We start from the raw sequence: 230,686 nt of genomic DNA, 5'->3' as shown, positions 1-230,686 counted from the left end.
TACTGGTGCGCATTCAGCGCAGCCTAATTCATATCTGATACGACGTGAAGACTGCGCCTTTACCGCACGCAGCAGCGGCAAGCCGGTACTGCGCCAAAATGCTATAAAAAATCGGTGTAGAGACGCAAGGATGCGTCTCTACATCTTTCTGCTAGTAGCAGCTACCGCCTACCCCAACCATCTATACAGTCCGGCGGCCAGCACCGCCCCAATCAGCGGCCCTACCACCGGAATCCAGGCATAGGACCACTCGCTGGCGCCTTTGCCCGTGATGGGCAGCAGGGCGTGCGCCAGGCGCGGCCCCAGGTCGCGGGCGGGGTTGATGGCGTAGCCGGTGGTGCCACCCAGCCCCAACCCAATGACCCACACCAGCAGCGCCACCGGTAGCGCCCCTACCGACCCTAGCCCAATGGGCGTGCGGGTAGGCGTGATTTCGCCGCCCACAATGTAGAACACCGTCAGAACCAGCACCAGGGTGCCCAGAACTTCGCTGAACAGGTTACTAACGTGGTTGCGGATGGCCGGGCCGGTGGCAAATACCGCTAGTTTAGCCAGCGGGTCGGGCGTGCGGTCGAAGTGGTCTTTGTACATCACCCACACCAGCGCGCTGCCCACGAAGGCCCCCAGCAGTTGCGCCCCAAGGTAGGGCAGCACCAGCGCCCAGGCAAACTTACCCGCCACGGCCAGCCCCAGCGTCACGGCTGGGTTGAGGTGGGCGCCACTCACTGGCCCGGCAATGACTACCCCCACAAACACGGCCAGCGCCCAGGCCGTGCTGATTACCATCCAGCCGCTGTTATGGCCCTTGGTGTCGTTCAGCACCACGTTGGCCACCACCCCGTTGCCGAGCAGAATCAGCACGGCAGTACCTACGAACTCTGCTGCGAAAGGGCTCATGGGGCGGCGGTTGCTGGTGTAGCTTCTGATTTCGCCGTCGGCCTACCCTCCGACCACGTTTGCAGCGCCTGCACGGCCCGGTTCCAGTGGGCTATGCCGTCTTCGATGCTAGCGCGGTCGGGACGGGGCGTGTACGCGGTATCGGCTTGGTTGAGGGCTTTGATGTCGTCTACGCTCGGCCAGTAGCCCACGGCCAGGCCGGCCAAGTAGGCGGCGCCCAGGGCCGTGGTTTCGGCCATGTGGGGGCGCACCACTTTCGTGTTCAGCACATCGGCCAGAAACTGCGTCAGCAGCTTGTTGGCGGTGGCGCCGCCATCCACGCGCAGCTCAGTTATAGGAAGTTCCGCATCGGCCTGCATAGCATGCAACACATCCATAGTTTGGTAGGCAATGGACTCTACGGCGGCCCGCGCCACGTGGGCCGCTTTTGTGGCCCGGCTCATCCCGAAGATAACGCCCCGCGCATACGGGTCCCAGTAGGGTGCGCCCAGCCCGGCAAAGGCCGGCACGAAGTACACGCCCTCGGTGCTGCTCACTTGCCGGGCCAGCTGCTCTACCTCGGCCGAGGTTTTGATGATGCCCAGGTTGTCGCGCAGCCACTGCACCACGGCGCCGGCAATAAAAATGCTACCCTCCAGCGCATACTGCACCTGTCCGTTCAGCTGCCAGGCCACGGTAGTCAGCAGGTTGTGCTGCGAGGCTTTGGGTTCGGTGCCGATGTTCATCAGCATGAAACAGCCGGTGCCGTAGGTGCTTTTCACCATGCCCGGCTCGCAGCACAGCTGCCCAAACAGGGCGGCTTGCTGGTCGCCAGCAATACCGGCAATCGGAATTTTGGAGGCAAAAATGGTGGTCTTGGTTTCGCCGTACACCTCGCTCGACTGCCGCACTTCGGGCAGCATGCTGCGAGGAATGTCGAACAAGGTCAGCAGCTCGTCGTCCCACTCCAAGGAGTGAATGTTGAACAGCATGGTGCGCGAGGCGTTGGTCACGTCGGTGATGTGCAGCTCGCCCTGCGTGAAATTCCAAATCAGCCAGCTATCCACAGTACCGAAGGCCAGCTCGCCGGCCTCGGCCTGCTGGCGGGCGCCTTCCACGTTCTCCAGAATCCAGCGCACTTTGCTGGCCGAGAAGTAGGCGTCGAGGAGCAGGCCGGTTTTTGATCTAATCAGGTCTTCCCTACCCTGGGCGTGCAGCTCATCGCAGTATTCGGCTGTGCGGCGGTCCTGCCACACAATGGCGTTGTACACGGGCCTGCCGGTGTGGCGGTTCCAGACCACCACCGTCTCGCGCTGGTTGGTGATGCCGATGGCGGCAATGCTCTTGCCGTTTTGCCCGGCCTTCACCGTCGCCTCAGCCGCTACCCCCGCCTGCGTCGACCAGATTTCCAGCGGGTCGTGCTCTACCCAGCCCGGCTGCGGAAAAATCTGCGTGAATTCTTTTTGGGCTTGCGAGACGATCTGGCCCTGTTGGTCGAAGAGAATAGCGCGGGAGCTGGTCGTTCCTTGGTCGAGCGACAAGATATACTGCTGCATGAAGGATAACAAAAGGAGAGCGTATCGAGAAGGACGAAAGGTTGGTTTGGTTCGCTAAGTAGCACTTTTAGCCCGAAATCGTTTGCAGTTCGGAAGAAAGAAAAAGCCCTTAAGCTTTTCCCATTGCTAGTTGGGGCTGGTCCTGGAGCACGTAGTGTTGCGCCACCTTGCAGAACGACGCTACCTGCTGCTGCTCCCACTGCGCATCGTGCCCCAACTCGCGGGCTAGCAGGGCGGCTACCGTCGGCGCCATCCGGATAGCGGCCTGCGCATCCAGAAACAGCACCCGCACGCGGCGGGCCAACACGTCTTCCACGGTGCGGGCCAGCTCGTAGCGGGCGGCCCACACCACCTCAGCCTGCACAAACTCCAGGGTAGGGTCCAGCTTTTCGCCTAACTCCGGTTCGGTCGCAATCAACTGTTGCAGGGCGGGCTGGTCAGAGCCATACACGTAGAGGTGGTTGCTACGGTCGGGGGTAGGCAGGGCGCCGTGAATGGACAGGTGCGCCGTTTGGCTTTCGGCCTTAGGGAGCTTGCCCAGGTCAATGGCCTTGTCCACCGTATCCTGACCCATACGGCGGTAGGTGGTCCACTTGCCGCCCGTGATGGTAATCAGCCCCGCCTTGGACACCAGAATCTTGTGGCTGCGCGAAATTTCCTTGGTTTTCTCTGAGCCATCTTGCGGCGCGGCTAAGGGCCGCAACCCCGCAAAAATGCTCAGGGCATCGCTCCGTTTGGGTGCCCGCGTGAGGTAGCGGGCAGCGGTGCGCAGGATAAAGTCGATTTCTTGTTCCAGGGCCTGGGGCTCCTGGCTGTACTCGTTCAGGGGCGTGTCGGTGGTGCCCAGCACCACGCGGCCGTGCCACGGCACCGCAAACAGCACGCGGCCGTCGTCGGTCTTCGGAATCATCAGGGCATCGTCGCCGGGTAGAAAGGACTTATCGAGCACAATATGCACGCCCTGACTGGGGCGCACTAGCTTTTTGGCGCCGGGCTGGTCCATTTGCAGAATCTCATCCACAAAGATGCCCGTGGCATTCACTACGGCCTTGGCCCGCAGGTGGTAGGTTTTGCTAGTTTCCAGGTCGGTTGCTACCACGCCGGCCACTTCTTCGTGCTCGTTTTTCAGTAGGTTACGCACTTCGAAATAATTGAGCAGCGTGCCACCCTTTTCGATGGCTGTCTGGGCCAGATTCACGGCCAGGCGGGCATCGTCAAACTGCCCGTCGTGGTAGAGCACGCCGCCCCGTAGGCCGTCGGCTTTGATATTGCCCAGGCGCCGGATAGTTTCTTTCTTGTTGAGGTGTTTGGAGGCGCCCAAGCTGAGTTTGCCGGCCAGCAGATCGTACATCGTCAGGCCGATGGTGTAAAACGGCCCGTCCCACCATTCATAGTTTGGAATGATAAAATCCTGATTTTTCACTAGGTGAGGCGCGTTTTTCAATAGCAGACCCCGCTCATACAGTGCCTCGCGCACCAGTCCAATATCGCCCTGGGCCAGGTAGCGCACGCCTCCGTGCACCAGCTTGGTGCTGCGGCTGCTGGTGCCTTTGGCGTAGTCTACCTGTTCTAGCAGTAGCGTTTTGTAGCCGCGGCTAATGCCATCGAGGGCTACACCTAAGCCTGTGGCGCCCCCCCCAATCACAATCAGGTCCCAGGTAGGCTGGCTCGTTAGCTGCTGTAAGAGGGCTGCCCGCTGGAAGGTAGACCCGATGGCTTGCTCACCCATATTTCGTTTAGTTTCTTTTATCATTTGATTATCACACAAAGAAACTAAACGAAATACAAAAGCGAAAGTTTTCTACTTTGTATTTTCTATTGAGTAAGAATAGCTTACTCAATTGTTTGGCTTCCTTTTCTCACCGCACTCTGTCTCGTAGTCCATTTCACACCGTTTAGCTGTTGAGTTCCTACCCTATTAGAAAAAGCAAAACGAAATACTTAGAAAGCTATTGGTCCGTGTCCGCTCTGTTGAAATTGGGTACATTTACCCTTGATGAACCCTAGCATGAAAAGGCACCAGCTCATCTTGCAACAGTTGCAAGAGCATAAGCACGTAGAGGTACCCGCGCTGTGCGAGGTGCTGAACGTGTCGGCCGTGACAATCCGTAAGGATTTGAAACTACTTGAAGAGAAAGGCCTATTATTTCGCACCCATGGTGGCGCGGCGTTGGAGAGTCCCTACATCAAGGACCGGCCCGTAAACGAGAAGGAGTTGCTGAACGTGACCGAAAAAACGGCCATTGTAGCGGCGGCAGCCCGGCTGATTGAGGCGCAGGAGTCCATTATTATTGCCTCGGGCACGACGATGCTGGCCCTGGCCCGCGCCCTACCCGCCCAGCTGCCGCTCACCGTCATCACCTCGGCCCTGAACGTGGGTCTGGAGCTGCTGCGCCACCCCGAAATAGAGGTATTGCAGCTGGGCGGCTACCTGCGCCACAGTTCGTCGTCCGTTACGGGGCCCTACGCTGAGCAGGTGCTGGCCGACACCTCGTGCAGCAAGCTGTTTCTGGGTATCGACGGCATCGACCTGGATTTTGGCCTGACCACCACCAACATGGGCGAAGCCCACTTGAACCAACAGATGATTCGGGCGGCGCAGGAAACCATCGTGCTGGCCGACTCCTCCAAATTCGGCCGGCGCGGCTTCGGCCGTATCTGCGGCCTCGACCAGGTACATCGCATCATCACCGACGCCGGCATTTCCCACCACGACGCCAAGCGGCTGGAAGAGCAAGGTATCCTGCTAACCGTGGTGTAGACAATCTAAAGCAACCAAAAAGAAGTATCCCCATCAGAGCTTCAGGCCCTGATGGGGATACTCGTTTATCGGTGCTGCTCGTATTGCTTGCTTTTTAGCACCAGCTCCAGCGTTTGCCGTGCTTGGCTGGGTAGGCTGGCAAACGCTTCTATGCGTAGCGCCTCTGCCAACTGCTCCGCCGTTCGGATGCCCACAACAGCCGAGGCTACTCCCGGCGTATCCAATACAAACCGCGCAGCTACTTGCGCCGGTGCTGCGTGCAGTTCGTCGGCTGTGGTGCGCACGGCAGCGGCCATACCGCTTACTTCTTCCGCCGAATACCCCAGGTACTCTTTCGCGGGCTTCCCCAATAGCAGCCCCTGCGCGTAGCTGCCGCGCACCAGCACACTAATAGAATGCTCGTGTAGCAGCTTCAGGGTTTCCTCTTCCGGCCGACGGTCGAGGAGGCTGTATTGGGTCATCACGCTCACCATAGTAGACCGCTGCATGTACTCACGGATGACGTTGGGGCGAATAGACGAAATGCCGTAGTAACGGATTTTTCCTTCTTGTTGCAGCTGCTCGAAGGCTGCAATGGTATCGTCGATGGGGTCGTCGAGGGTACCGCCGTGGAGTTGGTAAAGGTCTATGTAGTCGGTTTGCAGGCGGCGCAGGCTTTGCTCTACGGCCTGTAGGATGTAGGCTTTGCTGGCATTCCAGGCGGTGCTACCGTCGGGCAGCAGCTGGTTGCCGACTTTCGTGGCTAGCAGCACGTTGGAGCGCCGCCCTTTAAAAGCTTTACCGACCGAGATTTCATTTTCACCCTTTTGGTAGAGGTCGGCGGTATCAAAGTAGTTGATGCCCTGGTCGAAGGCCTGGTGCAGCAGGCGGGCGTTGGCGGCGTGGTCGTCTTGCAAAGACATGCAGCCGTAGCTGATTTCGCTGGCTTGCAAGTCGGATTTTCCGAGTTGGTTGTATTTCATGCGCGGTGTTTCGTAGTAGAGACGCAGGTTGGCACCCTGGCGTTACGCCTAATTTAATCGGCGCGACACCAGTAACAGAGCATCAGATGGTGCTCCTTACTACTGCTTCTCTTTCTGGTTTAGTTTTCCTTTGCTTTCTGCCTGAACAACACAACGTCTGTGTTTGTAGTATAGCAGACAATTGGCCGCTAATCTTTCCTGCTTACCGGTAATTCTTTAGCTTCGCCCCGGAACCCACCTCTAACCACTACTTATGGCAGAGTCTGCTGAGATTATTCTCGAAGGAAAATCATTTTCTTTCCCCACTATTGAAGGCACTGAGCACGAAAAAGCAATTGATATTGCCAAGCTCCGCGACCAAACCGGCTACGTCACGATTGATCCGGGTTATAAGAACACCGGCGCCACCAAGAGCGCCATCACATTCCTCGACGGCGAGGAAGGCATTCTGCGCTACCGGGGCTACCCTATCGAGCAATTGGCTGAGCAGTCTAGCTTTCTGGAAGTTGCCTACCTGCTGATTTATGGCTCCCTACCCACCCAGAGCGAGCTAGATGCATTCAGCAACCGCGTTACCAAGCACACGCTGGTGCACGAAGATATCCGCAAGATCTTCTCCGGTTTCCCTAGCAGCACGCACCCCATGGCCATCCTCAGCAGCATCACGTGCGCGCTGACTGGCTTCTACCCCGAGAGCATCAATCCCAACCAGACAGCCGAGCAGGTAGACCTGACCATTGTGCGCCTGCTGGCCAAGATGCCAACCATTGCGGCCTGGACGTATAAAAACTCCATTGGGCACCCGCTCAGCTACCCCCGCAACGACCTCGACTACTGCGCCAACTTCCTGTATATGATGTTTGGCTACCCCACCGAGAAGTACGAGGTGAACCCCGTAGTGGCGCGTGCCCTCAACAAGCTGCTCATCCTGCACGCCGACCACGAGCAGAACTGCTCTACCTCTACCGTGCGCCTGGTAGGCTCGTCCAACGCCTCGCTCTACGGTTCGGTTTCGGCCGGCATCAACGCTCTGTGGGGTCCGCTGCACGGCGGCGCCAACCAGGAGGTGATTGAGATGCTGGAAGCTATTGAGCGCGATGGTGGCGACACCAGCAAGTTCATTGCCAAGGCCAAAGACAAGGAAGACCCCTTCCGCCTGATGGGCTTCGGCCACCGCGTGTACAAGAACTTCGACCCGCGCGCCAAGATCATCAAGAAAGCCGCCGACGAGGTATTGCAGGAACTGGGTGTGACCAATAGCCCCCTGCTCAAAATCGCTAAGGAGCTGGAAGAAGCCGCCCTCACGGATCAGTATTTCGTTGACCGTAAGCTCTATCCGAACGTGGACTTCTACTCGGGCATTATCTACAAAGCCCTGGGGATTCCGTCGGAAATGTTCACGGTGCTGTTTGCTCTGGGCCGCCTACCCGGCTGGATTGCTCAGTGGAAAGAGATGCGCGAGAACAAAGAGCCCATTGGCCGTCCGCGCCAGATCTACGTGGGCGAGCGGGAGCGCGACTACGTAGCCATCGAGCAACGTTAGGCTGCCCTACCCCATTGATACAAAAAGCCCGCTTTACAGCGGGCTTTTTTCGTGTGTTCTACGAAGTAACGGTTATAGCTATAAGCAGGCGCTTAACGTAAATTCACGGCAGTCATCGACGCTTTGGCTTCCTTATAGGCAACCATCTGGCGGGGCCAGAGGATGGCGGCCAAATCCCACTCGTAATGGTCCTGGATTTCGGCCATCTGCTTGTCAGCCGCTTCTGCGTCTAGGCTGCGCTGCTTTTTCAGGCTCTCTACAGCCGTCAGCATTTGTAGGTTCAGCTGCTTCACTTTTAGATACTGGCCTTCGTTGAGGTGCGTTTTAGCCGCAATCTGCTGGGTCATGGTCTTGGCGCGAGCAGCCAGCGGCGAATCGCCAGGACCACCGGCTACTACGGAAGTTGTGCTGAACAGAGCGAATACGGCGAGCAGAAGGTAGGATTTCGTTTTCATGGTTGATAGTGAGGTAGAAGGTGGAAAGATGAACTGCGTTACAGTAGTAAGACAATGGAAAAAGTCAACTAGCGGTAGCATTGGCGATACCCAAGCCGGCTAGTGAGGCAAAACATAATTATAATCGAATATAATACTATTTATTAATAAAGTGCAACATAACCTTATTATATTTTTCTACTAAGTAGTACTTAACTAATCATAAGCTGCATTCCTATTTGTTTTTGCATTACTCAGTTTTGAGTCGTGAGGAACAGAAGGAAAGAATAATTGCATTGCACCGGCAAAAAGGCGAAGGCAGATTTATTGTCTTTCAGCTTCGAAAAGCTACTCAGCGCGAAAAGCCATGCGGGTATTTTCGAGGTGGCGGTAGATCTGTTGTTGTGCGGGATATAGAAGAGCCAACATCTCGCTCTCATACTGCGCTTGCATAGCTGAAGCGTTTTCATCTAGCGCCGACACAGTGGCGCTACCCTCCTGCTTAAGCGCTTCCATCTCCGTAAGCCACCGAACGTTCAGTTGCTTGAGCTTTAAATACTGCCCCTCATCAAGGCGCATTTTGGTGGCCATAGCTCGCGTAAGTACCACTGCCCGCTGCTGGATGGTGGCTTTTTCATCTGGCTCTTGATAGTTGCCTTTAGCTAGACTACTCGAATACATTCCTACTAATAAGAAGGCGGTCAGGTATGCTTTTTTCATGCTCGTGATAAATAGAAGAGTGGAAAGTTAATGACTGCAACTAGTGTGTTCCGTTGTGTCGTGGCTGACTAAATCCTATTTACAGGGAGGTAAAAGCCTTGCGGAACGATACAAACGTATCAACAGAACTTTAACTTAAAAAAGATTTTGTAGTATTTAAATAACTGATAACTTGCACTAAACTTATATAACAGACTTATTCCCAGGCAGCTGTTTAGTGCCGAAAAAAGGAATACTACAATCATAAAAAAAGCCAATAGCGAATGCTATTGGCTTTGATGTTGGATGATGTACGACAGGCTATAAAAGCCGGAACTCAATACGTCGGTTTTGCTGACGGTGCGCCTCCGAATCATTGGCGACCAGCGGACGGGTTTCACCGTAGCCTTTGAAGCGCAGTCGGCTGGCCTTTACGCCGTGTTCACTCAGGTAATTATATACGGCCTTCGCGCGGTTTTGCGAGAGCACCATGTTGTCGGCATCGGCGCCTACGTCATCGGTATGCCCGGAAATCTCCACCTGAACCTCTTGGTACTGCTGCATAAACTGAATCAGCCGGTTTAACTCGGTGCGCGACTTAGGCTTTAGCTCGTACTTATTGGTATCAAAAAACAAGTTATTGAGCACAATAGTGCGCCCGGCCCGCACGGGCTCCAGGTAGATATCGAGCGTGAGCGGGTCGAAGCTGTGCTTATCAGTGTAGTCGAAGCTCAGACTCTTCATCAAGTATTTGTCGGCCACGGCGTACATGGCGTACTGCCTACCCTCGTTCAGCACCACCGTGTAGTCTCCCTGTTCGGGGTCGGAGGTGACGTACTGCGTGAGCTGGTCGGTGTTGATGTCGTAGAGCTGCACGTCGGCCTTCAGTGGCTTTTTCGTGACGGCATCAAACACCCTACCCTGCGTGTAGGTGCTGGTTTCCTGTGCCTGCACGGCCTGCGGTACTTCGAAGCTGTAGAGCTCTACCGGGCGGTTGCGCACTTTGGTGACGCCCGGCTCGGAGGTGCGCGAGCGGGAGCAAAAGCCCCGACGGTTATCGGAAGAGATAAACAGCGACGCTTCGTTTTCGAAGGTATTGAGTGGGTAGCCCAAGTTCTGCGGTACGCCCCATTTGCCATCAGGCTGCACAGCGCTCCGGAATACATCCAAGCCGCCCATGCCAACCAGGCCATCGGTCACGTAGTAGAGCGTGGTACCCGAGGCGTGAATAAACGGCGCCATATCCTGCCCTGGCGTGTTTACAGGGGCGCCCAGGTTGCGGGCGGGGCTCCAGGTGCCGTCTTCCTGCTGCGTGGTTACATAAATGTCTTCCTTGCCTAGGCCGCCGCGTCGGTCGGAGGTGAAGTAGAGGGTGCGTCCATCGGCCGAAAGCGAGGCCTGGGAGTCCCAGTAAGGCGAGTTGACGCTGCGGCCCATGTTCTGAGGCTTACTCCAGGTGTTGCCTGTGCGTCGTGATATATATAAGTCGCAGGAACCCACGGAGCCGGGCCGGTCGCAGGAGGTGAATACCAGCGTTTTGCCATCCCCGGAAATCGTAGCTGCCCCCTCATTATAAGGCGTATTGATAGCCGATGATATTGATACCGGCTCACTTAGCGCCCCATCCTTGCTCTGCTTTGAAATCAGGATATCCTCAAAACTATCATCTGATGCGCTAGCCCGGGCCGTGAACACCAAAAAGCGGTTGTCGGCCGTTAATACTGGGAAATACTGAAAGTAAAAGGTATTCAGCGGCTCGCCAAGGCGCTCGGGCTGCTTGCCAGTGGGGTTGGCCATAGCCTTCAGCGCAAATTCGCAGTTAAGCAACTGCTGCTGCGCACGTGTTGTATTGCGTTGGCCCTTCGGCCCTACCTTCAGATACTTGGTATAGCCATCAGCTGCGGTTTTATAATCGCCTAGGCTCAGGGCCAGTTCGCCCAGCATGAAGTAATTGTTGGCTTGTCCTGCAGCCACTGGCAGCTTGCTCAACCCGTCGCGGTAAGCTTCGTAAGCGCCCTGGTTTTCGCCCATGGCCTTCAACAGAGAGCCGCGCAGCACATACGGCTCGCCCAAGGAAGGGAACTTGTCGTTGAGCACTTGCAGCGTTTCCAGCGCCTTATCGAAATCGCGGGCTTTGGCTTGCTGCTGCGCCTTATCCCACAGGCCGCGCGCTTTGGTATTGGTAGTGGCCAAGGTTACCTGCGCAGAACTTGACAGAGGCAGCGCCAGCACAAACGCCAACAATGAAGCAGGAAAGGAGAAGCGCATGGGTGGAGAAAGGGTAGGCCAGAAGGAAGATCGGCTAAGGAATATCGAGGTACTTATGCGTTTGCAACGACACCTGCCAGCGCGGATTGGCCTTCACGTAGTCAATAATAAGAGGCGTCATGGCGGCGGCTTTGCTCCACTCGGGTTGCAGGTACAAGCGGCAATTGTCTCCTACCTGCGCGGCGTGCTCTTCAGCCCACTTAAAATCCGACTTATTGAAAACTACCACTTTAAGCTCGTGGGCCTCAGCCAGTACTTGAAGTAGCGGCGCTTTAAATTTCTTGGGCGATACGCAGATCCAGTCCCACTGACCAGAGAGTGGGTAGGCGCCAGAAGTTTCAATCCAAGTCTGGCAGCCAGCTTCTTTCAGCGCGCTGGTGAGCTGGGTGAGGTCGTGCATAAGAGGCTCGCCGCCAGTAATCACAGCGTTGCGGCCGGGGTAGGACGTGACGGCGGCTACCATATCGGCAATGGCCACGCGGGGGTGCGCCTCGGCATCCCAAGACTCCTTCACGTCGCACCACACGCAGCCCACGTCGCAGCCGCCCAGGCGGAGGAAGTAGGCAGCGCGGCCGGTGTTGTAGCCTTCGCCCTGAATGGTGTAGAAATGCTCCATTAGGGGCAGCGTGGCCGCCCCTACGCTATCGGCCACCGGGCCGGTTGCAACGGGTAGTTGGTGTAACAAGACAGTCAGCAAAAAAGGTAATCGGGCCTTAGGAAAGGCGCTGGGTACCACGGCACCCAAAAACCCTGCCTAAAGCCCGACTTTAAAGATACTATTCAAGCTCCAAACCGCGAAAACGGCGGTTTGGTTCTGACATTCTAGCGCGGATACACTTCGCCCTTAGCAGCGCGCAGCGTGTTGAGCAGCAACATAGCGATGGTCATGGGGCCTACTCCGCCCGGTACTGGCGTGATGTAGCTGGCCTGTGGGGCTACCTCCGCAAAATTCACGTCGCCCTTCAGCACGAAGCCCGACTTGCGGCTGGCATCCTCTACTCGCGTGGTGCCCACGTCAATGACTACCGCGCCGGGTTTCACCATGTCACCCGTCACGAACTCCGGCCGACCCAGCGCCGCTACTATGATATCAGCCTGGCGGGTAATTTCCACAAGGTTAGCCGTGCGCGAGTGGCATAAAGTAACGGTGCAGTTGCCAGGCTCTAAATTCTTAGCCAGCAATATACTAACCGGCGTACCTACAATGTTGGAACGTCCAATTACCACACAATGCTTACCACTGGTTTTGATGCCGTATCGCTTCAGCAGCTCCACAATGCCCGAGGGGGTAGCGGGTAGCAGGGCGGGCAGCCCGGCCACCATGCGACCCAGGTTCATGGGGTGGAAACCGTCCACGTCCTTTTCGGGCCGCACGGCCTCAATCACCTTTTCGGCGTTGATGTGCTTGGGCAGGGGAAGCTGCACAATAAAGCCGTCGATTTCGGGGTCCTGGTTCAGCTCCTCCACCTTCGCCAGCAGCTCCGCTTCGGTGATGGTGTCCTCGTAGCGCAGCAGCGTGCTGCCGTAGCCTACCCGCTCGCAGGCCAGCACTTTGTTGCGCACGTAGGTTTCGGAACCACCGTCGTGGCCGACGAGAATGGCTGCCAAGTGCGGCACTTTCTGGCTGGCAGCTTTTAGCTGCTCTACTTCGGCGGCAATTTCAACTTTGATGTCCTCAGCGGTTTTCTTGCCGTCGATGAGGTGGTAGGTAGCAGCTTCGGGGGCTGGGGTCATATTGATGCGGGTTTACTCTTGGTCGGTTTTGGCTTTGTTTTCGTGGGCCGCAATGGCAGCGTTGCCGGCTTCCGTCAGAGATTTTTCCATAGCGGGCCAATCGTCGCGCCACCGGAACTTACGCTCCTGGCCTTTGATAATTTTTTCCAGTTGCTCCTGACTTTTGCAGTTCTTGGTGATGTTCTCAGACATGGGATGAATGTGTAATCATACAACGCCGTGTCAAGAAGTGTATGAGGTGAAAAAACAAAGGGCCAGCAAAAAGCGCGGCCCGTTTCCGGAGCCGCGCTTTTATGCATTAGTCAATCTTCAGTACTGCCAGGAATGCTTCCTGCGGGATTTCCACGGAGCCCACTTGGCGCATCCGTTTCTTACCTTCTTTCTGCTTTTCCAGCAGCTTACGCTTACGCGAGATGTCGCCGCCATAGCACTTGGCAATTACGTTTTTGCGCAGGGCTTTCACCGTTTCGCGGGCCACGATTTTTTGGCCGATAGAAGCCTGAATGGCAATTTCAAACTGCTGGCGGGGCAATAGCTCGCGCAGCTTTTCGCAGAGGCGCTTGCCCCACTCGTAGCTCTTGCTGCGGTGCACGATGGCCGACAGCGCGTCTACCTTTTCTCCGTTCAGCATGATATCCAGCTTCACCATGTCCGACTCACGGAAGCCAATCAGCTCGTAGTCCAGCGAAGCGTAGCCGCGTGAGATGGTTTTGAGCTTGTCGAAGAAGTCGAACACGATTTCCGACAGCGGCAGCTCGAAGGTCATTTCTACCCGCTCAGAAGTTAGGTAGCTTTGGCCTTTGATGATGCCGCGCTTCTCCATGCAGAGCGTGATGATGGAGCCAACGTAATCGGCGGCCGTGATGATCTGGGCCTTGATGAACGGCTCCTCGATGAACTTCACCGTGTTAGGCTCCGGCATCTCGGAGGGCGCGTTGATGATGTACTCCTGGTCCTTAGTCCCGGTGGCGTGGAACTGCACCGAGGGCACGGTGGTAATCACCGTCATGTCGAACTCGCGCTCCAGGCGCTCCTGCACGATTTCCATGTGCAGCATGCCCAGGAAGCCGCAGCGGAAGCCGAAACCCAGGGCCGCCGACGTTTCGGGCTCCCACACCAGGGCGGCGTCGTTGAGCTGGAGCTTTTCCATGCACGAGCGCAACTCCTCGTACTCGGTGGTATCCACGGGGTAGATACCGGCAAATACCATCGGCTTCACGTCCTCGAAGCCGTGGATGGCTTCTTTGGTGGGGTTCAGCACGTTGGTAATCGTGTCGCCTACCTTCACCTCGCGGGCTTCCTTGATTCCCGAAATCAGGTAGCCCACGTTGCCGGCGCGCATTTCGGGGCGGGGCTCTTGTTTGAGGCCCAGGATGCCGATTTCGTCGGCGCCGTACTCTTTGCCGGTGGCCATGAAGCGGAGCTTGTCGCCCTTGCGCATGGTGCCGTTCTTGATGCGAAACAGCACCTCAATGCCCCGATAGGAGTTGAATACCGAGTCAAAAATCAGGGCTTGCAGGGGGGCTTCCGGGTCGCCTTTGGGCGCGGGGATTCGCTCGCAGATGGCATTCAGGATTTCCTCGATGCCGATGCCGGCCTTGCCCGAGGCGTGGATGATTTCGCCCCGGTCGCAGCCGATGAGGTCCACAATCTCGTCCGACACCTCCTCCGGCATGGAGTGGGGCAGGTCGATTTTGTTGAGCACCGGAATGATGGTGAGGTCGGAGCCGATGGCCAGGTAGAGGTTGCTAATGGTCTGCGCCTCAATACCCTGCGACGAGTCCACGATCAACAGCGCGCCTTCGCAGGCAGCAATGGAGCGGGATACTTCGTAGCTGAAATCGACGTGGCCGGGCGTATCAATCAGGTTGAGCGTGTATTGCTCGCCCTGGTACTGATACTGCATCTGGATGGCGTGGCTCTTGATGGTGATACCTCGCTCCCGCTCCAGGTCCATGTTGTCGAGCAGCTGGGCTTGCATGTCGCGCTGGGCCACAGTCTGGGTGAATTCCAGCAGGCGGTCGGCCAGGGTGCTCTTGCCGTGGTCGATGTGAGCAATGATGCAGAAATTACGAATGTTCTTCACTAGAGGCGGTTTTTGCAACCGCGAAGTTACGCAAACCGGCCCGCAAAAGCTAGCTGCCGGCGCAAGTGCCGTGCGGCGTTTAAGCTCGTCCAAAACGCGCCAGGTAACCCATTCGTTTAAAGAAAGCCCTACCCTACCGTCAGTCACCAGCCCCGGCAGGGGTAGGCTTCGTTTCATTTTACTACCCCCTCCACCGCCATGAGCATCAAAGTAAACCAGAAGGCCGTGACCTTCGCCAAGCAGCTGATCAAAGACGGCAAGATCAAGAACGACTCCGGCCACTGGAGTCAGCACAACCCCGATACGGCCGCCGAAAACAAGTTTATCGACCAGCACGAAATGGAAGAGTATGCCAAGTGGCACCTCGGTGTAGACACCAGCATGGGCGAGGACACCAAAGGCCGCTACAAATTCCCGTACGGCGACTTCAAAACCGTGCACCGCGACGGCCTACTAGCGGCCAAGGAGCACGCCGCCCAGCAAGGCTACCACGACATTGAAAAGGCCGCCGACGAGCTGGAACAAGCCCTGGAAAAAGCGGCTAACTCCAAGTAAACGAGGCGCACACCGTTCCGCGGCTTGAGGATGAGTCCTGCAAGCTGCGGAACGATTTATGGAAGTTTTTGCTCCTCCTTTCAACCTACAAAATTCGCGTCTCCCTCGGCTGTCGGTAGTCCTTTTGCGTTGATAGGGTACTACACACTCGTGTACCTACCTCCTTTATGACGCAAGCTACTCCCTTAGAAGATTATGGCCTGGTTGGTAACCTGCACACAGTTGCATTGGTATCCAACAAAGGCTCAATAGATTACCTGCCTTTCACCCGCTTCGACTCCCCTACCATCTTTGCGGCGTTGCTAGATGCCGAGAAAGGTGGCTATTGGTCCCTGGCGCCCGCCGATGAGGGGGTGCAATCCAAACAGCTTTATCTACCCAATACCGGCATCCTACTGACGCGCTTTTACTCCAAGGGCGGCATTGCCGAACTGACGGATTTCATGCCTGTGAAGCACCACCGCCAGAACTGCGCTGTGGTGCGGATGGTGCGCGTTATCAAGGGCAGCTTGACGTTTACCATGCACTGCTGCCCCCGTTTCGACTATGCTCGCGCGTCGCACGAGTTGGTGCAGCAGGAGAATGATTTGCTTTTCCGCAGCACCGGCGAGAAGGACTTTCAGTTTCGTCTGCTCGGCGACCGGCCATTACAGCCCACTAAAGCCGGCGATGCAACCGGCACCTGGACGCTGACGGCGGGTGACACAGCCAATTTTGTGATTGAAGCCACGCCCGCTGACGACCCTTCTTTTATTGCCCGCGACCTGGCGCACTACACCGAAGGCGCTTTCCAGGATACACTCACATACTGGCGCGAGTGGATTGAAAGCAGCACTTATATTGGCCGTTGGCGCGAAACGGTGTTGCGCTCCGCCATCACGCTCAAGCTGCTGACCTCGCTGCAATTTGGCTCCACGGTGGCCGCCGCCACTTTCGGCCTGCCCGAATGCGTAGGTGGTGCCCGCAACTGGGACTACCGCTTCACCTGGATTCGCGACGCGGCCTTCACTATGTATGCGTTTCTGCGACTGGGCTTTACCACCGAGTCAAAGGCTTTTTTACACTGGATTATGGACCGCTGCAACCAGCTGCAAGACGCCGCCGATTTGCAGCTGATGTATGCCGTAGATGGCTCCACTGACTTGCCAGAAAAGGAGCTGTCACACTTGGCTGGCTACCGCGACTCCCGCCCGGTACGCATTGGCAACGGCGCGGCGCAGCAGTTTCAGCTCGATATCTACGGCGAGCTGCTGGATACCATTTATCTCTACAACAAATACGGCGGCGCCATCACCTACGACTTCTGGAAGCACGTAGCGCGGCTGGTGGATTTTGTGGCGGAAAACTGGCAGGAAGATGACCACGGCATGTGGGAGGTGCGCGACGAGGAGCGGCAGTTTATCTCGGCCAAGATGATGTGCTGGGTGGCGCTGGACCGTGGCATTCAGATTGCCAACGACCGCTCGTTTCCGGCCCCGTTGGAAAAGTGGTACAAGGTGCGCGACGAGATTTACAAAGAGGTGTTTGACAACTACTGGAGCGAGGAAAAACAAGCTTTCGTGCAGTACAAAGGCGGTGATGTACTGGATGCTACCGTGCTGCTGCTACCGCTGGTGCGCATGTTCAGCCCCGCCGAGCCGCGCTGGCAGTCTACCATGCGTGCCCTCGAAAAAGAGCTGGTCATCGACTCCTTGATGTACCGCTACCACGTGGGCGGGGGCGCCTCCGATGGCTTGGAGGGCGAAGAAGGCACCTTCACGATGTGCTCGTTCTGGTACATTGAGAACCTGTCGCGGGCGGGTGATTTGGATAAGGCTACCTTGCTGTTTGAGAAGCTGCTCGGCTTTGCGAGTCCGCTGGGCTTATACTCCGAGCAGATTGGGTCGGCCGGTGAGCAGATTGGCAACTACCCGCAGGCCTTCACCCACCTGGCCCTTATCAGCGCCGCGTTCCAGCTCAACCGCGACCTGGATGAGCGCCACAGCGGCAAGCAGCAGCAAGGGCACAACTTTGTGGGGTAGAGCAGCTTGCGTTGAACGGGTCTGATATAGTACAACCACCGTCGATACGTGCTATCAGCGGTGGTTGCGCGCTTTAGAGGTAGGGCTTGCAACGTTTGGCCGCCGCCGCTCACTCTATTGGCTACATCATTCCCCTATACATGCTAGCCTCCTTTCTTTTCCTGCCGTTCTCATCGCTCTTTTTGCAGGCGCCTACCCCATCCATCACCAACGCCACTACCCATGCCGCCGTACCCTACGCATCCGTTGGGGTACAGGGGAAGCCTATTGGTACAGTAGCCGATGCCCAGGGGCATTTCGACCCGCAGCACCTCGCGGCGGCCGCCCCAACCGATACCATTGTGATTTCCTGCGTGGGCTATCGGCCCTACAAAGTGGTAGCGGCCGAGCTGCTGCGCCATGCAAGCATCGAGCTGACGCCCCAGGCCCAAACCTTGGCCGAAGTACAGGTGCGGGCCAACAGCTGGAAGCGCCACCGCGTGGGCCGCGACGGCACGTGGGGCTTCACGTACTACAATTTTCACCTGGCCACCGACAAGAGCCCGGCCAGCATTCCTGGCCGTGAGGTAGGCACCATTTTGCACGTGAAACCGGGTAGCTACCTGGAAGACGCGCACGTGTACTTGGGACGCCGCAACTACAAGAATTTGCGCTTCCGCCTCAACGTGCGTGCCCTCGACGCCAACGACCACCCAGCCGCCAGCCTCCTCACCCAAGACGTGCAGTTTGCCGTGCCCGACGATGCGCCCGGCGGCTGGCAGCACATCGACCTGAAACCTTACCAGGTTTGTGTAGGTGACAACCAGCGCGTGGCCGTGACGATTGAATGGCTAGCCGGCTCCGAAATAAAAGAGGATGCGACTGAATGGGGCCGGCTGTTAATTCCAGCCGCCCTCTCGGCCACGCACCGCATGGTATTTCGTGAGAAGTCGGAGGACCAGTGGCAGGTGCAACCCATCAACCTGAGCCTGTACGTGACGGTGGCAAGCCCACGGGGGTAGGCTACTGCTACCCCTTTTGCGTATGTTTACTCTATGCCTACTGTCTTCGATAACGGACCGATTATTTTGGGTGGCCCCTACCTGGAGCGCATGACGGACGACGAATTCTTCACGTTCTGTCAGCAGCACCCTGAGCTACGCGTCGAGCGCACCGCCCATCACGAAATTGTACTTATGTCGCCTACCGGCAGCCGCTCCGGCAAACGCAACGCCCGCCTGAATCTACAACTCGGCAAATGGTGGGAGCAACAATCCCATCTAGGTGAAATTTTTGATTCCAACACCGGCTTCACGCTGCCTGACGGCTCTGTCCTGTCGCCGGATGCGTCCTGGGTCTCGGCGGCGAAGTGGAACGCGTTGACCCAGGAGCAGCAGGACAAGTTTGCCCCGGTGTGCCCGGAGTTTGTGGTGGAACTGCAATCGGCTTCCGATTCAACCAAAGTTCTTCAGGCTAAGATGCTTGATTGGCTCCGCAACGGTGCCCAGCTGGCGTGGCTGCTGGTCCCCGAATCGGAAACCGCCTACCTCTACCGCCCCGGCCAGCCGGAGCCAGAGGTAGTGCAAGGCTTTGAGAATGAGTTGTCGGGTGAGGACGTGCTGCCGGGGTTCCGGCTGCGGCTGACGGAGTTGGGGTAGCTATGTATTTAATTGATCCTCAATGGCATTTTCGATTTCGGGTAGAAAATTTGAAATATGGCACGCCAGCGACGTGTCAACACGCGACGGACTCGGGTGGGAATTATGGGAAATCACCTCTTCTGGACGTGTTTTGCTGATTGAGATTTTTCGACATGATGATCTAAAAAAGATTGACTTCGCAACTTTCGCAAGCGTAGATGTTCCCTTTGAAGTCATTGAAATATTACTACAAGATTTCAGTAAGGGCGGAAAAGATTTTATTGACTATTCACAATGGGAGTAACCTTTCTGTAACTCCTAAAACTTCAAGTTGATTTACCTCGCCTCGGCCCCGCCGGGGCTTTTTTGTGTGCTTTGCAACGCCACGCCGCCCGGCTGCACTCTCCTAGCTGTATCAACGCTACAGCTTTATGCGCCTTATCCTAGTACTCGGAATTTTCTTACTTCTCTATCGTCCTATCCTGCTAGTTGGCCAAACCCTGCAAGGGCAAGTACACCATGATTCAACCGCCGTGCCCGTGCCGTTTGCGTCGGTTGGGGTGAAAGGTAGGGCCTTGGGAACTGTGGCAGATACTCAAGGGCACTTCAGTTTTCCAGACTCGCCGGACCTTGCGGCGACGGATACCGTGGTGGTCACGTGCGTAGGCTACCAGCCGGCCCGACTGGTAGTGCGTCAGTTACGGCAACAGCCTGTAACTATCCAGCTACGGAAGCAGCCGCAGACGCTGCAGGAAGTCGTGATACGGCACCAGCAATTACGCCGGAAAACGCTGGGACACACAGGGAAAGTGGGGCTAGCAGACTGGGGGACAGGCAGCATGCCGAATGACAGCACCTATCGGCGTGATATGCGAGGTAAAGAATTCGGCACGTTCCTTACACCGGCTCGCAACTGCTATGTAGACGATTTCAACCTATACATTCGCGGCAATACCTTCCGAGAAGTGCGGTTGCGGCTACTGTTTTATACCGTCCGCGACGGGCGGCCCGCGGAACTGTTGGTTCCGGCTGATATACAGTTTACGATACCCAACCAGTATGTAGGCTGGTTTACAGTTGACTTGCGGCCCTACACTATACAGCTGGCCAAACAGCAGAAAATAGCCGTTGCCATGCAATGGCTGAGCAGCGAAGGCGATACGACTACCCGGCAGTGGTTTGGCATTCCGGCGGTATTTCCGGCGGCGTTGCACCGCGTGTTCGGCCGGGATAAAAGTCAGGCTCAGTGGAAGTCCTTCCCCATGCAGCCTAGTCTATACCTCACGGTGCAGAGCTGGCGGTAGGGGCGCGTGGCACGCGCCCGTCGTTGCTGACGTTGTTTGGGCGTATAGCCTACGTAACTGGCGGGGGCCTGCAAAGCAGCCCTACCGCCTATTTCGTACCTTAGCCTACCCAAACTACCCACCCCACCCGATTATGCAAACCACCCCCGTAGCTCCCTATAAACCCAAAAACCACGTTCGCATCGTCACGGCTGCTGCCTTGTTCGATGGGCACGACGCAGCCATCAACATCATGCGCCGCATCATTCAGAGCAGCGGCGCCGAAGTCATTCACCTGGGCCACAACCGCTCGGTGCAGGAGATTGTGGACTGCGCCGTGCAGGAAGATGCGCAGGCCATTGCCATTACCAGCTACCAGGGCGGGCACAACGAGTACTTTAAGTACATGCACGACCTGCTGCAGGAGCGCGGCGCGGGCCACATCCGCATCTTCGGCGGCGGCGGCGGCGTGATTCTGCCCTCCGAGATTGAGGAGCTGATGCAGTACGGCATCACCCGCATCTACTCGCCCGACGACGGCCGCGCCCTGGGCCTACAAGGCATGATCAACGACCTGCTGGAAAAGGCTGACTTCCCGACCGGCCAGCACCTCAACGGCGAGGTGAAGCACCTGAAAGAGAAAGACGCCCGCAGCATCGGCCGCCTGATTTCGGCTGCCGAAAACTTCCCGCAGGAGTTCGAGCGGGTGCGGCAAGAGGTGTCGTCCCCCGGTCCGACGGCGCAGCCGTCCGACCGGTCGTCGTTGCTGACGCCCGCGCCGAGCGAACCGGCCGCACCGGTAGCAAGTGAAGCTGCTCCTGAATCAGCAACGACTACAACGACAACCGGTCGGACGCCTACGGCGTCGGACCGGCAGACGGCTCCTATTTTAGGCATCACCGGCACCGGTGGGGCAGGCAAGTCCAGCCTCGTGGACGAGCTGGTGCGGCGCTTTCTGCTCGACTTTCCTGATAAGACCATTGCCATCATTTCCGTCGACCCCAGCAAGCGCAAGACCGGCGGGGCGCTTCTAGGCGACCGGATTCGGATGAACGCCATCAACTCGCCGCGGGTGTATATGCGCAGCCTCGCTACCCGCCAGAGCAACCTGGCGCTCAGCAAGTACGTGCAGGACGCCGTGGACGTGGTGCGCGCCGCCGACTTCGACCTGATTATCCTCGAAACCTCCGGCATTGGGCAGTCCGACACGGAAATAACCGAGCACTCCGACGCCAGCCTCTACGTGATGACACCCGAGTACGGCGCCGCTACCCAGCTGGAAAAGATTGACATGCTGGACTTTGCCGACGTCATCGCCCTCAACAAGTTCGACAAGCGCGGCGCCCTCGACGCCCTGCGCGACGTGCGCAAGCAGTATCAGCGCAACCACCAGCAGTGGGACGCGCCGCTGGACCAGATGCCGGTGTTCGGCACCATTGCCTCCCAGTTCAACGACCCCGGCATGAACCGCCTCTACCGGGCCGTGCTGCACGTGCTGGAGGAAAAAACGGGCGCTACCTTTGCCTCGCACCTAGAAACGCCGGTGGGCGAATCGGAGAAGATTTATATCATTCCGCCCCACCGCACGCGTTATCTTTCTGAAATAGCCGAAACCAACCGCCAATATGACCAGTGGGTCCAGCAACAATCCGCAACTGCCCAGCAGCTTTTCGGACTTCAGCAAAGTGTCGAAACCGTCCGCAGCCTCGGGGCCGGAAGCCCTAGCGGAGCCAGCGGGAGCAGCCCAGGACTCGACGCCGGCACACTCGTGGCCGGCCTGGAGGCCGCATTCGAGGAAGTCAAGCTGCGGCTGGACGGGCAAAACTGGAAACTCCTGGAAACCTGGCCGCACAAGGTAGCCGCCTATAAAGCGCCGGAGTTTGTGTTTAAGGTGCGCGACAAAGAAATCCGCATCCAGACGCACACCCAGAGCCTCTCGGGCCAGCAGATTCCCAAGGTGTCCCTACCCCGCTACACGGCCTGGGGCGACTTGCTGCGCTGGCAGCTCCAGGAAAACGTGCCCGGCGAGTTTCCTTACACAGCCGGCGTGTTTCCGTTTAAGCGCGAGGGCGAAGACCCTACCCGCATGTTTGCCGGCGAAGGCGGTCCCGAGCGCACCAACCGGCGCTTCCACTACGTGAGCATGGGCCTACCCGCCAAGCGCCTGAGCACGGCCTTCGACTCGGTGACGCTCTACGGCGAGGACCCCGACCACCGGCCCGACATCTATGGCAAAATCGGCAACGCGGGCGTGAGCATTTGCTGCCTCGACGACGCCAAGAAGCTCTACTCCGGCTTCAACCTGGCCAACCCCAGCACGTCGGTGAGCATGACCATCAACGGCCCCGCCGCCACGCTGGCCGCTTTCTTCATGAATGCCGCCATCGACCAGCAGTGCGAGCTATATATTAAGGAGAACGGGCTGGAAGACGAAGTCAACCAGAAAATCGACTCCTTATATAAAGAATACGGCCAGCCCCGCCCCCGCTACCAAGGCGCCCTACCCGAAGGCAACGACGGGCTGGGCCTGCTGCTCCTCGGCGTCACCGGCGACCAGGTCCTACCCGCCGACGTGTACGCCCCCATCAAGGCGCGCACCCTCTCGCAGGTGCGCGGCACCGTGCAGGCCGATATCCTGAAGGAAGACCAGGCTCAGAACACCTGCATCTTCAGCACCGAGTTTGCCCTGCGCCTGATGGGCGACGTGCAGGAGTACTTCATCCAGGAGAAGGTGCGCAACTTCTACTCCGTCTCGATTTCGGGCTACCACATTGCCGAGGCGGGCGCCAACCCCATCACCCAACTGGCCCTTACCCTCAGCAACGGCTTCACCTTTGTGGAGTACTACGTGAGCCGGGGCATGGACGTGAACGACTTCGCGCCCAACCTGTCGTTCTTCTTCTCCAACGGCATCGACCCCGAGTACGCCGTGATTGGCCGCGTGGCGCGCCGCATCTGGGCCAAGGCCATGAAGCTGAAGTACGGCGCCAACGCCCGCTCGCAGATGTTGAAGTACCACATCCAGACCTCAGGCCGCAGCCTGCACGCCCAGGAAATCGACTTCAACGATATCCGTACCACGTTGCAGGCGCTCTACGCCATCTACGACAACTGCAACTCCCTGCACACCAACGCCTACGATGAGGCCATCACCACGCCCACGGAGGAGTCGGTGCGCCGGGCTATGGCTATCCAGCTCATCATAAACCGCGAGCTGGGCCTGGCAAAAAACGAAAACCCGATCCAGGGCTCCTTCATCATCGAGGAGCTGACCGACCTGGTAGAGGAAGCCGTATTGGCCGAGTTTGACCGTATCACGGAGCGCGGCGGCGTGCTGGGCGCCATGGAAACCATGTACCAGCGCGGCAAGATTCAGGAGGAAAGCATGCACTACGAGATGCTGAAGCACACGGGCGAGTATCCCATCATCGGCGTGAATACCTTCCTCTCCTCCAAAGGCTCGCCCACGGTCATCCCGGCCGAGGTTATCCGGGCCACGGAGGAGGAAAAGCAGTACCAAATCACGATGCTGGAAGCCCTGCACGCCCGCAACCACGGCACCGCCGAGCAGCGCCTGAAACAGCTGCAACAAGTCGCCATTGCCAACGGAAATCTGTTCGAGGAGCTGATGGAAACCGTGAAGTTCTGCTCGCTCGGGCAGGTGACGAATGCGCTGTTTGAGGTAGGCGGGCAGTACCGGCGAAATATGTAAGCGGCAGTTACTTTGGCTGAATGAGAACGGGTGCTACCTTGTGGAGGTAGCACCCGTTTTTGTAATCGTTTTTCTCTTTTGTCGTAATATGAAGTCACCACTATTCATTAGCTCGATTGAGCTATTAGCTCATGCAACAGAGCTATTTGGAAGCAAGAATCCAAAAAAATATAAATTTATAATATTACACTTGACTAATTCAATTGAACTAATGCTAAAAGACCGACTACTATCATGTGGCCACTCCATTTACAGCCCTAAAAATCAAAATCTAACCCTGACTATTTGGGATACTTTCACATCTCTTGACGGCAAAGGAATATCCATTCCAGAAAAACCCATCATTGAACTCCTAGTAGACGACAGAAACACTATCCAACACAGATTTGGTTTTCCCAACGAGGAATCTGTCTTTTATTATCTGTCAGCTACTAAAGATTTTTTACAAAGATTTTTAAAAGACGAGTATAATGTTGATTTAGCAGAAGAACTAAAGCCACACCTTAAAAATGACTATCTAGAATTAATTGGGTTATCAGACAGTGAAACCACAAACTTAAATAAACTAAAGGAAGTATCTCCTGAAATGGCAATATTACAAATTAGTAGTGATATTGAAAGAGAAACGCGTGAAATTTTGGAGCCATACAAAGAATCAAAAGAAGCTTCAGACCAAGAATTTAGAAATAAATACTTTTACAAATTTTGGAATAAAGCAGAACCGATAATTTCCGCATTAATGATTTCTAAGCATGTATCACATGGGCGATACGAAGAACTAGCAGATAAATACAAAATATTTTCCCAATTACGGGTTGAAATATCCCACGGAAGCCTAAATAATAAAGAGATTACAAAGGAAAGGATACAAGAAATATTTAACGATGGATTGGAAATTTTCAATATAATAAAGGAAGCAAAGGAAAAAAGCGTATTCAGTACTGAGATTTTAGACAAAGCATTCGCTTTGTAGGGGAATGATTACTGTCAATAATCTACTACTCAAAAAGTCTCAGCCTCCGCAGTCGTCCTAGCGGCCAGCCGGTACCGCGCCGCTCGGAGTCGCCCAGGCGGCGCGGAGCGTTTCCTATCGTATCACGAACGAATCAAATCGTATCAAATCGTATCAACCCGTAGCTTTGCCGCATGGACGAACACGTACACACCATGCGCGTGACGCTGGATTGGGCGTTGCTGGGCACCATCAGCAAGCTGGACCGGTTTGATGCCAGTTGGTCGGCTATTGAACGGCGGGAAGGCCAGACGCTTAAGCAGCTCAAAGCTATTGCCACGGTACGTAGCGTAGGCGCCTCTACCCGCATCGAGGGTTCGCGCCTGAGCGACGAGGAAGTGGACGTGCTGCTGCGCAACACGGATATCAGCAAGCTCGAAGACCGCGACGCACAGGAGGTAGTCGGCTACTTTCAGGTGCTGGATCTGATTTCCGAATCCTACCCCGATATCGACATCAGCGAGAACAGTCTCAAAGGCCTGCACAACCACCTGCTGCGTTTTAGCCGCAAAGACGAGTGGCACCGCGGCAACTACAAGCAGCACAGCAACGCCGTGGAAGCGTCCCTACCCGACGGTACCCGGCAAGTTATCTTCCAGACCACCGCGCCCGGCTTCGCCACCGAAGATGCCATGCGCGAGTTGGTAGCCTGGTTTCACCACGACGAGGCCACACACCCGCTGGTGAAGTGCGCCCTGTTTGCCTACGATTTCGTCAGTATCCACCCCTTTCAGGACGGCAACGGTCGCCTGAGCCGCCTGCTGGCTACCTTGCTTCTGCTGCGGCACGGCTACATCTGGATTCAGTACGTGAGCCTGGAGCACGAAATCGAAAACCGCAAGACGGAGTATTACCGGGTGTTGCAGCAGTGCCAGTCGCAGCGGCCGGGGGAGAATGTTTCGGCCTGGCTGGCCTTCTTTTTCGATGCCCTATTGAATGTGCAGCAACAACTGCTGCAAAAGCTGACCGTGCAGGAAGCGGCCACGCAACTGTCACCCCGCGAAAAAGCGGTCCTAGGCTTTATCGGGAATCACCCCGGCTGCAAGTCGGGTCAAATAGCCGAAAAGCTTGACATTCCTGGACCATCCGTGAAGCGTACGTTGGCGGAGCTGATGGCCCAAGGGCGAATTGAAAAGCAGGGCCAAGGCCCCGCTACAGTTTACTACCTGCTATAGCGAAAAAGCCCCAGCCTCCCCAGCCGCCGCAGCGGCCAGCCAGTACCGCGCCGCTCGGAGTCGTCTGGGCGGCGTTTTCGTAGGCGGTTCCGGCGGATGTGGAGACGCATATTTGCGTCTCAAGCGTTGCTGATGTTGTTTATCTTGGGTTTTATCCAAGCGGTGTAGTTCAACGACGAGACGCGAATACGCGTCTCTACATCGTTGGGCGGTGTCGTTTACCTGCTTCTATGATTCGTTATGGATACCGAATTATTTAAGGACCAATACCGCGTGGCCACGGCCCGGCTGCGGGGCTATGATTATGGGCAGAACGGCGCGTACTTCGTGACCATCTGCACGCGAAATCGGGTGCGCTACTTCGGAGAGATGGAGGTATCAGCCCAGGATTGGACCAGAGCCTACCTACGTCCTACCCCGTTAGCCGCTATTGCCGCGGCCTGCTAGCAGCAGATTCCGGTGCGGTTTCCTTTTGTAGTGCTGGATGCTTTCGTTGTGATGCCCGACCATATACACAGTCTGCTACTCGTCGATAAGCCAATCGAAACTACCCCTTCGCTCTATTATGAAAATCGCTTTGCCCCACAGCACGACAATTTGGCGGCTATTCTGCGCGGCTATAAAGCCGGCGTCACGTCGCAGGCCCGGCAGGCGGGCTTGGCTTTTCAATGGCAAGCGCGCTTCCACGACCGGGTAGTGCGCAATGGTCAGGAACTAGAAAAGATTCGACACTACATTCTCAACAATCCCAGCCGCTGGCAACACGAGCAGTTCGGCGAAGAAGGATTGTACCGGTAGCCGCGTTGAACGTGTAGAGACGCATATTTGCGTCTCTTCGTCCGCGCCGCCAAGAAATCGTTCGGGCGTCAGTCGTTCAACGATGAGACGCAAGTATGCGTCTCTACAGCCCGTGCTGTCACAACCGCACCAGCGACACAGAGTCTACCCTCCTCTCTCAGAACTTTCGCCCCCGCCCCGGGTTAAGACCCTGTTCCCATTCGCGCACCAGCAATAAAAACTCAATGAAATCCCTCCTTATCCTCGCGGCTGCCCTGGCTACAGTTGCCACGTCGGTGCAGGCGCAAACCGCCCCCTCTACCCCCGCGCCGCGCGCGGCCGCCGACCAGATTGCCACCAAGAAGGGCCCACTCACGGTTCAGCCTATTACCCACGGCAGCGTGGTGTTTTCGTGGAACGGTAAGACCATTTACGTGGACCCCTACGGCGGGGCAGCTGCCTATGCCGGCCTGGCCGCCCCCGATATTATCCTGATTACCGACATTCATGGCGACCACCTGGACCCGAAGACGCTGGCGGGTCTTTCTGTGGGCAAGGCTCTGATGGTAGTGCCCCAGGCAGTAGCCGATAAGCTGCCCGCCGAGTACAAAGCCCAGGTCCGCATCCTGGGCAACGGGCAGCAGCTTGATACGCTGGGCCTGCAGGTTTCGGCCATTCCGATGTACAACCTGCCCGAAGCGCCCGACGCGCCGCACACCAAAGGCCGGGGCAATGGCTACGTGCTGAACCTGGGCGGCAAGAACGTGTACCTGTCCGGCGACACCGAAGACATTGCCGAGATGCGCGCCCTCAAGGGTATCGATGTAGCATTTGTGTGCATGAACCTGCCCTATACCATGGATGTGCAACAGGCCGCGCAGGGCGTATTAGCCTTCAAGCCTGGCATTGTGTATCCGTATCACTACCGGGGCCAGAACGGCCTGAGCGACGTGGACGGCTTCAAGAAAACCGTGAACACAGCCAACAAGAAAATTGACGTTCGGCTGCGCAACTGGTATCCGGCGGCCCAGTAAGCCAACCCCATAACGCAGAACGTCCTGCCAGGCACCGGACTCAGCAGAACGTTCTGCCCCCCGAATTGGTGCGAGTTTAGATGCCGCCGTAGCTCGTGACCAGCTATACTGTGGCGGCTGTACCTCCCCGGCCGCCACGCGGCGAGCCGGAACCGCGCCGCTTGTAGAGGTGCGGGCGGCGCGGTTTGTTTACAAAGTTACTCTTCCGCCAGTAGCGGCATTACTTCTTGCTTTAACTGCGGCAGGTGGCGCACGACGGTACTTCAAACCATTTCATCTAGCCACAATAAGTCAAACCAAAACCGCGCCGCCTGGAGCTATCCAGGCGGCGCGGCTTTCTAATGGTAAGAAGAGAAGAATACTTCCCTTACCCTTGGCCTTGCTCAGCGAGGATGCGCTGGGCGATGTCGGTGTGTTTGTCGTCGGCTTGTTTGGCTTCTTGCACGGAGGCTTTCAGCTCTTGCTCGGTTTGGGTGAGGCCGGCGGAGGCAGCGTATGAGGCCACCGTGCCGAAGGAAGCAATCCAGTAGTGCAGGGCCATTTGGCCGCTGGCAATGATGCCCAGGTCGCGCACGGTGTCGGTGTCGGCTTGCGCCCGAATCTCTTTGCTCACTTTATAGTGCGCTTCCAGGATTTCGTTGTCTTGGCTGCTTACGCCACCTACCTCTTCAATGGCGCGGTCGATACGCTTGGCCCACTCTTTGGAGGTTTCGTTGCCTTCCTTGAGAGCCGCTTTCAGCTCGGGGTGCGTGGCATCGTTGAGGATTTCGTCGGTTGCTTTGGCGGCTACTTCGCTGCCGGCTCGCTGAGCCGATAGGCCGTCTTTGATGAGTTGTTTCAGGTCGTCGGATTTCATAATCACAGAAGGATAAAAAGGAAGGGTGAGAATCATTTATTCTACCCTTTCAACGACCCTTTTGCTGATTGGTTAGCTCCTCCTAACAGTGCCAAAGCTCGCGGGCTATCATGCCATTACTACTTATTTATCAATATTTTACACTTTCTATGCAACTCCTGAATCCTTATTGACACGAAAGACATTTGACGTCTATTAGTCTGTAAATCCTATTGCAGTTGTTGCGTCAGAGTTGAGGTTATGCTTCAGCTTTCTGCCACGAAGCAACCCATAGTAGTCAAGGGTATAGCGTTGCAGCCACTGCGCCCTAATGCCGCCCCAATGCACGAAGCTTCCATGGAGTCAATCGTTCTTTCGTGATACTACCCGTTGCCCGAAAAGAAGGTAACTGGGAAGGGTACTGTGGCAGTTACATCCGCGGCGGAAGCAGAGGAACCCCTAGCGCCGAGTCAGTAAAATGACAATATCCTGTAGAAAAAGCACCCCTAGATTAAGAAGCGGGAGGTAGTCGAACGCCGATATGATCCTAGCTGACGCGGAGGTAGCACGGCCTACCTCGCGGTTGGCACGGCTGGAAACGGGCTGTAACGCCCGTGACCCCGCGGGCAAACCGCTCCGACAGGACACGCTGCCCACGCTAGCTAGCCCCAATTTTAATTTCCTTATGCATGTCGCAACGGGCCTTCCCCCTTCTGTGCCTTTAGGGGTAGTATGCCCTCTTTCTGACTAAAAAGCGAAGGCAACACTTCTACTCGATCAGGAAGCGCTGCCCAAAGCTCCGCAAATGCCTAGCTTTACTCTCATGCGCACGGTTTTCACTACTCAAGGCCTACTCTTCTTCCTGCTGCTTGTGGGCATGGCTGCTTGTTCCTCGTCGGACCAGCAAACCAGCGACCCAGCCCAGGCCGCAGACCCTACCTATACCCGGCAGCGCATCGTGGTATCCGACTCGTTGCACCGGGGCCGCATCCTCGACCGGCACGACTCGGTGCTGGTAGATACGCGCCCGCAGTACCTGCTGAAACTCCCGCGCCGCCTGCTCGATACGCTGGCGCTGGGCCAGCTGCTGGGCTGGGATTCTACCACCGTGCGGCAGCGTCTTGCCGATGCCTTACCCTACGGCCGGGCTTCGGCCGGCTACCCCATCCAGCTCCGCCTCACGGCCCGGGAAGCCGAGCGGGTACGCCGCGACAGCAGCGCCACCGCGCTGCAAAAGCTGGTACTCACCCAGCAGCGCCAGCGCGTGTACACTACCAATGCGGGTGCGCCCGTGCTGGGCTACCTGGGTGCCGAGGCGCAAAGCTTCTACCGTCAGGCCCGGCGCACCCAGCGCGGCCGCTTCTACCGCCTGCGCAATGGTGGGGTCGAAACCTATTATAATGGGTTGCTGACCGGCCACCACGGCTACTTGCACCCATTGGTAGATGCACAGGGCAACCAGCACGGCACCTGGGCGCAGGATACCATTTTTCAGCAAGGCCAGGATATCCACCTCACCATCGATGCGAAGCTACAGGCCTACGCCGAAAAGCTATTGGGCGGCCGCAAGGGCTACCTGGTAGCCCTGGACCCCAGCACCGGCGAAATCCTCGCCTACGTGTCGGCGCCGGTGTACCCGGCCAGCACCATCACCGCCCCCGACCAGGCGGGCGTGCGCACCCAGCTGCTGCAAGATGCCGACATGCCGCTGCTGAACCGGCCGGCCATGCTGGCCAACCCGCCGGGCTCGGTGTTTAAGCTGGTGAATGCCGCCGCCGCGTTGCAGCTGGGTGCCATTAGTCCTACCACCGGGTTTCGCTGCGACCAATCGTTGGTGCGTTGCGTGCATCATCACCCCCAGGCCAACAGCCTGACGGCGGGCCTGCAGTACAGCTGCAATCCTTATTTCTATCAGGTGATGCAGCAGCTTATCAACCGCGTGCCCGACTCGCTGGCCCAAGACTCGGCGGCCGCTCGCCATGCCAATCTGGCGTTGTGGCGGCGCTACGTGCGGTCCTTTGGGCTAGACTCGGTGCTGGGGACTGATGTAGCCCGCGAGGCGCCCGGCTTTCTCCCTACCCCCGCCTACTACGACAAGACTCGCGGCACCAAGCAGTGGACCTACCGCTCTATCTATTCGCTCAGCATTGGGCAGGGCGAAATTAACCTGACGGGCTTGCAAATGGCCAATATGGCGGCCATTGTGGCCAACCGCGGCTGGTACTACCTGCCCCACCTGGTGCGTAGCGTGGGCAACAACGGTCCCCTACCCCGCTTCCGCGAAAAGCACCATACCCTGATTGATAGCGCCAACTTTGCGGCGCTGCTGCCCGGCATGGTAGCCGTGATGCAGCGCGGCGGCACCGCCGAAGCCTCCAGCCTCTCGGATGTGGGCATCACGGTGGCCGGCAAAACCGGCACTGTGCAAAACGACGAGGGCGACGACCACGCCGCTTTCGTCGGTTTTGCCCCGGCTGATAATCCGAAGATAGCCGTGGCGGTATACCTCGAAAATGCGGGTTTTGGGGCTACGGCCGCCGCGCCCTGTGCCGTGCTGGTGATGGAGAAATACCTACGCGGCAGCATTGCGCCCAAGCGCAAGCGCTGGGAGCGGCGGATACAAAGCAGGGCCGAGCGCGCACCACTAATCAAAGCACCGCCCAAAAAACCAGTAGTAGCTGACAGCGTATCCCACTAACCTTCCTCTATAACTATGCAAGCTTCACCTGCCAATTACCAGCCCATGGACCGTCCGGAAATAGTTGTTCGATTTGCCGACCTACGCCGATTGGCCTGTGAAGTACCGCCCTTTTTGGCGGATTTTGTTGGCGTAAAAAACGAGCCGTGGACGTTGCGGACCGCTGTGGAAGACGATTGGGGGGTAGCTGGATTAGATACAGAAGAACTGCTGCTCGCATTCGGCGAAAAGTACCGGGTTGATTTAACCAAATTCGACTTTACAGACTTTATCAGCCCCGAAGGCATTTCATCGTGGCCAGGATTTCTAGTAACGATTCTTTTGCCAATCCTGCTGTCTTTGTGGCTGATCAAAACGGCAGTAGCTAGCCTGTGTTGGCTATTCAATAGGTCGTGGGCGTCTGCTGTCTGGCGCTTTAGCCTGACCGGAATCTTTGCTAAGCCCCGTCCGCTCACTGAAGTCCTGACAACGGGTGACTTTGTAGCCTCAGCCGTTGCGGGGCGGTTTGTAAAGCGCGAGCGGGTACGGCTCGTACTGGCTGGCCGGTAGTTGGCTGTGTCGCGAAAACGGTTTTCAGTTGCCGCAACGCAAAAACAATCAACTCATACAGCTACATAGAACCTGCACGGACCGAGCCAGTTTACTTAACACCCTCCCACTCATCTAAACTGCCTCTCCTTTATGCCTTCCACCATCATCATTGCCCTCAACTCCGCCCAACCACTCACCGTCAACCGGTTGGGCTACGGCACCATGCGCCTACCTGGCCCAGAGGTATGGGGCGAGCCGGCCAACCGGCCCGAGGCCCTGCAAATCCTCCACACGGCCATAGAAAACGGCGTCAACTTTCTCGACACGGCCGATTATTACGGCGAGGACGTCACCAACCGTCTCATCCGCGAGGCACTGCATCCCTACCCATCAGACCTGGTCATCTGCACCAAGGTAGGCGCCACCCGCCGGTCCGATAAAAGCTGGGTACCCTTTAACCGGCCCGAGCAACTGCGCCAGAGCATCGAAAACAACCTGCGCACCCTGGGTCAGGAGCAGATCCAGTTGGTGCACCTACGCCTGATGGGCCCCGGCGCGGTGCCCCTAGACGAGCAGTTGGGCGCCATGTTTGAGATGCAGCGCGAGGGCAAAATCCTGCACGTGGGCCTCAGCAACGTGACCCGCGAGGAGCTGGAAACCGGCTTGCAGTTGGGCGACATTGCCACCGTGGAAAACATGTACGGCTACGCCCAGCGCACCACGCTAGCGCACGCGCACGGCCACAACCCCGGCGGCGAGGAAGTGCTGGACCTCTGCGAAGCCCGCGAAATTCCGCTGATTCCGTTCTTTTCGCTCCTGCACGCCCTACCCAAGCAACTCGATAAAATCGGAGAGGTAGCCCGCCGCCACCACGCTACACCCGCCCAGATTAACATTGCCTGGCAGCTGCATAAGTCGCCCTGGATTCTGCCGATTCCGGGCACCTCGTCGCTGGCGCACTTGCGCGAGAACCTGGCGGCAGCCGCTATTCAGCTGAGCGCGGAGGACATGGCGTATTTGGGGTAGGAAGCCTTGAAGCATAGTCAATAGGGCGGCCTACCGACAAAGTTTGTTTCTTGTAGGCCCGCACCTTTCAACTTTCTTATGTCGAGAAGCTTCCTCAGCGCCGTTCTAGTCTGTGGTTCCACTTGCTTTGCAGCCAGCAACACCCCCGACTATCTATTCGATTTCCACTCGCTGGTCGGGCCTGGCATCAGCGCGCCGGCAGCTCCGCCCACCCCCTATGGCGCCCTACCCTCTGCCCGGCAGCAGGCCTGGCATACCACGGAGGTATATGGCATCGTGCACTTCACACCCACTACCTTTGAGAACAAAGAGTGGGGTTATGGCGATGCAGACCCGAGCGTTTTCAACCCCACCGATTTCAACGCGGAGCAGATTATCAAGGCCGCGAAGGCTGGGGGCTTGCGCGGTATTGTGCTGGTAGCCAAGCACCACGACGGTTTTGCGCTGTGGCCCACCAAAACCACGACCTACAATATCTCGAAAAGTCCTTTCCGGGGCGGCAAAGGAGACTACGTGAAGGAGATGGAGCAGGCCGCCCGCAAGCATGGCCTGAAGTTCGGGGTGTACTGCTCGCCCTGGGACCGGAACAACGCCGCCTACGGTACCTCTGCCTACCTACCCATCTATCAGGCTCAACTGAAGGAGCTGTATACCAATTACGGGGAGCTGTTTATGAGCTGGCACGACGGCGCCAACGGCGGCGACGGCTACTACGGTGGCGCCCGTGAAAAACGCTCCATCGACAACACCACTTACTACGATTGGAATAACACCTGGGGCATCACCCGCAACATGCAGCCCATGGCCAATATCTTCAGCGACATTGGCTGGGATGTGCGCTGGGTAGGCAACGAGGAAGGCCATGCCGCCGAGACCAGCTGGGCCACCTTCACGCCCCGCCCGCCCGAGGGTAAAAACGTGGCTGTGCCGGGCCAGGCCAACTATCCGCAGAGCCCTATGGGTATCCGCAACGGCGAGTTCTGGATGCCCGCCGAGTGCGACGTACCGCTGCGCAAGGGTTGGTTCTACCACCCCACCGAGGCCCCCAAAACGCCCGACGTGCTGTTCGACCTGTACCTGAAAAGCGTGGGCCGCGGCGCCGCCCTCGACCTAGGCCTGGCCCCCGACACTCGCGGCCAGCTACACGCCGATGACGTAGCCGCCCTCAAAACCTTCGGCGATATGGTGCAGCACACCTTCGCAAACAACCTAGCCAAGGGTGCCCGCCTCACGGCCAGCAACACCCGCCACAGCACCTACGCCCCCGCCAAGCTGCTCGATGGCAACCGCCAAACCTACTGGGCCACCACCGATAACGTGCACACGCCCACCCTGGAAATGGCCTTCACCGGCCCCAAAACGTTCGATATCGTCAGCTTGCAGGAACACATTCCGCTAGGCCAGCGCGTGGAGGGCTTCACGCTGGAAGCCTGGCAGGATGGCGCCTGGAAACCGCTCTACACGGGCACCAGCATTGGCGCCAAAAAGCTGGTGAAGCTGGATGCCCCCGTAACGGCCACCAAACTACGCGTGTCGATTACCAATTCGCCGGTGTGTGTGGCCCTGAGCGAGGTAGGTGTGTATAAGCAGACTAGGTAGCAGCCTCCAACCAGTAATCAGTGGTTTGCGCTAGGCCGCTGGTTGCTGGTGTGTAACCCGACGTGTGCTGATAAAAGTGAGGTTTCTGATGGCCATACGAGTCATGTTCCCGTATGTAAAACCTTTTACTTCACTTAAATCAGATTTTATTGACTTTTTCGACGCCAACCACAGCATGCAGGTTTTTCTCTAAAGTAGTTGGCAGCGGCTTGCTTCTGAGTAGTTTGACTGTATACAGTGGTATAGCCCAACCCGTTGCTGTGCCCCGCGACACGCTGACAGCCCAGCAGAAACGTACCCGGCAGCTTGTGTTGGGGACTGGCTTTGTGGTGGGCTACGCGGTTTCGCTCAAATTGCTCAGCGACGCGTGGTACAAAGAATATCCTCACTCTCACTTTCACTTCTACGACGACAGCCACCACTGGAAACAGATGGACAAGGCGGGTCATTTCTGGACGGCCTTTCATGAAAGTCGCATAGGCGTGGATGCACTGCGTTGGGCGGGTACCTCCGAGAAAAAGGCCATCTGGCTTGGCAGTTTGGTTGGCCTGGCGCTGCAAACGCCTATCGAAATATTGGATGGCATGAGCGAGGGCTACGGCTTTTCGAACAGCGACATGGTAGCCAACGCCGCCGGCGCGGCGGGGGTGCTGGGGCAGCAACTGGCCTGGGGCGAAATCAGGGTGATGCCAAAGTTCTCGTTTCATAGCACCTCCTACCCCACCACCCGCCTCGAAAGCCTGGGCAACAGCTACGCCGGGCAGGTGCTGAAAGATTACAACGGCCAAACCTACTGGCTCTCAACGGATATATCCCGCTTCCTACCCTCTGGTACGCGCTATCCTAAATGGCTGAACGTGGCCGTAGGCTACGGCGCTGCCGGGATGGTAGCAGGCGACCCGGCCCAAAACCGGGCACTGGGCTACCGGCCGTATCGCAAGTTCTACCTCTCCCCCGATCTGAACTTAATGAATATTCCTACCCGCAGTGGTCTGCTGCGCACAGCCTTTTACGTGCTCAGCATAGTGCGCGTACCCGCGCCGGCCCTGGAATACAATACTAAGCGCGGACTCGTGTTTCGCCCGCTCTATTATTAACCCGCCCATCCGCGCAGAGCTGCTATCTGCTGGCCGGCGTTAGCTCTCATCCCGGCCCCCGGTAGCATCAAGCTGCCCGGCTACCCGGTTCCAGCCCGACGCTGCGGGCACCGGCTGGGGTGGGCGACGTAGCAGAAGTCAGTTTCCGCTATTCGTCACTGGTAGCGGCTTTCTGTTGGGCCGGCACTTCCCCTTTTGTTTTCGGACCAAATTGGTAGTGCAAGCTGATGCGTCCGAGTAGTGCGGCGAGAGGAACCTGCTCCTGCCCTACTGTTAGCAACGGGGTGGTATCTGTGCGCTGGGTGGTATGCAAGCGGGCTTGTGGAACAAACACTGGCGCGGCTATTCCCCCTTGGGCCGTTAACTTGAACCGCTTCCAGTGATACCCGTAGCTGACTGCCGGTTCCAGCGTGACGCCCTGCAACTGCTCGTACCGATATTGGTAGGCCCTACTGTTGGGATGGTCATCGTAGTACGAAAAATCCAGGTAGCGAGAGTAAGCCAGGCGAAGACCAAAAACCAACTCTCCTTTCGCCCACGTCTTCCCTATGTTGAGCTGACTAAAGGCGGTCCAGTATCGGGCCCTTGTATACTCCTCGCTTTCAGACAGTGATACAAAGTACCAGGAGCTGTTAATATCCTGTATTCCTACCCCAGTATACACTTCTATCCGATTGAGGCGCCGATAGTTCAGCCGACCAAAGTATCCTGCTCCGCCTTGTAGGACATAGTTATTATTGTTCTGCTTATAACGACTAAAAAGCGTAGTGCGAGTGTGGGTAAACGGATCGAGTGCTACCGTGCTGAACACGGCCAGGTGGTTGGTTGCTGCGTAGGACACCTGCAAATTGGCGCCGCCACCCCAGCCAGCCGCTATCTGTAACTGCCCCTTCTGGTCGTGTAGGGGAGTCAACAGAGCTTTCGGGATGTAATAGTCACGCTGTGCAAAAGCCATTTTGGGTAAAAGCACTATGAGTAGCATGCAATAGCGAAGTAGGAGGCCAGACATATACCAGAATTTTGTGCAGCCCAAACGTAAAGCGCTTACCACCGCTACTCAACCCAAAACACTGCTCTATCTGACTTCTAATAACAACAGGATTCATATGCATAACTTTGTATATCAAACACATACAGGCGGTTAAACGGACTTCACACTAGCCTTTTTGTGAGAAAATACTATATACTGCATATACAGATAGTATGCACGCCTACCATTTTCAATAAATACCTTGTATCTTTGCGCTGCAACCAACTGACCATCATCATGCTACCATCCATCACTATGAAAAAGAGCACTGTGGCCGTTTCGTCGTTTCTGCTGCTGAGCAGCTTGGGGTCGTTGAGCTTCCTGGCTTCCCAGGTACGGGACCTGAACCTGTTTTTTGACCTGCACGACGGCGAGGAGCTGCATTTCTAACGCTGCCTCCCCACACGGCTGATTAATATAACAAAACCCCGCCTCTGGTGGGGTTTTCTGCGTTTGGAAAAGTAGCAAAAGGAGCATTAGCCCGTAAGCCCCTATCTTCACCCCAAATTAGATAGCCACCCTTTCCTCTCAAGCAGGGCCTGACACATGCAGATCGAAGAGTTTTTCACGCTATTTTTAGAAGAACTAAAAAGCAACGCCAAGCTTACTACCTACTATAAATTCCTGGAAAACCCCGCCAGCTTCGAGTTTCGCAAGGCGTATGTGGTGCAGCGGCTCCAGTATATTCTGGACCACCTGCCTACTACCGATGCTGCCATCTGGGATTGTGGCTGCGGCTATGGCACCACGGCCATCTTTCTAGCGCTCAACGGCTATAAGGTACACGGCACTACGCTTGAGTTTTACTTTGCGCATATTCCGGAGCGCCTACAGTACTGGGCACAGTTCGGCGACGTATCGGGCTTCACGTATAGCTACGAAAACCTGTTCGACGCGCCCCCGCCGCCCGCGTCCTACGACCACATCATCATTCAGGACACGCTGCACCACCTGGAGCCGTTGCAGGATGCGCTACGCATTTTCAATCAGGCGCTTCGGCCCGCCGGCAACCTCATTATTGTGGAGGAAAACGGCGGCAACGTGGTGCAGAATCTGAAGCTGTATCTGCGGCGCGGCAACAAGCGCATCATCGAAATCTATGATGAGCAGTTGAAGAAGAAGATTTTGCTGGGCAATGAGAACATTCGTCCGCTGGCTACCTGGCGGCGCGAGTTGCAGAAGCAACAGCTCACCATCTACCCCGCCGATGTGCAGTATATCCGGCTGTTTCCGCCATTTATGTTCAAGCAAAACAATACGCTGGAGCTGGTACAGCGAGAGGACCAAATATGGCGCCGCAACGCGTTGCTTAAAGAAAAGCTGTATTTCGGCCTGAACTTCGTGGCAGGAAAAACGACGGAGCCCCGCAATGCGTAGCCATGCGGCTCTCTTTACTGACTGTGTAGCAGCCTAGTACTTTGCCCTTTGCACGGATCTGGTTGCCCTACCCTGCTTGTCCGACAAAACCGTTTTAGTAGATCTTCTTCCTACCGGCACGCTTTGTTCTACGGGCTCCGCGAGATGGAGCCTACTTTTTTTCTGCACTTTCGTGCCTACAGCCGTATAAGAGCTGCATACAACACCTAATCGTTTCTAACCCCTACCCCATGGAATTGACTTCGCTCAAGGAGCAGATCAGCTACATTATTGGCCGCGACATGGCCCGCAATTTCTCGCAGCAAGGTCTCGACCTGAACGTAGACGTGCTGGCGCAAAGCATGAAGGACGCCCTGAGCGGCAAGCCCAGCGCCCTTTCCAACGAGCAGATTCAGGCCGCTATGCAACAACTGCAAGAGCAGCTGGGCGGCGCCGAAGAAGATGACACCCAAGACCCCAACGCCGTGAACAACAACAAAGCCGAAGGCGAAGCCTTCCTCCAGGAAAACAAAAGCAAGCCGGGCGTGACTACCCTGCCCAGCGGCCTGCAATACGAAGTTCTGACCGAGGGCAACGGCCCCAAGCCTACCCCCAGCTCGTCGGTGACCACGCATTACCACGGCACGCTCATCAACGGCAACGTGTTCGACAGCAGCTACCAGCGCGGCCAACCCGCTACGTTTGGCGTGAACCAGGTAATTGCCGGCTGGACGGAAGCCCTGCAACTGATGCCCGAGGGCTCGAAGTGGCGCCTGTACATCCCCTCGGACCTAGCCTATGGCAAGCGTGGCGCCGGCCGCGACATCGGCCCCGACTCCACGCTCGTTTTCGACGTGGAGCTGCTGAAAGTAAATAACTAACCAGCTGTTTCCCCGGCACTCGTTGCGTCTTCTGACCCGGCGGCTGTCGGGGAAACCTTTTTTCTGCCTTTTCCTACGGACTTTTCTACTCCTCTCCCTGAAGCTACGCAGCCCGACCTGCCTACCCTGCGCAGCGAGGACAATCGCCTGGAGCTGACGGCTACTACCCTGCGCGTGCACGACCAGCGCTACAGCCTGCTGGAGCTGGAGGCCGCCGAGCTTACCCCCGTGCGCTGGCTGCTCTGGTATATGCTGGGCGCCTTGGTGCTGGCGGGGGTGCTGCTGGCTTTCCTGCAAAACTGGCTGCGCACCCTACCCACCGCGCTGGGCCTGACGATAGGTGCTCTGCTACTGGCCTATGGCCACCGCGGCACCAACCGGCTGCGCCTGTACCGGGCCGGCCGCGAAGCCACATACTTTGCCCTCCCCGGCGACCCGGCCGCTTGGCAACCCCTGATTCGGGAGCTGAACCGCCGTATCCGGGCCCAGCATGATGCCGCCGCGGCCCACGCCGCACAGCTGCTGGCTGCCCTCGCCCCGCCCGACGTTACTCTAGAAGACCCACCTACCGACTCGTTTTAACCCGTCATTGCCTCAACCACGCGTCCAATGGTTTTGCTTTACCTTTGACGCGCTTGTTTCACAGGTTAGTACCATCGTTTTCCCTCCTATTTTCTATGGACTCCAAACACCAGCACACCGCCATTTCTACGGCAGGCTTGCTTATTGCCCTGGGTATTATTTACGGTGATATTGGTACCTCCCCGCTCTACGTAATGAAGGCCATTGTGCCGGGCACCATCGACCCGATTCTGGTGTACGGCGGCATTTCCTGCGTGCTCTGGACGCTCACGCTCCAAACCACCATCAAGTACGTGCTCCTGACGCTAAATGCCGATAACAACGGCGAAGGCGGCATTTTCTCGCTCTACGCACTGGTGCGGCGGCGGGCGGCCTGGCTCACCATTCCGGCCATTGTGGGCGGCGCGGCTTTGCTGGCCGATGGCGTGATTACGCCGCCCATTTCGGTGTCGTCGGCGGTGGAAGGCCTGGAGGCCATCTATCCCAACATCCCTACCGTACCCATCGTCATTGGTATTCTGCTGCTGCTGTTTTTATTGCAGAGCTTCGGAACGCAGATTGTGGGCAAGGCTTTCGGGCCTATTATGTTCTTATGGTTCAGCATGTTGGCTGTACTGGGCATACTGGGCATTGTGCAGCATCCCGAGATTCTAAAGGCGGCTAACCCCTACTATGCTTACGACTTGCTAGTGAACTATCCCGGTGGTTTCTGGCTGCTGGGCGCCGTGTTTCTGTGCACCACGGGGGCCGAGGCGTTGTACTCCGACCTGGGCCACTGCGGCAAGGGCAACATTCGCATCAGCTGGACTTTTGTGAAGCTGTGCCTGCTGCTCAACTACTTCGGGCAGGGCGCCTGGCTGATGAGCCACGCGGGCGAACAACTGGATGGTCGCAACCCGTTCTATGCTCTCATGCCCGAATGGTTCTTGATCATCGGTATCGGCATTGCGACGATTGCAGCCGTTATTGCCTCGCAGGCGCTTATCACGGGGTCGTTTACGCTGGTAGCGGAAGCCATTCGCCTGAATATGTGGCCCAAAGTAAAGCTTAACTACCCTACCGACGTGAAAGGCCAGTTGTTTGTGCCCAGCATGAACCGTCTGTTGCTGTTTGGTTGCATTGGGGTGGTACTATATTTTCAGCGTTCCGAGCATATGGAAGCGGCCTACGGCCTAGCCATCACCCTCACCATGCTGATGACGACGCTGCTGCTCACCATGTGGCTGCGCAGCAAGCGGGTGCCCATGGCCGCTATTGCGCTGTTTGTGCTGCTCTATGGCAGCATTGAAGGGTCGTTTCTGGTAGCCAACCTTATCAAGTTTCCGCACGGCGGCTGGGTGTCGCTGGCCATTGGGGCGGCGCTGGTGAGCGTGATGTACGTGTGGCTGCGGGCCTTCTACATCAAGAAGCGCCTCACAGAATTTGTTAAGATTGACCCGTATATGGAGTCGCTCAAGAACCTGAGCCACGACGATTCCATCCCCAAGTATTCCACCCACCTGGTGTTCATGACCTCCGCCGAGCGGGCTTCCGAAATCGAGTCGAAGATCATCTATTCCATCTTCCAGAAGCGTCCCAAGCGCGCCGACATCTACTGGTTTGTGCACGTAGACACCACCGACGAGCCGTATACCATGGAGTACAAAGTGGTAGAGCTGGCTCCCAACGACGCCTTCCGCATCACGTTCCGCCTGGGCTTCCGCGTCGAGCAGCGTATCAACCTGTACTTCCGCAAGGTGATTGAGGACTTGGTGCGCAACAAGGAAGTGGACATTACCTCGCGCTACGAGTCGCTGAGCAAGCAGCACGTGACGGGTGATTTCCGCTTTGTGGTGCTGGAGAAGTATCTGTCCGTCGAAAACGACTTCCCTACCGTGGAGAAGCTCGTGATGCAGGCGTACTTCTACATCAAGCAGTTCATTGCCTCGGAAGACAAATATTTTGGTCTCGATACCAGTTCCGTGAAGGTAGAGAAGGTGCCGCTGGTCATTGCCCCCGTGCGCGACGTGGCCCTCAAGCGCATCAGCTAAGCCCTACCCATCGGTAACAAAAAAGGCGACCCATACAGGTCGCCTTTTTTGTTGCCGAAGGGTAGGGCTTGGGAATTGTTTAGGCTAGCCAGAACAAAGTAGAGATGCACTCCTTTGCATCTCGTTGTTTGCACTTCCCCCCTTGTTGCCTACTTCCGGAGGTGCTCTTAATTTAAATGTAACACTTTACAAGTGTGTATTTTAAATCCAATAATATAATAATATTAATATACAAATATACCTAAAATCGGGTATTGTACGCCGCAGCCCTTTCTGTGATTTTTGCAATCTAAAACTGTAAAAATCATATTAATGAAACACGTTTACGTATCTTCCTTTCGGGCGGCAAGTATACTGGTGGTGCTATTTTCGCTGGTCTCAGCGTATCCGGGATGGGCGCAGAACTGGAGCGGTTTAGCGCATAGCAACTACGGGGGCACGCAGAACGTCTATCTGAATCCGGCTTCGTTGGCCGACTCCCGGCACGCTGCCTACCTAAACCTGGGCAGTGGCAATGCCACCTTTTATAACACCTACCTGCAGCTGCAGCTGCCAAGCCCGTCGCTGAAGTTCCTACGGAGCGGCCAGGAGTTGCGCGAGCGGCATTTGCAGGAGCAAGGCGGTGGTGGACCCTACTTCGCCACGTTTACAGGCGAAGCGCGACTTCCTTCTTTGATGTTGGCCATAGGTAAGCAGCAGGGCATTGCGTTTAGCAACCGGGTGCGTGCGTTTGTGCAGACCACTAACGTAAGCGAAAACCTGGCCCGGGTGGCCCGTTATGGTCTGGATGATGCCGATAGCCTGGGGCTGTCCAACGACAATAACTTTACCCTAGCGGCCGGCGCCTACCACGAATTTGCCTTTTCCTACGCTCGTACGTTTACGGCCAATCAAACGCATTTCTGGAAGGGCGGCATCACGGCGAAATACCTGGTGGGGCTGGCCGGCGGCTACCTGCAAAGCGAGGGCACCGGCTACCAGGTATACAACGAAGACAGCGTGCAGCTGCGCAGTGCCAACCTGAGCTACGGCTTCACAAACCCTGAGCTCTACGATGAACGGGACTTTAGCGTGGGTTCCCTCTACGGTAAGCAGCGCCTGGGGCGGGGCGTTGGGTTTGATGTGGGGGTAGTGTACGAATGGCGGCCCGACCACGACCAGTACGACTACCAGATGGATGGCCGCACTTGGGAAAATGCTACCCGCAACAAATACCGGCTCCGCCTGGGCCTGGCCCTCACCGATATAGGCGCCATCCGCTATAATAATGCGCAGTATGTGCGCCAGGCGCGGGTAGCCAATAGCCAAACGCTGCAACTCGGGCAGCTCGACACCATCCAGATTCGCAACGCCGATGACATTGCGCCTACCCTGGACCGCCTGATTGGGCTTTCCGAACAGAGCCAGCGCTTCACCACTTACCTACCCACTACCCTGCGCCTCAGCGCCGACTACCGCCTGCTCAACCACCTATATACTGGCCTGCAGTGGACCCAAAGCCTGCTACCAGACCGGACCATTGGGCATCGCTCTATCAGCAGCCTGGTGCTCACGCCGCGCCTGGAGTTTAGCCGCGTTGAGGTAGCAGTACCGGTTCTGCTCACCAACCGCTACCGTTCGCTGCAGTTGGGGGCCATGGTGCGCCTGGGCCCGCTGCTGATTGGCTCCGATAATCTGGGCGGCCTACTGGGCCAAACCGCCGTCACCGGCGCAGACCTGTACGTGGGCCTGGGTTTTGCCCTGCACAAAAAGCGGCTGAAAGATCGGGACAAAGACGGGGTCAGCAACAAACTGGACAAGTGTCCTAAGGTGAAGGGCACCTGGGCGCTACAGGGCTGCCCTGACCAGGACGGAGACGGCATAGCCGACGCCGCGGACGCCTGCCCTACGGAGGCGGGCCCCAACGAAAACAAAGGCTGCCCCCTACCCCCGGCCCCCGAGCAACCGGCTCCAGCGTCGCCGGCGCCTACCCCTGAACCCGCCGCACCGTCGCAGCCAGAGCAAAGCGTTGCCCCTACCCCGCCGACGACGCCTACCCCCTAGCAGCCATTGCCGGCCCCCGCAACGGCTCCTACTCCCCCCACTGACCTGCTATAGGCCACCGTGCTACCACTAAAACCAGGTAGGCGCCAGCAGCTTCGTGCTGGCGCCACCACCTCTAGTTTTTCTTCCTTCACCAACCTACAAAAGCAGATGCAGCACTTATTTACCTCACTCCGCACGGTACTTGCCTCTTTGGGCATGTGTACGGCACTAGGACTTCTCGGGGGAAGTGCCCATGCGCAAAGTACGCCTACCTGGGCCAGCGCGCAGCGCGTCACCTCTACGGGCGCCAACAGCGGCAGCTACGGACAGAGCGTTGCCGTTAGCGCCGATGGTAGCCAGTACGTGACCGGTGCCTTTGCCGGCACTATCACGCTGGGCACCACTACGCTGACGGCGGGCGCGGGCACTACCCATTTGTTTTTGGCGAAGTATAGCGCGGCCGGCGCGGTGCTATGGGCCATCAAGCTCGACGCCAGCGCTTACGCTTCCAGCACAGTAGCCGTAGATGCCGCCGGCAACGCATACATGGCAGGAGAATTTGATTCGACCATCACGCTGGGTACCACCACACTTACTACCTCCGCTTACGATGCGTACGTAGTGAAGTACGATGCGCAGGGCATGCAGCAGTGGGTCCGGCAGGGGGGCACTGCCGGCACTACCTCCCGCGGCATCGCCACCGATGCGAGTGGCAACGTGCTGCTCACGGGGCACTTCAACACCTCCGTCGCTTTTGGTGGCACGCCCCTCACCGGGGGTGGCATCTATTTCTACCGGTTCTCCCCCGCAGGAAATGTGCTCCAGGCTACCCGGGTTGCCAGCCAGGGCTTTGCCTATGGCCTCACCGCCGACAACACGGGTAATACATACATAACGGGCGAATTCACCGATGCCGTCGTCTTCGGAACTACTACCCTCACCAGCGCGGGCCGCTCGGACCTGTACGTGTGCAAGCTCGACGCGACGGGCACTGTGCTCTGGGCCCGGCGGGAAGGTGGTCCGAACGAAGACGTGGGCCTGAGCGTGGCCGTTGATGCCAACGGCAACCCGGTAGTGGGTGGCTACAGCGACGGCGTGCAGGTGGGCGGTCAGCAAACCAGCAAACTCTTGTTGGCCCGCTACTCCAACCAAGGCACGGCGCTCTGGAACCGGCAAATCACGCCGGGCGAGGTAGGAAACTATAAAGTTACTGCCGTAGCGTACGACGGCCGCGGGGGCTACTATGTCACGGGTAGCAGCCGCGGCAGCACGGTCTTTGGCGCCACCACCGTCACCAGCGCGAGCGAAAGTGCCTTTGTGGCCCGCTACGACAGCCAGGGGGCGGCGCAGTGGGCAGGTCAGGTTGGGGCCGCCACCGCGGCAGATCAGTCCAGCGGCTTTGCCATTGCCACCGATGCTAGCGGCAATACTTTCGTCACGGGAGCGGCCGTGGGCACGCTGACCTTCGGGACGCTGCCGGCGGTGACGTTTACCAGCCCCAGCGCATTTTTGCTCAAACTCACGGCCGGCGGTGTTATTGCCGCCAGCGCCCAACGGACTGTTGCCGCCCCCTTGGCGGTGTACCCGAATCCGGCGTCTGGCCGCGCCACCATTGTAGTACCCGCTACGGAAGGAGGCACGCTAGAGCTGCTCGATGTGCAGGGGCGCTTGCTGCGGCACCAGGCATTGCCTGCAGGAGCCGATGCGCATGCCGTTTCGCTGGCTGGGGTAGCGCCGGGCGTCTACCAGCTGCGTACCACGTCGTTGCGCAAGGGCCAGGTCAGACAGGCTCGATTAATTATATACTAATACCCTGATTGAGAGCAACTCACCTAGAAAGACGAGTGACTAAGCCATGCTGCTGCGCTGGCCTGCCGTGCCAAGTAGCGCAGCAGCACGGTACTTTCCACTGCTGAATTGGCTCCTACCTTACGCACCCTCCTAGCTACTCAGCATCAAGCACCTAGCTGGCACACTTCCCTACCCAGCCTGTACGTGTAGCCCGTTGCTAGAGCAAATCAAAGGCGCGGGCGTACTGGCCAAGTTCGTAGGCGGAGGTGGTGCCTAGCTTTTGGCGCAGGTTGCGGCGGTGCGTATCAACGGTTTGGACGGAGATGAACAAGTTCTCGGCAATATCGCCCGAGCTTTGCCCGCGGCAGATGCAGGCCAACACTTGCCGCTCCCGGTTGGTGAGGCTGGCAAACCGGGCCGATTGGGCCCGCAGAAAGGCATTCTCGTCCAATAGCCGCTGTGCTTTGGTGTTGATATGGCAATCAGGATCCAGGATGCAGGACAAGCAGATGGTCAGCAGTGGTTGCCCCTGGTTGCCTTGCGCCAAGATGCGCACTGTGCTCAGATGAAGCTCGTAGCTACGCTGCGGCCCTGTGCGCACCTGCTGAAAGAGCGTCAGCGAGTAGTTCAGATCATTTCGCTCCAGCAGGTCGGCCACTTGCGGAACGTATTCGTGGGCCTCGTCGGCGTTGAAATAGCGGCTGTAGTATTCTTCGCGCATGGCCGTCAGCTCCGGCAGTGTCGTGTTCAGCTTGGTGAGCCCCATAGCCGACATATAGAGCACTTGGCGGCAGTCACCACTCAGGATAATTATCACGCCGGGTAGGTCGTCGGCCACGGCGGCAACCTCTGTTATTTTTCGCTTAATAAGCTCTTCATCGGTCATGTAAGTAGGATTACGATAGTTGAATGTCAAACTCAGTATCTAGACGAAACAGTCCCTTCTCCACTTGCTTTGAAGCCATGCCTTGTATCGTATCTATGGAAGTTGTCCCAACTAAAGCAAATGATTGTAATCCTGATAAACAACATTAAAATTATATTAAATATAACTATTTAAATATCATATAAAAATATCACTACTTATCCGCTGTAGGTTGAGTGCATTGCAGCTAGCATAACTAGAGCGTAGCTACAGCCAAGTCACGTGGATTGCCCAGCACGCTTAAATGATGGTAGGCTGGACTGAGGCAACAAGAAAGGCGCCCGTCGTTGAATCGATATTCAACGACGGGCGCCTTTCTTGTTGCCTCAGTCCCTCTAGAAGGGACTAAGGCTTTCTAGCTCTACTGTATTACTGCCCTACTGGCAGCCACTTGCGCAGCACTTTCAACTGGGCTTCTGTGGGGTTTTCTACCTGCTCTACGCGGTAGCGCTGGGTGGTGCCAGCCAGCAGCGGGAAGCTCACTTCCTTGATCTGGCCGTCGCGGTTTACCAAGAACTTGACGGTGGTGCCGGCCGGGCGGCCGGTGAGGGCCGTGTTGGGGTCGGTGGTGATGCGGCCGCCGTCGAGGGCCAGAATTTCGTCGTTCACGTTCAGGCCGCCCTGCCAGGCGCTACCGTCGCGCACCACAGTCGTCACGGTGGGCGCGCCGCTGCGGGTGCTGATGTTGGCGCCCAGCACGCCATCGGCGGTGGAGGGGGTGTTGGTGAGACGCAGGCCTGCGTAGCCCAGGGCCGTGTTGTAGGGTAGGGTTTCGGTGCCGTACACGTAGCGCCGGAAGAAATCGTCGAAGCGCTGGCCGGCTATTTTGGCCACGGCCGCCTGGTATTCTTCGTCCGTAAAGCCGCGCTTCTTCTTGGTGTAATACTCCGAGTAGAGGTAGCGCATCACGTCGTCGAGGCTTTTCTCGCCCTTGGTGGCGTTTATCACCATTAGGTCCAGCACGGCCCCGATTACCTCGCCTTTATCATAATAGCTGATGCTGGTGTTGTAGGAGTTTTCGTTGGGCCGGTACTGCTTGATCCAGCTGTCGAAGCTCGACTCGGCGGCCGATTGAATCTTGTTGCCGGGCGTGTTTTCTACCCGGGTAATCACGTTGCTGAGGTCGGCCAGGTAATTTTCGGGCTTCACGAAACCGGCCCGCTGGGTGATGAGGTTGGAGAAATACTCGGTGCCGCCCTCGCTCACCCACAGCATGTGCGTGTAGTTCTCCTTGTCGTAGTCGAACGGTCCCAGCGCGATGGGGCGGATGCGCTTCACGTTCCAGAGGTGGAAATACTCGTGCGCCACCAGCCCCAGGAAGCCTTTGTAGCCGCCGGGCGTGTTGTAGGTGGTGCGCGACACCTCTAGAGTAGTCGAGAACAGGTGCTCCAGGCCGCCGCTGCCGCGCTCCAGGTTGTGCACAATGAACACGTAGCGGTCCAGCGGGTTCTGGCCCACCACGCGGTGCGCTTCCTCGCACACCTTCTTCATATCGGCCAGCAGCTGCTGTTCGTCGTAGCGGGCCTCGCCGTACATGGCCACCGTGTGAGGTGTACCGTTGGCGGTGAATTGCAGGATCTTCTGGTTACCGATTTCGATGGGCGAGTCAGCCAGCTCGTCGTAGCTCTCCGAGCGGAACGTAAAGGGCGCGCCGCCACTCACCGGCTTCAGGCTGGTGCTCACTTGGCTCCAACCCGTAGCGGGCTGCACCGTGACGGTGCTAGCCAGCGCCTTGCCCTCGGCGGGGTACATAAACACGCTGGTGCCGTTGAGGTAGCCGTGCGAGGCGTCGATGAAGCTGGTGCGCACGCTCAGCTCATAGGCGTATACCTTATATTTTACAGTAAAGTCCTTGGCCTTGGGGTGATACACGCGCCAGGTGTTTTTGTCCACCTTATCGACTTGCAGGGCCTGCCCGCCGGCCGTGGCTACCAGGCCTTCCACGTTTTTCTCAAACTCCCGCACCAGGTAGGAGCCAGGTGCCCATACGGGCATTTTCACGTCGGTGTAGGGTTTATTGAAGCCACCCAGGCTCATTTCCACCTCAAAGTAGTGGGTTTGCGGAGCCGGCATGGAGAGGGTGTAGCGCAGGGTAGGCGAAGCGGCAGCAGCCGTGGCGGCCGTCAGCAACGACAGCGCCCCGGCGGCCACCAGCGTGCGGAAACGAGTAGGCAACATGAACAGAAAATAAGGGTAAAGAAAGCAGGAGTACACCCGACCCAAAAAAGCAGCCGGGGTTGCAAAATAAGGCCGATTTTTGAACCCACCTACTCGCCCGCGCCTACCCAGCCGGAACCCCTACCCTACGGTTACCGTTAGGCAGCATACTTTCTTACTAAGTATATGCGCTACGTCTGGATAACGTTTTTGAGTCTGGTAGCCGTGCTGCTGGCTGTATTTCTCTGGCCCCGCCAGCCGGACTCCCACGCCGTCGGCACTGCGCCTACCTCCGTTGCGCCCGTAGTGGCCGTGGTTCAGCGTACGTACCGCGCCCCTACCCCCGCCCTCAACGACGACCGGGCCGAGGCCATCATAGACTTTGCCCGCCAGCAGCTGGGCACGCGCTACTGCTACGCCGGCACCACCCCCGCTGGCGGCTTCGACTGCTCGGGCTTTGTGTACTACGTTTTCAAGCAGTTCGATATCAGCGTGCCGCACTCCACGGCGCAGCTCATCAGCACCGGTCGCCCCGTGGAGCGTAGCCACGCCCGCCCCGGCGATATTGTGGTATTTACGGGCACCGCCGCTACCTCCACCACACCCGGCCACGCAGGCATCGTACTTTCAGAACCCGGCGAGCCACTGCGCTTCATCCACTCCTCCTCGGCCCGCCGCGAGTCCGGCGTGAAAATCAGCCAAGTAGAAGGCTCCGACTACGAGCGCCGCTTCATGCAAGTGCGCAGGGTGCTTTGAAATAGTGGTGAGTAGTGAGATGGTGAAATGGTGAGTTTGACGTTCTGATGGCGCCACTTGCGCAGACTGCGCCTTTAGTACAGTGAGAACGTCAAACTCACCATTTCACCATCTCACTACTCACCATTATAAAACAGCGATGCCCGGTACTGCCTGTGCAGGCCTACTGAAAGGCTGCTGGGCAATACCGGGCATCTAATCCTTCAAATCTTACCAAGCGACGGGTCTGGGGTACAGCCCCGCCATCCGTGAGATAAGACCTTGCCAGAATGCGGGAGCACGCCCTGTTGGGCTAACAAGTGCTCCGCGCGAAAAGCTGTTGTTACGCGCGTCCGGCGGTGATGCGGACTACATTCGACAGGCTCGGCAGGATTTGGTTGGGACTACTAGACATTTTGTACCTCCTTTCTTTACGTTCGACATAACCGTTGCTCGCGCGGCCCAGCACCTTAGGGCTGCTTGAACAGGGCTGTAGCACTCGCTACTGGTTTGTAAAGTTAAAAGCCCTTCGGATGGTTCAAAATAAAAACCCTACTATTTTACCCCCTGGAGCTAGCAACCTGAGCATCAGCGAGTTTTTTTCAGAAAAAAAGTGTCTTTCTTTTTGCTATCGTCTGATTGGCAAGCTGGCGCTATGTTTGCATTTTGGTTATGGTATTCTAACGCGGTTTGGTTGCACTTGGCTGCTTTGACCATTTCGCGGTTTTCCCCTATCTTTTCCTCAAACCCACTCTCTCTCTTATCACCATGAAAAAAATGTTGTTTCTCTGCCTGGCAATGCTGCTGGGTTTCACAAAAATTGCTGCGGCCCAGAGTCTCTCGCCATTGGGCACCTGGACCGATGCCGATAAAAAAGCGCAATTTGAAATCTATAAGTGCGATGGGAGCAAGCTGTGCGGCAAAATCGTGTCGCTGGCTGTGCCCAACGACCCCAAAACCGGTAAGCCTAAAACCGATACGCCCAATCCCGATCCCAAGCTGCGCAGCCGCCCCCGCCTGGGCATGGTATTTATGCAGGGCTTCGAGTACGACTCGGACAACAAGTGGGACGATGGTAAAATCTACGACCCCGAGAGCGGTAAAACGTACTCCTGCTATATCAAAATGCTGAACGCCAATACCATGGAAGTGAAGGGTTATATTGGCTTTTCGCTGATTGGTCGCTCGCAGACCTGGACGCGGGTAAAGTAATAGCCGAACTTATTTAGTGAGCAGCGGCGTTCCGAGCGGAGCGCCGCTGTTTTTATTTATATTCAGGCGGTTACTGCCCTGGCGTAGCCACGCTCCCCTTCCTCTCGTATCCAGTTTGTTTCCCTGCGCCTATGCCCATGCCCGCCCGCCCCACTGCCAGTGCCCTTCCTATAGTTTGTATCTGGCTGTTCTGCCTGGGCATGTTGCTACCGCTAGCGGGCCACGCGCAGGCGCTGTCGCCGGTGGGCCTGTGGGAAGACGACTCGGGCGAGGCCCGTGTGGAAGTGAGCGTGCACGACGGCGAGCTGACGGGCCGCTTGATCTGGATGCACCACGCTATTGACCCCAAAACCGGTCAGCCCCACCTCGACGGCCGCAACCCCAACCCTACGCTGCGCACCCGCCCGCTTCAGAATCTGGTGGTGCTGTATAAAATGCGCTACAATCCCGACTCGGGCCGCTGGGAAGACGGCGAAATCTACGATCCGCACAGCGGCCACTACTACTCCTGCTACCTGCGCATGGAGTCGCGCGACCGGCTGGAGGTGAAGGGCTACATTGGCTTTTCGCTGCTGGGTCGCTCCCACTACTGGCACCGCCTAAAACCTGGCACGGCGCTATAAGCGCTCAGCAGACCGGCGCACGTACCTGGAAACTATTTGTAAGGTCGGGTGTTTCTTCTGAAACTCCGAACCTGCTTTTCCTCCATCCTTGCGTCGTTTTTTCAAACAGCTTTTTGGTTCTACTGCTACCGCCTGCCAGGCCGAGTGGCAGCCGTTGGTGCGTACAAAAGCACAGCAGCAGGCCTACGCCCATTGGGTGGAGCAACGGGTGTATCTGAACTGGATGGGGCCATTTTTCAAGGCGTACCATTTCCTGAAAACCAACGTGCGCGGCCGAGGGCTGCGGGTGCAGCTGCTGAGTGAGGGTGGTAGGCAGGGAGCCTTGTTTTTTTACGACCCCAGTATTGGGCCGGGTAATTTTCAGCACCTGTTTGATTTTATCCGTGACCGGGTGCTGGCGCTGGGCTACCACCTTTCTACCTCCGACCGGCGCCGCCTACCCCAAGCCGAGTACACCGAAACCATTGAAAAGCACTTTTTAAAGCCCACGCCCGGCGACTGTCCCGACACGGGGCGCTGCAACCAGCGTTTCGGCAACGTGACAGTGGATTTGGTCCGCATCAACGACCAACCGGGCTTCATTCGGTTTGTGAGCAACCCCTACCACGACACCATCTTCTCCCCGGCTCATACCTTTGATGAGCTGCTGGATGCCGTGTTCAACCTTCCCGCCGCCAGTGAAACAGAGCAGGCTTGCGCGCAACAGTTTTAAGGATAGGGCCCTCGCCTACCCCGCTATGATTTACCACCGCGAAGCAGTATCTTTTCAAGGAAAATTTTCCTTGTTTTAAGATATTGCTATGGCTTGTTTTTTACGCTGCTTTAGTACTTGTAGCCTATTTGTATTCTTATTGCTGCTGAGCTTTTCGGCGCGGGCTACGCACATTGTGGGGGGCGAGATGGACCTGCAATACGTGTCGGGCAACAATTATCAATTGACGCTCACGCTCTATTTCGACGCCATCAACGGCAGCCCCGGCGCGCTGGACAACGACCTAACGGCCGGCATTTTCGATAAAGCCACCAACCAGTCGATGCAAGATGTGGTGCTGCCGCTGGTGGAGAATACGTATGTGGCCTATACCAACCCGGCCTGTACGTCGCCCTCGCTCAGCACACGCAAGCTGGTGTACCGCAGTGTGGTGCAGCTTACACCCAACGTGTATACCGGCGCCCAGGGCTATTACGTGGCCGTGGAGCGGTGCTGCCGCAACAACGGTATCAGCAACATTGTGGGGCCGGGCGAGTCGGGTCAAACGTTTTACCTGGAGTTTCCGGCGGTGCTGCGCAACGGGCAGCCGTTTCGCGACTCTACCCCGCGCATCTTCCCGCCCCTGAGCGACTATGCTTGCCTGGGCGAGCTGTTCTATTACGATTTTGGTGGCCAAGACCCCGATGGCGATTCGCTGGTGTATGAGCTAGCCACGCCCCTCAACGGCTACTCCTCTACGCGCGTACCCAAGCCGGCTACGGCCACGGCGGCGCCCTATCCTACCATTCGGTGGGGCACGGGCCGCAGCGAGCAAAGTCAGATACCGGGTGCCCCTACCCTCACCATCAACCGGCGCACGGGGCGGCTACAGGTGCGTCCTACCCAGTTGGGGCTGTTTGTGTTTGGCATCAAATGTTCAGAATACCGCAACAAAGTGAAGATTGGCGAGACGCGGCGCGACTTTCAGTTGAAGGTGATTATGTGTCCCACCAATGCCGACCCGACCATCACGGCGCAGGCCCAGCTTGGTAACGCCACCTACCGCCCCGGCCGCGACACCATTCGGCTGGTGCCGGGTGGCAACCCCTGCGTACGCCTGCGCTTCACCGACTCGGATAATGCATCGGCCCTGTCGCTGTCGTTGCAGCCCGTCAATTTCACGGGGCCGCTACCCAGCATCTCGCTTCTGCAAGGTATGGTGCGCGCCGTGGGTATGCCCGACACGCTTACTTCGCAGCTGTGCTTCCCTACCTGTTTCGATACCAAAGGCCAGGTGTACTACCTGAACGTGATTGTGGCCGACAACGGCTGTAGCCTGCCCAAGCGCGACACCGTGCAGCTGGCCATTATCGCCCAGCCCGTACCTACCCACGCGCCCGTGCTTACCTCAGTACCCACCCTAATGCGAGACAACAGCACGCCGCTGGTGATACGCGTAGCGCCCGGTAGCGTGTATGAAGCAACCCTGACAGCCACCGACGCCGACAACGACCCGCTGACGCTCACGGCTGCCGGCACTGGTTTCGATATGGCCGCAGCAGGTATGCGCTTTGTGCCCACGAATGGCAACGGACGGGCTACGGGCCTGTTCCGATGGGAGGCGTCCTGCGCGGCAGCGCTCCTGCAACAGATGGAGGTCACCTTTCGGGTGCAGGAAAGCACGTGCTACCCGCAGCCCCAGGTGCAGGTGGTGCGCTTTGAAGTAGTAAACCCCGATACGCTGGCGTTTCTACCGCCCAACATCATCACCCCCGGCAACCACGACGGCAAAAACGACGAGTTTACGCTGCCTACCCTCCCGCCCGACTTCTGCGACAACCGCTTTGCCACCATCAAGATTTTCTCGCGCTGGGGCAACGAAGTGTATAGCTCCGCTGACCGCAACTTCCGCTGGGACGGCGGCGGCCGCCCCGCAGGCGTGTATTTCTACCTGATTGAGTACACCAACAAGCGCCGCTTTAAAGGCATGCTGACGCTGGCGCCAGCCTATCCGTAGCGAGGCTTTTGCACAAACAAAAGGCCCCGGTCGTGCTGCACGACCGGGGCCTTTTGTTTGTACTTCTGGCACCTACCCTACGGTTTGGCGGGCGGGGCCGAGCGGTAGGCGGGTTCTTTGGCTTTCTTCTCGGCCAGGGTCTTCTTGGCCTTCTCGAAGTCGCCGGCTTCCACGAACACCAGCTTGTTGTAATCGAGGTATTTCTTCACGGCGGCATTCACCTGCTCGGGCGTGAGGGCGGCTACTTTCTTCTCGAAGTCGGCGTCCCAGGCCAGTGTGCGGTTCAGGTCGAGGTAGGAGTTCAGGCGGCCAGCCAGGGCATCGTCCTGAGCACGCGATACGGAGCGGCTTTGCAGCCAACCACTCTTGGCCGCTTTAATTTCGTCGGCCGAAAAGCCGGTTTTCGACATCGTGGCAAACTCCTCCTGAATGGCTTTTTCCAGCCGCTCGTTGTTTTCGGGGTTGTAGATGGCGTATACCATATAGGAGGCCAGCTTGTCGCGCGAGTCGGCACTCACCTGTGAGCCGATGCCGTAGCTGATGCCCTCTTTCTGCCGCACCCGCGTAGCCAGGCGCGAGTTCAGGAAGCCGCCCCCAAACAGGTAGTTGCCCAACACCAGCGCCGGGTAGTCGGGGTCGTCGTCGCGCATGGGTAGGTTGAAGCCGGCCACGTACACGGCATTGGCCTTGTCGCTAGCCTGTACCGACTGCTTGCCAGCCTGCACATCGTGGTAGTTGCGCGCAATGCGGGTGTAGGGCGTGTTGGCTTTCCACTTGCCCAGGTCGGTTTTCACCAGCTTCTGCACGGCTGCTACATCAGTAGCGCCTACCACGGCCACGGTGGCGTTATCGGCGCCGTAAAAGTCTTTATAAAACTGGCGCACATCGTTCACCGTCGTCTTTTTCAGCGCATCAATCTCTTCATCGAAGGTCATCACATACAACGGATGACCCTTGGGGTAGGGATTCAGCAGGCGCTGGCTGGTATTAAAAGCAATAGCATCTGGCTCCTGCTTTTGCGACTCCAGCGACACCAGTCGCTCCTGCTTCAGTTTGTTGAACTCCGCTTCGGGGAACGTCGGATTCTTCAGATAATCCGTCACAATCTTCATCACAGCCGGCAGGTTTTCCTTCGCCGCTTCCACCACCACCCCGGCCGACTGGCTGCCGCCGTACACGTAGGCGCGGGCTTTCAGCTTGTCCAGCTCGTCGCGTATTTGCTGATAGGACCGGGTTTTGGTGCCGCGCTCCAGCATGGAGGCCGTGAGGCTGGCCAGGCCGGGCTTGTTCGCCAAGCTCTTTTCGTCGCCGTAGCGTAGGGTGAGTTGCACGTTTACGCTGTTGCCACGAGTGCTTTTGGGCAACACGGCGTACTTGGTGCCTTTGCCTTCTTCGCCGCGCTTAGTGCGTGCCTCAATGTTGGCCGGCGAGGCGTCGAAGGCCTCGCCGGCGGCTACGGCTTTCTCGCCTTTGTAGTCCTTCACCAGCGCCAGCACGTTGGGCGTTTCGGGAATGTCGGAGCGGTCGGGTTTCTGCTCGGGGATGAATATGCCGACGGTGCGGTTCGAGGGTTTCAGGTAGGCATTGGCCACGCGCTGCACGTCGGCGGGCTTCACCTTGCGGATGTTGTCGCGGTAGAGGAACACCAGGCGCCAGTCGCCGGCCGCAATCCACTCGCTCAGGTCCAGCCCTACCCGGTCGGTGTTCTTGAATAGTAGCTCGATGCCCGTGAGTAGCTTGGTTTTGGCGCGGTCTACCTCCTCGGGGGTAGGCGCTTGGGTAGACGCCCTATCCAGGGTGCGCAGCATGGTGGTGCGGGCCGAGTCCAGGGACTGTTCTTTGCGCACTTCAGTGTAGAAGAAGGCAAAGCCGGGGTCGTGCAGGGCGGGCGTCCAGCCGTAGGTGTAGGCCGCTTTCTTGCTGTCGATGAGGGCTTTGTACAGGCGGCCCGAGGGTTCGTTGGTCAGCACGTCCATCAGCACGTCCAGGGTGGCGTAGTCGGGGTGGGCGCCGGCGGGCGTGTGGTAGGCTACAGCCACGCTCTGCGCATCGCCCACGCGGCGCAGGGTCACAGACCGCTCGCCATCCTGGGTAGGCTCGGTGGTGTAGGCTTGAGGCAGTTGCCGGGTGGGCTTCGGGATGGGGCTGAAATACTTATCCACCAAAGCCAGCGTTTTGGCCTCGTCCATTTTGCCGGCTACCACTAGCACGGCATTGTCGGGCTGGTAGTACTTCTGGTAAAAGGCTTTGAGGTTGTCAATCGGCACGCGTTCAATGTCTTCCTTTGAGCCGATGGTAGACTTGCCGTAGTTGTGCCACAGGTAGGCCGATGACAGCACGCGCTCCATCAGCACCCGGCTCGGCGAGTTTTCACCCATCTCAAACTCGTTGCGCACCACCGAAAACTCCGTGGACAGGTCCTTGGCATCGATGAAGCTGTTCACCATGCGGTCCGCTTCCAGGTCGAGAGCCCAGTTGAGGTTTTCGTCGGTGGTCGAGAAGGTTTCGAAGTAGTTGGTGCGGTCGTACCAAGTAGTGCCGTTGGGGCGGGCGCCGTGTTCGGTTAGCTCCTGCGGAATGTTTTTGTGCTTGGCGGAGCCCTTGAAGGCCATGTGCTCCAAGAGGTGCGCCATGCCCGTTTCGCCGTAGCCCTCGTGCCGCGAGCCTACCAGGTAGGTGATGTTCACGGTGGTAGTCGGCTTGGAGTTGTCAGGGAACAGCAGCACGCGCAGGCCATTTTTCAGCTGATACTCCGTGATGCCCTCCACCGATGCCACGCGAGTGAGACCTTCGGGAAGCTTGGTCTGCGCTGCTGCCGGCAGCGCACTTGGTAGCAGCGCAGCCACCAAAGGCCACAGCCGGATAAAGGAGCCAAAACACCGCATAGAATAGTGGTTAAGTGAGTAGATAAATACCCCGCATAATACTCACTATCTATCTAGAAACAAGTACTCTATGACAATATTTATATACTATTTGAAACAGACAATTCTTGCTTCGGCACAGCGTCTTTTACGCTATTAAGCTAGGCACTCGGCACCTACTTTAAGAAAGCGCTTTGCGTAGGAAGTAGCGCGTGAAGCCAGTAGGATAGTTGTCGAGCTGCCCGAACACAGTGTACCCTTGTTTCACGTAGAAATCCTTGGCCTGAAATCCGAACGTATCGAGGTGGGCGTGCTGGCAGCCGCGCTGGTGGGCGGCCTGCTCGGCCTCTTGTAGCAGGCGCGCACCCCAGTCCTGGCCGCGTAGCTGCTCCGGCACAAACAGCAGTTCCACAAACAGCCAGTCGTAATACGTACGCCCCCACAAGCCACCGATGGGTGCGTCTTGCTCATCGAGGAGCAGCACAGCCAGTAGCTGCGACTCGCCGGGCACTTGCTGCCGATTATAGTCCTGCAACCCTGCTAAAAGCTGCTGGCGAATGGCAAGGTCCGGGTCGGAAGTTAGTAGCAGGCGTGGAGGCATAGAAAACGTGTTGTAACTAATGGAAAGCGAAGGACCTTAGATCAGATAAACGCATCATTGTTACGGTGGTCGTTCAGCTAATCTAAGGTCCTTCGCGCTGTTCAGGAAGACAGATACTTTCAGCCTAATACAAGAACAGAAACGCACAGAATAACAACACCCACAGCGCATCCACAAAATGCCAGTACGTGCTCATCAGTTTGAGCTGCAAGCGGCGGTACGGGTCGCGGATGAATAGCAGCGTACGAATACTGTCGCGGGAGGCGTGTTGGGCGCGCAGAAACAGTAGTGTCAGGAAAAGCACGCCTCCCAGCAAGTGCATCACGTGGATGGCGGAGATGAGGTAGACGTAGGTACCGCTGGGCTTGTCCCTGAAAAAGACGCCCTGTACTTGCAGCTCGTGCCAGCCCAGCGCCTGCAAGCCGGCAAAGGCAAGGCCCAGCAGCAACGTAGCCCCCAGGCAGCGCGCCAGGTTGGTTACGTCATCGTCGCGGTAGAGGCGCCGGGCCTGGCTGAGCGTGTAGCTGCTGGCCAGCAACACCACCGTGCTGATAGAAAAATAGCGCGGAAACGGGTGCAGCCCCGCCGGCACCCCGCTCGTGTAGCGCGTGTGCGCGTAGGCCGATATCAGCACCACAAACAAAACCAGGCTGCCCACCAGCCCCAGGTAGAGCAGCAGCAGCGACAAGGGCACCCGAGCGGGACGAGTGGAGGGGGTAGGGCGATTGGCCCCGATTCGTCCCTGGCGTTCTTTACCGAAATCAGAATTCATTACAGAGCAGACGTAGCAGCATACGGTTGGGCAAGCTATTTTAGGACCCTTTAGTTCCGTGGCAAACTCATTGAGCCTTTTGCCAATATAAACAAAACCCCTACGGAATACCGCTTGTTTTCACCGGCTCAGCTCCGAAAAAATGACCCGATTTTTCCCAGCACGGCGTGAAAGGTGATACTCGGTCGCTTGCCCTGCCCAAACGTGACGTAGGTTTTGCCGTTTACGCGCAGCTCCAGTACCAGGCCCAGGCGTTTGGCCAGCTCGTGTAGCTGCTGCAAGGGGTCGGCTTTGGGGCCGGGGGGGCGCGGCGGGGCGTTGGGGTCTTTGGGCGGGCCGCTGGTGAGCTTATCGAGCACGCGCTGGCTGGGCACATTCAGGATGAGGTAGGTACCGGAGGCCGCCAGTTGCAGCTCGTCGCCCTCAATCGTAACGGTCAGCCGGGCGTCTACTTCGAGGCCGCTAGCCAAGGGACTGGGGCGTGGAGCCGGGGGTAGGGTTTTCGCCGCGCGTGCGGATGCGCAACGAGCCATTGATGCGCCACGTGGCGGGCGTGCCGGTGGGGCTTTGTGGGTTGGGCACCTGCACTTCTATCTGATCGAAAGCACAGGACAGCTCCACGCCGCCCGAGAGCTTAGACAGTACGGAAGCGGCCATATCGGCCCAATTGGTGGTAGGAGTGGCAGAATCGGCCATATAGATTTTGGTAAGAAAAGTGGGTATGAGCGGATGCAGAACTCGTTGCCCGCAAGCTACGGCCCTGCCCCGGCAAACGCAAAACACCCCGTAGGGTTGCCCCTGACGCAACTTATGCCCCCCTACCCCGCGTATGGAGCAAAACAGATAGCCTCCTACCCATATTGTATTTTTCCTCCTTCTATGCCCTGCATTCTCACGCGTCCGGCTGCGCTGTTGGCATTCCTGCTTGGTACCAGCGCCTTTTCTCCTACCCGCCTTCTTCCCGAAGGTCCCGCTCCGTTTCAGCTCGTCGATGATGCCGAGCTGGTGTACAACCTACTAGACGCGAAGGGCAAAAAAACCGGCCATATCACCCAACGCGTAGTACGGCTCGGCTCCGAAACCAACAAAAAACAAACGCTTACCACCACTATCGCACTGCTGAAAAGCGGTATCTATGATGCCAAAAGCCGGCTGGTACGTATGCAGGACCTCACCTACGCTGCGCACCGCGACACATCGTTCACCGACGGTATGGCCGAGCTGCCGCCCGATGCGCTGCGCCGCTTCCGGGACCGTATCTACACCTACCAGCCTACCCGCCTGGCTTGGCCCGACAACCCCACTGTGGGCAGCAAACTGCCCGACGGCGGCGTAGTGGTGCAAGTCAGCAGCTCGGCCGTGGACATTGCCAAGGTGCAGGCCATGCTTACACATCGACGGGTGGTAAGTGGCCCCCAGGCCGTGACCACACCCGCCGGCACTTTTCAGTGCTATAAGGTAGAAGCTGAGCGCGACCTCACTACCCGGGCGCGTGCCGATATGGCCATCCGCAAAGTGGAGCGCGAAGTCACGTATTATGCCCCTACCGTGGGTGTTGTGCGCACCGAGTATTACGACCGGGACAAGCTGCGCGAGGTGAAGGAGCTGGCGAAACGCTAGCGTAGGCGCCCGATGAAGTGGGTAACAGTGTGTCGGATGTTTGCTATTTTGCAAGCATATCATCTGATACTCAGCTTTTGCCGCGCCCGGCGGCCGGTCCGTTGTGGCAGCATCCTCCCTTTTCCTACCCCACTCCTATGCGTTATTTCCTATTGGCTGCCTTTAGCCTTTCTTGCACGTTAGCCACAGCTCAGGCCCCTAAAGCTCCGCTGACGCCCGCGCCCGGCACCCACACAGCCCTGCTGGCTACCACCCAGGCCCAGACCTACGGTGCCCCCGTGACGCCCGCCGGGGCGGTGCCCGTGCAGCAGCTCCAAACGGTGCTGGCCGGCCGCGACTCGGCCCGCGTGAAGCTGGTAGGCCCCATTGCTGATGTGTGCAAGGCTGAGGGCTGCTGGCTAACCATGCAGCCCGCCCCCGGCCAGATGATGCGCGTGCGCTTCAAGGACCACGCCTTCTTCGTGCCCAAAGACATCAGCGGCAAAACGGCCGTGATTGAGGGCGTGGTGGTGCATGAAACGGTATCGGTAGCCCAGCAGCGCCACTACGCCGAAGACGCCGGCAAATCCAAGCAGGAAATTGCGGCCATCACCGCGCCCGTGGAGCAGTACAACTTCATTGCCGACGGTGTACGGGTGCAGTAAATGGTGAAATTGTGAACTTGTGAAATGGTGAGTTTGCCGTTTTTGCGACGCAACTTGCAGTATCTGCGCGGCGAGAATTTCAAACTCACCCTCTCACCACTTCGCACTTTTCACTACTATGCCAAGCATCCAGGAACAGATAACCGCCCTCACAGCCCGCCTGCACCATCTTAATTATCAGTATTATCAGAACGACGTGTCGGAAGTACCCGACCAGGAGTTTGACAAGATGCTGGCCGAGTTGGCGGCTCTCGAAAAAGCCCACCCCGAGCTAGCCCTACCTAACTCGCCTACTCAGCGGGTGGGCGGCACCATCACCAAGCAATTTCCCACGGCCCTGCACCGCTACCCCATGCTCAGCCTGGGCAATACCTATTCTGAGGCCGATTTGCGGGACTTCGACGAGCGGGTGCAGCGCGGCCTGGAAGGCGCCGAGTACGCCTACGTGTGTGAGCTGAAGTTCGACGGCGTGGCCATGAGCCTCACCTATCAGAACGGCCAGCTCACGCAGGGCGTCACGCGCGGCGACGGCACCCGCGGCGACGTAGTAACCAGCAATGTGCGCACCATCAAAAACCTACCCCTGCACCTGCGCAACGCTGGCCCCGCCCAGCCCGAGGAATTTGAGGTGCGCGGTGAAATCTTTATGCCTCAGCCAGTTTTTGCGGAGCTGAACCAAGAGCGCGAAGCCAACGGCGAAGCCTTGCTGGCTAACCCGCGCAATGCGGCCAGCGGCGCCCTCAAGCTGCAGGATTCGGCGCTGGTGGCGGCGCGGCGACTGCGCTTCTTTGCCTACAGCTACCTCAGCCAGGGCCGCGACTTTCCTACCCACAGCGCCGCCTTGGAAGCCCTGCGCGCTTGGGGCCTACCCGTGTCGGACACGTGGCGCAAGTGCCACTCCTTGGACGAGGTGCTGGAATTCATTCATCACTGGGATAAGCACCGCTTCACCCTCCCTGTGGCTACCGACGGCATTGTGGTGAAGATAGACGACCTGCGCCAGCAGGAGCTGCTGGGCTACACGGCCAAAAGTCCGCGCTGGGCCATTGCGTATAAATACCCGGCTGAGGCCGGCCGCACCCGCCTGCGCGAGATACAGTACCAGGTAGGCCGCACCGGCGCCGTTACGCCCGTGGCCCTACTCGACCCGGTGCCGCTGGCCGGCACTGTCGTGAAGCGCGCCTCGGTGCACAACGCCAACCAGATTGCCGCCCTTGATTTGCGCCTGGGCGACATGGTATTTGTGGAGAAAGGCGGCGAAATCATCCCCAAGATTACCAGCGTCGACCTCACGGCCCGGCCCGCCGACAGCCAGCCCATCATCTACCCCACCGAGTGCCCGGCCTGCGGTAAGCCGCTGATTCGGCCCGAGGGTGAGGCCCACTTCCGCTGCCCTAACGACCGGGGCTGCCCGCCCCAGCGCAAGGCCAAGCTGGAGCACTTCGTGTCGCGCAAAGCCCTGGATATTGATGGCTTGGGCGCCGAAACCGTGGGCCGCTTCTTCGACCTGGGATTGGTGACGGATGCAGCCAGCTTGTATGACTTACCCAGCAAGGCCGACGAACTCGCTCAGCTAGAGCGCATGGGCGAGAAGTCGGTGCAGCGCCTGGTAGCGGGCCTGGAGGCCAGCAAGCAGGTGCCATTTGATCGGGTGCTGTTTGGCCTGGGCATCCGCTACGTGGGCGAAACGGTGGCCGAAAAGCTGGCCGCACACTACCGCACGGTAGAGGCGCTGGGCGCGGCCACGGCCGAGGAGCTGGCCGCCGTGCCGGAGGTAGGCGGCGTCATTGCCGAATCGGTGGCAGCGTGGTTTCAGGAGGCGCAACACCGCGAGATGGTGGAGCGGCTGCGGACCGCGGGCGTGCAGCTGGCCCTCACCGGCGAAGCGCCCAAAGCCCAGAGCGACCGGCTGGCCGGACAAACCTTCGTGCTATCAGGTGTGTTTGAGCAGCACAGCCGCGAGGAGCTGCAACAGCTTATCCAGCAGCACGGCGGCAAAGTCACGGGCAGCATCAGCAAGAAGCTGAGCTACTTAGTGGCCGGCGACAAAATGGGCCCCGCCAAGCGCGAAAAGGCCACCGAGCTGAAGGTGCCCATCATCTCCGAAACCGACCTACTGGCGATGCTGCCGGCTGCCACTACCCTCCCCGACTCCGAGGCCGAAGCCGCTGCCGACTCGGCTCTGGATAATCTTACCGCGTCTACCCCACCGCAGAGCGGCCAGGGGTCGTTGTTTTCATAGAGACACACTATTTTATGTCTCGTCGTTGTTGACGTTGAACGTCATGCTGAGCTTGTCGAAGCATCTCGCTCGCTTCGTTGGATAGTATACAACGAAGCGAGCGAGATGCTTCGACAAGCTCAGCATGACGTTCAATCACCATGACGTTCAAATTGGGTCGAAATGATTTCCTAAGCAGGTTTCTCACCGGCCATTCAACAACAAGTCACAAAACGCTGTGTCTTTACGCAGTTCCTTACCTTTCTAAAAACGCATCTTTCCCCTACCCACTATGCCCCGCTTCCTCCTATTCATCCTGACCGGCGCCCTCGCCTTCACGCAGCTTTCCTGCTCCTCCAACAGCTCCGTAACGCCCACCGAAACCGCCGCGCTGCTGCAAAAGCCCGATGTGGTGGTGCTGGATGTGCGCACGCCCGAGGAGTATGCCGACGGCCACCTCGCCGGTGCCCGCAATATCGACTTCAAATCGTCTGATTTTGACGACCGGATTGCTCAGCTCGATAAGTCCAAAACCTATGTGCTCTACTGCGCCTCCGGCAACCGCAGCGGCAAAACGGCCAAGCTGATGACCGAAAAAGGCTTCCCCAAGGTGGAAAACGCTGGTGGTTTCAAGGATTTGAAAACGGCTGGTTTAGCAACGGAGTAGCCGGATGCAGCTTTCTTTTTATAGACGCTGTGGCTGGGTGCTGATGCCAGGGCTGTTGGTTATAGCAAGCTGCTACCCCAGCCTGGCCCAAACGCCTACCCTGGCGCGTGATACCTCTTTCACGGTCTACAGCGCCCTCGCTAAAGCCCGCAAAGCTGACCCTACCATTACGCTGGCCAGGCCGGCGGTGCCCGCTACCATCCGTGCCCGGATGAATGTGCCGTACTGCACGGCCGGCGGCCGGACGTTGCAGCTCGATGTGTTCTACCCCAAAGCCCGCCGCCGGGGCGGCTACCCAGCCGTACTCCTGATTCATGGGGGCGGGTGGCGCTCCGGCGACCGGAGCCAGCATGTGCCGATGGCCCAGCAGCTGGCGGCCCGCGGTTTTGTAGCTGTCACGGCCGAGTACCGGCTGAGCACCGAAGCACCCTACCCCGCGGCCGTGCTGGACCTGAAGGCCGCCGTGCGGTGGATGCGGGCTAATGCGCGGGCGTATCGCATAAACTCCAAGCAGATTGCTACGTGGGGCTTTTCGGCGGGCGGGCAACTGGCGGCGCTACTTGGCACTACCAATGAGGAAACCCGCTTCGACTCACTGGCCTGCAACACCAGATATTCCAGCCAAGTGCAGGCCATTGTGGACGTAGACGGCATTTTGGCCTTCATCCATCCTGAGTCGGGCGAAGGCGACGACCGGAAAAGCACTTCGGCCGCCACCTACTGGTTTGGCAGCCCTAAAACCGAGCGGCCTGATTTGTGGCGGCAGGCGTCGGCCCTCACCTACGTAGGGCCACACACGCCGCCTACCCTGTTCCTCAACAGTTCCGTAGACCGCATGCACGCCGGCCGCGACGACATGATGCAGCAGCTCAGTCAGCTCAATATCTACCACGAGCAGCACACCTTCCCCGATGCGCCGCACCCGTTTCCGCTGTTCAACCCGTGGTTTCAGCCTACCCTGAACTACACGGTGGACTTTTTGAATAGGGTGTTTGGTGGAAGTAGCAAAACAAACAATTGAACATCATACTGAGCTTGTCGAAGCATCTCGCCTGATAGTTTTCTATCCTACATCAGCACGCGAGATGCTTCGACAAGCTCAGCAGGACGTACTGATGTACGCTTGCCTTGTATGTAGCCTCTTAAAAACTACGCACCATGCTGTTATGCAATGTGCGCGGGCTCCAGTAGCCGCTGGCAATGATGCGGCGAATGGTGAACAACGGGTCCTGCTGGTCGCGCTTTTCGGCCAAGGCGAAGGCCGCCACGAAGCCGCGCTTTTTCAGCTCCGGAATGGCCTCAGGGTTCCACAAGCCGAAGGGGTAGGCGAAGTAGGTAATCTTCTGGCCCGTAATTTCCTCCAGCGTTTTGGTGGGCTTTTCGATTTGCGTTACCCAATCCTGGCCCTGGTATTTCTTCACGTTGTGGTGGTCCCAGGTGTGCGAGCCGATGACGTTGCCTTCATCGGCGAGCTGCTTCACTTGCGCTTTGCTCATGTACTTGGGGCGGCCCAGGCTCACAGTCATCACAAAATACACCGCCTTAAAGCCGTGCTTGTCCAGCTCGGGACGGGCCACGGTGAACTGGTCCAGGTCCGTGTCGTCGAAGGTGAGCATGACTGGCTTGGGGGGTAGGGCCGCGCCGGTAGCCAGGTAGGCGTAGAGCTGGTCGGGCAGGATGGTGTGGTAGCCCGAATCGGCCAGCATCTGCATCTGCTTCTTGAACGCGTCTACCGGCACAATGTAGTCCTTGGCCGATTTGGAGTCGCGCGGGCGCCAGTCGCGGATCTGGTGGTAGCACAGAATGGGCACCTGCGGCCGGGCGTAGATAACCGCCGCGCTGGCTACGCTGGCCGCCGGAATGCTGGCCGGCGCGGCGGTAGCCGGGGCCGCAGCAGGCGCTGTTACAGTAACCGAATCGGTGGCTGTCACAGTGGGAGGATCAACTTCAGAAGCGGTGGCAGATTTGATATCGCAGGCGGGTAGAGCCAGCATAGAAGCCAGCCCAGCGGCCAGCAAAGCGGTACGAAATACAATCATGGATATTTAAGAGCACCAGGCTCTCAAAAAATGGGTATTTTTGAAAATAATTAATGGATACGGCTACGCTGACTGAATGCTTTTATGCATTGTACTTTTGGCGGAGCAGCTTCCTTACAAATCAACTGATTTTCCACTCATGAACCAACTCCGTGGTACGGGCGTTGCGCTCGTCACGCCTTTTTTGCCCACCACTGACCACGCCGTGGACTATGCCGCGCTGCGTCGTATAATTGACTTTACACTAGATGGAGGCGCTGATTATCTGGTGATTAACGGCACCACGGCAGAGTCGCCTACCTTAACAGTGGAAGAGCGTACCGAAGTTTTGCGTGTAGCGCAAGAACAGGTAGCTGGCCGCGTGCCGCTGGTTTTCGGATTGGGAGGAAACAATACCGCCGCTGTGGCGCACACCCTGCGCACCATCGACCTCACCGGCGTAGTGGCCGTTTTGTCGGCTTCGCCCTACTACAACAAACCGTCGCAGACCGGTATTGAGGCGCATTACCAGCACCTGGCCGATGCCTCGCCCCTACCCCTGATTCTCTACAACGTGCCCGGCCGCACGGGCTCCAACATCACGGCGGCTACTACCCTGCGCCTGGCCCAGCACCCCAACATCGTGGGCATTAAGGAGGCCAGCGGCAACCTGGAGCAGTGCATTGCCATTGCCGCCGGTAAGCCCAACGACTTTCTGCTGATTTCGGGCGACGACATGATGACAACTTCGCTCATCAGCTTCGGGGCTGTAGGCATCATCTCGGTGCTGGCCAATGCCTTCCCCCGTACGTTTTCCGACATGACCCGCCATGCCCTGGCCGGCGACTTCGCTCAGGCCAGCCAGCTACTGTACGAGTTCGTAGCCCTCAACCCGCTGATGTATGAGGAGGGAAATCCCGTGGGCGTGAAAGCTGCCCTGGCGGCGCAGGGCTTATGCTCGGCCGCTGTGCGGCTGCCCTTGGTAGAGGCGTCGAAAGGCTTGCAGGAAAAGATTACGGTACTAACGCACAAGCTGCAAGGGGTAACGGTAGGGTAAGTAGAGACAGAAAACGATTGTCATCCTGAGCTTGCGAAGGACCTTATCACATGAGAACGAGTCGTTGGTACGCCTGTCGTTCATGCGTGATAAGGTCCTTCGCAAGCTCAGGATGACAATCGTTTTTCGTCTATCTACACACACTTACTCAATCAGCCCCAATCCGTGGTCTACCACCCACTGGCCAGCACATCGGCCACGTGCAGGGTTTTAATGGGCTTTTTCTCGCGGCGGATGTAAGCGTCGAGGTGCATCAGGCAGCTGGTATCGGTGCTGATGAGGTAGTCGGCGCCAGTGGCCAGGGCGTGCTCCACCTTTTGCTCAGCCATGGCCACAGAAATTGCCTGAAACTTGACAGCAAACGTGCCCCCAAAGCCGCAGCAGGTTTCGGTTTCGGCCATTTCCAGGCGCGTGAGGCCTTGCACGCTGTCGAGCAGCTGGCGCGGCGCCTCCCGAATACCGCACTCGCGCAGGGCCGAGCAGGAGTCGTGGTAGGTGTACTGGCCAGGTAGGGCGGCACCGGGAATGGTAGTGATGCCCAGCACATCTACCAGGAATTCGGTCAGCTCGAACACGCGCCGTTGCAGGCCATAGTGCTGGCTTTGCTGCGGTGTGCCTTCAAACAGTTCGGTGTAGGTGTTGCGCACCATACCCACACACGAAGCCGACGGGCTGACCACGTAACGGCCCGGCTCGTTGGGAAAATCCTTCAGAAACTTGGTGGCTACCTCGCAGCTTTCGGCCTTGAAGCCCGCATTATAGGCCGGCTGGCCGCAGCAGGTTTGGTTGCCGTTGTAGTGCACCTCGCAGCCCACGGCCTCCAATACCTTCACCATATTCATGGCCGTGGTAGGAAACAGTTGATCAACGAAGCAAGGAATAAAGAGGTCGACGGCGGGCATAGGATGTTTGGCTGTTGGCTACTGGCTGCTAGCTTTTCCACTGCGAAACGGCAGCCGAATCTGGAAAAGAATAACAATGCCCTGCAAAGGTAGGGGCAGCCAGGCAATGCAAGCGCTTATGCTGTCTCGTTTGTCTTCTACCGAAATGCTATCAGCTAACAGCTAGAGGCAAATAGCTAGAAAAGTCACCGCGCCAGCAAATCGGCAATGAGGAGCTTTAGCTCGGGGTCGTTGGGGCGCAGAGCGTCGGCGTAGCGCACGATGCCGTACTTATCCAGTAGCACGTAGCGCGGAATACTGTTGACAGTGAAGCGTTTCAGGAAGCCAGCCGTGGTAGGGCTGGCAAAATGGTACTGCTCACGCACGCCCGCTAAGAACTCCTTGCCGGCCTGCTGCCACGCCTGCTTGTTTTTGTCAATCGAGAGCTGAATGACCACAACCTGCTTGCCCTGGTAGTGGCGGCGCAACGCTGCCGTGGCGGGAAATTCCATGATACAGGGCGCGCACCAGCTGGCCCACAGATCGAGGTAGATGACTTTGCCCCGGTGCCGGGCCAGAAGCGCGGCCAGCGTTTGGCGGGAGCCGTCGGGGGCTACCAGGGTATCGGTGGTAGCCATCTGCTGCTTGGGCATCACCAGCGTGAATTGATCCTGATGGGTGAGGATGCGCACGAAACGGCTTTCCGGCATCACCCAGGTGCGGTAGTCTTTCAGCAGCGGGCCGATGGGGCGGTGCATCAACTGTGCATCTTCCATCAATGCATAGCATACCCATTCCCGCTCCAGTCCTGTAAGCTCCTGCTTTGCTACCGCGTACTGCGCGCTCGTGGAAGCTGGTCGATTTCGTAGCATCGTTAGGTAGGGCACCAGTTGCTTTAGCGTCAGTAGTCGCCGCCACGACGCCACCGGGGGTAGCAACTGCTGACTCCGCAGCAGCCGCATCTGCGCCCGCACCGAATCCTGGTAAACAGCTGGAAACGTTGTTACTATACTCAGCTGCATTGTATCCCGTATCATCCTTACGCCACGTGGCACAAAGGGCTGCGTGTTGTACAGTTTATGGTACCACGTGCCATGCAGTAAATAGATAACTGTTTGTAGGCGCAGTTCTCGCGCCAGTGCCTCCGCCACCGCCGGCCGGATGCCTGGTGTAGTGCGCACCGCCACTATCAAGCTGTCACCAGTGAGGCGCAGACGCTGCCAGTGCTTCATGTATCCCTCTAGGGTAGGAGGCCTACGCTTGATATCGTCGCTTATATAATCTATGCTGCCCAAATTTCCCCAATCATCTAAGCTGAACGGTCCGCGCCGGAGGTCATGGTAGAATTGTAACTCAGCCTGATATGTACCAGAGAAGGAATACGTCGTGGCGGCCTCATTATAACGCACCGTGATAATATCACCGGGCATCACGAGCAACACCGGCTGCTCCCGCATATTGCTCGCTACTATCATAAAGCGAACGGTCAGCGGCACGTAGGAGTTTTCGTCGAATGCAATGCGCAGCGTATCGCCGGGGTGTACGCGCTTGATCTTTCCTTCCTTTTGTAAAATATTATAATAGTAAGGGTGAATAGCATCCCCGTCCTTACTAGCAATCAGCAGTGCTTCCCGCCGCCGGGCGTAGCTGCTAGTACTGGCAAACAAAGCACATACTACAGCGAGCAGTAGAATTCGACATATCAGCATAGCGTAATAGATAGTTGTGAATCAATCCAATATCTCACAACTAACGGCTATTACCTGACAATCAATGTAGCGCACCTAAAATACTTGCCCGGCCGCTACCTGCGCTTCCTGGAAAAGCTGCATGTTCAGGTCCAGCGCTTCGCCCTGGGTTTGGAGGTAGGCGACCAGGTGCTCGGTGGGCATGTTGCCGGTGAGCGTGTCGGCGGCCATGGGGCAGCCGCCATAGCCGCCCAGCGCCCCATCGAAGCGGCGGCAGCCGGCGTGGTAGGCTGCGGCTACCTTTTCCTGCCAGGCATCGGGCGTGGTGTGTAGGTGCGCCCCGAAGGTGATGTCGGGAAAAGCCGGAATCAGGGTTTCAAACAGCGGCGTGATGGTGGCGGCCGTACTCACGCCAATGGTATCCGACAGGGCCACAATGCGCACGCCCAGCGCCGCCAGCTTCCGCGTAAACTCTGCCACAATATCGGGGTGCCAGGCCTCGCCGTAGGGGTTGCCAAAGCCCATCGACAGGTACACAACCAGTGTGTGGCCGGTGCGCCCACACAGCGCCTGCATCTGCGCTACCTCTTCCAGCGCCTCAGCAATAGTTTTGTTGGTATTGCGCTGCTGAAAGGTTTCGGAAAGCGAGAGAGGGAAGCCGAGGTAGGCAATTTCGGAGAAGCCAGCCGCCGTTTCGGCACCGCGCAGGTTGGCCACAATGGCCAGCAGCTCGGTGGGCGAGTTGCCGGTGTCGAGGCCGGCCAGCACCTCGGCCGTATCACGCAGCTGCGGAATGGCTTTGGCCGACACGAAACTACCGAAATCCAGCGTCGAGAAGCCCACGCGCAGCAACTGGTTGAGGTAGGCAATTTTGGTGGCCGTGGGAATGAAGTCGGCCAAGCCTTGCATGGCGTCGCGGGGACATTCGATGAGTTGCATAAAGAGGAAAGGAAGCGGTGCAATTTGCAGTATACGTCATTACTGTTTCTGAGTGAACTTACGTACTCATTTCGTAACAACTCCAAACCGTCCACCTCTTATATCAAGCACAACGAGTTGCTCCGCAAACGGCTCGTTTCCAAGCATGCCACTCATGCCCGACGTTTGCATCAGCAACTGCTGCCACCAGCTCATTCCTTCTATGTAGGTGACCGTATGCAAGGGTAGCGCAGTACTTCCCAGCTGCAACCGAGCCGCCGTGGCAGTGGTATACGACGTGAGCGTACTACCCCAGGAGTTGACGCTAGTGGTTTGCACCGCGGCGGCTGGCTGGGCCATTTTGTGCCATTCCGACTCAGACGTGAGGAGGGCAAACGCGCTGCTGCCCGAGTCAAAAAGCAATTGCCGATCCTCGCCCGCTATAGCAGCCTCTACTAGCAACCGGCGACTTTTGAACGACAGGGGCACGAAGGCCGCGTGGCGTGCGAGGCTGTCAGGCACCACGTTACTCAGCATAAAACGGTGGCGGGCGTAGTCGAGCACTAGGGCACGACCTTCCAGGGCATCGGTTCCTAGCGTACCAATGACAAGCAGGGTAGCGCTGTCGGGTAGTTGGGCAGTTCCGTAAGGCAGTACCCGCATCTCGCGCGCTTGCACCTGGGCTTGGCCTAGCGCAAAACGGACATTTTGCGCGGATGTGGTAGTGGGTTGGATGGTGGTACGCATAGCAGGATACTGCTTCTGTAGGGCAGCCATCGGCTTGGCGTATAGTGCCGAATACGGAGCGCCCGTATCAAATTGCAGGTAGCATGTGCGCGGGCAGCCGGGCAAGGTTACGGGCACGAGCAATGCGGCGTGCGGCGTAATCCGGCCGGCACTGGTATCGGCCAGCCACGAGAACGTACAGGTGGCTGGTAGCTTCGTCACGACCAGTTGATTGAGGGGTGGCTCAAACTTCTTACGAGCGTAGAAATAACCGCCTACTACAGAGACTAAAAGCAACAGCAGCACGGCAAGAAGCACTTTGGTAAGCGGACGCATATGGTATAGGGCTGAGGTGATTTTCTGATTCGAACCTACCAGCCTTGCCCGTTCACGCTTGCGTCATTTCTGCGTCATTGTGCCGCCATAGCCTGCAACTACTTGCTATTCAACAATAACTGCTATATTCTATACCGATAGACATTCAAATTCCCCAGCTGCAATTGTCGGGCGTAATACCCAACAGTTAGCACATTCGCCGCATAGGTCAGCACCAATGCCCCTATGAAAACGCTTGGTACTACCCCGCGGAAGTAAGAAGCGGCCGCCACCTGCGCCAACGCCAGCAGCAGGTACAGAAAAAAGCAGCCTACCTGCCACAGCACCTGAAACCCTACCACCCGCCGGCCTATTTCTGCGACGTGTTCCGTGTTGTGCCGGCGGGAACGCCACAGCAGCAACGGCACCAGAATATTGAGTAGCGGGAAAAGCAGTAAGCTCAACGCACTCAGATTGAGCAGTTGCAGAAACTGCGGGTCGGCCCGAAGCGGGGTAGTAGTTGGCACTTCTGTAGCCCCAGAAAATTCCACTGGCGCGGGCTCTTCGTGGAGACTTTCTAGTGGCACTTGCAGGGCGGCAGCCAGCGCCTGCATCGTGTGGCCGCGTGGTACCGTTTCGCCTTGCTCCACCCGTTGGATCGTACGCAGGCTTACCCCCGACTCTTCGGCTAGCACTTCCTGCGAGTAGCCTTTGCTTTTGCGGAGAGCGACGATACGAACGGGAGAAAACATAGAAGGGTCAGCGGAGGTGGAATGAGTAGCGACAACCAATGATACACTATTCTTCTCACTGAATACCAAGCTGGACTTTAGCTTCCTCGAAAGCCCATTGCTGATGGTTTTCCTCTTTGCGTTCCGCCTTGATACCGTGCGAACTACCTCCGTCGTGCTAGTGTTTGCTATAGAAATCAACCATAGCCTATGTCTTTTCGCCTTCGTGCTCCTTTTTATTTTGCGCTATTTACCTTCTTTCTTGCGGCCTGCGGCAAACAGCAAACTCTGCAAGGCATTTTCAATCAACCCCGCACCCCACACGAGGCCTACGCCCGGCAGCTGCGCCAAACTCACCTTGACGAAACGGCCCTGGGCCGCGACTGGCTGCAAGCTGCCGACCAGGCCCTGCGCGATTCGCTGATTGTGACGCTGCCCTTCCAGGAAACCGGCATTTTTCGGGCCGATAAAGCCTCCGCTGCTGCCTACCGCTACGCCGTGCGCGCCGGCGAAACCATCCGCGTGACACTCACCCTAAGTCCCGGCACCGATGCTCGCGTGTTTCTGGATGCGTTCGAGCTGAGTCCCGACCGCCCTACCCCCCAGCCCATCACCTCGGCTGATACCACGGCGCTTACCTTCAGCTACGACGTGAAAGACGACCACCAGCACCTGCTGCGCGTGCAGCCCGAGTTGCTGCGCGACGGCCGCTACACTGTGCGCATTCAGCGGGCGCCTTCGCTGGGTTTTCCGGTGAAGGGCAAGAGTGATGTAGCTGTGGGCAGCTTTTGGGGCGCCGACCGCGACGGGGGCAAGCGCCGCCACGAGGGCATCGACATTTTTGCCAAGCGCGGCACGCCCGCCGTGGCCGCCGTAGATGGCTACGTGACGCGCACCGGCGTAACCAACCTGGGCGGCAATGTGGTGTGGCTAGCGGATGCCGAGCACGGTCAGCACATCTACTACGCTCACCTCGATAAACAACTCGTGCAGCCCGGCCAGCAAGTGCGCCAGGGCGACACGCTGGGCCTGGTAGGCAACACTGGCAACGCCCGTACCACACCGCCTCACCTTCATTTTGGCATCTACCGGGGCGGACGCGGGGCTGTGGACCCCTACCCTTTCATTCGGCATGCCGATGCTACCCCGGCCGCGCCGCGCACCAAGGCTGAGCGCCTGGGAGAGTGGGTGCGCGTGCAGGATAAAAGCACCGATTTGCAGTACAGTCCCGCCAAAAAAGCCAGCCGCGTGGCGGCGTTGCCCCGCCACACCCCCCTATTGGTGGTAGGCAGCCAAACCGATTGGTACCGCGTACAGCGTCCCGATGGCCAGCTGGGCTACGTGGCGGCCCGCGCCGTGGTACCTACTACCACGCCCCTGCGTCGTGAGAACCTCACCCGCACCACCAACCTCCTGGCTACCCCCCTCCCTACTGCGCCGATGCTGGATACCCTACCCGCCCAAACCAAAGTAGCCGTGCTAGGCGAATTTGGCCGGTACCAGCTTGTGCGCGCCGCCAGCGGCAGCCTGGGCTGGCTGACTAAGATTCCCACTTCCTGATAGCTGTGTCTCTAGCCTGCACGCAAGAAAGCAGAATATGTGACCAGCTTCATCTGCGCCTCATGCACCACGCCCTACCTTCGAGCCGGTGATTGGAGTACAACGCGGCATATGCTCTTCGGAGGATGTGCCGCGTTTGCGTTGGCGGCACCTCAACTTAAGGCAACTCAAAACGCAAAAGCCGCCCCGCAATAAATGCGGGACGGCTTTTGCGTTTTCATATATCCGAAGGCTACTCGGCAATAACGACGGCTTTGCCCAGCGTTTTGGCATAGGCAATGCGCCGCTCGCGGCCAGTGTTGGAGGTATAGTCGAAGCCCACGGCTTTGGTATCGGCTTTCACGGCGCGCCAGTTTTCGGCATCTACGTTGGCGGGCTGGGTGGCGGCACGGGGCACAGCCGGCTGGGTAAACCGGTCATCGGCAAAGAAGGTATTCATGGCCTGTAGAATGGCAATTTCCTTGGCGCGGGTAGTAGCTGCCTGCGGGTCTTCCAGGTTGCGGGCTTCAATGAGGGCAATGGCCGGAATCACCTCTTTGCGCAGCGTGTCGCCGGTGCTGGTCAGGATGATAAAGCGGGCCTGAGCATTCAGAATCTTTGCGCCTTGCAGTTGCAGAATGAAGTTATCCTTGGTTTTGGCGCTGGAGAAGTAGTGCGTGGTGCGCACTGTATTCAAGATGCTGCGAGTGGTGAGGCGGTTGCTTTCCGTAGGCGGCGAATACACTTTGTCGGCATTCTTGGAGTTTCCTACTTCGCGCTCGGTATTGATACAGGACGTAACCTGGAGCAACAAAGCAGCGGCGACACCGGAGAGAAGAAGTTTTTTCATTGTGCGGCCGTGGCCAATTAAAATCATGCGGCAAGATACGCGGCTGACTCGCTTCACAAATCAACCCACCGCGCCCGACCGCGAATTTTATACCAGAATTGGCAGTTGGGCGCGTTCTTTTCTGCCTTTCTTCTACGCATTAGGGAATGGTAAGGTCACGTGCGGAGCGCATTCCTACAACCAACTCAACTCCACTCCGAGCGTCCAGCGCGGTAGCTCGGGGTAGCGTGCTTGGGCGCTGCCAGTGAAGGTATCGGCCAGGCGGTAGCGGCCTACCAGCGCAAAGCGCCCAATGCCAGCGCGGGCGCCCACGCCGTAGGGCCAGCGCCGCACATAGCTCAGCCCCCGCTCCGACACGCGCTGCTTGCGGGCGCCATTCGGACCGGGGCGGTCTTCGTAGAAGTGCGTGCTACCCATCACCCAACCGCCCCAGCCCAGCAGATCTACGTAGCGCCCAATGGCGTTGCCGCGCCGGCCGTAATTGATGCGTACGAAACCCTCGGCCTGAGCCTGGTGTAGCGCCAGATACTCGCGGTGGTGCTGCGCGGGCGTAGGTAGCACCTTCTGGTCGTTCTGGCGCAGGTAGTACGCCAGGTGGTCGTAGCGTAGGTCAGCCCCTACTGCTAGCGTTTGGCTTAGGCGCCACTTGTTGCGCAGGCCCACAAACATGTCTGCCGAGCGGCCGTATTCCAGCTCTGCCCCCGTACTGGCCGATGGCCCTACCACGGCCGCGTAGCCAAAGTAGAAATGGTTGTAGAAAGCCCGATTCGGACCATAGTTTTCGTAGGTAGTATCGTTGGCGACATTAGCGCGCAGCAGTATCCGCTGTGCCTGGGCGGCGGGCAGCCACCAGGCCAGCAGCAGCCCCAGCAAACCTACTCGTTTCAGTACCAGCATCATGGGGCAGCAGTATAGGTTTGCGTAAAGCCCCGATAATGCACGCGCAGCACATCGCCGGGCTGCAATAGGCGCAGGGGCACTTCCAGCACGGCCCGCTGGGTCACGTCGCGCACCTCATAGCGGCGCAGCACGCCCCGGCGGTTGGCAATGTGCCAATACAGGTAGCGCGGTGGCTCCTGGAGTACGGGTTCCTCTTCAGCGGGTACCTCGGGGGTAGGCACAGTCGACTCCTTTCCTAAAGCGGGCACCTCGTTGGAGCGCGAGGCCGGCGTCACGGCCCGCACCGAATCGGCGTAGAGCGGCAGCGTGCGGGCCGGTATAGTAGCCGCAGCTTCCCGAATAACAACGGCCACCATCGTATCGCGGCGCACAAAGTCAAAGGTAGGCGCCGGTATGGCCACTAGGCCAGACGGCGCCAGCAAGTTTGCAATTTGTGGTCGGCCGTAGCCGTGGGCATAGTCATAATACGGATACAACTCCCCTGCCTTCTCCAACTTCCGGAATACCTCCATGGCTGTAAGCTGACGCTGCTGCTGCCACACACACGCCGCCAGGCCTACCATCAGCGGACTGGCAAATGAGGTACCTTCAATACGCTCGTAGCCGCCGGGTGCAGCCACCAGAGCCGTGCCGAAAGCTACCACGTTGGGCTTCAACCGCCTACCAGCACCGGGGCCGTAGCTACTAAAGTCGCTGTGCAAGTACGTGTCGGGGTCGAGCCCGCCCACAGTTAGCACGGAGTCGCCATCGGCAGGAGTGCCAATGGTGCGCCAGTCCTCGTCCTCGCCGTCGTTGCCGGCGGCATTCACCACCAAGATGCCTTTGCGGGCTGCCATTTCGGCGGCGCGGGCAATCAGACTGGTGCGGCCGTTCATCTGCTCCGGAAAGTAGCGGCGGTTGGTGTAGCCCAGCGACGAATTAATGATGTCGACGCCCTGGCGGTCGGCCCACTCGGCAGCGGCCAGCCAGGCCTCTTCCTCAGCATATCGCTCCCGAAACATCTGCTCGGTGCGCGCTAGCAAGAACTCAGCGCCGGGGGCCAGGCCGAGGTAGCTGCCATCGGGTAGGGCACCTGCTACACAGGATAGCACCTCGCCGCCGTGGTTGGCGCCGTGGTATACGTTGGGCTGACGTTTGAGAAAATCATACGTCGCCACAATGCGCTTCTCGCTGCGTAGGTGCTCAAACGCCGGGTGGCTGTCTACCCCGTTGAAGCCCGCGTCGAAGATGGCAATGCGCAAGCCCCGACCGTTGAGGTGGGCCCGACGGAGCTGCACCGCGCCCAGGCTCTCCGTCTGACGACGGGCTAACTGACGGTTGGCGGTCGAAATCTGCATGGACGCTTCTGCGGCTGCTGTAGGGCGCGCTGCTAGTTGCGCCCGACGCTCTGGCAATGGTACCACACTACGCACGCCGGGCAGCCGGCGCAGGGCCTGCGCCTGGGCCGGCGTAGCCCAGCACACTACCCCATTCAGCCACCGACTCACCAGGGCCACCGAGTCGGTAGAGGCGGAGATGGCACGCAGGTAGGCCGGGCGCACAGGGTAGTCGGTGCTATCGGAGGCGGGCAGGTGCTGACGCGCGCGCCGGGCCAGTGCCGCTGGGGCGAAATAGGCCTTGGGGTTGAAATCAACACCTTTTTTATCGCGTAGCTGCACCCAATAATGGGCAGTAGGTGCCTGTGCTTTACTTGTGGAGGGCAACCATACGCCTACCCCTAGCAGCAACTGGCAACACAAGTAGTAAATGCGTTTACTCACAAAGTTCAAAAGCCAAAACAAAACGAGGCGTAAGGTACAACGCGAATAGCATACCCGCTGGTCAAGAGCGAGTGCATCATTAGTCAGAATTAGCGTGTCTATAGATATTCAATTTTCCTACTATTATTGCTGGCAACCAACTGCCCAACGCAAACCTCCTTTCTCGGAATAGCACAATATATCATCTTCGCAAAAGTTTTTGCGTATACAGCACAAGTCGCCGGCGAGCCCAGCAGTAACCGGCTTACCTCTTTGTTTATCCTCTGAATTTTAAGCACATGACCTCCCCTCTTTCCCGTGTGGCATTAACTGCTCTTTTGGGTGGCGCCCTCTTGGTTGCCCCCGGATGTAACAAAAAAGAAATTGCTGCCCTCCAGCAGCAAAACCAGGAACTGACCCGTTCGCGGGAGCAATTGCAGGCCGAAAAAGACGCACTGGCGCAGGAGAAAACGCGTTCGGAAGAAGAATTGCGTTCCAGTCTGCTCAACAAAAACCAGCAAGTAAGCCAGCTCAACGAGAATCTGGGCATGACGCAGCAGCAGCTCAAAGAGCGTGAAGCCCGCATTGCGGAGCTACAGCGCGTGCTAGACGAGCAGCAGGAGCGGGTGCAAAACCTGCGGCAGCGCGTAGCCGACGCCCTACTAGGCTTTAACGCCAACGATTTGCAGGTGCAACTCAAGAATGGCAAAGTATACGTGTCGCTTTCTGAGCAGCTGCTGTTCAAATCGGGCTCTACCAAGGTAGACCCCAAAGGTCAGGATGCCCTCAAAAAGTTGGCATCTGCGCTGCAAGGCAACAAAGACGTGAACGTGCTGGTAGAAGGCCACACCGACGATGTGCCGATTGCCCGCGGCACCGCTGGTATGCAAGACAACTGGGACCTGAGCGTGCTACGCGCCACGGAAATCACCCGCCTGCTTACCACCAACGGCCTCAACCCCGACCAAGTAACCCCCTCGGGCCGCTCGAAATATCTGCCGATTGTAGCCAACAATTCGCCCCAAAACCGCGCCCTCAACCGCCGTACCGACATCATCCTGACCCCAAAACTGGACGAACTCTTCCAGATTCTGGAGCAGAACTAGGAAATGGTGAGATGGTGAGATGGTGAGATGGTGAGATGGTGAGATGGTGAGTTAAAAAAAGCGGGTGTCATCCTGAGCGAAGCGAAGGACCTTATGCTTGCAGAACGAGTCGTTGGTACGTCAATCGTTCTATTGTGATAAGGTCCTTCGCTGCACTCAGGATGACACCCGCTTTTTTTAACTCACCATTTCACCATCTCACCATTTCTCACAGCCCGTATTTGCTGATGAGGTAGATGAGGGCGGCCATACTGGCGCCACCCATTTCTAGCTCGCGGCGGTTCACTTTGTCGAAGGTGTCGGCGGCGGTGTGGTGGATGTCGAAGTAGCGCTGGTCGTCGCAGTCGTAGCCGATGAGGGCTTTCACCTGGCCCTTCAGCGGGCCGATATCGGTGCCGCCGTGGCCGGGGCCGATTTCCTCGCTGTGGTAGGGTTTGAACAACGGCGCCCAGCTCTGGATTTTGGCTAGTGTGGCGGGGTCTGCTTCTACCCCGAAGCCGCGGGGCGTGAAGCCGCCGCCATCCGATTCCATGGCCGCCACGTGCTTTTCGTTGGCGGCTTTAGCCAGCTCGGCGTATTTCAGGCCGCCGCGGGTTCCGTTTTCCTCATTCATAAAGAATACGGCGCGCACCGTGCGCTCGGGGCGCAGGCCGGTGGCTTTCAGCAAGCGTAGTACTTCCATGCTCTGCACAATACCGGTGCCGTCGTCGTGGGCACCTTGGGCCAGGTCCCAGGAGTCGAGGTGGCCGCCTACGCTGATGATTTCATCGGGGTACTTCGAGCCCTTCAGCTCGCCCACTACATTGTAGCTTTTCACCTCGGGTAGCTGCTGGCAGCTCATTTCCAGCTCGAAGGTGAGGGTAGGGTTGGCTTTGAGGAGCTGGCTGAGCTGGTCGGCGCCGTTGGTGCTGAGGGCGGCGGCGGGCACTTTGGTCACTTTGTCGTCGTAGCTCATGGTGCCGGTGTGGGGGTAGTCGTCGTGGGCCAGGGAGAGGCTGCGCACTAGGGCACCCACCGCGCCGCGCTTAGCGGCCTCAATGGCCCCGCGCCGGCGCTGGTCGCCGGCGTCGCCGTAGGCCCTACCCGTCTCGATGAAGGTAGGGTTCATGGGGCGGTTGTAGAAGATGAACTTGCCCTTCACCTGGTCGTCGGGTAGGGCGGCCAGCTGGTCCCAGCTGGTTACTTCCACCACGCCGGCCTTCAGCTTGCCTTTAGTGGCTACCGAGCCGCCTAAGGCGCACACGTTGAACTTGGTGGCTTTGCTGCCGACTTTGGCTTCGGCCTTTTCCTTGGCGCCGCGCACCCAGTGCGGCACCATCACTTCCTGCAAATACACGCGGTCGAAGCCAGCTTTTTCCATGGCTGCTTTGCCCCACTCCACGGCCTTTTGTGCCTCCGGCGAGCCACTGAGGCGGCCGCCTACCTGGCCTGTGAGCTGGCGCAGGTTCTCGTAGCTCTGCCCACGCAGCAGGGCTTCGTCGTAGAGTGTACGGATGGCCATCGAGTCGATTTTGGAGGCAGACTGGGCCTGAGCAGCGGGGGCCAGCGCGGCCGCCAGGGCCACGGCCGCTACCCCGCGAGAGAGAAAGCGCATGTAGAGAGGAGTGTGGTGGAGAGAATCGGGAATAGCAGGCAGAACGAAGTCGCAATATAGAAAGCCGACTTAGCGTAAGAAACGAAAGCAGCATTATTTCGCCCCGGCGCCGTAGTGCCGCACCGCCACCGTGCCGGGGCCACCAGCACGGGGCAGCTTCACCTCAAACAGATAATCATACTCATTATCAGCTATTTCCTGAAAGGGTCGCGTCACTTGTAGCTCGTCCAGCAAGGGCAAAAGTGTGTTGGAGTGCCCTACCACTACCACCGTTTTGCCCGCGTATTCCTGCCGGATCTGCTCGGCCAAGCCGCGCTGGTTGCGCGCGCTGTACACAATGGGTGGCAGCCGCAGCGCCGTAGCCAGCGGGGCCACGGTGCCACGGGTGCGACGGGTATCGGTAGTGAAGATGGCCGTTATAGGCCGATGCTCCAGCAACTCGCGTAAGTCCACGGCACGCTGTTCGCCGGCCGGCGTCAGGGCCGGATCTGGCAGGTTAGGGGTAGGGTCCTTCTCAGCGTGACGCACTATGTATACTGTGGTAACACTGGCCATGCCAGGATTGGCAGAATGGGTGCCGCCACACCCGGCTAACAGTAGTAACGAGAAAAAGAGAAGTAGAATAGTGCGCATAGTGTGAAAAGTAGGGGTGCCTTGCAGGCGCCCGTGGAGGTGAAGGAGTAGGCAGTGGCGTTTGCCGAAACGAGACTTATTCGGTAACGAAGCGTAGCAGACAATGGGCGCCAGCAAGGCGCCCCTACCCTATTTCAGGCTCATGATCTGAGCCAACTCGGCGGGGCTGACTGTGAGCAGCCCTACCTTGGGCAGGCGCCCGGTGAGGATGCGCCAGTTAGGTTCCTGCTGAAAGATAGGCCGCAACAGTGCCAGCGCGGCCGGCACTTGCTGCTTGTTGGCCAGACTGATGGCGTGCCAATACTTCATTTCCAGGTTCTGGGGAAACATCTTCTCGGCGGCTTCATACTCGCGAATGGCACCAGGCACATCATTTTTCTCTACGGCCAGGTCGCCGGCGTTCATGTGCTCGTAGGCGCGGTGCAGGTTCAGCAGGCGGCGCAGCTCTTGCAACGGCTCGGCGGCATCGTCCACGCGCAGGTCGATGAGGCGGTCGGCCCAGGGACCTTCGGTGGCGGTGCCGCGCACCACCAGCAGCGCCGCCGACTGCCGCCCGCGGATGTCGCCGCCCGCGGCCTGGGCCGCGTCGAGGGCCGCCAGCACGCGCTCGGCCAGAGGTAGGGTGGCGTGCTGCTCGTAGGCCTTGGCCATAGCGGCAGGCACGGTATTGTTGAGCATCATGTTGGCCTGCACCGAAAACTGAGTACCCTGCACATGGCCGGCCTCGTCGATGCACTTTTTGCCGGTGTGCGTGGCTACGTTACCTTTTGCGTCGAGAATGGCAACCTGACGCACGTCGCGGCTTTCATCGGCGGCCAGCAGCTCGTCTAGCGCTTTCTGGGCGGTTTTGCCGCTCTTGAGCAAGGCCAGTCCGCGCGGCCCGAAGGATTTGTTGGTGAAGGATTGCGTCGCCACTACCCCTACCCCAGCCTCGCCCCAGCTCACCGAGGTACCCACCGAAAACCAATGGCTCTGCACGGCCACGGCCATATCGCCGGTTTTCAGGTCGCGGGCCACGATGGAAAACGTGTGCGCCAGCGGGTCGGTGACGGAGTATACCTGTGCGGTGGCAAAGTGGCTACTCAGCAGGGCAAGAAAGAACAGCAGCGTTTTGATGGGCATACGAACTAGGGTGAAGTCGGTATCAAGATAAAGCAGAAGACGCACATACGGCCCCTCCGTCGAGTTTCCAGAGATTTGGAAACTCGACGGAGGGGCCGCTACACACTGTTCTCTCAGTGTTGGCCTACCTCTGAGCACAGCACCACAAGATACTGGTACTGTGCTCAGAAGCGCCTTATTTTACCTTCAGCAAACGGACGTTTTGAGCCGTTTCGCCCGTGGTCAACCGCACTAGATACATGCCCTCTGCTAAGGTGTGGCTATCCACCGGGAAGCGGTAGTTTTTACCGGCTTCGGCAGTGCCAGTAGCCACGCGCTTGAGCAGCCGACCAGTTATGTCGTAGAGTTCGAGCACGTACTCTTGCGTTTGGGCCTGCTGGAACTCAATAACTGCTTCTTCTGCGAAGGGATTTGGGTAGATGCTCAGCTTTCTGCCTGAACTCATTGCCTCTCCTTCGGCAAGAAATTGCGCGCTGCTTGTAGCAGTGGCCGCTAGGGTAGCCGCGCTGCCATCCAGGGGACAACCAACGCTGTTGAGGTCTTCGAGCTTCGTAGCCAGCGTGTTCACAGCTTTTTTGTCTTTGCTTGTGAAGGCTGCATTTACATCTGCTATAAGCTTCTGTGTATTATAGCGATAAGGCGCACTATAGGCTACCGCGCTGCTGCAACTATTCAGCAGCGCCGCTACCGATTGCCGGCCCAGGTTGTAATTGCCGCCACCGCCAGACTTCAGCACCTCCAACAAGGTTTTGGCTCTAAGGTCGGCAGGAGCCGATTGAAACACAGTGCCGTAGAGAGTAGTGGGCGTGTAGCATCCCCACTGGGCAGGGTGGTTTTTCCAGTAGCCCAGCCCGCAGCCCTGCGCTACGGCGTTGTCATTAACCGTTACCGACACCGCGGCAGAGGTGGTGGCCAGCCCTTTGTCGTCGGTGGCGACGGCCGTGAGAGCATACGTGCCGACTGTTACCCCGCTCCAGCTATAGGTGTAAGGGGCAGCCAGGACTTCGCCTAGCTTAGTAGCGCCCACAAAGAATTCCACCTTCGCCACGCGCCCATCGGCATCGGCGGCTTCGGCTGTGAGGCTGATGGTGGCCGGCGCGCTGAACATGGCACCGGGAGCCGGCGACGTGAGGCGAACGGTAGGCGCTTCGTTGGTCCGAATGGTGATGGTGTAGTCCTCCGCCTCGCCGTAGTTCATCGACGACGATGACTGCTCACCCGTAATCTGGGGGCTGTAGTTGCTCCGTACCCGCATGCGCGTGGTGCCCAGCCGCGCCGTAGCCGGAATGGCAATGGTGGCCGCAAAGGGAGACGTGGAGGAGGTAGGCGAGGCGTACACAAACTCCCCTTCGTCATCAAAATCCTTGTCTTGGTTGTAATCTATCCACACGCCAAAATACATGGGGTAGTTGGCCGCCTGCATCTGCATGGCGTAGCTTTCACCGCGGGTAAGAGTAGTAGTCAGCGCACCGGTTGGAGGATAGATGGTGTAGCCATTGGCCGTGCCACCGCCGCAGCCCGAATTGGCATTTGCCAACGTGCTGAAGCTAAAGCTGTTGATAAGCGTCGCAAAATTAGTACAGCCATCGGTGTACGTGGGTTGCTCGTAGTCTTTTGTGGCGATGGAGTAGGCCCCCAGGGAAGCATAGTCGGAGTTGGCTCCGAGCGCGCCCACCGTGCCGTCGATGGTTAGGTAGTAGGTGCCAGCTGGCCACGTGCCCTCCACCGTGGCCGAGAGCGTGACTGGGTCGGCCACGGTCACTACGGTGCCGGCCGCGTCGCGTAGGGTCAGCAGCACGTCCAGGTTAGGATGGGCAGGATCGGGACGGACGCTGAGCGCCAGGCGGCCGCCAGCGTGTTTGATGGAGAAGACGTCTACATCCGTTGTGGTGGAAATAACGCCCTTGTTGGCCTCCCCCGACACCACCCCGCCTGCGCCTACCACCAACGGGGTAGCCGAGGCCAGGTCGTTGCCGTGGTCATCGGCCCGGTAGCCGAAACCGTTCATGGTGCTGATTTTCAGCAAGTCATCCTCCAGATTGTTGGCGTAGGGATACTCGCCCTTGCTCCACTGTGCCACCGGCACGTAATAGCCCACTCCCATGATAGGAGCCCAAGACTGCTGACCAGCAAAATATCCTTCGGCGGGGGTAGTGCGGCCATCGTGCCCCAGGTACAACGTGTGGCCGCCCTCGTGCGAGCCGGCTTCGCCGGCGCCCTTCACGCCCCCATTGAAGACCCAGCAGGGCGTTTCGCCGTAGGTGGTGCCACCCCAGGTGAAGGACCCAATATAGGCTACGCCCCCGGCACCTGGGTAGAAGTAGGTAGTGGGCGTGAAAATAACCCGCATCCGCTGGCTCGGTGGCGCTTGGTTGAAGACGGCCTCACTCGTGGTTACGTTCAGGGCAAAGGGACGGTAGTCCTCACTGACCAGCTTCCACACCTCAATCATCTCCCGTTCCGAAAGCGTAGCGGGGGCTGCCTCAATGGAATTGCCGTTGTTGAAATTGTAATTCCACAGCGTATTGGTTACCGTCTGCCCATCAAAATCGAGGTAGAGCACTGCGCCGGCTCCCGGCAGACTCTCCAGAGCCGGTACGGCGGCAGCCACCGTTGCACTGGTGGCCGCTTGCGTGTTTGCGGGAGCAGTGGGCTGACGGTCTTGGTAGCCCACACACAGCACTTTGTCGATGTTTTCCTCTGTCAGGTACACCGAGCCATCGGCAGTAGAGGAAAACCGGTAGTATTTCTTCTCGTCGCGCAGAATCACCGAGCCCGTGGCCTCCCGGTCCGATACCTTCAGGTAAAACGAACTGTGCTTGGTGCCTGCTACTTCGCCAAAGAACAACTCAGCGGCTCCCTGCCGCTTATTTTCCGTTAGAGTAAGCGCCAAGTCTTTGCCTGCAGGCACCGCTTGCCGCACCGCTGTGCCTACCCCCTTAGCGCCGGCCGTTGCAGCTTGCGGGTGCTTTTTATACTGCGCGGCCACTTCCTGGAGCTTACCCAGGTACAGCGGTTTCTGACCATAGGCCGGCACCAGCAGCCCCCCAGACAGAAGTAAAATCAAGAAGCAGTAGATGTTTTTCATAGGATGTGGAATGAAGTGGAAAGGATGGATCGTGTTGCTTGTTGTACCTGAGAATAGGTGGCGGCACCGCATACTGCGCCAGTTCGTCGGCGCAGCGCGGCGTCTACTTTCTGGTTAGCGTGACTTGTATTTCTGCGCCGGTCCCTGCGGGCGCAGGGGCACCTGCTACCTGCCCGGCAGCCGTTGGCGTAAAGAAGTTGGGCGAGCGTATGGTCAAGCGTTGCGCAGTTAGCTCGTGGGTAGCGACCCACACCATATCCTGCCGCGAAAAGCTAAGAAAGCGCCCTTGTGCCTTGTAATTCAGAACCGCACAGGGCTTCGCAGCACCCTCTGCGTGCACTGCCAGGGTAGTAGCGCTAAAGGTGACTGTAGTACCAGGCCGGATAGCTTGGCATAGCGTAGCAATGCCAAGTGGAGTAACCGATTGATCAGTAATGACCCACTCACCTTCCAGTGTAGACTCTACCGCCTTGTTTTGCCCAGGGCGTTGCGCTTGCACGCACCCCACGCAGCATAGCGCCATAACGAGCACCTGCACACCAACTATCGTCACAAATAACTTCATAAAGCACTACCCTCTCCTTAACAGATAATACACAGCCTGGCCCTGGCCAACAGCTTCTGATTTTCCTATTACTTCGCAACCCTATCCTATCTAGCAGGAGGCAGGCAGTTGGTCTACACTCTGGGTATAACTCTCTAACTATCGAGCAGATGCCGGTGCAGCACAAGGCAGAACCGGTACGGCGTAAATGGACTGTATACTAGAACTATTACTCTATTATTCAAAGTTAAATTAGAATGTTTATATACTAAGGAAAATGTTAAATTCGTCGTATTTCACACGGTACGCCCTCTGCAGATAAGGATTGAAGGGTGAACTTGCTTTCGTTTGCTGATGTGCGCGTGGCGTCGCCCGCAAACAAACTTTACCTCTTCTCTCTTACCTTGACACGCTACAGCGTAGCTTTCCTACCCTCCCCATTGCCCATACTCTCTTGCCTACCCCCGCCATCCACGTCCGCAACCTGACCAAACGCTACCAGGACCGCGCCGTGGTGCAGGATATTTCCTTTGCGCTGGCGCCGGGCGAAACGCTGGTGCTGCTTGGCCCCAGCGGCTGCGGCAAAACCACGCTGCTGAAGATGCTCAACCGCCTCATCGAGCCCGACGGTGGCACCATCGAAATCAACGGCCACGACATCCGGCAGCAGAATCCCGCCGAGCTACGGCGCGGCCTGGGCTACGTGATTCAGCAGGTAGGGCTCCTACCCCACTACACCGTAGCCGAAAACGTGGCTGTAGTGCCTAAGCTATTGAAACACAAGCCGGAGCAGATTACCCAGCGTACCACAGAGCTGCTCACGCGCCTGCACCTGCCGCCCGCGCAATACGCCGGCCAGTACCCGCGCCAGCTTTCGGGCGGACAGCAGCAGCGTGTGGGCATTGCCCGCGCGCTGGCCGCCGACCCGCCCATTGTGCTCATGGATGAGCCCTTTGGCGCCCTCGACCCAATTACCCGCGCCGCCATCCGGCAGGATTTTCGGGAGCTGGACGAACTGCGCCGCAAAACCATTGTGCTCGTAACCCACGACGTGCAGGAGGCTTTCGAGCTAGCCGACTGCATTGCGTTACTCAATCAAGGTCAGATTCAGCAGATGGGCACGCCACGGGAATTACTGTTCCGTCCGGCCAACAATTTTGTGCGCCAGTTTTTCGCTGCCGAGCGGCTGGCGTTGCAGCTACGCGTGTTGCAACTGGCCGATGTGCTGCCGTTTCTGCCAATGCTTCCGGAAACACTGGATGCGCCTACCCTACCCACTACCGCCTCGGTGCAAGAGGCGTTGGAGCTGCTCAGCGGCGCGCCAGGCAGCCAGCTACGCATTGCCGAGACGAATAAGGCGGTAGATTTGGCGGGGCTGATGGCGGGGTTTGAGCGAGCGTTGTCGGCGGCAACAGCCTGAATTGGGTTGCTAAAATATTTAGTGCGCTGTACCTTAGCTAAAAAAACTTACTTGTTTCCGTATGGCCACCCGTAAGAAAAGCACTTCCACCTTCGTACCCGATGTCCCACTCGTAGTGGTTTCAGACGCCGCGGAGGTAGCAGCTATAGATATAGAACTAACGCCCGCGCCTACGTCAGACCTGGATGCCTCGCTGTGCGCCACGTGCGGGGAGCCGCTGGCCTGGCACGAGGAAGCCTGCGGTGTGCCCATCGCCGCGCCCGAAAATCGGCCTACCCGCTCCGCTCCCGAGGCGCTGCCGGAAGTCGACCCCGGCCTGACGCCGCGCCCGTTTGCTTACGCGCTGGGGCAAACCGTGCAGCCTACCCCCGATGCGTCGGTGCATACCATCGTCTGGCGCGGCCAGGTGAAAGCCCGACATCCACGCCTGGGACTTATCCACCGCGTAAACGTCTACCGACTCGACAACGGCTATTGGGACTGTTATTACGAAACGGACCTACGCGCTGCGTAAGCAGCCTTTTCTGCGCCGGCTGTGCTCACCATGAAGGAGGCTGTTTTCGTGGCTACTAGTATGTCTACCCGCTACCCTACCCGGCTTCTCCATCATCTATACCAGACCCTGTGCAAACTCTCTCCGACCTTTTCTCTTTCTGGCACGAGCAAGCCGCCAAACTTGGCCAGCAGACCATTCAGCACATTGGTCTCACGGCGGCGGCTTTGCTGCTGGGCGTGCTGGTAGGAGTGCCCGTGGGGCTGGCGGTGGCGCGGCGGCCGCGGTGGGCGGGGCCGGTGCTGGGTTTTGCGGGTGTCTTGCAGACCATTCCGAGCATTGCGCTGCTGGGCTTTCTGATTCCGCTGATGGGCATTGGCTACAAGCCGGCCATTTTCGCGCTATTTCTGTACTCCTTGCTGCCCATTGTGCGCAACACCGTGGAGGGTGTGCGCGGCGTAGATACTGGCGTGGTGGAGGCCGCCCGCGGCCTGGGCCTCACCAACTGGCAGATTCTGCGGCGCGTGGAGCTACCGCTGGCCCTGCCAGTACTATTTGCGGGCATCCGCACGGCCACGGTGATAAATGTGGGCGTGGCCACGCTGGCGGCCTACGTAGCAGCCGGCGGCCTGGGCGAGTTCATTTTCGGTGGTATCGCGCTTAATAATCCCGTCATGATCCTGGCCGGCGCCATTCCGGCGGCTGGGCTGGCGGTGGCCTTCGATGTGGCACTAGCGGGCGTGCAGCGCCTCAGTGCCCGCCAGCTCACGCGGGTAGGCACGGCGCTGCTCGTGGCGCTGCCGCTGCTGGGCGGCCTCTACCTGCTACCCCGCGCCAGCGCCCGGCTGCGGGCGGGTTTCAGCCCCGAGTTTGTAGGGAGGGCCGATGGGCTGCCGGGCCTGGCCACGACTTATGATTTGCACCCCAGCAACGTCATTCTGGCCCCGGCCCTGGTGTACGAAGCCGCCCGCACCGGCGAAGTCGACCTCATCGATGGCTACTCCACCGACGGCCGCATCAAAGCCTACGATCTGCGCGTGCTCCACGATGACAAGCAGGCCTTTCCGCCTTACTACGCCGCGCCCGTAGTGCGCCCGCAGGTGCTGACGGCCCACCCCGAGCTAAGCCCAGTATTGGCCAAACTCACCGGCCAGATCAACGATTCGGTGATGACCGACCTGAACTATCAGGTTGATTTCCTGCACAAAGAACCCCGCGCGGTGGCCGAAGCCTTCCTGCGGCAGCGTGGCCTATGGGCGGCACCTCGCCCTACCCCCGCCACCGCGCCTACCATTACGCTTGGCTCCAAGATTTTTGCTGAGCAGTACATTCTGGTTGAGCTATACGCAGCCCTCATTCGCGCCAACACCGATTTGAATGTAGCTTCCAAAACTGGTTTGGGTGGTACCAGCATTTGTTTTGAAGCCTTGCGGCGTGGCGAAATTGACCTGTACCCCGAATATACCGGCACAGGCCTGCTGGTACTGCTGCAACCCTCCGCCGCTGTGCTAGACTCGCTCGGTGGCAACCCCCAGGCTGTGTACGACTACGTGCAGCAAGGTTTCCGGCGGCGCTACAACTTGGAGTGGCTGGCGCCGCTGGGCTTCAACAACGCCTATGCCCTACTCATGCGGCGCAAGCAGGCCACCAACTTAGGCATTGCCTCTATTTCGCAGTTGGGCGCCTACTTGCAGCAGTAGCAAAACTATCGGCTCGCGCTGGCGGAGCTTTGCGGTAACGCATTTCTTTTTCTATTCATGAAACAATGTTGCATATATTTGTTGTATAGATATTCATTCCCCTCTTATTGTTCGTTATGTCTTCTGACACGCTTTTTGATGCACTGATTGTTGGTGGCAGCGTAGCTGGTCTTAGCGCCGCGCTGATGCTGGGCCGTTCACGCCGCCGTGTGTTGGTACTGGATGCCGGCCGGCCGGCCAATCGGCAAACGCCCCACTCCCACAGCTTTTTCACCCGCGACGGGGCTACCCCGCAGCAGCTGCTTGCCATTGCCCGCGAGCAACTCCTACCCTACACCACCGTACAGCTCCGCACGGCCACCGTCACGCACATTACCCCTGATGGCCCCTATTTCAGCCTGAGCACCGAGGATGGGCAGACTTTCCGGGGACGTAAGCTACTACTTGCCACGGGCATCCGCGATGAAATGCCCGCACTGCCGGGCTTTGCTGACTGCTGGGGCATCTCGGTGCTGCACTGCCCCTACTGCCACGGTTACGAAGTGCACAGCCAGCCGCTGGGCGTGCTCGGCAATGGCGACATGGGCTTTCATTTTGCCCGCATGATTCAGCATTGGTCCGCTGATCTACGCGTGTTCACGAATGGGCCTTCTACCTTCACCGCAGAGCAGACCCAGCAGTTGCAGGCCCATGCTGTCCGCATTATCGAATCACCCTTGGCGGCGCTGGAGCACGAGGCGGGTCAGCTGCGCTACCTTCACCTGACCACGGGCGAGCAGGTACCGCTTACGGCCTTGTTTGCCCACGTACCTTTTTCCCTACCGCTTGACTTTCATGTACAACTTGGTTGCGAACTCACGGAGAACGGGCACCTGCGCACCAACGAGATGGGCGCTACTACGGTGCCCGGCGTATTTGCGGCAGGCGACCTTACCACGCCGATGCGGCAGATATCCGTTGCCAGCGCCCAGGGCGGCATGACAGGTGGTGCGCTGGACCGGGAATTGATAGCAGCAGACTTCTAACGCTATTGCTTCGCGGTAGGCGATGCAAGAGGGAGCTGGTCAACTTTACCTGGCTGAGCCAGTAACAGTACTGTACTCACTAGCTTCCAACATGCTCGATTTTATCCGCAATACGTTTCAGGCGGCGTCACCAGCACCGCACGCACCTTCTACTCCTTCTGACACTTCCAAGGGCCCGTTTGATCCAAAGCAGCAGTCCGATGGCTTCATGACGCGGGTGCTACTTGTGGTAGGGACGCTACTGTGCGTAGGGCTCCTGTTGTGGTTTCTGTGGGCCAGCATGTCTATTTTGCTGTTGGGCTTTGGCGCAGTGCTATTTGCTGTGTTGCTACGGGCAGTAGGTCGAATATTTTGCCGGATTTCCAGTAAAATGCCGCAAAAGCTGGCGGTTACGCTGGCCTTGTTGCTCCTAATTGGGCTTATTACCGGGTTTGTGCTACTGGCGGCGCCGCGTATATCGGAACAGGCTAGTACTCTATCGTCTAACCTGCCGGCGGCCGTCAACAAAATTGAGGAGCAACTGGAGCAAACACAATGGGGCCACTACCTCATCGATAAGATTCGCTCCGATGCCTCAGCCCCTAACCTAAGCCGCATGACGGGCTACGTAGGCAGCTTCCTGGGTATTGTGGCCAACACCGTGGTGCTGCTGATTGCAGGCTTCTTTCTCGCCCTCAACCCTGATCTATACGTCAATGGCTTCACGCGTTTGTTTCCTATAGCCCGCCGGAAACGGGCGCGCGAGGTAGTGAGCTGCGTGGTGAAACAACTGGAAGGGTGGCTACTGGGGCAATTTATTGCGATGCTGGCCGTGGGTATTCTTACCTGGGCGGGCCTGATGCTACTGGGCATTCCGCTAGCGCTGGTGCTGGGAGTACTGACGTTTATCTTGGACTTTGTACCCTTTGTGGGGCCTATTGCGGCAGCCGTACCGGGAGTGCTACTGGCGGTGCTGCAAGGCCCCGAAATGATGCTGTATGTGGGCCTGGTGTACCTGGGTGTGCAGCAGGTAGAAAGCTATGTGGTGGTACCCCTGGTGCAGCAGCGCACCGTAGCGGTGCCGCCGGTGCTGGTGCTGCTGGGGGCGTTGCTGGGTGGTGTGTTGGGCGGCCTGCCGGGTACCATCATTGCCATGCCTGCCCTGGTCACGTTCATGACCTTGATTCAGGAGCTCTATATTAAGGATGCGCTAGGTGACCACCAGTCAACGGACGAAAACGAGTAGCCCCCGCCGAAACCGCTGCTATATGGTTTGGGTGGGGGCTACAGGCCGCTTTACTTTACTATTGCTTTATCAGCTTCTGCTGCGTTATATGCCCGTTTATCAGTACTTGCAGCAGGTATAAGCCTGGTTGCAAGGCGGGTAGGTTGTGTAGCACGCAGGCACCTTCGGCCAACTCATCGGGCGTGAAAGCGTGTTGATACACCTGCCTTCCATCAGTGGCTAGCAGGCAAGCGTGGCCGGTGGTAGCTGAGGCAGGCAGTTGCAGCCGTAGTGTTTCGCGGAAGGGGTTGGGCGCTACCTGCACCTGGCGGTTTTCCCGATCCTGTATGGCTACAGCCGTTACCGGCGAGTAGGCGCCGGTGCCGTCGCGGTCGAGTTGATGCAGGCGGTAGTACACCACGCCCGTTGTGGTAGGGCGGTGGAGGTAGGAATAGGTTGTACCGGTGGTTTTGCTGCCGGCCGCGTCCACGCGCCCTACCGGCACAAAGGTCTGGCCATCAGCACTCGTCTCTACCACAAAGGCGGCAGCGTTCAGCTCGCTGGCGGTATGCCACTGCAAGCGTACTATGCCGCTGGTTTCCAGGCTGCCGCTGAAGGAAGTGAGCTGCACGGGCAACACCGTCACCGAGCGGCTGTTGTATGCCACAAAAGCCACGTCACTATCACCCGATAGCTTGATCTTAAACTTGACTATTGCACCGTAGTTGTCTTTCGTGATACCAAACTTGCTGAGGTCGGCGCTCCAGAGCCGGATGGACCGCTCCGTTTTTGTAAAGTTCGACGCCAGCGTTCGGGGATTTTGGGAAGCTTCGTAGAAGTCTGCTACCCAGTCGCCTACCGATGGAAACCCTGTAGTATACGTAACGTCCACCGTATTGCCAATGAGCACGTCTGCGGCATTGTAGAAGCCGTAGGTGTCCGATAGGCTCGAATTTGGTGAGGCAATCTGCGTAACCAGAATATCCGGCACGCCATCGTTCAGGGCGGCGGCCTGTACGTCGCGCACCACAAAGGCAATATCCCCAGCGGGCAGATTGGCAATGCCCGTCCCGATATCCAGGCCATTTGGCCCATCGGTGAGGTAGGAAGCCAGATCCTTGCTGGGGGGCGGGTTGCTGGGGCCATTATCTACGCCGTCGTACAGTTGGCCCAGTCCCACTTTTGTGTTGCTGTTGGGCGTGCCAATGGCTATAACGGGCAGCGCCTGAAACCGCGCGGGCGTAATCACCAGTCCCTTATCTAGCAGTAGCTGATCGTTGACACCCGTAGAATAGCGCACGCCATTGGCCGTAAACGACAGTAGATTGTGCGAGTTCTCGGGCTTTACCGTATTAATGCTGCCTACCCCGCTCTGCCAGTAGCCACCGTAAGAGGTTACAATTTCCGTTACGTAGTTGATACTTGTGGTTTGGGCTACCGCCGGGCTTGCACAAACGCCACCAAGCAGCATACTCAGCGTAAGTCGTTTATTCATATAAGCTATAGGTTCGTGCGAAAGTATTCTCAACTCTATCTTCCCGTCCAGTTCCTTCTGGAGTACAAAGTCTTACAAACTCGTTTTTATTAAAAAACGAGCTGTACGCGTTTAGAGCAAAGGTAATGCAGTCAATTATTTATATACATATAAATAATGTAATATATCAGGCATTCCGATGGCCGACCGTCTTGTGCCGTATGGAAACAGTAATTTTTCCCATCTGAGACCCTACCCGTTGCCTGAGTAAGGCGCACCAGTAGTTGGCACTTCACCTGTCCTTCAGATGGCTTTGTGTATGTTGCCGCCCTGAACTCTTCCACGTACCTGTCTGCCTTTAGCTTATGTATGTATTGATTGTCGAAGACGAAAAAAGCCTGCACCAGGAGGTGCGCCAGTTTCTGACGCAGTCGCAGTATATCTGCGACTCGGCCCGCACCTATGCCGAGGCGTCGGAGAAGATCTTCGTGAATAGCTACGACTTTGTACTGCTCGACCTGGGCCTACCCGACGGCGACGGCCTGGATTTGCTGCGCGAAGCCAAGGAAAACGAGAACCAGGAGGCCGCCTTCATCATCCTCACGGCCCGCGGCGCCATCGACGACCGCATCAAAGGCCTCGACCTGGGTGCCGACGACTACCTCCCTAAACCTTTCTCCCTGATGGAGTTGCAGAGCCGAATGCAGGCCATCACGCGGCGCAAGTTTGGGCTGAAGCGCCAGGAAGTGGATTTTGGCAACGGCTTTCACTTGGATGTAACGGGGCGCACGCTGCACTACCAGGGCCAGGAGGTGACGCTCACCAAGAAGGAGTTTGACCTGCTGCACTACCTGCTGCTGCACAAAAACCGGGTGCTCACGCGCTTGCAGCTGGGCGAGCACCTGTGGGGCAACGTGCTGGAAGACGATTCCGACTCCAACTACATCGACGTGCACATCAAAAACGTCCGTAAAAAACTCGGCCAGTTTGCCCCCACCGATTTCCTGGAAACCGTGCGCGGCATTGGTTACCGTATTACGGAGGCTGGTTAAACGTCAGACAACCCTGTCATCCTGAGTAGAGCGAAGGACCTTATCACGTGAGAACGACTAGCGTACCAACGGCTCGTTCAACGGGCATAAGGTCCTTCGCGCTGCTCAGGATGACAGGGTTTTAGCAATAGCAAAACCATGCGGTTAGAAGCAAAGCTAGTTCTATTTAATGCGCTGTCGAAGCTGCTGCTGGTGCTGCTGGGCGTGGTGGTGCTGCCGCCCATTGTGAGCAGGGTGTCGGTGGCACACACCGACCAGCGCCTGCGCGAGAAGCAAACGGAACTGCTGGACCTGATCCGGCGCGACGGCATCTCGGCCTTTGTGCGACAAGAGCAGAACGCCGAGGCCTACGCCGATTATAACATTCTGAAGCAGGAGTATATCAGCCTCACCCCCCTACCCGACGCTACCCCCGAGGAACCCGTGCGCATGCTGGAGGAGCCGCGCCAGGTAGACAATGAGATTGAGGATTTCCGGATTCTCAGCCACGTATTCCGGCGCGGCGGGCGAGCCTACCGATTGGAAATCGGGAGCAGCCTGGCCACGGTGGAACTGCTCACCTACACGCTGCGCCACCTGGCGCTGTGGGTGCTCGTGATTGGCGCCTTGCTCACGGTGTTTACCGACGCCGCGTTTGCTCACTACCTGCTGCGGCCGTTGGGTAGGCTGATCACCCAGAAACTACAAGCGGTGAACCACCCCTCGGCGTTTCCCTTTGAGCCGCTGGCCACTACCACCGCCGACTTCCGCCGCCTCGACGACAGCCTTAACGGCATGATGCACAAGATTCAGCGGGCCTTTGCCAAGGAGCGGGAGTTTATGTCGAACGTGTCGCATGAGCTGCTGACGCCGGTGAGCATCCTGCAAACGCGCTTCGAGAACATGCTGCAAGACCCGCGCCTGAGCCACGCGCATTCCCTGAAACTGGTGGAGTCGCAGAAAACGCTCTACCGCTTGCGCAATACGGTGAAAACGCTGCTGCTCATCGCTAATATTGAAAACGAGCAGTACCTGCGCAACGAAACCGTGTCGCTGGTTACGGTGCTGGCCGATGTAACCAACGAGCTGGAAGACCGCCTGGCCCAGCGCGAGCTGAAGCTGCTAGTGGAGCTGCACCCCGATTATGTGCTTCCCAACGCCAACCGCACGCTGCTCTTTACGCTGCTGTTCAACCTGATTAGCAACGCCATCAAATACAACCGCGAGGAGGGCAGCATCACCGTGACGGGCCAGCTCCTACCCGACGGCCGCTACCGCCTGGGTGTGCACGACACCGGCCCCGGCATTGCCCCAGAAAATATCCCGCACCTGTTCGACCGGTTTCTGCGCTTCCATAAAGGCGCCGCCGCGCCAGAGGGTTACGGCTTGGGCCTACCCATCGCCAAAACCATTGCCGACTTTCACGGCGCCACCCTGCGGGTGGAGTCGACCGTAGGAGAAGGCACTACCTTTATTCTGGAGTTTGCGTGAGGTAGCGCGGCGGCTGGTCTGCCTATGGCTGCCCTGGGCAAACCATTTTAGAAAAGACGCTCGGACACAAATCAGAGCGTCTTTTTTTTGTGCTAGGCTGGCTTGGTATCGACTGGTTTCACGTAGGCTTCATTTTGCTGCGCGTAGCTTTCGGACACAGAATTTTTCTCAGGCCATGAAGAAGCTGCTGCTCTTGCTACTAGCGGTGCTACTTGGGCTGATTGGTGTGGTGTGGTACCAGCAGACAGCGCATCATCGGCTTCCCGTTAGCACCAGCATTCCTGTCATCCATAAATCTGACAATCCCGCCTTTGAGCACAAGCGCGTGCAGGCGGTGCATACAGCTATTCTGCACCACCGGCCGCAACAGTTGCTGTAGCGGCCGGGCCGGCGCACTACCTTGCAGACAGGAAAAGCCTCGTCCTTTGGACGGGGCCTTTTTTTGCGCCTGCCGTTCGGCTACCCAGGGCTGAAACCCTGGGAAACCTGCTCCGCAGTCAGCGCAAACGTCTGGACCACCTGCCATTGCTGTCCATCGTGGCGAAACAGCTGAAACGCTGCTACCTGAAACGTAGCCGCATAGGCCCGCGCCGCAAACAGCGCCCGCAATTCGGGCACTTGCTCGGCGGGTAGGTCGCGGGTGGCAAGCGTGAGGTGGGGCGTAAAGGGCCGGGTTTCGCGGGGCACTTCCGGCAGTTGCGTCGCGCACCACGCTTGCAACGCTGCATGAAAAGCCCGCACGCCTTCGTCCTCCGTCACGCGCACAAACAAGGTACGGTTACCAAACCACGCGAAATCCTGTACCCCTACCCCAAACGGCCGCTGCGCGGCGGCAAAGGCGGCCAGAGCTTGCCGGGCCTTCTGCTCGAAATCCGGGGATTGGCGCAGGGGCGGAATGAGGGTGATGTGCGGGGGTAGGCGCACAGCGTTGCGGCTACCCGTGCGCTGGTGCACCTCCTGCTTCAGCGCCCACACCTCCGATAGGGCAGGTTCGGGTAGCAACAGCGCCACTAGGTACAGCGGTTTCATGGGCACAGTAGCGGGGCCTACCTTACTCCGGGCGCGGGTCGGTGGGGGTAGCGCTGCCGATGCGGGGCGTGTGCGGATGGGTAGGGCGGCGCGGGGGTTGGTTGCCCAGCGTCAGGTCCCAGCTTTCGTTGAGCTGGCTGAGGCCGTAATGAGCCGTGAGGTCGAACTGGCAGGGTACTACAGAAATATAGTTGTTGGCCAGTGCCCACTCGTCGGTGTCCTCGCCTTGGTCCTCGTTCACGAAGTTGCCAATCAGCCAGTAATAGGGGCGGCGGTGCGGATCGTGGCGCAGGTCAAATTCTTCTTGCCACTTGGCGCGGGCCTGCCGGCACAGGCGCGTGCCCAGAATGGGCTGCTCCTGCTTCTTGGGAATGTTGATGTTCAGGGCCGTACCCGCCGGAATGCCGTGGGCCAGCGCCTGCCGGGTGAGGTGCTCTACCCACTCCTCCACATGCGAGAAATCAGCCTCGTGGCCATAGTCGCAAAGCGAGAAGCCGATGGCGGGCAGCCCTTCAATGGCCGCCTCAATAGCTGCCGACATGGTGCCCGAGTACAGCACATTCACGGAAGAGTTAGAGCCGTGGTTGATGCCCGATACCACCAAGTCGGGGTTACGGTCTTTCAGGACCATGTGCTTGGCCAGCTTCACGCAGTCGGCGGGCGTGCCGGAGCATTCGTAGGCTTCGATGCCCTCGTCGGCAAATACGCGGCTGGGGTCGAGGCGCAGGGGGTGACCGATGGTGATGGCGTGGCCCATGCCCGACTGGGGCGAGTCGGGCGCTACTACTACCACCTCACCGAGGCGGCGCATCACACGCACCAGCACGGCAATGCCGGGGGCCGTGATGCCGTCGTCGTTGGAAATCAGAATAAGCGGTTTGCGGGAAGAAGCGTCGGACACGTCGGTAAGGAAATGTTTTGGGTAGAAAAGCTCGGCTAAAGGTACGGAAGCGGGCCGCCTTCGGTCGTAAAGTTTTGGTTACATCAGCTTCTACTCAACACCAAACCGCCCGTTGCCGTAAGTCGGACATGCTACCTTCAAATTTTCTCACGTCGGGTATAGGGCCGCTGCGGGCCGCCCTGCTGCCCCTGGCGCTGCTGGCTGGGCTGGCCGCCTGCGATTCGTCTACCACACCCACGGCCTCCAGCGGCGCCTCGCCCTTTGCTGGCGACTCCCGCACCACCGACCCCGATGCGGCCGCGCAGCGCATCGCACAAACCCCCAACATGCCCGATTCGCTGCACTTGATTAGCCCTGGCCAGGCCGGGCGCCTACGGGTGCGCATGCCCGAAAAGTTACTCCTGGCCCGCGTACCCACTGATCTGCTACACAAGCTTACGCGCACAGTGGGCGACAGCACCTACCCAGCCTACGAGCTGCACGACGCGCAAGACCCATCGGCCCCGCCTACCCTGCTGGAAATGGCCGGCAGCCAGCAACGGGGATTCTACCTCCGGCGCATTGTCATCACCGATCCGCAGTACCGCACCGGCGAGGGTGTGGGCGTGGGCTCGCCCTTTGGGGCAGCGCGTCAGCTATTTGGCTTCTCGCGGGTGCGCACCACCCCCGACGGCTTCGCAGCAGTGTCCCGACAAGCCCGCATGGCTTGGCTGCTGGACGAAAATTCCCTCCCCGCCGACCACAGCAGTGACATGGAATCGGCCGAAATCCCTACTGCTACGCGTATTAAAGGGGTAGTGGTGTATTGAAATAGTGAACTAGTGAGCTTGTGAAGTGGTGAACTGGATATAGAATAGCGTCTGTCATCCTGAGCTTGCGAAGGACCTTATCACGTGAGAACGATACTCGTCATAACGACTCGTTCAGTGGGCATAAGGTCCTTCGCAAGCTCAGGATGACAGACGCTATTCTATATCCAGTTCACCATTTCACTATCTCACTAGTTCACCTCCTAGCGTCCGAAGTCGTCCTGCACGCGGACGATGTCGTCTTCGTCGGAGGGTTGCTCAGGGTCGGTGTGCTGCCAGATTTCGGCGATGATGCCCCAGTCGTCGAGGCCGATGAGGCGGTGCCGCTCGCCCTGTTGCAGGACAATCTGCTCGCCGGGCGCGTAGGTTTTCAGCTCACCTTCCTCATCAGTATCGCTGGTGATAACACCCACGGTGCCGCGCACCACGCGCCAGATTTCGGCGCGGCGGTGGTGGTACTGCCACGATAAACGCTGGTGGGGCGCTACCAGTAGGATTTTGGGGCTAAGCTTGCCCGAGATGCGCAGGCTATCCACCGACAGCCCATCGAAATAAGCATCGGCAAAGGCCTGAGCCTGCTCCTCGTCCAACACAAAGAAACCGCCCCACGGACGCGTATCGTCCCGGCGGTCAACAGTGAAGCCCTGCTGTTGCAGGTGCTCGGCTACTTCGGCAAAAAGCGCAGATTTAGCAGCGGTAGTTTCCATAAGAAGAAAAAGGGTAAAGAACCAGGTTATAAAACAGAGACTAAAGTACGCGACGGATCGACGACTGCCGGATGAGCAGGGATGGCGACAGTTGCACTTGCGTGGTCCTGCCCTTCTCGTCGCCCCCTTCCAGGGCGGTCAGGAGTGTGCCAATGATATTATCGGCCATCACCTCCATGGGCTGCGCAATAACGGTAATTGTGGGCGAATACAGCCGAAACAGGTCAGAATCGTCGAAGGAAACAATGGCAATATCCTCCGGGATGCGCAGCCCCAGGCGGCTGATAGCTTCCAGTCCATACACGCTCAGGTAGTTGGTGGAGAATAGGATAGCATCGCACAGCGGATTGCTGCGCAAAAACTCGTGCATGCGCTGAATTATCTGCTCACGCTCCAGCAGAAAATCCACCTCCAGTATCAGCTCCGTTAGGCCGTACGTGCGTATGGCCTGCGCGTAGCCCTGTTGCCGGCCCAGCATCTGGGTCTGCCCAGAGTTGATGGTCACGAAAGCCACCGACGAAAAACCCTGCATCAGCAAGTGTTGCGTGGCTTGGTAGGTGCCGGCGGCGCCGTCTACCACCACGGCATTGGCCAGCACGCCTGGCAGCATGCGGTCGAACAGTACTACAGGCTTTCCGTTGCGTACCAGGGTGCCAATTTCTTCTTCTACCCCACTGGGCGGAGCCACCACGTAGCCATCCACGTGTCGCTCCTGAAACATGGTGAGCAGGTCGCGGGTCTTGGCAGTGTCGTTGTTGGTACTACAATAAATAATGCGGTAGCCGCGCTCTAGTGCCTTCTTCTCAATCAGGCCCGCCACCGTGGCAAAAAACGAGTTGGCAATGTCCTCCACAATTAGCCCAATGACATGGGTCTTGCCCGTGCGCAGGCTTTTCGCCAACTGGTTCGGCTTGTACCCGACTTCTTCCACGTAGGCCAATACCTTCTCGGCCAGCGCATCGCTGATGCGGTTTTCTTTCGCTTTCCCGTTCAGCACCAACGACACGGTGGCAATCGACACATCCAGGTGTTGCGCAATGTCACGGATCAGGGTTTTCTTTTTCAAGTAGTTAAGGTCTGTTTTTTGGGGAAGGCCAAGGGCTGGAATTATGGTGTGCTGATTTGACTTTCAATCAATTAGTAAAAAATCAAATCAGCCTCAAAACCTTATTCACCGAGTTTGACCAATCGAATATATATAGATTAATAGCACTATTATTTTTGCCGCCAGCACAAATGCCTTGCCTTTTGATAGCCGAATAATAGCCCTATCTACAACAGGACTGTTTTGCCCACAGTTTTCGCGGCCGCTGATACCATTGAGCTTACTGAACTAGCCTATGCGCAATACCCGGCGCACTTTATACTTAGAGATTGTTTACGCTACTTAGGTATGAAGCAGTAGGCGCGCGACGTGAGAGTGGTGAAATTTCTGTCAAAACTTATGCACATTAAAGTAAAATCAATAGTTAGATAAAGCCAGACGGCTTCTTATTACTAAACAGGCCATGGCAGCAGATCTGCTGAGCAAATATGCTAAAAGCTTTTAGCTTAGGTTTGGTAGATCAAAATAAATGCTTGATATTTTCGCTCGAAAACCTTTTCAGAGCATTATGCTGCTGAACTGGCTTTTATTCGCTGCTCAGGACCTACACTCACGTTCAGCTTCTCATCAACGCGTCAGCTGCCTATTATATAGGTTGTTACAGCTGTCTTCCTACCCTGCCCCGGGTATCTGATCCGGGTAGCCCGTAGCTTTTCACGCGCTTTCCTATTTTTCGCTTTCGCTTTATTTAGCTGTTTACCTTGCTATGCTAAAACGTTTAAGTTTCTAATTGCAATCGATTTCTACAGCAGGCTATACCTATTTAATTGCTTGGGTTTGCAGCTCCTTTCACGCTTTTTCATTTTCCATTTTCCACCAATTCCTACCCTATGACCCCTTCTTTATCTGTTAAACAGTTGTGCAGGGTGCCGCTGCTGGCACTTGGCATTGCCGCGGCCGTACCGCTCACACAGGCTACGGCCAACAGCCGGGTAGCCGCCACGTTTCGCCGCGTTGATGTAACCGTACAAGGTATCGTCACCGATGATAAAGGCAATCCTCTTCCCGGCGCTACGGTAGTGCTAAAAGGGACAACGGGCGTGGGCGCCTCCTCCGATGCCGAAGGCCGCTTCTCGTTAACAGTACCTACTGGCAACGAAACCTTGGTTGTTTCCTCTATTGGGTATGTGGCCCAGGAAGTTGCCATTAGTGGTCGTACTTCGCTCACAATTAAGCTAGTGACGGATAACAAGGCACTGGATGAGGTGGTGGTAGTGGGGTACGGTACGCAAAAGCGCTCTGATATCACAGGTGCTGTAGGTAGCGTGAAAGCCAGCGAGTTGGTAGAGCGTCCTGTAGTGAACGTCGCACAAGGCCTGCAGGGTAAGGTAGCAGGCGTAGACGTCTCCTTGAACTCGGGGCAGCCAGGTGGCTCGCCCACCATCCGGGTGCGGGGCTACTCGTCTATTTCGGCTGGCAACACCCCGCTGTACGTGGTAGACGGCGTGTTTTGGGAACAAGGTATCACTACGCTCAACCCCAATGATATTGAAAGCATTGAGGTATTAAAAGATGCCTCGGCTACCGCTATCTATGGAGCACGCGGCAGCGCTGGGGTTATCCTTATCACTACGAAGCGCGGTCGTAAAGGCAGCCAAGTCTCCTACGACAACTATGTGAGTGTTAGCCAGATGGCCCGCAAGCTAGACGTGCTGAATGCTCGCGAGTTTCTAGCAATGGAGGACTTGGGATATCAGAACGTACAAAAATATGACCCGACTGGCTGGGCAGATGGCAAATATGCCAACCGGGACCCTCGTATCAAACGCCGCGCATTAGCCAATCCTAATGACCCCAGGCGTCTGTTCGACGAAAACCTGAACCCTCTCTATGATGTGGATTGGCAGAAAGAAACCACCCAGAACGGGGTAGCACAGAGCCACAACCTATCCTTCTCGGGCGGCGGCGACCAGACTACTTATGGCCTCTTTCTCAATTACACCAACGCTGAGGGCATCATTCGCGAAACCTACCAGAAGCGTTACTCAGGTCGCCTAACAGTGGACAATGAGGTAAAAAGCTGGTTGAAAGTGGGCGCAACGCTGAACTACAGCAACATTGAGGATAAAATCGGTAACAACTTCGTGGGTGGTAATAACATCCCGCGGATGATGATTGAGATGATTCCAATCATTCCAATCCAATACCCGACTGGCGCATACGGCAAGCGACAGGACTATCCCGATATGGAAGGAGGCGATAATCCTGTTGCTATTACTCGCGAAGACATCAACCTGACACGTAATCAGGTATTTGCAGGCAACGTTTACGCCAACCTGACTTTCTCTCCCAACCTAAGCTTCCGTTCGGTACTCGGTGCCAACATTAGCTCGCAGCTTAATCCTACTGCTTCGACTAATCTGATTCAGTTACGGGCAGGCACTCAGAACCTGGCAGGATTTACGGCTTACGACGGCAAGAGCATCCAGTGGCAGAACTACTTGACCTACAATAAAGTATTCGCGCAGGATCACTCAGTGAATGTAGTTGTGGGGGCGGATGCTCAACGATTCCGGTCATTGCAGGACTACACCGAGACGCGCGGCCTTTCCGACAACACATATAGCTACTATAACTTGAGTGCGGGGGCAACTCCCCAAGTACCGACATCCAACTTCGACGCCAACCAGTTCCTGTCGTTCTTCGGGCGTGCCAATTATAGCTTCAAGGACCGCTACCTGCTAACGGCTACCTTCCGCGCCGACGGAGCCTCCCGCTTTGGTGCTGATAATCAATGGGGCTACTTCCCTTCAGCAGCAGCTGCTTGGCGTATTTCGCAAGAGCCTTTCCTGGCCGATAATTCCACAATTTCTGACTTAAAGCTTCGCTTTGGTTACGGGCAGACTGGTAACAGTAGCTTCAATAACTACCAATCGCAGGCCCGTTTGGGTACTAACAGCTATATCTTCAATGGTGTACGGGTAGGTGGCACCACCATCAGCACACTCGGCAACCCTGAGCTAGGCTGGGAGCGTGCCAGCCAGTATGACCTGGGGCTGAACCTGGGCTTGTGGCAGAACCGCGTAACCTTCGAGGCTGACGTGTATTCGCGTACGACTACCGATCTGCTGCTGGCTGCACCAGTGCCACGTACCAGTGGCTATGCCAGCATTTTCCGCAACGTAGGTAGCGTCCGCAACCAAGGATTAGAATTGTCGCTGAACACGGTAAACGTGAGCGGCAAAGACTTTAACTGGTCAACCGGCTTTAATATTTCCTTCCTCAAAAACCGCGTGCTGGCACTCGGGCCAGCGGGCGACGACATCTACCCTGGTCCTAACTTCCTGAACGAAACCAACGTGCTGCGCATTGGGCAGCCAGTGGGCTCGCTCTTTGGTTTGGTACGCGCGGGTACCTGGGGAACCGACGAGGCTGACGAAGCCCGGCGGTACAATAAGCTTCCTGGTGACCTCAAGTTTGTGGATCAAAACAACGACGGTCAGATCAACGACCGTGACCGGGTAATTATTGGTAAGAGCATCCCAACGGGCTTCGGTTCCTTCATCAACAACTTCTCCTACAAAGGAATTGACTTGCTGTTTGACGTGCAGTTCACCTACGGCAACGACGTGATGAACCTCACCCACCACTCGGCCCTTGACCGCACCGATCAGGCCAACAGCTACAGCCGCGCCTATACAGAAGCCTGGACGCCTGACAACCAGAATACGATGATTGCCCAGGTACGTCCTTCCTACGTGTACTATGATTCGCGCATCGACTCCTATAAGGTAGAAGATGGCTCCTTCATTCGGGGGCGCAACGCGGTGCTGGGGTACACATTCCCAGGTGCTTTGGTAGAGCGTATCAAGCTTTCTCGCCTGCGGGTATACGTATCGGCTCAGAATTTCTTCCTGATTACCAAATACAAGGGTTACGATCCTGAAACGTCGACGTACACCAATGCCTTTGCACAAGGCATTCAATTCTTCGACTATCCGAAAGCACGCACGTTCACGGCGGGCCTCAACGTAACTCTGTAACCTACTACTTAGCTTTTATGCTTTCGTCAATTCGCTTTCGTTCCCAAGCCGCCGCGCTCTGCGCAGGCTTGCTGCTAGCCACCACTGGCTGCAATGACTTTTTGGAAGAAGACAACCGCTCGACGCTCACCCAGGCCAATTATTTCACCAACGCCACGCAAGCACAGTCGGCCATTGATGGGCTCTACAACCGCCTGCGCATCATGAACACGGATGTAGGCTACGGCGAGTCGATGTGGATAGGCGTGGAATTGATGGCTTTGCACGCCACTACCCTTGGGCAGAGCTTCAATAACAGCCAGCTCATCAACCAGAGCATCGACCCGGCCAACCCCTACTTCTCTAACATGTGGAACCTTGCCTACAACGGCATTGGGGCAGCCAACCTAGCTATTAACCGCATTCCGAGCGTTTCAATGGACGAGACGCAGAAGAAAGCGCTGCTGGGCCAAGCGTATTTCATCCGGGCGTTTCTCTACTATCACCTCGTTCGTCTCTACGGCGACGTACCACTCATCACTGCGCCTGTTGATGGTGCAAGCCCTGATCTGTATCCCAGCCGCACGCCGCAGGCTGAAGTATACAACCTGATCATTGCCGACTTGCAGGCAGCCGAGCAGGCAGGTCTGCCTGCGGTAGACCGCACGGGGCGCATCTCGCAAGGAGCTGTGAAAGCGCTGCTATCAAGTGTTTACCTGACCACAGCCGGCTACCCCTTGCAGATAAAGGCCAACTACCAAAAGGCTGCCGACAAAGCGGCTGAGCTGATTGACGCGAATCAGTATCCGTTGTTCGCGAATTATATCTCGCTGCACAACAACGCTGACAAAAACCAGGGCGAATTTATTTTGCAGGCCCAATATGCCTTCGGCATTGCCACCAATGCCATCAGTGCACAGGTGATTCCTTACTTCGTAGGCATCTCGAAATACAACGATGAGTTTGGGGCCCTTATCCCGACGCCGGGCTTCTACAACACCCACGAGCGAGGTGATTTGCGCGCACAGGAGCAGCAATTCTACTTCTCGAAGTATCCTTCTATTAAGGACCCTAGCCAAACCGTCAATTTTGGTACGCAGGCCTTGTATAAATACTTCCAGGTAGAAAGCGCCCTGGGCAACGGGGTAGGCGACGAAAACTGGACGTTACTACGCATGCCCGAGGTGATGCTGATTTATGCCGAGGCCATCAACGAGGCTAGTGGTGCTACGCCTAAAGCATACGAGCAAATCAACAAGATCCGGGCACGGGCCAAACTCCCCGCGTTGAGCGGCCTAAGCCAGGCCCAGTTCCGCGAAGCCGTATGGAAGGAGCGTTACCACGAGTTGGCCTACGAGAATAAGGCGTATTTCGACATTCAGCGCACCCGCCAAACTTACGACGTAGCCAACAACCGCTTCGTGAACGTGATAGGCTTTAAAGGTGAAGTAGGCCCGGCTTACCAAGAAAAATACCTGCTGTGGGGCATTCCTTCGGCTGAAATCAACAACAATAAAAACCTCACCCAGAACCCTGGGTGGTAAGCAGTAGAACGTCATGGCCGGGTGCGCGGCAATGGTGGGTGGTGGTTCTGGGAATTTCTGTCACCTCGCTACCCCACCCGGCCTGACGTTCTTTTTTGTATGCCTGCGGCGCAATGCGGCGTCATCCGTTTTGCTTTTTTATTCACCCTCAACGCAACCATTTGACGCATACCTCTACTTTGTTACGCTGATTGTTTCATTCAACCAACTGCATGCTAGAACTTTCGCTGGGTATTATACTCTCCGTATCGGCTATTTCTTCTGCCCCAACCACTCCAGCCGCCCGTGCTCTCCTACCCCAGCAGGCGACCGTTACACGGGACTCGCTCACGAAGAAAGGGTATACGTTGATCTTCATTTCTAAAGATCCGGCCCTGAATCCCGTCACCAAGCAACGCATGATAGATGCGTTCTACACCGTCTACCCCAAGGAAGCCAAGCGGTTCAATCCGAAAACGTTGAAGAAGGTCACCTTCATTGTTGATCCCGAGTACAAGGGCGTGGCGGCCACCCACAATGGCATTGTGCGCTACAGCCCTAGTTGGCTGCGCGACCACCCCGAGGATATTGACGTGGTAACGCACGAGGTAATGCATATTGTGCAGGGCTACCCCGGCGGCTCGCTGGGCTGGCTCACGGAAGGCATTGCCGACTATACGCGCTACGCGCTTGGCATCAACAACGAGGCAGGCAACTGGAAACTGCCCGACTACAAAGAAGGCCAGAGCTACACCAACAGCTACCGCATTACGGCCCGCTTTCTGGCGTGGCTGGAGCAAAACGGCTACCCCAAAATTGTGAACGAGATGGACGCCGCCCTGCGCGCGCACGCTTACTCACCGGAACTGTGGAAGCAAAAAACCGGCAAAACGCTAGATGAATTGTGGGCCGCCTATACCGCCAACCCTACGGCCGTGAAGCTAGCCTATAAGTAATCTGTTTGCATGAAAAAAACAGAACATCATTTCGACCAGCGGGCGTAATCTCGCGTGCTAACGCAAGCTAGTATCTAGTAGCAGCACGCGAGATTACGCCCGCTGGTCGAAATGATGTTCTTTACATACCCTTTTGTTATCCTACTCTTTCCCTAACCGAATGCCTAAACTCTTTCCTGTTCTTTCTGCCTTGCTGCTGACGGCGGCTCCTGCCCTGGCGCAGGGGCCGGTGGCAACGAAAGACTACGCTCAATGGGTGAATCCCATTATCGGCACCGACTCCAAACCGAGCCTGTCGAATGGCAACACCTACCCGGCTATTGCCCTGCCCTGGGGCATGAACTTCTGGATGCCGCAGACCGGCAAAATGGGCAACGGCTGGGCCTACCAGTACTCGGCCGATAAGATCCGGGGCTTCAAGCAGACGCACCAGCCCTCGCCGTGGATGAACGACTACGGGCAGTTTGCCATCATGCCCATCACCGGCAAGCGGGTATTTGATGAGGATGCGCGCGCCAGTTGGTATTCGCACAAGGCCGAGGTAGCCGAGCCCAACTACTACAAGGTGTACCTGGCCGACCACGATGTGACGACCGAAATTGCGCCCACCGAGCGGGCGGCTAGCTTCCGCTTCACCTTCCCCAAAACCGACAGCGCCTACGTGGTAATTGATGCCCTGGACAAGGGCTCAATGGTGAAGATCCTACCCCAGCAGCGCAAGATTGTGGGCTACACCACTCGCAACAGCGGCGGCGTGCCCAAGAACTTCAAGAACTACTTCGTCATTGAGTTCGACCACGATTTCACCAGCACGGCCGTGTTCAAGGACAAGGAGCTGGCTGTGGGCTTGCTGGAAGCTACCGTGAACCACGCCGGCGCCGCCGTGGGCTTTAAAACCCGCAAGGGTGAGCAGGTGAATGCGCGGGTGGCTTCGTCGTTTATCAGCCCCGAGCAGGCCGAGCTGAACCTGAAGGAAATCGGCGACCAGGACCTGGAGGCCGTGCGCCAGAAGGGCCGCGAGGCCTGGAACAAGACCCTGGGCCGCATCGACATTGAGGGCGGCACTGCCGACCAGAAGCGCACCTTCTACTCTTGCTTGTACCGTGCGTTGCTGTTCCCGCGCAAGCTCTACGAGCTGGACGCCAACGGCAAGGTGATGCACTACAGCCCCTTCAACGGGGAGGTGCTGCCGGGCTACATGTATACGGATACGGGCTTCTGGGACACGTTCCGGGCCTTGTTTCCCTTCCTGAATCTGCTCTACCCCGACCAAAACGCGGAGATGCAGCAGGGCCTGGCCAACGACTACAAAGAAGGCGGCTGGCTGCCGGAGTGGGCCAGCCCCGGTTTGCGCAGCGTGATGGTGGGCAACAACTCGGCCTCCGTGGTGGCCGACGCCTACCTGAAAGGCATTCGGGGCCAGGACATGGAGGTGCTGTATGAGGCCCTGGTGCACGGCGCTAATAACGAAGGTCCGCTGGACGCTGTGGGCCGCAAGGGCGTGCAGTACTACAACAAGCTGGGCTACGTGCCCTATGATGTCAAAATCAAGGAAAACGCGGCCCGTACGCTGGAATACGCCTACGACGACTTCACGATTTCGCAGCTGGCAAAAGCCCTGGGCAAGCCCAAGAAAGAGGTGAACCTCTACGCCAAGCGCAGCCAGAACTACCGCAACCTGTTCGACAAGCAGGTAGGGCTGATGCGCGGCAAAAACCAAGACGGCAGCTGGGCACCCAACTTCAGTCCTTTTAAGTGGGGCGACGCCTTCACGGAGGGCAACAGTCTGCACTACACGTGGTCGGTATTCCATGATGTGGCGGGCCTGATGGACCTGATGGGCGGCAAGCAGAAGTTTGTGCAGACGCTGGATACCGTGTTTGCCCTACCCCCCGTGTTCGACGACTCGTACTACGGCGGTACCATTCACGAAATCAGAGAGATGCAGATTGCGGGCATGGGCAACTACGCCCACGGCAACCAGCCCATTCAGCACATGATTTACCTGTATAACTACGCCGGCCAGCCCTGGAAGGCGCAGTATTGGCTGCGTGAGGTAATGAACCGCCTCTACCTACCCACCGCCGACGGCTACTGCGGCGACGAAGACAACGGCCAGACCTCGGCCTGGTATGTGTTTACAGCGCTGGGCTTCTACCCCGTGTGCCCCGGCACCGACCAGTACGTGCTGGGCGCGCCGCTGTTCCCCAAAGCTACCCTGCACCTGCCCTCGGGTAAGGACATCGTGCTGAACGCCCCCAAGAACTCCGACGAGAACCGCTACGTGAACCAGCTGACCGTCAACGGCAAATCCTACGACAAAACCTGGCTCAGCCACGAGGAGTTGCTGAAAGGCGCTACCCTGGACTTCGATATGACTTCTACCCCCAATAAAACCCGAGGTACTAGCAAGGACGCCGCGCCGTTCTCTATGTCGAAGTATAAATAATTCGTTGATTTGAAGCGAGGACCGTCATGCTGAGCTTGTCGAAGCATCTCGCGTGCTGATGAAAGATAGTATCTGTCGTCAGCACGCGAGATGCTTCGACAAGCTCAGCATGACGGTCTTTAAGATTAAAATATTAGCTCCATTAAGCGCGTTTTAAGCGACACGCTCTTGTTACCCACCATTTCCCATGAACCGCAGAAATTTCCTTCACGGCTTTTCCCTTCTTACCACCAGCGTTTTCTTCAACCAGTATTCCTTTGCCGGCACCGCGCCTAAGTTTCCGGTGGTGCGGCCAACGGCCGATAAGCGTCGTTTCCGCAGTAAGGCCGTGGAGGCGGCTATTTCGGAGTTTCAGAAAAAGGTGAAGGACGAGGAGTTGGGCTGGCTGTTCAACAACTGCTTCCCTAGCACCCTGGATACCACCGTGACCCACGGCACCCGCGACGGCCGCCCCGATACCTACGTCATCACCGGCGACATCGACGCGATGTGGCTGCGCGACTCCTCGGCCCAGGTGTGGCCCTACCTCCAGCTGGTGGGCAAGGATGCCGAGCTGCGTCAGCTGATTGCCGGCGTGATTAACCGTCAGACCAGCTACATCCTGAAGGACCCCTACGCCAATGCCTTCTACGACGACCCCAACAAGGTAGGCGAGTGGAAATCCGATAAGACCAACATGAAGCCCGGCGTGCACGAACGCAAGTGGGAAATCGACTCGCTGTGCTACCCCATCCGCCTGGGCTACCACTACTGGAAGACCACCAACGACACCAAGCCCTTCGACCAGCAGTGGCAGCAAGCCATTAAAACGGTGCTGCAAACCTTCCGGGAGCAGCAACGCAAGGACGACCGTGGCCCCTACTCCTTCCAGCGCGAAACCACCAACGCCACCGATACCCAGCCCATGAAGGGCTTTGGCTATCCCATCAAGCCGGTGGGCCTGATTTGCTCGGCCTTCCGCCCCAGCGACGACGCCACGCTGTACTCCTTCCTGGTGCCCAGCAACTTCTTCGCGGTGGTGAGCCTGCGCCAAGCCGCCGAGATGATGACCAAGCTAGCCAAGGACCAGAAAACCGCCCAGGACCTCACGGCCCTAGCCACCGAGGTAGAAACGGCCCTGAAGCAGCACGCCATCGTGAACCACCCGAAATACGGCAAAATCTACGCCTACGAGGTAGACGGCTTCGGCAGCCAGGTGTTGATGGACGACGCCAACGTGCCCAGCCTGATTGCCCTACCCTACCTGGGTGCCATGCCCGTATCGGACCCAGTGTACCAGAACACCCGCAAGATGTTGCTTTCCGAGGATAACCCGTTCTATTTTAAGGGTACGGCCGGCGCAGGTATTGGCGGGCCGCACGTGGGTCAGGACATGATCTGGCCGATTGGCCTGGTTACGCAGGGCCTCACCAGCACCAGCGACGCCGAAATCAAGCAGTGCATTCAGACGCTGAAATCCACTCACGCCGGCACCGGCTTCATGCACGAATCCTTCAATAAGGACAATCCGGAGAAGTTCAGCCGCTCATGGTTTGCCTGGGCAAACACGATTTTCGGAGAGTTTTTGTGGAAGACCTATAAGGAAAAGCCGCAGCTGCTGGCGTAGCTGTTTGCGGCATTTAGACCGTCTTTTAGATAGAACGTCATTTCGACCAGCGGGAAGAATCTCGCGTGCTCCGGTAATCAGTAGCCGGTGTCAGCACGCGAGATTTCTCCCGCTGGTCGAAATGACGTTCTGCTTTTTTCTGCTGTTCTGTTTTCATAGTTACAGCAGCCAAAACCTTGTTAAACCCGTCGCTCGACTGCACTTCTCCGTACAACCTGCGCCGCTGGCTCGGCTTTTCTACTTCTGACTCTACCTTCTTCCTGCATGGCTTCTGCGAACGACCCTACCATCCATTCTTGGATTGATATTCCGCCTACCAGCGACTTTCCCATCCAAAACTTACCCTTTGGCATTTTTGAAACCGAGGAGCGGGGCGCCCGCGTGGGTGTGGCCATTGGCGGCTACGTGCTCGATCTGTATGCTGTGAGCCAGTGGGGCTTCTTTGATGACTTGGACCTGAAAGGGCAGCCCAAGGTATTTCGGCGCCGGTCGTTGAATGCCTTTATCCGGCTGGGCCGCCCCGCTTGGCGGGCCGTGCGTGAGCGGGTGAGCGAGCTGCTGCGCCACGACAACACCGTGTTGCAAAGTCCCGAGGTAATGCGCGATTGCCTGCTACGTCAAACGGAAGTGCAGCTACTGCCCCCGGTGAAGCCGCGCCAGTTTGTGCGCTTTACCAACCAACTGGTTGCCAGTACACCTGCCGATGCAACTAGCCCTGCCCCTACGGGCAGCTATGCCCCGGCGGGCAGCTTGGTAGCTTCGGGCGGGCGCGTGCGGCGCCCCACGCGTACCTACCTACTCGATGCCGAAGATACCCTACGTGGCCCCGTGCAGCGCCTCGACTTTGAGGTGCAACTGGGCTTTGTAGGCGGCCAAGCTACTGATCTAGGAACGCCACTATCAGTAGAACAGGCCGAAGAAACGCTATTTGGCCTGACGCTAGTACTAGGCTGGTATGCCCACGACTTATGCCGGGGCTCGGCGCCGGCACCGTTGTTAGACCGCAGCTTCGGTAGCACTATCTCGCCCTGGGTAGTGACGTTGGACGCGCTGGAGCCCTTCCGGGTGGCCGGGGCACCCCAGCTGCCAGAGCCAGAGCCACACCTGCGCCAACACGGTCAGCATCATGTGGCTGTGCAGTTGGAAGTAGCCTTGCAGCCCGCCAACGGCCCCGAAACAGTTATAGCCTCTCCCACCACCCGCAGCCTGTACTGGAGCATGGGGCAGCAACTAGCCTACCTCACCAGCAGTGGCACTCCCTTGCTGGCCGGTGACCTCTACACCAGCGGCACTGTGGTCAATGGCAGTCTATACGACCTCACCGCCGGTGGTACGCATCCCCTCGTCCTCAACGACACTACCATGCGCATCTTTCTGGAAGATGAAGATAGGGTAATAGTACGCGGATATGGCGGGCCAGACAACGTACGAATCGGATTTGGAGAAGTATCCGGCAGTATCTTTTACTAGAGTTACCCTCGTGCTTGAGCATATCGGGTTTTACTGCCATACATTGTACAGAAAGAATCTCAGTGATAACTTGCTACAATATTCAAAAGTAATTAGCGCAAATTATACATAGAAGTTATTTACGCTAATTACTTTTTAGTTTATCCGACTTGCTTTCCAACGTAATGGCACACGTATCTCTTGCAGAAAATTCTCCTGTACAACGAAATAAGGTCTTTGAATTTAATCTTGAAGGATTACGTGGCTTTGCTGCTTTACTTGTTGTTTGGCATCATATCATATACCACCGCTTCTGGCTGGATCCGCATTATCAACCAGAAGGATATTTTGCCTTTAATCCCCCAGGACGCTTAAGTGTACTTGTATTTTTTGTATTATCAGGCTACGTTATTGCTATTGCAAATCCTACCCCATTAACAAAAAAACAAATCCTACCCTATTTAAAAAAACGCTTTACCAGAATATATCCTATATACTTTCTATGCGTTTTGGCTGCTCTTGCAGCGGCCAAAGGCAGCTATCCTACATATACTATACTAACTAATATAACAATATTACAAAACAACTCCACTCCTATCATTTTTGAAATAAACCCTATCTGGTCTTTGCATTTTGAAGTGCTTTTCTACCTTGCTTTTATTCCACTATCTTTTTTTCGAATAAATCCTTTATTTATCACACTACTATGCTTTTTAATAGTTGGTATACGGCTATTCATCCCATTGCCATTCGATTTCTCCTATCCTCTCTACTTTCTCTTTTGGTTGACAGGGGTTACACTAGCGAAGAATAAATTCAACAGAACCCTACCCTCGTTTACCCTGATGACGAGCATGTTATTTTTATTATTATCGCTTGAACATCTCAACCCATTTAAAGATATTTTAACTGTTATACTCTCCAAATTTTATCCTATTGCCGTAGATAAGCTGAGTCCCTTATTGAACTTGACCGATTTTTATCAATTGCTTTATTTTGCTATGATTATATTCGTATTCACGAATAAAAATAATATATTTTTATCTCTATATAAATTCATTTTGATAACAGCACCTTTGTACACAACCTATTACATATTTGCAGAAAATCGAATCGCGTCAGACCATACACTGGCTTTGCCTGTTGTCTTTTATATAACTTCTTTGTTGTTATACATAGCACAAAATAAGCTAAATACTATATTTCATAAAATCATTAATTTATTATCCAAAGCCGGATCTATTTCTTACGGATTATATCTAATTCATTTTCCAATTCTGGCTTTATTCATGAGAGTAGAGTTACTTTCTGGCACTCGCTTTACATTTGCCTTACGCTTATTATTATTTGTACCGCTTTCATTATTAGCCTCCTATATTCTCGAAAAGAAGTTTCAGCCCTGGATACGAAATAAACTTTATAGTATCTGAAGAAAATTTACAAGTTACCGGCGTGCACAGATCTACTATATAGAATTACTTATTCGCATAGGATACAACCGCACAGAGGCGGTTTCTACCCTCCACAATCTTGCGGTAGAGGAGCGCAGGCATGCCGCGCGTAGCTGCGTACTTCCCTCAGCTATGCGCGGCATGCCTTCCGTATAAACACCTATTTATTGCGCGATTAACCGCAGTTTCACAACCCTATCTGTGCACCTACTGGTACTATGTAACCACAGCAGCAGGCAGTGCTTGCACAGATGCTGCGTGTAGATATTGCATTGCTCGTATCCACTCCTACCCTTTCTACTCCAAAACCAACGCCTATGCTTGCCATGGAATACCGCGGCCCCAAGAGGGTCCGAGCCGTTCAGAAACCAATGCCCGAGATCAAGCATCCGGAGGATGCTATTGTGCGCGTTACCCGCTCCTGCATCTGCGGATCTGACTTACACTTATACAACGGCAACGTGCCCGATACGCGCGTGGGCTCTACCTTCGGCCATGAGTTTGTGGGGGAAGTAGTGGAAATCGGCCCCGATGTCACGAATATCAAAGTAGGCGACAACGTTATTGTTCCCTTCAATGTGTCGTGCGGACGGTGCTACTTCTGCCAGCAAGGGATGTTTGGTAATTGCCACCAAGCCAATGCTATGGCTACGGCCGTAGGCGGCATCTTTGGCTACTCGCACACCGCTGGTGGCTTCGATGGTGGCCAGGCCGAGTATGCCCGCGTGCCCTACGCCAACGTGGGCCCTACCGTTATTCCGCCCGGCATGGACCTAGACGATGCCGTGCTGCTCACGGACGTGGTGCCCACTGGCTACCAGGCCGCCGAAATGGCTGGTATTCAAAAGGGTGATACGGTACTGGTATTTGGGGCCGGGCCGGTTGGCATTATGGCGGCCCGGTGCGCTTGGCTGTTTGGGGCTGGCCGTGTGATTGTGCTCGACAAAGAAGACTACCGTCTGGAGTTCGTGCGCAACTACGCGCCTTGTGAGGCCTACAACTTCGAGGAAATTGGCGACCCAGTGTTGTTTATTAAGAAGCAAACCGACTGGCTGGGAGCCGACTGCGTGATTGACGCGGTAGGCGCCGAAGCGGCTGGCAACGTGCTGCAAACCATTACGGGTCGCAAAACTCTATTGCAGGCGGGCTCGGCCACGGCGCTGCACTGGGCTATTAATGCCGTAAAGAAAGGCGGCGTGGTGTCGATTGTGGGGGTGTATGGCCCTACCGACAACTTGGTGCCCATTGGCAATGCCATGAACAAGGGCCTAACTATCCGAGGCAACCAGACCTCGGTGAAGCGCCTGCTTCCGCGCCTCATCGACCACGTGCAGAGTGGCCGACTCAACCCCAAGGCCCTCATCACCCACCGCCTGCCAATGGAAGAAGTAGCCGATGGCTACCGCTTGTTCTCCGCCAAGCTGGACAACTGCATCAAGCCGATTCTGATACCCCCGACCGTTACTAAATAACGCCTCCTCACTATGCAAACTCAGAGAATAGATTACACGCAAATCAATGGCTGGGGTGTGGATGCCGATCCGGAAAACGACCCTACCTACCCCATGCAGCACCGCGAGGATGCGCCGCCGCGGGATATATTTTACGACCGACCTCCCCAACAACCGATAACAGTGGAGGTACTCCACTCCATTGAGCGGCCCGATGTGACGGCCGTGTTTGGTGCTACCCTACCACCTACCGGCCTGAGTGGCGTTATTCGGCGCTTCGCTTTCAAGTACAGCGAAAACGAGTACAAGCACTGGCTCCCGCTGATCTTGGCCGACCGCGTGGATGTGGTGGAAGGCGTGTTGAAAGACTTAGCGCACGGACACGTGCCCAATATCTTCGCCGAGAAGGGATACGCCGTGGAATGGAAGTATAACCGCACCGCTTTCGTAACCAAAATGGCCACCATTGTCGCCGTTACGGTTGGTACCATTCTGCTGCTCAACTCTGGCAAAGACAAGAAGAGCAAGCGTAAGTAGAAACCAGAATGTTATAAGCAAAACGTCCCATCAACTCTGGTTGATGGGACGTTTTGCTTATAACGTCAGCAGTAGGCCTACGTCAATATATGCAAGCTTACTGCTTCGTTTAAAAAGTTTGGAAAGACGGTCATGCTGAGCTTGTCGAAGCATTTCGCGTGCTGATGTTGGATACTATCTTTCGTCAGCACGCGAGATGCTTCGGCAAGCTCAGCATGACGGACTTATTTCCTACCCTCCACAATTTTTTCTACAATCTCAGGGTCGAGGAGAGTGGTGGTGTCGCCGAGGTTGCTGGTGTCGCCCTCGGCTACTTTGCGCAGGATGCGGCGCATGATTTTGCCGGAGCGCGTTTTGGGCAGGCCCTCCACAAACTGAATCTTGTCGGGCTTGGCAATGCGGCCGATTTGGGCTACGATGGTTTCGATGATGCTGGCCTCCACGTGCTTGCGGCTGATATCGTCGTCGCAGGCGCCGTCGCGGCAAATCACGTAGGCGTAGATGCCCTGCCCCTTCACATCGTGCGGGTAGCCCACCACTGCCGACTCCACTACGGTGTTGTTCTGGTTGATGGCATTTTCGATTTCAGCGGTGCCGAAGCGGTGGCCCGATACGTTAATCACATCATCCACGCGGCCCTGGATACGGTAGAGGCCGTCGGGCTCGCGCCGGGCGCCGTCGCCAGTGAAGTAGTAGCCCGGATACACGCCAAAGTAGGTCTGCTTGGCGCGCTCATGGTCGCCGTAGGTGGTGCGGATGATGCCCGGCCAGGGGTACTTGATGGCGAGGTAGCCTTCCACATCGTTGCCCTCAATCTCTTGCCCTTCCTGGTTGAGCAGCACCGGCTGCACGCCCGGCAGGGGTAGGCCCGCGCGAGCCGGCACGCTGGGCGTAATATTCGCCAGCGCTGAAATCATGATGCCGCCGGTTTCGGTCTGCCACCACGTATCCACGATGGGGCAGCGGCCCTTGCCGATGTGCGTGTGGTACCAGTGCCAGGCTTCCTCGTTGATGGGCTCGCCCACCGAGCCCAGCACCCGCAGCGAGTCCAGGGAGTAGGCCAGCACGTGGTTGATGTCGTGGGCCATGAGCGAGCGGATGGCTGTGGGCGAGGTGTAGAACACGTTCACGCCGTGCTTGTCAATCACCTCCCAGTAGCGGCCGGGGCTGGGGTAGGTCGGTACGCCCTCAAACATGAGGGTAGTAGCCCCCGACAGCAGCGGGCCGTAGAGCAGGTAGGTGTGGCCCGTCACCCAGCCAATATCGGCCGAGCACCAGTACACATCGTTTTCTTCCACTTGAAATACATTGCGGAACGTGTAATCGGCCCACACCATGTAGCCGGCGGTGGTGTGCACCACGCCCTTGGGCTTGCCGGTGCTGCCCGAGGTGTAGAGGATGAACAGCATGTCCTCGGCGTCCATTTCCTCGGCGGGGCAGGTTTTTTCCACTTCCTGCACCTCGTCGTGGTACCACACGTCGCGGCCGTCTTTCATGTGCACGGGCCAGCCCAGGTGCTCCACCACAATTACGCCGCGCACGGAGGGGCAGTGTTCCAGGGCCTCGTCCACCACGCGCTTCACCGGAATCTGCTTGGCGCCGCGCTCCAGGCCGTCGGCCGTGATGACTACGGTGGCCTGGGCGTCGTTCACGCGGTCGGCAATGGCATTGGCCGAGAAGCCAGCGAAGATAACCGAGTGCACCGCCCCGATGCGGGCGCAGGCCAGCACGGCAATAGCCAGCTGCGGAATCATGGGCATGTAGAGGCACACCCTGTCCCCCTTCTCTACCCCGTTGTTGTGCAGCACGTTGGCAAAGCGGCACACCTCCTGGTGCAGCTCGCGGTAGGTGTAGCGAATCTGGCGGGTTTTGGGGTCGTTGGGCTCCCAGATGAGGGCCAGCTTGTTGCCGCGCGTCGCCAGGTGGCGGTCGAGGCAGTTCTCGGTGATGTTGAGCTTGGCGCCTTCAAACCACTTGTTGTGGCCTTCTACCAGGTCGGCCGTCAACACAGTATCCCACTTGCGGCGCCAGGTGAAGGGCTCGGCCACATCGGCCCAGAACTGCTCGGGGTTTTCTACGCTGCGGCGGTAGGCGTACTGGTACTCTTCGGTGGTCCGGATGCGGGGATGGTCGGTGGGCATGGGGAAGGAATTATGAATTAGAAAGTATGAATTAGGAATTGGGAGTGGGGTGGTTTTATACCGTCATGCTGAGCGTAGCGGAGCGAAGTCGAAGCATCTCGCGTGCTGATGTCAGATAGCAATTTTAAAATAAAATTACCGGGAGCACGCGAGATGCTTCGACTTCGCTCCGCTGCGCTCAGCATGACGGCCAAGAGGCCAAAAACCAGCTGGCAACAGCCGTAAACTACGAAAAACACGCGGCCAAAGGCTATGCGGCCAGCAGCGCCTGCACTTGCTCCATCAGCTGGCGGGTGCTGAAGGGCTTGGGTACGTAGAGGTCGGCGCCGGCGGCGTAGCCCTTCTGCACGTCGTCCTCCCGGCTTTTGGCCGACAGGAAAATGACCTTGGTTTGCTGCCGGTCGGGGCGCTGCTTCACGTGCTGACACACCTGGTAGCCATCCACGTCGGGCATCATGATATCCAGCAGAATCAAGTCGAAGGGGGTGCGGTCAACGGCCTCCAGGGCCTCGGTGCCGTTGCGGGCAATGCTGACTTGGTAGCCGTTTTTTCGCATCAGAAATTCCAGGGACATCACAATGTTCGGTTCATCATCGACCAGTAAAATGTGGGCTTCTTTCATAGCCAAACGAGTTTCAATAGCGGCGGGTAGTACAAATTAGGTGGTAGGCTGTGGCTGCTGTTGCGGGTGCAGCGGTAGGGTCAGGGAGAAGCTGGCGCCCTGGTTCGGGGCGCTTTCCACCCACATGTGCCCCTGGTGCAGCTCCACAATATTGCGGCTGATTGCCAGGCCCAGCCCCGAGCCCTCGGGCTTGCGCATGGTTTGGTGCTGGGCCTGGTAAAACTTATCAAAAATCAGGTGATGGTAGGCCGGGTCGATGCCCTTACCGTTGTCGGTGACGCGCAGCAGCAGCTGCCCGGCGCGGGCTTCGGCCCCTACCCAAATACGGCCGGAGCCATCGGCAAGGCAGGCTTTCACGGCGTTGGAAAGCAGGTTGACGAGCACCTGCATCAGCCGGTCGCGGTCGGCGGGTAGGGCTGGTAAGTCGGGCGCTACGGCTACTGTCAGCTGAATGCGGCGGGCCTGCGCCAATTGCTCCACAGCTTCGGCGGCTTCCGCTACCAGTTCCCCTACCATTACCGGCTCGCGCACCAGCGTGGCCTTGCCCGACTCGTACTTTTCCAGATCCAGTACCAGCGTAATCAGCCGGCTCAGGCGCTCCGATTCCTTGGTGATGGTGTGTAGGAAACGTAGCCGCTCTTCCTCGTCCAGTTCGGGGTTATCAGAAAGAATTTCCGACAAAGCCCGAATGCTGGTGAGCGGGGTGCGCAACTCGTGCGTCACGGTGTAGAGAAATTCATCTTTGCGCTCATCCAGGGCTTGCAGCTGCTCGTAGGCCAACTGCAAATCGGTGGTGAGGCGCTGCAACTCCTGCTGCTGGCGGCGCAGCTGGCGGTTGGCGGCCAGCAATTGTTGACTTTCGCGCAGAATCCCTACCACGTTATCAAACCGCAGCTCCTCTACCCCGATGGCCGAGGAAAGCAGCAGGCGCGCCGAGGCCGGGCCGATGCTACCGGCCAGTAGCTTTTCGGCGTAGGCCAGCAGGCGCGGGTCGGCATCGGCGGGGGCAATGGGCTCGGGGGGTAGGGCATCAGGGAAGCGCGTGGCGAAGGCCTGCAACGCCTGCGCGGTGCGCTTCTTGCCCAAGAAACCGCGCAGCAGCGCCCGCACCGATAGCACCGGAGCGACGCCGCGCCACTCGGCGCTGGCGGCCGGCCGGGGCCGGAAGGCGTCCACAAACTCCTCGGCCTGGCGCAGCTCCAGCCCCGTAGGCACCCGCCCCAGCACCGACACGCCCACGTACAGCCCCACGTTGCAGAACCAGCTCCAGAACAAGCCGTGCGACAGATAATCGAGGCCGGTGAGGCCAAACAGCGCAAACGGCCGCAGGGCCCCTACCCCAAACAGGCCGTGGTCCATAATGGAGGCCGGCAACAAGCCGGGCGCAATCATAGTAGGCATCACCAACGTAAAAAACCACACCGCAAAGCCGCCCAGGATGCCCGCCATGGCACCACGGCTGGTACCGCCCTTCCAGTACAGCCCCCCTATCACCACTGGCACAAACTGCGCCACCGCCGCAAACGACACCAGCCCGATGTTCACCAACGACAGCAAATGCCCCACCGTGGCGTAGTAGCCGTAGGCCAGTAGCAGCACCAGCACCACCGCCAGCCGGCGGCTCTGCAGCGCCACCTGCCCCAAATACGCAAACCACCGCGCCGACTCGCCCCGGGCGGCCGGCACGCGCACCAGCAGCGGCATCAGCAAGTGGTTGCTCATCATCACGCTCAGGGCAATGGTTTCCACGATAATCATGCTGCTGGCCGCCGACAGCCCGCCCAGATACACCAGCAGCGCCAGCCAGCGGTGCCCCGCGCCCAGGGGTAGGGCCAGCACAAAAGTGTCGGCATCCAGTTGGGTGCCGTAGCGCAGCACGCCCCCAAAGGCAATGGGCAGCACAAATACGTTGATGATGATAAGGTAGAGCGGAAACAGCCACATGGCTTTGCGCAGGTGGTCCTCGTTCACGTTCTCCACCACCGACACCTGAAACTGCCGTGGCAGCAGCAGCACGGCCGCCATGCCCAGCAGCAGCAGCGTGAGCCACTGCGCCCCGCCAATGCCAGTGCCGTGCAGCGTAAAGAGCTTTTGCAGCGCCGGCACCGCAGCGGCCCGGTCAAATACATCGGCAAAGCCGTCGAACAGCCCGTAGGTGACCAGCAGGCCAGCCGCCAAAAAGGCCACCAGCTTCACCAGGCTTTCCAGGGCCACAGCCAGCACCATGCCCTCGTGGCGCTCCGTGGCCTCCACCGAGCGCACGCCGAAAATGATGGTGAAGAACGCCAGTACGCCGGTGGTAATTAGGGCGGTGTTATCGTCCAGCCCGCCTAGGTTAGCCCCGCCGGCCATCACCTCAAACGAGGTAGCAATAGCCTTGATTTGCAAGGATATATACGGTATAACGCCCAGCACGCACACCACCGTAGCCAGGGCACCCAGGGCGGCGCTTTTGCCGTAGCGGGCCGAGATGAAGTCGGCAATGGAGGTGAGGCGCTGGGTACGGCAGATGCGGATAATCTTGCGCAGCACCAGCCACCACGCCGGCGCCAACAGGGTAGGGCCCAGATAGATACCTACAAACTCCAGCCCAAAATGCGCGGCCCTACCCACCGAGCCGTAGTAGGTCCAGGCGGTGCAGTACACGGCCATGCTTAGGGCGTACACGTAGGGGTTGCTCACCAGGCTCCGCCGCGCCGCCGAGCGTCGCTCCGCCGCGTAGGCCACCCCGAACAGCAACGCCAGGTAGCCAAAGGAAAAGCCGATGAGCAGGAGTTTGGACAAGGTGGTGAAGTGGTGAGGTGGTGAGATGGTGAGTGGTGAGATGGTGAGTTAAAAAAGCGTGTCATCCTGAGTGCAGCGAAGGACCTTCTCACGCTAGCGCGACATACATAACAACGACACTTCCTACCGTGAGAAGGTCCTTCGCTGCACTCAGGATGACACACTTTTTTAACTCACAACTTCACAAATTCACTACTTCACTACTTCCGAACGAGCCAGCCCGTGAGGAGCACGATGCTGAGCCAGAGTAGTAGTAGGTAGAGGTAGAGCACCGGGATGCCTCCTACCCTACCCTCGTGGTCGAAGACGGCCAGCAGGGGAAAGTTCAGCAGCACGGCAAACAAGCTGCTCACGAACAGCAGCCGCTGCCCCCGCCGCTGCTCCGCTGCTTCGGATGAGTCGGGCATGGGTTGATTAGTGAACTGAAATTGTAACGCGAAGCTCTGCTTCACGACTGCGAGAACGAGAGTGTTGGGTGAGACGGCGCTCATGGCCGCGAAGCAGAGCTTCGCGTTACAAACTCCACAAAAAAGTCCGCCGACCCAGCGGCCCGACGGACTTTTTGCATTGACTCGAAAGTCACTTGGTCATTCCGTCACTCCCGCACTCACGCGCCAGCGTCGTCCATCAGGCGCACGTTGCGGATGTCTTTCATGTAGATCATGCCCACAATAAAGCAAATCAACGCTACCGTGATGGGGTAGATCAGGCCCAGCAAACTGCTGTGTTCCTTAGCAAAGGTGCCTATCGGCTGGGCGGCAGCCCACACCCCAATGGAGGTAGCCACCAGCGGCACGAAGCCGCCGAAGATGCCGTTGCCAATATGGTAGGGCACCGACAAGGAAGTGTAGCGCACTTTCGTTGGGAACAGTTCCACGAGGTAGGCGGCAATGGGTCCGTACACCATCGTCACGAACAGCACCAGGCAGAAAATCAGGGCCGTCATGGCGGGGATGTTGGGCGTGAGGGCCTTCATCACAGCGGGCACAGCCTTGCCGGCGGCGTCTACGGTGGCGGGCGTAATTTCGGTGAGCGGACCGGCAAAGGCCTTCACACCGTAGAACAGCGGGGCGGTAAACAGGGCTCCGCAAATCATACCCGTCATGATGATGCGCTTGCGGCCGATGCGGTCCGAAAGCGACCCAAAATACACGAACAACGGCGTGGCCAGCAGCATCGACACTACCATGATAATGCTCGAATCCACGATATCGAGTTTAAGAACCGAATTCATGAAGGTGAACACCTGAAACTGGCTGGTGTAGAAAATCACGCCCTGGCCCATGGTTACGCCGAACAGCGCGATGAGTACCAAACGACGGTTTACGGGGTTCATAAACGAGTCGCGCAGAGGGCTTTTGCTGGTGGTGCCAGTAGCCTTGGCCTTGGCAAACAGCGGCGACTCGTGCAGCTTGCGGCGGATGTAGTACGAGGCAATTACCAGGAAGCCCGACAGCAGGAACGGAATGCGCCAGCCCCACTCTTTGAACGCGTCTTCGCCCACAATCTTGCGGGTAATCAGCAGCACCGAAATGCTCAGAATGAGGCCGCCAGTGGCCGTAATTTGGATGAAGCTGGTGTAGTAGCCGCGCTTTTTGTCGGGGGCGTACTCGGCCACGTAGGTGGTGGCGCCGCCGTACTCGCCGCCCAGGGCCAGACCCTGCAACAAGCGCAAAATCACGACGATAACGGGCGCGGCAATGCCGATGGTGTCGTAGCTGGGAATAAGGCCGGTGATAAAGGTAGCCCCGCCCATAATCAGCAGCGTGACCAAGAACGTGTACTTGCGCCCGATCATGTCACCCAGCCGGCCGAAGAACATAGCGCCAAACGGCCGCACCACAAAGCCCGCCCCAAACACGGCCAGGGCGCCCAGCAGCGTGTCTTCAATCTTACCCGCCTGCCCAAATAGCACTGGCCCAATAATGGCCGCCAGCGAGCCAAAAATGTAAAAATCGTACCACTCGATAACCGTCCCTACTGAGGAGGCTGTAATCACTTGCCAGATGGTACTGGTAGAGACGTTGTTGTTGTCGTGCGCGAGGGGCGCGTCGGCCACCTTGCCGTAACCGGGATTGATGCTTTGTTCCATTGAAAACGGGGAATTTTAGTGGAAAATTAAAGCGGTGAAGGCGCGGCGGTCAGGCCGTAGCTCTCCTGTTTCAAACCGAATTTCAGCTATAACCAGCTGATCATCAGATTAAATAAGCGGTAAGCGGGTAGCCGATGAAGCGGCCGGTAAGCGCGGAGGGGGAAACGGGTTATGTAGTACTTGTCATTTCGACCAGCGGGAGAAATCCCGCGTGGTCGTACCTGTCATGCTGAGCTTGTCGAAGCATCTCTGCCGTGCGTAATTTCTGATGATTGCAACGAAGCGGTAGAGATGCTTCGACTCCGCTCAGCATGACGTTCTTAGTAGGCTGAAATGCCTAACCTTGCTACAAGAAAATCTGCGTTTGCAGGGTGATTTCCGGCTTGTAGTCGAGCCGGTTGAAGTTGCCTGTGGTGGGCACGTAGCCTTCAAAGTCAGGGCGGGCGCGGTAGTTGAGCGTTACTTTCGCGTTGTGGCCATCCAGCAGCACGTTCACGCCGGCATCGTACACATTCACGGCTTTGGTGTCGCCGTTGGCGTAGTGTAGCCCTTCGTAGTCGCTGTGCAGGTAGGCCACGTAGGGTTGCAGGCGAGCCTTGGGTCCCAGCAGCTTTTGCGGCAGCAGGTAGCCTACCTGCCCGTAGAAGGAATTGCCCGTACCCGACTGTGGCACCGCGTTGCCGCGGGTGGGCGCCGCACCATACCCGGGGTTTTCAGGCCCAATGAAGCGGACGTGGTTGGGGCCCATGTTATAGTTGTAGTACACACCATACAGGGTTAGGGCCGTACGCGAGGCTGTATCCAGGGGCACATCATAGAAAGCATCAACCCCGAACATAGCTATATCATGCTTGCGCGTTGGGATGTTAGCAAACTGGTCGGCGGTAGAGGGTAGCGAGGTGTATGTGACGCGACTATCGGTGCCGCGCGAGTACATGGCATCCTTATTATACAGGAAGCCCGCCCCTATGCTGAACACCCGCTTGGTGCCCAAGTAGGTACCCGTGAAGTAGGGCAGCAGGTTGGCCTCCGGCTCCAGGAAATTGTAACTCACGTAGCCTTGGTACACATGCGAGGTGTTTTGCGGGCTATAGGTAGCAATGCCGGTGCCGGTGTTCACAGTGGTGGTAGTGGTTACCCCACCCACTGTGGTTGAACTAGTATTGGTGATGACACCCAGGCCCAGCGGAGTGCTGGTTTGGTTCGTCAGGAACGGGTCGCTGACCGAGAAGCGGTAGTCGAGCTTGCCAACGCGGCCTTTCGCATACACGCCCAGCCACCGGGCAAACTGGTCAGTGGCCTCAATAGTTGGGAAGTTGGTCAGCGGCAGATCCATCGGCAGAATGCTGGTTGTGCTGGCGCTGGTTATCCGCGAGATGCCGTTGAGGTAATGAAGGCCACCTCCCAGGCTCAGGTACTTATTCACCTTGTACTCGGTCACGGCCTCATGAATGAAGAACTGAGGCTTTTTGCCGTCGGTTGTTGGAGTGAGGCCCCCTCCCACCGCATTCTGGTTGTTGATGCCCATGTGCGTGTAAATCACGAAACGCGGGTTCAGTTGGGCCAGAATGACGAGACGGGAGCGACGCAGACCGAAATCAACCTGCCCTTTCTGCGTTTTGCCCGGTGCCCGCAGGGTTCCTGCATTATTTTCGGTGTAACGAGTGTAGACCTGGTGCCAGGTCAGGAAGCGGATGTACTTCGAGCCATCGGGGGAAAGATTCACCTTCAGGCCAGCACCGTAGGGGGCCGACTTAGCAGGTGCCGGCGGGGCGGGGGGCGGCGTGGGTGCGGCGGGCGGCGGGGCCTGACCACCGGCAGGAGGAGGTTGTACTTGAGCTGAGGCCGCGGCAGCAGTCAGCAAAGCACCAGTAAGCAATGCGTAGCGAGAGGGGCGCATAGGGGTGGGATGGGGTGAGGGTAGAGCTACAAGCAGTTTGCCTGGCTCCTATCAGCAGATCAATCTGACACAACTAAATAGCAAAACCCTCCTATTGAATCCGCCGCAGTGCTGTCGTTCTGCTAACCCTATAGCTCTACCCTTGCTTAAACCGCTCCCACCGTATCATCATGTACTTATCGCCCAGTTCCGTGACTACCAGGCCGGCTCCCTGCACGTTGGCCGGATTCTGAAAAAACTCTGCTAATTCCTTTTGATTGAGAATTTTGTAGGTAGGATGATAGTCCGTTTGGCGGGGGGCTTTCACGCCGTATTTCTTCACCCAGTTCATTACACTCACGTGACTCACGCCCAGCAGACGCTCAATTTCACGGTAGCTCACGCCCTCAATATACAGTTGCAGCGCTTTGATGACGTAGTAAGAATTTATCTCCTTCCCTACCTTGGCTACGGTGTAGTGGTAGCCGCAGTTTTTACATTTAAACCGCTGCCGGCCATCAATTACGCCGCTTTTGGTGGCTTCGGGAGAATTGCACTTGGGGCAAACGGGGGCTGACATTGGCGTTGCTGAAGAGGTAAGCTATAGTTATTTAGTAAAGATATAGTATTTTAGCAAGTATTAGATGACATCACGGGATAAACAGCTTGTTTGTGAAGAAAATACGCGGGGCGCGCCGGCATGTTCGGAACATTGATAGCCTACAATCTACCCCAGCAGTACTACCTGCTGAAGCCATAACGGACTATCATTACTATGTCGAAAAACTAGGCCTGGGGCCCTGGCACTGGCATTATTTCCGGGAAGGGCGTCAACCACCCCAACGGATACGGCAGATGGCAGTAGCGCACCTACTCAACACCTTTTTCGATTGGGAAAAGCAGACACAGGCACGAGCCCACGAATATTACCTAACCATCTGGCTGGTTGCGCCAGACTTTGCGCACAATTCGCAGGTAGTGTGGGGCAGACGCGAGCGAGTAACATGGTATCAGGATATGGATGATGAACCGGTAGTCGATGGGCCACCCCTACCCCTAGAGTATCAACAACTACCGGGTGCCGAGCGCCTTATTTGGCAGCCCCACCGCTGGGAAGAGTTGATAGCAGAGGACGACCACCCACTAGGCTGGCCTGCATGGGCATTAAAGCGCTTTCACCATTTCTATACGACAGAAGAGGGGGCACGCTACCTGGTGGTGCAAACGGGTTGGCGCTGGGCAGGGCGAAGACCAGCAACGACTATATACTAAAAAGCTACCCTTCCGAGCCTGGCTAGCGTACAACGAGGTAGTTCCCATCAAATGCCCTTGCTCATGACTTCCTCCGACTCCACCTCTGACGTATCGCAGCTCATCCGTTACTCACTTACCATCGACAACCTGAGCGATGAGCAAGCCGTGGGCCGCGCCCGCGCTGCCCTCACGGCCCTCACCCTCATTGTCGACCAGATTGAAGCGGGCACGCCGGGCCGGGCCGAGGTAGCCACCGTCCACGCCGAAACACCCGGCACGGACGATATTCGTTTGGCTCTGCGCGAAGAAGGCTTTGAGCTGCTGGATATATCCCGACAGGTAGGGTAGCCCCCACGTATTTATGCAACCGGCGCCGGAGGCTGTTTCGGAAATTGGAGCGTGAATGTTGAGCCTTGGCCCAACACGCTGTGTACCGTTAGCTTGATATCTAACAGTGCGCAGGCTTTGGCCACAATGGAGAGCCCCAAGCCGGTGCCGCCTATTTTGCGGTGCGCCAGCGCATCGGAACGGTAGAGCGGGTCAAAAATCCGGTCTAGTTCCTCCGGTCGGATGCCTACCCCCTGATCCTGAATGGCACACGTGAGCTGCCTCGCCACGCAGCCCAGGCGCACCACAATGGCGGTGTCGGCCAATGAATACTTTACGGCATTGCTCAGCAGATTGTCCAGAATCAGGTCCAGCAGGTAGGGGTCGGTCACGATGGGGGCGGCGTGGTTGTCCTGCACATCCACCCGGATGTTGCGGGCGTGCAGGTCGGTGCGCAGGCGGTACAGCACATCGTGCAGGGCTGCCGGCAGCGCAATTTCCTGCCGGTTCAAGCTTTTGGCGTGGTTCTCGAACCGGGCCAGCAGCAGCAGCTGATCTACCAGGTGCGTCAGCCGGTCAATTTCCAGAATGCCCAGCGAAATGCTGGTCACGTACTCGTCGGGGCGACGGGGCTTGCGAATGAGCACTTCCAGCGTGCCCCGCAGCACGGCCAGGGGCGTGCGCAGCTCGTGCGAAGCATCGGCGGTGAACTGCTTTTCGCGCTCCACCGCCTGCTCTACGCGGTGCAGCAGGCCGTTGATGGCCGTGGCCAGCGTGTGCAGCTCGTCGGGGCGCGGGGGTAGGGCAATGCGCTCGGCTAAGTTGCTCTGCGTGATGCGGTTGGTGGTAGCCGTTATCTGCACCACCGGCGCTATGCTGCGCCCGGCCAGCAGGCGCGCACTGCTAAACAGCCCCAGCAGCACCACCGGAAACGAGAGCAGCAACGCGGTTTCCAGGCTACTCAACACGTGCTGAGCAGCCTCCAAGGAAATGGCAGCCAGCAGATAGCCCACTGTGCTGCCGGCCTCCACAATAGGCACCTGAATCTGCCGGATGGCCTTGCCGCGCAGCACAAAGTTCAGCGGCGCCCGGCCGTCGTGCGTGGCATCGAACACCAGCTGATCGGCCTTGAGGTTGGGCGAGCGGTCCAGCAGCCGCCCGCCAGGGTCGTTTATCTGAATGAACACCGGGTCGACTTCCACTTCCTGATGCTCGCGCTCCTCCCACTCGCCCCGGTGCGTAAACGTGATGCCGGTGCGGGCAATACTCAGCTCCTGCCGGTGCTTGGCCACCTCAAAACGCAAATTGGCGTCCAGATCGGTATAGACCCGGTGCCGCACCACCCCAAACACCACCAGGTACGCCGCTGCCACCAGCGCCGCCGTCACCAGCACATAGTGCAGCGCAATCCGGTTTTTGAAGGGTAGCGGCATGGCGGTGAAATGGTGAGGTTGTGAAATTGTGAGTTTTATGTTCTGTCATCCTGAGCTTGCGAAGGACCTTCTCACGTGAGAACGAGTCGTTGTTACGCCTGTCGTTCAAGTGTGATAAGGTCCTTCGCTGCGCTTAAGATAACGCCCGTATCAACGACTCGTTCTCACGTGAGAACGAGTCGTTGATACGAATATCGTGCTGACGTGAGAAGGTCCTTCGCAAGCTCAGGATGACAGACGTATTTTCACTCACCACTCACCACTCACCATTTCACCATCTCACTACTCACCATCTCACTACTCACCATCTCACCTCCCGTCGCGGGCTATGTAGCCGATGCCCCGGATGGTTTGCAGATAGTCCTCTTCTTTGCTGATTTTCAGCTTTTTGCGTAGCGAATTGATATACACGTCAATTACGCCGGTGTTGTATTCGAAGTGAATATCCCACACGTTTTCGATGATGCTTTGGCGGCGGCATACCTTGTCTTTGTGGCGCAGCAAGTACTCAAGCAGGGCAAACTCTTTCTGCGTGAGGGCAATTTCCTCTCCGTTTTTGTGCACCTGGTGGGTGGTTACGTTCAGCACGATGCTGCCTACCGAGTAGCACTCGGCTACCTCGTTGGCCGGCGGCCGCAGCTGCACCCGGATGCGTTCCAGCAGCTCCTCGAAATGGAACGGCTTTTTGATGTAGTCGTTGGCGCCGGCCTGCAAGCCCGCAATGGTGTCCTGCACGGTGTCTTTGGCCGTCAGGAAAATCACGGGGGTAGGGATATGCTGGGCGCGCAGCTGCCGACACACTTCCAGGCCCGTGAGGCCGGGCAGCATCCAGTCGATCAGCAGCAAATCGTGGGTGCCGGCCAGTGCTTGCGCCAGGCCGGCCGTGCCGGTGTCGGCCACATCTACGGTGTAGGCTTCTTCCTCCAGCCCCTGCCGCAGAAACCGGGCAATGCCGGGCTCGTCCTCGATCAGCAATAGATGGTGCATGGCAGTTGGATGGAATGAGATGAGGGCAGCTATATCCGTGTTGGTTCTAACGCAGGGGTAGACCATTTGATACCCGGAAGCTCCGCAGAAGGCGCTTCTTAAGCAATTCTTAACGGCTTTTTAAGTGAATCCTAAGATTTACTCCCGTTACAGGACTACCCGCCGGGCAGCGCGCTACGCCAGCCGGCGGGCGGTTCCCTGTCCTATTCTCCTACCCTTCTCTTTCTCATGAAGAACTACCTACTGGCCACTGCGGCCGCCCTGCTTACGCTACTAGCCGCCCCGCACGCCGAGGCCCAGCGCCGCTCCAACGCGCAGAACACCACGCCCCTACCCACCACCAACAACAACGCCACCGCGCCCAACACCACCCCTACCCCGCCTGGCGCCACCAACGGCAAGCTCGACTACCGCAACCCCGCCGCCGACGCTCTGATTCCGGCCGAAGCCGACAAGCGTCAACCCATTACCGACGACCTGGAGGCCACCGTGGTGGAGCTACTGGAGCTGTACCATGATTCCAAGCAAAGCCACTGGAATCTGCGCGGTCCGCTCTACCTTTCCCTGCACGAGCAATTGCAGGAAAATGCCGACGCCTACCTGAAATACACTGATATTTTGGCCGAGCGCGTGCTGGAAGTGGGCCACCCCATCGACGGCCGCACCGGCGTGGTAGCCGCCACCGCCAACCTCGACGGCTACCCCAGCGGCTACCTCTCCGACCAGCAGGTGCTGATCCTCATGACGGAACGCCTCAACACTGTGGCCAAGCGCGTCCGTCAGCGCATCGAGCACCTGGGCAAAGTAGACGAAACCACCTCCAACCTGTTGCAGGAGCTGAGCTATACGCTTGATAAGCACGTGTGGAAGTTCCGGGTGATGATGCAGTAAGGGGCTATTCTGCCAATAGAACGGCGTAGAGACGCATCGTTACGTCTCTACACCGTTCTATAAATAGACCCGGGCGCGCAATTCTTAAAATCAACTTAAGAATGGTGCGCCCGGGTCTATTTATAGAATGTTGTGCGTTCAAATATCGTATCCTTACTCTCTCGCATTTTCGCCTCACGTTTCCTGACCATGCGTACGCTTGTTCTCTCCCTGCTGCTGTTTCTGACCACTTGGGCCGCCGCGGCTCAGGCCCCTACCCCCCTCGCCTGGCACTCCGACCTTTCGGCCGCGCTGCAACAAGCCAAAGCGGCCAACAAGCCCGTGTTGGTCGTTTTTTCGGGCTCCGACTGGTGCAAGCCCTGCATTATGCTGAAGCAGGAAGTGTTTGATCAGCCGGAATTCACGCGCTACGCCCAGGACAAGCTGGTGCTGGCTCGCTTCGACTTTCCGAGGAGCCGCAAAAACAAGCTGCCGGCCGCCCAAACGCAGCTCAACGAGCAGGCCGCCGCGCGGCTCAACCAGGAGGGCGCGTTTCCGTTGGTAGTGCTGCTCTCGCCCGAAGGCAAGGTGCTGGCCAAAACCGGCTACCGCGCCGGTGGCCCCGCCGCCTACGATGCCTACCTCTCCCAACTTCTGGCCCAACACTAAGCCGCGTGCGCCTCGCCTCCCGCCCCTGCGCCCTACCCAACGTATTTCGGCTGCTGGCTGTGCTGCTGTGCTTGCTGGCCGGCCGTGCCGCCGTGGCTCAAGCGCCCGCGCCTACCTCGCGCAACTTCACCCGCTCGGCCCACCTCATGGGCTCGCACTTCACGTTCACCGCCGTTTCGTCGGATGACTCGCTGGCGTGGCGGGCCGTGCGGGCGGGCATTCGGGAGGCGCAGCGCATCGACCGGCTTTGCTCCTACTGGGACTCCACTTCGCAGATCACGCAGATCAACCGCGCCGCCGGCCTGCACCCGGTGGTGGTAGCCCAGGAGGTGTACGACCTGATTGCGCGCACGCTCAAGCTCTCGGCCCTCAGCGACGGCGCCTTTGACATCACCTTTGCCGGGGGCGAGAAAATCTACAAGTTCGACCGGCAGGAGCACGCCGCCCTACCCGACTCGGCCACGGTGCGCGCCTCCGTGCGCCGCATCAACTACCGCAAGGTCCTCCTCGACCCGGCCCAACATTCCGTGATGCTGCAAGACAAGGGCATGCGCCTGAACCTAGCCGGCATTCTGCAAGGCTACGGTGTGCGCCGCGCCCAGGCCCTGATGCGGCAAATGGGCATCCAAGGTGGCCTCATCAACGGTTCCGGCGACGTGTCGTGCTGGGGCAAGCAGGCCGATGGCTCGCTGTGGCGCATTGCCATCGGCGACCCGGCCTTCCCGCAGTCGGTGTCGTCGTGGCTCACGGTGACGGACGTGGCCGTAGTAACGGCCGGCAACTACGAGCAGTATTTCACGGTGGGCGGGCGCTACTACGGCCACATCATCGACCCACATACGGGCTACCCGGCCACGGGCCTGCGCTCGGTCACCATCATTTGCCCCGATGTAGAGCTGGCCGACGGGCTGGATGAGGTAGTGTTCGTGAAAGGCCCTGAGGCCGGCCTGGCCTTTATCAACCGCTTGCAAAACGTGGACTGCGCCCTGATTACCAACGACGGCCGCACGCTCACGTCCAAGCGCCTGCAAACCAATTATTACTCCACTCAGCCATCGGCGCCTACCGCCGCCCGCCCATGAAAGCACTTGCCTCTTATACCACCCCGCTTCGCCTGGCACTGGCTGCTCTCCTACTCAGCAGTGGCCTGAGCAGTTGCGTATCGGTGGCGGCCTACCAGAAAATGTACCTCAACGACGAGGACATGAAGCTCGCCAACAAGCGCGTGGAGGTCTACGAAACCAACTTCGAGAGCTACCGCGAGGGCGCCGGCGGCGCCAACGGCGGCAAGGTAGGCGGCGGCTGCGGGTGTAATTAAAGAGGCGTATCATTTAAGCTGTTTGAAGCGCCGCAGTTACTGCACTCGCTCGGCTGCGCCGAGTGAGGACTATGCTTGAGGGGCTCTGCCCCGAATCCGGCCGCGCCGCTTGCACAAACCATACGCCGGGCAGACGCGCGCAGCAGAGCTGCTGGAGCGTAGACCTCACTCGGCACAGCCGAGCGAGTGCGAGCGGTGTCATACTTCATAATTCATAAACAAAGAATGCGTGTTTTTTACGTGTCGCTGACGGTTGTTTCGCTGACCTTGCTTCCTACCCTGCTGTGGGCGCAGGCTACCCCTACCCCCAACCGGGTAGATGGCTACGGGGCGCCCAGCCCGGCCCCCAGCCCGCCTAACCCCAGCAACCACGGCGAAACGGAGGTGAACATTCTGATGAGCTACTACGAGCAGGATGGCAACCACGGCGCCGTGCAGGGCGGCATCGGCACGCAGAAGCTCACCGACCTCACACCCACTATCATCCTGAACGTGCCGCTGGACTCGGCCACGCGCGTGTCGGCCAACCTGGGGGTAGATTACTACGCTTCGGCATCCACCGACCGCATCGACCAGGTGCTGTCCTCGCCCTCGTCGCACGATGCCCGCTACCACCTCGACCTGGGCTACTCGCGCCAGTTGGCGGACAAGCGGACTATCGTTGGCTTTGGCGGGGGCGCGTCCAAGGAGTACGACTACCGCTCGGTGAACATTACCGGCTCGTGGGCGCACAGCTCGCGCAACGGCAACCGTGAGTTGAGCGTGGCGGCGCAGGCCTTCTTCGACCGGGCTACCCTCATCCGGCCCGCTGAGCTACGCGTGGGCGGGGGCCAGGAGCACGGCTCGGGCTTCGACTCGCGCCAGAGCTACAACCTCAATATTGTGTATTCCCAGGTGCTCACGCGGCGCCTGCAACTGGCCGTCAGCACCGAGCTGGTAGCCCAGCGCGGCCTGCTCAGCACGCCGTTTCATCGGGTGTACTTCCGCGAAACGGGCGGCGCCCTGGGCACGGCCCGCACCGAGCTGCTACCCCGCCAACGCTACAAATACCCTGTGGGCCTGCGCCTGACCTACTACGCCACCGACCTGGTGCAGGTGCGTGGCTTCTACCGCTTCTACAACGACAATTTCGGCATTACGGCCCACACGCTGGAAGTGGAAACCCCGGTGAAGCTGACGCCGTTCTTCGTGCTGTACCCGTTTTACCGCTTCCACACCCAAACGGCCGCTAAGTACTTCGCGCCCTACCTCGCGCACTCCATCACCGACACCTACTACACCTCCGACTACGACCTGGCCGATTTCTCGGCCAACAAGGTAGGGCTGGGGCTGCGCTACTCGCCGGTGTACGGTATCGGGCGGTTCAAAACGCCGTTTGGGCGCGGCGTTACCAAGTTCAAGGCCCTGGACCTGCGCTACGCCTACTACCGCCAGACCACCGGCCTCACGGCCAACATCATCAGCGCCGATTTGTCGTTTACGATGCCGTAGATGGTAGCTGTTGGTTAGAGGCGGTAAGCACTTGGAACATTCTGACTCCCTTTTTCCTCTACCCAATGCCTACTACCACGCCGCATCCCGAGCAGCACCTGACCAGCTCCGCTATTCTGCAAGACGTCGTGATTGGCCTTTCCGATGGCCTGACGGTGCCCTTTGCGCTGGCGGCCGGCCTCAGTGGGGCCGTGCAGTCGTCCAGCCTGATTATTACGGCTGGCCTGGCCGAAATTGTGGCCGGTTCCATTGCTATGGGCCTGGGTGGCTACCTAGCTGGCCGCACCGAAATAGAGCACTACGCCGCCGAGCGCGCCCGCGAGCAGCGCGAAGTGCAGGAAGTACCCGACGTGGAGCGGGCTGAGGTAGACGAGCTGCTGGCCGCCATGGGCCTCTCAGCCCCTACCCGCGCAGCAGCCGTGCGCGAGCTGACCGCCAACCCTACGCTATGGGTTGATTTCATGATGAAGTACGAGCTGGGCCTCGAAAAACCCGACCCGCAGCAGGCCCCCAAAAGCGCCTTTACCATCAGCCTGGCCTACGCCGTGGGCGGGCTGATACCCTTGAGCGCCTACTTTGTGACTCCTACTCCCGCCCTGGGCCTGTTGTGGTCGGCGGGGCTGACGCTAGTTTGCCTGTTGCTGTTTGGCTATTTCAAAAGCCGGCTTACGGGTCAGCCGCCCGTATGGGGCGCCTTCAAAATGGCGGGTACCGGGGCGTTGGCCGCCGCGGCAGCCTTTCTGGTAGCGCGGCAGTTTAGCGGCAGCTGATGCCTCGTAACGCCTTTGAACAGAAAGCTTCCTACCTTGCAACAGTTGCTGAATGCGCCTAGTACCGCGCAACTCAGCTTCAAGCTCAACCGTTGTAGGCACATGAACCTGAACCACATCGTGTACATCAGCCGGGCCGTGCGTCCGCTCACCGACCAGGATTTGCACGAACTCCTGGAGCAATGCCGCCGTGATAATAGCAAAAACCACATCACGGGCATTCTTTTTTACAGCCACGGCAACATTGCCCAACTCTTTGAGGGTGAGCCAGAAATAACGGAAGCCCTTTTCGAGCGCATCAAGCGCGATGGGCGCCATTCGCACGTGCAAAAGCTGATAGATAAACCGATTGATGTGCGGAGCTTTCCGGAGTGGCACATGGCCTTTCATCCGCTGGAGAGTGTCGGATTCTCGCAGCTACAGGGCTTTCTGATGCCCGACCGGGTGCCCGCCCCACCCGATACGCTCACCATTGCCGATGCCATGCTAATCGAGTTGGTTCGCCTGGCCGTTTTTGGGCCGTCTACCGAGCCAGCTTTCCCATCGCTTCCTGGGCCTACTTCCGCATAGCTGAACCTTTACGGCTCTATTCTGCTTATTCGATATACCTTTTCTGCTTTCCGCCACTCTACCCTGTCCTTTTTATGCGTGAACAACACCTTCACGCCCTTCTGCATCACTTGCCCGCCGGCGTTGCTACCTTACAGGGTCCCGACCTGCGATATGGGTATTTAAACAAAGCGATGCAGGAGTTGCTGGGCACTGATGTGGCAGAAGGCCAGTGTGTGGCCGATCATCCCGGCGTACTTCCCTCTGATTTGGTGGATGTACTCCAACAGGTATACCACACGGGTATTCCGTACGTAGCCAAGGCCTGCTCCCTACCCCTACCCCCCCAAGATGGGAAGGAGTCCGTATCGCGCTGCTACGATCTGGTGCTGGAGCCCGTGCGCGATGATGCACAAGAGATTACCGGCCTGGTGCTGTTTGCCGTGGATGTGACGCAGCAAGAGGAGGCCCGGCAGCGGGCCCACACGCTGGCCATGGAAACCCGCCGCCTCGATGCCCGCCTGCGCGTGCTGACGGAAACCGTGCCTCAAATCACGTTTTCGCTCGACGCCGAGGGTTTGTATGAATACGTGAGTCCGCAGTGGTACTACTTCACCGGCCAGCCCCCCACGGCCGATCTGAATGCCATCTGGCCCCTGCTCATCCACCCCGACGACCGACTGCGGGTGCTCTACCAGGGCGATGCCGCCCGCAAGGCCGGCACCGGCTGGAGCTACGAGTACCGCCTGCGTCGCCACGACGGCCAGTACCGCTGGATGCTGAGTCGCGCCCTACCTGAGCTGCACGCCCCCGACCGGCCCGTGTTCTGGCACGGCGCCCTCACGGAGGTGCACGACCAACGCGAGCTGTCCGATGCCCTGCGCCGAGGTGAGGCCGAGCTGCGCTTCCTGGCCGACAGCATTCCAGAGCTGATCTGGACAGCCACGGCTGAGGGCTTCATTGATTACTACAACCACTACACCGGCGAGTACTCGGGCCTGACCAAAGAAGAACTGGGCCCTACCGGCTGGGTGAACCTGCTGGAACCGCGCAAGCAGGCTGAAGCGGCCCGCCAGTGGGTGAAAAGCGTGGCCATGGGCGAGCCGTTTGAAGGCTTGTTTCGGATGCGTCGGCACGACGGGCAATATCGGTGGCACATCATCCGGGCGCGGCAATTGGCCGATGAGCGCGGCCCGCGCTGGTTTGGCGCCTGCACCGACGTAGACGACCAGCACCGCCTCCGCGAGGTGCTGCAAGTGCAGTACGACGAGCTGGCCCGCACCAACCGCGACCTGGACACCTTCGTCTACACCGCCTCCCACGACCTCAAGCAGCCACTATTTAACCTGCGCGGCTTGTTTGAGGAGCTGCGCCGTAGTGCCACCTTCGACGACCCCGAGGAGGAACAACTCCTCTCGATGGTAGACGACTCGTTGCGCCAGCTCGACAGCACCTTGCAGGAACTGGCAGCCACCGTGCAGGACCAGCGGGGCCTCTCGGCGCCGGTGGAGCAACTAGACTTGCGCCATATTGCCGATGAAGTGCTGCTGGGTTTGCGCGCGCAGATTCAGGCCTCCGATGCCACTGTTCAGGTGGAGGTAGCCGATGCCCCTACTCTACTCTATGGCCGGGCCAACCTACGCTCGATTCTGCACAACCTGCTTAGCAACGCGCTCAAGTTTGCGCACCCCGAGCGCCCGCCGGTCATTACGCTGCGTAGCTACCTGTCTGCTAATAAGCAACCGGTGCTGATGGTGCAGGACAACGGCTTGGGACTGACTATTCCTAAGACTCCGACTACCGCGTTCCAGCCATTCGTTCGGCAGCATCCGCAAGTGGGCGGGTCTGGGGTAGGACTATATCTGGTGCAACGCATTCTTGCTTCTCGCGGCGGCCATCTGGAGGTATCTAGCTCTATTGGCGAAGGCACCACCTTTACTTTGCACTGGTTTGAAGAAGCCTGACTTTCTGTGTGGCGCCGTTTCCTACCCCCGCGCCCATGTATGAGCTGTACCTATTTGTGGCAGGCGACTCGCCAAAGTCGGCGCGGGCGCTGGCCAACATTCAGCAGATAGCAGCCCGCCACCTGGCTGGCCAGTATACGCTGGAGGTGATTGATGTGCAGCAGCATCCCGAGCAAGCGCAGCAGGCAGGCCTTATTGGTGTGCCAATGCTGCTCAAAAAAAGCCCCGGCCTAGTACGCCGCCTAGTAGGCGACCTATCAGACCAGGAACGTGTGCTTAAAGCTTTGGGTATAACTTAGCTACCAATCAAGTAGCTGCTAGTTACGCACCGCTATTAACAACCCTAGCTCCTTGTAGCGCATATTAAAGCGTTTGGCAATGGTAGCATTCGTGAGGGAGCCCCGGTAGATGTACACACCCGAACGAAAATGCTCGTTGGTGAACAGTACTTCATTGATACCGCCGTTCTGACTGATTTCCTGCATGATAGGCGTAAAAATATTGCTCAGTGCATTGGTAGCCGTCCGCGGCACCCGCGAAGCAATATTGGGTACGCAGTAGTGAATTACATCGTACTTGCGGAACACCGGCTTGTTGTGCGTGGTCACCTCCGAGGTTTCGAAACAGCCGCCCTGGTCAATGCTCACATCAATCACCACCGAGCCGGGCGCCATCGTGGCAATCATGCTCTCGGGCACCATAAACGGCACGCGGCCATCTTCGGCATTAAGGGCGCCAATCACCACATCGGCCCGGCGGATTTGCTGGCTGAGAGCAAACGTATCGAGGGTGCTGGTGTAGAGCTGCGTGCCCAGGTTTTCTTTCAGGCGGCGCAGCTTATAGAGATGGTTGTCAAACACTTTCACCTCGGCACCCAAACCCGTAGCGGCGCGGGCGGCGTACTCAGCCACCGTGCCAGCGCCCAAAATCACCACCTGCGACGGCGGCACGCCCGTGATACCGCCCAGAATCACGCCCTTGCCCTCGTTGGAGCGGGCCAGATACTCGGCCGCCACCAGCATCACGGTGGAGCCTGCTATTTCGGACATGGCCCGCACCACCGGCCGCGCCCCCGAGGGGTCTTTGATCAGCTCGAAGCTGATGGCGTTGATTTTCTTGCGCAGCAGCGCCGTGATGTATTCCGCTGTTAATGAGCCGAATTGCAGGGCCGAAATCAGTGTCTGGCCATGGCGCATCAGCTCCACTTCCTCCAGGGTAGGCGGTGCTACTTTCAGCACGATATCGGCCTCGTAGACTTCCTTGGGCGAGTAAGCAATGGTGCCGCCCGCTTCGGAGTAGTCGTGGTCGGAGTACTTGCTAGGCTCGCCGGCACCGCTCTCAATTACTACCTCGTGGCCGCCCTCTACCAGGTGCTTCACCGCCTCGGGCGTGAGGCAAATGCGGTTTTCCTGCAACGACGATTCCTTCGGCAGCCCAATAAACAGCTTGCGGCGGCGGGTTTCGATGGCCAGCATCGATTCCTGCGTGAAGTAGGCGCGGCTCGCAGCCAACGACTCAAATCCGGGGGGAACGGCTTCGGGCATTTGTTTTCAATTAAAAATCAAGAATTAAGAGTTAAAAATTCGCTTGCTGCCCGTCCGTACTCATTCTTTTAAATGGTAGTAGGCTGCTTTGATTTTTTAATTCCTAATTTTTAATTCTCGGGAGGAGGGTCCGGTAACGGTGAGGGTAAGGAGAAGATGATCCGGCGGCAGCAGGTCAGCTATGCGGCTGGGCCATTCTATCAGGCAAAGATAACCCGAATCAAAGTATTCCTGTGCACCCATCTGTGCAGCTTCCTGCGGGTCGTTGAGGCGATAGAAATCGAAGTGGTAGATGGGGCGGTTTTGCGCGTCGCGGTATTCATTGACCAGCGAGAAGGTAGGCGAGCTGATTTCGTCCGCTGGCACGCCCATGCTTTCGCATAATGCCTTAATAAATGTGGTTTTACCTGCCCCCATTTCCCCCTCAAAACACAGCACGGTAGCGGTACCCAGATGAGCACGCAATGCAGCAGCGGCTTCGGGTAGAGCCGCCAACGAGGGAATAGCAACGGTTAGATCTTGCGCCATAGCATGAAGTAAAGCGGTGCAAGTTCCGAAAGTTTTGCCGGAGTAGGAATGCCGAAAGAATTCATTGACGATTAGTTTGTTGTAGCTTTCTACCTCCTCCACACCACACCTACTGATGCGCAAACCCTATGCCCTGCTCCTGCTGCTGCTACCCGTGCTGGCCTGCTCGCACCTACCCACCAGCACCACCACCCACACCTACTACCCCGGCCGGGGCAACGCCTGGAAAACCCGCCAGCCCGAGCAAGTAGGCCTGAACGCCACCCGACTCGCGGAGGCTGTTGACTTCGCCAAAAGCCAGGAAACTACCCAGATTGCCCCCGATTTCAGCAACCAAGCCGAAATCTTTGGGACGCCACTGGGGCCGTTGCCGCCCGGCCGCGCCGCCACCAACGGCCTGATTCTGCGCCACGGCTACATCGTGGCCGAGTGGGGCGATACCCAGCGCCCCGACCCTACCTACAGCGTGGCCAAGAGTATGCTCTCCACGGTGCTGGGCATCACTTTGGATAGAGGCATGATCAAGGACATCCACGACCCGGTGGCGCAGTACGTGACCGATGGCGGCTACGCTTCGGCGCACAACCAGCCCATCACCTGGGAGCAGCACGCCCGCCAGACCAGCGAGTGGGAAGGCGAGCTGTGGGGCAAAAACGCCGATTTTGTCGGGCACGAGGCCTTTGGCAAGGGCGAGCGGAAGCCCCGCACGCTGCAAGCGCCCGGTACCTATTGGGAGTACAACGACGTGCGCATCAACCGCTTCTCGCTTTCCCTGCTCACGCTCTGGCAAAAGCCCCTACCCCAGGTGGTGAAGGAGCAGATCATGGCCCCCATCGGTGCCTCGGAAACCTGGCAGTATCTGCCCTACTTCAACTCAATGGCGATGATTAACGGCCGGCCCCTACCCTCGGTGAGTGGCGGCACGCGCTGGGGTGCGGGCCTCTGGATCAGCGCCCGCGACGAGGCCAGGTTCGGTTACCTGCTGCTGCGCCAGGGCCAATGGGGCACCCGCCAGATCGTGTCGCGCGACTGGGTGCGGCAGGCCACCACCCGCGGCCCCATTGGCCCCGACTACGGCTACCTCTGGTGGCTGAACACTGAGCAAAAAGCCTGGCCCCACGCCCCGGCCACGAGCTTCGCGGCCCTGGGTGCAGGCTCCAACACCATCTGGATTGACCCTGAGCACGATATGGTGATTGTGTGGCGCTGGCACAATGGAAACCCTGATGAGCTGATTAAGCGGGTGCTGGCGGCGGTGGAGGAGTGAGTTGACGGTTTCTGATTTGAGTTTATTTGTCATCCTAACGAAGGAAGGACCTTATCACGTGTGAACGAGTCGTAGCATACTTGTCGTTCGCACGTGATAAGGTCCTTCCTTCGTTAGGATGACAGGCTTGGTTCAGATATTCCAGTTAACTCACAACTACTTGCATCGTACCTTAGCGGGCAGTTACCCTATCACCCTCAACGACCTGCAAATGCAAGTTTCTCGCATGGCTGGCAGCCTCATCGGCTCCGAAATCATCAAAATCGGCAACGAAGTAAACGATATGATTCGCAAGGGGGAGCAGATTTGCAACCTCACCATTGGCGACTTCACGCCCAGCATCTTCCCGATTCCGGAGCAGCTGCGCGACAATATTACGGCTGCCTATGCGGCCGGGCACACCAACTACCCGCCCGCCAACGGCACCCTGGACTTGCGCACCGCCGCCGCCGACTTCCTGCGTCAGCGCCTGAGCCTCGCTTACTCGCCCAACGACTTGCTGGTGGCTGGCGGCTCGCGGCCGCTTATCTACGCCACTTACCTGGCCCTGGTAGACCCCGGCGACAAAGTAGTATTCCCTACTCCTTCCTGGAACAACAACCACTACTGCCACCTCTCCGGTGCCGAAGCCGTGATGGTGGAAACCCTGCCCGAAAACAACTTTATGCCCACGGCCGCCGAGCTGGCCCCACACCTGCCGGGCGCTACCCTGCTGGCGCTGTGCTCCCCGCTGAACCCCACGGGCACCATGTTCACCCGCCAAGGGCTGCTGGAAATCTGCGACTTGGTAGTGGCCGAAAACCAGCGTCGCCAGCCCGGCGAGAAGCCTCTCTACCTGCTCTACGACCAAATTTACTGGATGCTGACCTTCGGCGACGCCCAGCACTTCGACCCCGTGAGCCTGCGTCCCGAGCTGCGCGATTACACCATCTACATTGATGGTATCTCGAAGTGCTTGGCCGCTACCGGCGTACGTGTAGGCTACGCATTTGGGCCGGCCGTAGTGATTGATAAGATGAAGGCCATTCTGGGCCACGTGGGTGCCTGGGCCCCCAAAGCCGAGCAGATGGCTACTGCTGCCTACCTCGCCAACGACGCAGCTGTCGATGCATTCATTCCCACGTTCAAAACCAAGCTCCAACAAAGCCTAACAACGTTGTACGACGGCTTGCAGAACCTGAAAGCGCAGGGCTACCCCGTGGATGCCATTGTGCCGATGGGCGCCATCTACCTCACGGCCAAGCTCGATGTGCTGGGTAAAACCACACCGGCCGGGCAGCAGCTCACCACTACCAAAGAGCTAACGTCCTACCTTATTAGCGAGGCGCGGTTGGCGCTGGTGCCGTTCAGCGCATTTGGGACCAGCGATACCGCACCGTGGTTCCGTATGTCGGTGGGCGGGGCGTCGTTGGAGTCGATTGAGGCGGCGCTGCCCCGGTTGCAGGCAGCCCTGGATGCACTGCAATAGAGGTACTTCTGTTGTTGCTTCGGCCCGATGTGGAGCCGGCTATTGTTGCAGCAATAACCGGCTCCACATCGGGCCGATTTCGTTTTGGTGTGAATCTGCTGTATTATAGAGGTAAATTATGCTTCTATTAATAAAAATCATGCGCTAATTGTATGATTTTACTTTTTAATAGCATATTCTTGCAATTAGGTTCATATAAGAGTTGGTCAGCATCTGCTGATTTGCCTTCTTCCATGAGCCGTGTTGCACTGCCCTCCGCCCTACCTACTTATTGCAATATCCGTGTTTTATCTTACTACCCGAACATCTTTTCTTTCATGCGTCATTACGTTGCGCGGCTATTGACAAAACGTTTCCTTACAAGCCTAGTTGCAGTAGGATGCGTGACAACCGTGCCGCAACTACGCGCTCAGACTCCCCCTATTCTCTCCGGCACCGTGCGCGATGCTGCCGGACAGCCGCTGGAATATGCCACCGTCACGCTGCATCGCGCTGCCGACTCAGTGGCGGTTAAAACAGAATTCTGTGATGCGCAAGGACGCTTTGCCCTGCCCGCAGCGCCGACGGGGCAGTACCTTATATCGGCGGCGCTGGTGGGGTACACTCGGGTTTGGAGCGTGCCCGTGGCTGCCACGGGTAACTCCCAGACGCTGAGCCCACTGGTGCTGCAGGCCAGTGCCGCCGCTACCCTGCGCGAGGTGAAGGTGGAAGCCCGCCGCCCCTTGTACGAACGCGAGGCCGACCGCACCATTGTGAACGTGGAGGGTAGCACGCTGAGCGCCGGCGCCACCTCGCTGGACGTGCTGGGCCGCGCCCCCGGCGTGACCGTAGACGCCGCCGACAACCTGGCGCTACGCGGTCGGCAGGGCCTGCTGGTACTCATCGACGGCAAACGCGTCCCGATGAACGGCAAGGAGTTGGGTGATTACCTGCGCGCCCTACCCGCCGAGCAGCTCGCCAGCATCGAGCTGCTCACCAACCCGCCCGCCAAATACGACGCCCAGGGCGGCGCCGGCGTCATTGCTATTCACCTGAAAAAGGATCAGCGCTTGGGCACCAATGGTACTGCCAACCTAAGCTACGGGCGCGGGCGCTATGGCAAGTTTACCACCGGCCTTACTCTGAACCACCGTCGCAAAAACCTAAACGCATTTGGCAGTTACACCTACGCCGACCGCCGCAATTTTCTGGATCTGGATTTCTACCGGCAGTATTATGGTAATAATATGCAGCCTGGTAGTAGCGAGCAGTTCAACCACAATACCAGTCACCTGCAGTCGCATAGCTGGAAGACGGGCTTGGACTATACACTCTCTAAACGCACGTTGCTAGGTGTGAGCGTGAGTGGCGTGGTGAGTGAGACGCCCAGCTTCAGCAACAACCAAACGTTCATTACCAATACGGGAGTGGGCGGCGGTTTCGCAAAGGAGCGCTACGCCTCTACCACCGACCAGACGGTACAACGCCCCAACCTGGCTGGCAACCTCAACCTGCGCCACATATTTGCCGACTCCACCAACGCCCCGGAGCTGACCGTCGACCTGGACGTGGCCCGCTACGCTACTGACCGCCTGCTGGCCCTGACAACCGTGTATGAGCTACCCAACGCTCCAGCCAACCTACTGCGCGGCGACCAGCAGAACCACGTCATCATTCAGTCGGCTAAGGCAGACTACAGCCGCCTCCTGCCCCACCGCATCCGCCTGGAAACTGGCGCGAAACTCACCTTTATCAACTCCGATAACGACGCCGTATTTACGAATACAGTGGAGGGACAAACCACCCTGGATACCAACAAGACCAACCGCTTCCGCTACAACGAAAACGTAAATGCGGCTTATTTCAGCCTGCAACGCGCCACGGCCGCTACCACCACCCAACTGGGGTTGCGGGCCGAACAAACGAACACGTTGAGCCGGCAATCGGTGGGCAATGAGCGCTATGAGCGGCACTACTTGCAGCTGTTCCCGAACGTATCGGTGAAGCACACACTCTCGGAGCAGCACGCGCTGGCTCTGTCGCTCAGCCGCCGCCTCGACCGGCCCAGCTACGGGCAGCTCAATCCACTGCGGGTATACTTTGATGCCACCTCCTACCAGTCGGGCAACCCGGCGTTGCGGCCCCAGACCAGCTACAATCTGGAGCTAACGCACACATTTCGGCAGAAATACACCAGTACTTTTGGCTACGCCCGCACCAACAACCTTATCCAAAACGTAGTGCAGCCTGCTCCCGAAGGTGGGCGCACGGTAGTGAATCAGTTTGCTAACCTGGGCACGCTGCACTTCGTCACGCTCACGCTCACGGCACCGGTGGAAGTTACCAAAAACTGGACGATGTACAACAACCTGGTGTTGTTCTACGGCCGCTACCTGGGCAGCCTGGCTGGTACCAACTTAGACAGAGGCCGCCCGGCATTCACCTTCAACACCAACCAGAGCTTTAGCTTCGGACATGGCTGGTCGGCTGATGTTACGGGGCTGTACCAGTCGCGGGAAGTGGCCGCTTTTGAGGTGGTGCGCCGCCGCGGACAAGTAACAGCGGGCATACAGAAGTCGTTGTGGGACAAGCAAGCCACGCTCCGTCTGAACGTGTCGGACATCTTTTACACCACACCCATCCGCTCTACCGCCACCTACGACAATTTCCGGGAGACTTTCTACAACCGCTTCGACAGCCGGATAGCTACTCTGGCCTTCACCTACCGCTTTGGAGGTAGCAAGGTGGAGGCTGCGCGCAAACGCACTGTGGGAGCCGATGAAGAACTACGCCGGACGGGAGGATTGTAACGACGTACGATAGGGCAACAACTACCTGCGCCGCGTTGCGTCTAAGAAGGGAAACTCAACTTGTTTTTTCCCCTCCTGTATGCTTCTCGACACCAAACTGCCCGTCGGCTACATTCTCACGCGCATGTGGCCCGATATTATTCGGGTGCTGGTCATTTCCCTTTCATTTCAACTATTGAAGTATTTTCTGGGCGATTACCTCCCCGAAATTCCTTTGCAGCTGCCTACCATCCTGGGCAGCCTGATTTCGCTGCTGCTGGCCTTCAACCTCAACCAGTCGTACGACCGGTGGTGGGAGGCACGCAAGCTGTGGGGCGCTATCGTAAACGACTCGCGGATGCTAGTGCTACAAATCCTGCACTTTGTGCCTGACGACCTGTTGCGCAGCCCTACCCTTGGCCTGCCCCTGCACGCCTTTGCCTACCGCCAGATGGCGTGGTGCTATAGCCTGGGCCAGTCTCTACGCGGCCAGGACGCTCTGGCGGGCCTCGATAAGTTTCTCTCGGAGCAGGATTTGGCTTACCTGGGTAAGCACAGCAACAAGCCGGTAGGCATTTTGGCGCTACACACGGCGCACACGAAAGAATTGTACCAGCAGGAGGTCATCAACGCCTTCCAGCAAGTGCAGATTGACAACACCATTGTGCGCTACACCGAGGCAATGGGCGGCGCAGAGCGCATCAAAAACACGGTATTCCCGGCTAGTTACCGCCAACTAATCTACCTACTGATCTACTTATTTCTGGTTACGCTATCATTGGGCTTAGTGGAAACAATTGGCCTATGGGAAATACCCGTGCTCATGACCATTGCCGTGGCTTTCCTATTGCTGGAGCGCACCGCCCGTTATCTGCAAGACCCCTTCAATGACAAACCCACCGACACACCCATGACCGCCGTGGCTCGCACAATCGAAATTAATTTGCGGCAGCTGTTGGAAGAGAATGAAGGGGACATTCCGGCACCAATGGTATCGGGGTCATTTTATCTGATGTAAGTTTTCGCTCACAGTTCTTCCACATAAGCAGGCCCCACGGCTACGCGTTGTTACTCTCAATGAGTCATTGCGTAGCTGTGGGGCTTCTTCGTGAAAAATACCATCTATCACGACCGATCTGAATCAACTCTACTGATATAACTAATAACATTTTTATAATATATTCGAATATTTACATATTATACATTCAACTTTATACTACGTGTCAATATGAGGTATCAATAGCACTACGATAATTTTCGTACATAACATTCTCTTCACAATTGACCATATCTCTTGTGGTTGTACTATAGCAATGGCAAAATCGTCTATAGTAAGCAGTATAAGCAGTTTTCAAGTATCCGTAGTCAATATCTACAAGTTAGCATCCCTTCAGCTAGATGAATTTTTTATGAAAAAGTAGTTCTATCATGCAGCATATTTTGGAATTTTGCCTTTAATTAGCTGCATCCATTGAAAGCATGCTAATTGAATATGTAGTAGTAAACAGAGAATTCACCCTCTATTTATAAGGGTGTTTTTCTTCTTAAGCGGCTGATAGTAGCAGGGGCGTATGTAAGATTTCAGGGGCATCAGCGAAATTTCATTGTTCTCGCTAAACGCGCAAGGCCCTGTTCTGCCCTCTATACCTCCTGGTATAAATGCGCTACTATGGCACCTCTTTTCTTAGAAGGTGGCACACTATCGTGTACTGACTGAACCCGCACCATTTTGCGCAGGTGGTGAGTAGGCAACTCGTATGCATTCAATCATAAATCTCCTTGAGATCCAACGCTGCCAGTGGCTGCGAAAGGAGACTCGACTTAAATTCAAATAAAACAGTAAAACTCTTTTTCCCAATCTATTAACCCTAATTTTGCATGAAGAAACCCTTACTTCTCAGCCTCCTTCTGATGCTGGCGCTGCTCACTCAAGCGTGGGCTCAGAACAGAGCGATAACAGGTCGAGTAACGGATCTTACCTCTGGCGAAGGATTGCCAGGAGTAACTGTTCGTCTCAAAGGAACATCCATAGCGGCTCCTACGGATGCCACCGGCAACTACAGCATCAGTGTTCCGGCCGGAGAGGCAACACTAGTCTTTTCTTTCATCGGATATATCAACAAAGAGGTGTCCGTTGGCAATCAATCCGCGCTGAATGTAGCCCTTGCCAGCGATACCCAGAACCTAAATGAAGTGGTGGTAGTGGCCTATGGTACCGCCGATCCTGCCACCTATACCGGCTCTGTCACTCAGATTGGGGCCGAAAAACTCTCGCAGCGTCCGGTTACCAACATCACCAACGCCGTGGCCGGTCAGGCCGCCGGCGTGCAGGTATCGGGCGGCTCCGGTCAGCCCGGCGCTGGCCCCGACATTCGCATTCGTGGCTTCAGCTCGGTGAATTACTCCAACGACCCGCTGTACGTGGTGGACGGCGTGCCCTACACGGCTGGCCTGTCGAACCTGAACCCGGAAGACATCGAGAGCATTTCTATCCTGAAAGATGCCGCCTCCACGGCGCTCTACGGCTCGCGGGCCACCAACGGGGTAGTGATGGTGACCACCAAGCGGGGCAAGAAAGACCAAGTGCAGGTAAACGTGCGGGCGTTGCAGGGTGTGTCGTCGCGGGCGGTACCCGAGTACAGCCGCGTGAGCGCCCAGCAGTACTACCCTCTGATGTGGGAGGCCTACCGCAATAGCCTGGTGAATGCCACCACTACCCGCGAGCAGGCCAACCAGCGCGCCACCAACAACATCAAAAGCTTGCTGGGCTACAATCCTTTCAATGTGCCCGATAACCAGATTGTGGGCACCGATGGCACGCTGAACCCCAACGCGCAGCTGCTGTGGGGCGACGACCTAGACTGGGAAAAAGCCCTGACCCGCAACGGTTCCCGCTCCGACTACACCGCCAGCTTCAACGGCGGCTCCGGTAAAAGCAACTACTACGTGTCGCTGGGCTACCTCAACGACAAGGGCTACCTAATTAAATCGGACTTCGAGCGTTTCTCTGGCCGTATGAACGTCAACTCGGAGCTGACCAAGTGGCTGAAAGCCGGCGTAAACATGAACTATACGCTCAGCAACTCCAACCAGGCCAACACGGGTAGCTCTACGGGCTTCGTAAATCCGTTCTTCTTCAGCCGCGGCATCGGCCCCATCTACCCCGTGTACCAGCATGACCCCGCCACGGGCGCCTACGTGCTGGATGCCCAAGGCAACCGGGTGTATGACCTGGGCGGCTCCTCGCCGACCATGACGCGCCCCGTGTACCCCGGCCGCCACATTGTGGCCGAAACGGAGTACAACAACAACCTCTACCGCCGCAACGTGCTGGGCGGCCGTACCTACGGCGAAATCACCTTCCTGAAAGACTTCAAATTCACGGGTAACTTCGCCATCGACATCACCAACTACGAGGAGCAGACCTACGACAACAGCATTGTGGGCGACGGCGCCCCGGCGGGTAGGGCCGGCCGCCGCCTCTACAACCTGACCAGCTACACGGCCAACCAGCTGCTGAACTACAACAAAACGCTGGCCGGCGTGCACAACGTGGAGGTGCTGCTGGGCCACGAGAACTACAACCGCAGCTTCGATGACCTGAACGGTACCAAATCGGGCGAAATCATTGCCGACAACACGGAGCTTCAGAACTTCGGCACCACCAACAACTTCAACACCTACCACCAGGACCACCGCATTGAATCGTATTTTGGGCGAGCCAACTACACGTTTGATGACCGCTACACCGTGTCGGGTTCGTACCGGCGCGACGGCTCCTCGCGCTTCTACAAAGACGTGCGCTGGGGTAGCTTCTGGTCGGTGGGCGGCTCCTGGCGCCTCGACAAGGAAACGTTGTTCACCATGCCTACCTGGGTGGACATGCTCAAGCTGCGCTCCTCCTACGGGCAGGTAGGCAACGAGAACCTGAGCAACTCAGATGGGACGCTGTACTATGCCTGGCAGGCGCTGTATACGCTGGGCCGCAACAACGCCGCCGAGCCGGGCTTTTCGCAGTCCACTCTGGGCAACCAGGGCCTAGTGTGGGAAAAGAACAACAGCTTCGATGTGGGCGTGGAGTTTTTCCTGTTCCGCAACCGCCTCACGGGTACGGTAGAATACTTCAACCGGACGTCTAAAGACCTGTTGTTTGAGGTGCCGCTGCCGCTATCCAGCGGGGTAGCCAACCGCATCGAAAACATCGGCTCGATGTACAACCGGGGGGTAGAGATTCGCTTGGCCGGCGACATCATCAAGACCAAGGCCTTCACCTGGAACCTGGATGTGAACTGGACCACCTACAAAAACGAAATCACTAACCTGCCCTTCACCGAGCTGGTATCGGGTACCAAGAAGCTGAAGGTAGGCCACAGCCTCCAGGAGTTCTGGCTGCGCGAGTACTATGGCGTAGACCCCGAAAACGGCGACGCCCTGTACCGCGCCAACGCCTACAACGAGACCAACAGCAAGGTTATCGGCACCGATACCGTAACCTCGCTGGCCAACAACGCGCGCTACCACTACGCTGGTTCGGCTATTCCTAAGTTCGCGGGTGGCATCACCAACACCTTCAGCTACCGCGGCTTCACGCTCTCGGCTCTGCTGACCTACTCCGTGGGCGGCAAGTTCTACGACAGCCAATACGCCAACCTCATGAACCACGGCTCCTACGGTGAAGCCATGCACGAGGACATGCTCGGCCGCTGGCAGAATCCCGGCGACATCACCAACGTGCCCCGCTTGCAGGCCGGCAACACGGTGAACCTGCAATCCGGTACTTCCGACCGTTGGCTGATTGATGCCTCCTACCTGAACTTCCGGTCGGTGAGTCTAAGCTATAACCTGCCCGCCCCGCTTATGACCCGGTTGAAACTGCGCAACGTGAACATCTTCGCCACCGGCGAAAACCTGGCCCTCATCACCAAGCGTAAGGGCATGAACGTGGCCCAGACCTTCTCCGGCACCACCTCGGCCGTGTACGTGCCCGCCCGCGTGCTGTCGCTGGGTATGAATCTCTCCTTATAGTATAAGAGTAACAGAACTGCTTTGTCATGAAAAAGACGATATACGGCGTTTTTCTAGCCTCCGCCCTGGTTTTTTCTTCCTGCGATAAGGACTACCTGGAAACCGCGCCTACCGATGCCGTAACGGCCGGAAACGTGCTGGCCAACACCGAAAATGCCATGGCGGCCCTCAACGGCATCCACCGCCTGTTGTACTCCCAGTTCAATAGCCAGCAGAACCAGGGCGGGCAGGGTTCCATGATGATTATGATGGATGCCCTAGGTGAAGACTGGGTGCAGACTCTGGGCACCAGCTGGTGGGCCACGGAGCACAACTGGATTTCGCACCGTAATGCCACCTCGGGCTCGTCCTACAACCACGCCTGGTACTATTTCTACTACCGCATCATTGCCAACGCCAACGTGCTCATCAACGGCCTGGACAATGCCACCGGCCCTGTGGCCGAGAAAAATATGGTCATTGGCGAGGCGCTGGTATACCGGGCGTGGTGCCACTTCCAGCTGGTGCAGGCGTTTGGCCAGCGCTACGAAGCCGGCAAAAGCAACGACCAGCTGGGCGTGCCCCTGATGGTGACGGCCACCACCGAAGGCCAGCCCCGCGCCACCGTGGAAGCGGTGTACAAGCAAATCAACGAGGACCTGGACGAGGGCATCAAGCTGCTGACCGGTGTGGGCGCCCGCCCGGCCAAGTCGCACTTCAACGTGGCCGTGGCCAAAGGCATCAAGGCGCGGGTAGCCCTCACGCAGCAAAACTGGGCCTTGGCCGCTACGTCGGCGCAGGAAGCTATTGCGCAGAGCGGCGCTACCCTCATGAGCCGCACGCAGTACACCAGCGGCTTCAATAGCATCGACAACCCGGAGTGGCTCTGGGGTAGCCAGGTGCAGGCCGATCAGACCAACTACTTCTACTCCTTCTTCGCCTACATGTCGGCCAACTTCAGCTCCACGGCTATCCGGCAAAACCCGAAGAAGATCAACTCAGTGCTGTATGCCAAAATTCGGCCCACTGATATTCGCAAGTCTATGTGGGACTCCACTGGCGCCAGCATTCCGGCCCCGCCCAACGGCGTGAAAGCCAAGTACGGGCAGAAGAAATTTCTGGTAGCCAACACCAGCCTGAGCATCGGCGACGTACCGCACATGCGCCTGGCGGAGCTCTACCTGATTCAGGCCGAAGCCGAGGCCCGGCAGGGCATGTCGGCCGCCGCTGCTACCCACCTGGCCACGCTGCTGACCGCCCGCAACCCGCAGTACGTGAAATCCACCAGCACGGGCCAGGCCCTGGTCGACGAAATCCTCATCCAGCGCCGGATAGAGCTGTGGGGTGAAGGCTTCCGCTTCCTGGACCTGAAGCGCACCAACAGCCCCCTGGACCGCACCGGCGCCAACCACATCCCGCAGTGGGCCTGGGCCATCACGGGCAACAACTTTAAGGTGGCCCCCGGCGCCAAGGAGTGGCAATTCCTCATTCCGCAGGCCGAAATCAACGTAAACAAAGCTATTGTGCAAAACCCATTGTAGCGTGCCCACCATCTTGTTGATAGTAGATTCCAGACAATAGGTCTAGCCCCTTGGCTTGAGAAGAAAAAGGCCGTTGCACTACTCGTGCAACGGCCTTTTTCGTTGTGTGGCTTACTTAGCGCCTACCTTATCATTTAGCGCGGCCCGGTATAACTGCGGATTGTTCTTCGCGTACCCTACAAACCTTCGTATTTCCTTACCCCTGCTGTCGGCTAGGATAACCAGCGGAATAGCGCTAAAGTTGAATTTTTGCTGCACCAACTCAATCTGCTCTTTATCAACAATGAGCTGCGGCCATCCCATCTGCTCCTGCCCTAACGCCTTCTGCCAGCTTTCCGGTTGTTCATCGATGGACACGCTAACCAGATTCACGCCCCGGTCTTTGTATTCGGCATACAGCTCTTTCAGCTGGGGTATCTCCTTCCGGCACGGCCCACACCAGCTAGCCCAAAACACGAGCATATTCACCTTCGCACCGTTGTCCATCATCCCACCCTGCTGCTTGTCAGGCCCTGTGAGGAGCATATTAGGTAAGGGCTTATCCGGATCAACTCTGTTCGCTAAATAGTTTTTGACCTTAGTACCGGCAGCGGATACCTGCACCTCTGGATCGAACAGCGCCAGAATCTCTCGTAGCTCCTGCTCAGAGTACTGTTCTTTCGCGTTATATATTTCTTTTATAAGGTAGTACGAGTAGGGGTTTTTCTTAACTGTATTTGTAAAAAAATTAATTCTAGCTGCCCGTTTTTCTCCTTCGCTATTACCTAACCAACCAAAATCTGCTCTATTCAGACTGTACATAAGGCCAGTTTCCTTACTACCGAATACTCTTATTTTATCACCCTGCAGATCACCCTCTAGTGTTGTGTGCCCTTTTCCTAAGAAAAAGGATGTGTTATAATATTTTAAGCTATCTGCGCCTTTTGTGTAGTTATAAAACGCTAGCATTCTATACCCTAGCCGTTTGTAATATTGCTCCCTGTCTGTGGAGTCAAATGGTATATTGTTGGTATAATGAATAGATACCATACTAGGCGTGAAGGAGGAATCCGGTTTCAGTTTGAAGAGGAAATGTCCATCCTTGCACTCCGCTGAATCAAGCAATATTTCATAGCGATAGGCATCGGCTAAATAGACTTTACCATCCGGCATGTTCTTTAAATTTCCCTCGACTATAATTTCGTCAGCAGGTTTTTTTTTCGCGCAAGCACACAAGCAAGCGAGTAGGCTAATTTTCACGAACGAATTTCTCATGAGTTAATAGGGTAGTAAGTTGATTAGTAGAATACTGAACGCTGAAAATTAACTATACAATATATTATGCAGCATATAATAAAAAGCGCCGCGTCAGCACCAACAGAATCTTACTGTCGGTGCCGACGCGGCGCTACGCGTTAGTGCAAACTTTCCCTACCCTTTCGCTGTGAGGGTGATGTAGGGGATAATACATTCCTCCAGCGAGATGCCGCCGTGCTGGAACGTGTCCTTGTAGTAGTTCACGTAGTAGTTGTAGTTGTTGGGATAGGCGAAGAAGTAGTCGCCCACCGTGAAGACGTAGGCGGTGCTCACGTTTTCGCGGGGTAGGAAGATGCGCTCGGGCTTGCGCACCACGTACACGTCGCGCGAGTCGTCGAAGCCCAGGTTTTTGCCGTGCTTGTAGCGCAGGTTGGTGTTCGTGTTTCGGTCGCCCACAATCTTGTAGGGACGCTTCACGCGGATGGTGCCGTGGTCGGTGGTGATGATGAGCTTGCCCTTCTTCTCAGAAATAGTTTGCAGCATCTCGTACAGCGGCGAGTGCAGGAACCACGAGCGGGTGATGCTGCGGTACGCCGACTCATCGGCGGCCAGCTCCCGAATCATGGCCATGTCGGTGCGGGCGTGGGAAAGCATGTCCACGAAGTTGTAGACGATGACGTTGAGCTTGTAGTTGTTGTGCAGGTTACTCATTTTGCTCAGCAAGTCTTTACCTGCCTGCAAGTTGGTTACCTTGTTATAGCTGTGCTTGTGCTTCTGGTTGGCGCGCTGGAAGTTGATTTCCATGAACTCCGCCTCGTGCAGGTTCTTGCCCTCGTCGTCGTCGTCGTTCACCCACAGGTTGGGGTATTTCTTCTGAATCTCGCCCGGCATCATGCCCGAGAAGATGGCGTTGCGGGCGTAGGCCGTGGTAGTGGGTAGGATGGAGTAATACATCTCCTCCGAATCCACGGTGAACAACTCGGCAATGATGGGCTCCAGGATCTTCCACTGGTCGTAGCGCAGGTTGTCGATGAGCACGAAGTACACGGGCGTGTCGCCGGTTTCCTTGAGCAGCGGAAACACGCGCTCCTTAAACAACTGGTGCGACATGAGCGGGGCGTCCGCATCGTCGCCGTTCACCCAGTCCTCGTAATTTTCCGTGATAAAGCGCCCGAAATAGGTATTGGCCTCGTCCTTCTGCATGTTGAACACGTCGGCCATGCTCTTGCCTTCGGTTTCGTCGATTTCCAACTCCCAGTAGGCCAGCTTCTTGTACACATCGGCCCACTCGGCAGGCGAGAGCCGGTCGCCGAGCTGCATGCCCAGCTGGCGGAAGTCGCGCTGGTAGCTGCTGTTCGTTTTCTCCGACACTAGGCGCTTGTTGTCCAGCACCTTCTTCACCGATAGCAGAATCTGGTTGGGGTTCACGGGCTTGATGAGGTAGTCAGCAATTTTGCTGCCGATGGCCTCCTCCATAATATGCTCCTCCTCGCTCTTGGTAATCATCACCACCGGTACCGTGGGCTTCACGGCTTTGATTTCGGTGAGGGTTTCGAGGCCGGTGAGGCCGGGCATATTCTCGTCCAGAAACACCAGATCGTAGGTTTTTTCCTGAATTTCCTCAATGGCATCGGCCCCGGAATTTACACCGGTCACGTCGTAGCCTTTTTCTTTGAGAAAGAGAATGTGGGGTTTGAGCAAGTCGATTTCGTCGTCGGCCCAGAGGATGGAGTATTGCATAAGGGGTCTTGGGGTCTTGGGGTCTTGGGGTCTTGGTTTTCAGGATAACCCCAATCCTTCTGAACAATGAATGCAGCGTAAAGCCAGTAGCTTTACCACAAAACGGGCGAATAGGATACAATCTTGCCCAGGTAATATCTATAACTACTTATTTACACGCTTTATGTTTGACTTCCATAAGCTGCGCATCTGGCAGGAAGGACAGGAATTAACGTTATCTGTTTATCGAATCACGCGCAATTTCCCTAAAGAAGAGCTATTCGGTCTAACCAGTCAGATGCGACGGTCGGCGGCCTCCGTACCACATAATATTGCAGAAGGCTGTGGACGGCAATCGTCTCCTGATCTGTTACGGTTCCTTGCAATTGCTATGGGTTCGGCCAGCGAGCTAGCTTCGCAACTACTTTTAGCACAAGGATTAGAATATCTACCTTCTGCAACCGCCGAGCAATTGCTAGCTGATGTGGAGCGACTCCGCCGAATGCTCACAGCGTATTATCAAAAAGTAAAAGCCAATCTACCCGATAATCGGGCCGTATAAGTCCGATTCACTGTAAAGCCAACCTTTCCTCCGGGCGCTTCGGTCCACCGGTCTACTATCCAAGACCCCAAGACCCCGAGACCCTAAGACCCCAAAAATGAACAAAAAGAAAATCTTCAACGACCCCGTATATGGCTTCGTGACTATCCCCACGGAGCTGCTGTTTGATCTGATTGAGCACCCGTATTTTCAGCGGCTGCGGCGGATTCAGCAGCTCGGGCTCACCAGCTTCGTGTATCCGGGGGCGCTGCACACGCGCTTTCACCACGCGCTGGGTGCTATGCACCTGATGTCGCTAGCACTGCGCTCGTTGAAGGATAAAGGGGTGAAGATTTCAGCCAAGGAAGGCGAGGCGGCCATGATTGCCATCCTGCTGCACGACATCGGCCACGGCCCGCTCTCGCACGCGCTGGAGCACAGCATTTTCGACGGCGTGCCGCACGAGCAGCTTTCCTTGTATCTGATGCAACGGCTGAATACGGAGTTCGACGGCCGGCTCGACCTGGCTATCCAGATTTTCCAGGGTTCCTACTCCCGGCCGTTCTTTCACCAGCTCGTGAGCAGCCAGCTGGATATGGACCGCCTCGACTACCTCAACCGCGACTCCTTCTACACCGGCGTGCAGGAGGGTAGGCCCGGCGCCGACCGCCTCATCAAAATGCTGACGGTAGTGGACGAAAAGCTGGTGCTGGAAGAAAAAGCCGTGTACAGCATCGAGAACTTTCTGGTGAGCCGCCGCCTAATGTACTGGCAAGTGTACCTGCACAAAACCGTGACATCGGCCGAGCAAATGGTGATTCGCATTGTACAGCGCGCCCGCGACCTGGCCCGCGCCGGGCAGGAGGTAGGGGCGTCGTCGTGCCTACACTACTTTCTGAGCCGACCGGTAAGCATCCGCGAGTTTGAGGCCGACGACAGCATCCTGCAACGCTTCGTGCAGCTCGACGACTACGACATTTGGGGGGCCGTGAAGCAGTGGGCCACCCACCCCGACAAGGTGCTCAGCTACATGGCCGGCAGCATTCTCAACCGCCACCTGTTCAAAATAACGTTGCAGTCCGATGCGTTTGAAGATGACTTCAAGCTGGGCGTAACCGAACTGATTGCCGAGCGTTTCCAGCTGCCGCCCGACGAAGCCGCCCTGCTAATGCTACACGGCCGCATCAGCAACAACGCCTACGATGCCGTGGGCGACACCATCGACGTGCTCACCAAGCGCGGGCGCGTGGTAAACGTAGCGGTGGCCTCGGACCTGCCCAACATTCGCGCCCTCAGCCAGCGGGTAGAAAAGCACTATCTCTGCTACCCCAAGGAAATTATGTAACTGTGTTAATGAGTTGATATGCTGATGAGTTGATTGCTGATCGGCTGATGATGTTTCCGTTTTTATCAGCACATCCACAATCAACTTATCGGCACATCGGCACATCAACAATCAATCCCTACTTTTGCCGGATGGAATTTACGGTAAGCCAGATTGCGGAAGTGCTGCACGGCACAACGGAAGGAGACGCCACCCGGAGCATAGACCGGCTGGCGAAGATTGAAGAAGCGCAGCCAGGGGCTCTCTCTTTTCTGGCTAATCTCAAGTACGAGTCGCACCTGTATACCACGGGCGCTTCGGCCGTGATTGTGAGCCGCGACCTGGTGTTGCGCCAGCCCGTAACGGCCGCCCTTATCCGCGTCGACGACCCGTATTCCAGCTTCACTACCCTGCTGGAGTTTTACCAGCAGGCCACCCGCACCGGCCGCCGGGGCGTAGAGGAGCCGGCCTTTCTGGGCGCCGGCTCGGAGGTAGGCGACGGCCACTACCGCGGTGCCTTTTCCTACATCGGCGAGGGCTGTACTATTGGGCGCGACGTGCTGATTTTCCCGCACGCCTACATCGGCGACCGGTGCCGCATCGGCGACGGCACCATCGTCTACGCCGGCGCCAAGCTCTACCCCGATACGGTGGTAGGGGCGCGCTGCGTGATTCACGCCGGCGCGGTGCTGGGCTCCGACGGCTTCGGCTTCGCCCCTCAGCCCGACGGCTCCTACCGCCCCATTCCACAGATTGGCAACGTAGTGCTGGAAGACAACGTGAGCATCGGGGCCAATACCACGATTGACTGCGCCACGATGGGTTCAACGGTCATTCGGGAGGGTGCCAAAATCGACAATCTGGTGCAGCTGGCGCACAACGTAGAGGTGGGCCGACACACGGTTATTGCGTCGCAAACGGGCGTGTCGGGCTCCACCAAAATCGGGGATTTCTGCGTGCTGGCCGGGCAAACGGGCATTGCCGGGCACCTCACGTTGGCCAACCATACCACCGTCACGGCCCAGTCGGGGGTAGGCAAGTCTATCAAGGAAGAAGGGGTGTTTTTGCAGGGCGCACCGGCCTTCAGTTTGCGTGACAGTCTGCGCGCTCAAGCCGTTTTCCGGCACCTGCCCGACCTGGAGCGCCGCCTGAGTGCGTTAGAACGCGCCAATTCAAAGCCGGAAAAGTCATAGCTTTGCGGCCGAGTTGAGCTGTTAGCTATTAGCTGTTGCCGTTAGCGCCGTTCAACTTCTCTGCTCCCGGCTTCTTTACCCATAAGCTAACAGCTAATAGCCAATAGCTAACAGCTACTCAATGAACGACAAGCAACACACCATTAAGGCCCCGGTAACCGTGAGCGGCATTGGCCTGCACACGGGCGTGGTGGCCACCATGACCTTCTGCCCGGCGCCCGTCAACCACGGCTACAAGTTTCAGCGGATTGATTTGCCCGGTCAGCCCCTGGTAGATGCCGACGTAGACAACGTAGTGGACCTTTCCCGCGGCACCACCATCGAGCAGAACGGTGCCCGCGTGAACACCGTGGAGCATACGCTGGCCGCGCTGGTAGGCCTGCAAATTGACAACGTGCTCATCCAGCTCAGCGGCCCCGAGCCGCCCATTATGGATGGCTCATCGTACGAGTTCATCAAGCCGTTGCAGGAGGTAGGGCTGGAAGAGCAGAACGCCCTGCGCAACTACTTCGAGATTCCCGACGAAATCCGCTACCAGGACAACCCCCGCGGCGTGGAAATTGCCGCCCTACCCCTCGACAACTACCGCCTCACGGTGATGGTGGACTACAACTCGCCGGTACTGGGCTCGCAACACGCCTCGCTCACGGAGATGTCGCAGTTTGCCACCGAAATTGCGTCGTCGCGCACGTTTTGCTTTCTGCACGAGCTGGAGGCGCTCTACAAGCAAAACCTCATCAAAGGCGGCGACCTGAGCAATGCCATTGTGGTGGTAGACCGCGTGGTGAGCGAGGATGAGCTGAGCGAGCTGGCCGAGATGCTGGGCAAGCCCAAAGTGGCCGTGAAGAAGGAAGGCATCCTCAACAACGTGGACCTGCGCCACAAAAACGAGCCCGCCCGCCACAAGCTCCTCGACCTCATCGGCGACCTGGCCCTGGTAGGCCGCCCGCTGAAAGGGCAGATCCTGGCCGCCCGGCCCGGCCACGCCGCGAACGTGGCGTTTGCCAAGCGCATCAAGAAGAAGATGATGGAGGTGGACTCCTCCCCGGTGCCGCACTACGACCCCGCTCGCGTGCCGGTGATGGACATCAACCAGATTGCCGCTACCCTCCCTCACCGCTACCCCTTCCTGCTCATCGACAAAATCATTCACCTGGATGCCACCACGGTAACCGGCGTGAAAAACGTGACGATGAACGAGCCGTTTTTCCCCGGCCACTTCCCCGGCAACCCCGTGATGCCCGGCGTATTGCAGATTGAAGCTATGGCCCAAACCGGTGGTATTCTGGTACTTAACACTGTACCCGACCCCGAAAACTACTGGACTTACTTCCTCGGCATCGACACCTGCCGCTTCCGCCGCATGGTGAAGCCCGGCGACACCATTATCTTCAAGTGCCAGTTGCTGGCCCCCATCAAACGGGGTATTGCCAAGATGAGCGGCAAGGCTTTTGTGAACGGGAAAGTGGTGATGGAAGCCGAAATGAGCGCCAGCATCGTGAAAAAGAATTAAAAATTAAGAATTAAAAAATGGTCCTACAGCGCTGTGCTGTTCATGCCATGTATGTCAATTCTTAATTCCTAATTCTTAATCTTTAATTGAAAGAAAGCATGAACCAGCCGTTTGCCTATATCCACCCCGAAGCCAAAATTGCCCATAATGTAGTGGTAGAGCCATTCTCCACTATTTATCAGGACGTTGAAATCGGGGAGGGTACCTGGATTGGTCCGAACGTGACCATTATGCCTGGTGCCCGGATTGGCAAGAACTGTAAGATTTTCCCCGGCGCCGTCATTTCCGCTGTACCGCAGGACCTGAAATTTGCGGGCGAAAAAACCACGGCCCACATCGGCGACAACACCGTGATTCGGGAGTGCGTGACGGTAAACCGTGGCACCGTAGACCGGCAGCGTACCGTGGTGGGTAGCAACTGCCTGCTGATGGCTTATGTGCACGTAGCCCACGATTGCGTGATTGGCGACAACTGCATTCTAGCTAACTCGGTGCAAGTGGCCGGCCACGTCGAAATAGGTGATTATGCCATTGTGGGCGGCTCCTCGGCGGTACACCAGTTTGTGAAGGTAGGTCCCCACGCCATGATTTCGGGTGGTTCGCTGATTCGCAAAGATGTGCCGCCCTTTGTGAAAGCAGGCCGTGAGCCACTTTCGTACTCCGGCATCAATAGTATTGGGCTGCGCCGCCGGGGCTTCTCCGATCAGAAAATTTCCGAGATTCAGCAGCTCTACCGCTTGTTGTTCCTGGGCGGGCTGAACAACAACGAGGCACTGGATAAGATTGAGTTGGAGCTTGCCCCCTCTCCCGAGCGCGACGAGGTAGTAAACTTTGTACGGCAATCAGGTCGAGGCGTGATTAAGGGCTATACCCGCCACAACAGCAGTGCAGATTGAGGCAACGGGCCTGAGCAAGCGCTACCTGCGCGAGTGGATTTTCCGGGATCTGACCTATACATTTCAGCCGGGGTCGGCCACGGCTATTCTGGGACCGAACGGTTCGGGCAAGAGCACGCTGCTCAATACATTGTCGGGGCAACTCCTACCCAGCCAGGGTACGCTGACCTATACCTGGCAGGGCCAGGCGGTAGGGGTAGACGATGTACCGCGCCTACTGGCGTACTGCGCGCCCTACCTGGAAGTGGTAGAGGAGCTGACGCTGACGGAATTATTGCACTTTCATACCCGCTTCAAACCCTTGCGGCCCGGCCTCACGCCCAAAGCGCTAATTGAGCTGATGTACTTGGAAAACTCGCGCCACAAGTTGGTGCGCGACTTTTCCTCCGGCATGAAGCAGCGCCTGAAGCTGGCCCTGGCCCTTTACGCCGATGCCCCCCTGCTCCTACTCGACGAGCCCACCACCAACCTCGACCGGGCGGGCGTGGCTTGGTACCTGGAGCACGCCCGCGCTACCCTCGCCGGGCGCACGGTAGTGGTCAGCTCCAACATCCCGGAGGAGTACGAATTCTGCACAGAGCACCTCAGTATCATTGACTTCGGGGCGCGGGCTGCACGCTGATATATCCTTGGCAGCCTGTATATTTGACCAAACTATTAGTACTATGTCAGCTCAACTACAACCTTATATTACTGTTGAGGAATATTTAGCCGCCGAGCGAGCTGCTAACCGTGATACAGACGGTAAGCACGAGTATTATCAAGGGGAAGTATACGCCATGAGCGGGGCTAGCCGACAACACAATTTACTCGTTACAAATTTAATCGTAGGATTAGATACACGCGTAGCAGACACCTGTAATGTATATCCTAGCGATATGCGTGTGCATGTAGCTAGCAACGGATTATATACGTATCCAGATGTGGTAGTAACCTGTGGTGACGAAGAGTTTCTACCAGATGCCTACCTCGACACCCTGCTCAATCCAGTGCTACTGGTTGAGGTCACATCTCGCTCCACTGCTCAGTATGATCAGGAGGGCAAATTTCTGCTCTACCGGAATATTGCCAACTTGCGGCATTACCTACTGGTAGACAGCCAACGGGTGCACATTCTCTGCATCACGCGGCTCGAAGGTGATACGTGGAACTTTCGGGAGTACAGGCAGCTGACGGATCAGGTCGATTTGACTGCCTTGCATCTCGAAGTTCCGGTTAGCGAAATCTACCGAAAAGTTCCTTTGCCGCCTGCTAACGGCGCTTTGTAACATTCTCCTTACCTTTCGCAAGAACTTCTAAACGCCCTGCGCCGTATCTTCGCCCTTGGGCGGCGCAAACAACTTGCTTCCTTTTTTTCACCTCTTTATCGCCCCTTACCACGGCCATGAGAACGTACGACGACTTCGACGACGACAACCTCGACGATGACGACGAGCTTGACAATTTTGCCAAATCCGGTGGCAGTAAAACCCGCGGCAGCGCCGAGGATAAGCTCTCTGCCAAATACTCCGACTACCTGATGTGGCGCGACACCGGCTCCTCGCACGACGAGGCCCTGGACTTGGCCAGCATGACGGAAGAAGAGTACGCCACGGCAGAAGCTGCCGATGACTCCAGCGACAGCAGCGGCTTCGGCAGCTTTGATGACGATCTGGATGATGACGACGATTTTGACGATGACGACAGCTATGGCAGCAGCAGCAAGCGCGGTAGCAAAGGTCGCTACGACGACGACGATTATTAGTGTGCTGATTTCTGATGTGTTGATGATTGATGCACTGGTTTTTATGTAGTCATCAGTTGCCCATTTAGCATAAAAAGGCCCGCGCTCTAACGAGCGCGGGCCTTTTTATGCTATCCCATCAGCACATCAACCATTAACTCTTACCAAATACACGCTTCAGCAGCTCGGTGGTGCGGGCTACGGGATTTTCGCGGATGTTGGCCTCTTCCTGCGCTACCAGCGTAAACAAGCCATCGATGGCCTTGCCGGTGGCGTACTGGTTGAGGTCGGTTTGCACGGGCGTCACCAGTGGAATTCTATTGTAGCGCGTGGTCAGGGCCGTGTAGTAGCGTGTGGCGTTCACCTTGTCTAGCGACTGTTGAATGATGGGCTGAAAGGCTGTGGTGAGCTGTGTAGTGGTCGTACGCTTGAGGTAGGAGGTAGCGGCGTCTTTCTCACCCGTCAGGATGCCCCACACGTCTTTGAACGTCAGACTCTTGATGGCGGCCAGAAAAATAGGCTTGGCACTTTTGGCCGCGTCTTCGGCACCTCGGTTCAGCGACAGTTCAAACTGATCTACCTGGCTACCCAGGCCAATGGTACGCAGTGTATTGGCTACGCGCTGGGCATCGGGAGGGAAAGGAATGCGAATGAGCTTGTTGAGGTAGAAGCCATCGGTTTGGGAAGCCTGATCGGTGCCTTTGCTGATGCCCTGCATCAGGGCTTGCTTGAGGCCTTCCGCCGCCTCAGTTTGGCTTACGGAACCGGTGGTGGAGGTAATGGTGGTTTTCTTGGTAGTAGGTAGTTTGATACCGCCAATTTTGGGCAGTTGGAATACCTGAGCCGAGGCCACGGTATTCAGACCTAGCAGCAAACCAGCAAGAAAGAGGGAGGAGCGAAGATTTTTCATAACTCAAAGCAGCGTTTCGCAGTTAGTGGAAGCGAATCTTTTCTTGAAAAGACACAAACCGGACCAAAAACCTTCGCCCCTCTCCCTCCCCACGCTATGCAACAGGTACCCAATGCGGAAATTATTACCATCGGCGACGAACTGCTCTACGGCCAGGTTATCGATACAAACTCGGCCTTTATGGGCCAGGAGTTGGGCAAGCTCGGCATCCGGGTGCGGCAGATTTCCAGCGTGTCGGACCGGGGCGCGGAGATTGTGCAGGCCCTGGACGCCGCCCGCGAGCGGGCCGATGTGATTCTGCTCACGGGTGGCCTTGGCCCCACCAAAGACGACCTCACCAAGCACGTACTCACCGAGTATTTTCGCTCAGAACTGGTATTGCACGAGCCTACTCTGCAACACGTAGAGGCCATCTTTGCCCGCTACAACCGGCCTATGTTGGAGGTGAACCGCCAGCAGGCCTACGTGCCGCGCGCGTGCGAGGTGGTGCCCAACCCTATGGGTACGGCGCCGGGCATGTGGTTTGAGGACCAGGGCACGGTGTTCGTGTCGATGCCGGGCGTGCCGTTTGAGATGAAGCGCATGATGACCGACACGGTATTGCCGCGCTTACAAGAGCATTTTCATACGGCGCCCATCGAGCACGTGGTGGTGCAAACGGTTGGGCTAGGCGAGTCGTTTCTGGCTCAGCAGATTGCTGATTGGGAAGACGCCCTACCCCCCAATGTGAAGCTGGCCTACCTCCCCTCACTCGGGGCCGTGCGCCTGCGCCTTACCGGCACCGACGACGGTCAGCCCGACCTGCGCGGCCGGATGCTGGCCCTACTCCCCGCCCTGCGCGAGCGGCTGGGCACGCATATTTTTGCCGAAGGTGAGGTGAAGCTGGAAGAAGCCGTAGGCCAACTCTTGCGTGAGCGGGGCCTCACAGTAGGTACTGCTGAAAGCTGCACCGGCGGCTATATCGCTCAGCGTCTCACCAGCGTGCCGGGTAGCTCGAGCTATTTTCAGGGTAGCATCGTAGCGTATGATAACGACATCAAAGTGAAAGCACTAGGCGTGAAGCCTGAAACCCTGGCAGCCCACGGCGCCGTGAGCGAAGCCACCGCCCGTGAAATGGCCGAAGGCCTGCGCCACCGCCTGGGCGTAGATGTAGCCGTGGCCGCCAGCGGCATTGCCGGCCCCGGTGGCGGCACCCCTGAAAAGCCGGTAGGCACCATCTGCATTGCCTACGCCGACGCCCACCAAACCGTCAGCCGCCAGCTCAGCTTTGATCGGGGCCGTCAACTCAACATTGAGTATACGAGTACGGCTGTGCTGAATCTGCTGCGCCTGAGCCTACCCCCAGTGGTGAAATAGTGAGGTATGAAATGGTGAGTTAGATGTATTAACGGCTCTATTAGGGCGGCTTACGCAGTCGAAACGTCAAACTCACCATTTCACCATCTCACCATTTCACTATTCCCTACCTTTGCGGCACTAATCCTCCCCCACCCTCAACTTCTCTATACCTCCCGCAACCTATGGCACGAGTGGAAATGACGATGCCCAAAATGGGCGAATCCATCATGGAAGGCACCGTTCTGAAATGGCTGAAGCAAGTAGGCGACACCATTGAACAGGACGAATCGGTGCTGGAAGTAGCTACTGATAAGGTAGATACGGAAGTACCCGCCCTTCATGCCGGCGTGCTGCAAGAAATTCTGGTGCAGGAGGGCGACGTGGTACCCGTGGGCGCACCTATTGCCATTGTGGAGACTGACGCGGCCAGCGCCACTGCCGGCACTCCAGCTGCGGCAGAATCTACTCCGCAGGCTTCTGCGCCCGATACCGATATATCTGACGACGAGCAGGAAGCCGCTGCTGCGGTGCCGCACGTGCCTCATGCTACGCCGCCTACTGGTTCTGCTCTTGCTTCTCCGGCCGCCGGCCGCTTCTATTCGCCGCTTGTGCTCAGCATTGCCCGCGAAGAAGGCATTTCCCTGGCCGACCTGGAACAGCTACCCGGGACCGGCGCTGAAGGCCGCGTTACGAAAAAAGATATTCTGGACTATGTAGCCGATGGCAAGAAGCCGTTGGCTGCGTCGTCAGCAACGCCATCGGCCGCTCCTACCCCTTCGGCTCAGGCAGAGGCCCCGGCAGCTCCCGTAGCACAGCCCGAAACCAAAGCCCCTGCTACCCCGCAACCCGCCGCCAAAACGGAGACAGCCAAACCGAAAGCGGAGGAGCAGAAAGCCAAGCCGGCACCCTCCGTAAGCGGCAACGACGAGCTGGTGGAAATGGACCGCATGCGCAAGATGATTGCGCAACGCATGGTAGACAGCAAACGAATTTCGCCGCACGTGACGAGCTTCGTAGAAGCAGATGTGACGGAGCTTGTGAACTGGCGCAATCAGCACAAAGACGCGTACAAGAAGCGCACGGGCGAGAACCTGACGTTCACGCCGCTCTTCATTCAGGCTATTGCCCGCGCCATTCAGGACTATCCAAACATCAACGTATCCGTTGACGGCGACTATATCATCAAGAAGCGCGACATCAACATTGGCGTGGCTGTGGCCCTACCTTCCGGCAACCTGATTGTGCCCGTGATTCATAACGCCGACCAACTGAACCTGAACGGCCTGAGCAAGCGCGTGAACGACCTGGCCAACCGTGCCCGTCAGAACAAGCTGAAGCCCGAGGACCTGGAAGGCGGCACCTACACCGTGAGCAACGTGGGCTCGTTCGGCAACGTGATGGGTACGCCCATCATCATGCAGCCGCAGGTGGCTATTATGGCCGTAGGCGCTATCAAGAAAAAACCGGCCGTGATTGAAACGCCCCAGGGCGATTTGATTGGGATTCGTCACTTCATGTTCCTCTCGCACAGCTACGACCACCGCGTGGTGGATGGCTCGCTGGGCGGCATGTTTGTGCGTAAGGTAGCCGACTACCTGGAGCAGTTCGACCCGAACACTACCCTCTAGCGCCGTATCTTCGCGCACTGGCTTCACATAAGCCCATCCAGCCGGATGGGCTTATCTTTTTGCTTATTTCTTCCAATGAAAAATTACCTTTTCCTGGCGGCTCTGCTCATCGCGTTAGGCCTCATCCTCTACCTATTCCGCCAGCTCACGGCCACCGAGGAATCCCTGAAACTGGCCGAAAAACGGTTTGCCGACTGTGAGCAGGTGACGTTTCAACTGCAAATGCAAAACCGTGGCGTAATGCCCCGCGGCCGGCAAGACGTCACGCGAGATACGTTGCAGTAAGTCATTCGTTGGTTAGTAGCGTCAGCATAAAAAAAGCGCCGTGTCATCCTGAGCTTGCGAAGGACCTTATCACGCTAGAACGAATCGTCGCTACGATGGTCGTTCTAGCGTGATAAGGTCCTTCGCAAGCTCAGGATGACACGGCGCTTTTGCTTACAACGGGCAACTGGCAACTAACCTACGCCCGCATGCCCAGCACTAGCAGCATAAAGGCATATTGCCGGGCGGTGTCGTGGAGGGACTTGAAGCGGCCGGAGGCGCCACCATGGCCGGCGGCCATGTCGGTGTGCAGGAGCAGCAGGTTATTGTCGGTTTTCAGGGTGCGGAGCTTGGCTACCCACTTAGCCGGCTCGAAATACTGCACCTGCGAGTCGTGCAGGCCGGTGGTGACGAGCATGTTGGGGTAGGCTTGCTTTTTCACGTTGTCGTAGGGCGAGTAGGACAGCATGTAGTCATAGTACTGCTGCTCGTTGGGGTTGCCCCACTGGTCGTACTCGCCGGTGGTCAGCGGAATGCTTTCGTCGAGCATGGTGGTCACCACGTCCACAAACGGCACGGCGGCAATGACGCCTTTGTAGAGGTCGGGGCGCATATTCACCACGGCGCCCATCAGCAGGCCGCCCGCCGAGCCGCCCATGGCAAACAGCTTCTGCGGGGAAGTGTATTTCTCTTTGATCAGGTATTCCGAGCAGTCAATGAAGTCCGTGAAGCTGTTCTTCTTGTGTAGCATTCGGCCGTTTTCGAACCACTCCCTACCCATCTCCTGCCCGCCCCGGATGTGGCAAAGCACGTAGGCAAAGCCCCGATCCAGCAGGCTTAGGCGGGCCGCCGAAAAGCCAGGATCCTGGGAATAGCCGTAGGAACCGTAGGCGTACTGTAGTAGCGGCGCGTTGCCATCCTTCTTAAAGCCTTTTTTATAGACGATGGAAATCGGCACCATCGCGCCGTCGCGGGCTTTCACGAAGGTGCGCTCCGTCACGTAGTCTTCCTTCTTGAAGCTGCCGACCACTTCCTGCTGCTTGAGCAGGGTGGTTTTGCCTGTTGCCATGTTGTAGTCGTAGGTAGAGGGCGGCGTGGTGAGCGAGGTGTAGTTGTAGCGCAGTATCGGCGTGTCCAGTTCCGGATTGACGCCAATGGTAGCGGTATAGGCCGGCTCACTGAAAGCTATATAGTTCCGCTTGCCATCCTTCAGCCCCATAACAAGCAGCTGGCGCAGGCCTTCTTTGCGCTCATTCACCACGAGATAGTCCCGAAACACATCAAAGGCGTCGATAAAGGCATCTTTGCGGGCTGGAATGACGTCTTTCCACGCGGTTTTGGCGGTGTTGCTCACCGGCGTCGCCATCAGGCGGTAGTTGGGTGCCTCCCAGTTGGTGCGCACGTAGAACTTGTCGGCCAGGTGCTCTACGTCGTAGAGGTGGTCTTTCTCGCGGGGTAGGAACGTCTTGAACTCGCCGGTGGGTGCGGTGGCATCCAAGTAGCGGAACTCGTTGGAAAGCGAGCTGCCCAGCACCAGGAAAATGTATTTCTTGGACTTCGAGCGTCCTACCCCTAGATTGAAGGTATTGTCCTTTTCCTCGTAGATCAGCTTGTCCTGCTTGGGGTCGGTGCCGAGGGTGTGGCGGTAGAGCTGGTAGGGTAGCAGCGTGGTCACGTCCTTTTTGGCGTAGAACACGGTTTTGTTGTCGGCGGCCCACACGGCGTTGCCGCTGGTGTTCGGAATGGCTTCAGGGTAGGCCTTACCCGTTTTCAAGTCCTTGAAACGCAGGGTATACAGGCGGCGGCTCACGGTATCGACACCGTAGGCCATCAGTTGGTTGTTGTCGCTGACTTCATAGCCACCCACCGCAAAATAGCTCTTGCCTTTGCCCATTTCGTTGGCGTTCAGCAACACTTCTTCCGGCGCTTTCAGGTCGCCCTTCTTGCGGCAGTAGATGGGGTACTCGCCGCCTTTTTCGTAGCGGGTGTAGTAGTAATAGCCGTTGTCGCGGTAGGGTACCGACTCGTCTTGCTCCTTGATGCGGCCTTTCATTTCCTGGTAGAATTTCTCCTCCAGGTCTTTCACCGGCGCCATCACCTTGTCGAAGTAGGCGTTTTCGGCATCGAGGTAACTGATTACCTGCGGGTTGGTGCGCTCGTTCAGCCAGTAGTAGTTGTCGGTGCGCGCGTTGTTGCCCATCTTCAGCTCTTTGGGCTTCACAGCAGCTATCGGTGGCTTAGGCGCCTGCTGCGCCTCGGCACCGGCAGCCATAGCTAGCGCACTGAACAGAATAGTAGATTTTTTCATGGTAGTGGAAGGGTAGGGTTCGGTAAGAAAGATACAACTGCTCAGTGAAGATTGCGCTGATTGATACAGCATAAAACAGAACGTCATTTCGACCAGCGGGAGAAATCTCGCGTGCTGATGATAGATACTATCTGTCGTCAGCACGCGAGATTTCTCCCGCTGGTCGAAATGACGTTCTGTTAGCTTTTCTCTGCTCTTTACAGCGCCGAAAGGCTCTGCTCCAGCGCCGTAATCTTGGCTTCGGCGTCGGCTAACTTCTGCCGCTCGCGCTCCACTAGATCAGCTTTGGCGTTCTGCACAAACTTCTCGTTCGCCAGCTTTTTCAGCACTGAATCACGGAAGCCTTGCGCGTATTCCAATTCCTTAGATAGTCGCTCCTTCTCGGCGCCGAGGTCAATCTGACCTTCCAGTGGTACAAAGAACTCCGCCCCACCCGATACAAAGCCTACCGCCGCAGCCGGCGCAGCGTCTACTACGTTAATTTCCGTTAGCGCACCCAGCTTGCGCAGAATGCCGTCGTAGTCCTGCAACAGCTGCGTGTCGTCGGTTTTAGCGGCCAGGGTCAGCGGCTTGTTCGGACCCAACCCCTTCTGGTTACGGATGTTGCGAATGCCAGCCACAATATCCAACGCCTTGTCCATACGGGCCAGCAATTCGGTGGCGCCGGCCACGGGCTGCGGCTTGGGCCAAGCGGCCACGCAGAGGTAGTCGTTGTCGGTGCGCTCGGCCAGCTCGTGCCAGATTTCCTCCGTGATGAAGGGCATGAACGGGTGCAGCAGCTTCAGCAGGGTTTCGAGGTAGGCGGTGGTGTGGCGCAGCGTTTCGGCGTCGATGGGGGCCTGGTAGGCGGGCTTCACCATTTCCAGGTACACCGAGCAGAAGTCGTCCCACACCAGCTTATACACCGTCATCAAGGCATCCGACATCCGAAATTTCTCGAAGTGCTCGTCCAACTCGGCTAGTGTGGCTTGCAGCTTCGCCCCGAACCACTCCACGGCTTTTCCATTGGCAAAGGGTAGGGCGGCGTCTACCTCCCAGCCCTGGGTGAGGCGGAAAGCGTTCCAGAGCTTGTTGGTGAAGTTGCGGCCCTGCTCTACTAGCTTCACATCGTAGAGCAAGTCGTTGCCGGCCGGCGAAGAGAACAGCATGCCGGTGCGCACACCGTCGGCGCCGTACTGAGCAATAAGATCGAGCGGGTCGGGCGAGTTGCCGAGGCTTTTGCTCATCTTCCTACCCTGCGCGTCGCGCACGATGCCGGTGAGGTAGACGTTGCGGAACGGCACCTCCTTGCGGTATTCCAGGCCAGCCATAATCATGCGGGCCACCCAGAAAAACAGGATTTCGGGCGCCGTCACGAGGTCGTCGGTGGGGTAGAAATAGTTGATATCGGCGTTGTCGGGGTCCTTGAAACCGTCAAATACCGAAATCGGCCACAGCCACGACGAAAACCAGGTATCCAGTACGTCTTCGTCCTGGCGCAGGTCGCTGGCTTCCAGGTTTTGGTTGCCGCTTTGTTCGCGGGCCAGTTTCAGGGCTTCTTCCTCGTTGAGCGCTACCACAAACGAGCCATCAGGCAGGTAGTAGGCCGGAATACGCTGCCCCCACCACAACTGCCGCGAAATGCACCAGTCGCGCACGTTCTCCATCCACGCCCGGTACATGTTCTTGAACTTGGGCGGGTGCAGCTTGATTTCGTCGTTTTCGACTACCTCCAGCGCCTTTTTGGCCATGTGGTCCATCTTGCAGAACCATTGCAACGACAGGCGCGGCTCAATCACGGCGCCGGTGCGCTCCGAGGTTTGCAACACGCTGGCGTACTCCTCTACCTTGTCGAGCAGGCCGGCTTCTTCCAGGTCCTTCACGATGTTGCGGCGCGCGGCAAAGCGGTCCTGGCCCACGTACAGCTGCGCTTTTTCGTTGAGCGTACCGTCGTTGTTCAGGATATCGATAACGGGCAGGTTGTGCTTCAGGCCCAGCTCGTAGTCGTTCAGGTCGTGCGCGGGCGTCACCTTCAGCGCACCCGTGCCGAAGTCGATGCTCACGTACTCATCGCTAATCACCGGAATGTCGCGCCCCAGCAGCGGAATCCGCACCCGCTGCCCAATCAGGTGCTGGTAGCGCGGGTCGTTGGGGTTTACGGCCACAGCCACGTCGGCCATTATGGTTTCCGGGCGGGAGGTGGCGACGGTTAGGTAGTTGTTAGTTGTTAGTTGTTGGTTGTCAGACTCACCCTGAGCACTAACAACTGACAACTGCTCACTAATAACTACTTCATACCGCAAATGGTACATCTTGGCCATCGTGTCCTTCGGAATTACTTCCTCGTCACTGAGCGCGGTGCCTCCTTTGGGGTCCCAGTTCACCATGCGGATGCCGCGGTAGATCTGGCCTTTGCGGTACAAGTCCACGAACACGCGCAGCACGGCGTCGGTCAGCTCGGGCTCCATGGTGAAGCGTGTGCGGTCCCAGTCGCAGCTGGCGCCTAGCTTTTTGAGCTGCTCCAGGATGATGCCGCCGTATTTTTCCTTCCAGTCCCAGGCGTGGGTCAGAAACTCCTCGCGGGTCAGGTCTTTCTTATTAATGCCTTTCTCTTGCAACAGCGCCACTACCTTGGCCTCGGTGGCAATGCTGGCGTGGTCGGTGCCGGGCACCCAGCACGCCTCCTTGCCCTGCATGCGCGCCCGGCGCACCAGCACGTCCTGAATGGTATTGTTGAGCATGTGGCCCATGTGCAGCACGCCCGTTACGTTGGGCGGCGGAATCACGACGGAGTAGGCGGGTTTGCGCGGGTTGGGCTTGGCGTGGAAAAAGCCTTTTTCCTGCCAGCGCTGGTACCATTTGGCTTCAACGTCGGCGGGAGAGTAGGTTTTGGCGATAGACATCGACGGGAGAATCTAGTTGAAAGAGCAAAAATAGGGATTTGGACTGAGGGACCGGGTAGATGGGGAGCGTGAGAAATATCTGTCATCCTGAGCGCAGCGAAGGACCTTCTCACGTTGGCACGATAGGCGCAACAACGACTCGTCTTTGCGTTCATCGTTCTTGCGTGAGAAGGTCCTTCGCTGCGCTCAGGATGACACTATTCCCCATCAACCCAACCCCACAAAAAAGCCTACCCCTTGGCAGAGGCAGGCTTCTGAGGGACAAGAAGTTGGCTTACGCTTCGGCGTGCAGCCACTCCTTCTTTTTCAGGAGCGCGTCCTCCGTTTCGCGGTAGTCGGGGTCGTCTACGCAGCAGTCTACGGGGCACACGGCGGCGCACTGGGGTTCCTCGTGGAAGCCCACACACTCAGTGCACTTATCGGACACGATGTAATAGTATTCGTCGGAAATCGGGGTTTGCGGGGCCACGCCCGATACCACGGTACCGCCGTCCATTTCCACTTCTTTCAGGGCCGTTCCGTCGGCCCAACGCCACTGGGCGCCGCCTTCGTAAATGGCATTGTTGGGGCATTCCGGTTCGCAGGCACCACAATTGATGCACTCGTCGGTTATCATGATGGACATAGCCGTCTATATTTTTATGCTGAGGTAACGTCGTTGCTTACGTAAAAAGCCCCGCGAACGTAACGCGGGTCGACAAAAATAGAAACTAACTCGCAGTGCGCGTAATTTTAAGCGTTGAATGTTGACCTGAGACGGGTTTACACCTCCTGCCTTCACTCAAACTTCAGCCTTCCACTCCATCTTTCCTGTATGAATCATTCTGACCGCCTGGCGGCCTTTGTGGCCCTGGGCCAGCGTTTGCAGAACCTATCCGAAGACGAACTAGCTAGTTTGGGTGCCCGTGCCCGCAACCAGAACAACTGGTTTACGCCTACCAATGTGGCGTATGCTATCCAAGGCATTGCTGAGCTACTGGCCGAGGAACCGCTGCGCCAATGGGCCGGCCGCTACCCCGCCGAGCCGGAGCAGCCCCGCCAGATTGGCGTGGTCATGGCCGGCAACATTCCGCTGGTGGGCTTTCACGATCTGCTATGCGTGCTGCTCAGTGGCCACGTGCTACTCGCCAAACCCAGCGCCGACGACACCGTGCTCATGACCTGGATTGCCACCGAGCTGGTGAAAATTGAGCCGCGCTTTGAGGAAATGATCCGCTTTGTGCCGCGCCTGAACGCGGCCGACGCGTTCATCGCTACTGGCTCCGACAATACCGGGCGCTACTTCGAGTATTACTTCGGCAAGAAGCCCAACCTGATCCGCCGTAATCGTACCAGTCTGGCTATTCTCACGGGGCGCGAGTCGGAACACGATTTGGGCTTGCTCGGCGAGGATATTTTTCGCTACTACGGCTTGGGCTGCCGCAACGTGAGCAAATTGTACGTGCCGGTGGGCTTCTCCTTCCCTACCCTGCTCGACGCGCTGCAACCCTGGCATCACATTCTCGACCATCACAAATACCAGAACAACTACGACTACAACAAGAGCATTTTGCTGGTGAACGGTGTGCCGCACTACGATAATGGTTTCCTGCTGCTCACCGAAAGCCCGCAGCTGGTGTCGCCCATCTCGGTGGTGCACTACGAGGGCTACCAGCACGAGGTAGACCTGGTGGAGCGCCTGACCACGGTGGCCGATCAAACGCAGTGTTTGGTGTCGGCGGGCGGGCAGTATCCGGGCAGCTTTGCCTTTGGGCGGGCCCAGCACCCGCAGGTGTGGGACTACGCCGACGGCATCGACACGATGAAATTTCTAGCGCAGTTTTAATGGAAGTATAATTCCGTTTTAATACGCTTCAAATCACTACGAGCGTTCTTTACCTACTTTGTCACCCTACCCCTTTTAGCTTTTCACCCTATGCCCTTCACACCTTCGACAGACACAGCTGAAATCATTGAGAAAGAAGCTATTCCTAGTCTGCACTTTCCTACCGAAGATGTTCTTACCGACCCGTTGGACCGCCAGCGCCGCCAGCACGATGCCGACCGCGCCACGGCCCTCGGCAACAACTACCAGGGTAAAGTCGACATCTATTTCCGTACGTCCGATTACATCACCCGCCGCGTGCACACCAGTATCTGGGCGTGTCATGACAACAGCCTTACGCTGAAAGCTGGTGTATCCCTACCCTTGAAAGCCGTGCTGGGGTTCGATTTTTATTAAGAGTAAGCCTAACAGGAAAAAGCGTCTGTCATCCTGAGCTTGCGAAGGACCTTCTCACGGTAGAACGATAATCGCACTAACGACTCGTTCACGCGTGAGAAGGTCCTTCACAAGCTCAGGATGACAGACGCTTTTTTCTTTTATAGAGATTAATCAACTATACCCGATCCAGCGTCTTCACAATCAACTCGTTGATGACGTTTTCTGAGTTCGTGGCAAACTCGCCGGTGGCGCGGTTGGCTACAATGGCATTCAGCGAGACTACCTCGTGGCCCAGCATACGCCCCAGGGCATAATAGCCGGCTGTTTCCATCTCGAAGTTGGTGAGGCGCAACTCGCCCTCGGCGCTCTGGTGGCGGAAATTCTGGAACTGCTGAATCAAGTCGGGCTGGCGCAGGTCGAGGCGCAGCACGCGGCCTTGCGGGCCATAGAAGCCGGGACACGTGAGCGTGTTGCCTACCACCATGTCGTTGCCCAGCTGCTCACGCAGCAGGTCGGAACCGCGCACACAGTAAGGCCGGTAGGGCAACTGCAACGCTTGCTGAATGCCGGTGGCTACTTCCACCTCCAGGCCCGTTTCCACCAGGGGGTAGAACTGCATCAGCGAATCGAGGCCCACGGCGTGCTCCGTTACCAGGTGAGAACCTACCGGAATATCGGCCTGCAAGGCGCCGCTGGTGCCAATGCGCACGATGCGCAGCTGAATCCGCTCGTCGTGGGGGCAGGCATCCCGCGACACAAAGTCGATGTTGACCAGCGCATCCAGCTCGTTGAGCAGAATATCGATGTTGTCGGTGCCCATGCCAGTCGAAATGACCGTGAGGCGCTTGCCTTTGTAGTAGCCCACGTGGGTCACAAACTCGCGCTTCTGAATCTTGGTTTCGATGGAATCGAAGTGCTGGCTGACCATCGGTACGCGCTCCGGGTCGCCCACCGTGAGGATGGTATCGGAGATATGGTCGGGCAGCAGGTTCAGGTGATAGATGCTGCCGTCTTTATTCAGGATCAGCTCTGATTCAGGAATAGGCATGAGAAAGGTGTTTTAGGTGGGAGAAAGCGAATATAGAAAAAGTGTCATCCTGAGCAGCGCGAAGGACCTGCTCCCGCCAGAACGAATCGTTGCTATGATAGTCGCTCTAGCGGGAGCTGGTCCTTCGCCCTGCTCAGGATGACAACCTATTTATGGCGCCTACCTTACTTGGCAGGCGCTCTATACGACAGCAAGCCCTGCTCAGGGTTATAATTATTGCTGTTTTTGGGGTAGGTGCCGGTGCCGTCGTAGGGGCGCTTGTCGGGGTGCTGCTGGCAGGTAGGCGAGCAGGCGCCTTCCAGCTGTTCGGCGCAGGCTTCGCAGAGGGGCAGGTGGTCGTTGCAGTGCGGGTTGGCACAGTTCACCATACGCGCCGAGGGCGTGTGGCAGTGGTGGCAGGTGGAAATAATGGTGGGGTTCACGCTGTTCACATCCACGGCCACGCGGCCGTCGAAGACATAGCATTTGCCATCGAAATCCTCGCCGCCGGCTTCCAGACCGTATTTAATAATACCGCCGTGTAGCTGATACACGTTCTCGAAGCCCTGCTCCAGCAGAAAGGCACTGGCTTTTTCGCACTTGATACCGCCGGTGCAGTAGGTCAGGATTTTCTTGTCCTTGTACTGCGCCAGCTCCTCTACCTTGCCCGGAAACTCACGGAAGTTTTCGATATCAAGTGTAACGGCGTTTTTGAAGCGGCCCAGTTCGTGCTCGTAGTCGGAGCGCACGTCCAGCACCACCACGTCGTCCTGGTCCTTCATGTCTTTGAACTCCTGGGGCGAGAGGTGGATGCCGGTGCGCTCGTAGGGCTTGATATCGGGTAGGCCCACATGCACGATTTCGGGCTTCACGCGCACGTGCAGCTTCTGAAACGTGTGCGCGTCGGCAGGTTCTACCTTGAACTCCAGCGCCGCAAAGCGCGGGTCAGCCTTCACTACGCGCATGTATTCCTCGCAGTCCGCGCGCCGGCCCGACACAGTGCCATTCAGTCCCTCGGGCGCTACAATAATGCGGCCGCGTAAGTGCAGGCGCAGGCACAAGCGGTGGTGCTCTTCCCGAAACGCTTCGGCATCCTCAATGGGCGCGTAGCAATAATAGAGTAGAACGAGGTAATCCATTTTTCAATTAAAAGTAAGAATCGAAAATTAACATTCTGATTCACTGAATACCCGAACAGAACTTATTCAACTCAACAGATTAGTTTCTGCTTCGAAGCAGCTGTTCTTAACCGACTTTCGCGGCGGGGTTGCCGAATACGGTTTGGTTGGCGGGCACGTCGGCTACTACCACCGAGCCAGCCCCTACCCTGGCTTTCTTCCCGATCTTGACGCCTGCCACCACAACAGCCCCCGAGCCGATAAAGGCCTGATCGCCTACTACCACGCCGGTGTTTAGGATGGCGCCGGAGCCGATTTGGGAGTACTCCCCTACCTCTACTTTGGTCTCTACTACGGCATTGGCTCCAATGATGCAGCCGTCGCCTACCTTGGCGGTGCTGGCCACCACGGCATTGGCGCCTACCAAGATGCCGTGGCCCAGCCAGGCATGCTCGGCCACGCTGGCGCGGGCATGGATAGCGTTGACGGGCGCCACCTCATACTCGTCGTGCAGCATGCCGGTGAGGCTGCGGCGGCTGGCCACATCTTCGGTAGCCACAAACACCTCGCACTTCTTGCCCAGGAGTTTCAGCAGGTCTTTGTTGTCGGTGTTGCCCATGACGGGCACATCGTTTACTTCGGTATTTTGCAATTGGGCATCATCATCGAGCAGGCAGTACACGACCACGTCGTTGCTCAGAAAAGAATCAAGGGCCGCGGTGCCCACGCTCTGTGCGCCCAGAATGATTACAGGATTTTCCATATAAAAGAGAACAGCCCACGCGGGGCCGGAGTTTGCAGCGAAACCACAAAGATACGCCCTACGCTGACAAGCCAAGCGTAGGGCGTTGGGAAGGCCCGGCGAAAGTACCAGGCTACCTGCAAGCGGAATCAGCAAGACAGCCTACTTCTGCCGCAGTTATTGCTGTGCCATTTCACTGGCTCACCGTAATCAGGTAGGTGGCAACCGGAATTTCGGATGGGCCGCCACGGCCGGGGGCGGGCTTCTCGTAGAAACGGACGGTTGCCTGCCCTGGCTTCAAACCGGTCAGCTCGAAGTAGGCGGCGATGGTGCCACCCACTGTAATAGGCGGCTGCTCCCGCTCGTTGGGCGTGGGCTCACGCCGCACAACCAACACTATATCAGCGGGCTCTGTTGAGAATAGCAGTTGCAAGCCACTGGCACCCCGACTGGGGAGAGTTACGGCGTGCTGCTCCTGTACCCGAAGCGTAAGCTGTTGCATTTCCATAGGCGTTGGGCGTTGTATGGTAGCCAGATCAATGCTTTGGGGAGCTGCGTGACAGGCAGCTACAAGCAGCCATAAGGCGCCGACAAAGCAACGCCGCGGGTGGCCAGGGCCATCCGCGGTGCTTGAAGTTGGGTGTACGTTAGGCATACCATTTATGGTACATGGCCGAATCGGTGCCGCGCACGAAGCAGTCGAGCCGCCCGCTGGCCCACGACGACACCCCCACATCGGACGTAAGCACGCCGCCCAGATCTTCTTCGCCCGACCACCGGCTACCATCCCACCACTTGTGCATCAAGCGACTGTTGAGCCCACGGTAGAACGTGTCGATGCGGTTGGGACCCCACGACTCGGCGGCCGGGGCGCCGGCCATCACATTGCCCAGGTTTTCCCAACCGCTCCAGCCACCTTGGAACCAGCGGTGCCACATCTTATTATCCTGGCCGCGGGCAAAGCAGGCGAGCCGCCCACTGGCCCACGACGAAATGGCCGGCGCCGAGGTGATGACGCCCCCCAGGCTTTCCCAGGCATTCCAGTGCCCATCCCACCACATATGCAACATGGCCGAGTTGAGGCCTTTGGCCAGAATATCGATGCGGTTGGGGCCCCAGCTCACACACGCGGGCTCAGAGGAAATTTGGCCTCCCAACCGCTCCCAGTTGCTCCAGCCGCCCTGAAACCACTTGTGCCACAGGGCCTGATCCATGCCCCAGGCAAAGATATCGAGGCGGCCACTGGCCCAGGAGCAGATGGCGGGGGCGCCCTGTATCTGGCCCCCCAGGCTTTCCCAACCCTTCCAGCTCACACCATCCCACCAGCGGTGGTGCACGGCCGAGTCAGTGCCGCGCACTACCACATCAATGCGATTGGGGCCCCAGCTCACGGCCGAGGGGCGCGATGTGAGGACGCCGCCCAGGCTCTCGTAGCCGTACCAGCCGTGCGGAGGTGCCGGCAGCACCACGCCCGTTGCGCCTACCTTCTCGTAGGAGTCGATCTTGCACTGTCCGTAGCCAATCTTGAAGAAGCCTTTATCGCCCCACCCCGGCCCCCAGGAGTTTTTGCAAATCCAGCACTGCTCGGCCTCTGAGTAGCCGATAACTGCCACGCAATGCAGCCCTTCCAGCCCGCCCGTTACGTGTTTATACACACCGGTGCGGTAGTTGTAGAAGTCGCTGTACACTTCAAACACGGCAGCTACCGGCCCCACACTGGTGAGGTGGTTTTTGATCTGTGTGGCCGAGCTGAGCGAAATGACATTGGTAATTTTAGTAATACGGTTGTTGCGGTTGGGCGCCAGGCGGCAGGTAGGCGGGCTGCTCCAGATGTCGTTGTTGGGGAAGGCCGAGGGGTAGGGAAAGCCCGCATCGTCGCACACCCCTCGGCTTTTGATCTGATTGAACGCATCGGGGTGCCACCAACCGCCGCAGTTGGCTCCGTGGCTGGAGCAAAAGTGCTGGTCGGCTTCCGACAAATCCAGCAATTGCCCTTTCTCAATGGAGGCCATCGACTCGGTGACGGCCACTGTGCAAAACGATACGCAGGAGCCGCACCCGCCCTGGTTTTTCACGGGCGTCACGTGGTTGCCGTTGCGGTTACGCCAGTCTACGGCTGGGGCAAAGTTGGCCGTTGCGGGCGCCCCGGCGTTGGCTGGCAGCTGGTAGCCGGCCGGTATCTGCACGCCCAGCAGGGCCTTGCGCTTCAGGTCGGGTAGGCGCGTGATGACGTTTTCGGCCGCCTGCCACGGGGCCTGACTGGTGCGTAGCGCGGTGTTTAACTCTTCAAAACTGAGGGTTGGCATATCTGTAAAGAAAAAAGGTGGAACATTACTAGAAGCAAGCAATCAGACCACAGTACCTTTCTCTTTCAGACACTTACAGAGCACACCTTTATCCTTCACCTAGCCAATAAGGTCTTACCTACGTGCCCCCTTTATTTCTAAGAAGACGGGGGCAAACTGGCAATACACCACCTTACCTACCACTAGTTGGTAGGCCTTGTTCTTCCGTTTTCTGGCAGCAGGGCTGACCTAACCATTCCCGATAACCTTGTCTGAAAGGGTAGACAAGTTTCCGCATTTAACGGTTGGGCTTCATCCGTACCAACACTGAAATTTCGACTGAGCGCGCTGGACTATTGCCCTCAATGCCAGGCCTCAACACCACCTCTTCAGCCAGTGGGCTACATAATTGTTTTGTAGCAACAGCAGCAGCAGAAACGGCAGCAGCACCGTACGGTAGCGGCTGAGGGTACCCAGGTTGGGAGTGGTCAGCCCTAGCAGGATGGCCAACCCCAGGCAGTATATGGCCAGTACCAGAACCAGTGCGAAGGGTAGACGCCCGCCCCTACCCCGCACTACGGCAACAGCAGCGGTGAGCAGCAGCACCAGCAACAGCACATTTTCTATACTGACAGCCAGGTAATTCCACTGTGTGCTTTCCCATAGCCACGGGCGCAACACAGTATGCATGGCGGCAGCTGGTGCATTGCTTAGTACGCTCTGCCAAGTGGGCGCCAGGTGGGCATACTCGATGTGCGGTTTGTGGCGCGACTGCTCCAACATGCCGTAGTAATTGCGCAGCAGTTGGCTGCTGAATCTATTGAAGCGGAAGATTGAATTCACTTCGCTCAGCACCCAGCTGCCTCCGCTCAACAGGAGCATTACCAGGGCCACTTGCACTCCACGCCGCCTCACGCCCAATTGCTCCCCTACCCGGATAAGGGCCAGCCCCAGCAACGCCGCAAACAGCAACACCGCGAAGAAATACCGCATCTTGAATGCCACTATCACCAGCACTACCGCCCCCACTACCGACCACGCACGCACGGGCCGCCCCTCGTAGAGCCAATCCAGTACCAGCGCCGTCAGCCACGCCAGCGTACTCACCAGCAGGCTTTCCTTGGTCAGGCCCGAGGTCCAGTACAGCACCGTGGGCCACAGCAAAAAGGCAATGGGCACCGCCAGCACAGGCGCATCAGGAAAGATGTGGGGAAACCTACGCACCAGTTGCCAGCAGCCCACCAGGCAAAACACTGACAGATACAGTGCGTTCAGCCACACGTTCCCTAGCGAAGCCAGATTCAGCGCCGATAACACCTTGATGAGAAAGAATGTGTTGGAGTACCCGTGGTAAATCAGTTGTCGATCCGCCGCGTGAAACTCATCGCCCAGCAGTGTACCTACCCAGGCTATGGGCGCAGTCCAGAGCTGGTCGGTGAGGGCAACGCCCCAGTACTGGAAATAGCGGGCGTCCTCAGTCAGCAACGCAACAGTTACCAGCGTTATGGCCAGCTTCAAGGTCAGTATTGGCAAAACCAATTTTCCTACCCCCGGCGCCCGTTGCTCTCGACGCACCCAGCGCCACAGCAGCCACAGCAGACCAGTATTTAAGATAAGAGCCAGCAGGATCCTCAACGTAACACGGGTTTGGGTTGCAGAATGCGGCTGCCGATGGCACAGCGCAAGCACTGGCGCGGCTGGCAGTAGCCGTAATGCAGTGCCAGCAAACCCTGCGAGTCGGCAGCAGTACGGTGCTGGAAACCCAGCAGGTCGTAGGTGTCCGTAAGGGCGTTGCGCTCGGCGGGCAGCTGGGTGAGTAGCGTTACGGCCTGCTCTACCAGCTCGGGCTGGCCCACGTGGCGGGCGTAGGCCACGCGCAGGGGCACTACTACGTTGGTTATCAGCAAGTGGGCGCTGGCCCTACCCAGCTGGTGCGGCACTTTGCCGGGCCTGCCCGGCCGGGTGTGCCCTTGCCAATACTCCGATACCGGCGCCGCAAAGAACTGCTCTAGCGTCAGCACGTCCTGGGCCGTGAGCAGGGCATCGAACAGGGCGGGGCGGGCGTGCAGCACGGCGGCCAGCTGGGCCAGCCGCACCGGCGGAAAGTTGGCCGGCCGCAGACGCAGAAAGTTCCAGTCGTGCGGGGCCAGGGCGGCGGCTTTCAGCTGATACTTATGCGCCAGAAACTCGTATTCGGCCCGCAAATCGGCCACAAACAGGTCATGGCGGTTTTCGTCGTTTTCGGTGAGGAAGCCGGCTTGTCCGAACAGCAGCGCTTCCAGTTGGCGCCGGTCGTGGCGGTGGCGGCGCAGTACGGAGAGCGGCAGGGCTTTGGCCAGCCGCTGCAAGGGCTCGGTGTTTTTCTTGAAGCCGAAAGCCGCCAGCAGGGCATGGTAGGCAGTGGCCTCCCAGTCACCGCCCAGGTGCTGGTGTAGGGTTTCGAGGGTAGTGGCTTTCTGCTCCACGCGCTCCAACAAAGTCCGTTCTACCATCATCACCCGCGCAATAACGGGCACTTGCGCCAGCAGCGGCGCGCAGGGTAGGGCGGGCGTTTCGGTGAGCAACTGTTGGTAGCGGCCCAGTAGCTCGGGCGCCAGGCGGCCCTCCAGCACCAGCGCGGGCACCTCAGAGCCGTTGGTGCGGCGCACGGGCTCGTCGGCGTGTAGCACTACGTGCAAAATCACCTGGTCGTATTTGGGGTCGTGCTGATGCTGGTGGCGGTGCCAGTCGGAAGCGCGCAGGTGGATTTCTACGGCGCCGTTCCATTCTACGTCGCCCAGGTGCAAGCGGGCGTTCAGGAAATCGGGGCCGGCATCGTGGTTGTGCAGGCCGGGCTTGAGGATGGTGATGGTTTCGCCGCTGGTGGTGCGTAGGTCGGTTTTATCAAAATACTGGTGCTGCCAGACGTAGTGGAGGAAATCTTCTTGCATAGCAAGTATAAAAGCGCGTGGATATTCTTAGGTAATAATCTCCGTCATCCTGAGCGGAGCGAAGGACCTTTTCACACATGAACAAGTCATTACTCCGGTTAACGTTCACACGCGAAAAGGTCCTTCGCTCCGCTCAGGATGACAGGTAGTTTCGAATCTTACAACCAAAACTTGTCCGTATCTTTTCTTAAAGCAAAAACCGGCCCGCCTCCTTTCGGAAGCGGGCCGGCCAAAACGGCAGCAACGCTGCCAATTAACGCAAGTCTACCACTTTCACACCTTTGTACTTCGATTTGTCGAAGTTGAAGGTAGTGGCGTCTACCGGGGGGTTAGGCTGAAACTGCTTGATGGTGTAGGTATAGCGGTTGCCGTTCTTCTTGAACATCTGCCAGCTCTTCACCGATTTATCGGCCTTGGCCACCTTGATGCGCACCTTATACACGGCGTTAGAACGGTCTTCCGGCGACAGGTCGATGATGTCGATGGCCTGGCCGCCTTCCTTGGCTTCCTGCACGTAGGTGTACTTGTAGCCCTTCTTGTATAAGGTAAATATCTGCGAAGGAGACACTTCCTGATCATCCGGTTCGTAATCAGAGATATTCACCTCGTTCTCAGACTTCAGGTAGGTCCACATGGTTTGGCCGTTGTTGATGACCTCCTGGCCATTCACTTTCAGCCGAAACTTGGGGCCGCTCACGATGATATCGCCATTGATATTTTCCTTCACTTTGGCCTTGTCGTTTTCCAGGGTTTGGGTGAAGTTGGCCCGAAACGCCTTCATCGACTGATACTTAGCGCTCATATCATCGAGAATCTTACCGGCTTTGGGGTCCTGCTGCGCAGTAGCGGCTTGCATAAAAGAAGCAGACAGGGCGAGCAGGGCGAGAAATTTTTTCATTGCAGAAAGTGGTGTAGCGAGCTTGTATAGTAGAGCGAAATACTCAGCGAAGGTTTAAACGGAGAAAACTAAAAGTAGAACAACGTTATGCTCTAATTTTCTCCCGGCTAAGTTCTATTTCTGCATCGTATTCAACAACTGTTCCAAACTATACTCGTCCGGAATAAGCACTTCGCGGGCTTTGCTACCCTCAAATGGCCCCACAATGCCGGCGTGCTCCAGCTGGTCGATGAGGCGGCCGGCGCGGTTGTAGCCCAGCTTCAGCTTGCGCTGTATGAGCGAGGTGCTACCCTGCTGGTGCGTGACGATGACGCGGGCGGCTTCCTCAAACATAGAGTCGCGGTCGGCCGGGTCGAAGTCCTCACCGCCATTACCGCCACCGTCCTCGCCGGCTACTTCGGGTAGCTGGTAGGCATCGGGGTAGCCCTGCTGCTCGCCCACGAAGTCGCAGAGGCGGTCTACTTCCGGCGTGTCGATGAAGGCGCACTGCACCCGGATGATGTCGGAGCCCTGCGAAATCAGCATATCGCCCTGGCCCACGAGCTGGTCGGCACCGCCCGCGTCGAGGATAGTGCGCGAGTCGATTTTGGAGGTCACTTTAAAGCTGATGCGGCACGGGAAGTTGGCCTTGATGATACCCGTAATTACGTTTACGGACGGGCGCTGGGTAGCCACAATCAGGTGAATACCGATGGCGCGGGCCAGCTGGGCGAGTCGGGCAATGGGCGTTTCTACCTCCTTGCCGGCAGTCATCATCAGGTCGGCCAGCTCGTCAATCACCAGCACAATAAAGGGCATGTAGCGGTGCCCCTTTTTGGGGTTGAGGCGGCGCTCCACAAACTTGCGGTTGTACTCCTTCAGGTTGCGGCAGCCGGCATCTTTCAGCAAGTCATAGCGCCGGTCCATCTCCATGCACAGGGAGTTGAGCGTGTTCACTACCTTCTTGGTGTCGGTAATGATGGCTTCCTCGGTATCAGGAAGCTTGGCCAAGAAGTGGCGCTCTATCTTATTGAAGATGCTGAGTTCCACCTTCTTGGGGTCAACCAATACAAACTTCAGCTCCGAGGGGTGGCGCTTGTAGAGCAGCGAGGCCAGTATCACGTTCAACCCCACCGACTTACCCTGACCCGTAGCACCCGCCATCAGCAAGTGGGGCATTTTGGCCAGATCGACCACAAACACCTCGTTGGTGATGGTGCGCCCGAAGGAAATCGGCAGATCCATCTCGGTGTTGATGAACTTATCGGTAGCAAATACCGAGCGGATGCTCACCATCTCCTTCTTGGTGTTCGGCACCTCGATACCGATAGTACCCTTGCCCGGAATAGGCGCGATGATGCGGATACCCAACGCGGCCAGGCTCAGGGCAATATCGTCTTCCAGACTCTTGATTTTGGAGATGCGCACGCCCGCATCGGGCACAATCTCATAGAGCGTGACGGTAGGCCCAATAGTGGCCTTGATGCTAGCGATGTTGATGCCATAGTGCCCCAGCGTTTCTACGATGCGGTCTTTGTTGGCCTCCAGTTCCTCCTTCGTTACCTGGGCTTTGGGGGCACCGTAGTCGTTGAGCAGCTCCAGGGTAGGATACTGGTAACGGGGCAGATCGAGGGTAGGGTCGTAGTTGACGGCGGGCATGGCCTCGGCGTCCTCGTCTTCCTCGGCAATAACAGCCATATCGGCGCCAGCCGAAGGGTCCAGCTCACCGGTTTTATCCTCAATTTCAAAGGGCGCTTCGGGCTTGGCAGGCTCTACGGTCAGCGGCAGTGCCGAGGCTGTGGCAGTTGGCAGCGGTGTATTCTCGTCAGCGAGGTCGGCCAGGGAAAGCGGGGTCGGCACGCGCGATGCGGATGTGGCAGTAGGTGCTACTTCGGGCTCGGCGGTAGGCATTTCGAAGGAGAAGCTCGGGCCACTGGCGGCAGCTTTGGCCGCCACGGCACCCGCGCCAGCCACGGTAGCCGCCGCTCCGGCGGAGGCAGCAATGGCCGGCGCCGCAACGGCCGCTGGGGCCACGCTCAAGGCGACAGCACCACCGGCCACGGCACCCGTACGCACCACTTCCGGCTCGGCGGGAGCAGGGGTAGCGGCCACCGGACGACGGTCGTGCAGGGTGATGTTCAATGCATCGTCGTCTTCGTCTTCTGATTCCAAGGCGTCGTCTTCCACCAATTCTTCCTCGGCAACTGGCGAGAAACGCGGGGCATTACCAGCCCGATTGACCGCAACTTCCGGCGTAGCCACAGCGGGCGCGGCCTCCTCCCCTACCCCCCGGCCCAAGCCCAGAGTAGTCACATTGAAGAAAAACACCACGAAGGAAATCAGCAGGAAAGCCAGGAGCAGCACCGTGCCCCAGCCAATGAGGCTGCTCAGCCACAGGGCCGCCTCGTAGCCTACCCCACCGCTCAGGAAATCGAGGCGATGCGCCAGGATGGGGTCAGCATCGGGTGCCTGCATGCTGATGACCACGTAGCCTAGCAACACGCTCAGCCACAACATCGTAAACAGGCTCAAGGCCAGCACGTAACTCACCGATACATCGGCCCGACGGAACACGATTTTGTAGCCCAAAAAGAACACCACCGGAATGACAGCAAAGGCCGCCACGCCGAAGCCCTTGTAAATCAGGAGCTGGGCGGCCCAGGCTCCTACCAGCCCCAGCAGGTTGCTAGACTCCTGCCCGGCCTCTTTCACGGGTGTGTTAGCCAGGTTCTCTACCACGCTCTGATCGGCGTGCCCCGTGAACAGGAACGACACGAAGGCAATGGTGAGGTAGATGGAGCTGAGCAGGAAGAAAAAGCCCAGGAACAGTTGAAAGCGCCGGTCGCGCAGGAAGCTCAGCATGCCGCCCAGCTTCACGGAAGGTAGGCGCATGGGCGGGCGGGCGGCGCGGGGCGCGGCTTTGGGTTTCTCCTTGTTGCGCGGCTCGCGGCGGGGCTGCTCGCGGGCGGGCGCTACGTCGTCGGCCACGGGGGCCGACGCCCGCGCCGGGCGGGGCTCGTTGGCACGGGAGGCAGGCGCGGTATTGGTTTGCTTGTATGTATTCTTTGCCATTCGGATGCTCACTAAAAAGCCAAATCTAGCAAATTTGAGGGGGAAACGGGGGTACTAAAACCGTAAAACGGTGAAGCAGTGAAGATACTATTTTCACTACTCGATTTGTTTGAACATTCTTTCCGCCGCCGCACTCGCTTGGTTCAACCGAGTTAGGAATATGCTTGAGGGGCTACACCCCGAATCCGGTGGCGTCGCTACACAGAATTGTCTACACGATTGCGGCCGCACGCAGCAACGCTGCTCTCACTCAGCAGAGCCGAGCGAGTGCAACGGCCGTTATTCCCTACCCTCCTACCCTTACTCACCCGGCGCAGCCACCTCATACACAAACAGCTGCCAATACGCCGCGGCGTCGGCTTGCACGGCCAGCAGCCGCAGGCCGCTTTCCTGCGGTCGGGCCAGCCGCGTTGCCGACAGCACGAAGCGCCCGCCTAGCCGACGAAACGCGGCGGCATCGAAGTCCCAGTGCTGCACCACGCGGCGTTGCGTAGCCCCTACCCGAAAGTTTTTGCCCAGCTCGGCCGAGAACAGGTAGCAGCGGTTGCCCCAGGCATCGAAGTAAGCGCGCAGGGCGGGGTCTTTCGCTAGCTCACCTGCTATGAGGGGCCGGAACTGGTGCTTGTAGCGCAGAGGGTAGTTGTTCTGGTAGCTGTCGAGGGTGTAGAAGCCGTTGAGCTGGGCCACGCTGGGCGGCAGGCCCAGGCAGGCCACACGGTAGGCGGGCGGCTCCTGGCCGGTGCGCTCGTGCAGCAAGGCCCGCACCCGCGCAAACAGCCGGGGCGCCACGTAGGCCGCGTAGCTGGGCTCGGTGGTAGGTGCCACGCCTGCCAGGTGGCGCAGGTTGGTGGTCCATTCTGTATTCATAGCCAAGCCCAGAAGCAATTGGGCCACTGCCAGCCCTACCCGCAGGCGGCCAGGGGGTAGAGCACGCAAGCTCAGTAGTAGCAGCACAAACCAGAGCAGCGGTGTGAGGAAGTGGAAACGGCCGATGTTGAAAGTGCGCAGCAGCGGTACGTATGCCTGCAACGCCGTGAGCAGCTGCGGGTAGAAGCCGCAGAAAGCGGCAATCAGCACCAGCACTATTCCCAGCGGCAGCAACTGCCGGCGAAGCCCCCGCCGCGCTGCTGGCTGGCTCAGGGATAGTGCCGCCACCACCGCTGCCAGGATAACGCCCCGAAAAAACAGGCCCGCCAAGTACTTCCCTAGCAGTAGGTAGTGCAGCGTGCTTTTCAGCCCACTGCTGAAACTCATGGGCTTTAGCCGGCTGATAGCAAACTCCACTCGGTGCGAAACGAACTGTTTGGCTAGCAACAAAGAATAAAACAGTGGATACTCCACCACTAGGTAGCTAGCCAGCAACAATCCGGCGCCCAGCAGCACCGCGCCCAGGTGGGCGCGACGGCCGTACCACCAGTCCCACGCCAGCAGCCCTCCAATGCCCGCCAGCAAAAACGGCCCCACATACACAAACATCGACCACAGCGGAAACGCCGACAGTGTGAGCCAGCTCAGCCCGCGCCGCCTACCCTCCCGCAGATTCAGCACGGCCCACAGCACCCACGGCTGCCCTCCCACCGTTAACCCATAGATGGTGTGCATGGGTAGCGTAGCCCAAGCCAGCGCCAGTAGCGCCGCTAGCCCGGCATCGGCGGGCGTACGCAGCCAGTGCGTGCGGGCCAGCGTGTAGAAGCCCAGCAGCGCCACTAGCCGCACCAGCAGGGCGTGTAGCAGGTAGGCCAGCAGCGGGGGCAGCAAGGCAAACAGCTGCATGGTCACGCTCAGGCCGGAGCGCAGGGCGTTGCGGGGTAAGCCGTCCATCAGGGGCGGCACCACCGTGGTGGGGTGGTAGTCCAGTAGCACGCTTAGGCGAGGCAGCAGGTAGGGCGCCACCAGCTCCGAGTCCAGGTTGTCGTCGATAGCCAGGTAGGCGTGCTCGCCCAGCAGCCACACGGGTAGCAGCAGCACTAGCAGCACCAGCAATACTTGGCGCAGCGGCGTGGCAGGAAATCGAAACAAAGCGGGCATAGCGCAAGAGCCAGACAGGAAAACAAAAGTATTCTGCGCCGGCCGGATTTCCTGTCCAGGTTGTTATTCGTAGAAATTCTACTCAGCTTCGCACACTCATTCTGTTCTCCCAATTTTGGGTTTTGCTTTCAACATGCTGTTAAATTCCGCTACTGACTCCTCTGACGGCAGCTCATGCGTCCTCGTGTTTGATGAGGAAAATTACTGGCTGCGTGCTACCTGGAAGGGGTTTGTAGACCAAGGCGAAGCCACCCAAGGCGCTGATCATTACTTGGCTTCCATGCACACCATTAGCTGCCCCTACCTTCTGAATGATAACAGCCAGCTGGTGGGGCCATGGTTTGATTCGATTGAGTGGCTGCAACGGATATGGGCGCCCCAGGCCACCCGACTCGGCCTGCGCTACGTGGCCCACGTTACGCACCGCATGCGCAGTGAGCTGGCCGTATTAGACAAGCATCATCCCTTTCAGGATCAATTTGAAGTTCAGCTTTTTGAGAGTGTGAAAGCCGCTGAAGACTGGCTCCGAGCCTGTCAGAAACGGTAGAGATGGTGAAGTGGTGAATAGAAGAAGGCGCGTGTCATCCTGAGCAGCGCGAAGGACCTTCTCCCGCTAGAGCGACTATCATAACAACGATTCGTTCTGGCGTGAGAAGGTCCTTCGCGCTGCTCAGGATGACACGCGCCCTTTTTACTCGCTACTCACCATTTCACCACTTCACCATTTCAACTCCGCGGGTGGAACTCGGTGATGACCTGTTTGAGGTAGTCGCGGTCGAGGTGGGTGTAGATTTCGGTGGTGGTGATGCTCTCGTGGCCCAGCATTTCCTGCACGGCGCGCAGGTCGGCGCCGCCTTCGATGAGGTGGGTAGCAAAGCTGTGCCGGAACGTGTGCGGACTGATGCTCTTGCGAATGCCTGCCTGCTCGGCTAGGGCTTTGATGATGTTGAAGATCATCACGCGCGACAGTTTGCCGCCGCGCCGGTTCAGAAACACAATGTCTTCGTCGCCGAGCTTCACGTCGAGGTGGGCCCGGATGCCGCTGAGGTAGAAGCCCAGGTGCTTGAGCGCGTCGCGGCCAATGGGCACCAGCCGCTCCTTGCTGCCCTTACCCACCACCCGCACAAACCCCTGATCTACATATACATTGGACAGGCGCAGCTCCGTCAGCTCCGATACGCGCAGGCCCGAGGAGTAGAGCACCTCCAGCAGGGCGCGGTTGCGGGTGCCCTCGGCCGTGCTCAGGTCGATGGCCGCCAGCAGCTGCTCTACCTCGGGGTAGCTGAGGGTATCGGGCAGGTGGCGGCCGGTTTTGGGGGCTTCCAGCGTGTCGGTGGGGTCTAGCTGAAGTAAGTCTTCCATAATCAGGAAGTTGTAGAAAGCCTTGATGCCCGATAAGGTACGGGCCTGGGAGGTAGCGCTCAGGCCCAGCGCCCCCAGCCACGTCAGGAAGGCGCGCAAGTGCTCGGGGGTGATGTGCTCGGGGGTGATGGGCAGCTGGTGCAACTCCAGGTACTGGCGCAGCTTGCTCACGTCGCGGGAGTAAGCCTCCACCGAGTTGCCTGACAATGATTTTTCGAGCCGCAGGTAGCCATCGAATTGCTTTTGCGCGAGAGGCCAAGTCATGGGTGGGGGCTGGGTTGGTGGGGACTGAGAGACCGGGGTACAAGGGACCGAGGACCGGCAAAGGTCGGTGCTTTTTGCAGGTTCTCTCGTTTAGGCTCCCCCCAATCATGGCAAACGTACCTCTTCTGTTGCCGATAGCTACGCTACATTATTGAACTATCGCACGCCTAAGTAGCAAAAATGCTTCATCTTGCTCTTCCATACCGGCCATTAGCACAAGGCACTTTCATTTTCAACCACATGCCATCACCCGTTCTGTCCATCCGCCCCTTCATTGGTGCTCGAGACTTTGCTGTTTCGCGTAGCTTCTACCGCGCCTTCGGCTTCAGCGAAGTGGTTCTTTCGCCGGTCTTATCCTATTTCACTCTACAGAACATAGGCTTTTATTTGCAAGACGCCTACGTGAAAGATTGGGTGGATAACTCCATGTTGTTTCTGGAAGTAGCGGATGTGGAGCAGTATTGGACCGAGCTTGCGGCGCTGGACCTACCCGGCACGTACGAGGGCGTACGGGTTACGCCCATTCGGCAGGAAGCCTGGGGCAAAGTGGGTTTCGTGTATGACCCGTCCGGTATTCTGTGGCACATCGGCGAGTTCAACCGGGAGTAGTAGGTTTCCGGTTGCTCACTCCTTCACAAACCGACTAAATACGATACGTTCCGGCAATTGAAACCGAATCAGGTAGTTGCCGGGCTGTAGGTCGCTGATGGGAATGGTGTGGCCAGGTGTTAGCACGCTCGCCCGCAGCCGCTGCCTGAGCGGTGTGGTTACCTCATAAGGCAGCGGGTGCGCCACATCCGTCACCACTAATTCTGTTCGGGCCGGATTGGGATAGAGTGACAAGGCTGATGCTCTGTTTGCCAGCTCGGCCCCGTTGGTAGCAGGCAACACCAGGGTAGGGTTACCATCGAGCACATACATAGGCTGAAAACCGGTAGATGCATCTTCCGTGTACTCTACCACCCGGGCGTAGTAGCGACGGCTTGGATCGAGGTAGTTCAAATACACTGAGTCCGCAGCCGTATTAGCTACCACGTAAGTACCCACACCCAAGGCAGCCCTACCCTCGCCCCAGACAGTGGCCGCGTAGCGGGTGCCATCCAGCGGAAAATCTGTAAGTGGCTGCTCGGCTTGCAGTAGCACCAGGCGGCGCGTGCCGGTGCCGCGCTGCCAGCGCAGCGTCACACCCACCGAGTCAGGCCGGGCCGTGAGTTTTGATGCGTTGTGGGTAGGCGGCCGTAGATCGTGGGCGGGTAGGCTTGCCGCGCGCTGCACCCCAACCCAACCCAGCTGGTCTAGCTCTTGCCAGCACGCCTCACTGGTTGGGCGGACATTCAGCAGGATAGCCCAGGTGTAGCCGCCAGCCGTGCGCACCAGGTAGGTACCGGTGCCATCCATCTCGCCGCGGTGCCAGCGGTGGCCGGCCGCATTCACCATCCAGCCTTTGCCGTAATGGGTATTTTGGTCCGAGGGCTGCGCCATACTGGTCAGCGTGGCAGGTGTCAGCAAACCCGGCTGCCCGGCCCTACCTTCCACCGCTTGCAGGAGCTGCACCAGGCTGCGGGCCGAGCACACCCAGCCGCCGTGGGCACCCATGGCTTCCAGGTTGAAGCCGCCGTAGGCCGCGGGCACCACCCGCCCCGAGCCGTCGCAGGCTTCTGTTTGGTAGTGGCTCTCATAGGCCACTTCCCGCTCCAATCTATCGGCGGGTAGGTTGCGGCCCAGGTGGGCTTCGAGGGCGCCGGCGGGTTCCAGCAGCTGCTGGCGCACCCAGGTTTCGTAGGGTTGGTGCGTTACGGCTTCCACTAGCTTGCCCAATACCAGGTAGCCGATGTTGGAGTAGGCGTAGTGCGTGCCCGGTGCGGTATTCAGCCCGCGGGTGAGTAGGAAGCGAATCAGGGTAGAGTCGGCTACGGGCGTGGGGGCGTGCAGAGCGTGGGCCACGTGCACCGGGAAATCGATGGGGTCGCAGCCGTCCTGGCCGTCGCAATTGGTCTCGCGGTCCCAGCCGGCGGTGTGCTCCAGCAGTTGCTGCACGGTGATGTCGTAGAGGCGCTGGTCGTGGATGGCATCTAGGTAGTAGAGGCGCCGCAGGTAGCCCTGCGGCCCAAACACTTTATCGGTGAGGCGCAGGCGGCCTTGTTCTACTAGTTGCATGATTGCCAGTGCCGTTATCGGCTTCGACACGCTGGCTACGCGCAGCAGGTGGTGGGGCTGCATGGGGGTGCCCGCCGCATCGGCCGCGCCGAAAGCCCGGGCATACACCACACGCCCCTGCGCGCCAAACGCCACCGAAGCGCCCCGGATATTCCAGCGCTGCATAAACTGTTGCATGGCCCTATCAAACGGCTGAAAGGCAGGTACCGCAACGCCCGTTTGCGCAGCCGCGCGCAGAGAAAATAATAAGCAGATAAAAAGGTGAAATTTCTTCAATGACTTAGCCACTAAAAACGTGCAACATCTATTCTAAAGCCGCTAGGCAGCCCAGGTAGTTATTGCAATTTTTGTAGCACAATTCAGTTTATTAAGATTATTTAAAAAGTATGTTATATAACTTTTTAAATAAAATACACCCGTTCACTTTTCCTTACATGCTTCACTATTTAGCATACAGTAAATTGAATATTATTTATAACGACGTTTTTACCCGTCCCTTCCACGTGGTATACTGCAGCCGTGACAAATCCCGTTACCGGCAGTTATAGCCTTATCCGGCGGCTATTATCGTCCGGCGTCTTTCCTACCTTGCCACTTGGTTTTTGGCACTCGCTTCCATTCGTTCTACGCGTTCTTTCATGCAAATTCTCATTCTCAACGGCCCCAACCTCAACCTGCTGGGCCAACGCGAGCCGGGCATCTACGGCACCCGCTCGTTCGACGACTACCTGCCCGAGCTGCAAGAGGCTTTCCCGAACCTGACCATCACGTATTTCCAGAGCAACCACGAGGGCGAGCTGATCGACAAGCTGCACGAAATTGGCTTCACCTACCACGGCGCGGTGCTGAACGCGGGCGGCTACACGCACACCAGCGTGGCCCTGGCCGACGCCATTGCGGCCATCAACACGCCCGTGGTAGAGGTGCACCTGAGCAACCTGCACGCCCGCGAGGAATTCCGCCAGAAAAGCCTCATCGGCAAAAACTGCGTGGGCAGCATCGCCGGCTTCAAGCTCGACAGCTACAAGCTGGCCCTGCACTACTTTGATGGGCTGCGGCCCAAGCGGGTAGGGTTTCGGGTGTGAAGAAGTGAGATGGTGAGGTGGTGAAATGGTGAGTTTTCGTTCTGTCATCCTAAGTTATCTGTCATCCTGAGCGGAGCGAAGGACCTTATGCCTGCAGAACGAGTCGTTGTTACACTTGTCGTTTTGCGGGCATAAGGTCCTTCGCTCCGCTCAGGATGACATGCGCTTTCTCAATTCACAATTTCACAAGCTCACAACTTCACCATTTCGCCTTTCCCTACCTTTGTTTTTCCTCACTTTCCGACTTTCTCTCCTATGTATACTTTCAATCCGGGGCCGGCTGCTGTGTATCCAGCGGTGCGGCACTACCTAACCGATGCGTATGACCAGGGCTGGCTGTCGGCCCAGCACCGGGGCGAGCGGTTTACCACGCTCATGCGCCAGATTGTGGCCGACCTGAAGACCAAGCTCAACATTCCGCAGGACTACACCATCTTCTTCATGAACTCGGCCACCGAGTGCTGGGAGGTGCTGGCTCAGAGCCTCACGCCGCGCAAGAGCCTGCACCTGTACAGCGGCGCGTTTGGCGAGAAGTGGTATGAGTACGCCAAGGCCCTGCGCCCGGCCTGCGTAGGCTACCCCTTCGGTGTGGATGAGGTGCCCGACGTGGCCGCCCTCCCCCTACCCGACGACGAGCTGGACCTGGTGTGCATCACCCAAAACGAAACCAGCAACGCCACCCAGCTGCGCGACGGCTTCATTCTCAACCTGTTCAACAAAATCGGCAATGCCCTACTGGCCGTGGATGCTACCTCCTCGATGGCGGGCGTGCAGCTGAAGTTCATCAAGGGCGACATCTGGTACGCCTCGGTGCAGAAGTGCTTCGGGCTACCGGCTGGTTTGAGCATCATGGTATTGTCGCCGCGGGCGGTGGCGCGCTTCCGGCATATCAACGAAAGCAGCCACTACAACTCGCTCACGGCCCAGTACGAGAAGATGCTCAACTTCCAGACCACGCACACGCCCAACGTGCTCAACCTCTACCTATTGAGCCGGGTGTTGCAGGACCGGGAGCCCATCAAAACCGTGCACCAGCACCTGCTGGACCGTGCCACCAAGCTCTACGATTACTTCGACCAGGCCACCCAGCTCAAGCCCATGGTCACGAACCCCGAAACGCGCTCTACCACCGTCATCGGCCTGCAAGGCCCGCCCGCCCTGATTGACGAGGTGAAGCGCCGGGCGCTGGAGCAGGGCATGCAGCTGGGCAGCGGCTACGGTCAGTGGAAACCCACCACCCTGCGCATCGCCAACTTCCCCGCCGTGCCCGATGCGGCGTTTGAGCAGCTGGTGCAGTTCTTTGCTCGCGAGTTTGCGTAGGAAGTGTTGAGTTCCGCGAACCATGTGCCCCAGGGCTTCAGCCCTGGGGCACATGGTTCGCGGAACGCACAACTCAACATTCTAAGATGTTCAGTTTAAAAGAAATATTCTCCGTCACGCTTACCCTGTTCGCCATCATCGACATTCTGGGCTCGGTGCCGATTATCCTGCAAATTCGGCAGCGCGAGGGCAAAATTCACTCGGAGAAGGCCACGCTGGTGGCGGGTGTGCTGATGGTGGCGTTTCTGTTTCTGGGGCAGAGCATTTTGTCGCTGTTTGGGGTTGACTTTCAGTCGTTTGCCTTGGCCGGCGCCATCATCATCTTTCTCATTGGCATGGAGATGATTCTGGGTATCGAGCTGTTTCGGCACAATCCGGCGGCTTCGTCGGGCTCCATTGTGCCGCTGGCGTTCCCCCTCATCGTGGGCGCCGGCACCATGACCACCTTGCTGTCGTTGCGGGCGGCCTACTCCCTCCCCAACGTACTGGTGGGCATTGTGTTGAACCTGGTGTTTGTGTACGTGGTGCTGAAAAGCTCGGCCTGGATTGAGCGCAAACTCGGCAAAGCCGGCGAAGACATCCTGCGCCGCGTATTCGGCGTGATTCTGCTGGCCATTGCCATTAAGCTGTTTAAGAGTAATTTTTGAATAGGATCTTGGGGACTTAGGGGCTTAAGGTCTTGGTTGACGTTCAACGATTTGTCAGAACGTCAACCAAGACCCTAAGCCCCTAAGTCCCCAAGACCCTAACAACACCCTATGATTCACCTATATACCGATGGCTCGTCGCGGGGAAACCCGGGGCCGGGCGGCTACGGGGCCATTCTGCGCTTCGGACCGCACGAGAAAGAGCTCACCCAGGGCTTCCGCCTTACTACCAACAACCGCATGGAGCTGCTGGCCGTGATTGTGGGCCTGGAGGCCATTACGCGCCCCGAGCTGCCCATCACCGTCGTCACCGACTCGAAGTACGTGGTAGATGCCGTGGAGAAAAAGTGGGTGTTCGGCTGGGCCAACAAGCCCGATTTCGGCAAGAAAGCCAACGAAGACCTCTGGCGCCGCTTCTTGAAAGTGTACCGCCAGCGCACCGTGCGCTTCCAGTGGGTGCGCGGCCACAACGGCCACCCCGAAAACGAGCGGTGCGACCAGCTAGCCGTCTGGAGCGCCACCCAAGGCAAGCTGCTGGTAGACGAAGGGTATGAAATGGTGAATTTGTGAGATGGTGAGGTTGTGAATGGTCTGTCATCCTGAGCGCAGCGAAGGACCTTATTACGCTAGAACGAAAGACGTAACAACGCCTTGTTCACACGTGATAAGATCCTTCGCTGCGCTCAGGATGACAGACCATTCACTATTTCACTATTTCACTATTTCACCATCTCACCATCTCACCGCCTCGCTGCTGGGGTGGGCGTGTTCAGCGTTTTTGGTACGACAGGTGTTTGGGGCATCACAATGGGCACGGCGCGGGGGGCGGGCTGGCGCACGGCGCGTAGTGGGGTACGGCTTAGTATCAGCGTGTCCTGTTGCAGGCGGGCTTGCAGGAACTGGTAGAGGCGCTGGGTTTCGGCGGGGGTAGGCACGGTATCGGGGCGCTGCCAGGCCACGGCCACGGTGAGCAGGGTGTCGGCGCGGAGGGTGTCGGGGGCTATGTCGGCGAGGGGGCGGGCTACGCTTAGGCCAGCCACGCGTGGGAAGGCGGCGCGCACCTCGCGCAGCACCTGCGCCGCCGAAGGCAGCGGGTTGCTGGCCGGGCTGCTGGTAGTGCGAATGGTAGGTGCACGCGTCAGCTCAGCTTCCAGCTGCATATTCTGGAATAGATTGCGGGCGGCTTCTTCGCTTAGCTGTGCTACTTCCTCTTTGGAAATATTCACCCGCGACACCTGTATTTGGTAGTTCTGAAGGTCGCGCTGTTGCAGGCGGCGCTCCATTTGGGCCACTTGGCGCGGCACCACGTTCAGGCCCGAGAAGTACACCCGCACTAAGTTGGTTGAGTCTGTGTGCGTGATATCCCAGCGCAGCACCTCATTGCCTTGCTTTCGTAAGTTCTCTACTACCACTTCTTCCACAATGCGCCGGTCGCGCTCCTGCCGGTACACGCTCACCAGAAAATAGACGCTGGGAGCCACAATCAGTACTAATAGCAAGCTCATGATAAGCGTAACACGGCGCTGCTGCCCCTCCTCCACGTACGTGCGCTGCGGAAAGCGCATCACCCGCACAATCAGATAGGTAGCCAGGCTGATAAAGGCGGCGTTGATGCAATACAAATACAGTGCGCCCAGAAAAACCGACCAGTTGAGATGGGCCAGCCCAAAGCCAGCAGTACACAGCGGGGGCATCAGCGCCGTGGCAATGGCCACGCCCGGAATAGCATTGGTTTTATCGCGACGCGAGTTGGAGATGATGCCGGCCACGCCCCCAAACAAGGCAATGAGCACATCGAGGAGGGTAGGGTGGGTGCGCGCTAGTAACTCGGGCGTGGCCTGCCCCAGGGGCGTAAGGCTGAAATAGAGCAAGCTGGCACCCAAGCTGATGGCCGTAGCCAGCCCCAGCTGCCGCAGCGCGTGCCGGAACATGGCCGAGTCGTTGATACCCAGGCTCATGCCTACCCCCAAAATTGGCCCCATCAGCGGCGAAATCAACATAGCCCCAATGATGACGGCGGCCGAGTTGGTATCGAGGCCGATACTGGCTAGCAGCGCCGCGCACAGCAAAATCCAGAGCACCGAGCCACGCAACTCAATATTAGACTCAATTTCTTCGATGGTGCCGCCAATGGACGCGCCGGTGCGCAGATTCAGAAAACGGAGTAAACGCAGCAGCATACTGGTACTTTCGGGTAGGAAGAAGAGAACATAGGGCCAACATACGTAAAGCACAACAGGAAAGCTGTCATCTATCTTTGTACGCAGTCCTATTACCTATACCCATCATGGCCAATTCCTACTTCCAATTCAAGCAGTTTCGGGTAGAGCAGGCGCAATGTGCCATGAAGGTGTGCACCGATGCCTGCGTACTAGGCGCTGTGGCAACCGTGGCTGGAGCGCAGCGCGTGCTGGATATTGGCACCGGCACCGGCCTGCTGGCCCTGATGACTGCCCAGCGCAACCCCACGGCCACCATTGAAGCAGTGGAACTGGATGTTGCCGCTGCTGCCCAGGCCGCCGAAAACTTTGCCGCCTCGCCGTGGGCCGGGCGCCTGCACGCTTACCCCGTTAGCCTGACCCGTTTCGCAGCCACTCACCCCGCTCCCTACGACCATATCCTGTGCAACCCGCCGTTTTTCCGGGAGTCGCTACGCTCGCCCAACGCCCAGCGCACCACCGCCCGCCACACCGCCGCCGACACGCTCACGTTCACCGAAATCAGCCGGTTCGCCGCTGATTTTTTAACCGAACAAGGTACCCTCACAGTGTTGCTACCGCCGCCCGAGATGCTGCATTTCGAGCAGGACGCGGCAGCCGAGGGCCTCTACCCTACCGCTCGGCTGGCCTTGCACCACCGCCCCGGCAGCCGGGCGCTGCGCCACATCACGGCGTTTGGGCGGCAGCCGCAGCCGGTGAACACGCAACTACTGCGACTGCATGATGTGGATGATTCGGTGTATTCGCCGGAGTTTCGGGCGCTGCTGGGAGAGTTCTATTTGCACTTGTAGCGCTATACCAATTGCCGAAGCCGGGTGAGTTTATCCTGATAAAATTCTTCGAGCAGATCGTTGCTGACCTGGTCGAACTCGGTGCGGGTATAGTGGCGGCGCACGGTGCCGGCAGCCAGGATAGTTAGCTCGTCGCAGATTTCGGTGAGAGTTCCCAGCAGGTGCGACGTCAGTAGAATGCCGGTGCCGCGCGCCCGCAGCCGCAGCAGTATCTCCTTCACCAGCAGATTGGTACCCAGATCGAGGCCGTTGAATGGCTCATCGAGAATCAGGTAGCGAAAGTCCTGCACCAGCACCGCCAGCAGGGCCAGCTTCTTTTTCATCCCGGCGGAATAGTCTTCGGCGTAAGCATCGAGCGGTAGTTCCAACAATGTATTCCACTCCGTGAAATCCGGCACCGCCCGGCCCCGCGTCTGCAAGCAAAAGGTGAGGTACTCGCGGCCGGTGAGGCGGGGGTAGAAGTAGGGTTCGTAAGGAAGCAGGCCCGTGTGCTGGCGCAGGCTGAAGCCAGTGGTTTCGCGCACCGTGCCGCGGTAGTCGGCTAGCAGTCCGTAGATGCAGTTCAGTAGCGTGGTTTTGCCGGCGCCGTTCACCCCTACCAACCCATGGATGGAGCCAGGCCGCAAATCGAGGCTGACGTGGTGCAGCACGGGCTGCGCGTCGTATGCTTTGTGTAGGTCGCGAACTTCAATCATAACGAAAAGTAGCCAAGCGCCGTCGGCTTTTGGTGAGCAAAACAGGAAATGCCGCCGCAAACAGCGCCTCGTACACGGTATTCAACACAATCAGCAAGCCCAGCGCCACCATGCCCACTTGCATGGTGCGGCTCAGAAAGGCATTGGGGTAGAAGGCGTATTTGGCGAGCAGCGCTCCGGTTAGTACAGCCAAGCTCCACAGCAGCATTCCCAGAGTGCTTACCCATGTGGCCGGGCCAAGGGCCATAACCACCAACAAAGGAGCGGCTGTGAGCACATAATAGATCCACAGGAGCCCTAAGCGCCTCCACAAAAACCCCTTCACCCCGCAGGCGGCCGCAAGCAGCATAGTAGCTGGCTCGGGGCCGTGCCATAGCAGCTCAGTACCCAGAGCAACCACAGCACCGCGGCGCCGGCTGCCACAATGGGTTGCTGCTGCCACACAGCTACGCCCAGCAGCCCCAGCCACACTACCGCGCCGCTGCCCTGTCGCCAGCCCCCTACCCACTCAAACGCCTCCGCCCGAAACAGGCTGCTCCTACCCTGCTTACGCACCCGCACGGCCGGCACCGGCAGCCACGGCACGGCGGCAGCGGCCAGCACCGTTGCTACCGCGGCGCCTACCCGGCCATGCGCCAGCAGGACCACCTCGGCTGGGCTTAGCAGCAACGCATACTCTACAGCCAGCCACTGCCGAAAGGCGGGGGCAACTGCTTGCAGAAATGCCAGGTCGTTGCGCCGCCAGTGGGCGCTGAGGCACAGCCACATACCCAATAGAGGCACTGCCCATTGGCCTGCCGCATGGTGGGCCGCCGTAAGTAGCACTTTGCTACTTACGGCCAGCAGCATCGCTCCCAACAGTAGCAACCGCCACCATCCTAGCTCCAGCAGGTGCCGCCCTACTATCCGCAGGCGCAATAGAAGATACGCGTTCATGCGCAGTACAACGGTAGATAGAGGTTCATCTATATAGAATCAGTTTTTATTATGTGCTATACTATTATGTCTGTTTAGGAATGTTAAACTCCGAAAAGGAACCAACATACCCACAATACTTGTATACATGAACAACTATTCATAAGTTTGCATACCCCGATGACTCCTTCGCCTACCCCCGACGCTGAACTGAACCTCACCACCGAGAAGATGGAGAAGGTGGCATTTATTCTCAAAACCACGGCGCACCCTACCCGCATTGCCATCGTGCAGCTGCTTTCCAACCACGAGAATCTGTCGGTGACGGACATCAGCGAGCAGCTGGGGGTAGAGCAAAGCCTGCTTTCGCACCATTTGTCGGGCATGAAGCTGAAAGGCATCTTAAGCTCTCACCGCGAGGGCAAAAACATTTATTACGCGCTGAAAATGCGGGAAGTGGTAGACGTTATTCAGTGCTTGGCCGCCTGCACGTTTCTGTAGGGACGGTCGTTTTTTTGCTTTAACACATGAACACTTTATCATAAATTCATTCGTTCACTTGTTTCTCATGCTTTCACTTCTGGGCTATTTCGCGGCAGTTTTTATCGGCCTTTCGCTAGGCATACTGGGCGGAGGCGGCTCTATTCTGACTGTGCCCGTGCTGGTGTACCTGATGGGTGTGAGTCCGGTGTTGAGCACGGCGTATTCGCTGTTTGTGGTGGGCTCTACCTCGGTGGTGGGCGCCTCGGGGTATTTCCGCCGCGGGCTGGTGTCGTTAAAAACGGCAGTGGTATTTCTGCTCCCCTCTTTGCTGGCCGTATTTGTGGTGCGCAAGCTGCTGCTGCCCGCCATCCCGCAGGTGCTGTTTACGGTGGGCAGCGTGGTGTTCACTAAGGATTTGCTGGTGCTGGTGGCTTTTGCGGTGCTGATGGTAGGAGCCGCCCTATCCATGATTCGCGCCAAGCAAGCCGAACAACTACTAGATGAAGAGCTGCACCACGCGCCCACCTTCAACTTCCCCCTGATTTTGGGCATTGGCTTGGTAGTGGGGCTGCTCACAGGCTTTGTGGGAGCCGGCGGCGGCTTTCTGATTATTCCGGCGCTGGTGCTGGGCGCCCGCCTACCCATGAAGCTGGCCGTGGGTACGTCGCTGGCCATCATTGCCCTCAATTCGCTTATCGGTTTCAGCGGCGATATAAGCGCGGGCACCCCTATCGCCTGGACGTTTTTACTTGGCTTTCTGGCTTTTACGCTGATAGGCACTGTGCTGGGTATTTACCTGGCCCGTTTCATTCCCGGCACCAAGCTCAAGCCCGCTTTTGGCTGGTTTACCCTAGCTATGGGCTTATTTATTCTGCTGCGCGAATTGGTTTTTGGGCCCTAAACCGCACGGCCCTACCCTCCGAGCCTTCCTACCCCTGCTGTTTCTCCCACTTACTTCGACCTACCCCATGAAAATCGAACAATTTGAAGACAAAGGCCTGGCGCATTTTTCCTACGCCGTCCTGAGCGAGTGCGCCCGCGAAATAGTGCTGATTGACCCGGCCCGCAATCCGCAGCCTTACTACGACTATGCGCAGGCCCACGACGCCACCATCGTGAGCATCATCGAAACCCATCCGCACGCCGATTTTGTCTCCTCGCACCTGGAAATTGCCCGGCACACCGGCGCCGTCATTCGCGTGAGCCGGCTGTTGGGGGCCGAGTATACGCACGCAGCCTTCGACGAGGGCGACGCTTTCACCGTGGGCAAGCTCACCTTCCACGCCCTCAACACGCCCGGCCACTCGCCCGACTCCATCAGCGTGGTGCTCAGCCGCGAGGGCCAGGACCAAGCCGTATTCACCGGCGACACCCTGTTTATCGGCGACGTGGGCCGCCCCGACCTGCGCGAACAGGCCGGTCACCTGACGGCCAAGCGCGAGGCCCTGGCCCGGCAGCTGCACCACTCGCTCCGCCACAAGCTCATGCCCCTGGCCGATGAGGTGCTGGTGTATCCGGCCCACGGCGCGGGCTCGCTCTGCGGTAAGGCCCTGAGCGGAGCCAGCAGCAGTACCATAGCCGACGAGAAGCGCAGCAACCCCATGCTGCGCGCCCTGAGTGAAGATGAATTTGTAGAAGAACTGCTTGCCGATCAGCCCTTCATTCCCAAATATTTCGGCTACGATGTGGCCCTGAATAAATCTGGAGCCCCCGCCTACGCCCCAAGCGTGCAGCAGGTAGCCCGCCTGGCAGCCGACGCCCCGCTGCAACCGGGCGTGCTGGTCGTAGATGCCCGCCCCGAAGCCGCGTTCAAAACGGCGCACATTGCCGGCGCCTTCAACATCCAGCAGGGCGGCAAATTTGAGACTTGGCTGGGCTCTATTGTGGGGCCAGAAGAGGCGTTTTACCTGATGGCCGCCGATGAGGCCAGCCGGGAGGACCTCCTGCATAAAACCGCCAAAATCGGCTACGAAACCCTGCTGCAAGGGGCGCTGGTGGGTAGGCCCGTTACGGCAAAAGCTTCGCTGCCGCCGCTAGATGTAGAGCAGTTCCGCCAGCACCCGGAGGCGTATACAATTGTTGATATCCGCGCTGCTTCCGAAGCGCGGGCCGAGCCGTTGTTTGCGGAGGCACTCAACATCCCGCTGCCCGAGCTGCGGGAGCGGGTAGGCGAAATCCCTCAGGATAAGCCCGTGGTGGTGCACTGCGCGGGCGGGTATCGCTCGGCCATTGGGGCCAGCATCGTGGCGCCGGCCCTACTCGGCACTGCCGTCTTCGATTTGGGAGAGGCCGTAAAATCCTTTCAGGTGGCTCTGGCTAGTCATTAGGATTAGTTTCCGAATAGCGCCCGGTCATGCTTCATCTGGCGTCCACTTGTCGAATCATGACAACCTTTCTGCATTAAACCGACTTTCTAAACATCTTCTTCAGCACATCATCACCTTCATGCTTGATTTTCTTCGCCAACCCTGGCCCTGGTACGTGGCCGGTCCACTCATTGGGCTGACCGTACCGGCGCTCCTGCTCGTTGGCAATAAAGCCCTGGGCATCAGCTCCTCGCTGCGCCACATGTGCGCGGCCTGCGTGCCCGCCGGCATTCCCTTCCTGAACTACAACTGGCGCGCCGAGCGGTGGAATCTGTTTTTCGTGCTTGGTATTACCATCGGTGGCTTTCTGGGCTATCGGGTGCTGGGCCACCCCGATACCATTGCCATTTCGGCCGAAACCGTGCGCGACCTGCAAGCCCAACTGCACCTGACCGACTTCACGGGCCTGCTGCCCCGTGAGCTTTTCGCCCTCGAAAACCTGTTGAATTGGAAAGGCTGGGTGTTTCTGGTGCTGGGCGGCTTTCTGGTGGGCTTCGGCACGCGCTACGCCGGGGGCTGTACATCGGGCCACGCCATTTCGGGGCTGTCCAATTTGCAGTGGGTGTCGCTAGTAGCCGTTATCGGCTTCTTTGTGGGGGGGCTGCTGATGACGTGGGTTATTTATCCACTGCTGTTTTAACATCTGCACATGAAAAACCTGAAATACCTGGTCCTGGGCGTGTTATTTGGCGTGATTCTCACGAAAAGCGAGGTAGTGAGTTGGTGGCGCATTCAGGAAATGTTCCGCTTCCAGAGCTTCCACATGTACGGGGTTATCGGCTCGGCTATTCTGGTGGGTATGGTGTCTATCCAGCTCATCAAGCGCAACCGCCTGAAGACCATCAACGGAGAAGAAATCAGTCTGACTGATAAGAAATACACGCACGGCACCTGGATTGGGGGCCTCATTTTCGGGTTGGGCTGGGCCCTGACGGGTGCTTGCCCCGGCCCCATCTTTGCCCAGCTGGGTAGCGGCGTGGCCGGCGCGACCGTGCTGCTGCTGGCCGCGCTGGCCGGCACCTGGACCTACAGCGCCCTGCGCGACAAGCTCCCGCATTAGTGCGTCTCCTCGGCCCGCCCTACCCACTACCGCCTTCTTACCTATCATGGTGGAGGAAGAAAGTTGACAGGCAGTAGACGAGCCTTTGTCCCCAGGCGAAATATACCCTATGCCATCAGACACCTTTCCTCCCCCTCTATAAACCGGATATCGTATTCCGCTACCAGCTCGTGCAAAATCGGCTCGTAGATATCGGCCTGGATGGGAAGCACGATGCCGTATGAGGCCACATGCCCGCCGGCCAGCCGCCGCACAGCCATGCCCAGCGGTAGCCCTACCGTCTTGGCCATGGCGGTGTGCGTGGCGTCATCACCTAGCACCACCAACGAGGCGGTGTTCGCATACACCAATCCTGCTAGTTCATATTCAAACTGATGCTGCATCACCACCATGTCGCGGTCTTGCGGCTGGAGCGCCCATTTGCGCAGCAATAGGTGTTCCAGCAGCTGGGCCGGCGTGGCGTTGGCGAGGCCTACCGGTTCCAGCGAGAAGATGCCCAGCCACGTCAGCAGCTGCATTTCGGGGCTATTGGGTGCGAGCTTTAGGTAGTCCGACACCCACCCCACAGGCGACCAGTGCGGTGTTGGTAGCCGCGGCAGACAGCCGGCTACCAACTCGCTCCACGGCAGGCTGGCGGCGTTGTCCAGGCGCACCGAGTCGTCGGTGAGGCCCAGCTGGACGAGGGCGTGCCAGGCGGCGCAATAGCCGGGGCGGCGCAGGGTGCCGCGCAGCATGGTCGGGATGCCATCGAGGCCGTAGAGGGGACGGTAGCTAAGCGAGTCGCGGTTGGGGTAGCCCTCGAAGTCGCCGTAGTCGGGTACGCTGAGGGGCTCGGCGCGGGCAAATAGCTGGTGGTAGGGCACCAGCCGCGGGCGGCCATCTTCCAGGTACTGCGCCGTGCTCTGGCCGGCCAGCACCACGTTGCGCGGGTTCCAGGTGAACTTGTAGCGCCAGGGGTTGTCGCCCTCCGAATCGGGAGCCAGCAGGCCGCCGCAGTAGGATTTGAAGCTGGTGAGCCGACCACCCCGCGCCCGAATGGCGTGGATAGCCCGCATGGCCGACATATGGTCCAGGCCAGGGTCGAGGCCGCACTCCATGAGCAGCGTGACGCCCGCGGCGCGGGCCTCGGCATCCAGGGCGCGCAGCTCGGGCGTGGCGTAGCTGGCCGTGGCCAGGTGGCGGCGGTGGCGCACGCATGCCCGCGCTACTACGGGGTGCAGAAACGCGGGCAGCATCGAAATAACGACGTCGTGCGCTTGCACCAGCTCGTCGAGGCGGGCGGTATCGTCGGTGGAAAAGGGCACGGCGCGGGCGTAGGCGGCGTGCGCGGCCAGTACGGGCGCCAGGGGCGTGGGGTCGAGGTCGGCAATGGTGAGCTGCCAGTTCTCCGCGGGCGCGTGGCGTAGCAGGTAGGCAATGAGCGCGGAAGCCGAGCGGCCGGCACCGAGCAGCAGCAGGCGGGTGGGGTGGATCATGGCGGAAAGGTAGGCGTGTCATCAAAGCTAACAACTCCGGGAAATTCCGTTGGCGTACTCGATGGGCAGCCTACCGTTCGCCCTACCCCTAGCGCAGTTCAGCCGGTTGCGGTACCGTTCGCTGAAAAACGATTTTCTTCCGCGGATAGCTGAGCTAGGTTTGAGGCATCAATCGCACCACAAGCCTCCCCTACTCCTGCTACCATGAACCTCACTGCCTACCTCCGTCCCTTTTGCGCCGCTTTGCTGACCGGCGCTACGCTTCTCACGGCCGCTCCCGCTTCCACCGCCTCGGCTCCTACCCTTCTGGTAGCCGATAGCCCGGCCGCCGCGCACCCCAACTTCACGGTGCGCGTGGTGGGCAAAGGCCAACCTATGCTGCTGATTCCGGGCCTGACCTGTCCCGGCGCGGTGTGGGACGAGACGGTGGCACACTACCAAAAGCAGTATCAGTGCCACATCATTTCCATCAATGGATTCGGCGGCACGCCGGCCCCGGCCAGCACCGAGCACCTGCTCCAAAACGTGCGCGACCAGCTCCTGACCTACGTCAAAACTCAGAAGCTTAATAAACCTGTAGTGGTAGGGCACAGCCTAGGTGGCTTTATGGCCCTCTGGATGAGCGCCACCCAGCCCGACGCCGTGGGGCCGCTGGTGATTGTGGACTCCCTACCTTTCCTGTCGGCGGTGCAAAACCCTATGCTGACCGCCGAAGCCGCCAAGCCCATGGCCGAGGGCGTGCGGCAGCAGGTGAGCCGCGGCCACATAGATGCCGCCACCGCCCGCCAGAACTCGGCCAGCCTGATGACCGATACGGCTCGCATCCGGCAGGCCACCGCCTGGAGCGTAGCCTCCGACCCCGCCACCGTGGGCCAGGCCATGTACGATATGTACACCACCGACCTGCGCCCCGACGTGGCTCGTATTCAACAGCCGGTGCTGGTACTAGGTGCCTGGGCCGCCTACAAGGCCTACGGCTCAACCAAGGAAAGCACCCGCGCTATTTTCGAGCAGCAGTACGCCAAGCTGCCCCAGCACCAAATTGAGATGTCGGAAGCCGGCAAGCACTTTCTGATGTGGGACGACACGCAGTGGTTCCTGGCGCAGTCGGACGCTTTTTTGAAGCAGCACGCAGTGGCTAAGAAATAGAAAACCGTCATGCTGAGCGGAGTCGAAGCATCTCGCGTTCTGACGGTAGATAGTAACCTAGTGTCAGCACGCGAGATGCTTCGACTCCACTCAGCATGACGACCTCACTCCCAGCCCTACTGCAACTATCTAAAAATCAGAATACGCCACTGGGTGCAGGAATTGCATATCAATATGCGACACGTTGTTTTGGTATTCGGGCCGGGCCGAGAGCTTCTTCCAGTCAGCCGACTCCCCGAACTGCTTCCAATGGGCGTCGCGGGCGGCTTTGTTGTCGAAGGTGGTCATGTACATCAGGTTGGGCATGTGGCTGCCAGCCAGCACCCGGCCATAGAACACGGCGTTGAAGCCCAGACGCTTGAACAGGCCTACCTCGTCGCCCTGCACAAACATCTGCACTTTGTTGAGGTGCTGGGCCTGGGTAGCGCTTTCGTAGCTGCGCAGCTCGTAGATACGCTCCGGCCGCGGGCCGGTGAGGGGTGGCGTCTGGAGCTTGAGTTGATCGGCAAACGACTCTAGTAGAATGGTTTCCAGGCGAGTATAAGGCGCCTGGTCGTGGGCTGACGCCCAATACTGCTGGCCGGCGGCGCCGTATACTTTCGGGTCTTCTAATTGTGCCGTTACGCGCTGCCACTGCTGCAAGGACTGGTAGGGCACCAGCACCAACAGGCGCCGGTCGGCGGCCGTGTCGTTGCCAACCGGCTCAAACACACCCACTTTCGGCACGCCTAGCTTGTGCAACGCCGGCAGGTAGGCGTCTTTTAGAAAGGCCTCTACCTGCTGCTGTTGCTGCTGATTGCGCAGATGGTAGACTTGCACTTGATAGTACTCGCGGCCGGCAGCGCGCGTGGCTGTGGCGCCCAGTAGCATAGTGGCCAGGAGCAGCAATGGGTAGAGTGTGGTGCGGAAACGTGGAGGGGAAGAAGCTTTCATAGAAACAAATCAGGGTACATTGATTCCCTAAACATACCGCAAATTCAGCAACGGCCCGTTACCGGCGCTTTCACTTCCTACCATCCTTTTTTACCATGACAACTCCTAGCTCCTCCTTAGAACAGCAACGGGCGCAGTTTGCCGCCCGGCGCCTGCTGGCCATGCCGCTGGCGGGCACCTTGGCCTGGGCTGTGGTGGGCGTGGCCGGACTCACGCTGTCGCCCACGCAGCTGGTGTGGGTGCTCTTTCTCAGCACCGGCAGCATTGTATACCTAGGGATGTTTTTTTCACGGTTCACAGGCGAGCATTTCCTGAACCGCACCAACCCTAAAAACGAGTTCGACACCCTGTTTTTCAGTGCCATGGCCATGTCGCTGCTGGTGTATGCCATTGCTATTCCCTTTTTCCAGGCCGATTATACGTCGCTACCCCTTACCGTGGGCATCCTCACGGGACTGATGTGACTGCCGCTGTCCTGAATTATCCGGCACTGGGTAGGCGTGTTTCATGCCGTGGCGCGCACGGTGCTGGTGCTGGCGGCTTGGTACGCGTTTCCAGCCCAGCGGTTTGTGGTTATTCCTTTTCTCATTGTGGGGCTGTATGTTGCAACGATACTAATCCTAGAATACCGCTGGCGGGCTATCCGGCAGCCCGCGGCGCTATCGGCTTGATTGCATGACTTCTTTGTTTTTCCGTAGCCCTACCCCTGCGCCCGTTGTACCGGTTCCTACCCACCGCCGCCGCTGGTATTGGGGGTTGCAAGTGGTGGGCTGGCTGCTCTACGCGGGCCTCGGCTTGTTGCTGATTCGGCTATTTGCGATGCGCGTGGTCATTGGTTGGCATATACTGGCCATTCAGCTGGCTATGGCCGTGGTGCTGCTCTTTGCCAGCCACGGCGTGCGGGCCTGGGTGAAACGGTACCACTGGAAGCAGTTGGCCTTTGGGGCGCTGCTGTGGCGGCTGCTGGTCGTCAATGGGGTGGTGGCCGTGCTGAGCCAGTTGGTGTTGGGCGCTATCATCGCCTTCCTGATTCGGCCACCCGCCAGCCTGGGAGCCCCATCGGGCGGCCCTCAGTTTGTGGGCTACATCCTGCAAACTTACTTTGTGCTTTGGCTTTGGACGGCCTGCTATTTCGGTCTGCACTACCTCGACCGTTACCGGCAGGCCGAAGTAGACAAATGGAAGCTGCACGCGGCCGTGCGGGAGGCCGAAATGAGTACCCTAAAAGCCCAGATCAACCCGCACTTCCTGTTCAATGGCCTGAATAACATCCGAGCCTTGGTGATGGAAGACCCCGCCCGCGCCCGCGCCATGATGACGCACCTCTCCGACCTGCTGCGCTACTCCATCCAGCTCAACGGCACCGAGCAAGTACCACTAGCCCGCGAGCTGGAAATTGTGGAGCATTACCTTCAGCTGGAAGCCATGCAGCTGGAAGAACGCCTGACCTACACGCTCGACATCGACCCCGCTACCCTGGCCGTGCCCGTACCGCCCATGACCCTGCAATTGCTGGTCGAAAACGCCATTAAGCACGGCATTGCGCCCCGGCCCAAAGGTGGCACCGTCGCTGTTTCGGCCCAATTGGCGACCGATGGCGCACAGCTGCACGTGGTAGTCCGTAACACCGGTCGCTACCAACCGCCCACGCCGGACCACACGGGTATTGGGCTGCGCAATGCCCGCGAGCGGCTCGCGCTGCTCTTCGGCCCCGCCGCTACACTCACGCTCACCAACGACCCAAACGCGCCTAACCAGGTATTGGCCCACGTGCAGCTGCCCGTAGCTGCCGCCCTACCCTCCCTCTCTACACCTGTTTCGGCAGCCAGTGTCTAGCTAGTTTTTGCGCTATGAATATTCTGTTAGTTGATGATTCGCGCCTGGCACGCCAGGAACTGCGCCACCTGTTGCAAGCTCATCCCGAGGTGCGGGTAGTAGGCGAAGCCCGCCACGCCACCGAAGCCCGCCAGCTCCTACCCACGCTCCGCCCCGATGTGCTGCTGCTCGATATTCACATGCCCGGCGAAACTGGCTTCGATCTGCTGGCCTCGCTGGACACGGCGCCGCACGTCATCTTCACCACCGCCTATGATGAGTACGCCCTGCGTGCCTTTGAGGTGAATGCATTGGACTACCTGCTGAAGCCCGTGCAGGAACACCGCCTCGCCGCGGCGCTGGCCAAAGCCCGCACCGCCCTCACGCCTCCCAACGAAACGCCGCTTATCCCAACGCTCGAGCCGGCTCCTACCCTGCTCGCCGAGCACGACCAGGTGTTTGTGAAAGACGGTGAGCGGTGCTGGTTCGTCCGCCTGGCTGATATCCGCCTGTTTGAAATCAACGGCAGCTACACCCAAATCTACTTCGATCAGCAGCATCCCCTCATCCCGCGCACCTTGCAGTACTTGGAGCAGCGCCTCGACCCGCGGGTATTTTTCCGGGTAAACCGGCAGCAGATTATCAACCTAAAGTGGATTGCTGGCATCGAACCCTGGTTCAGCAATACCCTTAAAATCCAGCTGCGCGAAGGACCGGAGGTGGAAGTATCGCGCCAGCAGTCGGCCCGTTTCCGGGAGCTAATGAGTTTATAGAGGGTTTTTTCAACCAGAACGTCATGCTGAGCGGAGCCAGAGGCGGAGGCGAAGCATCTCGCGTGCTGATGTGGGGTAGTGATTCTAGAAGCTGAAATTCCCAGGAGCAGGCGAGATGCTTCGCCTCCGCCTCTGGCTCCGCTCAGCATGACCATCCAACAAGTCCAAACCAATTTATCGGCAGATAATTGTATTTTCGCCGCCCCTCCTCACAACCGGGGCCGCACTTCGGCGCCGTCACTTCTATTGCCCTGCCGATGGCTCACCCCCTGCATCTCACCATCACCGTCGACGTACTAGCATCGGAAGCGGAACTGACGCCTGCCGAAGCCACCATGTGGCAGGCTGCCCGCGCCGCCACCGACCACGCCTACGCGCCCTACTCGCATTTTCACGTGGGTGCGGCACTGCTGCTGGAAGATGGGAGTATATTTCGGGGTAATAACCAGGAGAATGCGGCCTACCCTTCGGGTCTGTGTGCCGAGCGCACGGCCCTGTTTGGCTGGGCGGCCAGCCAGCCGGCCCAGCGTATTGTGGGCATGGCCGTAGCCGCCCGTCCCGCCCACGGCGAGTTTACGCTGGCCTGGCCCTGCGGCGCCTGCCGCCAAGTGATGACCGAGTACGAGCACCGCCAGCAGCATCCCATTCCGCTGCTGCTTCCCGGCCCCGATGGCACCATCTACCGCTACCGCAGTGTAGGCGACCTGCTGCCGTTCAGCTTTTCGGCCAACAACCTGCCCAACCCGCATTCTATTGTTTAACGCACTGCCAGTGGCTGCACAGGAACATCATCTGCACGTCCAACGCACGGCGCGTTACTACCAGCTGGGCACTCCTGGCCCTAACACGCGCCGCGTATGGGTGGTGTGCCACGGCTACGGACAGCTGGCGGCCTACTTCATCCGGCACTTTGCCTTCCTCGCTGAGGATGATCTAAACACGGTAGTGCTGGCCCCCGAAGGACTTTCCCGTTTCTACCTTCAGGGCACGAGTGGCCGCGTAGGCGCTACTTGGATGACGCGCGAAGACCGCCTCACCGAAATCGAGGACTACGTAACCTACCTTAATCAGCTGTCGGATACCATTCTAGCCCAGTGCTCACCCGATGTGCAGATACTGGTGCTAGGCTTCTCGCAGGGCGCCGCCACCGTCAGCCGGTGGCTGGCCCACGCCCCGTTTCGGGCGGCGCGGCTGGTGCTGTGGGCCGGCGCCTTCCCCCCCGATATGGACCTGGCCGTGGCTGCCCGCCTGCTGCGGCAGGTGCCCGTCACGCTGGTGTGCGGCACTCAAGATGAGTATGTAACTGCCGAAGCCGTAGCGCAGCAGCAGGCGGCACTGCTTGGATTAGGCGTGGACCCCGAAATTATCTGGTTCGAGGGTAGGCATCAGTTGGATAGAGCGGTGTTGCAGCGGCTTAAGGAAATAATGTAAACGTCTGTCATCCTGAGCGCAGCGAAGGACCTTCTCACGCGTGAACGACAGACATCACAACGACTCGTTCTACCATGATAAGGTCCTTCGCTGCGCTCAGGATGACAGACGTTTACATTACTTCCCTACCCTTTCTGAATTGCAGTAGCCGCGCCTTGCGCGGTAGGCAGCAGCAGTACTTCGGCTACGTTCACGTGCGGCGGGCGCGTCACCATAAACCGGATAACATCGGCCACATCTTCGGCGCGCAACGGCTCGAAGCCCTGGTATACCTTATCGGCACGCTCTTGGTCGCCTTTGAAGCGCACCTGCGAAAACTCCGTTTCCACGGCGCCGGGGTTCACTTCGGCCACCCGAATGCCATGGGGTAGTAAGTCCAGCCGCATGCCTTTGGTGAGCGAGTCTACGGCAGCTTTGGAGGCGCAGTAAACGTTGCCGTTGGCGTAGGCTTCCTTGCCTGCGATAGAACCTACGTTCACGATATGGCCTTGCCGGCGGCGCGTCATGGTGGGTAGCACGGCGCGGGTCACGTAGAGCAACCCTTTCACGTTACCATCCAGCATGGCGTCCCAATCCGCAGGGTCACCTTCCTGAATGGGAGCCAGGCCGTGCGCATTGCCGGCGTTGTTGAGTAGCACATCAATTTCCTGAAACTCGGCGGGTAAGCTGCCAATGGCTGCTTCCGTAGCGGCCCGGTCGCGTACATCGAAGGTGAGCAGGTAGGTAGGCGCAGGCGCTAGCTGCTGCGCCAGTTCCTCTAGCTTCTCGCGCCGACGCCCCGTAAGCACCAGTCGGAAGCCAGCCTCTGCCAGCGCCACCGCCGTAGCCCGACCAATCCCCGACGAAGCGCCTGTGATTAAAGCAGTTTTCATGGTATAAGTGGGTAGATGGCTGCATGGTTAAATGGTTGGTCGTGCTGGTGGTCATTAAAAACTAACCATTTACCCATACCGCCATCTAACCATTCAACCTATTCAAAATTCAGATACAGCGTCACGGTGTGGCTGCTCATGCGTTGCAGGCTGCTGTTGTACACGTCCGTCTGGCCTTCTTTCTGCTGAATGTTGCGCAGGCCGTGCGAGAAGCGCAATTCCGGCGCAAACTTAAACAGTGGGTAAAACAGGTCTAGCCCTACCCCGTACTCAATGGCAAGGTCGGTTTTATTGACGCGCAGCAGGTTGTTTTCCGGGTCTTTGATGCGGTTGCCCACGTTCACGCTCGGCTTGATGCCGCCCACCATGTACACACGTGTATTACGCCGCCGCTGCGAATGAAACTTCAGCAGAATTGGAAAATCCACTTGCGTGGTTTCCACCTCCTGATTCTGGATTTCGCTAGGCATGTCTGGCACATTGGGGTCGGGCGTATAGCCATAGGGCTTAAACTCTACCCGGCGCGTCATAAAGCTCACGCCCGGCGCAAAGCGCAGGCTCAAAAACTCCAACAAGCGCGCGTCGCCCACAAACCCCACCGAGAAACCGGGGCTGTTGATGGTGTTTGCCGTAACGCCTAAGCCGCTACCTCGCCGGTCGATGTAAGTCTGCGTGCGTTGGATGCGGTAGCCAGAGAAATTCGGTGCGATATAAAAACCAGGATGAAACCACCGGTCGTCGTAGCCTGGCAGGTTGTTGCTGGTCACCGATTTCACTTGACCACGCCGGCCGCGGCTAGCTTTAGTAAGGCTTTTTTTCTGGGCGTGGGCTCCAAAGGGAACCACAACGGCAAGGGCGGCCACCACGGCCACCCGACCTATTTGTGCGCAGTATAAATGGAGCTGATGCCGAAAGTGAGTGGCTGCCATGCGGGGGTAGTAAATCCAACCTGTGAAAGAATTGCCAGAAAATCAGGACCGTCGGGAAACGCCTGCACCGATTCGGGCAGGTAGGTATAGGCCGCTTGATCCTTGGAAATCAGCTTGCCAAACACGGGCAGAATGTGCTGAAAATAGAAATTGTACGCCTGCTTCATGGGGAAAGCCGTGGGCTTGGAAAACTCCAGAATCACAAGCTTACCGCCAGGCCGCAGCACCCGCCGCATCTCCGTCAGGCCCTGCTTGAGGTTCTCGAAGTTGCGTACGCCAAAGGAAGCTGTTACGGCATCGAAGTGGTTGTCCGGAAAGGGTAGGTTTTCGGAGTCGCCCAGCTCCAATTTGATACGATTGGTAAGGCCTTTAGCCTGGAGCTTGCGCCGCCCTACCTCCAACATGCCTTCCGAAATATCTACACCCGTTACGTGCGCGTCGGGCGTGGCAGCGCGCAATGTTTCGATGGCAAAGTCGGCAGTACCCGTGGCAATGTCCAAAATGCGGGCCGGGCGCAGTTGCTTCAGCTCACCCACTGCTTTGCGGCGCCAGTAGATATCGGTGCCAACGCTCAGGAAGTGGTTCAGAAAGTCATACTTGCCAGCAATGCTGTTAAACATGGTGGCTACCTGCGATTTTTTGCCGGCAGCGTCGTCTTTGTAGGGAACAACGGACATATAGTGCAGAAACGAAGTAAGAGGCGCTGAATTGCTCAAACATAACGCCCCAGCGCGGATAAAGTTAGGGTGCGGCCTGACAACTACCGTAGTAGGCGTCTGTAAACCAAACGGGCCGGGCATGATGCCCGGCCCGCGTCGTTGGCAGACAATGACTTACTAATTGTCAGTCTTCACTTTGGTTTTCTCGCCGCTAGCAGTTTTTGCTTTTGCGTCGATGGTACCGTTCTGCGTAACCGTTTTCGACTTGGAGCCTTCCGGACCTTTGGTTTTGATTTTCACCTTGTCCGAATCCTCGTCTACTTTCACCTTCACTTTGGTGCCATCATCGAGCTTCACTGTGTTCTTGCCGGGCTCCAGCGTGGCGCTGGTTCCACCAGGAGCGGCATTCATGGGCCGGGTTGTGCGGGGCTGTGAGCTGGGGCTCATCATGGCGCCTCCGCCTGAGTTAGTGCTCGTGCCGCCACCGTTCATGCGCGGCATAGTTTCACCCTCGCCCAGAATCACGCGGAACTCCGTACGGCGGTTCAGCTGCATGTTCTCTGGCGAATCGTTCGGGGCTGCCGGACGACGCTCACCGTAGCTTACCGTTACCATGCGGGTTTCGGCTACACCTTGCTTCTTCAGGTAGTTGTAGGCCGCATTGGCGCGGTTCTGACCCAGTACCATGTTGTACTCGTCGGTGTTGCGCGAGTCGCAGTTACCTTCCACCGAGATATTGATACCGGGATTTGCCTTCAGAATGCGGGCGATGTTGTCCAGTTCCGTAATCGACTCCGGCCGCAGGTTATACTTGTCGGTATCGAAGTAGATGTTATTCAGGGCCACTTGCGACGTGGTATCTACGTAGGGCACGTAGAAATTCTTCACAATAGTGGTAGAGTCGTTGGTAGAGATAGGTACCTCAAACTCCTGCGTTTCAATATTCTTACCGTCTTTCGATACGGCTACCTGGTAGGTACGGCCCGACAGCAGGCTTACTTGGTAGTCACCAGTAGTAGGCTTGGTCACGTCGCGGTAGCTTAGGGCGGTGTTATCGGCCTGCTTACCGCTGAACACCAGCTCCACACCCGGAATTACCGTGGCGCTGTCGCGGGCTGAGAACACCTGACCGCGAATCGTCACGTTCTTGATGTAGTTGATGGTATAGATGTCCTTCTCGCCGTAGCCCCCAATGCGGTAGCTGGAGAGGTAGGCATAGCTGCCATCGGGGCTGAGACGATAGTAGGTATCGTCGTCGGGCGTGTTGATGGGGTAGCCCATGTTCTCGGCCCGACCCCACTTACGACCTACCTCATCCCACTCGGATTTGAAGATGTCGTAGCCACCCATGGTGTTGTGGCCGCGCGAAGCGAAGTATAATGTCTTGCCATCGCGGCTCAGGTAGGGGCTATCGTCGTCGTAGGGCGTATTAATGGCGCTGCCAATCGACTTGGCTGGTCCCCAGTCGCCACCCGGCTGGCGGGTAGAGTAGTAGATATCCAGCGTACCATCTTCCGAATACTTCGAGGTAGAGAAGTAAATCGTCTGGCCATCGGGCGTGATATAAGCGTCCGACTCGTACGACTTGGAGTTGATGTTGCCGTTCAGCTTCTTCGCCTCCGTCCAGTCGCTTCCTACCTTCTCCGAGTAGAAGATGTCGCCATCTTCGTCGTTGCGATACATCAGTAGCTTGGTGTCGTTGTCGAATACCTGAATAGAGGCATCGTGGCCCTTGCCGTTGAGCACAGTGCTCAGCGAGCGGGGCTTTTCCCACTCCTCATCGTTGATGCGCTTGGCTTCGTAGATGTTCTCGTAGTACTGTCCGTCGGCGGCCAGCTTTTTGTCTTTTACTTTGCTCTTGTTTTTCTCCGTTACTACCGGCGTCTCATTCATGTTGTCCGAGCGCGAGGTGAACAGCAGTACCTGGTCGTCCTGCGAAATAACCGGGCTGTGCTCCGACCATTGGGTGTTGATGGTCGGCCCCAGGTTTTTCACGAAGATATCCTTGGGCGTATTGAACTGCACCTTGGCATTTTTGCTGTGCTGAATCAGCTGGGCCAGTTCTTTTTTGCGGGTATCCTTGGCTTTCAGGGTGGTGTTGTAGGCCTGAAAGTGGGCAATAGCTTCGTCGAAGTTATAGTTGAGGTGGTCCACACGGCCCAACCAATACTCCACATCACGCGACACACGTGGTTTCAGCTTCTGTGCCTTATAGATGTAGTCGCTGGCCTTTTCCTTATCAAACGACATATAGGCAATACCGGCCCGGAACAGTGCCAGTGCATTGTTGGGATCCTGCGCCAACACCTGCTCATAGTAAGGAATAGAAGCCCGATAGTTCTCCTGCTCGAAAAACTTATTAGCGGTCTTCAGCTGCTTGCGGGTACCTTGAGCCAGCGCAGGCTGGGCCATGGCAGTAGCAAGGGCAAAAGCACAAGAGGCCTTTAATAAGCTTTTGACTACGTTGTCCATTGGGGGAGATGTTTGAGAAATAAAGCGGTGCGGTAGCTCGTTGGTAGAGCAGCTTCGCCCTGCAAACTTAGTTTTTATTAGGCTGCCTCTTATACTTAAAACCTGCTACAGGGTTAAGGGCAAGCAAATAATTTAGTAGCGCTGGTACGACGAAGTGGAACTAATGGTTAGTAACAGTCTGTTGTAGAGCTTCCCCAACAAGCACGTTTGCGGGCAAAGATAGAAATTTTATAATACGCCCTTACTCTTATCCTATTCATTCAAAATTATTAAGGTAATACTCATTGTCTGTTCATTTTGGCCTTCCAAAAAGTATACCTGATATTCCAAAATTTTGCACAAATATAGGATTATAACATTATTCAAAAGGAAATAGCGGAGTTTTTTCTTGTCGCTCTATACCAGCGTCTCGTTGTACCTTTGTGATTTCGCTTAGCTGCCTATGCAAATTCACGATGCTGCCTTTCTGGCCAGCAATACTCGCCTCGACGCCTGCCCGCCGCCTACCCTACCGGAATACGCTTTCATTGGGCGCTCCAACGTAGGCAAATCCTCCCTCATTAATATGCTAACCGGGCAGAAGGCGTTGGCCAAAACATCGTCCACGCCTGGCAAAACTCAGTTGATCAACCATTTCTTGATCAACAAAAACTGGTATTTGGTCGATTTGCCAGGCTATGGCTACGCTAAAGTGAGCAAGGTGGCGCGTGCACAGTGGGGTAAGATGATCAATTTTTACCTGCGCAACCGCGAAAACCTGACGTGCCTGTTTGTGCTGCTCGACTCGCGCCTACCCCCGCAGGCTGTGGACCTGGAGTTTATGGAAATGCTAGGCACGCAGGGCATTCCCTTTGCCATGGTGTTCACCAAGGCTGACAAGCAGTCGGCCACGCGTACACGCCAGCTGATTGATGCGTACCTGGAAAAGATGAGCGCGATTTGGGACGAGCTGCCGCGCCACTTTGTTACCTCCGCCGAGTCGAAAGAAGGGCGTGAGGAGCTACTTGGCTTTATTGGCGAAATCAATCAGCAGCTAGCCGAAACGCCTGAGAATTCATAATCTGGCTTCTTTCTTGACGTTAGGGGTAGGCGACGCGGCCATTTGGTCTGCTTTTTTAGATGGCTCATCAGCCGCCCTGCTCTTCTCATTCACTGAAACGACCAGTTAATAACTCGTTTACGTTTAAACGATTACTTGATTCCCATGAAAAAAATCGCTTTCCTCCTAAGCTGTGGATTACTGGTAGGCGCAACTTCTGCAGTTGCCCAAACCAAGTCTGCTGCCCCCGCACCTGCTGCCACCCAAACGGCTCCGGCTGGTGGCGTGGCCAAAGCCATTCCGGTGGCTGAGTACTACGAGGGTGGGCAGGAGGCTATGTATGCCTTTATTGAAAAGGAGATGAAATACCCGGTGCTGGCCAAGCGCAACCGCATTCAGGGCACTTGCATTGTGAGCTTTACATTAAATACCGACGGCACTACCAGCGGCTTTAAGCTGGTAAAAGGCGCAGGAGGTGGTCTTGGCGACGAGGCCATGCGTATAGCCAAGCTCCTACAATTCAAGAAGCCCGACTACGCGGTGCTTACCAGCCTGCCCATCGTTTTCAAGCTCTAATCGAATCTTGTGAGCGGCTACCCGGCACCAACTCGCCGGGAATGCTACCTTTGCCGCCTCCTACACCAACCGACTTTACTCTTATGCCCTACGACCTGAAGGAAATTGCCGCCATTAGCGGGATGCCCGGTCTGTACCGCCTCGTGAGCCCTACCCGCACCGGCGTGATTATCGAAGCCCTGGATGGCCGCGGCACGCGCTCCATCGCTTCGGCCCGCAACAAAGTGTCGCTGCTCCAGGAAATTTCCATCTACACCCAGGACTACGACCAGACCGTGCCTCTGACGGAGGTATTCGACCGGATTCATCAGCAGTTTGGTGCCGAATTGGAGTTGACCAGCAAATCGGATGACCGCGACCTGACAGCCTTCATGGGCCAGGTAATTCCAGACTATGACCGTGACCGGGTGTATATGTCCGACATCAAGAAGCTGGTGACCTGGTACGGCATCGTGAGCAAAAACCTGGAGTACCAAGCCCCGGCTACCGACGAGGACGACGCTACCCCCGCCACCGACGAGCCCCTGAGCACCGGTGGTGAGATTTCGGCTGATGCAACGGCTACGGACGACGCGGCGGCTGCCAACCCAGAGGCGGCTACGGAAGCACCCAAGAAGGGTAAAAAGAAAGCTGAGTAGTCAGCTTCGACTACAACTACACATATAAAAGCCCACTCAGGCATTTCCTGAGTGGGCTTTTACGTGAACAACATGCGTTTTAAGTAGGCACCTAATAATTAGGCAATTGCTAGGTGTCTACTTTTCTTCCGCAGCAGCCAGCAGTTCTTCTGCTTTGCCCACTAGTTCAGATGAGCCAACGAAGAACGGGCACCGCTCATGCAGGCTTTGCGGTTGAATTTCCAGTGTACGCTGGTGGCCGTTGCTAGCCTTACCACCTGCCTGTTCTACAATGAAAGCCAATGCGTTGCACTCATATAACAAACGCAGCTTGCCTGTGGGTGTCTTACTGGTGGCCGGATACATATAGATACCGCCCTTGAGAAGATTACGGTGAAAATCGGCGACTAGGGAACCGATGTAACGGGCTGAAAACTCCTGCTCTTTGAAATACGCCACTACCGCCGCCATTCCAGCACCGTAGTGCCGCGCAATGCCCTCATTTACGGAATAGATGGTGCCGGTGGCAGGCGTCATAATGGTAGGGTGCGAGAGCACAAATTCACCCAGCGAGTTTTCGTAGGTGAAGCCATTAACGCCATTGCCTGTGGTGTAGACCAGCATGGTGCTGGAACCGTAGATAACATAGCCTGCCGCTACCTGATGCGTGCCGCGTTGTAGGCAGTCTTGCTCGTTGCCGGCGCTGCCAGTGGGCGAAATGCGGCGGTAGATGCTGAACACGGTGCCAATGCTCACATTGACATCAATGTTGGAGGAACCGTCCAGCGGATCGATAGCTACAACGTATTTCCCTTTTACATTACCGGTTTGGATCATTCCCTCCTCCTCTTCCGAGACAATGGTGCACACCTCACCACCGTTGCGCAGGGCCCGGATAAAGCGCACGTTGGCAATAACGTCTAGTTTCTGCTGGTCTTCGCCCTGCACATTGCGGTTGCCGTAGGCCCCGGCAATATCAATCAGGCCAGAGCGGTTTATTTCTCGGTTCACGATTTTAGCGGCCAATGCAATATCCCGTAGCAGCTGCGACAGCTCGCCGGTGGCGTACGGAAAATCTTCCTGCTTGCGCATGATGAAGCGGTCGAGGGTAGTGCCGACCGGCAAAGCGAGCTTATCGTGATGATCCATAAGAGCGGATAAATCGAAAGAAAACAGGCAAAAAGAGAAAGAAAACGATAGGCTCAAAAGTACACGTTTTCGCCTAGCAATGCCTATTTGCAGCCTGTTATCTGCGAATTCAATTCTGGAGCCGCTACTTTTGAGCCATGCAGCCACTACCCACCCTGAAGGTTTTCAAGTTTGGGGGTGCTTCCGTGAAGGATGCCCCCGCTATTCGCAATCTGGCCGCCATTGTGCAGATGCACCAAAGCCAAGGGCCACTGCTGATTGTAGTATCGGCGATGGGCAAAACCACCAACGCGCTGGAAGACATTTTTCAGCGCGCTTATACCGGAAAGCCGTATGCGGAGGCCTTACAGGCGCTGGAAGACTACCATCTGCAAACGGCTCGGGAGTTGGCTGAGCCTACCCGCCAAGATGCGCAACCCATTCTGAATGAAGTCTTCGCCCAACTCCGGCAGCAACTGAATGCCCTCGCGCCTGCCCATTACGATCAGCAGTATGACCAGGTAGTCAGCTTTGGGGAACTGCTGGCTACGCGGCTGGTAGCCCACACGCTGGCGGCCCAGTGGCTCGACTGCCGCCCCCTGCTCCGCACCGACAGCACGTGGCGCGAGGCGCGTGTGGATTGGACCACCACCGAGCAGCAGTTACAAGCTTCCCTACCTTCGCTGCTGGCCCAGGGCTTAGTGGTAACCCAAGGTTTTTTGGGCGGTACTGCCGACGGGCACACCACCACGCTCGGGCGTGAGGGCTCCGACTATACGGCTGCTATTCTGGCGTATTGCCTGGAGGCCGAGTCCGTGACCATCTGGAAAGATGTGGCGGGCCTGTTGAATGCCGACCCCAAGTTCTTTGCCGACACGGTGCGCTACCCGGAAATCAGCTACCAGGAAACCATCGAAATGGCGTATTACGGCGCGTCGGTGATTCACCCCAAGACGATTAAGCCGCTGGCTGTGCGTGGGATTCCGTTGCTGGTGAAGTCGTTTTTAGACCCTACCGCTGAGGGTACGCGCGTGCACGACTGCCAGCACGGGCTACTGGCGCCGGCTTATATTCGCAAGGCCGGTCAGTGCTTGATTTCCTTTGAATCAAAGGACCTCGCGTTTATATCGGAGGAAAATCTGGAGGTGATTTTTGGGGCGCTGGCGCAGGTGCGGCTCAAGATTCATGTAATGCAGAATTCGGCCATTAGCTTCTCGGTGTGCACCGATTTTTCGACCTACCGCCTAGAGCAATTATTGAGTTTGCTGCGCGACCAGTTTACGGTGCATTACAACACGGAGTTAGTACTATACACCATCAAAAACTACACTCCTGACAGCCTGGAGCGCCTTATGGCAGGCCGCACCTTACTGCTGGAGCAGCGCACTCGACAAACCTTTCAGATGGTGTGCCGTGAGAAGGCGTAGCCAGGGTAGTGGGGCCGGGCTGACCGAAACAATGTACCGCTCCCTGCGCTTTTCACCTTATCTTTGCGGTTCCTATTTCCTGACCAGTGCCGGTTTCTGCGCCTTCTGCTACCTCTTCGCCTACCCCTGCGCATGTGCGCGACCTGCTGACGCGGGCCGGACTGCGCGCCACCCAACAGCGCATGCTGATTCTGGGCGGATTGCTGGCCTTGCGCGACCACCCCACGGCTGAGCAAGTGCACCGTCAGGTAGCCGCCAAGGCCCCTACCCTATCACTGGGCACGGTATATAAGGCGCTGGATAGTTTTGTGGTGGCCGGCCTGGTGAAGCGCGTAGCCGTGGCCGATGGCGCGGCCCGGCGCTACGATGCCGACTGCTCGCCTCACCACCACTTGTTCTGCACGGCCACTCAGGAAATTCTGGACTACCGCGACCCGCAGCTGGACCAGCTGATTCAGGAGTTTCTGGCGGCGCGGGGGTTCGAGAACTTCCAGCCGCACTCTTTCTCGCTGCACATCATCGGCGAGAAAATTATCCGCTCTGCCTGACCCATCCCGCCCAACGATTCCCTGACTTTTTCATTTCCTTTTACCCCCAATCTCCTAACAACATGGCAGTTCTCGTTGGCAAACGTGCTCCTTCTTTCAAGGCTACGGCCGTTATCGACGGCGAATTCGAGGAAGATTATTCCCTCGACCGTTACCTGGGCAAGAAGCACGTGCTGTTCTACTTCTACCCTTCCGATTTCACCTTTGTGTGCCCCACCGAAATCCTGGCGTTCCAGGAGCGCCTGGCCGATTTCGAGAAAAAAGGCGTGGCCGTGGTAGGCTGCTCCACCGACTCGCATTTCTCGCACTTTGCCTGGCTAAATACGCCCCACGACCGGGGCGGCATCGAAGGCGTGACCTACCCGCTGGTAGCCGACGCCACCAAAACCATTGCTGCCAACTACGACGTGCTGGGCGGCCACTACGACTATAACGAAGCTGGCGAAATGATTTTCGTAGGCTCGCCGGTAGCCTACCGCGGCCTGTTCCTGATTGACAAAGACGGCATTGTGCGTCACCAGCTCGTGAACGACGGCCCCCTGGGTCGTTCTATCGACGAGGCCATGCGTATGGTAGACGCCCTGCAACACTTCGAGAAGTTTGGCGAGGTATGCCCCGCCGACTGGGAAGAAGGCAAGCAAGGCATGCAAGCCACGCAGGAAGGCGTATCGAATTACCTGGGCCAGCAAGGCCGCTAATTCGCTTCTTGCAGATTGCATTCGGCAACGCCCCGGTCCGGCAGGACTGGGGCTTTTTCGTGGGGTAGCCGGAACCCGCTACTTTTGCAGGACGATTAGTGCCTTGCTGGTTGTTCTTCCCTGTACTTTCTGCTTCTACTGTTGAGTTTTCTATATTCTGTTGCCATTTATCTGTACGGCTTGCTGCTGCGGCTAGCCGCGCCCTTTGTGCCCAAGGCGGCCCAGTGGGTAGGCGGCCGCAAGGCTTGGCGTACTCGCCTGCGCGAGGCGCTCCAACACGAAACGGCGCCATTGGCATGGTTTCACTGCGCTTCGCTGGGTGAGTTTGAGCAAGGCCGGCCGCTGATGGAGGCCTACGCCCGCCAGTACCCCACCCACAAAATCGTGCTAACGTTTTTCTCGCCCTCAGGCTATGAAGTGCGCAAAAACTGGCCCGGCGCGGCCTACATCCTGTATTTGCCGCTGGACACGGCCGCCAACGCCTGCGCCTTTCTGGACCTGGTGCGGCCCCGGCTGGCGGTATTTGTGAAGTACGAATTCTGGCATCACTTCCTGCGGCAGCTACAACGTCGCCAAGTGCCTACCCTGTGCGTATCGGCTATTTTTCGGCCTGAGCAAATTTTCTTTAAGCCTTGGGGTGGCTTCTTTCGTGGTATTCTGAGCCGATTTACACACATTTTCACGCAGAACGACGCTTCAATTGAACTGCTCCACCAAGCTGGCATCCGGCAAGCCAGCGTAGCCGGCGACACTCGTTTTGATACGGTAGCCCACACGGCGGCGCAGCACCCCGCTTCCCTACCCCTGGTAGAGGCCTTTCGGGCCGATGGGGTACCGGTGATGATTGTGGGAAGTAGCTGGCCCGAAGACCTGCCTACCCTCACACCACTCTTTCAGGACTATCACCAGGAAATGCGCTTCATCGTGGCGCCGCACGAAATTGGCGAGGCCAACCTGCGGCAGGTGGAGGCGGCGCTGCCGGGCCAGGTGGTGCGCTACTCCACCGCCACGCCGGCCACTGTGGCGCAGGCCCGCGTGCTGCTCATCGACAACGTGGGGTTGCTCTCCCAGCTCTACCGTTTCGGGCAGTTTGCCTACGTGGGTGGGGCCTTTGGTAAAGGCCTGCACAATACACTGGAAGCAGCGGCGTTTGGCTTGCCGGTGTTTTTTGGGCCTACCTACCACAAGTTTCAGGAAGCGGTGGAGTTGGTGGCGCTAGGTGGCGCGTTTCCCGTGCACTCGGCGCAGGAGCTGGAAACAGCCCTGCTACCCCTACTGCGCAATGAAGCCGCCTGCCTGCTCGTGCAAGACCTCAACCTGGACTACGTATTTCAACACGCCGGCGCCACCCAGCGCATCATGGCGTGGCTTGGTGGTGAGATGGTGAAGTGATGAAATGGTGAGTTTGACGTTCCGGTGGCGCAGTTTGCGCAAGCGGCGCAGGGAGAACGTCAAACTCACCATCTCACCACTTCACCATCTCACCACTGAGACACTCACAATTTCACAACTTCACAATTTCACCGAATGGTAGGTATTGTTGTTAAATCGACGGGCTCTTGGTATGTGGTGCGCGACGCGGAGGCGGGGGCGTTGCACCGCTGCCGGCTGCGGGGCAAGTTCAAGCAGAAGGGCCTGAAGGTGAGCAACCCGCTGGCCGTGGGCGACCAGGTGGAGTTTATGGTGGAGGAGCAGACCGAGGGCGCAGGCGTGATTCACCACATCGAGCCGCGCCGCAACTACATTATCCGGCGCTCGGTGCACAAAACGGAGCACTCCCACATTGTGGCCGCCAACCTCGACCAAGCGCTGCTGGTGGTCACGCTGGTGTCGCCGGCCACGTCGTTCGGGTTTATCGACCGATTTTTGGTTACAGCGGAGGCGTACGGCATTCCGGTCACGCTCATCTTTAATAAAGCTGATTTGCATGATGAAGACCTGGCCGACTATCAGCAGCAGATTGCCAAGATGTATCAGCGCGTGGGCTACCCCAGCCTGCTCACCTCAGCCCAAAGTGGGGTAGGCGTGGCGGAGGTAGACGCCTTACTCGACAGCAAAACCACGCTGCTCTCGGGCCACTCCGGGGTAGGCAAAAGCACGCTCATCAACGCCTTGGTGCCCGATCTGGACCTGAAGACGGCCGAAATCAGCCAGTTTTCTGATAAAGGCGTGCACACCACCACCTACGCCGAAATGCTGGAAGTACGCCCTGGCACCTACCTCATCGACACGCCCGGCATCAAGGAGCTGGGGCTGGTAGATGTGCAGCCGGGCGAGCTGGCCCACTTTTTCCCGGAGATGCGCGCCCTGCTCAATCAGTGCCGCTACCACAATTGCCGCCACGTGCAGGAGCCCGGCTGCGCCGTTATCGAAGCCGTAGAGAAAGGCCGCATTGCCCTACCCCGTTATGATAGTTACCTGAGTATGCTGCACGACGAAGACAATAGACATTGAGCCGTAGAGACGCATAGTTGCGTCTGGTCGTTGAAAGATTCAGGCGAGGTCGTCCAACGACGAGACGCAACTATGCGTCTCTACGCCTGCTCGTACTCTAATGGAAAAACTGAACAGCTAATAGCTCTAATAACATGGCTCACTGCTTCTTATTTGCACCTTTTGCGAATGCCGCCCGGCAGCGGCAATACGAGGCAGTATGTGAGGTATTGGAAGCTGAAGTAGCCGCTCCTACCACGTTGCTACTGGGCAATTTAGATGCCGCGGGCATTGCGCTGGATGCCGTGGTGGTGCGGCCACGCAGCATCACAGCGCTAGTACTGGAGCCCGGGAGCGGCCACCTGAGCGTGCCTACCCTGGAGTACGGCGCCTGGAAGCTAAACGGCCAGCCCTTACCCGGCCGGCCGGCAGCCGATAATCCGTTTGACCAGTACCAGCAGCACCAAGCAGCGCTGGCGGCTTGGTTGAGCCAAGAGCTGCATCGACCAGTGGCCGAACTGCCGCCTCTCACGGGCCTAGTGCTGTTTGAGGCGCCATTGTCGTTTGGGCCGGAGGTGGAACGACAGTTGCGCCACTACCCCGGCGCTGGGGACTTTCAGCTCCTGAGCAACCCGCAGCTGCTCCCGCGTCGCCTGTGGCAACTGGCCCAGCCAGAACTGCTCCTGGCCGAACATGAGTTGCTGGCCTGGGCCGACCGCCTTGCAACGCTTTATCAAGCCGAAAGCCCCGACGACGAGGCTACCTCAACAGCGGTTGAAGAAACCGATGGTTACTGGACACGCAAGCTGCGGCAGCTTTGGGGCTGGTTGGGCGCCGAAGACGTACCCGCCGATCCGCCCTACGGAGTGCCTTCGGCTACCTCACCAGCCGAGCAACAGCAGGAACAAGTACGGCTGGAGCAGCTGCGGCGAGAGTTGCAGCAGCAGCTTGCGCAGCAGCAGCAAACCGCTGCCGCCCGCGAATTGGTGCAGGCGCAGGAGTTGGAGCGGCTACGGCAGCAGGTAGCGCAAGCCGGGCAATCGGATGCAGTGCGGCGGGCCGAGCAGCAGGAGCAGGCCCTGGAAGAAGCCTTGCGTACGGTGCGCGCCGAAGCCGCTGCGCGCAACCAAGAATTGGATGCCCGTATTCAGCAGCTCGGGCAACTCCTTGAACAGCTGCGACATTCGGCCTCAGCTCCTACCCCAGCCATCCAAGCACCGCCAACGGTTCTGGCTCAGCCCCAACGCCCTGCTGCCGCACGCACATCGCTGCCACCGGGGCGTGTGGCTAAATCACAGAACCTGGTTCGTCTTGAACGGGGTGCACTACTGGTGCTCGTTCTGCTGCTAGGGCTGGTAGCGGGCATCTGGGGAGTGAAATACTTTACCCGCCCTACCACCCGGCCGCATGCTCCTACCAGGTCGGTTCAGCATGCTATACCTCCTGCGGAGGACGATATGCTGATGGAGCTTGATTCCGTCGAAACAGCTGATTCCGTTGAAACAGCACCGGCTTTGCCCGAAACGGATATACTGGAAGAGGAGGAGTTGGAACCGCAAGACCCCGCCCAGATCATGCACACGCCTTCCGACAGTGCTGCCCGCGCCATCGAAAACCAGTAGCTGCCGGCCGCTTCTTTGGGTTCCTGCGTATACCCAGCCATTTGCACGTTCAATTTCACAAACCAAATGGCTGAAAAGATTGCCTTTTTGGGCCTGGGCAGCATGGGCGCCGCCATGGCCGCTAACCTGCTGAAAGCCGGTTTTCCGCTCACTGTATACAACCGCACGGCCAGCAAAGCCGAGCCGCTCCGGCAACAGGGCGCTACCGTCGCCGCTACTCCTGCCGAAGCCGTCCGTGAAGCCACAGTGGTGTTTACGATGGTAACGGATGATAAGGCGCTGGAAGAACTCACCATCGGTTCCGAGGGCTTTCTGCCGGCCCTACCCCAGGGCGCCATCCACGCCTCGTGCAGTACGGTGGCCCCCGATACCAACCGCCGCCTGGCCGAGGCACACCAGCAACACGGCTCTACCCTGGTGGCCTCGCCCGTATTTGGCAAGCCCGATGTGGCCCAGGCCGGCAAGCTATGGGTAGGCAGCTCCGGCCCCACCGAAGCACGGCAACGACTGGAGCCCCTACAAGCGGCTTTCGGCCAAGGCACCTACGCATTTGGCGACGATGCCGGCGCGGCCAGCGTGGCCAAGCTATGCGGCAACTTCCTGCTCGGCACCGTGATTGAAGGCATGGCTGAAGCGCTGACGCTGGCCGAAAAAGCCGGCCTCGATCGGGTAGCCTTCTACGAGATGCTCACCAGCACGCTGTTTAATAACCCTATTTACAAAAGCTACGGCAAGCTGATAGCCGAACGCCACTACCAGCCCGTGGGCGCCCCGCCTGCCATCATCCGCAAGGATATGAACCTGGTGGTGCAGGAAGCCTACAAGCAAGGAGTACCCATGCCCTTTGCCAACATCATCCGCGACCAGCTCACAGCTACCGTGGCCCTCAACAAACAGGATGTCGATTGGGCCAGCTTTGCGGAGCGCGTGGCCCAAGGAGCTGGGCTGTAGGGGCGCGTTGCACGCGCCCGTTGTTGGCCGCGCCCATTTCTGGCTCTATGTGTCATGTCATCCTGAGCTTGCGAAGGACCTTCTCACGCAAGAACGAGTCGTTGTTATGACAATCGTTCTTGCGTGAGAAGGTCCTTCGCAAGCTCAGGATGACAGGCGTGGGGTAGGCGACCCGTAACAACAAAAAAAAGCCCAGCTGAAACAGCTGGGCCTTTTCAACCAATCAGGAAATCGTTGATATTATTGAGCGGTGGGCAGCAGCACACCGTCGATGACGTGGGTTACACCGTTGTTGGAAACCACATCGGCAATCTGCACTGTGGCAGGAGCATCTTTGCCGTTGCTGATCATCACTTTACCACCTTGCACCGAAATTTTTACCTTCTCGCCGTTCATAGTGGTTAGTTCCTGACCATCTTTCAGGTCGGCGGCCAGCAGGCGACCCTGGATAACGTGGTAGGTGAGCACACCCTTCAGCTTCTCTTTGCTTTCGGGCTTCATCAGGCCAGCCAGCGCGCCTTTGGGCAGCTTATCGAAGGCGGCGTTGGTGGGCGCAAATACGGTGAAGGGGCCGGTGCCGCTCAGGGTACCATCGAGGCCGGCGGCTTGCACGGCCTTCACCAGTGTGCTCACGCTGGGCGCCAGCACAGCATTCTGCACAATGGATTTATCGGGCGTCATGGGCACGCCATCTACCAGCACACCCTCGGGCTTGCCCATGCGCGATGAGTCGTTGGGCATGGTGGCTACTGTGTCGGTCATGGCCGATTCGGTGCCGGGGGCTTCGGTGGTGGTGTCGGCGCCCTTGTTGTTGTCGCAGCTGGTCAGGCCAAACCCTACCGAGGCAACCGCGCAAAGCGCCAGGAAAGAAGTACGGAACGTCTTTTTCATAAAGACAGCAAATAAAAAATGAGGGTTGAAGAAGGAAGCTGTTTGGCCCGAAAGCCACCGCAAGCTCGGCTACGGCGGCCGTTCTACCAAATACCTACGACGCGGAAGTTGTCACCGGATTTCCTACCCCCGCAATTTGGTTACTTTTGCAGGGCTGCTACTCGCGTGGCAGGCATTATTTCCACCCATCTCACCTTCCAAGTTTCTTATGAAAACCGCTGAAATTCACACCAATAAAGGCGTTATGAAAGTAGAATTCTACGAGCAGGACGCCCCCAAAACCGTGAAAAACTTCACCGACCTGGCCCAAAAGGGTTTCTACGACGGCCTGAAGTTTCACCGCGTTATTCCCAACTTCGTGATTCAGGGCGGCTGCCCCAACTCGCGCGATGGCGCCAAGGGCACGCCCGGCACCGGCGGCCCCGGCTACAAAATCGACTGCGAGCTGACCGGCGACCATCAGTACCATGAGCGCGGCGCCCTGAGCATGGCCCACGCCGGCCGCAACACGGGGGGTAGCCAGTTCTTCATCGTGCACGACCGCCAGAACACCGCCCACCTCGACCGCAACCACACCGTGTTCGGTAAAGTGGTAGAAGGCGTGGACGTAATCGACCAGATTCGCGCCAACGATACCATCGAGAAAATTGTGGTGAACGAGGCCTAAACGCTGAGTACCAGCCTACCCCAAAAAGACCTACCAGCCTGCTGCTGGCAGGTCTTTTTTATTTCATTCAGCGCTCAACTAGCTCGTTAGTTTCGCGTATATATCAGTATAACAATGCTTTTCACTTATGAAATTTCTTTCTAAAACGATTCTTTTTGCTTTCCTGTCGGTTGCCTCACTAAGCAGCTGTTCTGTTTTTCGGTCCGACGTTAATTCCAATAACCCCGTTGTAGCGGAGCAGGCAGTACGGGTGCAAAGCCTGGAACGGGACATCGATAGCCAAGAGCGTATTGTGGATGCCGAAAAAGCAAAGCTGAAATCAATGGAGTACCAATTGAAAGCAGCTAAACAGGAGTTAAAGGCTCGTAAACTGTAATTCTTCTCTTTTTTCTATACGATACCAAATGCAAAAGCCCCCCGCTTCTTATTGGAACGGGGGGCTTTCTGTGTCTATACCAAATGGTATTTACTTACCGGCGCTTGCGCTTGCGGGAAGACTGGTAGTCCTCGTCGTCATCGTCGTCGTCGCCGAAGTTGGGCATGGTAAACATGCTGCTGAGCAGGTCCTTGAACTGCGCGCCGGCCGTAAGGCGGTTGCGCGAAATCAGGCTATGCTCGGCCATGCCGTGCAGGGCGAACTCCATCCAGAAGTGGCGGTTTTCCTTGCTTAGCTCGCTGGGTACGCTCTGCTGCACCAGGTCTTGCAGGCCGGGCACCACGTCGAGCACCTTGCGATAGTCCTCATCGGAGGCGTCGTGCAGCAGGTCGATGGTGCGCGAGCCGAACCAGTCCTGGATGGCCTTGTACGGGTTGGGCTTGTCCTTCTGCTTCTTGGTTTTCTCGGGGTCGGGGAAGTAGTTGAGGAACTGCGTGCGCAGGGCCTTGCCCATCAGCTTCTCGGCCACAATGCCGGCGCCTTCCTGCTCGCCTTCATACACCAGCTCTACCTTGCCCGTTACGGCCGGCACAGCGCCGATGAAGTCGGCAATGCGGACGTAGGTGTTTTTCTCGCCGTTGATGAGCGCCCGGCGCTCGGCGGCGGCAATCACCTGCTCGTAGGCCGAGATGGTGAGGCGAGCCGACACGCCCGACTTGGCATCCACGTACTCCGAGCCGCGGGCCTCAATGGCCACTTGCTCTACCAGGTCGTGCACGATTTCGTTGGTAGTCACCAGGCCGCGCTGCTCTTCTTTGATGCGAGCTTCTTGCTTGGTGATGCGCTTGCCAATTTCGATGCTCTTGGGGTAGTGCGTGATAATCTGCGCGTCGATGCGGTCCTTCAGCGGCGTCACAATGCTGCCGCGGTTGGTGTAGTCCTCGGGGTTGGCCGTGAACACAAACTGAATATCCAAGGGTAGGCGCACCTTGAAGCCGCGGATTTGAATGTCGCCTTCCTGCAAAATGTTAAACAGCGACACCTGAATGCGGGCCTGTAAGTCTGGCAGCTCGTTGATAACGAAGATGCCGCGGTGCGCCCTTGGAATCAGGCCGAAGTGGATTACCCGCTCGTCGGAGTAGGGCAGTTTCAGGGTAGCGGCTTTGATGGGGTCGGCGTCGCCGATAAGGTCGGCTACCGAAACGTCGGGGGTAGCCAGCTTCTCGGTGTAACGCTCGTCGCGGTGCAGCCAGGAGATGGGCGTGTCGTCGCCTTTTTCCTCAATGAGGTTGCGGGCGAATACCGACAGCGGCTGCAAGGGGTCGTCATTCAGCTCCGAGCCTTCCACCACAGGAATGTACTCGTCGAGCAAGCCTACCAACAGGCGGGCAATACGGGTTTTGGCCTGCCCGCGCAGGCCCAGCATGTTGATGTGGTGCCCGGCCAGAATAGCGCGTTGCAGATCAGGAATAACGGTTTCCTCGTAGCCGTAGATACCGGGAAACACTTCTTCTTTGGAGCGGAGCTTGGCAATCAGGTTGTCACGCAGCTCTTGCTTCACGGAGCGGGGCTGGTAACCCGATTTCTTCAGTTCGCCGAGGGTCTTAAGGGTAGGTTGAGTCATATAGTAGGATGCATTGCGGGCACCCGGCTTTAGTGGAGGTAGGGGTGCGTAGCACGCGCCCCTCGTGACAGATAAATACTGATTTTCAATGCGTGCGTCGTTCGGCGTCAAGACGCAATTCAACGACGAGACGCAGGAATGCGTCTTTACAGCGTTTTGCGGCGGTTTTTTTTGTAATCCTCAAACACCAAGTGTCCCAAGCCTTTCAGACCGCTGTAGTAAGCTTTGCCCTGGTTCACCTCCGTAAACTCTTCCACAAACTGCCGCAGGTAGGGATCCTGGGCAATCATGAAGGTAGTAATAGGAATTTTGAGGCGGCGGGCCGCGGCGGCCAAGTTTAAGGTCTTGTTGACCACTTTGCGGTCCAGACCAAAGCTGTTCTTGTAGTAGCCAGTGGGCTCCTTCAGGCAGGTAGGCTTGCCGTCCGTAATCATGAAAATCTGCTTGTTAGCGGTTTTACGCTTGCGCAGCAGATCCATGGCCAGCTCCAGCCCGGCCACGGTGTTGGTGTGGTAGGGGCCTACTTGCAGGTAGGGCAAGTCCTTCACCTTGATTTCCCAGGCGTCGTTGCCGAACACAATCACGTCGAGGAAATCTTTTGGGTATTTCTGCTTCACCAGCTCGGCCAGGGCCATGGCTACCTTCTTGGCGGGCGTGATACGGTCCTCGCCATACAGGATCATGGAGTGCGAGATGTCAATCATCAATACCGTGCTGGTCTGGGTTTTGTGCTCGGTGTCGCGCACTTCCAGGTCGCCTTCGGTAAGCATGAAGTCGCCACTGAGGCCGTGATTGAGCTGGGCATTGCGCAGGGATTCGGTCATCTGAATCTGCTCCAGCGTGTCGCCGAACTGGTAGTCACGCATGTCGGTGCCCATTTCGTCGCCCTGGCCCGAGTGCGGCGTGCGGTGGTTGCCGCTGTTACCCTTCTTAAGCTTGCCGAATATTTCTTCCAGCGCCGATTTACGGATGTTCTGCTCGCTCTTGGCCGTGATGTTGAATGCTCCCGGCTCTTGCGGGTTCTCGTCGATATACCCTTTTTTCTTTAGGTCTTCGATGAAATCGCCCATGCCGTAGTCGTCGTCGGTGAGGCCGTATTGCTTGTCCAGCTCATTCAGCCATTGCAGGGCCTCGCCCACATCGCCGGACGTGATGGTGACCAGCTGCATAAATAGTTTGAAAAGCGTGTCGAAGCCTTTCTCGCCCGATTCCTCGGGCACAAAATCTTGGAAACGAAAACCAACAGCCATATAATCAGATCAGAGGGAAGTAGTACTCTTAGAACAACAGACGAATGAACTTGGTTTAGTATGATTAATTTATGTACGAAAGTCTACGCTACCTGCCACCCTGGTTTCGACTCAACCAACGGTATAAGTGCATCCGAGTGGACTTTATCAGTTGTACTGGCCAGGGCAACTGGTCATAGGAAACACTGAAATAGGGTACTGCTGTTGAGCCGAAACTGCTGTAAAACTGTACTAAACTAGGGACCTCAGGAGCTTCAAAATCAAAAACCAGATCGGTACCCGCGTACGCAATAAAAAAGGCATCGATGAGCAGAGAAATGGCACGAGTTGCTTTTCCTTTCTCTGACGAAGAGTTGAATAAGTAGATTACCTTATTCTTGTACTCCAATAGCAGCATGCTTGCTACTACGCTTCCATCAGTGGTTTTGGCCTGCCATATAGATGCCAGGCCACGCTGCTTTGCCTCGTAGTACAGCCTACGCAACATAGGGTAAGTGTGTCCTTCACCTATGAGGCCATAGATTCTGGGAGCAGTATTTTGGTCGAACAAATGAATTAATTGCTCGATATCAGTTGTGGGCTCAATTACCAAGTTATGCTTACGCGCCTGCTGAAGTTGGCGCTTGCGACTAGATGTATACCCATTTACTATCTGTGCATACGGCACTTGCAACGCTATATGATAAGTAGTACGAATTGTACCAGGTAGCGCCACGCCATCGGCAGGTACAGGCAATAAGTTATCTGTATTGAAAGCGTAGTGAGTGATGAGTCGAAAATGCTGCCTGAGTAAGCTACATATTTCCTCCCAGTCCCTTGCAGAAACAGGTGCTACGGAAAACACACCCAGTTGCTGCACAAACAGCGGCTGTTGGAGGTAGCGAAAGCCAAATTTCCGGCGTACCGGTAGTGGCATCACAACTACATAGCGTCCCTGCTCCTCTTTCACCAACGCCTCCCAACCCGGTGATACAATATCGAGGTACCAGGTAAGAGCATAGATGAGCCCGTTGGGCGCTTGCTCAATCAGCGCATCCCACTGCACTCGGTTTACTTTATCATGCCTAATGTAACGCATCATATGCCTTGTTCTACTCGATGAGAATAGCGGAGATGCTAAAAGTAGCAACGAAAGTTAGATGCACTTCTTCGGCGGCCACACAGTGCTGCTGACAGTCCCAAAACTTCACCTACCCTCAGGTAGTTGTGCTAGTTGAAACTCATCCGCAACACTCCTAAAAAACATCTTCCATGAAAGCTATCTGGAACAACGCCGTACTGGCTGAAAGCGACGACACCGTGGTAGTGGAAAACAACCACTACTTCCCGGCCGACTCTCTCAACCGCGAGTATTTTGAGGACAGCATTGCGGGTACTACCT

201 protein-coding genes and 1 pseudogene (1 of these 202 cut by a window edge) are annotated in these 230,686 nt (G+C 57.7%); 120 read left to right on the top strand and 82 right to left on the bottom strand.

The genetic code is table 11. The annotated features are described in order from the left end of the window. Positions 1–168 precede the first annotated feature (168 nt). From H8B15_RS02125 to H8B15_RS02115, 3 genes are all read right to left on the bottom strand, one after another. Positions 169–897: an MIP/aquaporin family protein gene (locus H8B15_RS02125; protein WP_187317995.1), complete on the bottom strand. Its 729-nt coding sequence runs from the start codon at positions 895–897 to the stop codon at positions 169–171. Further along, the gene (glpK, locus tag H8B15_RS02120; RefSeq protein ID WP_187317994.1) at positions 894–2,432 is read right to left on the bottom strand and encodes a glycerol kinase GlpK; all 1,539 of its coding nucleotides are present in this window, start codon (positions 2,430–2,432) and stop codon (positions 894–896) included. Before glpK ends, H8B15_RS02125 begins: the two co-directional genes overlap by 4 nt. Before the next feature lie 109 nt (positions 2,433–2,541). After that, positions 2,542–4,161, bottom strand: a complete 1,620-nt coding sequence (locus H8B15_RS02115; RefSeq protein ID WP_187317993.1) for a glycerol-3-phosphate dehydrogenase/oxidase — start codon at positions 4,159–4,161, stop codon at positions 2,542–2,544. A gap of 279 nt (positions 4,162–4,440) precedes the next feature. Here H8B15_RS02115 and H8B15_RS02110 point away from each other — a divergent pair, with 279 nt between their 5' ends. Then, entirely contained in the window at positions 4,441–5,193 is a 753-nt protein-coding gene (locus H8B15_RS02110; protein WP_187317992.1) for a DeoR/GlpR family DNA-binding transcription regulator, read from the top strand. 65 nt (positions 5,194–5,258) lie between these two features. Here H8B15_RS02110 and H8B15_RS02105 read toward each other — a convergent pair whose 3' ends face one another. Continuing rightward, the gene (locus H8B15_RS02105; RefSeq protein WP_187317991.1) at positions 5,259–6,155 is read right to left on the bottom strand and encodes an aldo/keto reductase; all 897 of its coding nucleotides are present in this window, start codon (positions 6,153–6,155) and stop codon (positions 5,259–5,261) included. 253 nt (positions 6,156–6,408) lie between these two features. Here H8B15_RS02105 and H8B15_RS02100 point away from each other — a divergent pair, with 253 nt between their 5' ends. Further along, on the top strand, positions 6,409–7,698 hold the full coding sequence (locus H8B15_RS02100) for a citrate synthase (protein ID WP_187317990.1): 1,290 nt from the start codon (positions 6,409–6,411) through the stop codon (positions 7,696–7,698). 92 nt (positions 7,699–7,790) lie between these two features. Here the strand turns inward: H8B15_RS02100 and H8B15_RS02095 are convergent, their stop codons facing one another. The 7 genes from H8B15_RS02095 to lepA all read right to left on the bottom strand — a co-directional run bounded on the left by H8B15_RS02095 (position 7,791) and on the right by lepA (position 14,919). Then, positions 7,791–8,153 carry a hypothetical protein gene (locus H8B15_RS02095; RefSeq protein ID WP_187317989.1) on the bottom strand — a complete coding sequence of 121 codons (363 nt, stop codon included), beginning with the start codon at positions 8,151–8,153 and terminating at the stop codon, positions 7,791–7,793. A 327-nt stretch (positions 8,154–8,480) separates the two neighbouring features. Beyond that, positions 8,481–8,852, bottom strand: coding sequence for a hypothetical protein (locus H8B15_RS02090; protein WP_187317988.1), 372 nt, complete (start codon positions 8,850–8,852; stop codon positions 8,481–8,483). A gap of 300 nt (positions 8,853–9,152) precedes the next feature. Beyond that, positions 9,153–11,099, bottom strand: a complete 1,947-nt coding sequence (locus H8B15_RS02085) for an OmpA family protein (protein ID WP_187317987.1) — start codon at positions 11,097–11,099, stop codon at positions 9,153–9,155. Positions 11,100–11,133: 34 nt separating this feature from the next. Further along, positions 11,134–11,784, bottom strand: coding sequence for a 7-carboxy-7-deazaguanine synthase QueE (locus H8B15_RS02080; protein ID WP_425489769.1), 651 nt, complete (start codon positions 11,782–11,784; stop codon positions 11,134–11,136). A 137-nt stretch (positions 11,785–11,921) separates the two neighbouring features. After that, positions 11,922–12,833: a bifunctional 5,10-methylenetetrahydrofolate dehydrogenase/5,10-methenyltetrahydrofolate cyclohydrolase gene (locus tag H8B15_RS02075; protein ID WP_187317986.1), complete on the bottom strand. Its 912-nt coding sequence runs from the start codon at positions 12,831–12,833 to the stop codon at positions 11,922–11,924. A gap of 12 nt (positions 12,834–12,845) precedes the next feature. Further along, entirely contained in the window at positions 12,846–13,025 is a 180-nt protein-coding gene (locus H8B15_RS02070; protein WP_187317985.1) for a hypothetical protein, read from the bottom strand. Positions 13,026–13,131: 106 nt separating this feature from the next. After that, the gene (gene lepA, locus H8B15_RS02065) at positions 13,132–14,919 is read right to left on the bottom strand and encodes a translation elongation factor 4 (protein ID WP_187318051.1); all 1,788 of its coding nucleotides are present in this window, start codon (positions 14,917–14,919) and stop codon (positions 13,132–13,134) included. Positions 14,920–15,117: 198 nt separating this feature from the next. Between lepA and H8B15_RS02060 the strand changes: the two genes are divergently transcribed. The 13 genes and pseudogenes from H8B15_RS02060 (at position 15,118) to H8B15_RS02005 (ending at position 28,107) form a co-directional block, all read left to right on the top strand. Beyond that, positions 15,118–15,474, top strand: coding sequence for a hypothetical protein (locus tag H8B15_RS02060; protein ID WP_187317984.1), 357 nt, complete (start codon positions 15,118–15,120; stop codon positions 15,472–15,474). A 167-nt stretch (positions 15,475–15,641) separates the two neighbouring features. Then, entirely contained in the window at positions 15,642–17,495 is a 1,854-nt protein-coding gene (locus H8B15_RS02055) for a glycoside hydrolase family 15 protein (RefSeq protein ID WP_187317983.1), read from the top strand. Positions 17,496–17,635: 140 nt separating this feature from the next. Then, entirely contained in the window at positions 17,636–18,496 is an 861-nt protein-coding gene (locus tag H8B15_RS02050) for a carboxypeptidase-like regulatory domain-containing protein (protein WP_187317982.1), read from the top strand. Between the two features lie 33 nt (positions 18,497–18,529). Beyond that, on the top strand, positions 18,530–19,132 hold the full coding sequence (locus H8B15_RS02045; protein ID WP_216859040.1) for a Uma2 family endonuclease: 603 nt from the start codon (positions 18,530–18,532) through the stop codon (positions 19,130–19,132). Positions 19,133–19,154: 22 nt separating this feature from the next. Continuing rightward, positions 19,155–19,418: a hypothetical protein gene (locus tag H8B15_RS02040; protein ID WP_187317981.1), complete on the top strand. Its 264-nt coding sequence runs from the start codon at positions 19,155–19,157 to the stop codon at positions 19,416–19,418. Positions 19,419–19,545: 127 nt separating this feature from the next. Continuing rightward, positions 19,546–19,866: pseudogene (locus H8B15_RS21340) on the top strand (carboxypeptidase-like regulatory domain-containing protein); the annotation flags it as partial. A 117-nt stretch (positions 19,867–19,983) separates the two neighbouring features. After that, on the top strand, positions 19,984–20,418 hold the full coding sequence (locus tag H8B15_RS20930) for a hypothetical protein (protein WP_246455269.1): 435 nt from the start codon (positions 19,984–19,986) through the stop codon (positions 20,416–20,418). Between the two features lie 133 nt (positions 20,419–20,551). Further along, positions 20,552–24,109, top strand: a complete 3,558-nt coding sequence (locus H8B15_RS02030; protein WP_187317979.1) for a methylmalonyl-CoA mutase family protein — start codon at positions 20,552–20,554, stop codon at positions 24,107–24,109. Positions 24,110–24,197: 88 nt separating this feature from the next. Beyond that, on the top strand, positions 24,198–25,082 hold the full coding sequence (locus H8B15_RS02025; RefSeq protein ID WP_187317978.1) for a hypothetical protein: 885 nt from the start codon (positions 24,198–24,200) through the stop codon (positions 25,080–25,082). A 173-nt stretch (positions 25,083–25,255) separates the two neighbouring features. Then, entirely contained in the window at positions 25,256–26,296 is a 1,041-nt protein-coding gene (locus tag H8B15_RS02020; protein WP_187317977.1) for a Fic family protein, read from the top strand. Positions 26,297–26,536: 240 nt separating this feature from the next. After that, positions 26,537–26,743 (top strand): hypothetical protein, encoded by a 207-nt coding sequence (locus tag H8B15_RS02015; protein WP_187317976.1) that lies wholly within the window; start codon positions 26,537–26,539, stop codon positions 26,741–26,743. Between the two features lie 51 nt (positions 26,744–26,794). Continuing rightward, the gene (locus tag H8B15_RS02010; protein ID WP_187317975.1) at positions 26,795–27,094 is read left to right on the top strand and encodes a hypothetical protein; all 300 of its coding nucleotides are present in this window, start codon (positions 26,795–26,797) and stop codon (positions 27,092–27,094) included. Positions 27,095–27,318: 224 nt separating this feature from the next. Next, complete coding sequence (locus H8B15_RS02005; protein WP_187317974.1) at positions 27,319–28,107, top strand: MBL fold metallo-hydrolase; 789 nt, start codon at positions 27,319–27,321, stop codon at positions 28,105–28,107. Positions 28,108–28,474: 367 nt separating this feature from the next. Here H8B15_RS02005 and H8B15_RS02000 read toward each other — a convergent pair whose 3' ends face one another. Beyond that, positions 28,475–28,963 (bottom strand): YciE/YciF ferroxidase family protein, encoded by a 489-nt coding sequence (locus H8B15_RS02000; protein WP_187317973.1) that lies wholly within the window; start codon positions 28,961–28,963, stop codon positions 28,475–28,477. Between the two features lie 802 nt (positions 28,964–29,765). On the opposite strand from H8B15_RS02000, the gene H8B15_RS01995 reads away from it, so the two are divergent. The 5 genes from H8B15_RS01995 (at position 29,766) to H8B15_RS01975 (ending at position 35,893) form a co-directional block, all read left to right on the top strand. Beyond that, positions 29,766–31,640, top strand: a complete 1,875-nt coding sequence (locus H8B15_RS01995) for a peptidoglycan D,D-transpeptidase FtsI family protein (protein ID WP_187317972.1) — start codon at positions 29,766–29,768, stop codon at positions 31,638–31,640. A gap of 15 nt (positions 31,641–31,655) precedes the next feature. After that, the gene (locus H8B15_RS01990; protein WP_187317971.1) at positions 31,656–32,189 is read left to right on the top strand and encodes a DUF1493 family protein; all 534 of its coding nucleotides are present in this window, start codon (positions 31,656–31,658) and stop codon (positions 32,187–32,189) included. Between the two features lie 132 nt (positions 32,190–32,321). Then, positions 32,322–33,197, top strand: a complete 876-nt coding sequence (locus tag H8B15_RS01985) for an aldo/keto reductase (protein ID WP_187317970.1) — start codon at positions 32,322–32,324, stop codon at positions 33,195–33,197. 78 nt (positions 33,198–33,275) lie between these two features. Further along, positions 33,276–34,796, top strand: coding sequence for an alpha-L-fucosidase (locus tag H8B15_RS01980; protein WP_187317969.1), 1,521 nt, complete (start codon positions 33,276–33,278; stop codon positions 34,794–34,796). A gap of 224 nt (positions 34,797–35,020) precedes the next feature. Beyond that, positions 35,021–35,893, top strand: a complete 873-nt coding sequence (locus tag H8B15_RS01975) for a DUF2279 domain-containing protein (protein ID WP_216859039.1) — start codon at positions 35,021–35,023, stop codon at positions 35,891–35,893. Positions 35,894–36,041: 148 nt separating this feature from the next. Here H8B15_RS01975 and H8B15_RS01970 read toward each other — a convergent pair whose 3' ends face one another. Next, positions 36,042–36,848 carry a hypothetical protein gene (locus H8B15_RS01970; RefSeq protein WP_187317968.1) on the bottom strand — a complete coding sequence of 269 codons (807 nt, stop codon included), beginning with the start codon at positions 36,846–36,848 and terminating at the stop codon, positions 36,042–36,044. Positions 36,849–37,178: 330 nt separating this feature from the next. Here H8B15_RS01970 and H8B15_RS21150 point away from each other — a divergent pair, with 330 nt between their 5' ends. The 7 genes from H8B15_RS21150 to H8B15_RS01940 all read left to right on the top strand — a co-directional run bounded on the left by H8B15_RS21150 (position 37,179) and on the right by H8B15_RS01940 (position 45,606). Further along, positions 37,179–37,313, top strand: a complete 135-nt coding sequence (locus H8B15_RS21150; RefSeq protein WP_281383859.1) for a hypothetical protein — start codon at positions 37,179–37,181, stop codon at positions 37,311–37,313. 156 nt (positions 37,314–37,469) lie between these two features. After that, positions 37,470–38,300, top strand: a complete 831-nt coding sequence (locus tag H8B15_RS01965) for a class I SAM-dependent methyltransferase (protein WP_187317967.1) — start codon at positions 37,470–37,472, stop codon at positions 38,298–38,300. Between the two features lie 230 nt (positions 38,301–38,530). Next, entirely contained in the window at positions 38,531–39,160 is a 630-nt protein-coding gene (bamJ, locus tag H8B15_RS01960; protein WP_187317966.1) for a BamJ family beta-barrel-assembly machinery protein, read from the top strand. Between the two features lie 174 nt (positions 39,161–39,334). After that, positions 39,335–39,742, top strand: coding sequence for a hypothetical protein (locus H8B15_RS01955; RefSeq protein ID WP_187317965.1), 408 nt, complete (start codon positions 39,335–39,337; stop codon positions 39,740–39,742). 95 nt (positions 39,743–39,837) lie between these two features. Continuing rightward, the gene (locus tag H8B15_RS01950; RefSeq protein ID WP_187317964.1) at positions 39,838–41,772 is read left to right on the top strand and encodes a KUP/HAK/KT family potassium transporter; all 1,935 of its coding nucleotides are present in this window, start codon (positions 39,838–39,840) and stop codon (positions 41,770–41,772) included. 312 nt (positions 41,773–42,084) lie between these two features. After that, a complete protein-coding gene (locus H8B15_RS20925) occupies positions 42,085–43,815 on the top strand; it encodes a DUF5723 family protein (RefSeq protein ID WP_246455268.1) in 1,731 nt (576 codons plus the stop codon). Positions 43,816–44,013: 198 nt separating this feature from the next. After that, positions 44,014–45,606 carry a T9SS type A sorting domain-containing protein gene (locus tag H8B15_RS01940; RefSeq protein ID WP_187317963.1) on the top strand — a complete coding sequence of 531 codons (1,593 nt, stop codon included), beginning with the start codon at positions 44,014–44,016 and terminating at the stop codon, positions 45,604–45,606. Positions 45,607–45,805: 199 nt separating this feature from the next. Here the strand turns inward: H8B15_RS01940 and H8B15_RS01935 are convergent, their stop codons facing one another. Together H8B15_RS01935 and H8B15_RS01930 are read right to left on the bottom strand one after the other, a co-directional pair. After that, positions 45,806–46,474: a helix-turn-helix domain-containing protein gene (locus tag H8B15_RS01935; protein WP_216859038.1), complete on the bottom strand. Its 669-nt coding sequence runs from the start codon at positions 46,472–46,474 to the stop codon at positions 45,806–45,808. A 408-nt stretch (positions 46,475–46,882) separates the two neighbouring features. Then, positions 46,883–48,691 carry a M61 family metallopeptidase gene (locus H8B15_RS01930; RefSeq protein ID WP_246455267.1) on the bottom strand — a complete coding sequence of 603 codons (1,809 nt, stop codon included), beginning with the start codon at positions 48,689–48,691 and terminating at the stop codon, positions 46,883–46,885. Between the two features lie 165 nt (positions 48,692–48,856). Here H8B15_RS01930 and H8B15_RS01925 point away from each other — a divergent pair, with 165 nt between their 5' ends. The 5 genes from H8B15_RS01925 to H8B15_RS01905 all read left to right on the top strand — a co-directional run bounded on the left by H8B15_RS01925 (position 48,857) and on the right by H8B15_RS01905 (position 53,948). After that, positions 48,857–49,426 carry a C40 family peptidase gene (locus tag H8B15_RS01925; protein ID WP_187317962.1) on the top strand — a complete coding sequence of 190 codons (570 nt, stop codon included), beginning with the start codon at positions 48,857–48,859 and terminating at the stop codon, positions 49,424–49,426. 747 nt (positions 49,427–50,173) lie between these two features. After that, entirely contained in the window at positions 50,174–50,617 is a 444-nt protein-coding gene (locus H8B15_RS01920) for a DUF2147 domain-containing protein (RefSeq protein WP_187317961.1), read from the top strand. Between the two features lie 131 nt (positions 50,618–50,748). Next, positions 50,749–51,240 carry a DUF2147 domain-containing protein gene (locus tag H8B15_RS01915; protein WP_187317960.1) on the top strand — a complete coding sequence of 164 codons (492 nt, stop codon included), beginning with the start codon at positions 50,749–50,751 and terminating at the stop codon, positions 51,238–51,240. Between the two features lie 88 nt (positions 51,241–51,328). Continuing rightward, positions 51,329–51,952: a hypothetical protein gene (locus H8B15_RS01910; RefSeq protein ID WP_187317959.1), complete on the top strand. Its 624-nt coding sequence runs from the start codon at positions 51,329–51,331 to the stop codon at positions 51,950–51,952. A gap of 139 nt (positions 51,953–52,091) precedes the next feature. Beyond that, the gene (locus tag H8B15_RS01905; protein ID WP_187317958.1) at positions 52,092–53,948 is read left to right on the top strand and encodes a T9SS type B sorting domain-containing protein; all 1,857 of its coding nucleotides are present in this window, start codon (positions 52,092–52,094) and stop codon (positions 53,946–53,948) included. A gap of 77 nt (positions 53,949–54,025) precedes the next feature. Here the strand turns inward: H8B15_RS01905 and H8B15_RS01900 are convergent, their stop codons facing one another. The 5 genes from H8B15_RS01900 to H8B15_RS01880 all read right to left on the bottom strand — a co-directional run bounded on the left by H8B15_RS01900 (position 54,026) and on the right by H8B15_RS01880 (position 58,881). Next, positions 54,026–56,833, bottom strand: coding sequence for a M16 family metallopeptidase (locus H8B15_RS01900; protein ID WP_187317957.1), 2,808 nt, complete (start codon positions 56,831–56,833; stop codon positions 54,026–54,028). A 160-nt stretch (positions 56,834–56,993) separates the two neighbouring features. After that, positions 56,994–57,413, bottom strand: coding sequence for a GNAT family N-acetyltransferase (locus H8B15_RS01895; protein ID WP_187317956.1), 420 nt, complete (start codon positions 57,411–57,413; stop codon positions 56,994–56,996). Between the two features lie 124 nt (positions 57,414–57,537). Beyond that, positions 57,538–58,185, bottom strand: a complete 648-nt coding sequence (locus H8B15_RS01890; protein ID WP_187317955.1) for a cytochrome c oxidase subunit 3 — start codon at positions 58,183–58,185, stop codon at positions 57,538–57,540. A 128-nt stretch (positions 58,186–58,313) separates the two neighbouring features. After that, entirely contained in the window at positions 58,314–58,655 is a 342-nt protein-coding gene (locus H8B15_RS01885; RefSeq protein ID WP_187317954.1) for a hypothetical protein, read from the bottom strand. Beyond that, complete coding sequence (locus H8B15_RS01880) at positions 58,648–58,881, bottom strand: hypothetical protein (protein ID WP_187317953.1); 234 nt, start codon at positions 58,879–58,881, stop codon at positions 58,648–58,650. Before H8B15_RS01880 ends, H8B15_RS01885 begins: the two co-directional genes overlap by 8 nt. A gap of 183 nt (positions 58,882–59,064) precedes the next feature. Between H8B15_RS01880 and H8B15_RS01875 the strand changes: the two genes are divergently transcribed. From H8B15_RS01875 to H8B15_RS01855, 5 genes are all read left to right on the top strand, one after another. Further along, positions 59,065–59,805 (top strand): TapB family protein, encoded by a 741-nt coding sequence (locus tag H8B15_RS01875; protein ID WP_187317952.1) that lies wholly within the window; start codon positions 59,065–59,067, stop codon positions 59,803–59,805. 137 nt (positions 59,806–59,942) lie between these two features. Then, on the top strand, positions 59,943–60,449 hold the full coding sequence (locus H8B15_RS01870; RefSeq protein WP_187317951.1) for a DUF4920 domain-containing protein: 507 nt from the start codon (positions 59,943–59,945) through the stop codon (positions 60,447–60,449). 118 nt (positions 60,450–60,567) lie between these two features. Beyond that, entirely contained in the window at positions 60,568–62,691 is a 2,124-nt protein-coding gene (gene ligA, locus H8B15_RS01865) for an NAD-dependent DNA ligase LigA (protein WP_187317950.1), read from the top strand. 271 nt (positions 62,692–62,962) lie between these two features. Further along, positions 62,963–63,337, top strand: coding sequence for a rhodanese-like domain-containing protein (locus tag H8B15_RS01860; protein ID WP_187317949.1), 375 nt, complete (start codon positions 62,963–62,965; stop codon positions 63,335–63,337). Positions 63,338–63,380: 43 nt separating this feature from the next. Continuing rightward, positions 63,381–64,358, top strand: coding sequence for an alpha/beta hydrolase (locus H8B15_RS01855; RefSeq protein WP_246455266.1), 978 nt, complete (start codon positions 63,381–63,383; stop codon positions 64,356–64,358). 121 nt (positions 64,359–64,479) lie between these two features. Here H8B15_RS01855 and H8B15_RS01850 read toward each other — a convergent pair whose 3' ends face one another. Beyond that, positions 64,480–65,376 carry a polysaccharide deacetylase family protein gene (locus H8B15_RS01850; RefSeq protein ID WP_216859037.1) on the bottom strand — a complete coding sequence of 299 codons (897 nt, stop codon included), beginning with the start codon at positions 65,374–65,376 and terminating at the stop codon, positions 64,480–64,482. 139 nt (positions 65,377–65,515) lie between these two features. Between H8B15_RS01850 and dapA the strand changes: the two genes are divergently transcribed. Then, positions 65,516–66,412 (top strand): 4-hydroxy-tetrahydrodipicolinate synthase, encoded by an 897-nt coding sequence (gene dapA / locus H8B15_RS01845; protein ID WP_187317947.1) that lies wholly within the window; start codon positions 65,516–65,518, stop codon positions 66,410–66,412. Positions 66,413–66,582: 170 nt separating this feature from the next. Here dapA and H8B15_RS01840 read toward each other — a convergent pair whose 3' ends face one another. The 5 genes from H8B15_RS01840 to H8B15_RS01820 form a co-directional block, all read right to left on the bottom strand. Next, complete coding sequence (locus tag H8B15_RS01840; RefSeq protein ID WP_187317946.1) at positions 66,583–67,314, bottom strand: (Fe-S)-binding protein; 732 nt, start codon at positions 67,312–67,314, stop codon at positions 66,583–66,585. A 185-nt stretch (positions 67,315–67,499) separates the two neighbouring features. Then, a complete protein-coding gene (locus H8B15_RS01835; RefSeq protein WP_187317945.1) occupies positions 67,500–69,002 on the bottom strand; it encodes a TlpA family protein disulfide reductase in 1,503 nt (500 codons plus the stop codon). A gap of 75 nt (positions 69,003–69,077) precedes the next feature. Further along, entirely contained in the window at positions 69,078–69,920 is an 843-nt protein-coding gene (locus tag H8B15_RS01830) for a hydroxymethylglutaryl-CoA lyase (RefSeq protein ID WP_187317944.1), read from the bottom strand. A gap of 66 nt (positions 69,921–69,986) precedes the next feature. Next, the gene (locus tag H8B15_RS01825; RefSeq protein ID WP_187317943.1) at positions 69,987–70,961 is read right to left on the bottom strand and encodes a hypothetical protein; all 975 of its coding nucleotides are present in this window, start codon (positions 70,959–70,961) and stop codon (positions 69,987–69,989) included. 122 nt (positions 70,962–71,083) lie between these two features. Next, positions 71,084–71,692, bottom strand: a complete 609-nt coding sequence (locus H8B15_RS01820) for a helix-turn-helix domain-containing protein (RefSeq protein WP_187317942.1) — start codon at positions 71,690–71,692, stop codon at positions 71,084–71,086. Positions 71,693–71,881: 189 nt separating this feature from the next. Here H8B15_RS01820 and H8B15_RS01815 point away from each other — a divergent pair, with 189 nt between their 5' ends. After that, positions 71,882–73,231, top strand: a complete 1,350-nt coding sequence (locus H8B15_RS01815; protein ID WP_187317941.1) for a M23 family metallopeptidase — start codon at positions 71,882–71,884, stop codon at positions 73,229–73,231. Between the two features lie 232 nt (positions 73,232–73,463). On the opposite strand, the gene H8B15_RS01810 is transcribed toward H8B15_RS01815, so the two are convergent. The 3 genes from H8B15_RS01810 to H8B15_RS01800 form a co-directional block, all read right to left on the bottom strand. After that, on the bottom strand, positions 73,464–74,060 hold the full coding sequence (locus H8B15_RS01810) for a hypothetical protein (RefSeq protein WP_187317940.1): 597 nt from the start codon (positions 74,058–74,060) through the stop codon (positions 73,464–73,466). Between the two features lie 174 nt (positions 74,061–74,234). Beyond that, on the bottom strand, positions 74,235–74,960 hold the full coding sequence (locus H8B15_RS01805; RefSeq protein WP_187317939.1) for a hypothetical protein: 726 nt from the start codon (positions 74,958–74,960) through the stop codon (positions 74,235–74,237). Continuing rightward, positions 74,957–76,720 carry a S8 family serine peptidase gene (locus H8B15_RS01800; RefSeq protein WP_187317938.1) on the bottom strand — a complete coding sequence of 588 codons (1,764 nt, stop codon included), beginning with the start codon at positions 76,718–76,720 and terminating at the stop codon, positions 74,957–74,959. Before H8B15_RS01800 ends, H8B15_RS01805 begins: the two co-directional genes overlap by 4 nt. Before the next feature lie 278 nt (positions 76,721–76,998). Here H8B15_RS01800 and H8B15_RS01795 point away from each other — a divergent pair, with 278 nt between their 5' ends. Next, positions 76,999–77,805 (top strand): OmpA family protein, encoded by an 807-nt coding sequence (locus tag H8B15_RS01795; RefSeq protein WP_187317937.1) that lies wholly within the window; start codon positions 76,999–77,001, stop codon positions 77,803–77,805. Between the two features lie 208 nt (positions 77,806–78,013). On the opposite strand, the gene H8B15_RS01790 is transcribed toward H8B15_RS01795, so the two are convergent. From H8B15_RS01790 to H8B15_RS01775, 4 genes are all read right to left on the bottom strand, one after another. Further along, the gene (locus H8B15_RS01790) at positions 78,014–79,399 is read right to left on the bottom strand and encodes a M20/M25/M40 family metallo-hydrolase (protein WP_187317936.1); all 1,386 of its coding nucleotides are present in this window, start codon (positions 79,397–79,399) and stop codon (positions 78,014–78,016) included. Positions 79,400–79,492: 93 nt separating this feature from the next. Continuing rightward, positions 79,493–80,032: a phosphoglycerate mutase family protein gene (locus H8B15_RS01785; protein WP_187317935.1), complete on the bottom strand. Its 540-nt coding sequence runs from the start codon at positions 80,030–80,032 to the stop codon at positions 79,493–79,495. A gap of 129 nt (positions 80,033–80,161) precedes the next feature. Then, positions 80,162–81,148, bottom strand: a complete 987-nt coding sequence (locus H8B15_RS01780) for a DUF1028 domain-containing protein (protein ID WP_425489772.1) — start codon at positions 81,146–81,148, stop codon at positions 80,162–80,164. A gap of 181 nt (positions 81,149–81,329) precedes the next feature. Then, entirely contained in the window at positions 81,330–84,242 is a 2,913-nt protein-coding gene (locus tag H8B15_RS01775) for a GEVED domain-containing protein (protein ID WP_187317933.1), read from the bottom strand. 998 nt (positions 84,243–85,240) lie between these two features. Between H8B15_RS01775 and H8B15_RS01770 the strand changes: the two genes are divergently transcribed. The 5 genes from H8B15_RS01770 to H8B15_RS01750 all read left to right on the top strand — a co-directional run bounded on the left by H8B15_RS01770 (position 85,241) and on the right by H8B15_RS01750 (position 90,649). Beyond that, on the top strand, positions 85,241–86,206 hold the full coding sequence (locus tag H8B15_RS01770) for an ABC transporter ATP-binding protein (RefSeq protein ID WP_187317932.1): 966 nt from the start codon (positions 85,241–85,243) through the stop codon (positions 86,204–86,206). 61 nt (positions 86,207–86,267) lie between these two features. Next, complete coding sequence (locus H8B15_RS01765) at positions 86,268–86,720, top strand: hypothetical protein (protein ID WP_187317931.1); 453 nt, start codon at positions 86,268–86,270, stop codon at positions 86,718–86,720. Between the two features lie 110 nt (positions 86,721–86,830). Then, positions 86,831–88,399 carry a glycine betaine ABC transporter substrate-binding protein gene (locus tag H8B15_RS01760; RefSeq protein WP_187317930.1) on the top strand — a complete coding sequence of 523 codons (1,569 nt, stop codon included), beginning with the start codon at positions 86,831–86,833 and terminating at the stop codon, positions 88,397–88,399. A 116-nt stretch (positions 88,400–88,515) separates the two neighbouring features. Next, positions 88,516–89,424 (top strand): NAD(P)/FAD-dependent oxidoreductase, encoded by a 909-nt coding sequence (locus H8B15_RS01755; protein ID WP_187317929.1) that lies wholly within the window; start codon positions 88,516–88,518, stop codon positions 89,422–89,424. Positions 89,425–89,515: 91 nt separating this feature from the next. Then, a complete protein-coding gene (locus H8B15_RS01750; protein ID WP_187317928.1) occupies positions 89,516–90,649 on the top strand; it encodes an AI-2E family transporter in 1,134 nt (377 codons plus the stop codon). A 58-nt stretch (positions 90,650–90,707) separates the two neighbouring features. Here the strand turns inward: H8B15_RS01750 and H8B15_RS01745 are convergent, their stop codons facing one another. After that, the gene (locus tag H8B15_RS01745; protein WP_187317927.1) at positions 90,708–92,123 is read right to left on the bottom strand and encodes a T9SS type A sorting domain-containing protein; all 1,416 of its coding nucleotides are present in this window, start codon (positions 92,121–92,123) and stop codon (positions 90,708–90,710) included. A 344-nt stretch (positions 92,124–92,467) separates the two neighbouring features. Here H8B15_RS01745 and H8B15_RS01740 point away from each other — a divergent pair, with 344 nt between their 5' ends. The 3 genes from H8B15_RS01740 (at position 92,468) to H8B15_RS01730 (ending at position 95,003) form a co-directional block, all read left to right on the top strand. Further along, a complete protein-coding gene (locus H8B15_RS01740; protein ID WP_187317926.1) occupies positions 92,468–93,154 on the top strand; it encodes a response regulator transcription factor in 687 nt (228 codons plus the stop codon). A 138-nt stretch (positions 93,155–93,292) separates the two neighbouring features. Further along, positions 93,293–94,624, top strand: coding sequence for a sensor histidine kinase (locus tag H8B15_RS01735; RefSeq protein WP_187317925.1), 1,332 nt, complete (start codon positions 93,293–93,295; stop codon positions 94,622–94,624). A gap of 175 nt (positions 94,625–94,799) precedes the next feature. After that, positions 94,800–95,003, top strand: coding sequence for a hypothetical protein (locus tag H8B15_RS01730; RefSeq protein ID WP_187317924.1), 204 nt, complete (start codon positions 94,800–94,802; stop codon positions 95,001–95,003). An 80-nt stretch (positions 95,004–95,083) separates the two neighbouring features. Here the strand turns inward: H8B15_RS01730 and H8B15_RS01725 are convergent, their stop codons facing one another. Both H8B15_RS01725 and surE read right to left on the bottom strand, forming a co-directional pair. Next, entirely contained in the window at positions 95,084–95,653 is a 570-nt protein-coding gene (locus tag H8B15_RS01725; RefSeq protein ID WP_187317923.1) for a 2'-5' RNA ligase family protein, read from the bottom strand. Positions 95,654–95,675: 22 nt separating this feature from the next. After that, complete coding sequence (gene surE, locus H8B15_RS01720) at positions 95,676–96,554, bottom strand: 5'/3'-nucleotidase SurE (RefSeq protein ID WP_187317922.1); 879 nt, start codon at positions 96,552–96,554, stop codon at positions 95,676–95,678. A gap of 128 nt (positions 96,555–96,682) precedes the next feature. Between surE and H8B15_RS01715 the strand changes: the two genes are divergently transcribed. Continuing rightward, the gene (locus H8B15_RS01715) at positions 96,683–97,363 is read left to right on the top strand and encodes a hypothetical protein (protein ID WP_187317921.1); all 681 of its coding nucleotides are present in this window, start codon (positions 96,683–96,685) and stop codon (positions 97,361–97,363) included. Between the two features lie 203 nt (positions 97,364–97,566). Here the strand turns inward: H8B15_RS01715 and H8B15_RS01710 are convergent, their stop codons facing one another. Together H8B15_RS01710 and H8B15_RS01705 are read right to left on the bottom strand one after the other, a co-directional pair. Then, positions 97,567–98,070 (bottom strand): cupin domain-containing protein, encoded by a 504-nt coding sequence (locus H8B15_RS01710; protein ID WP_187317920.1) that lies wholly within the window; start codon positions 98,068–98,070, stop codon positions 97,567–97,569. Between the two features lie 40 nt (positions 98,071–98,110). Continuing rightward, positions 98,111–99,136 carry a LacI family DNA-binding transcriptional regulator gene (locus H8B15_RS01705; protein WP_187317919.1) on the bottom strand — a complete coding sequence of 342 codons (1,026 nt, stop codon included), beginning with the start codon at positions 99,134–99,136 and terminating at the stop codon, positions 98,111–98,113. An 869-nt stretch (positions 99,137–100,005) separates the two neighbouring features. On the opposite strand from H8B15_RS01705, the gene H8B15_RS01700 reads away from it, so the two are divergent. From H8B15_RS01700 to H8B15_RS01660, 9 genes are all read left to right on the top strand, one after another. Beyond that, positions 100,006–103,158 (top strand): SusC/RagA family TonB-linked outer membrane protein, encoded by a 3,153-nt coding sequence (locus tag H8B15_RS01700; protein WP_187317918.1) that lies wholly within the window; start codon positions 100,006–100,008, stop codon positions 103,156–103,158. Between the two features lie 17 nt (positions 103,159–103,175). Continuing rightward, complete coding sequence (locus H8B15_RS01695) at positions 103,176–104,681, top strand: RagB/SusD family nutrient uptake outer membrane protein (RefSeq protein WP_216859036.1); 1,506 nt, start codon at positions 103,176–103,178, stop codon at positions 104,679–104,681. Between the two features lie 212 nt (positions 104,682–104,893). Beyond that, positions 104,894–105,616: a basic secretory protein-like protein gene (locus tag H8B15_RS01690; protein ID WP_187317917.1), complete on the top strand. Its 723-nt coding sequence runs from the start codon at positions 104,894–104,896 to the stop codon at positions 105,614–105,616. A 160-nt stretch (positions 105,617–105,776) separates the two neighbouring features. Next, positions 105,777–108,065, top strand: coding sequence for a GH92 family glycosyl hydrolase (locus H8B15_RS01685; protein ID WP_187317916.1), 2,289 nt, complete (start codon positions 105,777–105,779; stop codon positions 108,063–108,065). Positions 108,066–108,252: 187 nt separating this feature from the next. Further along, positions 108,253–109,671 (top strand): glycoside hydrolase family 125 protein, encoded by a 1,419-nt coding sequence (locus tag H8B15_RS01680; protein WP_187317915.1) that lies wholly within the window; start codon positions 108,253–108,255, stop codon positions 109,669–109,671. A 264-nt stretch (positions 109,672–109,935) separates the two neighbouring features. Next, the gene (locus H8B15_RS01675; protein WP_187317914.1) at positions 109,936–111,141 is read left to right on the top strand and encodes a fumarylacetoacetate hydrolase family protein; all 1,206 of its coding nucleotides are present in this window, start codon (positions 109,936–109,938) and stop codon (positions 111,139–111,141) included. Between the two features lie 164 nt (positions 111,142–111,305). Continuing rightward, positions 111,306–112,550, top strand: coding sequence for an acyltransferase family protein (locus tag H8B15_RS01670; protein ID WP_187317913.1), 1,245 nt, complete (start codon positions 111,306–111,308; stop codon positions 112,548–112,550). Between the two features lie 338 nt (positions 112,551–112,888). Next, positions 112,889–114,043 carry a zinc-dependent alcohol dehydrogenase gene (locus H8B15_RS01665; protein ID WP_187317912.1) on the top strand — a complete coding sequence of 385 codons (1,155 nt, stop codon included), beginning with the start codon at positions 112,889–112,891 and terminating at the stop codon, positions 114,041–114,043. Positions 114,044–114,055: 12 nt separating this feature from the next. After that, a complete protein-coding gene (locus H8B15_RS01660) occupies positions 114,056–114,559 on the top strand; it encodes a hypothetical protein (protein ID WP_187317911.1) in 504 nt (167 codons plus the stop codon). Between the two features lie 224 nt (positions 114,560–114,783). Here the strand turns inward: H8B15_RS01660 and acs are convergent, their stop codons facing one another. From acs to H8B15_RS01625, 7 genes are all read right to left on the bottom strand, one after another. Further along, positions 114,784–116,700, bottom strand: a complete 1,917-nt coding sequence (gene acs, locus H8B15_RS01655; protein ID WP_187317910.1) for an acetate--CoA ligase — start codon at positions 116,698–116,700, stop codon at positions 114,784–114,786. Positions 116,701–116,950: 250 nt separating this feature from the next. Then, the gene (locus H8B15_RS01650) at positions 116,951–117,322 is read right to left on the bottom strand and encodes a response regulator transcription factor (RefSeq protein WP_187317909.1); all 372 of its coding nucleotides are present in this window, start codon (positions 117,320–117,322) and stop codon (positions 116,951–116,953) included. A 36-nt stretch (positions 117,323–117,358) separates the two neighbouring features. Then, positions 117,359–120,106, bottom strand: a complete 2,748-nt coding sequence (locus H8B15_RS01645; RefSeq protein WP_187317908.1) for a sensor histidine kinase — start codon at positions 120,104–120,106, stop codon at positions 117,359–117,361. 200 nt (positions 120,107–120,306) lie between these two features. Next, complete coding sequence (locus H8B15_RS01640) at positions 120,307–120,513, bottom strand: hypothetical protein (protein ID WP_187317907.1); 207 nt, start codon at positions 120,511–120,513, stop codon at positions 120,307–120,309. 200 nt (positions 120,514–120,713) lie between these two features. After that, complete coding sequence (locus H8B15_RS01635; RefSeq protein ID WP_187317906.1) at positions 120,714–122,198, bottom strand: MFS transporter; 1,485 nt, start codon at positions 122,196–122,198, stop codon at positions 120,714–120,716. A gap of 346 nt (positions 122,199–122,544) precedes the next feature. Then, a complete protein-coding gene (locus H8B15_RS01630; RefSeq protein ID WP_246455265.1) occupies positions 122,545–124,098 on the bottom strand; it encodes a hypothetical protein in 1,554 nt (517 codons plus the stop codon). Between the two features lie 136 nt (positions 124,099–124,234). Then, complete coding sequence (locus tag H8B15_RS01625; RefSeq protein ID WP_187317905.1) at positions 124,235–124,657, bottom strand: IS1/IS1595 family N-terminal zinc-binding domain-containing protein; 423 nt, start codon at positions 124,655–124,657, stop codon at positions 124,235–124,237. Positions 124,658–124,932: 275 nt separating this feature from the next. Here H8B15_RS01625 and H8B15_RS01620 point away from each other — a divergent pair, with 275 nt between their 5' ends. Together H8B15_RS01620 and H8B15_RS01615 are read left to right on the top strand one after the other, a co-directional pair. Beyond that, positions 124,933–125,349: a hypothetical protein gene (locus H8B15_RS01620; protein WP_187317904.1), complete on the top strand. Its 417-nt coding sequence runs from the start codon at positions 124,933–124,935 to the stop codon at positions 125,347–125,349. 63 nt (positions 125,350–125,412) lie between these two features. Continuing rightward, positions 125,413–125,679 (top strand): hypothetical protein, encoded by a 267-nt coding sequence (locus H8B15_RS01615; protein WP_187317903.1) that lies wholly within the window; start codon positions 125,413–125,415, stop codon positions 125,677–125,679. A gap of 11 nt (positions 125,680–125,690) precedes the next feature. Here the strand turns inward: H8B15_RS01615 and H8B15_RS01610 are convergent, their stop codons facing one another. Together H8B15_RS01610 and H8B15_RS01605 are read right to left on the bottom strand one after the other, a co-directional pair. After that, a complete protein-coding gene (locus H8B15_RS01610) occupies positions 125,691–127,091 on the bottom strand; it encodes a sensor histidine kinase (RefSeq protein WP_187317902.1) in 1,401 nt (466 codons plus the stop codon). 309 nt (positions 127,092–127,400) lie between these two features. After that, on the bottom strand, positions 127,401–128,078 hold the full coding sequence (locus H8B15_RS01605; protein ID WP_187317901.1) for a response regulator transcription factor: 678 nt from the start codon (positions 128,076–128,078) through the stop codon (positions 127,401–127,403). Between the two features lie 228 nt (positions 128,079–128,306). Here H8B15_RS01605 and H8B15_RS01600 point away from each other — a divergent pair, with 228 nt between their 5' ends. The 9 genes from H8B15_RS01600 to H8B15_RS01560 all read left to right on the top strand — a co-directional run bounded on the left by H8B15_RS01600 (position 128,307) and on the right by H8B15_RS01560 (position 136,008). Next, positions 128,307–128,969 carry a Dps family protein gene (locus tag H8B15_RS01600; protein ID WP_187317900.1) on the top strand — a complete coding sequence of 221 codons (663 nt, stop codon included), beginning with the start codon at positions 128,307–128,309 and terminating at the stop codon, positions 128,967–128,969. Between the two features lie 189 nt (positions 128,970–129,158). Beyond that, the gene (locus H8B15_RS01595) at positions 129,159–129,617 is read left to right on the top strand and encodes a thioredoxin family protein (protein ID WP_187317899.1); all 459 of its coding nucleotides are present in this window, start codon (positions 129,159–129,161) and stop codon (positions 129,615–129,617) included. A 5-nt stretch (positions 129,618–129,622) separates the two neighbouring features. Next, complete coding sequence (locus tag H8B15_RS01590) at positions 129,623–130,699, top strand: FAD:protein FMN transferase (protein WP_187317898.1); 1,077 nt, start codon at positions 129,623–129,625, stop codon at positions 130,697–130,699. Beyond that, positions 130,696–130,935: a DUF4266 domain-containing protein gene (locus H8B15_RS01585; protein WP_187317897.1), complete on the top strand. Its 240-nt coding sequence runs from the start codon at positions 130,696–130,698 to the stop codon at positions 130,933–130,935. The genes H8B15_RS01590 and H8B15_RS01585 overlap by 4 nt, the downstream gene beginning before the upstream one ends. A 225-nt stretch (positions 130,936–131,160) precedes the next feature. After that, positions 131,161–132,426 carry a DUF3570 domain-containing protein gene (locus H8B15_RS01580; protein WP_187317896.1) on the top strand — a complete coding sequence of 422 codons (1,266 nt, stop codon included), beginning with the start codon at positions 131,161–131,163 and terminating at the stop codon, positions 132,424–132,426. A 65-nt stretch (positions 132,427–132,491) separates the two neighbouring features. Then, positions 132,492–133,196, top strand: a complete 705-nt coding sequence (locus H8B15_RS01575; protein WP_187317895.1) for a VIT1/CCC1 transporter family protein — start codon at positions 132,492–132,494, stop codon at positions 133,194–133,196. A gap of 15 nt (positions 133,197–133,211) precedes the next feature. Continuing rightward, positions 133,212–133,766 (top strand): BLUF domain-containing protein, encoded by a 555-nt coding sequence (locus H8B15_RS01570; protein WP_187317894.1) that lies wholly within the window; start codon positions 133,212–133,214, stop codon positions 133,764–133,766. 74 nt (positions 133,767–133,840) lie between these two features. After that, entirely contained in the window at positions 133,841–135,709 is a 1,869-nt protein-coding gene (locus H8B15_RS01565) for a PAS domain-containing sensor histidine kinase (protein WP_187317893.1), read from the top strand. Positions 135,710–135,717: 8 nt separating this feature from the next. Further along, complete coding sequence (locus H8B15_RS01560) at positions 135,718–136,008, top strand: circadian clock KaiB family protein (RefSeq protein WP_343069122.1); 291 nt, start codon at positions 135,718–135,720, stop codon at positions 136,006–136,008. A gap of 18 nt (positions 136,009–136,026) precedes the next feature. Here H8B15_RS01560 and H8B15_RS01555 read toward each other — a convergent pair whose 3' ends face one another. Then, on the bottom strand, positions 136,027–137,253 hold the full coding sequence (locus H8B15_RS01555; RefSeq protein ID WP_187317892.1) for an alanine dehydrogenase: 1,227 nt from the start codon (positions 137,251–137,253) through the stop codon (positions 136,027–136,029). Between the two features lie 96 nt (positions 137,254–137,349). Continuing rightward, positions 137,350–137,781, bottom strand: coding sequence for a tRNA (adenosine(37)-N6)-threonylcarbamoyltransferase complex ATPase subunit type 1 TsaE (gene tsaE, locus H8B15_RS01550; protein ID WP_187317891.1), 432 nt, complete (start codon positions 137,779–137,781; stop codon positions 137,350–137,352). A 115-nt stretch (positions 137,782–137,896) separates the two neighbouring features. On the opposite strand from tsaE, the gene H8B15_RS01545 reads away from it, so the two are divergent. The 6 genes from H8B15_RS01545 to H8B15_RS01520 all read left to right on the top strand — a co-directional run bounded on the left by H8B15_RS01545 (position 137,897) and on the right by H8B15_RS01520 (position 149,829). Then, positions 137,897–139,048, top strand: coding sequence for a serine hydrolase domain-containing protein (locus H8B15_RS01545; protein WP_187317890.1), 1,152 nt, complete (start codon positions 137,897–137,899; stop codon positions 139,046–139,048). Between the two features lie 160 nt (positions 139,049–139,208). Further along, on the top strand, positions 139,209–140,516 hold the full coding sequence (locus tag H8B15_RS01540; RefSeq protein ID WP_246455264.1) for a pyridoxal phosphate-dependent aminotransferase: 1,308 nt from the start codon (positions 139,209–139,211) through the stop codon (positions 140,514–140,516). A 392-nt stretch (positions 140,517–140,908) separates the two neighbouring features. Continuing rightward, positions 140,909–143,305, top strand: a complete 2,397-nt coding sequence (locus tag H8B15_RS01535; RefSeq protein WP_343069121.1) for a TonB-dependent receptor domain-containing protein — start codon at positions 140,909–140,911, stop codon at positions 143,303–143,305. A 79-nt stretch (positions 143,306–143,384) separates the two neighbouring features. Continuing rightward, the gene (locus H8B15_RS01530) at positions 143,385–144,302 is read left to right on the top strand and encodes a bestrophin family protein (protein ID WP_187317888.1); all 918 of its coding nucleotides are present in this window, start codon (positions 143,385–143,387) and stop codon (positions 144,300–144,302) included. A gap of 860 nt (positions 144,303–145,162) precedes the next feature. Further along, entirely contained in the window at positions 145,163–148,309 is a 3,147-nt protein-coding gene (locus H8B15_RS01525; RefSeq protein ID WP_187317887.1) for a SusC/RagA family TonB-linked outer membrane protein, read from the top strand. 26 nt (positions 148,310–148,335) lie between these two features. Then, complete coding sequence (locus tag H8B15_RS01520; RefSeq protein WP_187317886.1) at positions 148,336–149,829, top strand: RagB/SusD family nutrient uptake outer membrane protein; 1,494 nt, start codon at positions 148,336–148,338, stop codon at positions 149,827–149,829. A 111-nt stretch (positions 149,830–149,940) separates the two neighbouring features. Here the strand turns inward: H8B15_RS01520 and H8B15_RS01515 are convergent, their stop codons facing one another. Both H8B15_RS01515 and porX read right to left on the bottom strand, forming a co-directional pair. After that, positions 149,941–151,083, bottom strand: coding sequence for a TlpA disulfide reductase family protein (locus H8B15_RS01515; RefSeq protein WP_187317885.1), 1,143 nt, complete (start codon positions 151,081–151,083; stop codon positions 149,941–149,943). A gap of 156 nt (positions 151,084–151,239) precedes the next feature. Next, on the bottom strand, positions 151,240–152,805 hold the full coding sequence (gene porX / locus H8B15_RS01510; protein ID WP_187317884.1) for a T9SS response regulator signal transducer PorX: 1,566 nt from the start codon (positions 152,803–152,805) through the stop codon (positions 151,240–151,242). Between the two features lie 163 nt (positions 152,806–152,968). Between porX and H8B15_RS01505 the strand changes: the two genes are divergently transcribed. The 8 genes from H8B15_RS01505 (at position 152,969) to H8B15_RS01470 (ending at position 159,995) form a co-directional block, all read left to right on the top strand. Beyond that, complete coding sequence (locus H8B15_RS01505) at positions 152,969–153,346, top strand: four helix bundle protein (protein WP_187317883.1); 378 nt, start codon at positions 152,969–152,971, stop codon at positions 153,344–153,346. Positions 153,347–153,443: 97 nt separating this feature from the next. After that, positions 153,444–154,670: an HD domain-containing protein gene (locus H8B15_RS01500; protein WP_187317882.1), complete on the top strand. Its 1,227-nt coding sequence runs from the start codon at positions 153,444–153,446 to the stop codon at positions 154,668–154,670. A gap of 131 nt (positions 154,671–154,801) precedes the next feature. Continuing rightward, on the top strand, positions 154,802–155,842 hold the full coding sequence (gene lpxD, locus H8B15_RS01495) for a UDP-3-O-(3-hydroxymyristoyl)glucosamine N-acyltransferase (RefSeq protein WP_187317881.1): 1,041 nt from the start codon (positions 154,802–154,804) through the stop codon (positions 155,840–155,842). A 121-nt stretch (positions 155,843–155,963) separates the two neighbouring features. Next, entirely contained in the window at positions 155,964–157,355 is a 1,392-nt protein-coding gene (locus tag H8B15_RS01490) for a bifunctional UDP-3-O-[3-hydroxymyristoyl] N-acetylglucosamine deacetylase/3-hydroxyacyl-ACP dehydratase (protein ID WP_187317880.1), read from the top strand. A gap of 98 nt (positions 157,356–157,453) precedes the next feature. Then, positions 157,454–158,251 carry an acyl-ACP--UDP-N-acetylglucosamine O-acyltransferase gene (gene lpxA, locus H8B15_RS01485; protein ID WP_187317879.1) on the top strand — a complete coding sequence of 266 codons (798 nt, stop codon included), beginning with the start codon at positions 157,454–157,456 and terminating at the stop codon, positions 158,249–158,251. Next, entirely contained in the window at positions 158,241–158,873 is a 633-nt protein-coding gene (locus tag H8B15_RS01480; protein ID WP_187317878.1) for an ATP-binding cassette domain-containing protein, read from the top strand. Before lpxA ends, H8B15_RS01480 begins: the two co-directional genes overlap by 11 nt. A 43-nt stretch (positions 158,874–158,916) precedes the next feature. Beyond that, on the top strand, positions 158,917–159,519 hold the full coding sequence (locus tag H8B15_RS01475) for a Uma2 family endonuclease (protein WP_187317877.1): 603 nt from the start codon (positions 158,917–158,919) through the stop codon (positions 159,517–159,519). A gap of 116 nt (positions 159,520–159,635) precedes the next feature. Beyond that, positions 159,636–159,995, top strand: a complete 360-nt coding sequence (locus tag H8B15_RS01470; RefSeq protein ID WP_187317876.1) for a hypothetical protein — start codon at positions 159,636–159,638, stop codon at positions 159,993–159,995. Positions 159,996–160,128: 133 nt separating this feature from the next. Here the strand turns inward: H8B15_RS01470 and H8B15_RS01465 are convergent, their stop codons facing one another. Then, positions 160,129–160,884, bottom strand: a complete 756-nt coding sequence (locus H8B15_RS01465) for a DUF4197 domain-containing protein (protein ID WP_187317875.1) — start codon at positions 160,882–160,884, stop codon at positions 160,129–160,131. A gap of 96 nt (positions 160,885–160,980) precedes the next feature. On the opposite strand from H8B15_RS01465, the gene H8B15_RS01460 reads away from it, so the two are divergent. From H8B15_RS01460 to H8B15_RS01450, 3 genes are all read left to right on the top strand, one after another. Then, positions 160,981–162,240, top strand: a complete 1,260-nt coding sequence (locus H8B15_RS01460; protein WP_187317874.1) for a competence/damage-inducible protein A — start codon at positions 160,981–160,983, stop codon at positions 162,238–162,240. 164 nt (positions 162,241–162,404) lie between these two features. Further along, the gene (locus tag H8B15_RS01455) at positions 162,405–163,850 is read left to right on the top strand and encodes a dihydrolipoamide acetyltransferase family protein (RefSeq protein ID WP_187317873.1); all 1,446 of its coding nucleotides are present in this window, start codon (positions 162,405–162,407) and stop codon (positions 163,848–163,850) included. Between the two features lie 75 nt (positions 163,851–163,925). Then, complete coding sequence (locus tag H8B15_RS01450; protein ID WP_187317872.1) at positions 163,926–164,135, top strand: hypothetical protein; 210 nt, start codon at positions 163,926–163,928, stop codon at positions 164,133–164,135. A gap of 178 nt (positions 164,136–164,313) precedes the next feature. On the opposite strand, the gene H8B15_RS01445 is transcribed toward H8B15_RS01450, so the two are convergent. The 3 genes from H8B15_RS01445 to H8B15_RS01435 form a co-directional block, all read right to left on the bottom strand. Then, positions 164,314–166,422, bottom strand: coding sequence for a S9 family peptidase (locus tag H8B15_RS01445; RefSeq protein WP_187317871.1), 2,109 nt, complete (start codon positions 166,420–166,422; stop codon positions 164,314–164,316). 197 nt (positions 166,423–166,619) lie between these two features. Beyond that, positions 166,620–169,304 (bottom strand): valine--tRNA ligase, encoded by a 2,685-nt coding sequence (locus tag H8B15_RS01440; protein WP_187317870.1) that lies wholly within the window; start codon positions 169,302–169,304, stop codon positions 166,620–166,622. 274 nt (positions 169,305–169,578) lie between these two features. Then, positions 169,579–169,929 carry a 4Fe-4S dicluster domain-containing protein gene (locus H8B15_RS01435; protein WP_187317869.1) on the bottom strand — a complete coding sequence of 117 codons (351 nt, stop codon included), beginning with the start codon at positions 169,927–169,929 and terminating at the stop codon, positions 169,579–169,581. Between the two features lie 189 nt (positions 169,930–170,118). Here H8B15_RS01435 and H8B15_RS01430 point away from each other — a divergent pair, with 189 nt between their 5' ends. Continuing rightward, on the top strand, positions 170,119–171,129 hold the full coding sequence (locus tag H8B15_RS01430) for an acyl-CoA reductase (protein ID WP_187317868.1): 1,011 nt from the start codon (positions 170,119–170,121) through the stop codon (positions 171,127–171,129). Between the two features lie 90 nt (positions 171,130–171,219). Next, positions 171,220–171,525, top strand: a complete 306-nt coding sequence (locus H8B15_RS01425; protein WP_187317867.1) for a hypothetical protein — start codon at positions 171,220–171,222, stop codon at positions 171,523–171,525. Between the two features lie 157 nt (positions 171,526–171,682). Here the strand turns inward: H8B15_RS01425 and H8B15_RS01420 are convergent, their stop codons facing one another. From H8B15_RS01420 to H8B15_RS01375, 10 genes are all read right to left on the bottom strand, one after another. After that, positions 171,683–172,555, bottom strand: a complete 873-nt coding sequence (locus H8B15_RS01420) for a nucleoside phosphorylase (RefSeq protein ID WP_187317866.1) — start codon at positions 172,553–172,555, stop codon at positions 171,683–171,685. A gap of 164 nt (positions 172,556–172,719) precedes the next feature. Then, positions 172,720–173,673, bottom strand: a complete 954-nt coding sequence (gene trhO, locus H8B15_RS01415) for an oxygen-dependent tRNA uridine(34) hydroxylase TrhO (RefSeq protein WP_187317865.1) — start codon at positions 173,671–173,673, stop codon at positions 172,720–172,722. 106 nt (positions 173,674–173,779) lie between these two features. Then, positions 173,780–174,415 (bottom strand): NeuD/PglB/VioB family sugar acetyltransferase, encoded by a 636-nt coding sequence (locus H8B15_RS01410; protein WP_187317864.1) that lies wholly within the window; start codon positions 174,413–174,415, stop codon positions 173,780–173,782. 172 nt (positions 174,416–174,587) lie between these two features. Next, a complete protein-coding gene (locus tag H8B15_RS01405) occupies positions 174,588–174,902 on the bottom strand; it encodes a protease inhibitor I42 family protein (RefSeq protein WP_187317863.1) in 315 nt (104 codons plus the stop codon). A 139-nt stretch (positions 174,903–175,041) separates the two neighbouring features. Further along, positions 175,042–176,700: a DUF8189 domain-containing protein gene (locus tag H8B15_RS01400; RefSeq protein ID WP_187317862.1), complete on the bottom strand. Its 1,659-nt coding sequence runs from the start codon at positions 176,698–176,700 to the stop codon at positions 175,042–175,044. A 354-nt stretch (positions 176,701–177,054) separates the two neighbouring features. Next, positions 177,055–178,314 carry a hypothetical protein gene (locus H8B15_RS01395; RefSeq protein WP_187317861.1) on the bottom strand — a complete coding sequence of 420 codons (1,260 nt, stop codon included), beginning with the start codon at positions 178,312–178,314 and terminating at the stop codon, positions 177,055–177,057. Continuing rightward, a complete protein-coding gene (locus H8B15_RS01390) occupies positions 178,311–179,609 on the bottom strand; it encodes a DUF2851 family protein (protein ID WP_187317860.1) in 1,299 nt (432 codons plus the stop codon). Before H8B15_RS01390 ends, H8B15_RS01395 begins: the two co-directional genes overlap by 4 nt. A gap of 253 nt (positions 179,610–179,862) precedes the next feature. Continuing rightward, entirely contained in the window at positions 179,863–180,507 is a 645-nt protein-coding gene (gene lolA1, locus H8B15_RS01385; RefSeq protein ID WP_187317859.1) for an outer membrane lipoprotein periplasmic chaperone LolA1, read from the bottom strand. A gap of 114 nt (positions 180,508–180,621) precedes the next feature. Beyond that, a complete protein-coding gene (locus tag H8B15_RS01380; RefSeq protein WP_187317858.1) occupies positions 180,622–183,558 on the bottom strand; it encodes an FtsK/SpoIIIE family DNA translocase in 2,937 nt (978 codons plus the stop codon). 300 nt (positions 183,559–183,858) lie between these two features. Then, the gene (locus H8B15_RS01375; RefSeq protein WP_187317857.1) at positions 183,859–185,586 is read right to left on the bottom strand and encodes a DUF6044 family protein; all 1,728 of its coding nucleotides are present in this window, start codon (positions 185,584–185,586) and stop codon (positions 183,859–183,861) included. A gap of 133 nt (positions 185,587–185,719) precedes the next feature. Between H8B15_RS01375 and H8B15_RS01370 the strand changes: the two genes are divergently transcribed. After that, positions 185,720–186,133: a hypothetical protein gene (locus H8B15_RS01370; protein ID WP_187317856.1), complete on the top strand. Its 414-nt coding sequence runs from the start codon at positions 185,720–185,722 to the stop codon at positions 186,131–186,133. A gap of 179 nt (positions 186,134–186,312) precedes the next feature. On the opposite strand, the gene xerD is transcribed toward H8B15_RS01370, so the two are convergent. Beyond that, positions 186,313–187,212: a site-specific tyrosine recombinase XerD gene (gene xerD / locus H8B15_RS01365; protein WP_187317855.1), complete on the bottom strand. Its 900-nt coding sequence runs from the start codon at positions 187,210–187,212 to the stop codon at positions 186,313–186,315. Between the two features lie 240 nt (positions 187,213–187,452). On the opposite strand from xerD, the gene H8B15_RS01360 reads away from it, so the two are divergent. Beyond that, complete coding sequence (locus tag H8B15_RS01360) at positions 187,453–187,821, top strand: VOC family protein (protein ID WP_187317854.1); 369 nt, start codon at positions 187,453–187,455, stop codon at positions 187,819–187,821. Positions 187,822–187,836: 15 nt separating this feature from the next. Here H8B15_RS01360 and H8B15_RS01355 read toward each other — a convergent pair whose 3' ends face one another. Continuing rightward, a complete protein-coding gene (locus tag H8B15_RS01355; RefSeq protein ID WP_281383857.1) occupies positions 187,837–189,546 on the bottom strand; it encodes a serine hydrolase domain-containing protein in 1,710 nt (569 codons plus the stop codon). Between the two features lie 461 nt (positions 189,547–190,007). On the opposite strand from H8B15_RS01355, the gene aroQ reads away from it, so the two are divergent. The 4 genes from aroQ to rnhA all read left to right on the top strand — a co-directional run bounded on the left by aroQ (position 190,008) and on the right by rnhA (position 192,991). After that, positions 190,008–190,454 carry a type II 3-dehydroquinate dehydratase gene (gene aroQ, locus H8B15_RS01350; RefSeq protein WP_187317852.1) on the top strand — a complete coding sequence of 149 codons (447 nt, stop codon included), beginning with the start codon at positions 190,008–190,010 and terminating at the stop codon, positions 190,452–190,454. Positions 190,455–190,709: 255 nt separating this feature from the next. Continuing rightward, positions 190,710–191,774, top strand: a complete 1,065-nt coding sequence (locus H8B15_RS01345) for an aminotransferase class V-fold PLP-dependent enzyme (RefSeq protein ID WP_187317851.1) — start codon at positions 190,710–190,712, stop codon at positions 191,772–191,774. 86 nt (positions 191,775–191,860) lie between these two features. Beyond that, positions 191,861–192,421, top strand: coding sequence for a MarC family protein (locus H8B15_RS01340; protein WP_187317850.1), 561 nt, complete (start codon positions 191,861–191,863; stop codon positions 192,419–192,421). 111 nt (positions 192,422–192,532) lie between these two features. Further along, positions 192,533–192,991, top strand: coding sequence for a ribonuclease HI (gene rnhA, locus H8B15_RS01335; RefSeq protein WP_187317849.1), 459 nt, complete (start codon positions 192,533–192,535; stop codon positions 192,989–192,991). A 170-nt stretch (positions 192,992–193,161) separates the two neighbouring features. Here the strand turns inward: rnhA and H8B15_RS01330 are convergent, their stop codons facing one another. Beyond that, positions 193,162–194,601, bottom strand: a complete 1,440-nt coding sequence (locus H8B15_RS01330; RefSeq protein ID WP_187317848.1) for a DUF389 domain-containing protein — start codon at positions 194,599–194,601, stop codon at positions 193,162–193,164. A 107-nt stretch (positions 194,602–194,708) separates the two neighbouring features. On the opposite strand from H8B15_RS01330, the gene H8B15_RS01325 reads away from it, so the two are divergent. Continuing rightward, complete coding sequence (locus H8B15_RS01325; protein ID WP_246455263.1) at positions 194,709–195,431, top strand: tRNA1(Val) (adenine(37)-N6)-methyltransferase; 723 nt, start codon at positions 194,709–194,711, stop codon at positions 195,429–195,431. Between the two features lie 2 nt (positions 195,432–195,433). Here H8B15_RS01325 and H8B15_RS01320 read toward each other — a convergent pair whose 3' ends face one another. The 3 genes from H8B15_RS01320 to H8B15_RS01310 form a co-directional block, all read right to left on the bottom strand. Then, positions 195,434–196,126, bottom strand: coding sequence for an ABC transporter ATP-binding protein (locus tag H8B15_RS01320; protein WP_187317847.1), 693 nt, complete (start codon positions 196,124–196,126; stop codon positions 195,434–195,436). Continuing rightward, the gene (locus H8B15_RS01315) at positions 196,119–196,373 is read right to left on the bottom strand and encodes a hypothetical protein (RefSeq protein WP_187317846.1); all 255 of its coding nucleotides are present in this window, start codon (positions 196,371–196,373) and stop codon (positions 196,119–196,121) included. Before H8B15_RS01315 ends, H8B15_RS01320 begins: the two co-directional genes overlap by 8 nt. Before the next feature lie 74 nt (positions 196,374–196,447). Further along, a complete protein-coding gene (locus H8B15_RS01310; RefSeq protein WP_187317845.1) occupies positions 196,448–197,062 on the bottom strand; it encodes a hypothetical protein in 615 nt (204 codons plus the stop codon). A gap of 159 nt (positions 197,063–197,221) precedes the next feature. Between H8B15_RS01310 and H8B15_RS01305 the strand changes: the two genes are divergently transcribed. The 5 genes from H8B15_RS01305 (at position 197,222) to H8B15_RS01285 (ending at position 200,950) form a co-directional block, all read left to right on the top strand. After that, entirely contained in the window at positions 197,222–197,542 is a 321-nt protein-coding gene (locus H8B15_RS01305; protein ID WP_246455262.1) for an ArsR/SmtB family transcription factor, read from the top strand. 67 nt (positions 197,543–197,609) lie between these two features. Beyond that, complete coding sequence (locus H8B15_RS01300) at positions 197,610–198,425, top strand: sulfite exporter TauE/SafE family protein (protein ID WP_187317844.1); 816 nt, start codon at positions 197,610–197,612, stop codon at positions 198,423–198,425. 67 nt (positions 198,426–198,492) lie between these two features. Continuing rightward, entirely contained in the window at positions 198,493–199,851 is a 1,359-nt protein-coding gene (locus H8B15_RS01295; protein ID WP_187317843.1) for an MBL fold metallo-hydrolase, read from the top strand. Between the two features lie 118 nt (positions 199,852–199,969). Continuing rightward, the gene (locus H8B15_RS01290; protein ID WP_187317842.1) at positions 199,970–200,530 is read left to right on the top strand and encodes a YeeE/YedE family protein; all 561 of its coding nucleotides are present in this window, start codon (positions 199,970–199,972) and stop codon (positions 200,528–200,530) included. Positions 200,531–200,539: 9 nt separating this feature from the next. Next, entirely contained in the window at positions 200,540–200,950 is a 411-nt protein-coding gene (locus H8B15_RS01285) for a DUF6691 family protein (protein WP_187317841.1), read from the top strand. Positions 200,951–201,057: 107 nt separating this feature from the next. On the opposite strand, the gene H8B15_RS01280 is transcribed toward H8B15_RS01285, so the two are convergent. Continuing rightward, on the bottom strand, positions 201,058–202,425 hold the full coding sequence (locus H8B15_RS01280; protein WP_187317840.1) for a saccharopine dehydrogenase C-terminal domain-containing protein: 1,368 nt from the start codon (positions 202,423–202,425) through the stop codon (positions 201,058–201,060). Positions 202,426–202,629: 204 nt separating this feature from the next. Between H8B15_RS01280 and H8B15_RS01275 the strand changes: the two genes are divergently transcribed. Beyond that, complete coding sequence (locus H8B15_RS01275) at positions 202,630–203,574, top strand: alpha/beta fold hydrolase (protein ID WP_187317839.1); 945 nt, start codon at positions 202,630–202,632, stop codon at positions 203,572–203,574. Positions 203,575–203,703: 129 nt separating this feature from the next. Here the strand turns inward: H8B15_RS01275 and H8B15_RS01270 are convergent, their stop codons facing one another. Beyond that, on the bottom strand, positions 203,704–204,507 hold the full coding sequence (locus tag H8B15_RS01270; RefSeq protein WP_187317838.1) for an NIPSNAP family protein: 804 nt from the start codon (positions 204,505–204,507) through the stop codon (positions 203,704–203,706). Positions 204,508–204,602: 95 nt separating this feature from the next. On the opposite strand from H8B15_RS01270, the gene H8B15_RS20850 reads away from it, so the two are divergent. The 6 genes from H8B15_RS20850 (at position 204,603) to H8B15_RS01245 (ending at position 208,526) form a co-directional block, all read left to right on the top strand. Beyond that, positions 204,603–204,971, top strand: coding sequence for a DUF7010 family protein (locus H8B15_RS20850; protein WP_216859035.1), 369 nt, complete (start codon positions 204,603–204,605; stop codon positions 204,969–204,971). 36 nt (positions 204,972–205,007) lie between these two features. Next, positions 205,008–205,178 (top strand): hypothetical protein, encoded by a 171-nt coding sequence (locus H8B15_RS20845; protein WP_216859034.1) that lies wholly within the window; start codon positions 205,008–205,010, stop codon positions 205,176–205,178. Positions 205,179–205,182: 4 nt separating this feature from the next. Next, a complete protein-coding gene (locus H8B15_RS01260) occupies positions 205,183–206,343 on the top strand; it encodes a sensor histidine kinase (protein ID WP_187317837.1) in 1,161 nt (386 codons plus the stop codon). 14 nt (positions 206,344–206,357) lie between these two features. After that, complete coding sequence (locus H8B15_RS01255; RefSeq protein ID WP_187317836.1) at positions 206,358–207,095, top strand: LytR/AlgR family response regulator transcription factor; 738 nt, start codon at positions 206,358–206,360, stop codon at positions 207,093–207,095. 257 nt (positions 207,096–207,352) lie between these two features. Beyond that, positions 207,353–207,856 carry a cytidine deaminase gene (gene cdd / locus H8B15_RS01250; RefSeq protein WP_187317835.1) on the top strand — a complete coding sequence of 168 codons (504 nt, stop codon included), beginning with the start codon at positions 207,353–207,355 and terminating at the stop codon, positions 207,854–207,856. Positions 207,857–207,866: 10 nt separating this feature from the next. Beyond that, on the top strand, positions 207,867–208,526 hold the full coding sequence (locus tag H8B15_RS01245) for a serine aminopeptidase domain-containing protein (RefSeq protein WP_187317834.1): 660 nt from the start codon (positions 207,867–207,869) through the stop codon (positions 208,524–208,526). Between the two features lie 125 nt (positions 208,527–208,651). On the opposite strand, the gene H8B15_RS01240 is transcribed toward H8B15_RS01245, so the two are convergent. The 4 genes from H8B15_RS01240 to H8B15_RS01225 form a co-directional block, all read right to left on the bottom strand. After that, positions 208,652–209,398 carry an SDR family NAD(P)-dependent oxidoreductase gene (locus H8B15_RS01240; RefSeq protein WP_187317833.1) on the bottom strand — a complete coding sequence of 249 codons (747 nt, stop codon included), beginning with the start codon at positions 209,396–209,398 and terminating at the stop codon, positions 208,652–208,654. Positions 209,399–209,496: 98 nt separating this feature from the next. Beyond that, the gene (porT, locus tag H8B15_RS01235; protein ID WP_187317832.1) at positions 209,497–210,327 is read right to left on the bottom strand and encodes a type IX secretion/gliding motility protein PorT/SprT; all 831 of its coding nucleotides are present in this window, start codon (positions 210,325–210,327) and stop codon (positions 209,497–209,499) included. After that, positions 210,276–211,004, bottom strand: coding sequence for a bifunctional demethylmenaquinone methyltransferase/2-methoxy-6-polyprenyl-1,4-benzoquinol methylase UbiE (gene ubiE / locus H8B15_RS01230; RefSeq protein ID WP_187317831.1), 729 nt, complete (start codon positions 211,002–211,004; stop codon positions 210,276–210,278). The genes porT and ubiE overlap by 52 nt, the downstream gene beginning before the upstream one ends. Before the next feature lie 159 nt (positions 211,005–211,163). Next, positions 211,164–213,398, bottom strand: a complete 2,235-nt coding sequence (locus H8B15_RS01225) for an OmpA family protein (protein WP_187317830.1) — start codon at positions 213,396–213,398, stop codon at positions 211,164–211,166. Between the two features lie 502 nt (positions 213,399–213,900). Here H8B15_RS01225 and yihA point away from each other — a divergent pair. From yihA to H8B15_RS01210, 3 genes are all read left to right on the top strand, one after another. Continuing rightward, positions 213,901–214,518, top strand: coding sequence for a ribosome biogenesis GTP-binding protein YihA/YsxC (yihA, locus tag H8B15_RS01220; RefSeq protein WP_187317829.1), 618 nt, complete (start codon positions 213,901–213,903; stop codon positions 214,516–214,518). A gap of 144 nt (positions 214,519–214,662) precedes the next feature. Continuing rightward, a complete protein-coding gene (locus tag H8B15_RS01215) occupies positions 214,663–215,073 on the top strand; it encodes an energy transducer TonB (RefSeq protein WP_187317828.1) in 411 nt (136 codons plus the stop codon). Positions 215,074–215,156: 83 nt separating this feature from the next. Further along, entirely contained in the window at positions 215,157–215,711 is a 555-nt protein-coding gene (locus H8B15_RS01210) for a DUF5606 family protein (protein WP_187317827.1), read from the top strand. A 117-nt stretch (positions 215,712–215,828) separates the two neighbouring features. On the opposite strand, the gene fbp is transcribed toward H8B15_RS01210, so the two are convergent. Next, entirely contained in the window at positions 215,829–216,839 is a 1,011-nt protein-coding gene (gene fbp, locus H8B15_RS01205) for a class 1 fructose-bisphosphatase (protein WP_187317826.1), read from the bottom strand. Between the two features lie 137 nt (positions 216,840–216,976). On the opposite strand from fbp, the gene H8B15_RS01200 reads away from it, so the two are divergent. From H8B15_RS01200 to H8B15_RS01170, 7 genes are all read left to right on the top strand, one after another. Beyond that, a complete protein-coding gene (locus tag H8B15_RS01200) occupies positions 216,977–218,245 on the top strand; it encodes an aspartate kinase (RefSeq protein ID WP_187317825.1) in 1,269 nt (422 codons plus the stop codon). 86 nt (positions 218,246–218,331) lie between these two features. Then, complete coding sequence (locus H8B15_RS01195) at positions 218,332–218,793, top strand: transcriptional repressor (protein WP_187317824.1); 462 nt, start codon at positions 218,332–218,334, stop codon at positions 218,791–218,793. A 62-nt stretch (positions 218,794–218,855) separates the two neighbouring features. Further along, complete coding sequence (locus H8B15_RS01190) at positions 218,856–219,491, top strand: peroxiredoxin (protein ID WP_187317823.1); 636 nt, start codon at positions 218,856–218,858, stop codon at positions 219,489–219,491. 141 nt (positions 219,492–219,632) lie between these two features. Beyond that, positions 219,633–220,883, top strand: coding sequence for a 3-deoxy-D-manno-octulosonic acid transferase (locus H8B15_RS01185; protein ID WP_187317822.1), 1,251 nt, complete (start codon positions 219,633–219,635; stop codon positions 220,881–220,883). 135 nt (positions 220,884–221,018) lie between these two features. Next, on the top strand, positions 221,019–221,945 hold the full coding sequence (gene rsgA / locus H8B15_RS01180; RefSeq protein WP_187317821.1) for a ribosome small subunit-dependent GTPase A: 927 nt from the start codon (positions 221,019–221,021) through the stop codon (positions 221,943–221,945). 134 nt (positions 221,946–222,079) lie between these two features. Next, positions 222,080–223,546, top strand: coding sequence for a hypothetical protein (locus tag H8B15_RS01175; RefSeq protein ID WP_187317820.1), 1,467 nt, complete (start codon positions 222,080–222,082; stop codon positions 223,544–223,546). Between the two features lie 66 nt (positions 223,547–223,612). After that, the gene (locus H8B15_RS01170) at positions 223,613–224,497 is read left to right on the top strand and encodes an NAD(P)-dependent oxidoreductase (protein ID WP_187317819.1); all 885 of its coding nucleotides are present in this window, start codon (positions 223,613–223,615) and stop codon (positions 224,495–224,497) included. Positions 224,498–224,737: 240 nt separating this feature from the next. Here the strand turns inward: H8B15_RS01170 and H8B15_RS01165 are convergent, their stop codons facing one another. After that, the gene (locus tag H8B15_RS01165; RefSeq protein ID WP_187317818.1) at positions 224,738–225,388 is read right to left on the bottom strand and encodes a fasciclin domain-containing protein; all 651 of its coding nucleotides are present in this window, start codon (positions 225,386–225,388) and stop codon (positions 224,738–224,740) included. 208 nt (positions 225,389–225,596) lie between these two features. Here H8B15_RS01165 and H8B15_RS01160 point away from each other — a divergent pair, with 208 nt between their 5' ends. Together H8B15_RS01160 and H8B15_RS01155 are read left to right on the top strand one after the other, a co-directional pair. Next, positions 225,597–226,055: a peptidylprolyl isomerase gene (locus H8B15_RS01160; protein WP_187317817.1), complete on the top strand. Its 459-nt coding sequence runs from the start codon at positions 225,597–225,599 to the stop codon at positions 226,053–226,055. Between the two features lie 127 nt (positions 226,056–226,182). After that, positions 226,183–226,431: a hypothetical protein gene (locus H8B15_RS01155; RefSeq protein ID WP_187317816.1), complete on the top strand. Its 249-nt coding sequence runs from the start codon at positions 226,183–226,185 to the stop codon at positions 226,429–226,431. A 94-nt stretch (positions 226,432–226,525) separates the two neighbouring features. Here the strand turns inward: H8B15_RS01155 and H8B15_RS01150 are convergent, their stop codons facing one another. From H8B15_RS01150 to H8B15_RS01140, 3 genes are all read right to left on the bottom strand, one after another. After that, a complete protein-coding gene (locus H8B15_RS01150; RefSeq protein WP_187317815.1) occupies positions 226,526–228,055 on the bottom strand; it encodes a sigma 54-interacting transcriptional regulator in 1,530 nt (509 codons plus the stop codon). Positions 228,056–228,201: 146 nt separating this feature from the next. Further along, entirely contained in the window at positions 228,202–229,305 is a 1,104-nt protein-coding gene (locus tag H8B15_RS01145) for a vWA domain-containing protein (RefSeq protein ID WP_187317814.1), read from the bottom strand. An 88-nt stretch (positions 229,306–229,393) separates the two neighbouring features. After that, entirely contained in the window at positions 229,394–230,386 is a 993-nt protein-coding gene (locus H8B15_RS01140) for a GNAT family N-acetyltransferase (protein ID WP_187317813.1), read from the bottom strand. A 170-nt stretch (positions 230,387–230,556) separates the two neighbouring features. Here H8B15_RS01140 and H8B15_RS01135 point away from each other — a divergent pair, with 170 nt between their 5' ends. Continuing rightward, positions 230,557–230,686, top strand: the 5' portion of a protein-coding gene (locus H8B15_RS01135; RefSeq protein WP_185283399.1) for a DUF427 domain-containing protein. Its footprint extends 152 nt past the window's final position; the window shows 130 of its 282 coding nt (coding positions 1–130); the start codon lies at positions 230,557–230,559; its stop codon lies beyond the right edge, outside the window.

Origin of the sequence: Hymenobacter citatus, assembly GCF_014333615.1 — a bacterium.
GTDB classification, from domain to species: Bacteria; Bacteroidota; Bacteroidia; order Cytophagales; family Hymenobacteraceae; genus Hymenobacter; species Hymenobacter citatus.
The sequence above is the reverse complement of the archived record's forward strand: the minus strand, read 5'-3'. Positions and strand labels throughout refer to the sequence as shown.

What these genes read in the sequence shown, in the direction of transcription:
- H8B15_RS02125 (WP_187317995.1), bottom strand. Translation starts at nt 897, where the DNA reads ATGAGCCCTTTCGCAGCAGAGTTCGTAGGTACTGCCGTGCTGATTCTG.
- glpK (WP_187317994.1), bottom strand. Translation starts at nt 2,432, where the DNA reads ATGCAGCAGTATATCTTGTCGCTCGACCAAGGAACGACCAGCTCCCGC.
- H8B15_RS02115 (WP_187317993.1), bottom strand. Translation starts at nt 4,161, where the DNA reads ATGGGTGAGCAAGCCATCGGGTCTACCTTCCAGCGGGCAGCCCTCTTA.
- H8B15_RS02110 (WP_187317992.1), top strand. Translation starts at nt 4,441, where the DNA reads ATGAAAAGGCACCAGCTCATCTTGCAACAGTTGCAAGAGCATAAGCAC.
- H8B15_RS02105 (WP_187317991.1), bottom strand. Translation starts at nt 6,155, where the DNA reads ATGAAATACAACCAACTCGGAAAATCCGACTTGCAAGCCAGCGAAATC.
- H8B15_RS02100 (WP_187317990.1), top strand. Translation starts at nt 6,409, where the DNA reads ATGGCAGAGTCTGCTGAGATTATTCTCGAAGGAAAATCATTTTCTTTC.
- H8B15_RS02095 (WP_187317989.1), bottom strand. Translation starts at nt 8,153, where the DNA reads ATGAAAACGAAATCCTACCTTCTGCTCGCCGTATTCGCTCTGTTCAGC.
- H8B15_RS02090 (WP_187317988.1), bottom strand. Translation starts at nt 8,852, where the DNA reads ATGAAAAAAGCATACCTGACCGCCTTCTTATTAGTAGGAATGTATTCG.
- H8B15_RS02085 (WP_187317987.1), bottom strand. Translation starts at nt 11,099, where the DNA reads ATGCGCTTCTCCTTTCCTGCTTCATTGTTGGCGTTTGTGCTGGCGCTG.
- H8B15_RS02075 (WP_187317986.1), bottom strand. Translation starts at nt 12,833, where the DNA reads ATGACCCCAGCCCCCGAAGCTGCTACCTACCACCTCATCGACGGCAAG.
- H8B15_RS02070 (WP_187317985.1), bottom strand. Translation starts at nt 13,025, where the DNA reads ATGTCTGAGAACATCACCAAGAACTGCAAAAGTCAGGAGCAACTGGAA.
- H8B15_RS02060 (WP_187317984.1), top strand. Translation starts at nt 15,118, where the DNA reads ATGAGCATCAAAGTAAACCAGAAGGCCGTGACCTTCGCCAAGCAGCTG.
- H8B15_RS02055 (WP_187317983.1), top strand. Translation starts at nt 15,642, where the DNA reads ATGACGCAAGCTACTCCCTTAGAAGATTATGGCCTGGTTGGTAACCTG.
- H8B15_RS02050 (WP_187317982.1), top strand. Translation starts at nt 17,636, where the DNA reads ATGCTAGCCTCCTTTCTTTTCCTGCCGTTCTCATCGCTCTTTTTGCAG.
- H8B15_RS02045 (WP_216859040.1), top strand. Translation starts at nt 18,530, where the DNA reads ATGCCTACTGTCTTCGATAACGGACCGATTATTTTGGGTGGCCCCTAC.
- H8B15_RS02040 (WP_187317981.1), top strand. Translation starts at nt 19,155, where the DNA reads ATGGCATTTTCGATTTCGGGTAGAAAATTTGAAATATGGCACGCCAGC.
- H8B15_RS20930 (WP_246455269.1), top strand. Translation starts at nt 19,984, where the DNA reads ATGCGAGGTAAAGAATTCGGCACGTTCCTTACACCGGCTCGCAACTGC.
- H8B15_RS02030 (WP_187317979.1), top strand. Translation starts at nt 20,552, where the DNA reads ATGCAAACCACCCCCGTAGCTCCCTATAAACCCAAAAACCACGTTCGC.
- H8B15_RS02025 (WP_187317978.1), top strand. Translation starts at nt 24,198, where the DNA reads ATGAAGTCACCACTATTCATTAGCTCGATTGAGCTATTAGCTCATGCA.
- H8B15_RS02020 (WP_187317977.1), top strand. Translation starts at nt 25,256, where the DNA reads ATGGACGAACACGTACACACCATGCGCGTGACGCTGGATTGGGCGTTG.
- H8B15_RS02015 (WP_187317976.1), top strand. Translation starts at nt 26,537, where the DNA reads ATGGATACCGAATTATTTAAGGACCAATACCGCGTGGCCACGGCCCGG.
- H8B15_RS02010 (WP_187317975.1), top strand. Translation starts at nt 26,795, where the DNA reads ATGCCCGACCATATACACAGTCTGCTACTCGTCGATAAGCCAATCGAA.
- H8B15_RS02005 (WP_187317974.1), top strand. Translation starts at nt 27,319, where the DNA reads ATGAAATCCCTCCTTATCCTCGCGGCTGCCCTGGCTACAGTTGCCACG.
- H8B15_RS02000 (WP_187317973.1), bottom strand. Translation starts at nt 28,963, where the DNA reads ATGAAATCCGACGACCTGAAACAACTCATCAAAGACGGCCTATCGGCT.
- H8B15_RS01995 (WP_187317972.1), top strand. Translation starts at nt 29,766, where the DNA reads ATGCGCACGGTTTTCACTACTCAAGGCCTACTCTTCTTCCTGCTGCTT.
- H8B15_RS01990 (WP_187317971.1), top strand. Translation starts at nt 31,656, where the DNA reads ATGCAAGCTTCACCTGCCAATTACCAGCCCATGGACCGTCCGGAAATA.
- H8B15_RS01985 (WP_187317970.1), top strand. Translation starts at nt 32,322, where the DNA reads ATGCCTTCCACCATCATCATTGCCCTCAACTCCGCCCAACCACTCACC.
- H8B15_RS01980 (WP_187317969.1), top strand. Translation starts at nt 33,276, where the DNA reads ATGTCGAGAAGCTTCCTCAGCGCCGTTCTAGTCTGTGGTTCCACTTGC.
- H8B15_RS01970 (WP_187317968.1), bottom strand. Translation starts at nt 36,848, where the DNA reads ATGGCTTTTGCACAGCGTGACTATTACATCCCGAAAGCTCTGTTGACT.
- H8B15_RS21150 (WP_281383859.1), top strand. Translation starts at nt 37,179, where the DNA reads ATGAAAAAGAGCACTGTGGCCGTTTCGTCGTTTCTGCTGCTGAGCAGC.
- H8B15_RS01965 (WP_187317967.1), top strand. Translation starts at nt 37,470, where the DNA reads ATGCAGATCGAAGAGTTTTTCACGCTATTTTTAGAAGAACTAAAAAGC.
- bamJ (WP_187317966.1), top strand. Translation starts at nt 38,531, where the DNA reads ATGGAATTGACTTCGCTCAAGGAGCAGATCAGCTACATTATTGGCCGC.
- H8B15_RS01950 (WP_187317964.1), top strand. Translation starts at nt 39,838, where the DNA reads ATGGACTCCAAACACCAGCACACCGCCATTTCTACGGCAGGCTTGCTT.
- H8B15_RS20925 (WP_246455268.1), top strand. Translation starts at nt 42,085, where the DNA reads ATGAAACACGTTTACGTATCTTCCTTTCGGGCGGCAAGTATACTGGTG.
- H8B15_RS01940 (WP_187317963.1), top strand. Translation starts at nt 44,014, where the DNA reads ATGTGTACGGCACTAGGACTTCTCGGGGGAAGTGCCCATGCGCAAAGT.
- H8B15_RS01935 (WP_216859038.1), bottom strand. Translation starts at nt 46,474, where the DNA reads ATGACCGATGAAGAGCTTATTAAGCGAAAAATAACAGAGGTTGCCGCC.
- H8B15_RS01930 (WP_246455267.1), bottom strand. Translation starts at nt 48,691, where the DNA reads ATGTTGCCTACTCGTTTCCGCACGCTGGTGGCCGCCGGGGCGCTGTCG.
- H8B15_RS01925 (WP_187317962.1), top strand. Translation starts at nt 48,857, where the DNA reads ATGCGCTACGTCTGGATAACGTTTTTGAGTCTGGTAGCCGTGCTGCTG.
- H8B15_RS01920 (WP_187317961.1), top strand. Translation starts at nt 50,174, where the DNA reads ATGAAAAAAATGTTGTTTCTCTGCCTGGCAATGCTGCTGGGTTTCACA.
- H8B15_RS01915 (WP_187317960.1), top strand. Translation starts at nt 50,749, where the DNA reads ATGCCCATGCCCGCCCGCCCCACTGCCAGTGCCCTTCCTATAGTTTGT.
- H8B15_RS01900 (WP_187317957.1), bottom strand. Translation starts at nt 56,833, where the DNA reads ATGCGGTGTTTTGGCTCCTTTATCCGGCTGTGGCCTTTGGTGGCTGCG.
- H8B15_RS01895 (WP_187317956.1), bottom strand. Translation starts at nt 57,413, where the DNA reads ATGCCTCCACGCCTGCTACTAACTTCCGACCCGGACCTTGCCATTCGC.
- H8B15_RS01890 (WP_187317955.1), bottom strand. Translation starts at nt 58,185, where the DNA reads ATGAATTCTGATTTCGGTAAAGAACGCCAGGGACGAATCGGGGCCAAT.
- H8B15_RS01880 (WP_187317953.1), bottom strand. Translation starts at nt 58,881, where the DNA reads ATGGCCGATTCTGCCACTCCTACCACCAATTGGGCCGATATGGCCGCT.
- H8B15_RS01875 (WP_187317952.1), top strand. Translation starts at nt 59,065, where the DNA reads ATGCCCTGCATTCTCACGCGTCCGGCTGCGCTGTTGGCATTCCTGCTT.
- H8B15_RS01870 (WP_187317951.1), top strand. Translation starts at nt 59,943, where the DNA reads ATGCGTTATTTCCTATTGGCTGCCTTTAGCCTTTCTTGCACGTTAGCC.
- ligA (WP_187317950.1), top strand. Translation starts at nt 60,568, where the DNA reads ATGCCAAGCATCCAGGAACAGATAACCGCCCTCACAGCCCGCCTGCAC.
- H8B15_RS01860 (WP_187317949.1), top strand. Translation starts at nt 62,963, where the DNA reads ATGCCCCGCTTCCTCCTATTCATCCTGACCGGCGCCCTCGCCTTCACG.
- H8B15_RS01855 (WP_246455266.1), top strand. Translation starts at nt 63,381, where the DNA reads ATGCCAGGGCTGTTGGTTATAGCAAGCTGCTACCCCAGCCTGGCCCAA.
- H8B15_RS01850 (WP_216859037.1), bottom strand. Translation starts at nt 65,376, where the DNA reads ATGATTGTATTTCGTACCGCTTTGCTGGCCGCTGGGCTGGCTTCTATG.
- dapA (WP_187317947.1), top strand. Translation starts at nt 65,516, where the DNA reads ATGAACCAACTCCGTGGTACGGGCGTTGCGCTCGTCACGCCTTTTTTG.
- H8B15_RS01840 (WP_187317946.1), bottom strand. Translation starts at nt 67,314, where the DNA reads ATGCCCGCCGTCGACCTCTTTATTCCTTGCTTCGTTGATCAACTGTTT.
- H8B15_RS01835 (WP_187317945.1), bottom strand. Translation starts at nt 69,002, where the DNA reads ATGCTGATATGTCGAATTCTACTGCTCGCTGTAGTATGTGCTTTGTTT.
- H8B15_RS01830 (WP_187317944.1), bottom strand. Translation starts at nt 69,920, where the DNA reads ATGCAACTCATCGAATGTCCCCGCGACGCCATGCAAGGCTTGGCCGAC.
- H8B15_RS01825 (WP_187317943.1), bottom strand. Translation starts at nt 70,961, where the DNA reads ATGCGTCCGCTTACCAAAGTGCTTCTTGCCGTGCTGCTGTTGCTTTTA.
- H8B15_RS01820 (WP_187317942.1), bottom strand. Translation starts at nt 71,692, where the DNA reads ATGTTTTCTCCCGTTCGTATCGTCGCTCTCCGCAAAAGCAAAGGCTAC.
- H8B15_RS01815 (WP_187317941.1), top strand. Translation starts at nt 71,882, where the DNA reads ATGTCTTTTCGCCTTCGTGCTCCTTTTTATTTTGCGCTATTTACCTTC.
- H8B15_RS01810 (WP_187317940.1), bottom strand. Translation starts at nt 74,060, where the DNA reads ATGAAAAAACTTCTTCTCTCCGGTGTCGCCGCTGCTTTGTTGCTCCAG.
- H8B15_RS01805 (WP_187317939.1), bottom strand. Translation starts at nt 74,960, where the DNA reads ATGATGCTGGTACTGAAACGAGTAGGTTTGCTGGGGCTGCTGCTGGCC.
- H8B15_RS01795 (WP_187317937.1), top strand. Translation starts at nt 76,999, where the DNA reads ATGACCTCCCCTCTTTCCCGTGTGGCATTAACTGCTCTTTTGGGTGGC.
- H8B15_RS01790 (WP_187317936.1), bottom strand. Translation starts at nt 79,399, where the DNA reads ATGCGCTTTCTCTCTCGCGGGGTAGCGGCCGTGGCCCTGGCGGCCGCG.
- H8B15_RS01785 (WP_187317935.1), bottom strand. Translation starts at nt 80,032, where the DNA reads ATGCGCACTATTCTACTTCTCTTTTTCTCGTTACTACTGTTAGCCGGG.
- H8B15_RS01775 (WP_187317933.1), bottom strand. Translation starts at nt 84,242, where the DNA reads ATGAAAAACATCTACTGCTTCTTGATTTTACTTCTGTCTGGGGGGCTG.
- H8B15_RS01765 (WP_187317931.1), top strand. Translation starts at nt 86,268, where the DNA reads ATGGCCACCCGTAAGAAAAGCACTTCCACCTTCGTACCCGATGTCCCA.
- H8B15_RS01755 (WP_187317929.1), top strand. Translation starts at nt 88,516, where the DNA reads ATGTCTTCTGACACGCTTTTTGATGCACTGATTGTTGGTGGCAGCGTA.
- H8B15_RS01750 (WP_187317928.1), top strand. Translation starts at nt 89,516, where the DNA reads ATGCTCGATTTTATCCGCAATACGTTTCAGGCGGCGTCACCAGCACCG.
- H8B15_RS01745 (WP_187317927.1), bottom strand. Translation starts at nt 92,123, where the DNA reads ATGAATAAACGACTTACGCTGAGTATGCTGCTTGGTGGCGTTTGTGCA.
- H8B15_RS01740 (WP_187317926.1), top strand. Translation starts at nt 92,468, where the DNA reads ATGTATGTATTGATTGTCGAAGACGAAAAAAGCCTGCACCAGGAGGTG.
- H8B15_RS01735 (WP_187317925.1), top strand. Translation starts at nt 93,293, where the DNA reads ATGCGGTTAGAAGCAAAGCTAGTTCTATTTAATGCGCTGTCGAAGCTG.
- H8B15_RS01730 (WP_187317924.1), top strand. Translation starts at nt 94,800, where the DNA reads ATGAAGAAGCTGCTGCTCTTGCTACTAGCGGTGCTACTTGGGCTGATT.
- H8B15_RS01725 (WP_187317923.1), bottom strand. Translation starts at nt 95,653, where the DNA reads ATGAAACCGCTGTACCTAGTGGCGCTGTTGCTACCCGAACCTGCCCTA.
- H8B15_RS01715 (WP_187317921.1), top strand. Translation starts at nt 96,683, where the DNA reads ATGCTACCTTCAAATTTTCTCACGTCGGGTATAGGGCCGCTGCGGGCC.
- H8B15_RS01710 (WP_187317920.1), bottom strand. Translation starts at nt 98,070, where the DNA reads ATGGAAACTACCGCTGCTAAATCTGCGCTTTTTGCCGAAGTAGCCGAG.
- H8B15_RS01700 (WP_187317918.1), top strand. Translation starts at nt 100,006, where the DNA reads ATGACCCCTTCTTTATCTGTTAAACAGTTGTGCAGGGTGCCGCTGCTG.
- H8B15_RS01695 (WP_216859036.1), top strand. Translation starts at nt 103,176, where the DNA reads ATGCTTTCGTCAATTCGCTTTCGTTCCCAAGCCGCCGCGCTCTGCGCA.
- H8B15_RS01690 (WP_187317917.1), top strand. Translation starts at nt 104,894, where the DNA reads ATGCTAGAACTTTCGCTGGGTATTATACTCTCCGTATCGGCTATTTCT.
- H8B15_RS01685 (WP_187317916.1), top strand. Translation starts at nt 105,777, where the DNA reads ATGCCTAAACTCTTTCCTGTTCTTTCTGCCTTGCTGCTGACGGCGGCT.
- H8B15_RS01680 (WP_187317915.1), top strand. Translation starts at nt 108,253, where the DNA reads ATGAACCGCAGAAATTTCCTTCACGGCTTTTCCCTTCTTACCACCAGC.
- H8B15_RS01675 (WP_187317914.1), top strand. Translation starts at nt 109,936, where the DNA reads ATGGCTTCTGCGAACGACCCTACCATCCATTCTTGGATTGATATTCCG.
- H8B15_RS01670 (WP_187317913.1), top strand. Translation starts at nt 111,306, where the DNA reads ATGGCACACGTATCTCTTGCAGAAAATTCTCCTGTACAACGAAATAAG.
- H8B15_RS01665 (WP_187317912.1), top strand. Translation starts at nt 112,889, where the DNA reads ATGCTTGCCATGGAATACCGCGGCCCCAAGAGGGTCCGAGCCGTTCAG.
- H8B15_RS01660 (WP_187317911.1), top strand. Translation starts at nt 114,056, where the DNA reads ATGCAAACTCAGAGAATAGATTACACGCAAATCAATGGCTGGGGTGTG.
- acs (WP_187317910.1), bottom strand. Translation starts at nt 116,700, where the DNA reads ATGCCCACCGACCATCCCCGCATCCGGACCACCGAAGAGTACCAGTAC.
- H8B15_RS01650 (WP_187317909.1), bottom strand. Translation starts at nt 117,322, where the DNA reads ATGAAAGAAGCCCACATTTTACTGGTCGATGATGAACCGAACATTGTG.
- H8B15_RS01640 (WP_187317907.1), bottom strand. Translation starts at nt 120,513, where the DNA reads ATGCCCGACTCATCCGAAGCAGCGGAGCAGCGGCGGGGGCAGCGGCTG.
- H8B15_RS01635 (WP_187317906.1), bottom strand. Translation starts at nt 122,198, where the DNA reads ATGGAACAAAGCATCAATCCCGGTTACGGCAAGGTGGCCGACGCGCCC.
- H8B15_RS01630 (WP_246455265.1), bottom strand. Translation starts at nt 124,098, where the DNA reads ATGCGCCCCTCTCGCTACGCATTGCTTACTGGTGCTTTGCTGACTGCT.
- H8B15_RS01625 (WP_187317905.1), bottom strand. Translation starts at nt 124,657, where the DNA reads ATGTCAGCCCCCGTTTGCCCCAAGTGCAATTCTCCCGAAGCCACCAAA.
- H8B15_RS01620 (WP_187317904.1), top strand. Translation starts at nt 124,933, where the DNA reads ATGGCAGTAGCGCACCTACTCAACACCTTTTTCGATTGGGAAAAGCAG.
- H8B15_RS01615 (WP_187317903.1), top strand. Translation starts at nt 125,413, where the DNA reads ATGACTTCCTCCGACTCCACCTCTGACGTATCGCAGCTCATCCGTTAC.
- H8B15_RS01610 (WP_187317902.1), bottom strand. Translation starts at nt 127,091, where the DNA reads ATGCCGCTACCCTTCAAAAACCGGATTGCGCTGCACTATGTGCTGGTG.
- H8B15_RS01605 (WP_187317901.1), bottom strand. Translation starts at nt 128,078, where the DNA reads ATGCACCATCTATTGCTGATCGAGGACGAGCCCGGCATTGCCCGGTTT.
- H8B15_RS01600 (WP_187317900.1), top strand. Translation starts at nt 128,307, where the DNA reads ATGAAGAACTACCTACTGGCCACTGCGGCCGCCCTGCTTACGCTACTA.
- H8B15_RS01595 (WP_187317899.1), top strand. Translation starts at nt 129,159, where the DNA reads ATGCGTACGCTTGTTCTCTCCCTGCTGCTGTTTCTGACCACTTGGGCC.
- H8B15_RS01585 (WP_187317897.1), top strand. Translation starts at nt 130,696, where the DNA reads ATGAAAGCACTTGCCTCTTATACCACCCCGCTTCGCCTGGCACTGGCT.
- H8B15_RS01580 (WP_187317896.1), top strand. Translation starts at nt 131,161, where the DNA reads ATGCGTGTTTTTTACGTGTCGCTGACGGTTGTTTCGCTGACCTTGCTT.
- H8B15_RS01575 (WP_187317895.1), top strand. Translation starts at nt 132,492, where the DNA reads ATGCCTACTACCACGCCGCATCCCGAGCAGCACCTGACCAGCTCCGCT.
- H8B15_RS01565 (WP_187317893.1), top strand. Translation starts at nt 133,841, where the DNA reads ATGCGTGAACAACACCTTCACGCCCTTCTGCATCACTTGCCCGCCGGC.
- H8B15_RS01555 (WP_187317892.1), bottom strand. Translation starts at nt 137,253, where the DNA reads ATGCCCGAAGCCGTTCCCCCCGGATTTGAGTCGTTGGCTGCGAGCCGC.
- tsaE (WP_187317891.1), bottom strand. Translation starts at nt 137,781, where the DNA reads ATGGCGCAAGATCTAACCGTTGCTATTCCCTCGTTGGCGGCTCTACCC.
- H8B15_RS01545 (WP_187317890.1), top strand. Translation starts at nt 137,897, where the DNA reads ATGCGCAAACCCTATGCCCTGCTCCTGCTGCTGCTACCCGTGCTGGCC.
- H8B15_RS01530 (WP_187317888.1), top strand. Translation starts at nt 143,385, where the DNA reads ATGCTTCTCGACACCAAACTGCCCGTCGGCTACATTCTCACGCGCATG.
- H8B15_RS01525 (WP_187317887.1), top strand. Translation starts at nt 145,163, where the DNA reads ATGAAGAAACCCTTACTTCTCAGCCTCCTTCTGATGCTGGCGCTGCTC.
- H8B15_RS01520 (WP_187317886.1), top strand. Translation starts at nt 148,336, where the DNA reads ATGAAAAAGACGATATACGGCGTTTTTCTAGCCTCCGCCCTGGTTTTT.
- H8B15_RS01515 (WP_187317885.1), bottom strand. Translation starts at nt 151,083, where the DNA reads ATGAGAAATTCGTTCGTGAAAATTAGCCTACTCGCTTGCTTGTGTGCT.
- porX (WP_187317884.1), bottom strand. Translation starts at nt 152,805, where the DNA reads ATGCAATACTCCATCCTCTGGGCCGACGACGAAATCGACTTGCTCAAA.
- H8B15_RS01505 (WP_187317883.1), top strand. Translation starts at nt 152,969, where the DNA reads ATGTTTGACTTCCATAAGCTGCGCATCTGGCAGGAAGGACAGGAATTA.
- H8B15_RS01500 (WP_187317882.1), top strand. Translation starts at nt 153,444, where the DNA reads ATGAACAAAAAGAAAATCTTCAACGACCCCGTATATGGCTTCGTGACT.
- lpxD (WP_187317881.1), top strand. Translation starts at nt 154,802, where the DNA reads ATGGAATTTACGGTAAGCCAGATTGCGGAAGTGCTGCACGGCACAACG.
- H8B15_RS01490 (WP_187317880.1), top strand. Translation starts at nt 155,964, where the DNA reads ATGAACGACAAGCAACACACCATTAAGGCCCCGGTAACCGTGAGCGGC.
- lpxA (WP_187317879.1), top strand. Translation starts at nt 157,454, where the DNA reads ATGAACCAGCCGTTTGCCTATATCCACCCCGAAGCCAAAATTGCCCAT.
- H8B15_RS01475 (WP_187317877.1), top strand. Translation starts at nt 158,917, where the DNA reads ATGTCAGCTCAACTACAACCTTATATTACTGTTGAGGAATATTTAGCC.
- H8B15_RS01470 (WP_187317876.1), top strand. Translation starts at nt 159,636, where the DNA reads ATGAGAACGTACGACGACTTCGACGACGACAACCTCGACGATGACGAC.
- H8B15_RS01465 (WP_187317875.1), bottom strand. Translation starts at nt 160,884, where the DNA reads ATGAAAAATCTTCGCTCCTCCCTCTTTCTTGCTGGTTTGCTGCTAGGT.
- H8B15_RS01460 (WP_187317874.1), top strand. Translation starts at nt 160,981, where the DNA reads ATGCAACAGGTACCCAATGCGGAAATTATTACCATCGGCGACGAACTG.
- H8B15_RS01455 (WP_187317873.1), top strand. Translation starts at nt 162,405, where the DNA reads ATGGCACGAGTGGAAATGACGATGCCCAAAATGGGCGAATCCATCATG.
- H8B15_RS01450 (WP_187317872.1), top strand. Translation starts at nt 163,926, where the DNA reads ATGAAAAATTACCTTTTCCTGGCGGCTCTGCTCATCGCGTTAGGCCTC.
- H8B15_RS01445 (WP_187317871.1), bottom strand. Translation starts at nt 166,422, where the DNA reads ATGAAAAAATCTACTATTCTGTTCAGTGCGCTAGCTATGGCTGCCGGT.
- H8B15_RS01440 (WP_187317870.1), bottom strand. Translation starts at nt 169,304, where the DNA reads ATGTCTATCGCCAAAACCTACTCTCCCGCCGACGTTGAAGCCAAATGG.
- H8B15_RS01435 (WP_187317869.1), bottom strand. Translation starts at nt 169,929, where the DNA reads ATGTCCATCATGATAACCGACGAGTGCATCAATTGTGGTGCCTGCGAA.
- H8B15_RS01430 (WP_187317868.1), top strand. Translation starts at nt 170,119, where the DNA reads ATGAATCATTCTGACCGCCTGGCGGCCTTTGTGGCCCTGGGCCAGCGT.
- H8B15_RS01425 (WP_187317867.1), top strand. Translation starts at nt 171,220, where the DNA reads ATGCCCTTCACACCTTCGACAGACACAGCTGAAATCATTGAGAAAGAA.
- H8B15_RS01420 (WP_187317866.1), bottom strand. Translation starts at nt 172,555, where the DNA reads ATGCCTATTCCTGAATCAGAGCTGATCCTGAATAAAGACGGCAGCATC.
- trhO (WP_187317865.1), bottom strand. Translation starts at nt 173,673, where the DNA reads ATGGATTACCTCGTTCTACTCTATTATTGCTACGCGCCCATTGAGGAT.
- H8B15_RS01410 (WP_187317864.1), bottom strand. Translation starts at nt 174,415, where the DNA reads ATGGAAAATCCTGTAATCATTCTGGGCGCACAGAGCGTGGGCACCGCG.
- H8B15_RS01405 (WP_187317863.1), bottom strand. Translation starts at nt 174,902, where the DNA reads ATGGAAATGCAACAGCTTACGCTTCGGGTACAGGAGCAGCACGCCGTA.
- H8B15_RS01400 (WP_187317862.1), bottom strand. Translation starts at nt 176,700, where the DNA reads ATGCCAACCCTCAGTTTTGAAGAGTTAAACACCGCGCTACGCACCAGT.
- H8B15_RS01390 (WP_187317860.1), bottom strand. Translation starts at nt 179,609, where the DNA reads ATGCAAGAAGATTTCCTCCACTACGTCTGGCAGCACCAGTATTTTGAT.
- lolA1 (WP_187317859.1), bottom strand. Translation starts at nt 180,507, where the DNA reads ATGAAAAAATTTCTCGCCCTGCTCGCCCTGTCTGCTTCTTTTATGCAA.
- H8B15_RS01380 (WP_187317858.1), bottom strand. Translation starts at nt 183,558, where the DNA reads ATGGCAAAGAATACATACAAGCAAACCAATACCGCGCCTGCCTCCCGT.
- H8B15_RS01375 (WP_187317857.1), bottom strand. Translation starts at nt 185,586, where the DNA reads ATGCCCGCTTTGTTTCGATTTCCTGCCACGCCGCTGCGCCAAGTATTG.
- H8B15_RS01370 (WP_187317856.1), top strand. Translation starts at nt 185,720, where the DNA reads ATGCTGTTAAATTCCGCTACTGACTCCTCTGACGGCAGCTCATGCGTC.
- xerD (WP_187317855.1), bottom strand. Translation starts at nt 187,212, where the DNA reads ATGACTTGGCCTCTCGCGCAAAAGCAATTCGATGGCTACCTGCGGCTC.
- H8B15_RS01360 (WP_187317854.1), top strand. Translation starts at nt 187,453, where the DNA reads ATGCCATCACCCGTTCTGTCCATCCGCCCCTTCATTGGTGCTCGAGAC.
- H8B15_RS01355 (WP_281383857.1), bottom strand. Translation starts at nt 189,546, where the DNA reads ATGCAACAGTTTATGCAGCGCTGGAATATCCGGGGCGCTTCGGTGGCG.
- aroQ (WP_187317852.1), top strand. Translation starts at nt 190,008, where the DNA reads ATGCAAATTCTCATTCTCAACGGCCCCAACCTCAACCTGCTGGGCCAA.
- H8B15_RS01345 (WP_187317851.1), top strand. Translation starts at nt 190,710, where the DNA reads ATGTATACTTTCAATCCGGGGCCGGCTGCTGTGTATCCAGCGGTGCGG.
- H8B15_RS01340 (WP_187317850.1), top strand. Translation starts at nt 191,861, where the DNA reads ATGTTCAGTTTAAAAGAAATATTCTCCGTCACGCTTACCCTGTTCGCC.
- rnhA (WP_187317849.1), top strand. Translation starts at nt 192,533, where the DNA reads ATGATTCACCTATATACCGATGGCTCGTCGCGGGGAAACCCGGGGCCG.
- H8B15_RS01330 (WP_187317848.1), bottom strand. Translation starts at nt 194,601, where the DNA reads ATGCTGCTGCGTTTACTCCGTTTTCTGAATCTGCGCACCGGCGCGTCC.
- H8B15_RS01325 (WP_246455263.1), top strand. Translation starts at nt 194,709, where the DNA reads ATGGCCAATTCCTACTTCCAATTCAAGCAGTTTCGGGTAGAGCAGGCG.
- H8B15_RS01320 (WP_187317847.1), bottom strand. Translation starts at nt 196,126, where the DNA reads ATGATTGAAGTTCGCGACCTACACAAAGCATACGACGCGCAGCCCGTG.
- H8B15_RS01315 (WP_187317846.1), bottom strand. Translation starts at nt 196,373, where the DNA reads ATGGCCCTTGGCCCGGCCACATGGGTAAGCACTCTGGGAATGCTGCTG.
- H8B15_RS01310 (WP_187317845.1), bottom strand. Translation starts at nt 197,062, where the DNA reads ATGAACGCGTATCTTCTATTGCGCCTGCGGATAGTAGGGCGGCACCTG.
- H8B15_RS01305 (WP_246455262.1), top strand. Translation starts at nt 197,222, where the DNA reads ATGACTCCTTCGCCTACCCCCGACGCTGAACTGAACCTCACCACCGAG.
- H8B15_RS01300 (WP_187317844.1), top strand. Translation starts at nt 197,610, where the DNA reads ATGCTTTCACTTCTGGGCTATTTCGCGGCAGTTTTTATCGGCCTTTCG.
- H8B15_RS01295 (WP_187317843.1), top strand. Translation starts at nt 198,493, where the DNA reads ATGAAAATCGAACAATTTGAAGACAAAGGCCTGGCGCATTTTTCCTAC.
- H8B15_RS01290 (WP_187317842.1), top strand. Translation starts at nt 199,970, where the DNA reads ATGCTTGATTTTCTTCGCCAACCCTGGCCCTGGTACGTGGCCGGTCCA.
- H8B15_RS01285 (WP_187317841.1), top strand. Translation starts at nt 200,540, where the DNA reads ATGAAAAACCTGAAATACCTGGTCCTGGGCGTGTTATTTGGCGTGATT.
- H8B15_RS01280 (WP_187317840.1), bottom strand. Translation starts at nt 202,425, where the DNA reads ATGATCCACCCCACCCGCCTGCTGCTGCTCGGTGCCGGCCGCTCGGCT.
- H8B15_RS01275 (WP_187317839.1), top strand. Translation starts at nt 202,630, where the DNA reads ATGAACCTCACTGCCTACCTCCGTCCCTTTTGCGCCGCTTTGCTGACC.
- H8B15_RS01270 (WP_187317838.1), bottom strand. Translation starts at nt 204,507, where the DNA reads ATGAAAGCTTCTTCCCCTCCACGTTTCCGCACCACACTCTACCCATTG.
- H8B15_RS20850 (WP_216859035.1), top strand. Translation starts at nt 204,603, where the DNA reads ATGACAACTCCTAGCTCCTCCTTAGAACAGCAACGGGCGCAGTTTGCC.
- H8B15_RS01260 (WP_187317837.1), top strand. Translation starts at nt 205,183, where the DNA reads ATGACTTCTTTGTTTTTCCGTAGCCCTACCCCTGCGCCCGTTGTACCG.
- H8B15_RS01255 (WP_187317836.1), top strand. Translation starts at nt 206,358, where the DNA reads ATGAATATTCTGTTAGTTGATGATTCGCGCCTGGCACGCCAGGAACTG.
- cdd (WP_187317835.1), top strand. Translation starts at nt 207,353, where the DNA reads ATGGCTCACCCCCTGCATCTCACCATCACCGTCGACGTACTAGCATCG.
- H8B15_RS01240 (WP_187317833.1), bottom strand. Translation starts at nt 209,398, where the DNA reads ATGAAAACTGCTTTAATCACAGGCGCTTCGTCGGGGATTGGTCGGGCT.
- porT (WP_187317832.1), bottom strand. Translation starts at nt 210,327, where the DNA reads ATGGCAGCCACTCACTTTCGGCATCAGCTCCATTTATACTGCGCACAA.
- ubiE (WP_187317831.1), bottom strand. Translation starts at nt 211,004, where the DNA reads ATGTCCGTTGTTCCCTACAAAGACGACGCTGCCGGCAAAAAATCGCAG.
- H8B15_RS01225 (WP_187317830.1), bottom strand. Translation starts at nt 213,398, where the DNA reads ATGGCCCAGCCTGCGCTGGCTCAAGGTACCCGCAAGCAGCTGAAGACC.
- yihA (WP_187317829.1), top strand. Translation starts at nt 213,901, where the DNA reads ATGCAAATTCACGATGCTGCCTTTCTGGCCAGCAATACTCGCCTCGAC.
- H8B15_RS01215 (WP_187317828.1), top strand. Translation starts at nt 214,663, where the DNA reads ATGAAAAAAATCGCTTTCCTCCTAAGCTGTGGATTACTGGTAGGCGCA.
- H8B15_RS01210 (WP_187317827.1), top strand. Translation starts at nt 215,157, where the DNA reads ATGCCCTACGACCTGAAGGAAATTGCCGCCATTAGCGGGATGCCCGGT.
- fbp (WP_187317826.1), bottom strand. Translation starts at nt 216,839, where the DNA reads ATGGATCATCACGATAAGCTCGCTTTGCCGGTCGGCACTACCCTCGAC.
- H8B15_RS01200 (WP_187317825.1), top strand. Translation starts at nt 216,977, where the DNA reads ATGCAGCCACTACCCACCCTGAAGGTTTTCAAGTTTGGGGGTGCTTCC.
- H8B15_RS01190 (WP_187317823.1), top strand. Translation starts at nt 218,856, where the DNA reads ATGGCAGTTCTCGTTGGCAAACGTGCTCCTTCTTTCAAGGCTACGGCC.
- rsgA (WP_187317821.1), top strand. Translation starts at nt 221,019, where the DNA reads ATGGTAGGTATTGTTGTTAAATCGACGGGCTCTTGGTATGTGGTGCGC.
- H8B15_RS01175 (WP_187317820.1), top strand. Translation starts at nt 222,080, where the DNA reads ATGGCTCACTGCTTCTTATTTGCACCTTTTGCGAATGCCGCCCGGCAG.
- H8B15_RS01170 (WP_187317819.1), top strand. Translation starts at nt 223,613, where the DNA reads ATGGCTGAAAAGATTGCCTTTTTGGGCCTGGGCAGCATGGGCGCCGCC.
- H8B15_RS01165 (WP_187317818.1), bottom strand. Translation starts at nt 225,388, where the DNA reads ATGAAAAAGACGTTCCGTACTTCTTTCCTGGCGCTTTGCGCGGTTGCC.
- H8B15_RS01160 (WP_187317817.1), top strand. Translation starts at nt 225,597, where the DNA reads ATGAAAACCGCTGAAATTCACACCAATAAAGGCGTTATGAAAGTAGAA.
- H8B15_RS01155 (WP_187317816.1), top strand. Translation starts at nt 226,183, where the DNA reads ATGAAATTTCTTTCTAAAACGATTCTTTTTGCTTTCCTGTCGGTTGCC.
- H8B15_RS01150 (WP_187317815.1), bottom strand. Translation starts at nt 228,055, where the DNA reads ATGACTCAACCTACCCTTAAGACCCTCGGCGAACTGAAGAAATCGGGT.
- H8B15_RS01145 (WP_187317814.1), bottom strand. Translation starts at nt 229,305, where the DNA reads ATGGCTGTTGGTTTTCGTTTCCAAGATTTTGTGCCCGAGGAATCGGGC.
- H8B15_RS01140 (WP_187317813.1), bottom strand. Translation starts at nt 230,386, where the DNA reads ATGATGCGTTACATTAGGCATGATAAAGTAAACCGAGTGCAGTGGGAT.